The 230,686-nt window shown below is 40.7% G+C and carries 215 protein-coding genes and 5 tRNA genes (2 of these 220 cut by a window edge); 117 read left to right on the forward strand and 103 right to left on the reverse strand.

The window, feature by feature from the left end; all coding sequences use genetic code 11:
• The 4 genes from JN11_RS03970 to JN11_RS03985 all read left to right on the forward strand — a co-directional run.
• On the forward strand, positions 1-388 hold the 3' portion of the coding sequence (locus JN11_RS03970) for an RNA polymerase sigma factor (RefSeq protein ID WP_144909852.1). Its footprint begins 194 nt before the window's first position; 388 of the gene's 582 nt are visible here — the last part of the coding sequence; its start codon lies off the left edge, out of view; it ends in the stop codon at positions 386-388.
• Positions 385-885 (forward strand): hypothetical protein, encoded by a 501-nt coding sequence (locus JN11_RS03975; protein ID WP_144909854.1) that lies wholly within the window; start codon positions 385-387, stop codon positions 883-885. Before JN11_RS03970 ends, JN11_RS03975 begins: the two co-directional genes overlap by 4 nt.
• A 286-nt stretch (positions 886-1,171) precedes the next feature.
• Complete coding sequence (locus tag JN11_RS03980) at positions 1,172-2,017, forward strand: DUF2911 domain-containing protein (protein ID WP_144909856.1); 846 nt, start codon at positions 1,172-1,174, stop codon at positions 2,015-2,017.
• A 23-nt stretch (positions 2,018-2,040) separates the two neighbouring features.
• Complete coding sequence (locus JN11_RS03985) at positions 2,041-2,370, forward strand: YnfA family protein (RefSeq protein ID WP_144909858.1); 330 nt, start codon at positions 2,041-2,043, stop codon at positions 2,368-2,370.
• Positions 2,371-2,588: 218 nt separating this feature from the next.
• On the opposite strand, the gene JN11_RS03990 is transcribed toward JN11_RS03985, so the two are convergent.
• Both JN11_RS03990 and JN11_RS03995 read right to left on the reverse strand, forming a co-directional pair.
• On the reverse strand, positions 2,589-3,053 hold the full coding sequence (locus tag JN11_RS03990; RefSeq protein ID WP_144909860.1) for a GNAT family N-acetyltransferase: 465 nt from the start codon (positions 3,051-3,053) through the stop codon (positions 2,589-2,591).
• Positions 3,050-3,940, reverse strand: coding sequence for a LysR family transcriptional regulator (locus JN11_RS03995; RefSeq protein WP_144909861.1), 891 nt, complete (start codon positions 3,938-3,940; stop codon positions 3,050-3,052). Before JN11_RS03995 ends, JN11_RS03990 begins: the two co-directional genes overlap by 4 nt.
• Positions 3,941-4,108: 168 nt before the next feature.
• Between JN11_RS03995 and JN11_RS04000 the strand changes: the two genes are divergently transcribed.
• The gene (locus JN11_RS04000; protein ID WP_211360640.1) at positions 4,109-4,456 is read left to right on the forward strand and encodes a rhodanese-like domain-containing protein; all 348 of its coding nucleotides are present in this window, start codon (positions 4,109-4,111) and stop codon (positions 4,454-4,456) included.
• 78 nt (positions 4,457-4,534) lie between these two features.
• Here JN11_RS04000 and JN11_RS04005 read toward each other — a convergent pair whose 3' ends face one another.
• From JN11_RS04005 to JN11_RS04015, 3 genes are all read right to left on the reverse strand, one after another.
• A complete protein-coding gene (locus JN11_RS04005) occupies positions 4,535-6,232 on the reverse strand; it encodes a sodium:solute symporter (protein WP_144909865.1) in 1,698 nt (565 codons plus the stop codon).
• 108 nt (positions 6,233-6,340) lie between these two features.
• A complete protein-coding gene (locus JN11_RS04010; RefSeq protein WP_144909866.1) occupies positions 6,341-6,532 on the reverse strand; it encodes a hypothetical protein in 192 nt (63 codons plus the stop codon).
• Positions 6,533-6,579: 47 nt separating this feature from the next.
• Positions 6,580-9,051 carry a PIG-L family deacetylase gene (locus JN11_RS04015; protein ID WP_144909868.1) on the reverse strand — a complete coding sequence of 824 codons (2,472 nt, stop codon included), beginning with the start codon at positions 9,049-9,051 and terminating at the stop codon, positions 6,580-6,582.
• A gap of 292 nt (positions 9,052-9,343) precedes the next feature.
• Between JN11_RS04015 and JN11_RS04020 the strand changes: the two genes are divergently transcribed.
• The 9 genes from JN11_RS04020 (at position 9,344) to JN11_RS04060 (ending at position 20,629) form a co-directional block, all read left to right on the forward strand.
• Positions 9,344-9,991, forward strand: coding sequence for a TetR/AcrR family transcriptional regulator (locus JN11_RS04020; protein ID WP_144909870.1), 648 nt, complete (start codon positions 9,344-9,346; stop codon positions 9,989-9,991).
• 31 nt (positions 9,992-10,022) lie between these two features.
• Positions 10,023-11,345, forward strand: coding sequence for a TolC family protein (locus JN11_RS04025; RefSeq protein WP_246138939.1), 1,323 nt, complete (start codon positions 10,023-10,025; stop codon positions 11,343-11,345).
• Positions 11,346-11,377: 32 nt separating this feature from the next.
• Positions 11,378-12,442 (forward strand): HlyD family secretion protein, encoded by a 1,065-nt coding sequence (locus JN11_RS04030; RefSeq protein ID WP_144909874.1) that lies wholly within the window; start codon positions 11,378-11,380, stop codon positions 12,440-12,442.
• Positions 12,443-12,537: 95 nt separating this feature from the next.
• On the forward strand, positions 12,538-14,085 hold the full coding sequence (locus JN11_RS04035) for a DHA2 family efflux MFS transporter permease subunit (RefSeq protein WP_144909876.1): 1,548 nt from the start codon (positions 12,538-12,540) through the stop codon (positions 14,083-14,085).
• A gap of 428 nt (positions 14,086-14,513) precedes the next feature.
• A tRNA-Asp gene (locus JN11_RS04040) sits at positions 14,514-14,590 on the forward strand.
• A gap of 246 nt (positions 14,591-14,836) precedes the next feature.
• A complete protein-coding gene (locus JN11_RS04045) occupies positions 14,837-16,057 on the forward strand; it encodes a site-specific integrase (protein ID WP_144909878.1) in 1,221 nt (406 codons plus the stop codon).
• 760 nt (positions 16,058-16,817) lie between these two features.
• Positions 16,818-17,348, forward strand: coding sequence for a hypothetical protein (locus tag JN11_RS04050; protein WP_144909880.1), 531 nt, complete (start codon positions 16,818-16,820; stop codon positions 17,346-17,348).
• Positions 17,341-19,107 carry a hypothetical protein gene (locus JN11_RS04055; RefSeq protein WP_144909882.1) on the forward strand — a complete coding sequence of 589 codons (1,767 nt, stop codon included), beginning with the start codon at positions 17,341-17,343 and terminating at the stop codon, positions 19,105-19,107. Before JN11_RS04050 ends, JN11_RS04055 begins: the two co-directional genes overlap by 8 nt.
• 79 nt (positions 19,108-19,186) lie before the next feature.
• Positions 19,187-20,629: a hypothetical protein gene (locus JN11_RS04060; protein WP_144909884.1), complete on the forward strand. Its 1,443-nt coding sequence runs from the start codon at positions 19,187-19,189 to the stop codon at positions 20,627-20,629.
• An 18-nt stretch (positions 20,630-20,647) separates the two neighbouring features.
• On the opposite strand, the gene JN11_RS04065 is transcribed toward JN11_RS04060, so the two are convergent.
• The 3 genes from JN11_RS04065 to JN11_RS04075 form a co-directional block, all read right to left on the reverse strand.
• A complete protein-coding gene (locus JN11_RS04065; RefSeq protein WP_144909886.1) occupies positions 20,648-21,280 on the reverse strand; it encodes an HNH endonuclease domain-containing protein in 633 nt (210 codons plus the stop codon).
• Between the two features lie 86 nt (positions 21,281-21,366).
• Positions 21,367-21,735, reverse strand: a complete 369-nt coding sequence (locus JN11_RS04070; protein WP_144909888.1) for a hypothetical protein — start codon at positions 21,733-21,735, stop codon at positions 21,367-21,369.
• 61 nt (positions 21,736-21,796) lie between these two features.
• Complete coding sequence (locus JN11_RS04075; RefSeq protein ID WP_144909890.1) at positions 21,797-23,890, reverse strand: DUF262 domain-containing protein; 2,094 nt, start codon at positions 23,888-23,890, stop codon at positions 21,797-21,799.
• A gap of 74 nt (positions 23,891-23,964) precedes the next feature.
• Here JN11_RS04075 and JN11_RS04080 point away from each other — a divergent pair, with 74 nt between their 5' ends.
• The 7 genes from JN11_RS04080 (at position 23,965) to JN11_RS04110 (ending at position 34,207) form a co-directional block, all read left to right on the forward strand.
• Entirely contained in the window at positions 23,965-25,257 is a 1,293-nt protein-coding gene (locus tag JN11_RS04080) for a hypothetical protein (RefSeq protein WP_144909892.1), read from the forward strand.
• 188 nt (positions 25,258-25,445) lie between these two features.
• Complete coding sequence (locus JN11_RS04085; protein ID WP_144909894.1) at positions 25,446-27,095, forward strand: ATP-binding protein; 1,650 nt, start codon at positions 25,446-25,448, stop codon at positions 27,093-27,095.
• A 2-nt stretch (positions 27,096-27,097) separates the two neighbouring features.
• A complete protein-coding gene (locus JN11_RS04090) occupies positions 27,098-27,973 on the forward strand; it encodes a hypothetical protein (protein WP_144909896.1) in 876 nt (291 codons plus the stop codon).
• A gap of 108 nt (positions 27,974-28,081) precedes the next feature.
• Positions 28,082-29,365: a DNA-methyltransferase gene (locus JN11_RS04095; RefSeq protein ID WP_144909898.1), complete on the forward strand. Its 1,284-nt coding sequence runs from the start codon at positions 28,082-28,084 to the stop codon at positions 29,363-29,365.
• 10 nt (positions 29,366-29,375) lie between these two features.
• Positions 29,376-31,157 (forward strand): ParB N-terminal domain-containing protein, encoded by a 1,782-nt coding sequence (locus tag JN11_RS04100; protein WP_211360641.1) that lies wholly within the window; start codon positions 29,376-29,378, stop codon positions 31,155-31,157.
• Positions 31,158-31,166: 9 nt separating this feature from the next.
• Positions 31,167-31,931, forward strand: coding sequence for a uracil-DNA glycosylase family protein (locus JN11_RS04105; protein ID WP_144909900.1), 765 nt, complete (start codon positions 31,167-31,169; stop codon positions 31,929-31,931).
• A 44-nt stretch (positions 31,932-31,975) separates the two neighbouring features.
• On the forward strand, positions 31,976-34,207 hold the full coding sequence (locus JN11_RS04110) for an nSTAND3 domain-containing NTPase (RefSeq protein ID WP_144909902.1): 2,232 nt from the start codon (positions 31,976-31,978) through the stop codon (positions 34,205-34,207).
• A 394-nt stretch (positions 34,208-34,601) separates the two neighbouring features.
• Here JN11_RS04110 and JN11_RS04115 read toward each other — a convergent pair whose 3' ends face one another.
• Complete coding sequence (locus tag JN11_RS04115; RefSeq protein WP_144909904.1) at positions 34,602-35,285, reverse strand: hypothetical protein; 684 nt, start codon at positions 35,283-35,285, stop codon at positions 34,602-34,604.
• Positions 35,286-35,579: 294 nt separating this feature from the next.
• On the opposite strand from JN11_RS04115, the gene JN11_RS04120 reads away from it, so the two are divergent.
• The 4 genes from JN11_RS04120 to JN11_RS04135 all read left to right on the forward strand — a co-directional run bounded on the left by JN11_RS04120 (position 35,580) and on the right by JN11_RS04135 (position 38,197).
• Positions 35,580-35,846, forward strand: coding sequence for a helix-turn-helix domain-containing protein (locus JN11_RS04120; protein ID WP_144909906.1), 267 nt, complete (start codon positions 35,580-35,582; stop codon positions 35,844-35,846).
• Entirely contained in the window at positions 35,843-36,181 is a 339-nt protein-coding gene (locus tag JN11_RS04125) for a hypothetical protein (RefSeq protein WP_144909908.1), read from the forward strand. Before JN11_RS04120 ends, JN11_RS04125 begins: the two co-directional genes overlap by 4 nt.
• Positions 36,182-36,683: 502 nt before the next feature.
• The gene (locus JN11_RS04130; RefSeq protein WP_144909910.1) at positions 36,684-37,235 is read left to right on the forward strand and encodes a BfmA/BtgA family mobilization protein; all 552 of its coding nucleotides are present in this window, start codon (positions 36,684-36,686) and stop codon (positions 37,233-37,235) included.
• A gap of 11 nt (positions 37,236-37,246) precedes the next feature.
• On the forward strand, positions 37,247-38,197 hold the full coding sequence (locus JN11_RS04135) for a DUF5712 family protein (protein ID WP_144909912.1): 951 nt from the start codon (positions 37,247-37,249) through the stop codon (positions 38,195-38,197).
• Positions 38,198-38,201: 4 nt separating this feature from the next.
• On the opposite strand, the gene JN11_RS04140 is transcribed toward JN11_RS04135, so the two are convergent.
• Positions 38,202-38,411: a helix-turn-helix domain-containing protein gene (locus JN11_RS04140; RefSeq protein ID WP_144910510.1), complete on the reverse strand. Its 210-nt coding sequence runs from the start codon at positions 38,409-38,411 to the stop codon at positions 38,202-38,204.
• A gap of 682 nt (positions 38,412-39,093) precedes the next feature.
• Here JN11_RS04140 and JN11_RS04145 point away from each other — a divergent pair.
• From JN11_RS04145 to JN11_RS04155, 3 genes are all read left to right on the forward strand, one after another.
• Positions 39,094-42,288 carry a SusC/RagA family TonB-linked outer membrane protein gene (locus tag JN11_RS04145; RefSeq protein ID WP_144909914.1) on the forward strand — a complete coding sequence of 1,065 codons (3,195 nt, stop codon included), beginning with the start codon at positions 39,094-39,096 and terminating at the stop codon, positions 42,286-42,288.
• A gap of 18 nt (positions 42,289-42,306) precedes the next feature.
• Positions 42,307-43,689, forward strand: a complete 1,383-nt coding sequence (locus tag JN11_RS04150) for a RagB/SusD family nutrient uptake outer membrane protein (RefSeq protein ID WP_144909916.1) — start codon at positions 42,307-42,309, stop codon at positions 43,687-43,689.
• A gap of 137 nt (positions 43,690-43,826) precedes the next feature.
• Positions 43,827-44,348 carry a TlpA family protein disulfide reductase gene (locus JN11_RS04155; RefSeq protein WP_170227686.1) on the forward strand — a complete coding sequence of 174 codons (522 nt, stop codon included), beginning with the start codon at positions 43,827-43,829 and terminating at the stop codon, positions 44,346-44,348.
• Between the two features lie 59 nt (positions 44,349-44,407).
• Here the strand turns inward: JN11_RS04155 and JN11_RS04160 are convergent, their stop codons facing one another.
• The 4 genes from JN11_RS04160 to JN11_RS04175 all read right to left on the reverse strand — a co-directional run bounded on the left by JN11_RS04160 (position 44,408) and on the right by JN11_RS04175 (position 46,620).
• The gene (locus JN11_RS04160) at positions 44,408-44,692 is read right to left on the reverse strand and encodes a hypothetical protein (protein WP_144909920.1); all 285 of its coding nucleotides are present in this window, start codon (positions 44,690-44,692) and stop codon (positions 44,408-44,410) included.
• Between the two features lie 15 nt (positions 44,693-44,707).
• Positions 44,708-45,163 carry a MauE/DoxX family redox-associated membrane protein gene (locus JN11_RS04165; protein WP_144909922.1) on the reverse strand — a complete coding sequence of 152 codons (456 nt, stop codon included), beginning with the start codon at positions 45,161-45,163 and terminating at the stop codon, positions 44,708-44,710.
• Between the two features lie 78 nt (positions 45,164-45,241).
• Positions 45,242-45,634, reverse strand: a complete 393-nt coding sequence (locus JN11_RS04170) for a hypothetical protein (RefSeq protein WP_144909924.1) — start codon at positions 45,632-45,634, stop codon at positions 45,242-45,244.
• A 350-nt stretch (positions 45,635-45,984) separates the two neighbouring features.
• Positions 45,985-46,620: a Crp/Fnr family transcriptional regulator gene (locus JN11_RS04175; protein WP_144909925.1), complete on the reverse strand. Its 636-nt coding sequence runs from the start codon at positions 46,618-46,620 to the stop codon at positions 45,985-45,987.
• An 873-nt stretch (positions 46,621-47,493) separates the two neighbouring features.
• Here JN11_RS04175 and JN11_RS04180 point away from each other — a divergent pair.
• The gene (locus JN11_RS04180) at positions 47,494-47,790 is read left to right on the forward strand and encodes a hypothetical protein (protein ID WP_144909927.1); all 297 of its coding nucleotides are present in this window, start codon (positions 47,494-47,496) and stop codon (positions 47,788-47,790) included.
• A gap of 202 nt (positions 47,791-47,992) precedes the next feature.
• Here JN11_RS04180 and JN11_RS04185 read toward each other — a convergent pair whose 3' ends face one another.
• Positions 47,993-48,406 carry a helix-turn-helix domain-containing protein gene (locus JN11_RS04185; RefSeq protein WP_144909929.1) on the reverse strand — a complete coding sequence of 138 codons (414 nt, stop codon included), beginning with the start codon at positions 48,404-48,406 and terminating at the stop codon, positions 47,993-47,995.
• Between the two features lie 446 nt (positions 48,407-48,852).
• On the opposite strand from JN11_RS04185, the gene JN11_RS04190 reads away from it, so the two are divergent.
• The 6 genes from JN11_RS04190 (at position 48,853) to JN11_RS04215 (ending at position 53,193) form a co-directional block, all read left to right on the forward strand.
• Entirely contained in the window at positions 48,853-49,140 is a 288-nt protein-coding gene (locus JN11_RS04190) for a helix-turn-helix domain-containing protein (RefSeq protein WP_144909931.1), read from the forward strand.
• Positions 49,141-49,166: 26 nt separating this feature from the next.
• Positions 49,167-50,396, forward strand: coding sequence for a site-specific integrase (locus tag JN11_RS04195; RefSeq protein WP_170227687.1), 1,230 nt, complete (start codon positions 49,167-49,169; stop codon positions 50,394-50,396).
• A gap of 147 nt (positions 50,397-50,543) precedes the next feature.
• Positions 50,544-51,230, forward strand: a complete 687-nt coding sequence (locus JN11_RS04200; RefSeq protein WP_144909935.1) for a metallophosphoesterase — start codon at positions 50,544-50,546, stop codon at positions 51,228-51,230.
• Between the two features lie 72 nt (positions 51,231-51,302).
• Entirely contained in the window at positions 51,303-51,512 is a 210-nt protein-coding gene (locus tag JN11_RS04205) for a helix-turn-helix domain-containing protein (protein ID WP_144909937.1), read from the forward strand.
• 191 nt (positions 51,513-51,703) lie between these two features.
• Complete coding sequence (locus JN11_RS04210; protein ID WP_144909939.1) at positions 51,704-52,342, forward strand: type IV toxin-antitoxin system AbiEi family antitoxin domain-containing protein; 639 nt, start codon at positions 51,704-51,706, stop codon at positions 52,340-52,342.
• Complete coding sequence (locus tag JN11_RS04215; RefSeq protein WP_144909941.1) at positions 52,339-53,193, forward strand: nucleotidyl transferase AbiEii/AbiGii toxin family protein; 855 nt, start codon at positions 52,339-52,341, stop codon at positions 53,191-53,193. The genes JN11_RS04210 and JN11_RS04215 overlap by 4 nt, the downstream gene beginning before the upstream one ends.
• Positions 53,194-54,251: 1,058 nt before the next feature.
• Here JN11_RS04215 and JN11_RS04220 read toward each other — a convergent pair.
• Positions 54,252-54,851, reverse strand: coding sequence for a Crp/Fnr family transcriptional regulator (locus JN11_RS04220; protein WP_144909943.1), 600 nt, complete (start codon positions 54,849-54,851; stop codon positions 54,252-54,254).
• A gap of 230 nt (positions 54,852-55,081) precedes the next feature.
• Between JN11_RS04220 and JN11_RS04225 the strand changes: the two genes are divergently transcribed.
• A complete protein-coding gene (locus JN11_RS04225; protein WP_144909944.1) occupies positions 55,082-55,459 on the forward strand; it encodes a tautomerase family protein in 378 nt (125 codons plus the stop codon).
• 180 nt (positions 55,460-55,639) lie between these two features.
• On the opposite strand, the gene JN11_RS04230 is transcribed toward JN11_RS04225, so the two are convergent.
• Positions 55,640-56,797: an alpha/beta hydrolase gene (locus JN11_RS04230; protein WP_211360642.1), complete on the reverse strand. Its 1,158-nt coding sequence runs from the start codon at positions 56,795-56,797 to the stop codon at positions 55,640-55,642.
• Between the two features lie 186 nt (positions 56,798-56,983).
• Entirely contained in the window at positions 56,984-57,589 is a 606-nt protein-coding gene (locus JN11_RS04235) for a TetR/AcrR family transcriptional regulator (RefSeq protein WP_144909946.1), read from the reverse strand.
• A gap of 327 nt (positions 57,590-57,916) precedes the next feature.
• On the opposite strand from JN11_RS04235, the gene JN11_RS04240 reads away from it, so the two are divergent.
• Positions 57,917-59,491, forward strand: a complete 1,575-nt coding sequence (locus JN11_RS04240) for a serine hydrolase (protein ID WP_144910513.1) — start codon at positions 57,917-57,919, stop codon at positions 59,489-59,491.
• 531 nt (positions 59,492-60,022) lie between these two features.
• On the forward strand, positions 60,023-61,150 hold the full coding sequence (locus JN11_RS04245; RefSeq protein ID WP_144909948.1) for a serine hydrolase domain-containing protein: 1,128 nt from the start codon (positions 60,023-60,025) through the stop codon (positions 61,148-61,150).
• A gap of 428 nt (positions 61,151-61,578) precedes the next feature.
• On the opposite strand, the gene JN11_RS04250 is transcribed toward JN11_RS04245, so the two are convergent.
• The 7 genes from JN11_RS04250 to JN11_RS04275 form a co-directional block, all read right to left on the reverse strand.
• A complete protein-coding gene (locus tag JN11_RS04250; RefSeq protein ID WP_144909950.1) occupies positions 61,579-62,301 on the reverse strand; it encodes a DUF6090 family protein in 723 nt (240 codons plus the stop codon).
• Positions 62,302-62,804: 503 nt separating this feature from the next.
• Complete coding sequence (chrA, locus tag JN11_RS04255) at positions 62,805-63,932, reverse strand: chromate efflux transporter (RefSeq protein WP_144909952.1); 1,128 nt, start codon at positions 63,930-63,932, stop codon at positions 62,805-62,807.
• 5 nt (positions 63,933-63,937) lie between these two features.
• Entirely contained in the window at positions 63,938-65,425 is a 1,488-nt protein-coding gene (locus JN11_RS04260) for a multicopper oxidase family protein (protein ID WP_144909954.1), read from the reverse strand.
• Between the two features lie 11 nt (positions 65,426-65,436).
• A complete protein-coding gene (locus tag JN11_RS04265) occupies positions 65,437-65,856 on the reverse strand; it encodes a DoxX family protein (RefSeq protein ID WP_144909956.1) in 420 nt (139 codons plus the stop codon).
• A gap of 80 nt (positions 65,857-65,936) precedes the next feature.
• Positions 65,937-66,758, reverse strand: coding sequence for an AraC family transcriptional regulator (locus JN11_RS04270; RefSeq protein WP_144909958.1), 822 nt, complete (start codon positions 66,756-66,758; stop codon positions 65,937-65,939).
• A 101-nt stretch (positions 66,759-66,859) separates the two neighbouring features.
• Positions 66,860-67,024, reverse strand: coding sequence for a hypothetical protein (locus JN11_RS24370; RefSeq protein WP_170227688.1), 165 nt, complete (start codon positions 67,022-67,024; stop codon positions 66,860-66,862).
• Positions 67,025-67,033: 9 nt separating this feature from the next.
• The gene (locus JN11_RS04275; protein WP_144909960.1) at positions 67,034-68,098 is read right to left on the reverse strand and encodes a helix-turn-helix transcriptional regulator; all 1,065 of its coding nucleotides are present in this window, start codon (positions 68,096-68,098) and stop codon (positions 67,034-67,036) included.
• 242 nt (positions 68,099-68,340) lie between these two features.
• On the opposite strand from JN11_RS04275, the gene JN11_RS04280 reads away from it, so the two are divergent.
• From JN11_RS04280 to JN11_RS04290, 3 genes are all read left to right on the forward strand, one after another.
• Positions 68,341-69,795, forward strand: a complete 1,455-nt coding sequence (locus JN11_RS04280) for an RtcB family protein (protein ID WP_144909962.1) — start codon at positions 68,341-68,343, stop codon at positions 69,793-69,795.
• A 63-nt stretch (positions 69,796-69,858) separates the two neighbouring features.
• Positions 69,859-70,680, forward strand: coding sequence for a hypothetical protein (locus JN11_RS04285; protein ID WP_144909964.1), 822 nt, complete (start codon positions 69,859-69,861; stop codon positions 70,678-70,680).
• A gap of 636 nt (positions 70,681-71,316) precedes the next feature.
• Entirely contained in the window at positions 71,317-72,141 is an 825-nt protein-coding gene (locus JN11_RS04290; protein WP_144909966.1) for a hypothetical protein, read from the forward strand.
• 130 nt (positions 72,142-72,271) lie between these two features.
• Here JN11_RS04290 and JN11_RS04295 read toward each other — a convergent pair whose 3' ends face one another.
• A complete protein-coding gene (locus JN11_RS04295) occupies positions 72,272-73,534 on the reverse strand; it encodes a glycosyltransferase (protein ID WP_144909968.1) in 1,263 nt (420 codons plus the stop codon).
• Between the two features lie 262 nt (positions 73,535-73,796).
• On the opposite strand from JN11_RS04295, the gene JN11_RS04300 reads away from it, so the two are divergent.
• The 4 genes from JN11_RS04300 to JN11_RS04315 all read left to right on the forward strand — a co-directional run bounded on the left by JN11_RS04300 (position 73,797) and on the right by JN11_RS04315 (position 77,728).
• The gene (locus JN11_RS04300; RefSeq protein WP_144909970.1) at positions 73,797-74,294 is read left to right on the forward strand and encodes a hypothetical protein; all 498 of its coding nucleotides are present in this window, start codon (positions 73,797-73,799) and stop codon (positions 74,292-74,294) included.
• Positions 74,295-74,483: 189 nt separating this feature from the next.
• A complete protein-coding gene (locus JN11_RS04305) occupies positions 74,484-75,098 on the forward strand; it encodes a TetR/AcrR family transcriptional regulator (RefSeq protein ID WP_144909972.1) in 615 nt (204 codons plus the stop codon).
• Positions 75,099-75,164: 66 nt separating this feature from the next.
• Positions 75,165-76,397 (forward strand): MFS transporter, encoded by a 1,233-nt coding sequence (locus JN11_RS04310; protein ID WP_144909974.1) that lies wholly within the window; start codon positions 75,165-75,167, stop codon positions 76,395-76,397.
• Between the two features lie 47 nt (positions 76,398-76,444).
• Positions 76,445-77,728, forward strand: coding sequence for an MFS transporter (locus JN11_RS04315; RefSeq protein ID WP_144909976.1), 1,284 nt, complete (start codon positions 76,445-76,447; stop codon positions 77,726-77,728).
• Positions 77,729-77,849: 121 nt separating this feature from the next.
• Here JN11_RS04315 and JN11_RS04320 read toward each other — a convergent pair whose 3' ends face one another.
• From JN11_RS04320 to JN11_RS04335, 4 genes are all read right to left on the reverse strand, one after another.
• Positions 77,850-78,578, reverse strand: coding sequence for a hypothetical protein (locus JN11_RS04320; protein WP_144909978.1), 729 nt, complete (start codon positions 78,576-78,578; stop codon positions 77,850-77,852).
• Positions 78,579-78,693: 115 nt separating this feature from the next.
• Positions 78,694-79,068 (reverse strand): DoxX family protein, encoded by a 375-nt coding sequence (locus JN11_RS04325; RefSeq protein WP_170227689.1) that lies wholly within the window; start codon positions 79,066-79,068, stop codon positions 78,694-78,696.
• A gap of 273 nt (positions 79,069-79,341) precedes the next feature.
• On the reverse strand, positions 79,342-80,088 hold the full coding sequence (locus JN11_RS04330; protein WP_144909982.1) for a Type 1 glutamine amidotransferase-like domain-containing protein: 747 nt from the start codon (positions 80,086-80,088) through the stop codon (positions 79,342-79,344).
• Positions 80,089-80,330: 242 nt separating this feature from the next.
• On the reverse strand, positions 80,331-80,912 hold the full coding sequence (locus JN11_RS04335) for a Crp/Fnr family transcriptional regulator (protein WP_144909984.1): 582 nt from the start codon (positions 80,910-80,912) through the stop codon (positions 80,331-80,333).
• A gap of 256 nt (positions 80,913-81,168) precedes the next feature.
• Here JN11_RS04335 and JN11_RS04340 point away from each other — a divergent pair, with 256 nt between their 5' ends.
• The gene (locus JN11_RS04340) at positions 81,169-85,011 is read left to right on the forward strand and encodes an N-6 DNA methylase (RefSeq protein WP_144909986.1); all 3,843 of its coding nucleotides are present in this window, start codon (positions 81,169-81,171) and stop codon (positions 85,009-85,011) included.
• Between the two features lie 96 nt (positions 85,012-85,107).
• Here JN11_RS04340 and JN11_RS04345 read toward each other — a convergent pair whose 3' ends face one another.
• Positions 85,108-85,971, reverse strand: a complete 864-nt coding sequence (locus JN11_RS04345) for a helix-turn-helix domain-containing protein (protein WP_144909988.1) — start codon at positions 85,969-85,971, stop codon at positions 85,108-85,110.
• A 101-nt stretch (positions 85,972-86,072) separates the two neighbouring features.
• On the opposite strand from JN11_RS04345, the gene JN11_RS04350 reads away from it, so the two are divergent.
• The 4 genes from JN11_RS04350 to JN11_RS04365 all read left to right on the forward strand — a co-directional run bounded on the left by JN11_RS04350 (position 86,073) and on the right by JN11_RS04365 (position 89,703).
• On the forward strand, positions 86,073-87,056 hold the full coding sequence (locus tag JN11_RS04350; protein WP_144909990.1) for a zinc-dependent alcohol dehydrogenase family protein: 984 nt from the start codon (positions 86,073-86,075) through the stop codon (positions 87,054-87,056).
• A 201-nt stretch (positions 87,057-87,257) separates the two neighbouring features.
• Positions 87,258-87,677 carry a hypothetical protein gene (locus JN11_RS04355; protein WP_144909992.1) on the forward strand — a complete coding sequence of 140 codons (420 nt, stop codon included), beginning with the start codon at positions 87,258-87,260 and terminating at the stop codon, positions 87,675-87,677.
• A gap of 153 nt (positions 87,678-87,830) precedes the next feature.
• Entirely contained in the window at positions 87,831-88,763 is a 933-nt protein-coding gene (locus JN11_RS04360) for an NADP-dependent oxidoreductase (protein ID WP_144909994.1), read from the forward strand.
• A 22-nt stretch (positions 88,764-88,785) separates the two neighbouring features.
• Positions 88,786-89,703, forward strand: a complete 918-nt coding sequence (locus JN11_RS04365; RefSeq protein ID WP_144909995.1) for a helix-turn-helix domain-containing protein — start codon at positions 88,786-88,788, stop codon at positions 89,701-89,703.
• Between the two features lie 216 nt (positions 89,704-89,919).
• Here the strand turns inward: JN11_RS04365 and JN11_RS04370 are convergent, their stop codons facing one another.
• The 5 genes from JN11_RS04370 to JN11_RS04390 form a co-directional block, all read right to left on the reverse strand.
• On the reverse strand, positions 89,920-90,363 hold the full coding sequence (locus tag JN11_RS04370) for a DinB family protein (RefSeq protein WP_144909997.1): 444 nt from the start codon (positions 90,361-90,363) through the stop codon (positions 89,920-89,922).
• A gap of 6 nt (positions 90,364-90,369) precedes the next feature.
• Complete coding sequence (locus JN11_RS04375; protein WP_144909999.1) at positions 90,370-90,780, reverse strand: VOC family protein; 411 nt, start codon at positions 90,778-90,780, stop codon at positions 90,370-90,372.
• A 59-nt stretch (positions 90,781-90,839) separates the two neighbouring features.
• A complete protein-coding gene (locus JN11_RS04380) occupies positions 90,840-91,280 on the reverse strand; it encodes a helix-turn-helix transcriptional regulator (protein WP_211360644.1) in 441 nt (146 codons plus the stop codon).
• Between the two features lie 109 nt (positions 91,281-91,389).
• Positions 91,390-92,274, reverse strand: coding sequence for an AraC family transcriptional regulator (locus tag JN11_RS04385; protein ID WP_144910001.1), 885 nt, complete (start codon positions 92,272-92,274; stop codon positions 91,390-91,392).
• A 24-nt stretch (positions 92,275-92,298) separates the two neighbouring features.
• Positions 92,299-92,946: a hypothetical protein gene (locus JN11_RS04390; protein WP_211360645.1), complete on the reverse strand. Its 648-nt coding sequence runs from the start codon at positions 92,944-92,946 to the stop codon at positions 92,299-92,301.
• Positions 92,947-93,198: 252 nt separating this feature from the next.
• Between JN11_RS04390 and JN11_RS04395 the strand changes: the two genes are divergently transcribed.
• The 3 genes from JN11_RS04395 to JN11_RS04405 all read left to right on the forward strand — a co-directional run bounded on the left by JN11_RS04395 (position 93,199) and on the right by JN11_RS04405 (position 95,726).
• Entirely contained in the window at positions 93,199-93,945 is a 747-nt protein-coding gene (locus tag JN11_RS04395) for a hypothetical protein (RefSeq protein ID WP_144910003.1), read from the forward strand.
• Positions 93,946-94,083: 138 nt separating this feature from the next.
• Positions 94,084-94,941: a helix-turn-helix domain-containing protein gene (locus tag JN11_RS04400; protein ID WP_144910005.1), complete on the forward strand. Its 858-nt coding sequence runs from the start codon at positions 94,084-94,086 to the stop codon at positions 94,939-94,941.
• A gap of 134 nt (positions 94,942-95,075) precedes the next feature.
• The gene (locus tag JN11_RS04405; protein ID WP_144910007.1) at positions 95,076-95,726 is read left to right on the forward strand and encodes an HD domain-containing protein; all 651 of its coding nucleotides are present in this window, start codon (positions 95,076-95,078) and stop codon (positions 95,724-95,726) included.
• An 84-nt stretch (positions 95,727-95,810) separates the two neighbouring features.
• On the opposite strand, the gene JN11_RS04410 is transcribed toward JN11_RS04405, so the two are convergent.
• Positions 95,811-97,097: a rhomboid family intramembrane serine protease gene (locus JN11_RS04410; RefSeq protein WP_170227690.1), complete on the reverse strand. Its 1,287-nt coding sequence runs from the start codon at positions 97,095-97,097 to the stop codon at positions 95,811-95,813.
• A gap of 464 nt (positions 97,098-97,561) precedes the next feature.
• Here JN11_RS04410 and JN11_RS04415 point away from each other — a divergent pair, with 464 nt between their 5' ends.
• Complete coding sequence (locus JN11_RS04415) at positions 97,562-97,921, forward strand: hypothetical protein (RefSeq protein ID WP_144910011.1); 360 nt, start codon at positions 97,562-97,564, stop codon at positions 97,919-97,921.
• Positions 97,922-97,926: 5 nt separating this feature from the next.
• On the opposite strand, the gene JN11_RS04420 is transcribed toward JN11_RS04415, so the two are convergent.
• The 4 genes from JN11_RS04420 to JN11_RS04435 form a co-directional block, all read right to left on the reverse strand.
• Positions 97,927-98,355 carry a Fur family transcriptional regulator gene (locus tag JN11_RS04420; RefSeq protein WP_144910013.1) on the reverse strand — a complete coding sequence of 143 codons (429 nt, stop codon included), beginning with the start codon at positions 98,353-98,355 and terminating at the stop codon, positions 97,927-97,929.
• A 99-nt stretch (positions 98,356-98,454) separates the two neighbouring features.
• The gene (locus tag JN11_RS04425) at positions 98,455-99,186 is read right to left on the reverse strand and encodes an outer membrane beta-barrel protein (protein WP_144910015.1); all 732 of its coding nucleotides are present in this window, start codon (positions 99,184-99,186) and stop codon (positions 98,455-98,457) included.
• Positions 99,187-99,209: 23 nt separating this feature from the next.
• Entirely contained in the window at positions 99,210-99,848 is a 639-nt protein-coding gene (locus JN11_RS04430) for a hypothetical protein (protein WP_144910017.1), read from the reverse strand.
• Positions 99,849-99,873: 25 nt separating this feature from the next.
• On the reverse strand, positions 99,874-102,186 hold the full coding sequence (locus tag JN11_RS04435) for a TonB-dependent receptor (RefSeq protein WP_170227691.1): 2,313 nt from the start codon (positions 102,184-102,186) through the stop codon (positions 99,874-99,876).
• Between the two features lie 202 nt (positions 102,187-102,388).
• On the opposite strand from JN11_RS04435, the gene JN11_RS04440 reads away from it, so the two are divergent.
• Both JN11_RS04440 and JN11_RS04445 read left to right on the forward strand, forming a co-directional pair.
• Positions 102,389-102,829, forward strand: a complete 441-nt coding sequence (locus JN11_RS04440) for a Fur family transcriptional regulator (protein WP_144910022.1) — start codon at positions 102,389-102,391, stop codon at positions 102,827-102,829.
• A 104-nt stretch (positions 102,830-102,933) separates the two neighbouring features.
• Positions 102,934-103,239: a pyrimidine/purine nucleoside phosphorylase gene (locus JN11_RS04445; RefSeq protein WP_144910023.1), complete on the forward strand. Its 306-nt coding sequence runs from the start codon at positions 102,934-102,936 to the stop codon at positions 103,237-103,239.
• A gap of 240 nt (positions 103,240-103,479) precedes the next feature.
• On the opposite strand, the gene JN11_RS04455 is transcribed toward JN11_RS04445, so the two are convergent.
• The 3 genes from JN11_RS04455 to JN11_RS04465 all read right to left on the reverse strand — a co-directional run bounded on the left by JN11_RS04455 (position 103,480) and on the right by JN11_RS04465 (position 103,715).
• Positions 103,480-103,551: transfer RNA gene (locus JN11_RS04455), tRNA-Cys, on the reverse strand.
• 7 nt (positions 103,552-103,558) lie between these two features.
• A tRNA-Ile gene (locus tag JN11_RS04460) sits at positions 103,559-103,631 on the reverse strand.
• A 10-nt stretch (positions 103,632-103,641) separates the two neighbouring features.
• A tRNA-Pro gene (locus tag JN11_RS04465) sits at positions 103,642-103,715 on the reverse strand.
• A gap of 315 nt (positions 103,716-104,030) precedes the next feature.
• On the opposite strand from JN11_RS04465, the gene JN11_RS04470 reads away from it, so the two are divergent.
• From JN11_RS04470 to JN11_RS04500, 7 genes are all read left to right on the forward strand, one after another.
• Positions 104,031-105,209, forward strand: a complete 1,179-nt coding sequence (locus JN11_RS04470; protein WP_144910025.1) for a sensor histidine kinase — start codon at positions 104,031-104,033, stop codon at positions 105,207-105,209.
• Complete coding sequence (locus tag JN11_RS04475; RefSeq protein WP_144910027.1) at positions 105,206-105,904, forward strand: LytR/AlgR family response regulator transcription factor; 699 nt, start codon at positions 105,206-105,208, stop codon at positions 105,902-105,904. Before JN11_RS04470 ends, JN11_RS04475 begins: the two co-directional genes overlap by 4 nt.
• A gap of 134 nt (positions 105,905-106,038) precedes the next feature.
• The gene (locus JN11_RS04480; protein ID WP_144910029.1) at positions 106,039-107,181 is read left to right on the forward strand and encodes a DUF3500 domain-containing protein; all 1,143 of its coding nucleotides are present in this window, start codon (positions 106,039-106,041) and stop codon (positions 107,179-107,181) included.
• 19 nt (positions 107,182-107,200) lie between these two features.
• A complete protein-coding gene (locus tag JN11_RS04485) occupies positions 107,201-108,580 on the forward strand; it encodes a HupE/UreJ family protein (protein WP_144910031.1) in 1,380 nt (459 codons plus the stop codon).
• On the forward strand, positions 108,577-110,847 hold the full coding sequence (locus JN11_RS04490) for a TonB-dependent receptor (protein WP_144910033.1): 2,271 nt from the start codon (positions 108,577-108,579) through the stop codon (positions 110,845-110,847). The genes JN11_RS04485 and JN11_RS04490 overlap by 4 nt, the downstream gene beginning before the upstream one ends.
• A gap of 239 nt (positions 110,848-111,086) precedes the next feature.
• On the forward strand, positions 111,087-112,196 hold the full coding sequence (locus JN11_RS04495) for an acyltransferase family protein (protein ID WP_144910035.1): 1,110 nt from the start codon (positions 111,087-111,089) through the stop codon (positions 112,194-112,196).
• 380 nt (positions 112,197-112,576) lie between these two features.
• Positions 112,577-115,063, forward strand: coding sequence for a DUF5916 domain-containing protein (locus JN11_RS04500; RefSeq protein WP_144910036.1), 2,487 nt, complete (start codon positions 112,577-112,579; stop codon positions 115,061-115,063).
• Positions 115,064-115,269: 206 nt separating this feature from the next.
• Here JN11_RS04500 and JN11_RS04505 read toward each other — a convergent pair whose 3' ends face one another.
• Positions 115,270-116,268 (reverse strand): quinone oxidoreductase family protein, encoded by a 999-nt coding sequence (locus JN11_RS04505; protein WP_144910038.1) that lies wholly within the window; start codon positions 116,266-116,268, stop codon positions 115,270-115,272.
• A 106-nt stretch (positions 116,269-116,374) separates the two neighbouring features.
• Here JN11_RS04505 and JN11_RS04510 point away from each other — a divergent pair, with 106 nt between their 5' ends.
• The 4 genes from JN11_RS04510 (at position 116,375) to JN11_RS04525 (ending at position 119,152) form a co-directional block, all read left to right on the forward strand.
• Entirely contained in the window at positions 116,375-116,752 is a 378-nt protein-coding gene (locus JN11_RS04510; RefSeq protein WP_144910040.1) for a winged helix-turn-helix transcriptional regulator, read from the forward strand.
• 250 nt (positions 116,753-117,002) lie between these two features.
• The gene (locus JN11_RS04515) at positions 117,003-117,980 is read left to right on the forward strand and encodes a helix-turn-helix transcriptional regulator (RefSeq protein WP_144910042.1); all 978 of its coding nucleotides are present in this window, start codon (positions 117,003-117,005) and stop codon (positions 117,978-117,980) included.
• Positions 117,981-118,036: 56 nt separating this feature from the next.
• On the forward strand, positions 118,037-118,489 hold the full coding sequence (locus JN11_RS04520) for a nuclear transport factor 2 family protein (RefSeq protein ID WP_144910043.1): 453 nt from the start codon (positions 118,037-118,039) through the stop codon (positions 118,487-118,489).
• A gap of 3 nt (positions 118,490-118,492) precedes the next feature.
• A complete protein-coding gene (locus JN11_RS04525) occupies positions 118,493-119,152 on the forward strand; it encodes an NAD(P)-dependent oxidoreductase (RefSeq protein ID WP_144910045.1) in 660 nt (219 codons plus the stop codon).
• A gap of 135 nt (positions 119,153-119,287) precedes the next feature.
• Here JN11_RS04525 and JN11_RS04530 read toward each other — a convergent pair whose 3' ends face one another.
• The gene (locus tag JN11_RS04530) at positions 119,288-119,941 is read right to left on the reverse strand and encodes a FadR/GntR family transcriptional regulator (protein WP_144910047.1); all 654 of its coding nucleotides are present in this window, start codon (positions 119,939-119,941) and stop codon (positions 119,288-119,290) included.
• Between the two features lie 291 nt (positions 119,942-120,232).
• Here JN11_RS04530 and JN11_RS04535 point away from each other — a divergent pair, with 291 nt between their 5' ends.
• Positions 120,233-121,405: a cupin domain-containing protein gene (locus tag JN11_RS04535; protein ID WP_144910048.1), complete on the forward strand. Its 1,173-nt coding sequence runs from the start codon at positions 120,233-120,235 to the stop codon at positions 121,403-121,405.
• A 593-nt stretch (positions 121,406-121,998) separates the two neighbouring features.
• On the forward strand, positions 121,999-125,334 hold the full coding sequence (locus JN11_RS04540) for a vitamin B12-dependent ribonucleotide reductase (RefSeq protein ID WP_144910050.1): 3,336 nt from the start codon (positions 121,999-122,001) through the stop codon (positions 125,332-125,334).
• A gap of 309 nt (positions 125,335-125,643) precedes the next feature.
• Here JN11_RS04540 and prfH read toward each other — a convergent pair whose 3' ends face one another.
• Complete coding sequence (prfH, locus tag JN11_RS04545) at positions 125,644-126,258, reverse strand: peptide chain release factor H (RefSeq protein WP_144910052.1); 615 nt, start codon at positions 126,256-126,258, stop codon at positions 125,644-125,646.
• Positions 126,259-126,262: 4 nt separating this feature from the next.
• The gene (locus JN11_RS04550; RefSeq protein ID WP_144910054.1) at positions 126,263-127,663 is read right to left on the reverse strand and encodes an RtcB family protein; all 1,401 of its coding nucleotides are present in this window, start codon (positions 127,661-127,663) and stop codon (positions 126,263-126,265) included.
• Between the two features lie 536 nt (positions 127,664-128,199).
• Between JN11_RS04550 and JN11_RS04555 the strand changes: the two genes are divergently transcribed.
• Positions 128,200-129,858, forward strand: a complete 1,659-nt coding sequence (locus tag JN11_RS04555; protein ID WP_211360646.1) for a glutamine--tRNA ligase/YqeY domain fusion protein — start codon at positions 128,200-128,202, stop codon at positions 129,856-129,858.
• Between the two features lie 79 nt (positions 129,859-129,937).
• On the opposite strand, the gene JN11_RS04560 is transcribed toward JN11_RS04555, so the two are convergent.
• On the reverse strand, positions 129,938-130,765 hold the full coding sequence (locus JN11_RS04560) for an N-acetylmuramoyl-L-alanine amidase (RefSeq protein WP_144910058.1): 828 nt from the start codon (positions 130,763-130,765) through the stop codon (positions 129,938-129,940).
• 317 nt (positions 130,766-131,082) lie between these two features.
• Between JN11_RS04560 and JN11_RS04565 the strand changes: the two genes are divergently transcribed.
• A complete protein-coding gene (locus tag JN11_RS04565; protein ID WP_144910060.1) occupies positions 131,083-132,252 on the forward strand; it encodes a carboxypeptidase-like regulatory domain-containing protein in 1,170 nt (389 codons plus the stop codon).
• 52 nt (positions 132,253-132,304) lie between these two features.
• On the opposite strand, the gene JN11_RS04570 is transcribed toward JN11_RS04565, so the two are convergent.
• The 3 genes from JN11_RS04570 to JN11_RS04580 all read right to left on the reverse strand — a co-directional run bounded on the left by JN11_RS04570 (position 132,305) and on the right by JN11_RS04580 (position 134,885).
• On the reverse strand, positions 132,305-132,766 hold the full coding sequence (locus JN11_RS04570; protein ID WP_144910062.1) for a hypothetical protein: 462 nt from the start codon (positions 132,764-132,766) through the stop codon (positions 132,305-132,307).
• Positions 132,767-132,861: 95 nt separating this feature from the next.
• Complete coding sequence (locus JN11_RS04575; RefSeq protein ID WP_144910063.1) at positions 132,862-134,604, reverse strand: S41 family peptidase; 1,743 nt, start codon at positions 134,602-134,604, stop codon at positions 132,862-132,864.
• A 65-nt stretch (positions 134,605-134,669) separates the two neighbouring features.
• A complete protein-coding gene (locus tag JN11_RS04580; RefSeq protein WP_144910065.1) occupies positions 134,670-134,885 on the reverse strand; it encodes a hypothetical protein in 216 nt (71 codons plus the stop codon).
• 199 nt (positions 134,886-135,084) lie between these two features.
• On the opposite strand from JN11_RS04580, the gene JN11_RS04585 reads away from it, so the two are divergent.
• A complete protein-coding gene (locus JN11_RS04585) occupies positions 135,085-135,660 on the forward strand; it encodes a porin family protein (protein WP_144910067.1) in 576 nt (191 codons plus the stop codon).
• A gap of 134 nt (positions 135,661-135,794) precedes the next feature.
• Here JN11_RS04585 and JN11_RS04590 read toward each other — a convergent pair whose 3' ends face one another.
• Positions 135,795-136,253: a hypothetical protein gene (locus JN11_RS04590; protein WP_144910069.1), complete on the reverse strand. Its 459-nt coding sequence runs from the start codon at positions 136,251-136,253 to the stop codon at positions 135,795-135,797.
• Between the two features lie 39 nt (positions 136,254-136,292).
• Positions 136,293-136,760: a winged helix-turn-helix transcriptional regulator gene (locus JN11_RS04595; protein ID WP_317131265.1), complete on the reverse strand. Its 468-nt coding sequence runs from the start codon at positions 136,758-136,760 to the stop codon at positions 136,293-136,295.
• Positions 136,761-136,774: 14 nt separating this feature from the next.
• Here JN11_RS04595 and JN11_RS04600 point away from each other — a divergent pair, with 14 nt between their 5' ends.
• From JN11_RS04600 to msrA, 5 genes are all read left to right on the forward strand, one after another.
• Complete coding sequence (locus JN11_RS04600; protein ID WP_144910071.1) at positions 136,775-137,140, forward strand: DoxX family protein; 366 nt, start codon at positions 136,775-136,777, stop codon at positions 137,138-137,140.
• A gap of 184 nt (positions 137,141-137,324) precedes the next feature.
• Positions 137,325-138,209, forward strand: a complete 885-nt coding sequence (locus tag JN11_RS04605) for an oxidoreductase (RefSeq protein WP_144910073.1) — start codon at positions 137,325-137,327, stop codon at positions 138,207-138,209.
• Between the two features lie 60 nt (positions 138,210-138,269).
• Entirely contained in the window at positions 138,270-139,073 is an 804-nt protein-coding gene (locus tag JN11_RS04610; RefSeq protein WP_144910075.1) for a helix-turn-helix domain-containing protein, read from the forward strand.
• 62 nt (positions 139,074-139,135) lie between these two features.
• Positions 139,136-139,642 (forward strand): peptide-methionine (R)-S-oxide reductase MsrB, encoded by a 507-nt coding sequence (msrB, locus tag JN11_RS04615; protein WP_144910077.1) that lies wholly within the window; start codon positions 139,136-139,138, stop codon positions 139,640-139,642.
• Positions 139,643-139,650: 8 nt separating this feature from the next.
• Positions 139,651-140,307, forward strand: a complete 657-nt coding sequence (gene msrA / locus JN11_RS04620; RefSeq protein WP_144910079.1) for a peptide-methionine (S)-S-oxide reductase MsrA — start codon at positions 139,651-139,653, stop codon at positions 140,305-140,307.
• 56 nt (positions 140,308-140,363) lie between these two features.
• Here the strand turns inward: msrA and JN11_RS04625 are convergent, their stop codons facing one another.
• Positions 140,364-141,173, reverse strand: coding sequence for an SDR family oxidoreductase (locus JN11_RS04625; RefSeq protein ID WP_144910081.1), 810 nt, complete (start codon positions 141,171-141,173; stop codon positions 140,364-140,366).
• Positions 141,174-141,304: 131 nt separating this feature from the next.
• On the opposite strand from JN11_RS04625, the gene JN11_RS04630 reads away from it, so the two are divergent.
• Positions 141,305-141,916, forward strand: a complete 612-nt coding sequence (locus JN11_RS04630) for a class I SAM-dependent methyltransferase (protein WP_144910083.1) — start codon at positions 141,305-141,307, stop codon at positions 141,914-141,916.
• On the opposite strand, the gene JN11_RS04635 is transcribed toward JN11_RS04630, so the two are convergent.
• The 3 genes from JN11_RS04635 to JN11_RS04650 form a co-directional block, all read right to left on the reverse strand.
• Complete coding sequence (locus tag JN11_RS04635) at positions 141,878-142,999, reverse strand: mechanosensitive ion channel family protein (protein WP_144910085.1); 1,122 nt, start codon at positions 142,997-142,999, stop codon at positions 141,878-141,880. The two genes, JN11_RS04630 and JN11_RS04635, sit on opposite strands and share 39 nt — an antisense overlap.
• Positions 143,000-143,075: 76 nt before the next feature.
• On the reverse strand, positions 143,076-143,573 hold the full coding sequence (locus tag JN11_RS04640) for a nuclear transport factor 2 family protein (protein WP_211360647.1): 498 nt from the start codon (positions 143,571-143,573) through the stop codon (positions 143,076-143,078).
• A 409-nt stretch (positions 143,574-143,982) separates the two neighbouring features.
• Positions 143,983-144,489 carry a GbsR/MarR family transcriptional regulator gene (locus JN11_RS04650; protein WP_144910087.1) on the reverse strand — a complete coding sequence of 169 codons (507 nt, stop codon included), beginning with the start codon at positions 144,487-144,489 and terminating at the stop codon, positions 143,983-143,985.
• A 160-nt stretch (positions 144,490-144,649) separates the two neighbouring features.
• Between JN11_RS04650 and JN11_RS04655 the strand changes: the two genes are divergently transcribed.
• Entirely contained in the window at positions 144,650-145,576 is a 927-nt protein-coding gene (locus tag JN11_RS04655; protein WP_144910089.1) for a sugar phosphate isomerase/epimerase family protein, read from the forward strand.
• Positions 145,577-145,698: 122 nt separating this feature from the next.
• Complete coding sequence (locus tag JN11_RS04660; protein WP_144910091.1) at positions 145,699-146,682, forward strand: GlxA family transcriptional regulator; 984 nt, start codon at positions 145,699-145,701, stop codon at positions 146,680-146,682.
• 314 nt (positions 146,683-146,996) lie between these two features.
• Here JN11_RS04660 and JN11_RS04665 read toward each other — a convergent pair whose 3' ends face one another.
• The gene (locus JN11_RS04665) at positions 146,997-148,319 is read right to left on the reverse strand and encodes an APC family permease (protein ID WP_144910093.1); all 1,323 of its coding nucleotides are present in this window, start codon (positions 148,317-148,319) and stop codon (positions 146,997-146,999) included.
• Between the two features lie 285 nt (positions 148,320-148,604).
• Here JN11_RS04665 and JN11_RS04670 point away from each other — a divergent pair, with 285 nt between their 5' ends.
• The 14 genes from JN11_RS04670 to JN11_RS04735 all read left to right on the forward strand — a co-directional run bounded on the left by JN11_RS04670 (position 148,605) and on the right by JN11_RS04735 (position 162,559).
• The gene (locus JN11_RS04670; protein ID WP_144910095.1) at positions 148,605-149,651 is read left to right on the forward strand and encodes a glycosyltransferase family protein; all 1,047 of its coding nucleotides are present in this window, start codon (positions 148,605-148,607) and stop codon (positions 149,649-149,651) included.
• Between the two features lie 16 nt (positions 149,652-149,667).
• The gene (locus JN11_RS04675) at positions 149,668-150,477 is read left to right on the forward strand and encodes a cytidylyltransferase domain-containing protein (protein ID WP_144910097.1); all 810 of its coding nucleotides are present in this window, start codon (positions 149,668-149,670) and stop codon (positions 150,475-150,477) included.
• Between the two features lie 52 nt (positions 150,478-150,529).
• Positions 150,530-151,393 carry a transketolase gene (locus JN11_RS04680; RefSeq protein ID WP_144910099.1) on the forward strand — a complete coding sequence of 288 codons (864 nt, stop codon included), beginning with the start codon at positions 150,530-150,532 and terminating at the stop codon, positions 151,391-151,393.
• Positions 151,394-151,397: 4 nt separating this feature from the next.
• Positions 151,398-152,336, forward strand: a complete 939-nt coding sequence (locus JN11_RS04685; RefSeq protein ID WP_144910101.1) for a transketolase family protein — start codon at positions 151,398-151,400, stop codon at positions 152,334-152,336.
• 13 nt (positions 152,337-152,349) lie between these two features.
• Positions 152,350-153,687, forward strand: coding sequence for an aminotransferase class III-fold pyridoxal phosphate-dependent enzyme (locus JN11_RS04690; RefSeq protein WP_144910103.1), 1,338 nt, complete (start codon positions 152,350-152,352; stop codon positions 153,685-153,687).
• Between the two features lie 6 nt (positions 153,688-153,693).
• Complete coding sequence (locus tag JN11_RS04695; protein ID WP_144910105.1) at positions 153,694-154,497, forward strand: SDR family oxidoreductase; 804 nt, start codon at positions 153,694-153,696, stop codon at positions 154,495-154,497.
• 14 nt (positions 154,498-154,511) lie between these two features.
• The gene (locus JN11_RS04700; protein WP_144910107.1) at positions 154,512-155,957 is read left to right on the forward strand and encodes an N-acetylneuraminate synthase family protein; all 1,446 of its coding nucleotides are present in this window, start codon (positions 154,512-154,514) and stop codon (positions 155,955-155,957) included.
• Positions 155,958-155,963: 6 nt separating this feature from the next.
• Complete coding sequence (locus tag JN11_RS04705; protein ID WP_144910109.1) at positions 155,964-156,902, forward strand: sterol desaturase family protein; 939 nt, start codon at positions 155,964-155,966, stop codon at positions 156,900-156,902.
• A gap of 42 nt (positions 156,903-156,944) precedes the next feature.
• Positions 156,945-157,322, forward strand: coding sequence for a DMT family transporter (locus JN11_RS04710; protein WP_211360648.1), 378 nt, complete (start codon positions 156,945-156,947; stop codon positions 157,320-157,322).
• Between the two features lie 241 nt (positions 157,323-157,563).
• The gene (locus JN11_RS04715) at positions 157,564-159,087 is read left to right on the forward strand and encodes a S10 family peptidase (protein WP_144910113.1); all 1,524 of its coding nucleotides are present in this window, start codon (positions 157,564-157,566) and stop codon (positions 159,085-159,087) included.
• 181 nt (positions 159,088-159,268) lie between these two features.
• A complete protein-coding gene (locus tag JN11_RS04720) occupies positions 159,269-159,910 on the forward strand; it encodes a PIG-L deacetylase family protein (RefSeq protein WP_144910115.1) in 642 nt (213 codons plus the stop codon).
• Positions 159,907-161,049, forward strand: a complete 1,143-nt coding sequence (locus tag JN11_RS04725; protein WP_144910117.1) for a glycosyltransferase family 4 protein — start codon at positions 159,907-159,909, stop codon at positions 161,047-161,049. Before JN11_RS04720 ends, JN11_RS04725 begins: the two co-directional genes overlap by 4 nt.
• An 11-nt stretch (positions 161,050-161,060) precedes the next feature.
• Positions 161,061-162,230 (forward strand): glycoside hydrolase 100 family protein, encoded by a 1,170-nt coding sequence (locus JN11_RS04730; protein ID WP_144910118.1) that lies wholly within the window; start codon positions 161,061-161,063, stop codon positions 162,228-162,230.
• A gap of 95 nt (positions 162,231-162,325) precedes the next feature.
• Entirely contained in the window at positions 162,326-162,559 is a 234-nt protein-coding gene (locus tag JN11_RS04735; protein WP_144910120.1) for a hypothetical protein, read from the forward strand.
• Positions 162,560-162,938: 379 nt separating this feature from the next.
• Here the strand turns inward: JN11_RS04735 and JN11_RS04740 are convergent, their stop codons facing one another.
• A complete protein-coding gene (locus tag JN11_RS04740; protein ID WP_144910122.1) occupies positions 162,939-163,970 on the reverse strand; it encodes an aldo/keto reductase in 1,032 nt (343 codons plus the stop codon).
• A 156-nt stretch (positions 163,971-164,126) separates the two neighbouring features.
• On the opposite strand from JN11_RS04740, the gene JN11_RS04745 reads away from it, so the two are divergent.
• Complete coding sequence (locus JN11_RS04745; protein ID WP_144910123.1) at positions 164,127-164,489, forward strand: MmcQ/YjbR family DNA-binding protein; 363 nt, start codon at positions 164,127-164,129, stop codon at positions 164,487-164,489.
• Positions 164,486-164,830, forward strand: coding sequence for a cupin domain-containing protein (locus JN11_RS04750; protein WP_144910125.1), 345 nt, complete (start codon positions 164,486-164,488; stop codon positions 164,828-164,830). The genes JN11_RS04745 and JN11_RS04750 overlap by 4 nt, the downstream gene beginning before the upstream one ends.
• Positions 164,831-164,911: 81 nt before the next feature.
• Here JN11_RS04750 and JN11_RS04755 read toward each other — a convergent pair whose 3' ends face one another.
• Positions 164,912-165,697, reverse strand: a complete 786-nt coding sequence (locus JN11_RS04755; protein WP_144910127.1) for an O-methyltransferase — start codon at positions 165,695-165,697, stop codon at positions 164,912-164,914.
• A 44-nt stretch (positions 165,698-165,741) separates the two neighbouring features.
• Between JN11_RS04755 and JN11_RS04760 the strand changes: the two genes are divergently transcribed.
• Positions 165,742-166,599 (forward strand): transglutaminase-like domain-containing protein, encoded by an 858-nt coding sequence (locus JN11_RS04760; RefSeq protein ID WP_144910129.1) that lies wholly within the window; start codon positions 165,742-165,744, stop codon positions 166,597-166,599.
• A gap of 70 nt (positions 166,600-166,669) precedes the next feature.
• On the opposite strand, the gene JN11_RS04765 is transcribed toward JN11_RS04760, so the two are convergent.
• From JN11_RS04765 to JN11_RS04775, 3 genes are all read right to left on the reverse strand, one after another.
• Entirely contained in the window at positions 166,670-167,575 is a 906-nt protein-coding gene (locus JN11_RS04765; RefSeq protein ID WP_144910131.1) for an alpha/beta hydrolase, read from the reverse strand.
• 56 nt (positions 167,576-167,631) lie between these two features.
• Positions 167,632-168,724, reverse strand: a protein-coding gene (gene prfB, locus JN11_RS04770) for a peptide chain release factor 2 (RefSeq protein WP_144910133.1) whose coding sequence is annotated in 2 segments (ribosomal slippage) — positions 167,632-168,663 and positions 168,665-168,724 — 1,092 coding nt in all. Because the reading frame shifts where the segments join, the coding sequence is not laid out codon by codon here.
• Positions 168,725-168,842: 118 nt separating this feature from the next.
• Positions 168,843-169,280 (reverse strand): hypothetical protein, encoded by a 438-nt coding sequence (locus JN11_RS04775; protein ID WP_144910135.1) that lies wholly within the window; start codon positions 169,278-169,280, stop codon positions 168,843-168,845.
• 251 nt (positions 169,281-169,531) lie between these two features.
• Between JN11_RS04775 and pgi the strand changes: the two genes are divergently transcribed.
• The gene (pgi, locus tag JN11_RS04780) at positions 169,532-171,178 is read left to right on the forward strand and encodes a glucose-6-phosphate isomerase (RefSeq protein ID WP_144910137.1); all 1,647 of its coding nucleotides are present in this window, start codon (positions 169,532-169,534) and stop codon (positions 171,176-171,178) included.
• 170 nt (positions 171,179-171,348) lie between these two features.
• Entirely contained in the window at positions 171,349-171,759 is a 411-nt protein-coding gene (locus JN11_RS04785) for a hypothetical protein (protein ID WP_144910139.1), read from the forward strand.
• Positions 171,760-171,842: 83 nt separating this feature from the next.
• Here JN11_RS04785 and JN11_RS04790 read toward each other — a convergent pair whose 3' ends face one another.
• Both JN11_RS04790 and JN11_RS04795 read right to left on the reverse strand, forming a co-directional pair.
• Entirely contained in the window at positions 171,843-173,264 is a 1,422-nt protein-coding gene (locus tag JN11_RS04790) for a glycosyl hydrolase family 79 C-terminal domain-containing protein (RefSeq protein WP_144910141.1), read from the reverse strand.
• 157 nt (positions 173,265-173,421) lie between these two features.
• Entirely contained in the window at positions 173,422-173,985 is a 564-nt protein-coding gene (locus JN11_RS04795) for an RNA polymerase sigma factor (RefSeq protein ID WP_144910143.1), read from the reverse strand.
• 453 nt (positions 173,986-174,438) lie between these two features.
• Between JN11_RS04795 and JN11_RS04800 the strand changes: the two genes are divergently transcribed.
• The gene (locus JN11_RS04800) at positions 174,439-175,353 is read left to right on the forward strand and encodes a helix-turn-helix domain-containing protein (protein WP_144910145.1); all 915 of its coding nucleotides are present in this window, start codon (positions 174,439-174,441) and stop codon (positions 175,351-175,353) included.
• 98 nt (positions 175,354-175,451) lie between these two features.
• Positions 175,452-176,219, forward strand: a complete 768-nt coding sequence (locus JN11_RS04805; RefSeq protein ID WP_144910147.1) for an SDR family oxidoreductase — start codon at positions 175,452-175,454, stop codon at positions 176,217-176,219.
• Between the two features lie 238 nt (positions 176,220-176,457).
• Here the strand turns inward: JN11_RS04805 and JN11_RS24605 are convergent, their stop codons facing one another.
• From JN11_RS24605 to JN11_RS04840, 7 genes are all read right to left on the reverse strand, one after another.
• The gene (locus tag JN11_RS24605) at positions 176,458-177,069 is read right to left on the reverse strand and encodes a DUF805 domain-containing protein (RefSeq protein ID WP_144910149.1); all 612 of its coding nucleotides are present in this window, start codon (positions 177,067-177,069) and stop codon (positions 176,458-176,460) included.
• Positions 177,070-177,110: 41 nt separating this feature from the next.
• The gene (locus JN11_RS04815; RefSeq protein ID WP_144910151.1) at positions 177,111-178,187 is read right to left on the reverse strand and encodes a glutaminyl-peptide cyclotransferase; all 1,077 of its coding nucleotides are present in this window, start codon (positions 178,185-178,187) and stop codon (positions 177,111-177,113) included.
• A gap of 8 nt (positions 178,188-178,195) precedes the next feature.
• Positions 178,196-178,564 carry a YraN family protein gene (locus tag JN11_RS04820; protein ID WP_144910153.1) on the reverse strand — a complete coding sequence of 123 codons (369 nt, stop codon included), beginning with the start codon at positions 178,562-178,564 and terminating at the stop codon, positions 178,196-178,198.
• Entirely contained in the window at positions 178,564-180,489 is a 1,926-nt protein-coding gene (gene dnaG / locus JN11_RS04825) for a DNA primase (RefSeq protein WP_144910155.1), read from the reverse strand. The genes JN11_RS04820 and dnaG overlap by 1 nt, the downstream gene beginning before the upstream one ends.
• A 44-nt stretch (positions 180,490-180,533) precedes the next feature.
• Entirely contained in the window at positions 180,534-180,710 is a 177-nt protein-coding gene (locus JN11_RS04830) for a transcriptional regulator (RefSeq protein WP_144910157.1), read from the reverse strand.
• A gap of 134 nt (positions 180,711-180,844) precedes the next feature.
• Positions 180,845-181,288 carry a WapI family immunity protein gene (locus JN11_RS04835; protein WP_144910158.1) on the reverse strand — a complete coding sequence of 148 codons (444 nt, stop codon included), beginning with the start codon at positions 181,286-181,288 and terminating at the stop codon, positions 180,845-180,847.
• Positions 181,289-181,302: 14 nt separating this feature from the next.
• A complete protein-coding gene (locus JN11_RS04840; protein WP_144910160.1) occupies positions 181,303-182,175 on the reverse strand; it encodes a DMT family transporter in 873 nt (290 codons plus the stop codon).
• Positions 182,176-182,364: 189 nt separating this feature from the next.
• On the opposite strand from JN11_RS04840, the gene asnS reads away from it, so the two are divergent.
• The gene (gene asnS / locus JN11_RS04845; RefSeq protein WP_144910163.1) at positions 182,365-183,801 is read left to right on the forward strand and encodes an asparagine--tRNA ligase; all 1,437 of its coding nucleotides are present in this window, start codon (positions 182,365-182,367) and stop codon (positions 183,799-183,801) included.
• 102 nt (positions 183,802-183,903) lie between these two features.
• Positions 183,904-184,365, forward strand: coding sequence for an SRPBCC family protein (locus JN11_RS04850; protein WP_144910165.1), 462 nt, complete (start codon positions 183,904-183,906; stop codon positions 184,363-184,365).
• Between the two features lie 8 nt (positions 184,366-184,373).
• On the opposite strand, the gene JN11_RS04855 is transcribed toward JN11_RS04850, so the two are convergent.
• The 7 genes from JN11_RS04855 to JN11_RS04885 form a co-directional block, all read right to left on the reverse strand.
• Positions 184,374-185,300, reverse strand: a complete 927-nt coding sequence (locus JN11_RS04855; RefSeq protein ID WP_144910167.1) for a hypothetical protein — start codon at positions 185,298-185,300, stop codon at positions 184,374-184,376.
• Between the two features lie 39 nt (positions 185,301-185,339).
• A complete protein-coding gene (locus JN11_RS04860) occupies positions 185,340-186,047 on the reverse strand; it encodes an SDR family oxidoreductase (RefSeq protein ID WP_144910169.1) in 708 nt (235 codons plus the stop codon).
• Positions 186,048-186,123: 76 nt separating this feature from the next.
• The gene (locus tag JN11_RS04865) at positions 186,124-187,308 is read right to left on the reverse strand and encodes a M20 metallopeptidase family protein (RefSeq protein ID WP_144910171.1); all 1,185 of its coding nucleotides are present in this window, start codon (positions 187,306-187,308) and stop codon (positions 186,124-186,126) included.
• Positions 187,301-187,738 (reverse strand): SPOR domain-containing protein, encoded by a 438-nt coding sequence (locus JN11_RS04870; RefSeq protein ID WP_144910173.1) that lies wholly within the window; start codon positions 187,736-187,738, stop codon positions 187,301-187,303. The genes JN11_RS04865 and JN11_RS04870 overlap by 8 nt, the downstream gene beginning before the upstream one ends.
• Before the next feature lie 88 nt (positions 187,739-187,826).
• Positions 187,827-191,135: a preprotein translocase subunit SecA gene (gene secA, locus JN11_RS04875; protein ID WP_144910175.1), complete on the reverse strand. Its 3,309-nt coding sequence runs from the start codon at positions 191,133-191,135 to the stop codon at positions 187,827-187,829.
• 333 nt (positions 191,136-191,468) lie between these two features.
• On the reverse strand, positions 191,469-192,353 hold the full coding sequence (locus tag JN11_RS04880; RefSeq protein ID WP_144910177.1) for a cupin-like domain-containing protein: 885 nt from the start codon (positions 192,351-192,353) through the stop codon (positions 191,469-191,471).
• A gap of 129 nt (positions 192,354-192,482) precedes the next feature.
• Entirely contained in the window at positions 192,483-193,004 is a 522-nt protein-coding gene (locus JN11_RS04885) for a hypothetical protein (protein WP_144910179.1), read from the reverse strand.
• 104 nt (positions 193,005-193,108) lie between these two features.
• Between JN11_RS04885 and purD the strand changes: the two genes are divergently transcribed.
• Positions 193,109-194,383, forward strand: a complete 1,275-nt coding sequence (purD, locus tag JN11_RS04890) for a phosphoribosylamine--glycine ligase (RefSeq protein WP_144910181.1) — start codon at positions 193,109-193,111, stop codon at positions 194,381-194,383.
• A 124-nt stretch (positions 194,384-194,507) separates the two neighbouring features.
• On the opposite strand, the gene JN11_RS04895 is transcribed toward purD, so the two are convergent.
• From JN11_RS04895 to JN11_RS04905, 3 genes are all read right to left on the reverse strand, one after another.
• Positions 194,508-195,638, reverse strand: coding sequence for a TlpA disulfide reductase family protein (locus tag JN11_RS04895; RefSeq protein ID WP_144910183.1), 1,131 nt, complete (start codon positions 195,636-195,638; stop codon positions 194,508-194,510).
• Positions 195,639-195,719: 81 nt separating this feature from the next.
• Entirely contained in the window at positions 195,720-196,862 is a 1,143-nt protein-coding gene (locus JN11_RS04900) for a TlpA disulfide reductase family protein (RefSeq protein ID WP_144910186.1), read from the reverse strand.
• Positions 196,863-196,926: 64 nt separating this feature from the next.
• The gene (locus JN11_RS04905; protein ID WP_144910188.1) at positions 196,927-198,108 is read right to left on the reverse strand and encodes a formimidoylglutamase; all 1,182 of its coding nucleotides are present in this window, start codon (positions 198,106-198,108) and stop codon (positions 196,927-196,929) included.
• Positions 198,109-198,221: 113 nt separating this feature from the next.
• Here JN11_RS04905 and JN11_RS04910 point away from each other — a divergent pair, with 113 nt between their 5' ends.
• Complete coding sequence (locus tag JN11_RS04910; RefSeq protein ID WP_144910190.1) at positions 198,222-199,196, forward strand: NAD-dependent epimerase/dehydratase family protein; 975 nt, start codon at positions 198,222-198,224, stop codon at positions 199,194-199,196.
• On the opposite strand, the gene JN11_RS04915 is transcribed toward JN11_RS04910, so the two are convergent.
• The 5 genes from JN11_RS04915 to ruvX all read right to left on the reverse strand — a co-directional run bounded on the left by JN11_RS04915 (position 199,197) and on the right by ruvX (position 204,756).
• Positions 199,197-199,568, reverse strand: a complete 372-nt coding sequence (locus JN11_RS04915) for a CoA-binding protein (RefSeq protein WP_144910192.1) — start codon at positions 199,566-199,568, stop codon at positions 199,197-199,199.
• A 3-nt stretch (positions 199,569-199,571) separates the two neighbouring features.
• Positions 199,572-200,063, reverse strand: coding sequence for a DinB family protein (locus tag JN11_RS04920; RefSeq protein WP_144910194.1), 492 nt, complete (start codon positions 200,061-200,063; stop codon positions 199,572-199,574).
• Positions 200,064-200,070: 7 nt separating this feature from the next.
• A complete protein-coding gene (locus JN11_RS04925; RefSeq protein ID WP_144910196.1) occupies positions 200,071-201,618 on the reverse strand; it encodes an NAD(P)/FAD-dependent oxidoreductase in 1,548 nt (515 codons plus the stop codon).
• 204 nt (positions 201,619-201,822) lie between these two features.
• Positions 201,823-204,120 carry a GH92 family glycosyl hydrolase gene (locus tag JN11_RS04930; protein WP_144910198.1) on the reverse strand — a complete coding sequence of 766 codons (2,298 nt, stop codon included), beginning with the start codon at positions 204,118-204,120 and terminating at the stop codon, positions 201,823-201,825.
• A 225-nt stretch (positions 204,121-204,345) separates the two neighbouring features.
• Complete coding sequence (gene ruvX, locus JN11_RS04935; protein ID WP_144910200.1) at positions 204,346-204,756, reverse strand: Holliday junction resolvase RuvX; 411 nt, start codon at positions 204,754-204,756, stop codon at positions 204,346-204,348.
• A gap of 242 nt (positions 204,757-204,998) precedes the next feature.
• Between ruvX and JN11_RS04940 the strand changes: the two genes are divergently transcribed.
• The 5 genes from JN11_RS04940 (at position 204,999) to JN11_RS04960 (ending at position 210,693) form a co-directional block, all read left to right on the forward strand.
• Positions 204,999-206,135 (forward strand): DNA polymerase III subunit, encoded by a 1,137-nt coding sequence (locus tag JN11_RS04940; RefSeq protein WP_144910202.1) that lies wholly within the window; start codon positions 204,999-205,001, stop codon positions 206,133-206,135.
• 15 nt (positions 206,136-206,150) lie between these two features.
• On the forward strand, positions 206,151-207,515 hold the full coding sequence (locus JN11_RS04945) for a PSP1 domain-containing protein (RefSeq protein ID WP_144910204.1): 1,365 nt from the start codon (positions 206,151-206,153) through the stop codon (positions 207,513-207,515).
• Entirely contained in the window at positions 207,515-207,997 is a 483-nt protein-coding gene (locus tag JN11_RS04950) for a gliding motility lipoprotein GldH (protein WP_144910206.1), read from the forward strand. Before JN11_RS04945 ends, JN11_RS04950 begins: the two co-directional genes overlap by 1 nt.
• A 67-nt stretch (positions 207,998-208,064) precedes the next feature.
• Positions 208,065-209,153 carry a tetratricopeptide repeat protein gene (locus JN11_RS04955; protein WP_144910208.1) on the forward strand — a complete coding sequence of 363 codons (1,089 nt, stop codon included), beginning with the start codon at positions 208,065-208,067 and terminating at the stop codon, positions 209,151-209,153.
• 166 nt (positions 209,154-209,319) lie between these two features.
• Positions 209,320-210,693: a DNA recombination protein RmuC gene (locus JN11_RS04960; RefSeq protein WP_144910210.1), complete on the forward strand. Its 1,374-nt coding sequence runs from the start codon at positions 209,320-209,322 to the stop codon at positions 210,691-210,693.
• Between the two features lie 2 nt (positions 210,694-210,695).
• On the opposite strand, the gene JN11_RS04965 is transcribed toward JN11_RS04960, so the two are convergent.
• The 5 genes from JN11_RS04965 to nadA form a co-directional block, all read right to left on the reverse strand.
• On the reverse strand, positions 210,696-210,998 hold the full coding sequence (locus JN11_RS04965) for a GIY-YIG nuclease family protein (protein WP_144910212.1): 303 nt from the start codon (positions 210,996-210,998) through the stop codon (positions 210,696-210,698).
• A 161-nt stretch (positions 210,999-211,159) separates the two neighbouring features.
• Positions 211,160-211,993 (reverse strand): hypothetical protein, encoded by an 834-nt coding sequence (locus tag JN11_RS04970; RefSeq protein WP_144910214.1) that lies wholly within the window; start codon positions 211,991-211,993, stop codon positions 211,160-211,162.
• 209 nt (positions 211,994-212,202) lie between these two features.
• The gene (locus tag JN11_RS24610; protein WP_211360675.1) at positions 212,203-212,613 is read right to left on the reverse strand and encodes a hypothetical protein; all 411 of its coding nucleotides are present in this window, start codon (positions 212,611-212,613) and stop codon (positions 212,203-212,205) included.
• Positions 212,591-213,643: a thiamine-phosphate kinase gene (thiL, locus tag JN11_RS04980; RefSeq protein ID WP_144910216.1), complete on the reverse strand. Its 1,053-nt coding sequence runs from the start codon at positions 213,641-213,643 to the stop codon at positions 212,591-212,593. Before thiL ends, JN11_RS24610 begins: the two co-directional genes overlap by 23 nt.
• Before the next feature lie 258 nt (positions 213,644-213,901).
• Positions 213,902-214,894: a quinolinate synthase NadA gene (nadA, locus tag JN11_RS04985; protein ID WP_144910218.1), complete on the reverse strand. Its 993-nt coding sequence runs from the start codon at positions 214,892-214,894 to the stop codon at positions 213,902-213,904.
• A 408-nt stretch (positions 214,895-215,302) separates the two neighbouring features.
• Here nadA and nadB point away from each other — a divergent pair, with 408 nt between their 5' ends.
• Together nadB and JN11_RS04995 are read left to right on the forward strand one after the other, a co-directional pair.
• A complete protein-coding gene (gene nadB, locus JN11_RS04990; RefSeq protein WP_144910220.1) occupies positions 215,303-216,895 on the forward strand; it encodes an L-aspartate oxidase in 1,593 nt (530 codons plus the stop codon).
• A 12-nt stretch (positions 216,896-216,907) separates the two neighbouring features.
• Positions 216,908-217,462 (forward strand): hypothetical protein, encoded by a 555-nt coding sequence (locus tag JN11_RS04995; protein ID WP_144910222.1) that lies wholly within the window; start codon positions 216,908-216,910, stop codon positions 217,460-217,462.
• 7 nt (positions 217,463-217,469) lie between these two features.
• Here JN11_RS04995 and JN11_RS05000 read toward each other — a convergent pair.
• Together JN11_RS05000 and JN11_RS05005 are read right to left on the reverse strand one after the other, a co-directional pair.
• Positions 217,470-217,545 (reverse strand) — tRNA-Gly (locus tag JN11_RS05000).
• 30 nt (positions 217,546-217,575) lie between these two features.
• On the reverse strand, positions 217,576-218,724 hold the full coding sequence (locus JN11_RS05005) for an InlB B-repeat-containing protein (RefSeq protein WP_144910224.1): 1,149 nt from the start codon (positions 218,722-218,724) through the stop codon (positions 217,576-217,578).
• 131 nt (positions 218,725-218,855) lie between these two features.
• Between JN11_RS05005 and JN11_RS05010 the strand changes: the two genes are divergently transcribed.
• Positions 218,856-219,377 carry a gamma carbonic anhydrase family protein gene (locus JN11_RS05010; RefSeq protein ID WP_144910226.1) on the forward strand — a complete coding sequence of 174 codons (522 nt, stop codon included), beginning with the start codon at positions 218,856-218,858 and terminating at the stop codon, positions 219,375-219,377.
• Here the strand turns inward: JN11_RS05010 and JN11_RS05015 are convergent.
• From JN11_RS05015 to JN11_RS05035, 5 genes are all read right to left on the reverse strand, one after another.
• Positions 219,367-221,004: an Ig-like domain-containing domain gene (locus JN11_RS05015; RefSeq protein WP_144910228.1), complete on the reverse strand. Its 1,638-nt coding sequence runs from the start codon at positions 221,002-221,004 to the stop codon at positions 219,367-219,369. The two genes, JN11_RS05010 and JN11_RS05015, sit on opposite strands and share 11 nt — an antisense overlap.
• A 115-nt stretch (positions 221,005-221,119) precedes the next feature.
• Positions 221,120-222,982, reverse strand: a complete 1,863-nt coding sequence (gene mnmG / locus JN11_RS05020) for a tRNA uridine-5-carboxymethylaminomethyl(34) synthesis enzyme MnmG (protein ID WP_144910520.1) — start codon at positions 222,980-222,982, stop codon at positions 221,120-221,122.
• Positions 222,983-223,458: 476 nt separating this feature from the next.
• Complete coding sequence (locus tag JN11_RS05025; RefSeq protein WP_211360649.1) at positions 223,459-223,713, reverse strand: CBU_0592 family membrane protein; 255 nt, start codon at positions 223,711-223,713, stop codon at positions 223,459-223,461.
• Positions 223,713-225,578: an ABC-F family ATP-binding cassette domain-containing protein gene (locus JN11_RS05030; protein WP_144910230.1), complete on the reverse strand. Its 1,866-nt coding sequence runs from the start codon at positions 225,576-225,578 to the stop codon at positions 223,713-223,715. Before JN11_RS05030 ends, JN11_RS05025 begins: the two co-directional genes overlap by 1 nt.
• Complete coding sequence (locus JN11_RS05035) at positions 225,575-226,231, reverse strand: NAD(P)H-binding protein (RefSeq protein ID WP_144910233.1); 657 nt, start codon at positions 226,229-226,231, stop codon at positions 225,575-225,577. Before JN11_RS05035 ends, JN11_RS05030 begins: the two co-directional genes overlap by 4 nt.
• Before the next feature lie 83 nt (positions 226,232-226,314).
• Here JN11_RS05035 and JN11_RS05040 point away from each other — a divergent pair, with 83 nt between their 5' ends.
• From JN11_RS05040 to JN11_RS05055, 4 genes are all read left to right on the forward strand, one after another.
• Positions 226,315-227,025, forward strand: a complete 711-nt coding sequence (locus JN11_RS05040) for a pirin family protein (protein ID WP_144910234.1) — start codon at positions 226,315-226,317, stop codon at positions 227,023-227,025.
• Positions 227,026-227,112: 87 nt separating this feature from the next.
• Positions 227,113-227,892, forward strand: a complete 780-nt coding sequence (locus tag JN11_RS05045; protein WP_144910236.1) for an MlaE family ABC transporter permease — start codon at positions 227,113-227,115, stop codon at positions 227,890-227,892.
• A gap of 4 nt (positions 227,893-227,896) precedes the next feature.
• Positions 227,897-228,685: an ABC transporter ATP-binding protein gene (locus JN11_RS05050; RefSeq protein ID WP_144910238.1), complete on the forward strand. Its 789-nt coding sequence runs from the start codon at positions 227,897-227,899 to the stop codon at positions 228,683-228,685.
• Positions 228,682-229,449: an MlaD family protein gene (locus tag JN11_RS05055; protein WP_144910240.1), complete on the forward strand. Its 768-nt coding sequence runs from the start codon at positions 228,682-228,684 to the stop codon at positions 229,447-229,449. The genes JN11_RS05050 and JN11_RS05055 overlap by 4 nt, the downstream gene beginning before the upstream one ends.
• A gap of 103 nt (positions 229,450-229,552) precedes the next feature.
• Here JN11_RS05055 and JN11_RS05060 read toward each other — a convergent pair whose 3' ends face one another.
• The 3 genes in view from JN11_RS05060 to JN11_RS05070 are tightly spaced (at most 41 nt apart) and all read right to left on the reverse strand, a layout consistent with a single transcriptional unit that may run on beyond the window.
• Positions 229,553-230,065: a glutathione peroxidase gene (locus JN11_RS05060; protein WP_144910242.1), complete on the reverse strand. Its 513-nt coding sequence runs from the start codon at positions 230,063-230,065 to the stop codon at positions 229,553-229,555.
• 41 nt (positions 230,066-230,106) lie between these two features.
• Positions 230,107-230,538, reverse strand: coding sequence for an rRNA maturation RNase YbeY (gene ybeY / locus JN11_RS05065; protein WP_144910244.1), 432 nt, complete (start codon positions 230,536-230,538; stop codon positions 230,107-230,109).
• A protein-coding gene (locus JN11_RS05070; RefSeq protein ID WP_144910246.1) for an ATP-binding protein crosses the window boundary here: on the reverse strand, positions 230,538-230,686 show its 3' end. It continues 274 nt past the right edge of the window; only the last 149 of its 423 coding nucleotides appear in the window; its start codon lies beyond the right edge, outside the window; it ends in the stop codon at positions 230,538-230,540. The genes ybeY and JN11_RS05070 overlap by 1 nt, the downstream gene beginning before the upstream one ends.

A 230,686-nucleotide genomic window follows, 5' to 3' on the forward strand; every position in this document is an offset into this window, starting at 1 on the left:
TCAGGGCAACTCGAAGTTCAGTACATGGTTGTATAGCATTGTTTATACCACCGCGATGACATTTTTACGAAAGAAACGAGTAGATACTGATTCTATTGATGATGAAAACAATTTTATCCAGATAGAAAACAAAGTTTCAGGGTATGATGTAAATAATGCGGAGAATAAATCAAGATCTTTTTATCTGAACAAGGCTATAGAACAGCTTTTACCCGATGATGCAGCCATTATCACCATGTTTTACCAGGGCGAGCAATCATTAGAAGAAATAGGCCAGGCACTGGGAATGGAAGCGAATACAGTAAAGGTAAAATTATTCAGGGCGCGCCAGCGTTTAAAAGAAAAGCTGGAACGCAACTTAAAACACGAAGCAAAGGAGTTGATATGAATAACATAGAAGAAATACTTTGGAACTACATTGATGGCCATTGCACACCTGATGAGCAAAATACCATCATTGAGCTTATTGCCAAAGATGAAGCTTACCGGCTTAAATACCAGGAGCTGATGAGCCTTAATAAAGAATTTATGGCGATGGAGATTGATGAACCGCCAATGGCCTTCACTTATAATGTAATGGAAGCTATCCGTACAGAGCATGCACAACAGCCTTTGAAAGCAGCCATTAATAACCGGATAATTATGGGTATAGCTGCCTTTTTTGTATTGACTATTGTAACGTTACTGGTATACGCATTATCGCATGTAAGCCTTCCCACTGGTAGTCATCCTGCGGCCCCGGCATCAAACTTAAAAATACCCGATTTAAAAAGCTTTTTATCAAAACCGGTAATGCAGGTGTTTTTCTTTTTTGATGTGGTTTTGGGGCTATACCTTTTTGATACTTATTTGCGCCGCAAAAAAGTTCAAAAAGACATACAATAAGTGTATGACAAAAACAACAGTAAGCTTGTACTATTGTAAATGTAATGTCAAAACAAAAACGTTAAAATAAATTAATAGTGCCATTTCATAATATTGGTATAATAATTGTTTAATACTCTACAGACTGGCGATCTGCCAGTTCAATTGTGATAAGGTTTAGGTTGAAAGCCCCCAAACAGCAAGTGTGAGGGGGCTTTTATTTTATACCGGTTTTCCATTTATTTTATAGGTACTTATTGGAATTATCCTTTCTGTATTGATAACTTAGTGGTAAAATAACCAACTTATGAAAAAACACCTTATCAGTATGTTGCTTATCCTTTTTGGAGGATTTAGCTATAATGTTTATGCACAAGCGCCCCGTATTCCGGAGGCAAGTTCAACACAGACTATTATTCAGGATTTTGGTCTTGGAAAAATCACCATAACTTATTCAAGGCCGAATGTTAAGGGTCGCGTTATTTTTGGAGGGATAAATCCTTATGGCCAGGTATGGCGTACCGGTGCCAACTCGGCCACCACTATTAACTTTAGCGAAAATGTAATTATTGAAGGAAACAAAGTTCCGGCCGGTACTTATTCACTGTTTACTATCCCTGATAAAGAGGAATGGACGGTTATTTTAAACAAAACGGTTAAACAATGGGGCGCCTATAGTTATAAAGAGGCTGATGACTTTTTACGCTTTAAGGTAAAACCCATTAATCTTGAGGAAAAAAGAGAAACCTTCACCATACAATTTGCGAATGAAACCACCCAATCATCTGATTTGCATCTGGTTTGGGATCATACAGCCATCTACATACACCTGCAAACTGATGATGATGCACAGATAATGGCCAATATTGATGAGCTGATGAAGGGAAACAGGAAGCCCTATTATTTTAATGCCATACAGTATTATTATGAAAACCATAAAGACATGAATAAGGCATTAGAGTGGGTTACAGAGGCCGAAAAGGCAGATCCCGGAACATGGTATAAGCTATGGGAAGCGCGTATCCGATTAAGAATGGGCGATAAACCGGGAGCAATTGCAGCAGCACAGGAAGGTATAAAATTGGCAAAAGCCAACAACGATGATGAATACGTACGCCTTAACCAGGCTGTATTGGACCAGGCAGGAAGCTGATCTCAATTTAACTGTTAAGAAAATTGAACATCATCAAATCATTAGCCATATTCATATTAGCCGGGCTATGTGAAATAGGGGGCGGATACTTAATATGGCTATGGCTTAAAAACGACAAGCCCCTTTGGTATGGCATTATCGGGGGGCTTGTTTTAATACTTTATGGAATTGTAGCCACCTGGCAAACGGCTAATTTCGGGCGGGTATATGCTACCTACGGCGGCATCTTTATAGTAATGGCGCTTTTGTGGGCCTGGAAGGTGGATGGTTTTAAACCCGATAAGTATGATATTATAGGAGCCCTGGTTGCTTTAATGGGCGTATGTATTATTATTTACATGCCCCGTAAATAGTGCCGGATTATAGCTCCATTAAACAGATTAATTTCCATTTAATGGAATTGACTGTTCTTTTTCCTTTGCGGGAAGTATTATATTAATTAATGCAGCAATAATCATTACCAAAATACATCCAATAGCATTGAGCCATAAATAGGCAACTTCGCCATTATCACACCTAAGCTCCTTGCCGGGAACAAATTAATTTCAGCAACTCATTTTTTTTTAAAACATTACTCCTTTGAATCAACTGACAGCGTAAACCGCACTTTATCCTTAGACAACGCGCCATTCTTTTTATAGAAGGCTATTGCCGGTGCGTTAAAGTCTGGAGTTTGCCATTGTACGTTTACGTATTGTTTTTCGGCGGCCAACACCTTTAATCTGGCCAGGATAACGGAGCCGATACCTATACCACGAAAAGAAGACCGGATATACAAACAGTCCATATAAATAAAGAAGGCTGCATCCCAGGTTGAATAATCATAAGTAAAGCTACAGAAGCCGTTTACCTTATTGTCTATCTCAATTACCCAACACTTTAGCTGGCTGTTCTCGCGGAACAGTTCTTTTTGTAACCGCTCTTTCTTGCCGACGCCGTTATAAACGGCTTGTTCGTAAGCAGTATGTTCTTCTATCAGCAACATTAGCTCATCCAGGTCATTCTCTTGTATTTCACGTATCAGGTAATTGCTCATCCGTTGGTTAATTCTTCATGCAGATTGTCTACAAAATCGGTAATGTATTTCTTTTTGGCATCTTCATGCCTGATGGCCGCGTAATGTGTGCGGGATAAGCCGCGCGGGCTGATCCTTACAAGTCGGAGATCAGGTGAGGATACAAACGGCTTAAGCGCCCAACCGGGCAAGGTCATGATACCCATACCAGATTTGACCATTTCCAGCGCAACCTCCGTCAGCGGAATAGCAGTGATCTGCTTAGGCTGAACCTTATGCCCCTTTAAGAAATGCTGGTATACGGTAACGGTTTCCAGCGGATAAGAATGAATAATGAGTGTTTGGTCTGCGAAATCTTCGGCACTCAGGAATTTCTTTTGGGCCAGTTCGCTTTCACGGTGTACCACCGCCATAATCTCGTCCTTAAACAGCTCAATATATTTAATACTTTTATCTTCTGCCGGATCAGATGTAATGCCAACGTCCAATTCATTTTGCAGCAGCTTTTCAAGGGGTTTATGAGTGGCTTCGATAACGATCTTTACCTCCAGTTTGGGATAAAGGACATTCATTTTGATAAGAAAAGACGGCAACCAATGATAGCTGGTATAACACTCCGTACTAATCCGAATAGAACCTGCGTGACCTCCCCGAATATCGTTAACCTTTTCCATAGCTGTATTGAGTTCGGCCAGCACCACAACTGCAGTATCATACAGGATCTTGCCTTCATCTGTTAGCAACCATTGGTTTTTAGTGCGATAAAAGATTTTTGCGCCTATCCTTTCCTCAATATCTTTTAGCTGATGACTTACCGCCGATTGGGAAAGGAAAAGCTTTCCTAAAGATTTGGTGATTCCCTTTTCTTCGGCTATGGTCTTAATCAGGCTAAGATGTCTTATTTCCATGATCAAAAATAAGCTATTATTCATGATTCAAAATATGAAATATCCGCATGATCACTTGTCTTAGAACTCATTAGCAAGCAAGGGTACAGGGGCTTAATTTTACTCCATCAAAAAGAAGAAAAAATGGAAGCAGCAATTCAACACTATCAAAACAAACTGGCCTTTGAAATGGACCCTTCGGATCTGTTCGATGCCCTGGAAACCAAACAAAATATTATGGTTATTGATGCAAGAAAGGACTTTGCCTTTGTAAAGGAACACATTCCGGGCTCCATTAACCTTCCGCACAGGACAATGAATGCAGACACTACTGCCGGGTTCGACAAAAACGTCATTTATGTGACCTATTGCGACGGTATTGGTTGTAATGCCTCTACCAGAGGTGCCCTGAACATGGCTAAATTGGGATTCAATGTACGGGAACTGATTGGCGGCATTGAATGGTGGAAGTTTGACGGTTACGAAACAGAGGGAACTCACCAGACGGCTGGCCTGCAAATTCAGTGCGCCTGCTAAATCACTGGCACAAGTAAAAAACAGGCAGGGAACGTGGCGACTTTGCCTGTTTTTTGACCGAGTATTTAAGCTTATAAATCAAGCTGTTTTGGGCCGGAAATAGGCCAGCTGATTTACCAGCAGCGCAATTATAACAACCAAAATACAGCCAATAGCATTCAACCATAAGTAGGCAACCACTTTATAATAACCCATAAGGCAAATAATTATTTCGGTAATAACGGCGGCTATGAAAACCGAATTGCCCCGTATTTTTTTTAAGTAAAAAGCTACCACAAAAACGCCAAGTATGGTGCCGTAAATATAAGAGCCCAATTGGTTCACATATTCCAGCAAGTTACCCACCTTACTGGCATATAAGGCCATTGCTACGCATACTACTCCCCAAAAAACAGTAGCTATTCTGGAAGCGTTAAGGTAGTTTTTATCTGTAGCGCCGGGATTAATAATGCGCTTATAAATATCAACTATGGATGTTGATGCCAGCGAATTTAATGCACTTGCTGTTGAACCCATCGACGCCAAAAATATAATGGCTATTAAAAGGCCTATTAATCCTTTGGGTAAATAATGAGTAACAAAATTCAGGAATACATAATTGGTATCATCGGGGTTAGCCTTATCGTTATTAAGCTTCATAACGCCAATGGCTTTCTCGCGGATGTCGCTGGATTGTTTATCAGCAAGTTTTAAACCTGATTGTGCCTTATCAATTCTTTGCTGATCCTTGCTATCCATTGCGGCTATTAAATCATTCGCCTTTTCTCTTCGTTGTTCAAAAGCTGCAACGTATTGATTTTCCAGTTGATTATACTGACCGGCATAAGCACTTTGTTTTACCTGTTTAACCTCATACTGATTAAAAAATATAGGTGGCCTGTTAAATTGGTAAAAGGCAAAAACTAAAATCCCTATCAATAAGATCAGGAACTGCATGGGTATTTTAACCAACCCGTTCATAATAAGGCCCAAACGACTTTGACCGATGGAGCTTCCGGTTAAATACCGGCCCACCTGGCTTTGATCTGTACCAAAATAGGATAACTGTAAGAAGAAGCCACCAATCAATCCGCTCCAAATGTTGTAGCGGTTATTCGGGTCAAACTTCCAGTCAATCACATTCATCTTACCCAATTTACCGGCAAGTTTAATGGCATGCACAAAACCAACGCCTTTAGGCAACAGGCCCACTACCAACAATCCCGCAAAAAACATCCCTAAAAAGATAATGCTCATTTGCAGCAGTTGTGTGTAGGATACTGCCTTGGTGCCTCCGTAAACGGTATAAAATATTACCAGCCCACCAATAAATAAAGTGGTAAAAACGGTATTGATATTTAATATGGTTGATAAAATGATGGATGGCGCATAAATAGTGATCCCTGTTGACAAGCCTCGTTGCACCAGGAAAAGAAATGAGGTAAGCGCCCTGGTTTTAAGATCGAAGCGCTGCTCTAAAAACTCATAGGCGGTATAAACTTTAAGGCGACTGAATATAGGCACAAAGGTTACGCAAAGCACAATCATGGCCAGCGGAAGGCCAAGATAGAATTGTACAAAGCGCATCCCGTCAGAATAAGCCTGGCCGGGAGCCGATAAAAAAGTGATAGCACTGGCCTGCGTTGCCATTACCGAAAGGCCCACATGGTACCAGGGTAGGGAACGGCCACCCATCAGGTACTGGTCTATGTTTTTATTACTTCCGCTTTTCCATATGCCGTAAATCACGATGGTGAGCAGGGTAACGCCTAAAACTATCCAGTCCGTTAAGCTCATTTAAAACAAATGGTAATGAGCCAGAAAATAAAGATTAAAAGAACCAGCCAGGTAATAACTATGCCGTAAAACTGGTTCCAGCTTTTTATAAATGATGGCAGATCAGGATCAGGCGTCGCCACGGCCTTTTACCAATGTATTGTAAAAAAAGCCGGCAAAAAGGAAACCAAAAATGGCCAAAACAGGGATCCATACAAATGAACTTTCTAATATCAAGCCAACAAAAGCGCCGCTTAATAATCCGATAAGTGCATATAAGCCGGTTACATTGGTTTCTTCTTCTTTGTGATGATGTGTCATAGTATTAATTATAATAGCGCAAAGTTATATTTTATATGTATTGATGCCTAATTCAAAGGCTGATTTTTAGGCTTACTTAGTAAATTAATAAACAGGCGATAAGCCCCGGGTACACCCGCAGGCAATTGCCTGAAAAATGCAAGTGAGGTATAAATAAATCTTCCCTCGCCATAATTGCCTACCACTAATGACCCGTTGTTTGGCGCTTCACCAGGATCGTTCATTTGCAGTACCGTTTTATATTGAGGATCAATATCGCTTACAAAGTATAATCCCCGTTCCTGGATCCATCCGTTAAAATCGTCCTGACTGATCTTATTCGGATAGTTTAATACCGGGCTCTGCTGATCAAGGATGGTTACTTTGGCATCCTCGTCGGTTACCCGTTGGTTTACTACTCGTAAAGGATAGGGGCCAATCTGTTTGGTAACAATGCCTGCATTGTTATTGTATTGAACCAAAAGGTTACCGCCATTTTTTACGTACTCCATCAATTTGGGTTGCTCAACAGCAAGGCGCTCGTTCACGTTCCAGGCGCGTACCCCGGTAATTATGGCATCATAGCCAGACAAATCGCCATTCAAAATTTCGTTTTCACTCAACTGGTGAACATCATAGCCCACCTGTTTAAGTGCATCGGGCACTAAATCACCAGCACCCTGGATATAGCCTATTTTTTTACCGGCTATTTTCAAGTCAACATCAATCAGCTTTGCCTGTGCCGGTAGGAACAAGGTAATATTAGGTACATGATCATATTTAATGTTTAATATACCTAGTGAAAACGATTGGCCGTTTACATTTACAACTGCCTCCAAAGTGGTGGTTTTAGGCTGATTATCCGCCGGGGTTACCGTAAACGCAACAGTCCATTCATCACCTTTATTTTTATTGCTAAAATCAAACTTTTCAGGAACAACCTTCCACCCGGCCATTGGTTTCAGGCTGATACTACCGCTTGCTTTGGTAAAGCTTTTTAGTTTTATCTGTATTGTTTGGGGTATGGTGCTGTTAAAAATATAATCCTTGCTTTCAACATTGGCGGTTACCGGAGGCGCTATGGTAAGCAGCTGATAAACCTCGCCTCTAACAGGGTCAACAAATTTATAAACGAGGCGGCGCTCAAAATGAATCAGTTTACCTTCAATCGTAAATTCAAAATCAGCGGTCAACAGGCCCTGGGTTTCAGGATTCCCTACTGAAAGCTGATCAGGGATATTATAAGTTCCTTGTGTATGGGGCGTTTGCAGCCAGTAAGGTTGTGTTATTTTTGCAGCAAACGTATTTATCGAATAGGATTGTAACTGGTTTGCAGCTATTGCACTGTTATAGCTTTTGGCAATGCCATTAATACTGATGCTGTTTAACTTTACTTTATCGCTATACCTGTCAAGTACCTGCGAATAGACAGCAATACTATCACCCAGGGCATAAGTTGATTCTACGGTGTAACTTTCAAACCATAAACCGGCACAGGCCGCTATCAGGTTATCAAGCTCTTTTACTTTTTGCGCTCGCCAATAAGCATTCTGCACCTTTTCAACCTGATCCAATAATTTCACCAATGCGGGCACTGATTTTTCAGGATGATCTACATCGAAATTTTTACGGATAGTGCTAATTTCTGCAGCAATGGCTTCGCCTCCCTTAATTCTGCTCCAGGTAGCATCTACTCCATCAAGCAGGTCATTTTGCGGAGCATCGCCCAAAATGGTTTTAAAAAATTCCGGAGCTTCACCTCTCTGCCTGGCAGAACCAAAGCCCTGTGTTTTATGGTTTGAGCGGCTTTCGGCAGCCAGTTCGCCATAGCCTTTACCAATTATCGGGTTATAAACGCCCACATCAACCTTAAACTGACCGGGCCTTATGGTGTTAGTGGTGCCAAAGTTAAAGGTATTCCACAATAACCTTTTGGCCTGCCATGTTTTTACATATTGTAGTTGCTCCGGGAAGCGTTTCGGATCGGCTGCAGCGGCAAAAGCCTCCTGCGCCAGTATAGCTGATGAGGTATGATGTCCATGCCCCCCCTCGCCGGTTGTTGGAAACCGGCAAATAATCACATCCGGCCTGAACTTCCTTATCACCCAAACTACATCGCCCAAAACCTTTTCCCTGTCCCATATTTTTAAGGTTTCATCCGGCCCTTTTGAGAAACCAAAATCATTTGCCCTTGTAAAAAACTGCTCGGCACCATCAACTTTCCTCGCTGCCAAAAGTTCCTGGGTACGTATCAGTCCTAATAATTCACCTTGTTCGCTGCCTAATAAATTCTGACCGCCATCGCCCCGGGTTAAAGAAAGATAACCGGTACGGTAGTGTTTTTCCTGGGCGAGATAAGCCAGTAATCGTGTATTTTCATCGTCAGGATGGGCTGCCACGTATAACACGCTACCCAGAACATCCAGTTTCTTAAAATTTTGTTCAATGGTTACCAGATCGGCCGGCGGGGCTGTTTGAGCAAAAGTTAATTGCGAAAAGGATGCCAGTAAAATGGATGCAGCGATTTTAATACGGTTCATGTAAACAAATATATTGAAAGATAATGTGTAAAAATGGAAAGCCCGCCGAAGGTAAATCAAATGTTACTTAAAGAATACAAAGTTAATTTAGAATGTTTTACGCCGATAATCGTCATTTAAATAAACATTATCAGAATTTAATGTGTATTAATAATTAGTTAAAGATTTGAATACTGTAAATTTGAGTACCACTTCGTCGTCTTTATTGTGTTGATTGTCATCATAGTATAATAATAATAGCAGAGCCCTTGCACTCAATCAATCGTTTGATTAATTTTGTGCGAGAAAAGCAATGGATAAAGATAAAATAGATAAGAAAGACCATATCCTGGATGTTGCTGAAAAAATTTTTTCAGACCTGGGATTTGACGGGGCCTCCACCCGGATGATATCCGGCGAAGCTGGCGTAAATATGGCTATGCTTAATTATTACTTCGGCTCAAAAGAGGGCCTGTTCCTGGCAGTTTTTGAAAGAAAAATATCATCATTTCAAACCTTACTGCAAAACATCGGGAATGATGAAAGCATGAGCTCATGGGATAAACTGGCCAAATGTATTGACAACTATGTTGAAAGAATTATCGTTAACAATTGTTTCCAAAAATTAATTAACCGGGAGCTGTCAATGAGTAAACGGTCAGAGCTATCTGACAAAATAACTCAAATATTAATGGTTAATGTTTTGGAAATAAAAAAAATTTTAGACGATGGTATTAAAAACGGCACCTTTTTTAAGGATACCGATACCCCGTTAGCAATAGCTACAATTTTTGGCACCAAAAACTACATTATTAATACCCCTAATATATCATCGCTGATGTTGGGGCATGATGTGCGGGACGAGAAGTATTTGGAAGAACAACTGAAACCCCGTGTAAAGACCTATATGAAACGACTTATAAAAGCTTACTTAGTGAATGACAATGACAACACAAAATAACAAAAAACCCGACCCACACTTACTTAAAAACGTGATCACAATTTTAAAAAGCTATGCTGTTCCTGCTTTGGTAATCACCATGCTGTTTGGAACAACAGCAATGGCACAAGACAGGACAATCACCTTGAAAGAGGCTGTTACCCTTGGCATTCAAAACAGCAAAACTTTAAAGCTTTCCAAATCAAAAATTGATGAAGCTATTTCGCAGTACGAACAGGCAAAAGACAAATCTTTGCCCAGCGCAAGCGCAAGCTTTGGCTATGACCGCGCAGAGATTCCTGCAAATACCATTAAATTTGGAACTGCAAGCATCGGATTGCCTAAAAATGACAACGCATGGCTGGGTACCGTATCAGCAAGTGAAACCATATTGGGCGCTCACAAACTAAAATATGCGCGTGAATCAACCGAGTTGTTGAGCCAGGTATCACGTTTGGATGCGGACAATGATAAAGACCAAATTACTTATGATGTTATAAGCTCTTATTATAACTTATATAAAGTACTGCAAAGTAAAAAGGTAGTTCAGCAAAACCTTAACTCAATTGATCAGCAGATTAAACAATCTCAAAGATTTTTTGACCAGGGTTTAGTTACCAAAAATGACGTTTTACGTTTTCAGTTACAGCGTGCAAACATCGAGCTGAACGGTATTGATCTGGAAACCAATCGTAAAATCATCAACTATAACCTTGATATTATGCTTGGCTTGCCAGAAAACACTAACCTGGCAATTGATACCATAACAGAAGCCGACCGTCAGCTGGCGCCTTTAACTAATTACATTGATACTGCTATGCTAAACCGTATTGAACTTAAACAATATGATTTGCGTACCCAGGTTGCTGAAACCAGCATTAAAGATGTGAAAGCTAACGCTATGCCAACCCTGGCAGCATCGGCACAAGCTTACTACGTTGGTATTGCAGCTGATCCGCTTCCAAAAACCGGCACCTACATAACACCTATCGTTTTCGGGCTTAACTTATCATGGAATTTTTCGACCCTTTGGAATAACAAAAACAAAGTAACTCAGGCTAAAATTCAACGTGAAGAAGTAATTGAAACCAAAAACATAGCCATTGATAATGTTAAAAAAGAAGTAAACCAGGACTATCAAAACTACACGATGGCTTTGGATAAAATAAAGCTTTTACAAACATCCATTGATCAGGCTGGTGAAAACAATAAAATATTGGAATCAAAATATAAAAGCAATATCGCTTCGGCAACTGACCGTGTAGATGCTGAAACATTGCTCTATCAGGCCGAAATAAACCTTGAATTAGCAAAAGCTGATGCAGGACTGGCTTATTATACTTTACTAAAATCTACCGGAAAACTTAACAAATAATAGAAACCTCACAATACAAAAACATACATACAATGGCAAAGGCACACGAAACACAGGAAAACGAAACTAAAAAGAAACCTAATAAAGTACTCCCTATTATATTGGGTACCATACTTGTAATAGGTATCATTTTCGGGGTTAAAGAATATATCTATTACGGCAAACACGTAGACACTGATGATGCACAGATTGATGGCGACATCAGCCCGGTAGTAGCACGTGTTGGCGGATATGTTGACAGCATTTATTTTGAAGAAAACACACACGTTAACAGAGACCAAATGCTGGTAAAAATTGACGACAAGGACTATAAAATAAAATTAGAGCAGGCATTAGCTGCTAAAACAGGCGCAAGTGCAAACATTAACGTTGGTGAATCACAGATTTTTGCTAACACTGCCAATTCATCAAGCGCTAAGGCACAAGTTGAATCAGCTGCTGCACGTTTAGATAAAACCAACAAAGATTATCAGCGTTATGCAAACCTGGTAAAAGACGGATCTGTTACCCAACAACAATTTGACCAGGCAAAAGCTGATCTGGAAGTAGCACAGGCTACTTACAAAGCAGCTCAGGAGCAATATAAAGCAGCTTTGGAGCAAGTTGGAACTACAAAGAGCCAATTGAATGTTACCCACACAGGTGTTGATCAAAGACAAGTTGATGTTGATTATGCAAAACTACAGTTATCATACACTGTAGTTAAATCACCGGCAAGTGGTATCGTTTCAAAAAAGAATGTTCAGGTAGGTCAATTAGTTCAGGCTGGACAAACTTTATTCTCAGTTGTAAATGATAACAGCATTTACATTACCGCCAACTTTAAAGAAACTCAGCTGGATAAAATCCGCGACGGACAAAAAGTTGATGTTGAGGTTGATGCTTTCCCTGAATTAAAATTAAGCGGAAGCGTTTACAATTTCTCGCCAGCTACAGGTGCTAAATTCTCTTTATTACCTCCGGATAATGCTACAGGTAACTTTGTGAAGGTAGTACAACGTATTCCTGTTAAAATAAAAATTAACGGAAGCAAAGAAGATTTGGACAAATTACGCCCGGGTATGAGCGTAAATGTTTCTGTAATAGTTAAAGAATAAGTTTTGAGATCGATAGTCTTGAGTTGATAGTATCTATTTGACTTAAGACTATCAATTTTAAAGTTCAGAAAAAGATAAGTAATAAAAAAATAAACATGGCTGAAACTGGCTTTAAAAAATGGATCATCACCATTACGGTTATCGTAGCTTCCTTGCTGGAGCTGATTGATACCACAATTGTGAATGTATCCTTACCCCAAATACAGGGTAATTTGGGCGCAACTCTCGAGGATGTTGCCTGGGTAGTTACCGGTTATTCGGTGGCAAACGTAATTATATTGCCCATGTCAGGCTGGTTAGGAAGCCGGTTTGGGCGTAAACAATACTTTATTACCTCTATTATTGTATTCACCATAGCCTCTTTTTTATGCGGAAACGCTACCGGCTTAAACGAACTGGTTTTGTTCCGTATTATACAAGGCGTTGCAGGGGGCGGATTAATCTCCACCTCACAGGCAATTTTGGTTGAAACATGGCCACGTGAGCAAATTGGTACAGCAACAGCACTATTCGGCTTAGGCGCGGTTGTAGGGCCCACTGTAGGACCTACAATAGGTGGTTATATTACCGACCACGCTACCTGGAGGTGGATATTTTATGTAAACATTCCGGTAGGTGCCATTGCCGCATTTTGTGCATACACCTTTATAAGAGAAACACCGAAAGAGGCGAAAGGAAAACCGATAGACTGGTGGGGCATTGCGCTTTTAGCCATTTCGGTTGGAAGCTTACAAACCATTTTGGAAAAAGGTGAATCGGAAGATTGGTTTGCAAAAACATACATCCTGATCCTTACTATTGCTGCAGTACTTGGTGTAATCTGCTTTATATGGCGCGAGTTGAGTACGGAGCACCCGATAGTAAACTTCAGCATTATGCGGCATCGAAGTTTTGCCGTGGGTATGTTTACCTCATTTGTTTTAGGTTTCGGGCTCTATGGCTCGGTGTTCGTATTCCCGGTGTTTTGCCAGAACCTATTGGGCTTTACCGCACAACAAACAGGCGAGCTACTGTTCCCGGGTGGGTTATGTACCATTATCATGATGCCGTTTATCGGTAAAATGCTAAATGCGGGCATCCCGGCTCAGTTTATGGCTACCATAGGCATGTTTTTGTTCTTTGTGTTTACCACAATGCTTAGTCATTCAACATTGGCAACCGGGCAGCAGGATGTGTTAATTCCGCTTTTAATAAGAGGGGTAGGTATGGCACTGTTATTTGTTCCACTTACAACCCTGGCCATTGCCGATTTGAAAGGGCCGGAACTTGGACAAGGTACAGGCCTAAACAACATGATGCGTCAGTTAGGTGGTTCTTTTGGTATAGCTGTATTAACAACTATTATCCACATCAGAACAGCTACACACCGCAGTAACCTGTTAACTAATATCAATCCATATAACAACGCCTTTAATCAGCGGCTTAACATGTTGCAGCAGGCTTTTATAGCCAAAGGTAAATCAGCATCTGATGCTATTCATATGGCTTATGCAGCTATTGAAGGGGCGGTGAGCAGGCAATCCCTGTTGCTGACCTATGATGATGCTTATTGGATATCAGGCTTAGTAATGCTATTTTCTATACCATTACTTTATTTACAGCCATTTAAAAAGGCTGTTAAAATGCCGGTAGACGCCCATTAAAAAGTGAAAAGCCGTTTGCTTTATCAGCAGACGGCTTTCCCCAAAAAACTTACAATTAAAATTTTATCAGCCCCCGGAGATTGTGTCCCCGGCTTATTTAATCTAGGTCATAAATTTACAAGTTTTAAACCGAGAAAAGCAAATTTTATTTAATTACAAAATAGTATTTATGAAGAAAAGATGAAATTTTTCGACAATCGTTAAATTATTTCATCTTTTTTAAACTATTTGTTTACAATACTGCTGATTAACGAGCTGGCGAACTTTAAAACAAGTATTTTCAAGCAAACTATAAATTTATAAAGCGCCGGATTTTGTAAGTAATAAGCTTAAAAAAGCACTGATTTAGGGCCAAAAACGCGATAAATATTTTTTTTAAAAAATATCTTGTGTAATTAAAATAGGTACGTATATTTGCAATCCCAAACGGAGTGGTAGTTCAGCTGGTTAGAATACATGCCTGTCACGCATGGGGTCGCGGGTTCGAGTCCCGTCCATTCCGCCAAAAGCATTTTAAAAATGTTCAAAAGCCTTTAAATCATATGATTTAGAGGCTTTTTTGGTTTTAAGCCCCTCCAAAGCGACCCGGATTATTCAATATTTAAGCGCGTCATTCATGACGTCTTTAAAATTGGAAAAAAAGACGCGCTTAAATCAGTATAATTAACTGACTGTCAACATGTTCAAAGATTAAACATCTTGATTTAAAGACGCTGCATTTCGACATTTGTTTAACCCTTTAATGTTCGTTATGTTAGAAAAAAGCTTCGGGCTGTTCTTCTTTCTGAAGAAACCCAAAAATGAAAAAGGAAATGCCAGGTACATTTACCTGCGTTTAACAGTTGATGGCATATCAAAGGATGTGGCCACTAAAAGGCAATGGGATAACCTGCGCTGGAATGCTTCGGCAGGCCGTGCGACCGGCTTAAAAGAAGATGCAAAAGCACTTAACAGTTACCTGGACGTTATGTGTAGCAAGGTCTATCAGGCCAAGAAAATGCTAATGGATGCAGATAAGCCTCTGACTGCTGAAAATCTCAAAAATGTATTGACGGGTCAAGGCGAAGAAAAGCGAATGATCCTTGCAGCGTTCAAGCACCACAATGAGCAAATGAAAGCCCTGGTTGGCCAGGAGTTCACCCCATCTACCTTAATGCGTTATAAGACCGCGCACGATCATACAGCAGCTTTTATACAATGGAAATACCAGATGGGTGACCTTGATGTTAAAGAATTGGATTATGAATTTGTTTCGCAGTTTGCATTTTGGTTGAAGAGTGTCAGGAAGTGCGGGCATAATGCAACAATGAAATATCTCGGCAATCTCAAAAAAATCGTGTTGGAGTGCATTAAAAAAGGTTGGCTGCTTAAAGATCCGTTTGCAGGATTTAAAACTAACAAGAAAGAAGTAATCCGCGTTGCGCTCACTAAAGAAGAACTGAATAATATTGCCTGCAAAGAATTTGGAACCGACAGGCTGAACCATGTACGTGATATTTTTCTTTTCAGCTGTTATACCGGTTTAGCCTATATAGATGTTTACCAATTGAGGCGCTCTGATCTGGTTACAGGTGTAGATGGTGGTAAGTGGATTGTAACGACCCGTCAGAAAACAGAATCTGCTACACGCTTACCGTTGCTGCCAGCAGCATTGAACATTATTGCTAAGTATGAGGATGACCCTAAATGTATAAATAAAGGCTTAGTTCTCCCTGTGCTAACTAACCAGAAAATGAATTCCTACCTGAAAGAGATCGCTGACAGTTGCACGATTACTAAAAATTTAACCTTCCACATCGCTCGACATACGTTCGCCACAACGGTAACATTAAGTAATGGGGTTCCAATCGAAACTGTTTCCAAAATGTTAGGCCATAAATCGCTCAAGCAAACGCAGCACTATGCTAAGATTGTGGACTTGAAAATCAGTGAGGATATGGCCGCCCTAAAAGGAAAGTTAGCAACAATATGATCGGTCTGCAAAATAAAATATGTATAATTTTGAAAATATTAGAGGTGCTCTAACGATATATCTCCATTCAAGCTTATATTGAAGGTAAGCTAATTAGATTTGAACTGTTGCAAGTTATGCAACAGTTCAATAGAATGTAAAAAGATTTCGCCATAGTCCTCATTAAGCAATATACTGTTGTTCGGAATCTACAATTTTATCAATATAACTGACAAAGGCAGGAACGGTCAAGGATTCCTTGACAATTCAAAATGAGATGATCAAGCACTATGTGGGGATTATGATGAATGAGACCACACTATTTCGGCGCAAGACTATAAAGTATATTTGTGAATAAAATCAAGCGGCTACAGAAAGTGAGCTTAATAAAATAGTGTTGCTATCAAGCTTAAGTTTACTTTTCAGTCGTTTTTGCCCTACTAATACATGCTTGCTTTACTTTACTTCCGAAGCTGATAATGTTCAGTTATCATTTGTCGGCTTATCTAAGTACCTTTTTATGTCAGAATAAGCACTGGATACGTCGCCACACCTTATGAGTTTGGAGTGTTCATTACGCCGGATGATGTATAATCTTCTAAAATTAATTTATAAGTCCGAAGCAAATTGTATTTTATGTTTAAATAATATCTTTACGATTATGCTTTACCTAAACTACACACTCTTTTTATACGATAAAACTCCCATCAAACTGCTCCTGCGGGCGATTGCGGATTACCATGACAGCCACCCGGTTTTCATTGCCGAAATTGGTGACTCAATGAATATTAATTTCAAAAGCCATTATGATATTACAGAAATTGAAAACGCTTTTGCAGCACATTTTCCGGATCACGAATACACAGACGATATCTCCAGCGGCAACGAAGAGATTTTATTATCCATAGACCGGTTTCAGGAACCGATCAGCGGGAGTGATTGGGGACAGCGATGGAATGAAGATACTTTGATCAGGCAGAAATATTTGGTCAAGAGCAAAGAACCGACTGAGAAAGTTATTCCTAACTCCACTTTTTGGGTGCTTTTTGAAGATGACCTGAAGGAATACAAAGTTGATATCCGCCGGGGCATTCGTCCCGGCACCGACTTTACCGGATTTTTGGTAGTAAAGGAAGGTGCTACTGAAGGCGAGAAACCCGAGATTCTCTCAGAATTATTACCAGATCAGGGCAGCGCTTTTTGGGAGGGTGTCCGATTGATGACGCCCGGCATTGATCAGGAGTTTCAGCAATTCCAGCAGGCAAAGAAAAAGAAACGTAGAAAAGATCCAAAAAAAACGAATAATGGCTAAGGTTCCTGAAGCGCTGGTTGAAAATTTAAGCGGAAGATTGATGGGCCGTTTAAAGTTAAAATTATTTCATCTGATTGCTGGTCAGCCAAATCTCATGCCCTCCAAAAAGCAATCCATCAGTTATGTAGAAAAGACCGGAAAGCAGTTTTATCCCCTGGGTGAAATGATTGCGGATCTTTTTACCAACGATCATTGTACGCTAATAAGTGCCGCGGACTTGGAAAAAAGCGATAATGTCAATTTAATCCTTGATAAACTTGATCGATACCCTTTAGGTAAAGCGGTGTTTGTTGAAGTGCTGGGTGTTTTTCCCGATATGCCTGTCGGCATTTGGATCAGTAGTTCCCGTAATGATAATGGCCGCAACTTTTATCATCTGTTGATTGTGGAAGATGGGAAATTTCCTGAGCAACTTTTAAACCATATCAATTTACAAGTTTCCGAACAGGATCGATCTGCGGCATTTTCATATTTCGCGGCGGGTAAAATTCAAACCCTTTCAGGGACAGAGTGTATTGCGACTGATGACCCTTGGGTTAATTTGGTTTTTAAGGTGCTTAATCATGTTGTCACTAATCATAAAGAATCAACGATCTCAATGGATCAACTCATTGAAAATAAATGGGATCAACAACTGGCTGACGATGATTTCGTAGTGGACGACCAGGAATGTATGGATCGGATTATTCAGGTTCGGGATGGCCTGATTAGAGCAACAGTCGGTTTAGCGGATCTCAAATATGTTAAGCCGTTTAGCTATGAAAAATGCTTTGATCTCCGTTTGCATGATTTACAGGCCGCCTTGCAGATCGCTGAAACGATTATTAAGGGGGGAATCTTAGTTTATGCTAAGGACGGTTACCTAATCACCAGCGATGACTATCTTTATTACATGGTGCTTCGCCTTCAAAAAATTAAACAGATCAAGGTGGTTGTATTGGGTGATCCTGTGCCGGAGTATGTGAAAATTCTGAGTTCAGGTGGTTTTGAAACTTTGCCGCCCCTGCTCCGGTTGCCCGGGCCGGTAGCTAACAGTAGTGGTCTGGAGCAAAACGAAATTCAGTTAGAACGGTTTTTAGATCAATTACGGATCGTCAATAACACCCGGAGTTTAGTGGATGTCAAATGCGTGGTATTAACCGAAGACCGCCATGGTGATATGCTGGAAAACCTTTTATTAGCTAATGGTTTAGATTTAGATGAATTAAAAGTCATGTCTTATGAAGGGTGTACGAACGTTGGGGCTTTACCAATTGTAATGAGTACTTTACAGCAGATAAAAACTGATCTGATTTTTATCATCCATCGGGATGCAGATTACATGTCGGCGGATGAGTTAGCCGAACTTAATCGAAAATTAGGTAAACTGTGCGTGATCCCGTTTATTACCAAAGGCACCGATATAGAATCCTATTATCTCAGTATGAATCACGTAAATCATCTTTATCCAAATTTGTCCTTTCCAGTGATTCAGACGCTCCTGGATGAGGCTACCGTAGCGGCGCGCTCCATCTCTTTAGATCGGTTAAAAAAACACAGATTCGGTAATAAGTATGAGCCGACTTCATTAGAGGCTAATGTGTTAGGTAGTGATTATGATGCAAATGTTCCGCGGTATCGCTTAGGCAAAAAAACATTAGGATTATTTACCGGCCTGCTGCAAAAAGAATTGGGTAAAAATCCTGAACTGATCAAGCCATCCCCATTTCTCCAAGCGGAAGTTTTAAGAATGGTTGCGAACCAACTATGGCCGGAATGATCAGGGAGTTTTCTAAATCAGCGATTCGGCGCTTATTAGCGGCCAGATCATTACTTTTACCTTAACCAAAACACCTTCCATGATTAGTTCTTTACTTGCGCCATTTCGCAACCTGCGGATTGAGGTTGAAATTGACCCGCTCTTGTTACAACATTTAGATTGCCCCGATAAAACTTCGTTGAATCGTACGCTCACGGTTAACCTCTTTAAATTAATCTACATGATCGGAACAATTCAGACCCGGAGATTTGAGCCGTCCCGGCGGCAAAAGTTTACCGATAAATCCGATTTGCTGGAAAAATTGGATCTCGATACCGGTGAATTTAGAGTCCGCATCGCAAATGTTCAAGGCAATTTGGGTAGTGAAGTGTTAAAAACGCTTTCTGAGGATTTTGGTGTTGGCTTATCTGTTATGGTAGCAACCAAATTATTTAACGTCAAAGATTCTACGATTGAAAGGATTTACGGCAATGACCGTCGGCCGGACTGGCAGTGCCAAACGCAAGCCAACCGCTTATTGGTGGTTGAATGTAAAGGCGCGTCCGATGACGCACGGTCCCGACGCCAGGAAGCAAGGGCGATCCTGCAAAAAGCGACGCGGCAAGCTGATATTCGGGTGGCATCTATGGCTGTGATCAGGGAACATGCCGCCAGTACGACCAGGTTTGTTGACCCGCCCGGTGATGAACCGGATTTAGACCCCGAAACACAGCGGCAAGTTTTACGTGCCGGGCATTATGCCTCTGTTTTTAGCTTTCTCGGGCACAGTGAACTCAGCCGCTATTTTACCAGGATGCGTGCACGTATCCTGCGCACGATCTCCCGCAAACAGCAACTTTTAAAGGACGTAACATTTACCCAGATCAGGGATGCCTACCAGCGTGTCGAATTTTTACAGCGTTCCTATGCAGGGACTTTCAGTCAAACCGGCCCTGGCCAATACCTTTTCGTTGGTGTAGATGTTGATTTAATTTATTACATGGGTTTTCTTGAATTTCAGGATTACAGGGAGGATGTCGATGAAGATCGTGATGGTAACCATTACATACGATTCAAAGACGGGATCTTGGTGATAGAAATCATCAACATCAGGGCTTTTGCCGATGTCGTGGATATTGGCAGTATTCTGAATTACCAGCAATTCACAACACTCAGCGATATCGATGCGATGACAGTAATCTCCCTGGAAAAATATTGGGGCTACGTGCTCACCCAAAATGGTTTTGAGATCAGTTCAAACAGTAGGGGGACAACCGATAGTTTAGACCTTGTTGCTTTCTTAAATGGACAACCTTATGTTTTTGAATTTAAAATTTTCAGGGACCGCCGCATGAATCCGGCACAGGCCGAACGGCTCATTGATGTATTAAGGAATACTACCGCCTACCGGCGGGTATTGGTGACTAACGCACAGGTACCGGCAGCCGGAATGTATGGCCTTGGCGTGATTATCATCGGACGTTTGCAATTGCAGCAGATTGTGCAAAGCCCAACGCGATTATTGGAATTTTTGGATATTTAGCGTTAATCCTTAACTCTTTTACCGGGGCAGCCAGCTATCAAAGCCACGGACGTTGATCAGATAGGCGCAGCTTTCTTTTAGTTGATTAAAGGCTTGCTGTTGCCAATCTCCGCTTTGACTGTAACCCAATAAAGCGATCTGAAGTTCTTTTTGAAACCGTTGCTGTCTGGCCGCTGAGAGGATTTTCCAATAATGGGTGATTAACTCTTGTTGTTGGTCAATCAAATCAATGGCCGGTACTTTATCCCTTTTTTGATTATTTAACTCCGGTTGCGCCGGCAGCAAATTCCACAGGTCATTATTCTTCCAGATACTGAAAGGAATGATACGGTCAATATCGTAGCGGTTAACCTGTTTGCCACTCCAAACGCAGTAAACTTTTCCTTCTGTTTGCAGAATGGTTTGATAAAGGGGTTTAGATTCTGAGATTTCCCTCGTCGTGATGGGGCTTTTCAACACCTCATCTAATACCTGGTTAACCGTAAGGCTTTTACTGGAGGCCTGTACGGAAAACTCAGCCCATTTAAAAAGAATGGCATCTTGGCCATTAATAAAACTCCCCAGCACCTGGAAGGCTTGAAATTTGGCTAGCGGGATGGAGAAGGTGCCAAAAGTTTGAATGAGAAATTCCGCATCGATCTGAAAATGCACGGCGCCGGCGAAGCCGGCCCATTACGCCCCATTATTTTGGTTATCTACAGATCGCTAAAATAATGGGGCGCTTTTAGTTGAAATTGCTATATCCGATCATTCACAATGTCAATAATTGCTTGCCGACAATCGGTTGCTAGTTGGACGATCTGATCTTTTACCTCCGGTTTATCTTTAATGCGGTCTAACAGATAAGGAAATGCCTCTTCATCTTTAAATGCATCTACGGATTCTTTCAAAGAATAATTACCATTTTGATCAGGCTGATTATTTTTGACATCTTTCAATTGATGATTCCTAACATCTGCAGCACAGGCAATAACAAAGTCGCGGATCTGATTAGCTTTCGCATTTTCATCCAGGTGTTCAATACTGTCTTCTAATATTTTCTTTATCTCTGTTTTAAGCGTACTTAAAACATCTTGAGTTTTTCCAACGTAGTCGTGGTCTTGCATTTTATTTAAAATTAAAAAACACAAAGATATTGGTTTAACTTACTTAGAAGCTATATAGCGTTTATTCGTAGCTGAATAATTCGGCTACATTTAGTGTTGTATACCAGTGTTCATAAATATTACATAATCGGTTGATTACCGCACTTAAATGAACCTCAATAGCTGCAGTTTCACCATCATAAATTCTGTGATCTAACTGATTCCAAAGTGGCAGGTCATTAGGGTTAACAAAACTTTGTTTCTCTAAACCATTGAGCCGGATCGAGGGCGGCAGGTTATTACTCTCACTTCTGTTTTCTTCTAATGCCATTGCCCGTAAATTACCGATAGAATTATTCCAGTGCCGCATACTTGCGTTAACTCTGTGCTGCATATAAATCCAACTGCTGGGATAAATATGATCCCAATCCCAAGGAGCATTAGTGTCTTCTAAAGTTTCCATTTGATTGTAATCTTTGAATTTTGAGTTAATGTAATCCCTTTGGGCAAATAAAATCAGGGGTTTACATTGGTACAACTTCCAAAGAAAATTACTCCAAATTGCAGTAGCGCTATTGAGCTGATCAACTTCTGAATCAAAATCCACATCAGCAAATATTTGCTTATAAATTTCCATGATGGGATGATCGGCTGTTGGTGTTAAACCATCGTACCGGGCTAAATTTTCTGATATTTTACCTGTAAGATACGACCTTAGCGTTTGTGGTTTCAATAAAGGGTACATGATCGCTTCCCGATTTTGCACAAATGCTTCTCCTAAAATATTTTTACTCCAAAAGTCACCATTAACGATGTTAAGCCAGTTTGCGCGCACATACTTTATATTATTTCGACCAAACCACGAAAATGCAGTCAGTGCGCAGATGATCCGTTGTTGAGTATCATTGGAAATATCTTCCGGATGCATTTTCAACCAATGCAGTAACATTAGGAAAAGATCGGGAGAATCTTTAATAATCTTTTTTACCAGTACTGGTGGCATGTTAAATTTTCCGGCACTTAATATTAAATTAAAACCGTTTTCAAATAGTTGGCGTGCAGGGCTAATGTTTTTATTGCCAATGAAAATTTTTAGCGTTGTCCTAAATTCCGGGTTACTGATTCGTTTAATAAATTCGTTTACAACAAGTACCGTTGGATATTGGCCAAGGTTGATTTCTGACAATACTAGTCGGCTGGCTAATGAAATTACCTGCGAAGGAGCGATGAAACTGGCCCCAATGCTTTCAACCAGGTCTTTCGCTTGCGGGAAGGATGCCTTGTAAATGGAATAGATTAGTTCTTCACCCACAATCCGGGTACCTGCTGCGTTTAAGCGTACGAATAATGTGGGGTCTTCGCCTTCCGCATCGTCGGTCGTTTTAAGACTTTGTTGCCCAATAATAATGCCGGGGATGGCAATTTGGCTTAACCCCTGTACGGACTGCATTAATCCCCGGTCATCAAAATTTTCATCTAAGATGACTGCACGAACATATTCACCGTATCCTAGCGATCCGGGATCGCAATGTTTGGTTTTGATTGCCTTCGGTAAATATGTGATACATAAATCAGCCAAACTTTCTTTCCAGGAAGCACCCTTATCCTGGATAGCTTGGATAACGAAGGACAGCGGTACTGGCAAATCTGCATCAAAAGGAAACTTATGTGCGTCCGGAATAGTGAGGTAGCTTTGAAAAAGATCACCTTCAAGTTCTTTTAGAACTTCCAAAGCCCTTCTTTTATCAGGAACACTTAATGGGTCGGTGTGCCTAACGCGCTGGTAACCCCAGGGGTGCGATGGTGTAAGTACCCGGATTACGAATTTATGTTGGCTGGTTTCCTGAGTCGGCTGTAAATCAATCCACACAGTTGGTAAATTCTTAACAGACCAGAAATTATTCTCTGCATTTTGCCACGGATTGTAAAGGCCTAGTGCAATACTGGTTGCCCGCTGCTGTCCATCCATCAAAAACATCTGGTCATCTTCACTTTTCGATAACAAAAATGAACCGATAGGATAACCACGTAAAAGAGAATCCCAGAGGGATTCAACTTGGTTAACTTTCCAAACAAAACTGCGTTGCAAAGGAGGAAGTTCAACCCTGGATTCATCAGTTTTCAATTGCCAGTTAGCAATCGTATTGAGGTTAAATGCAGATGGGTGGTCGATCATTAGGCCTGGTTATTATCTTGTGATGCGTCACTTAAGTTCTCTCAGTTGTTTAAATTAGCAGACAAAAATAGAAAATGGCGCAGCATAAACTTCCGGAAGGTAATGAATTCATTGAAGGATTACGTGTTTTAGGAGCGGTTTTAGGTTATGCAACCGAATCAGAGTTTCCGGTGATTGCGACAGATCCCGAAGGAATAGCTGTAGATGTCGCTTGGTTTCTGGAAAAAGGTCAAAAATTCCCTCTATTTATATTTGAAGTGGAAACTACTGCTTCAAATTCAATGGTATATAATCCGCTAAAGGTGCTTTCCAAACCAAACGAAATTTTTGAAAAACCATTATTTTATTTTCAAATAGTATTGAATCAAGGTCAAAATTCATCAAGGATCGATGATTTAAAACGTGCTTATGGCATTTACAATTACAGAGTTTACCGTTTATCACTTTCTGAAGAACTCTTGCTGATCAGCGATATATTATCGCAACACCGGAGGCTTTCAGGAGAATTAGACATCGTTAAGTTGGTAGACTTTATCAAGCAATCGCAATGGGTGAATTTAAGCATCCCTGGTTTAATTAATCAGATTAGACTCTTGGATTTTGAAATAAAATCAGGGGAGTTTTTACAGTCAATTGGAATCTTATCGCTTAAATACCAGGATATTGTTTCGATATATTGCAGCGAGTTAGAAAAATTTTACGCCGCTTCGATAGATTATCATTACGACACTAATTATCAAACGTATATAGGAATGCATTTTCCAGTCGCGTTGCATTTAGGAATTCGGGCTGCAAATGTAACCGGTAAATTAGAAAAAGGATACTGTTTTGAAAAACTCGTCACCTGGCAGAATAACGGAGAGCGTCTTACGATGGTAGGCCCTCATTTCGGTTTATCCCAAGACTATGACCAGTTTTTAATTTATATGTCGGGAGGATATTTTGCGTTACTAGCCTGCCTCTTTGATGGTTTAGATAATAGCCGGATTTATTTTTGTGATGAATTAGAAAAAATAATCAATGCTAGTGCACTCGAGTATAGAATTTTCAATTATCTATGGTTGATGCTAATTGCACCAAGAAAACAAACTGGAAAAACATATATCGATAAAGCATCTCAGTTTTTTGTAGATCAAAATTTCTTTTCAAAAGAAATTGCGGCAAATTTACCTTTCTTGGCAGATGATGAATTGCTTTATGATTTTCAAAACGCACATGATGAGTTTAGTGCTGGCGAATTTTTTAATAAATCTGACTATGAAGTAAATACGGAACTATTGACACAGACGGCAATTGCTGCACTTGTTGACCCGGGGACAAATGAAGAAATAGGCCAAATCTTAAAAGCTTATTTATTAAAACCATAGTTTGATTATTCGCGAATCCCTGTATGATGCCACCTTATTTCGATGATCGGTTTTCGGGATCATTGACGCTATTAATTAAGTTTTTGGGGAAAGAAAAAGTATATTTGAGTAATATATCCTGAATTATTAGGTTTTTTATCATTATATTTTGATAAAATTGTAAATAACCTTAACACCTGCTAGTCTCAATGATACCAGAAGATAAATTTCGTGAAGAACCTGGTAACAACATTACTCTGGATTTAGAGGTACCTCAAAGGGGAAACATAAAAGTCCATTCTCAAATTATTAACGATTTAAGTTCTGGGATTTACAGTTCACCAGCAAGCTGTGTTAAGGAATTAATTAATAATTCGTATGATGCCGATGCGACCTTAGTGACCATTCGGGTTAAACCCATCGAAGATTCAATTACAATTATTGATAACGGGAGTGGAATGAACGCGCTTGATTTTGACCATAATTTTGCATGGATCAGCAAGTCCAACAAAAGAAATGATGGTGACCTTTCCAAACAGTTACAAAGGCCCTTAATCGGAAAAATTGGGATTGGCTTTATTGCGGTGAATGAACTGTGTGAAGAACTTGAAATCACGTCGACAAAAGCTGGTGAATCTTTTAAATTTACAGCGAACATCAATTTCAAAGACTTTTATGAAAAGGATGTATATACCGATGATGGAATTATAAAAGGAGCCTACGTTTTAGTAAATGAAGAAGAAGATGCGGAGGAACACTATACGATCATTAAGCTGCTCGGCTTAAAAGAATCTGTTAAAACCATCCTAGATAACAGGCAATATCTTGCTGAATTGAATAGATCAAAACACAAAGATTTTGATCTATCATTCTTTAAGAGCATGAAAGCTTTAATTGATTATCACACTACCAAGCATTTAAAATCGTTTAGCGAAGATAACGCCTATCTGCAATTCGTTATTGATCTCGCATCCTATATTCCCGTTGAATATATTGAGGGAGGGCCTTGCGAGAACAAAAATGATCAAATCATTAACCAGCTAGTTAAATTTCACCAATCGCTGAATTTCAAAGTCGATCTGGATGGTATGTTTCTCAAAAAACCAATTTTCCATTACATACGATCTTTATCAGCAGTTGAATCTTTTGACGAGTCAATTACTTCAGGTGCTGACACCATTAAATTCAAAGGATATTTTTATGTTCAACATGGATTATTAACGCCCCGGGAACTTAATGGCGTTTCCATCAGGATCAGAAACATTCCAATCGCTGAACAATACGGATTCGACCCGACTTTCATGAGATATCCCAATTATATGGATCAATTGTTTAGGAATTGGATCTCGGGGGAAATTTATGTTGAGAAGGGGCTTGAAGATGCGATGAATATCGACAGGAAGTCCTTTCGTGTTACACATCCACATTACCTGGCTTTGCAGGATTTTCTTCACAAATTTTTAAGAACCAAGGTCTTTAAAATCACGAATAACGAAATCTATGAAGTCGCGAAAGACGTGCGCGATGTCGCCACTACAAAGGCGACAAACGAAAGCCAAAAAAAGATTTTAAATACTGCACAGGTTACTTACGTTCCTAAAGCAAAGCCGAAGAGTACCGAAAAGAAAACACCAGTTTCAGCATCAAACAGTCCAATCCGCATCGTGAAAACATCGGAAAAACAAACGACAGTGGAGGTTGATGAATCGGCGGCAAAAAAATTCAAAAAGAAGGATTGGGAAGTTTTGGAAAATGTATTTCTAATTTTCGAAACAGCTTTTAATGAATGTAATGGCAACCCCGATGTGCTCAAAAAGATCTTTTATGAAAAAATAAATTCCTGGAAGGATATTAAATAAATATGGCCGAACCTTACCTGCACAATTCCAAGCATAAAGAATTCATTCGAGATAAATGGGTCGAATTTGCGTCATTAATGGCGGTTGAAAAGGATGGTCTGAAAATAATTACTTTTCCCGCTGAGGAAATGCATGATCTGAGATTGTTTGCGGAGAAAGGTCTGATTAGTTGGGAAGAAACGGAGACGGGGGCATTTTACATTACCAAAGGAAAAATTGTTTGCTTTGAAACCGTGGCAAAATTTTTTCGAACAATACGAACCAACTTAACAAACGCTACCGTAGAACAAACTGAAATTGGATCATATTTACGACAGAATTACAATGCGATTATGGGAGGCAGCGAAAAAGTGTTCCCCGTTGACGTGGTAAATCTTGATTATGATGGGAATATTTCTAAAAGCAAAGTTCCTATAGGGGAAGTATTCAACCTCGTTTTTGAATACCAGGCTAAACATGGAAGAGGTTTTTCGCTTTTTTTGACCTGGCCATATACGGAAGACGATGATCCAGAGGTTTACAAAGAAATGTTAAAGCAAACCATCGCTAACAATCTTGAAGACCCACGTGCCGTATCATTTAAGGATTTGTATGAAGCTAATCATCCCACTGTCGATGAATTGGATTATAATAAATTATCGGTAATTGGTGTTTCAAAAGTTATCGTTCAGAAGGCATCCCGCAATCAATTTAATTTGCACAAAAACGAATTTTATGTTTACGGCGAGAAAGATCGTCGTCAAATGTTTTCAATACTTTTGAACTTTGATTATCAGGGTGACGTGGCAGAACATGCACTTTACACAAAATGTGTGTCCAAAACCCTGGTAGATGTTATCGATCTGCGCGATGCAGCCGCTGAGGAAATTGCTCCTTAACCCCAACAAAATTGTTATTGCTAGCCTACGAGTTTAAATTTCGTGGGCCATTTTTATTTTTAAATACTAGCTGAGAAGACTAAAAATCTTCCAATATGAAAGTAATCGATGCCAAAAGAATTATATAAAATACACCAAATTGATGCCCGGGAAATTAATAAGCTTATTAAAAAACCAGTCGTTTCGGTTACAATTACATCACCCCCGTATTTTGATTTGAAAGACTACGGCTATGCCGAACAGATTGGGTTTGGCCAAAGTTATGATGCCTATCTAAACGATTTAGTCAAAGTTTTCACCAATGTTTTTAATTGCACTTTAGATACGGGAACACTTTGGGTAATCATAGACATGTTTCGAAAAGAGGGTGAGACAGTCCCATTGCCATTTGATTTCGCAAACAAGATCAAAGCCATTGGGTGGAAACTTCAGGAAGTTATTATTTGGGGAAAAGATAAAACTGTCCCCTGGGCTCATAAGGGGCAAATGAGAAACTCTTTTGAATATGTTTTGATGTTTTCGAAATCGGAAAACTACACATTTCATATTGATACTGTTCGCGACTATGAAGCATTAAAGAAATGGTGGGTGAAATACCCTGAACGATACAATCCCCGGGGGAAAACACCAGAAGCTATTTGGCATTTTGATATCCCGGTGCAAGGATCTTGGGGTAAGGGTTATATCCGGCATTTTTGCCCACTACCGGAAGAAATGATAGCGCAAATTTTGAAGTTGACAACTGTTGAGGGGGATGTAGTACTGGATCCATTTTCGGGAAGTGGGGCTGTACTTTCAAAAGCCGCTAATATGAAACGGCGGTATATCGGTAGCGAACTTAATCCGGAGTACATTCAAATGTTTGAAAATTATCTCCTGCAAACAGGTGAGGAAAAGCGTTTAGAATATGAACAGGGCGAACGGACTCTTTTACACCAAAACGTTTTTGAAGAGCTAATTTTAAAATTACGAGCGTTAAAATACGCACGAACTTTTTTTCAAAAGCTTAAAGATGCGAAGTTGGATGAAATCGCTTTGGTTTTTGTTGAAATGACCGATCAAGCCCCACAAAAAACGCATTTATTAATTGTGGTTAAATATCTGATCTTAGTACGGGATCAAAGTAAACTTCAGGAAATCGAACTTGCCACGCAGAAAATTATTGGCAAGGCACCACTTTCGAAATTTGGTATAGAACCTCTATTTCAATATGCAGGCAACTTCAATGATTTTTCGGTAATGTTACCGGAAGGTCAATTGTACGCATACACCAATAAAGCTACCCATTGTTATAAAAAAATTCTAAGTATTAGGGAGATCGGTGCCCTATCAAAAAATGAAGTTATTTTAAGTGAAATAATGGTAGATTTAAACGAGCAGGATTATGAATAATCAATATTAAATGGCGCAAACACCTAAACCTAAAGCCAAAGTAAAAGGCGGTACCAAAAAGGTTAAAGTTGTTCTTACTGAACAGCAGAAAGAACAAAGACTTCAGGAAAAGGAAATTCGGAATCTCATGTCTAACATTGGGTTCAAAAGAGCTCCTAGAATCGATGGTACTCAATTTGTTTATGAAGGAAGAACGTCTGAAATGGATGATATTTTTTATTATGAAAATATCGTTCTCCTTACAGAATACACAATTAAGAAAAGCGTTTCCTCACATTTAATTAATAAAAAAGTCATCTATGACAAAATCAAAGATGACGCAGGAGAGTTTATCAAATTCTTGCTGACTGAAGAAAAGTTTAAGCCCTTTGCAGACGCTTTTAACACGGATGTCTTATCAAAATATTCCATCAAACAACTTCAAATCCGAGTTCTTTATGCTTCTAAATATCAGATTCCATCAGAACATAAGTTGTTAGTTAACAATATTAAATATTTCGATTACCCAATTGTTAAGTATTTTGAAGGAATCGCTAAGGTGATCAAAAAAACAACCAAGCATGAGTTTTTTGATTTTTTAGAGATTAGCTTTACCAAAGTCGGCAATAATATTAAAGGCACATCTGTCGGATCGGCTGAGGATTTTTCTGGGCATATTTTACCGGAAGAGCATTCTTCATTTAAAGATGGATACAAGATTGTCTCTTTTTATATTGATGCAGAATCTTTATTAAAAAGATCTTTCGTACTTCGAAAAGAAGGATGGAGAAATACGGATAATGTAGGTCTTTACCAGCGGATGTTTGTTGCAAAGAAAATGCGAAGCCTCCGAAAGTATTTACATGATGAAAAACGTGTTTTCATTAATAACATAATCGTAACTATCCCAATAGATAAGATTCAATTATTTGACGATAATGAACTGGAATTAATCATTGATGATAACGGAATTATAAAAAACTCTGAAGAAACTAAAGTTCAGCCCACCGTAATTAAAATAGACAATGTTAGCAGCATTATCGGAATAATAGATGGGCAACATCGTGCATACTCGTACTACGAAGGAGACGATATATATGAGCCCTCCATCGCCAAACTACGAGGAATTCAAAATCTATTAGTCACTGGCATACTGTATCCCAAAAATGAAATTGAAGACAAAAGATTGAAATTCGAGGCAAAGCTATTTTTGGAAATTAATGCTACTCAATCAGGTGCTGCTTCGGGCTTAAAACAAGAAATCGAATATTATTTGGTGCCATTTTCCACAACTTCAATAGCTAAATATGTAATCAATCAACTCAATTTAGGTGGTCCATTGGGAACGATGTTTGAACAATATTCCTATGAAAAAGACAAAATTAAAACAGCATCAATTATAAGTTTCGGATTAAGGCCTCTTTTAAAACTTGATGGTAATGATAGCATTTTTAAAATTTGGTCAAATCCTAAAAAAGATCAACTGAGTAAAAAAGTTGAAGATTTTGCTCTTCTTCAGGAATATAAACAATTTAGTGTTAACGAAATTAGAAATATTCTTATTGGCTTTAAAGACAATATTTCTAAGGAGAAATGGATAATGAATAGAACTGAACCTGAAGCTATGCTAAATGTAACAACGATTAATGGAATGATCAATTGTTTAAGAATTCTTATTGAAAATAACAAAACCGGAGATGTTACATATTATAAATCCCAATTGGCTAATGTAGACAGCTTTAACTTTAAAACATACAAATCGAGCCAATACCGACAAATGGGGCAAGATTTATATAACAAATACTTCATATAACGTCTTAAAATGCCTTCTACAGATACTTTAATTTCTAAATCCAGCCGAGAATACCACCCATGGATTAACGTCGATACGCCAATTATCATGCAGCCTAAAATAATTTTAGGGAGTTTTCCAATTTGGTCATTGACAAAGCATGAATTTGACATAAATGATCAATCGCATTTCGTATCCAGTCGAATAAAAAAAACCGGCGAATTCCCTTTCTTTTATGGGAGTACAGTGAACCGTTTCTGGTCATGGTATAAAACCTATCTAGACCGGGATATTGAATTGTTAAATAAGGATAGCATTTTATCCAGTTTAAAAGCCAATCAAATCGGAATTACGGACGCCATTTTAAGTTGTACCCGCAAAGAAAAGTCAGCACTTGATAAAGACCTTTCAAAAAGGCTATATAACCACCGGTTTTTTACCTACCCACAGCCAGGTGAAGTGAAAAAGATTCTCTGTACGTCCAAAGGTGTGATGAATGAAATGCTGCTTCATAACGACTTTTTTCAGCAACATCGCCAGTTGCAGCTAGACGCAGCAGCAGCTTATCAATTTCAGGATCAATTTGTCAAAAACATCATGGGTGATCCGCAATTGATTACCAAACCAATCTTCACACAGATCGCCGTGGAAAACGGCGGAATAATCCAGTGTTTAGCATTGCCGTCACCGGGCAGTCCTTACAGAAGATTAATAGATTTTGGACTAGATAAAGTGGAGGCGCACAAGTATTTGGATAACTATCTTAAAAATGCTTTTGGTTGGTTGCAAACCTAACCAAACATAAAATAACGACATTCACTAATAATATAATTCTATCCATGGCGGACTATGATTTTTCTACGCTGAATAGCACTGATTTTGAAGAATTGGTTTGCGATTTATTGAATGCAGAAAATCAAAAATTAAATAATGGCATTGTTTATAAAACCTATCCGGAAGGGCGGGATCGAGGGATAGACTTTCGATATTCAAAAAGAAACAGACCTAATTACATAATCGGACAAGTAAAGCATTATCGCAAGTCCGATGCTGCAAAACTTATTCGCGACCTAAAAAAATCAGAAAAAGACAAAGTAGTTAAACTTGCACCCAAAAGATATATCTTTCTTACTTCCTTAGAGTTGACACTCGGCGAAATCGATAAAATATATGATATATTTTCGCCCTATATCCAATCGCTGAGTGACATTCACGATAGAAAGTCGCTTAATAGAATGTTGCTGGACAATTCTCACATAGTTGACCGACACTTCAAACTTTGGTATTCAAATACCGATGTTTTGAAGAGGATTTTACATTTCGAACAAATTGGTCGATCGCTTGAATTCACTGAAGATTATTTAAAAAAGAAGCTAAATCTGTATGTAGAAACATCGGATCTTGTAGAAGCTAGAAAAACATTAATCAAAAATAAGTTTATCATAATCACGGGTGATCCGGGTACAGGTAAAACTACTTTGGCTGAATTGCTTGTTTATGAGTACATAAAAGATGGTTATTCATTAACCTATATCCATGATGATATCAGAGATATTGAAAAACTTTTAACGCCATCCGATCAAAAACAAATATTTTATTTTGACGATTTCTTGGGACATAATGCAATAGAGATTGAGAAAGCCAAAGGGGCAGAATCAGCTTTAATCGCAATTTTGAAACGTATTATCCGTCAGGAAAATAAGCTCGTTGTTTTAACAACAAGAAACTTTATTTTAACTGGCGCGGTTGAACAATCTCAAAAGCTTAAAGATTTCAATATCGGGAAATATACAGCACTTATTAATTTGTCATCCTATCGGGAAAGTGTAAAAGCACAGATGCTGACTAATCATGCCGAATACGCTGAATTAGATGAAGAGTTGAAAAGAGTCCTCTCTGAGCATAAAATCAAGAAATTTATCGTTAGTCATAAAAATTTTTCTCCACGATCATTAGAGTATATAACCATGATTGATAAGGTGGCAGATTTATCTCCGATTCAATTTAAAAATTTCATCATTGAGAATTTCACAAATCCAGATGAAATATGGCGAATGGCTTATCTACAACAGATCGATGAATTTCAACGTTTAATAATTAATACAATGTATAGTTTGGGCGACGATGTTGCTGTTGAAGTCCTAGAGAAAGCTTTTGATCACAGGTTGTCTTATGAAGTTAAGCATAACAACTTTGTTAAACCCATGTTCATATATAGATCAGCATTTAAGAAGCTGTATGGTAGCTTTATAGTGCGTAGTAATTTCGGGGAACAAAGGGAATATTTTAAATTTAATAACCCTTCGTTAGTGGATTTTTTAAATAATTTTATTCTATCAAATCAGGATGAAATTCAAAGAATTACATTTTCTGCTAAATATGCTATTCAGTTAACAAAAAGGTTTTATAAGCTCTATGATGAACCAAAGCAACTGGAAATGCCTTCGATATTAAAAGATCGATTATTAAACCTTGACTTTGAAATTGAGAATTATCAAGACTATGATCATTTAATCATCTTCTTCCTATTAATCCGTTATGTAGGGACGAAAGATGCGATGGATAAAGCATGTGACCTCCTGAAAAATATTGAAGATTATGCGGAAGTATTCGAAGATAGTTTTATTCTCAGCCAATTTAAATCCTTTATAGGTGAAGTCGATAATCCAAAATTAATAGAGGCACTAAACGATATAGGTATGGAATTGTTTGAGCCTATGCTTGACGATGAATATGACTTAGAGGAAATCATTAAAACCTGCCAAGTTATCGAACGAAAGTTTTCTATAAAACCAGAACTATTACTCAGTGGAACGGTGATCAGCACAAGAGGTCGAATTCGCGAAATCTTCTTTAATGACTTAGAGATGGACTTGGACGACTTGAAAAGAGATATCATTTTCGAAAATGAATTGGAAGAGGTGCAAGATAAATACCTCAGTTATGCCAAAGCCTTGACTTATTATGGGATATGGATACCAAGCTTCGATAGTTACTTTGATTACCAGGATTGGATTGAAATAATCTCTACTAACCAATATAGATACGCCCGAGATTCAGATAAAACTTAATGTTTTCTATTATAGCCATTGTTGGGCTCAAAATTGTGGCCTAAAGTGCTTTTTTGCGGACTAAAGGGATGGATTTTCGCACTTTTGATAGGTGGATTGTTAATTTATTAAACGTCAATTAATCCGCTGCATATATGTAAAAAGCTGCCTTTGCATTAAAATTTTGGCAAGTTAAAAATGCAGTTTTTGTTAAGATTTTCAAGCAACTCTGCCGCCCATAATCTTCTGTTATTTTTAACCGGTTAAAAAATCTTTCGACAGAAAAATTTATTTTAAATAAGCTATAATCTCTTAGTACTATGCTATTCGTGGTATTAACGACGAGCAATAGATAACTATTTATTATCATCACTATTAGCGGCAAATTTTCCAACTAATAAATTTAACATTATGATTACCAATTATTGACCTGCCCGATCAATTCAGTTGACTTCATATCAGGATAATGGATTTCCACATATTCCTTAAAAGCCTTGACCGTATCTTTATTATCCCACTCCATCGCTGTCAGGCATAGCATCGGCCATTTTTTAACTTCTTTCATAAAACCGTAAACGGGTAGATAAGGAGGAGCGTAGTAAAACGAGTTTTCTATGAGCTTATCATAAAGGGTTTTATTGAGGGCCCTGTTCAAATCCCTCACTACATCATAGGCGATGGTAGATTTACTGCCTTTCTTTATCGTTTCCGCCAGCGCAGGCAGCCCTTCGTCATAAAAGAAAGTGTACAGGTAATCTATAAACCCGCTTTCCAGTTCGTCACACAAGTCTTTACTGTAATAGGCGTATTCTTTTTTAAATACGTCAAGTGAGAAATTGTCCGGATGTTTTTGCACAATGAATTTAATAACCTCGGTTTCCATGCCGATCACCTGTAGTAAGCCCGGCCCTTCTGCAATACTTGTCCCAGGAATTTTAAGGAAATATCTTTCTTTAGCAAATAACTCGAAATAATAGCTTTTGAAAAAGATGGTTTTACGCTCATAAGTAACCTGTACATACAGCGGATGGGTCATCAAGCCGTGGAAATCGACCTGTTTTAACCTGTCATTCAGGTATGTTTTATAACTTATTTTCACTTTTTTTAAAAATAATTTTTGATGTGTTTTGATTGCTTTTGGCTTTTTCCTTTTGAAATTAGTTACTGATCATGCAATAAATACCATCAAAAATAATCAATTGGAATTAACCACTTTCTCTGAACAGCGATGCAAACATAGTCATTTGTTTTGACATATTTTATATTGTCAAAACATTACTTTACATTTGTTTTGTACAAATATCATTGCCGCTTCATCCAATCTATGGAATATCCAAACCATTGCCTGAACAGGCAACGGGTAGAAGAATATTTATTATTAAAGCATTAAGGAATGACAGCAATCGAATTAATTACAAAAGAAGATTTAAAGGCCTTTAAGCATGAACTGCTAAATGAGTTCAAGGCTATCCTTCAGTCGGGAAAGGTGGAACCTAAACAATGGCTAAAAAGTGCGGAGGTCAGGAAGGTATTAAAAATATCGCCTGGTACTTTACAGAACCTGCGTATTAACGGCAAGCTTAGGTTTAGCAAAATTGGCGGGATGATGTATTACAAAATGGAAGACATCCAGAAATTATTGGAAGGCGGCAGCGAATGATCAAAATAGCAATCCACCACAAAATTTCAGCCTATGGCAAAACAGTCAGGCGAATGGGCAAAGACCGTCGGCTGATGGCTACCCATATCAGCCTGTTCACAGCCTTATTCGTACAGTGGCAACGTAATAATTTTATCAGTCCCTTTCCGGTTACCCGGAAAGAACTGATGGCTTATTCAAGGATAGCATCGGTAGCGACCTATCACAAGTGCATCCGGGAATTGGACGAATTTGGTTATATCCGTTATTACCCATCCTATCACCCAACCAAAGGCAGTCTTGTTGACTGGCCGGAGGACGCCGACGAAAACAGATCTACTGATCGATTGAGATAGTGGTACAGCGATCGATTGAGATAGTGATATGGCGATAGTCAGATAGACCGATAAACAGATACGATGAAGTCACACCACGAACAATTAATCCAAAGCGACAATCCCGATACGAATCTTCTAACCAGTTCCCGGCGAAGTGGGAGCTCGTTCGGCAGGAGCCCGTTACGGAGTAACGGGTTCTTAAAAGCCCCCAGTTATTTCAAACCACATACGCTTATGAACAGCAATTTTTTAGGCGCATTTTTTTATGAAAGTTATGGTAGACCGCGCGATAGGTATTCGTCCTTTTTTTGAAGAAAAAAGGAGCAAGCGGAAGTTGGGCAGAGCCCTACTTTGCTTGCCCTACGCTATCGCTACGGGGTTTTGCGTATCCTCCGGGGATACTTTACCGCGTTTTTACCGGCAAAAAAGAATAATACAGGATACCCGGCGGTATCCTGTATAGAGGTATTTAAAGGCTTATAGGTCTATACAGCCTTATGCCAACAAATGAAATTAAGCAATGGAAGATATTAATGTAAGATCAGTAAGATACCCTGTTGTGGTTGACCAGAAATTTGAAAAGATCGCCCTTAAACTGGGGCGGACAAAGCGGCAGGTCTTTATTCAAATGGTCGATTATTTTTATAAAAGCAAGAAAGATCCAGTGGACCTGAATGATGAGGTGCTAAAAAACACGCTGTTAAAAAACCACCAGCAATATATTGGTTTTATTAAAACGCAGGAAAATATGCTGCTGGTTCCAATCAAAATATTGATAGACAGAATCGGTGAATCGCAGCGGCAAATCATCGAACGCTTTAACACCGAGGTATTACAGCACAATGTAGATGTGCTGAACAATCAACATGCCCAGGCAGGTGTGTTCAGTGAAATAGGCCGGTTGATGGATGTAATAGCAAAAAGTCAGAAAAGTAAGGAGACCCTGAAAACGCAGTTTATGTCGATACTGGAAAGCTATATCAGGTCAAGAGAGGCGTTTACCATGATGACATCGGGAAGGGAAAAAGATGAACTAATTGCTATGGTTAAAGACCAGGTGCGAACATTATAATAGTAAATATTATGTTTATCAATATAAGTGATAGTAAGGAGGCTGCCAATAAAGGAAGCAGTAGCGGGCTGGTACATTACCTTGAAAAAGAGAACAGGTTGACTGGGAACAAGTTCCCTGAAAACTGGTTCAATGGGAACCGTTTAACTATCGATGGCTATGAGGTGATGCACATGATAGATAATAACGTTGCCAAATTAGGTAAAGCTGATGCCAAATTCTTCTTGGTTAATATCAGCCCCAGTCAAAAAGAGATCGCTTTTTTAAAAGAGCAATACGGTGATGATGGTGTTAAAGATCAGCTCAAAGGATTTGCGGTTCGGGTAATGGATGCTTATGCGCAGAACTTTAAACGCGAGAGCATAAATAGCCATGAGGATCTGATATGGTTTGCCAAACTAGAGAACTATCGCTATTATTCCTATAATGACCCGGAAGTCAAACAATGTATTAAAAAGCGTGGCGACCGTAAGGAAGGCGAACAGCTGCACGTACAAGTTATTGTAAGCCGGAAAGATGTAACCAATATGATTAAGCTTAGCCCGATGAACACATCAAGGGGAAAGAATGAGGAACATTCTAAAAAGATGGGCCAGTTTGACCGGGTGGCTTTTAAACAGTGTGGAGAAACGCTGTTTGATAAATTATTTGAGTTTGACAGGCAAATGAAAGACACAATGGCGTATGCCAATGCGCAGAAAAACGGTAGTCTGGCCGAGCGGGTGCGGATGGAAACCCAAAGTCAGAAAGAAGAAGCCGCAGATTTAAGCACCTGCCTTAGCGAGGATCAAGCCGACATGGAATTAGCAACCGGCATTCATCCATATTCTGCCACCATAGACGAGTCTTTTGAAGACTTTATCAACCCTGTCCATATAGACATAAAAGATGATGTGGATGATGAGGCTATACATGGGAGAAATCGCCACAGGAAGAGACAGACGAGGACTAATACACGATAACTAACTATTCTAGATCAGAAAAATCAAATAACTCTCTAACATCGATATTAAGCTTCTTGGCATAAGTTGCTACGTGACTTATACTTGTATTAACTTGACCGAGTTCAGTTCTGGCTATTTGACTTTGTGAAATTTCTGTGATTAACGCAAGTTGTTCTTGAGACAAACCTTTGGCCTCACGTGCCTTTTTTAGCTTTCTTCCGAACTGGTCCATAAAGTCCTGATCTTTTAAATATTTCACAGTAACAAATAGACATCTATGAATCAAAATAAATAATAGCAAATTTGCTATTGAAAAAAATACTCATTACCTTTACATCATGTAACAAATTATAGCATTAGAATTAATTTATAAATTTGAAGCATCATTTTGTAATTATTATGGTGCTCACCAGAGCCTCACGTCTACACAAGCTTAGGAACTTTAAGACACAAAGAGGAGTAAGTGAGCGTCCGGAAACCCTATATACCTGGGGGTCCGGGCCTGCTTGCGATTTGTGTCTGGTGCTATCTTCGGGTAGTATCTCCCTCGGGAGAGCCGTCCTAAGCGGTCCATTGTGTAGACGAATCAAAAAGTAGTGCCCGGCTCCTTCGGGAGTTTCGTTCTCCAATTTGGCTTGAGGTTTTGATAAAAATCAAAACGATGAAGTCACCAAACAAGCTATTACTTAAACTAAAAATCTCCTGCTCAAAGCTCGGCGGGTTGATTTTTCTTTTAGACTATTATCTTTCCTTAAAAAGCTTGTTAAAAAATATTATTTGTGCTCCCGAATAAATATCAGGACAAACGGCAACCTAAGATCAGCTTAATAGTTAATAGCAATTTCAGGTTGCCATTTCCCTTTTTATAGTCTTATCTGACTAATCTTTTTAATCAACTCAACTAAAGAAATTTCATGAAAAAAACTATACTTTTTATAGTGCTGGCCACGCTTTGCTTTTTTTTCCGGGCGAAGGCGCAGTCTACAGTAAAGCTTACCGGAAGCGTAATAGATTCTTCTACCAATAAAGCGCTATACGGCGCAACTGTTTATATCAAATCAAGCGGAATAAAAACATCAACCAATAAAGACGGGAAATTTACCCTTATATCAAATGTGTCCAAAGGGGCTTTAATAATTACTTACCTGGGATATAAAACCTTAAAGGTTCCCTTTAATTCGATTAATAACGCCCCCTTAGAAGTCATTCTTTCAACGAACCTGGGCGTTCTTAATGAGGTCAGTATTGTTTCAACAGGTTATCAATCTCTGCCCAAAGAACAGGCTACCGGGTCATTTGACCAGATTGATAATAAATTATTAAACCGAAGCGTAAGCACCAGTATTTTAGATCGGTTAAATGGTGTTACCAGCGGGCTTATTTTTAATAGCAATAGTAACAATTACAGCAATCAATCTGCGATTACCATCCGTGGCAACAGTACAATAAGTGCAAACCCCAACCCTTTAATTGTAGTAGACAATTTCCCTTACGACGGCGATCTTTCTTCTATTAATCCAAATGATGTAGAATCGATCACCGTACTGAAAGATGCGGCTGCAGCCGCGATATGGGGGGCATTTTCCGGCAATGGTGTTATTGTTATCACTACAAAAAAAGGCAAATATAACCAAGGGCCTAAAGTGGAGTTCAATAGTAATATAACAGTATCTGCTAAACCCAATCTTTTCTATGCACCGAGATTAAGTTCTGCGCATTATATCGGTGTAGAAGGATATTTATTTGCACAGGGTAATTACGATTATAATCTGACCAGCACCGCTTATCCGGGCGTATCGCCTATTGTTGATATGCTTGACCAAAGAAGAAGGGGGTTAATATCGGCGGCGGATTCAGCGAAAATAGTTAATCAATATAAAGGGCAGGATACCCGGAACGACGAGTCGAAATACCTATATCGTAAAGCAGTCGATCAGCAATATAATTTCAACATTTCAGGTGGCAGTAACAACAACATTTATTATTTCAGCGCAGGTTTTGATAAAGATTTGACAAATGTTACCCGCAATGATTTTAACAGGATCAGCATTAGCGGATCGAACACTTATACCTTTTTAAATAAGAAATTAGAATTAGCCACCGCGATTTATTACAACAAGAATATAACCTACAATAACGGCATAACGAATATTGGTTCACCGTATCCTTATTTACAACTAAAGAATGCGAACGGGAATGCAGCTGCCCCTTATGAATATCGGCAAGAGTACATCGATACTGTAGGGCATGGAAATTTACTGGATTGGAATTACCGCCCGCTGGACGAGTTGGCCTTAAATAATAACACGGCCACGTTAAACGAATACCGTATTAATGCCAGTTTACGGTATCATATTATAGCCGGATTGAATGCATCCCTTCAATACCAGTTTGATCAGGGAAATTCCGACCAGGAGAATTTGTATGATGCCAATAGTTTTTATGCTAGGGATTATATCAACCAGTTTACGCAGTATGATCCGACTACTGATACTTACGCCAGGTCTGTCCCTTTAGGCGCGATATTGGATAAGGCCATTCAAACCACCACCTCACAGGATTTCAGGGGACAGTTAAACTATACGCACACATGGAATGAAGTTCACAACCTGTCTGCATTAGCAGGATATGAAGTCCGGGATTTAAATACAGATTATGCCACCAGCCGCTTATATGGTTACAGTGACTTAGGTTCAAGTTCATCGATGGATTACAGTACTTATTATGCATTAATGCCAAGCGGTAATGTGAATTCAATTTTTTCTAATATAGCTCAATTAGGTACGACCAATAGGTTTCTATCCTATTTTTCAAACATGGCCTATACCTTTAAAGATCGCTATATACTGTCTGCAAGTGCAAGAAAAGATGAGTCAAATCTGTTTGGTGTCGCAACAAATCAAAAAGGTATTCCCTTATGGTCAGTCGGCGGCAGTTGGGAAGCTAACAAAGAACCTTTTTATCACATTAGCTGGCTTCCTTATCTTCGGTTGAGGCTTACAAATGGTTACCAAGGCAATGTGGATAATGCTCTTTCTTCTTTAACTACAGCAGAAGCAGGAGCCAACAATATCTATAATGCGCCTTACAATATCCTACTAAATCCACCGAATCCAAGCCTGAGATGGGAAAGGGTTAATACCACGAACTTCGGCGCGGACTTTACCGTCAAGAAATTTCTAAGCGGAAGCATCGATTATTATGTAAAAAGAGCCACTGATCTGATTGGAACAAGTTTAGTAGATCCTACAACCGGTGTATCCAAATTCACGGGCAATTCTGCAGACATGACTGGCAGAGGCGTAGATGTTGTACTCAATTCTACCAACATCAATGGCAATTTTAAATGGCATACCACACTTCTTTTTAGTCTTACCAAAGATAAGATCACTAAATACTTACTCAAGCCAACGACAGTGGCTGACGAAATCAGCCTGACAAATCCTATTGTAGGGAACCCCTTGTATTCATTATATGCATTTAAATGGGGCGGATTAGATAATGTAGGCGATCCGCAGGTTTATTTAGAGGGAAAATTAAGTAAGGATTACGGCGGTATTTATAATTCCACCAATTTATCTAGCCTCGAATATGTAGGGTCTGCAACTCCTACCAAGTATGGGAGTTTACGGAACGATTTTTCATGGAAGCAATTTTCGCTGTCCGTAAATATTACCTATAAACTGGGGTATTATTTCAGGCGGCCTTCCATTAACTATTTCCAATTATTTTCAGGTTCCGCCTATATGCCCGATGCAGATTTTGCTAATCGCTGGCAAAAGCCAGGTGATCAATTCAGGACCAATATACCTGCTATGATATATCCTGACAATCCTTTAAGGGATCAGGTTTATCAGTACTCAAATATTTTGATAGATAATGCGGATAACATCAGGTTGAAGGATGTCAGTTTAGGTTATGATATTAATAAGAAGCAATTCCCAAAATTGCCTTTTTCAAACATCAGGATTTACGCCTATATCAATAATATAGGGATACTTTGGAAAGCTAATAAAGAGGGTATAGACCCGGATTATCTTCCAAATGGCAGCGGCAATATATATCCTAACCCAAGGACATATTCATTAGGATTAAAAGTAGGATTTTAATAATTAAACGGATTAAAGATGAAAACCAAAATATATATAAATGCAATGCTGTTTTTATGCAGCCTGTTTTTGATTACCAGTTGTAAAAAGGACTTCCTGGATAAAAAGCCAGCTACAAATTTGGACGTGCCTACTTCATTAAACGATTTGCAATTACTGTTAGACAACACCATTTCTATTCATGAAAGCCCTTCTTTGGGCGAGGTCTCATCAGATGATTACTATATGACATACAATAGCTGGTATAATGAATTTGCCCCCTATTTCTCCAATAGTTATGTCTGGGCGAAGGAAATTTTCGCAGGTAAAGGGAATATCTCAGACTGGGATATGCCCTATACCCAGGTATTGTACACCAACGTTGTATTGCAGCAACTTAATGGCATCAGTCGAAATGGATCAAATAGCGCTACTTATGACAATATAAAAGGAAGCGCCTTATTTATGCGATCCTGGATGTTTTTCGACCTGGCGCAGGTGTACGCACTACCTTATGATAGCGTAACCTTTAATACGGAATTGGGCATACCGTTGCGGTTGACAGCGGATATCAATGCGCCAACCATCAGGCCCACTGTTAAACAGACCTATGATCAGATTCTATCAGATGTCATACAGGCAAGGTCTTTATTGACCAATAATACCTCACCAATCTATCAAAACAGGCCATCAAAAACGGCTGTGTTCGGATTCCTGTCCCGTGTCTATTTAACCATGCGGAATTATTCAAAAGCAGGCTTATATGCAGATAGTGCTTTACAACTGCAAAATACATTGATAGATTATAACACGGTAGATGCCACGGCCCGCCTTCCATTTAATTCAACGAACAGCGAAACTGTTTATCAAAATTTATTGATATCAGCAGATCCTACATCGTATCTTAAATCATCACAGGGATATTCAATAGACACCTTATTATACCAATCCTATAACATCAATGATTTGAGGAAGGTGGTTTATTTTGCACAAAATGGGATATACATCAATAAGAAACGTGGATATTCAGGACAAAGCCTGTTTTCAAATGGAATTATCACCGATGAACTTTATTTGACAAGAGCAGAGTGCTTTGCACGGGCAAATAATACCTCCAGAGCATTGGGCGATCTGAACACGCTGCTGGTGACCCGATGGAAAACCGGCACCTATATTCCAAAAGCGAATCTCCAGGGGACTGCACTCTTGGATACCATTTTAAAAGAGCGGAGAAAGGAATTGGTGCTGCGTGGTTTACGATGGAATGATATCCGGCGCTTGAATAAGGAAGGATATAACATCACCCTGACCCGCAATTTAAACGGAACAACTTATACGCTACCGCCAAATGATCGGCGTTACGCGTTACCCATTCCGCCTGATGTAATAACCTTTTCTGGCATTCAACAAAACGATAGATAATTAAAAACCCGATTATGAAACTTCACAATATAATTCAATACGTATTCATTATATGCTTAACATTCAGTTGTCTCCATTCAAATTCAAGCTACTGTTTACCAGCAAATCCATCTTCAAAAAGGATAAAGCCCCAACAAATGAAGATTGGTAATAGGACCAATGATACATTAATGCTGGATTACACCTTTAAAGATACATCTGACAGAGCTGTAAGACTCTCGGACTTTAGAGGGAAATATGTCCTGGTAGATTTATGGTATTCAGGATGCGGATTTTGTATTTATGCGAACAAAGCATTAAGGATTGTTCATGAAAAGATGAAAAACGAAAACATCATATTTCTAAGTATTTCCGTTGACGTTAACAAAGACAAATGGATAGCAAGCATTACTAATAATGCTATACCATCTAAATCGAATCCATGGGCTGGAAAATACTGGCCCGCACCCGGCACTATATGCCTTTATACAGGGGGCAGTGGTTTTAATAACGATTTTCTGAAAAAGTATAATCCTGGGAATAGTTACCCCAAATTGCTATTTATAGATCCTTCCGGAAAGTTAATATCAGACCATCTACCAAGACCTGACTATTCAGGTAACGATCAACCGGAAAAGTTGATTGAGTTTATCAAGGGCTATTTAAAGAATGGTAAATAATGCTAAAGACAATTTGAAAATGTAGGATGACGTTTAATCATCCTACATTAATTACATTATTAATTATCAATCGTCCCTTCAGTTGCCTGCTCAAATTTCCCACTTACAAGATTGTAGGTACAAATATTTGTACTTTGATTACAGCTTGGCGAACCAGAAACTGTAGAATAGTGCGACGAGTTTTGGTCAGCTGGAAGACCACCGGTAGAACTCCATGGTTGTTCACCCGCGTTGTAATAATAAGTAGTTAAACGTGTATTAGTTTTGGCATTTGTAAATGCACTGAAACTGATTGCCATAGCACCTACCATGAGGCCTAAGACAAGTTTATGTAAGTTTTTCATTTGATATTATTTAAGTTAATCTTTTGTTTTTAGTAAGCGGAGTGCACATACGGCAAGCGCAATAAATGTAAGATTGAACCATACATGCTGTGTCCAGCTTAATTTTTCGATGACACCACCACAATGGCATGGAAGCTTACTCGCCCATAACAGCACACTTAAAATATAAACCGTAAATAGTATCATTAGGCCTAAAAAGCTGTAAAGGCCCAATTTTAGAGTTCGCGGAATGATCAGTAAAATAGCTATTAAAATCTCTGCTAAGGGAACAAGCCAGGAAATATAAAACGCAAAGCGGCCAATAACTTCGACATGGTATAAACCATTTAGAAATCTGCCATGGTCCATAAGCTTTGCACAGGCGGTATATAAAAATAAAAATATGCAGAGCGAGCAGATAGCCAAAATTAATCGGTCCTTCCCCTTATTGGTAAGCCGGAACCGTTGCTTTTTACTGATAATGCTGTCCATAACCAAAATATTGTGTTTTTCATCGATGTATTTTGGCCTTTCTTTCAGGTTTGAGGCTACCTTAAAAATCTGTACCTGCTACAGGTTTGGATTTTCATTTGAACAATTATGTTTGGCGTAACCCGGAAACAAAGCAAACTTGCGATGATGAACAATTCGGTTAACAATTCTCTTTTGGGCGTAAATACAGCTAAAGGAAGTCATTTCGGTCATTGTGTAAAATCTTACTGATGCCGTCATGCAAGCCATGAAGAAGCGGATACAAAGCGTTGCCATAGCGGCCAGCATTGCCTTTGAAGTAAATTCCTCCGCAATGTCCCTGATCCTTTCTGCATCCAACGTCTTCATCTGCTTACCTTTCTTTTTCCTGTTAATTAATAAAACGGCTACCAACCGGGGTGCCACCTGCCCTTTTTGCTGATTAGGACTTATCGCCGTCCGCGCGTTCCCTGCATCCGACCCGGAGTTCAACTCACCAGTACCGTCCGGTTTTTACATGAATGACAGCTATAGGCCTAGGGACTGTCATTTTAGTTCTGAATGCTTCAACGCCCGGAAAGGGCGGTATGAAAATCGGTACTCCCTATGTTTTAAAACAACAGCCATTCGTCTGTTGCTCTGGTTTAAAATTCTGGATGTGTTATATTGATATGATGTTATCGAAGGTAGATAAGGCTGGAAATTATAGCTGTCCTGTTGAAAACACTTTGAAGTAGTTTGGGGGACATTTGGGTGTCGTTTGGACTACAATTTAATGTCGGCTACACGACAGAAAATTTCTTGGATTTATCTATAGAAGGTGACCCGAAGAGATAATTGCATTAACTATTTTTAGCATTGTCGGCCCGGAATTTCGCATAGGCGCTGCTAAACGTTGTCCTGCTCATATCGAGATAACTGGCAATATGGTCATTATTGATTCTGGTAGCTATGCCGGGATTATCTGCTAAGAATATCCTTACCCTTTCTTCCACGCTTGACTTTAAGAGGTGTTGATAGGCAGAATGCTGTTTTTCTCTTTCAGCCAGGAAATACAAAAAGGTAGGATACATGGTTTGAAATCCAGCCAATATTAATTTCAGGTTTGCGTAACTAAGCGTTATCAATGTTCCGCTTTCCAGCATCTGGATGTTATCTGTCTGCCTTGAACCATACAGGTAAGCGTTTGTATCGATCAAGACATCATCTTTTTTGGTAATCCGGGTAACAATAAATTTATCAGCTGTAGCATCATAATAGTAACAACGGGCGATACCGCTTTCAAAATAGATCAGGTGTCCGTCTTCGGCTTCCCCACTTTCTGCTATATACTGATCTTTTACTGCCGTTATAATATTGCTTTTCTCAATAATAGCAATTTCTAACTCAGCTGGAACGGAGCCATTAAGTTTGATAAACACGGGGAGAATCTTCCTGCGGAATATGCTCTTGATCCTTTCCTGTTTATCTATGTTCATAATTAAAGCAGCTACGTCTATTTTAAATTAATTCTCAATTAGTATGTTCGTTAACTATCGCATTAAAGTTGTTTTGCCGACAAAGGCATTATCAAGCCGATAGGTTACAATCGCACATGTCGTTTAATACAAAATAAGTGGACAAAAAGCACAATAAGTGTGACATTCCGTATTAAATTAACACGATTACCGTATTAAAAATCCAAGAATTGTCAACTAATCTGTTAATAAATGTTAATTTCCATCCTTATTTACCAACAAATTTTAAGTTTTTGCAGTTAGCAAAACAGTAGTAAAAGGGTAGCAGCATTTTGGAGAAAATTTTAAGATTTTCTCCTTTTTTATCTCCATTATTCATTGAAAAGCTCGGGAAAAAGTAAAACTGAATGTTTAATTATTGGGTTTTACAGAAAATCGACATAAAAAAGTACTACCCTAATACACCCCTAATTTCCCAGAATATTTTAGGCCACATTTTTTTGTTTACACCTATAAATCTCGGCGGCTTAGCCGGGATATGCTAAAAGCGTATCGAATAATTTAAAACCGTAGCTAATAGGATTTGTCACTGGGATAACTTGTCAAAGGCGCTACGGCAGACAGCTCATTGCACCACGTGTTATCACACTACGTTCATTCGCTGTCAGCCTTCGCGCCCGCGCAGCAAAACTGAAAGTCGCTGTGCTCCTAACAGATTTGCTTTCGGCCATTCCTAAAAACGGTCTGTATTCACTAGTACAGCAAAGATAGCCCACACCGGAATAACATGTCAAGGGTACACAAGCGGGCCGTTTTGTCCGCTTTTCAGCGGCTAGCCGTATTCTGTCCTTCCAAAGGCACAGCCACATTCGCAAAATTAGCACCGCGGCAAAATTGTCAAAGGTTCATAACAATGCAGACGTGTTTGTTTTTTTATTGGATTGCACTGCCCTTGACAGTTTTGCTGCTTCCGGTTATTTATGCAAAAGGTTATTAAAATGGACAATAGCTTATATAAAAGAAAGGCTGGAAACTTCTAAGAGCAGTAAGCCAGGAAGAGGCAAAGATTCATTCAAATATTTAGGATTATTATTACTTTTATTTATCGCTGGCCTTGCTTTGTTACAATATAATCCTAAAACAGGGTTTGTTTTTCTACAAAAATTGAAGAAATCTGCCCTTATTCTATGACATGCTAAAAAGAAATGGAAAAGCAGGACGCGATTACGGCAGCTCAAACACAGGCGGGGCAAGCAGATAAGTAGCAGAAATTGGCAAAGGGTAACTTGGAAAAAATGAAGTGCTGGTAGGGCGTGATCTTAGATTGATATTAAGGAAGGAAGTAGCATTGAAATTGGCTCCCCTTTTTTATGGTAAAGCCTATAAACGACGACTATTTACTTTTCAAAAATTCGTTCCTTTCTTTCTCAGCTTGAAGTAAACGCTCGTACAGTTTTCTATTTTCTTCTATGACTTCCATTAGTTTGTCTAATGGGTTGAAAGTGCAATTACTAGCATGAAAAGTTCCATTACTATTACTGAAACTATTATCATTAAAAGTATTAAAATAATTAACCACAGCTTCTTCGCTAAAGTTTTGGATAGCTTCAGAAGTTACCCCTAAAACCAAGGCGATTTTTTCTAAAATATCATCCTCTAAAACATCGCTCTGTTCCATGCGGGAAATGGATTGCTGGCTAACCCCTAATTCAGAGGCCAATGTTTCCTGCTTAATACCCCGAAGTTCGCGAATACGGCTGATTTTACGCCCTATATGGTTAGTGGATGGTTTAGCTGTTGTTTCCATATCTCAAATATACAAAGTTTTCCTGTCGGTAAAAATAACCAAATAACGGGTAAAATACCCATGATTTGGGTTTTGTACACAGCATAATTGGTGGAAATTTGATTGAAAAATAAAGTCAATACGTCATGGAAGTAATCATCAACAATATCAATATTTATCATATCAACGATAATCGTTATCATATAAATAACCGGCATAACAGCAGCGGAAATACTTTTAAGCCACCCTAAACTGGAAGAAGGGAATCTAAGCGATTTTACCACCCATATTATAGTCAATGATGACAAAACGATCCTTTCACTAAAGAGTCAGAGCAACGCCCTATACAAATCAGGGAGGAGTTAAAAGAGTTAATAGACAAGCTTCACTGCGAAAACAAATGAACTTATGGAAAGAAAGAATGTAAACCCGATAGCTTCCCAATGACTAATTTAAAAACCGATTAAATGACTCCTGACGAATTGCTTACAAAAAGGGACTTGCAAAAATTCAAACAAGAATTATTCGAATTTCTTAAGCCGGTTAAGGAATCGCAAGGCCTGCAGCAGCAGAAATGGTTACGAAGCAAGGATGTACGAAAGCTGCTTAACATTTCAACCGGCACTTTACAAAACCTGCGTATAAACGGCATGCTTAGTTACCGTAAAGCAGGCAGCATCTTCTTTTATAAGACTGAGGATATTGATAAAATGTTGGCCAACCCTGAAAAAAAAAATCTGAAGAGGAATCCTTAATACCTGCCAGATCGCAAACATTCAAGGTGTTATTTTTTCTTAAAGCGCCAAAAGTTAAAAAAAGTGATTTAATTCCGATCTATATCAGGATTACGGTTAATGGTAAACGGGAGGAATGGTCCACTGGGCGAAGATGTGCGCATGTAGATTGGGAACGCAATAACGGTAGAATGAAAGGTAATAAAGAGAATGCGCGTTCGGTAAATAGTTGGCTGGATACCCTTAATGCTAGGGCATTCGCTGCCAGGCAGGATTTATTCCTGTCAGGAAAAGATTTTGGACCAATTCATATCCGCAAAATGATGCAGGGTGAAGAATTGGAACCGCCTAAGATGCTTTCCGATATTTGGACTTATCACACAGACCAGATTGCCGGGTTGATCGGAAAGGATTACACAGCCGGTACGTTGCAAAAGTATAAAGCGGCATTTCGAATATTAAAACGCTTCATCCTGCTGCGCACTCAAAGTGACGATATTCGGTTGGACAAGATCGACTACCGTTTCGTGAGAGATTTTGACTATTACCTTAAAACGGATTACGGTGTGAAGATCAATACAGCCGTGCAAATCGTTAAAAAATTGCGGACAATGATAAAGATCGCAATCGAGGTCGGTTGGGCTAAGCAAGATCCGTTTATTGCTTATCGTGCCAAAACCGAAGAAGTATTCCGGGAGTTCCTGACCAGTGACGAACTTCAACAACTCGCGGAGAAAAAATTGTCTCGCAAGCGTTTACATATTGCAAGAGATCTGTTTTTGTTTAGCTGTTATACCGGACTATCGTATGCAGACACGGCAAAGTTGACAACAGCGGATATTGTCAAAGGGGAAGATGGAGGTATTTGGATACAAACCCACCGGGTAAAGAATAACAACCGGGTACGTGTCCCGCTTTTAAGCCCCGCGTTAAGGTTAATGGATCACTATAAGGATTATCCGCGGATATTGGATGAAGATTTCATTTTACCAAAAATGAGTAACCAGAAGGCTAATGCCTACTTAAAGGAAATTACCAAGGCGCTTGGCTGGAGTAAATACCTGACCTTTCATTGCGCCCGGCATACATTTGCTACTACAGTCACCCTAACCAATGGTGTTCCTATTGAAACGGTTGGTCAAATGTTGGGGCATAAGAATATCCGGTCTACGCAAATTTATGCGAGGGTAACGGATACAAAAGTCAGCCGCGATATGCGGAAGCTCAAAAAGCTATATCAAGGCCAGCCGCTTTATTTATCAGATGACTTCGGATAAGAATTTTAGACAAGCTGGCTGGTACTTTATTATTTATTACTAAACTTTAAATTTAAAAACAATGATTAATCAAACATGCAAAAAATGCATAGTGCTTTTTATCGATGGTCCGGTATCTTATTTTATTGAACTTTTAACTTCTTCAATATGAAACACCTCATTATAGGAGACCTTCATGGTAAAGATATCTGGGAGGAAGTTGACATAAGTAGTTATGATAAAGTAGTTTTTGTAGGAGATTACGTCGATCACTGGACATTACCGGACAGATTCATTTATCAAAATCTGCAAAACGTTATTGAACTTAAACGCGAAAACTTTGAAAAGGTCGAATTGCTGCTCGGTAATCATGATGTTCAATATCTTCATTACCCGCATTATCTATGTTCGGGATTTCGTCCAACTATGCAGCGTTCTCTTAGTTTTCTGTTTAATGAGAATCGTGATCTCTTTAAGGTGGCTTATCAGCGGGAAAACTTTATCATATCCCATGCAGGTATAACTAATAAATGGTACAAAGATTTTAAAGAGCTTCGGTTAGTTCAGCAAATAGCGGATGAACATGACACAGTTGCAGACTTAATTAATAAGGCCGAAAACACGTCACAACGATGGATACTTCACCAGGCAGGTAGTAGCCGTGGTGGTGAAGGTCCCGGTGGTATCACCTGGGCAGACCGGAAAGAATTGATCGCAGATATGCTGAACGGTTATCATCAAATTGTTGGTCATACGGTAATTCCTAAGCCGGAATTTGTACAGGAAATAGGTAAGTCATCAACGTTCATCGACGTACTCGATACCATGACTTATTTTCATGAGATTGATATCTGAAGAGTTTAATTATATGCAATTACATATAAATATGTTTGATTTTGCCGTTTTATACGTAATTGCATATAATTCATGAAAACCTCAGCCAAGTTTGTAAAAGAAAAGCGCCGAAATGTGAACATTACTCAGAAACAATTAGCTGAGAAATCGGGCGTTGGCCTTACCGTAATTAGAAAGATCGAGCAGGGAAAAGGAAATTTGAGTTTGGAGAAAGTAAATCAGGTGCTACGTATGTTCGGCCATGAATTAGCGCCCGTAAACAGCCGGGATCTTGTTGATTAAAAAAATTTTCCTTAATTGTAAACAAAAGTAGTGCAAAGCATATATGCTTTGCACAGCGAAATTAATTGTTTTATTTCATATTTTACAAATCTCTCACGAGCAAAAGAATACATTATTACATAGAAAATGATTAATTTTAATAAGATAATCGGTTTATTTCCGATTATCTTATTAATTTTTTACATTTGATCATGGATATTTATCAAACCATAGGAAATTATTCAAAGCAGCCGATAACACACCAACTGTTAATGTCCTGGCTAAAAGATTATAAGCGTCCGAATGATAAGATCAATTCTTTAAAATCAGAAGGTGTTTTAGCATCGGTAAAAAAGGGAATTTATATCGCTGGTCCTAAATCCTATCCCGGACGACCTGAAAATGCCTTGCTTGCAAACCACCTCCTTGGGCCCAGTTATCTATCCGTGGAATCAGCTTTGTCTTTTCACGGAATAATACCAGAACGCGTATATGCGATTTCATCGATGACGACAAAAGCGTCACGGGATTTTAAAACCTCTTTAGGACTGTTTACTTACATTCATCTGCCTTTACCCTACTATGCGTTTGGTATAAATATGGTTAAACTCACAAGTGAACAATACGCAATGATAGCCAGCCCTGAAAAAGCGATATGTGATAAGATCATTAGTACATCCGGACTGATTTTAAGGAGCGCGACCAGTGCTGGAAACTACCTGATCGATAATCTAAGAATAGACGAAGAAATACTTAAAGGGCTAAATACTCAAATGATAAACGAGTGGTTGCCTGATGCCCCAAAAAAGGAAAGTTTGCAAATGATTGTTAAAATGATCGAAAGTTTATGATAAAAGAATGGTTAGAAACATACCATCCTGCCAGCCAGGAGGAAGCTAAAGATGCCTTGCGGGAAATTATGCAGGAAATCGCGTTAGCCGGTTTGTATCGTGCCGGGTTCTTTGAAAAGGCAGCATTTTATGGTGGCACAGCTTTAAGGATATTTTACGGATTAGATCGATTCTCTGAAGACCTTGATTTTTCCCTCTTAGAAGTTGAACCTGAATTTTCTCTAAATAAATATCAGGACGCTATTGTTCAGGAGTTTGATGCTTTGGGTATGCATGTATCCATACGAGAAAAGCAGAAAACGAATCTAACCAACATCGATTCTGCTTTTTTGAAATCAGAAACCATCTGGAGGGAACTTATCCTTGAAGGGATTATTCCTCAAAATGGCATGGAACAAGTCGCCAATGTTAAAATCAAAATAGAGGTGGACAGAGAGCCCCCATTAGGTTTTGAAACAGAAGATAAACTTTTATTAAAGCCATTTTCATTTTATGTAAAATGCTTGACCTTGCCTAATTTATTTGCCGGTAAAATGCATGCTTTACTTTTTCGGAAATGGGGTGAAAATGTAAAGGGACGGGATTGGTACGATATGGAATGGTACATTAAAAAGGGTACATCTCTTAATCTAAATCATTTCCTGATTCGTGCAATAGATAGCGGAGATTGGCATAAAGAAACAATTACCGAAACCGAATTTCGTGAACTTCTTGCCAAGAAAATTGATGACGTAAAAATGAACTATGTTATTAATGACATCAAACGGTTTGTTCGGGATACGAATGCTTTGACTATCTGGTCACCTAAGTATTTTCATGATCTGGTAAGTAGCTTAAAAGTAATTTCCTAATATTACAGTAACCCGATTAGGAGGAACAGAGGAATAGTTAGAACTGTTATCAGAATTTTGAAATCACTGACCAAGGGATTCTTACCAACTGTACAGCACCGTTCCGGCAGGTAGCTTAATCGACGCCGCGGCTATCGCGCCATTTCCACTGCGCAACCAGCCTCACTATTTAATAGGCAAAACTGAAACTCACTGTCGCTCGTAACAGATTTGCCCTTGGTAAGAAAAAAATCCTCATTCACCGCAGTCGCGAAGATAGCCCATGCCGGAATCAAACGTCAAGGGTGCACAAGCGGGCCGTTGTGTCCGCTTTCAGCGGTTGGCCCGCCCTTGACATTTGATCCGGCTAAGCGCTTTTTGTTGCTTAAGCGTTGAATAAGGATTGGTCGTTCATTGAATACCTAAACCTGCTAAATTGCTACTTGCAAGATCCATGACACTAAAATAACTGTTAACTATAAACAGCCATAACTAACTCTAATACAATTATGGCTGGTTATGATTTATTATACTCAGCCACAAGTGGTCAAATTTATATAGTTGTGGCTGAGTATAAGAGCCAAGCCTGGTCTGTAACAGAGTGAGGGTAAAATTATCTGTTTTTTGTAACAGAGTGAGGGTAAATTTTAAGGCGCAAATTATTAAATATCCTCACAAATACTTATATTTGGATTAAGAAATGTAGCTGAGATCAGTTGTTTTTTAAGTTGATTAGGGAGGCTTTCATTTTTAAAATATCATTGACAAATAGACAATCAATTTTCAATAGAGCGTCATTCGTGGCGTCTTTTTTTGAAGAGATATAAAGGGCTGAAAATCAGTTAATTTTAACTAAGGTTCGAGTCCCGTCCATTCCGCCAAAAGCCTTACTGAAAAGTGAGGCTTTTTTGTTTTATAGCCTTTTTGTGGGAATCCGCACTCTTAACTTACTCTTTTAGACTTATATTTATTTGCAAGCAGGATACTTGCCGCATTTTGGGTCGAAGTTTGTAAACTTCAACCAGGGGTTGCCTACCAGGCTAATCAGGAAGCTTAACTTTTAGGGGCCAACGAAACTTCTATATGCGAGAGGTTTTTTGTTTGGGTTTCGTAAATTCTTTCCTGATCCGGCTTAAAGTTTCCCTTGATATCCCTAAATAAGAAGCCACCATATGTAAAGGCACTTTATTAAATACACGGGGATAGGTCTTTTGAAATTCAAGGTATTTTTCTTCGGCTGAACTGCTGATCAAAGAAAAAATGCGTCGCTGATTCATTTCATAACCGCGCGCTAAAAGTTTTTCGTTAAACAGCTTTAAGGCTGGAATAGTATTCATCAATGCTGTCCACGATTCTTTGGTCCATATGATGACATTACTTGCAGCCAGGGCCTCTATATTGTAATCAGATGGCGTATTATTATTATAGCTTTCCTGGTCGCTGATCCACCAGTTCTCTACACCGAATCTTAAAGTATGGTCGGTCCCATCTTTTCCGAACCTGTAAAGCCGGAAGCAACCGCTGGTGATAAAACAATTGATCTTCCATACCTCGCCGTCGTGAAGTATAGATTGCCATTTTCGCAAAGTCTTTTCTGTACTGGCCGCACGAATAACTTGCATTTCTTCATCAGAAATATCCACCCATTCCCGTAAATACTTTTCGAAAACTTCAAACATGTTCAACAAAGATAATGAATGAGGTGACTATCTCAGGCGAAATGATTTCGACCATTATGCAAGGTCTGAAGCATTTAAAAACCGTGACAAATGTCAACGTCAAATTGTGTCATATGGTATCGTTACAGCCTCGCAGGAATCCCCAGATTTGTTTCATGCAATCGGCAGTACGATTGCAACAATTAAAAAAGACAATAATTAAAAAAACAAACTAAAAGGAGGAAAACATTATGCCATTCGCACGTATCGATTTATTAAAAGGAAAACCAGCTGACTATCGCGCTACATTAGCCGACGTTGTTTATCATGGAATTGTTGATGTACTAAAGGCACCTGATGGTGACCGGTTCATCGTTATCAACGAACATTCAGCTGAAAATTTAGTTTATGACAAAAACTTTCTAGGCTTTGACCGGTCAACCGACTTTGTCTTGGTCCAGGTGACCAGCACAGTTGGTAACAACATAGATTCAAAGCTGGCCTTTTTTAAATATTTATCTGAGGAACTTAATAGCAAGTTAGGGCTTCGCCCTGATGATCTGATGATCAATATGGTTTATGTAGACCGCTCGGATTGGTCATTCGGAAATGGTGAACCATGGAACTAAACCTATAAAAGAAGTATCCGAAAAATTATTTAACAGATAAAACTTCCGTAAGAGTTACAAATTTGAGGGTTTCGAGACATCGGAACCCCTTTTTCATTCAGTGCGCTATATAAATCAAAGAGCCGATAAGAATTTTTTAACATCTTATCGGCTCTGATTTATGCTATTATCAAATGTCGTCTATTTTACGTGCTGCAAAAAATCAACAATCAATCCGGTGAGTTGTTCAGGTTGCTCCTGTTGCACCCAGTGACCCGCACCTTCAATGATGTGAAAGCTTTCCATTTTTGTACAGGCCTGGCTTTGCATCTGCTCCAATGCGCCCGGCGGACGGAATGTCGCCCAGTCAGCGATCCCTGAAATAAAACAGGAAGGCACATCTATTGTGTGACCCGAAAAAAGTTCGAGGTCAGACCTGTTTAATCCGTTGGTAGTACAACGATACCAGTTTAATCCACCCTGGAAACCGGTACGTTTAAACTCCTGCGTATAAAAATCAAGGTCGATATCCGGGAGCCATTTACAGGCGGCAATTTCATTCTGTGAGGGCATGTAGGGAGCAACTGACTCCGGCATTGTTTTATCAAGATCCAGAACATAATAAGTCGGCAGTTTGGCGAATTCTTCTGCCGTGCCCGAGGTAAGGGGAAATGGTTTATTCTGGCTCCAGTCGGCACTCTTTACATGAAAGTACGCCCGCTGAAAATTGTGCAGGCCCTGCTTGCAGTTCAGCATCTCATTATTGGCGCCGCTTGATGAGAAATAAGTGGTACTGTCCTTACGGGGTCTTGATAGTGATGCAAGGGGATCTTGAGCAGGTGCCGTCTGTTGCAGATTGGGTGCAGGATGTTCTCCAACGCCAAAAGGCAAAGGTGGCATTCCGCCGAAAGGACAACTGAGCAAAACAACTGAGCGGAAAAAATCAGGTCTAACAAGAGCGCAGTAGGCCGCTACAGTCGCACCCACATCGTGTCCAACTATAGCGTAAACAGAATCGTGCCCCATAGCCATCATCAAACCAAGGGCATCGCGGGAAAGTTCATGTGTCCTAAAAGAGGCGAAATTTCCATCATAATCGTTGTCCCACCCTGTTGTGCGGCCATAACCACGCAGATCAGGGGCAATCACATGGTAACCCGCAGCGGCCAATGGCAGCATTATTTTCCGCCAGCTGTAGGCAAGTTCCGGAAATCCGTGCAACAGCAGTACAGCAGGGCGTTTGGGTGTGTCAAAACCGGCTTCCAGTACATGCACTGTCAGGCCGTTTACTCCGTTAACATATCGCTCGCGTATGCCTGCCGGTAGTTCCATGTCCTTTAATTGATCTTTTGTTTTCATAGGATTTGTTTTTTTTCTGCTAATACTTCCAAAGGGCGAATCAAAACCGCCCCCAAAGCTTAAGCGGTACATTTTTTACCAAGTTTCTGCGTTTAACATATCGTATTTATTAAAAGACTTTTTAGTCTTATTTTGTTTATAAAAAAATGGTTTTCCTGATTCAATCATTTAAACCATATAGCTCATTTATGTTTGCTTGATCTCAAAAGCTTTCAACTCAGATTTAAGCATTTTTATGACGGTGTGCATCGGCTTAACACTATCGGTTACCCTCGAAATCAAAGTTGCCCCTTCCAGCATTACCAGTACTTTTAAACAATACTCTTCAAGGTTCAGTTTATCTGATAATTCTCCGTTTGCTATACCTTGTTTTAAAATATCAATAAAAAGTGTCATAGAGGCTTCGATCATTGCCTTTACCTTTTTTTTGACTGTTGCATTTGTGTTATCCGAGTATACACCGAAATTCAAAATAGGGCATCCGCCTTCGATAAAGGGAACCAAAGGGTTTTCACGAAGATCTATGAACGCAAACAACTTTTTAACCGCTGTTTTTTCTTTTGACATAACGGAATAAGCTTTAGCGGACATTTTACCGAAAAGAAAATCTACACTGGCGATAGAAATCGCCTCTTTGTTTTCAAAATTCCCGTATATGCCACCTTTCGCCATTTTTGTGGCCGCCAGTATATCATCTATAGTCGTTCCGGCTATTCCTTTCGAATTGAATATTGGCGCCGATTGTTCAATGATAAACTGCTTGGTTCTTTCTGCTTTTCCTTTTATGTTCATTGTTCATTTCAACGATTCAAATTTAGACTAAAAAGTCTTATTTAAAGAATAAATAAAAAAAATCAACCCAATTATGACAGAGCCTTCACGTTTATCTTAATTTTTAGACCCATATATTTATTTGCAAGCAGGATGCTTGCTGCATTTTGGGTCGAAGTTTGTAAACTTCGACCAGGGGGTGTAGTTAGTGGTTATAATTCGACTAAAAACAAGAGGGTGGATATTTCATGTGGCTATTTGTAATAACTTAGCGGTTCATTGCCTCATCAAATCAGACAATTGAGGCAAGTTATTAAAAAGAACAATTCAATCCTCAGCTGCCCTATGATGACCTTTACACGACATGTTGCTGTTTTTACGCTATTGCTACTAAGCGCAACGGTACTTAACCTCAAGGCACAAAACATATCACCTGACCAGTTGAAACAGTTAGTAGATCGTTCCATGCGCACTTTTAATGTGCCTGGAATTGCCGTGACCATTGTGAAAAACGGCCAGGTCGTTTCAGATAGAGGCTATGGAGTGCGTTCCATTACGTCAGGGGCACCTGTAGATTCCAACACGCTTTTTGGTATTGCATCTAATAGCAAGGCCTTTACGACTGCTGCCCTGGGGATACTGGTGAATGAAGGTAAGTTGCGGTGGGATGATAAATTGATTAAATATATACCTGAGTTCAAGATGTATGATGACTACGTGACTAAAGAGTTCACTGTGCGGGATCTGCTCACACACCGCAGCGGCTTGGGCCTTGGGGCAGGCGATTTGATGCACACGCCTGATTCTAATAGTTTTACAATCAAGGATATCATTTACAGCCTGCGTTTTATAAAACCGGAAACCTCGTTCCGCAGCCGTTACGCTTATGATAACATATTCTACCTGGTAAGTGCGGAACTAATTACCCGCCTAAGCGGTATGAGTTGGGGAGATTTTATTCAAGAACGTATCATGAGGCCCCTGCAAATGAGTAACAGTGGAGCTTCTTACAAACGGGTAAAGCAAACCCCGGATATTATTGATGGGCACGTAGAAATTAATGGGAGGGAGGTAACCACTTCGCCAGGAACAGACTCGGAACTGGATGCAGGGGCCGGTGGTATATATTCCAGCGCAGCAGATATGGGCCGCTGGATGCTCATGCAGCTCAATAATGGCAGGTATGGCCCTGACTTAAAACAAAAGCTTTTTAGTGAAGCTGTACATAAGGAGATGTGGACGCCGCAAGTAATCATTCCGGTCTCTAAAGGAGGCATATACAACACGCATTTCGGAGCTTACGGCCTGGGCTGGTTTTTAACCGATGTTAAAGGCTATGAGATGGTTTCCCATACCGGTGAAGATGATGGCATGATTTCCCAGGTTACATTGTTTCCGGAACTTGACTTAGGTATTACTGTGTTAAGCAATAAGGATGGTGGCGGTGCTGTGCGAGCGATCACCGATCAACTTACCGACTACTATTTAGGTATTAAAGGTATAGACCGTATACAGCAATGGGCTGATAAAGTAAAGCAGTACACCAGCAACGGCGACCGGGTAACAGATTCCGTCTTTTCAGAAGCCAAACACCGGCAGGCGCTCGCCAGCAAAAAGGAGAATTATAGCAAATACGTTGGTAAATATCGCGATCCATGGTTCGGCGATGTCTTGATTACACTAAAAAATCATCAGCTGTGGTTTAGTTCTGTACGGTCACAGCAGTTAAGAGGCTTTATGATTCCTTATAAAGCTGGCACATTTGTAGTTCGGTGGATAAATCCAGAGATCAAAGCAGATGCTTTTATGATTTTTGACCGGGAAATGGCGGGGAAAGCTACCCATATTGCGCTGAAACGTGTTTCACCGGCAAGCTCAGCTGCTTATGATTTCCAAGATTTAGACTTGAATCGTACTCAATAACTTTGACATAAAACAACATTTTAATACATTGTCATCTTAGCTTGGTCACAAAATTCGGTTCTGTTCAGCTTTTGTAAAGCATAAACAGGCCCTTGACATTTGATCCGGCTAAGCGCTTTTGTTGCTTAAGCGTTGAATAAGGATGGGGCGTTCATTGGTATATAAATTTATGATGGTACTAGCAAGAAACATAGCGCTAAAGTAACCTTCAATCATAAATCACCTACTAATTGCTTTTAAATTATACTTACGGCTGGATATACTTATTATACTCAGCCACAAGTGGTAAAATTTGCATAGCTGTGGCGGAGTATAAGAGCCAAGCTTATTCCGCAAAAGCCTTACTGAAATTGAGGCTCTTTTGTTTTATAGCCTTTTTGTGGGAATCCGCACAGTTAACTTACTTACTCTTTTTGACTTATATTTATTTGCAGGTGGAATGCCTGCTGTATTTTGGGTTGGAGTTTGTAAACTTTAACCAGGGGGTAATTATTTTAGAATTTCCATCAGCTATTATATCTTTACTGTGACATGAAATTTTCAAACTCATTACTTAGCATTGTTTTTGGTTTTGTTTTTCTTTCGGCGAATGCTCAGCTGGCATCCAGAAACGTTGGCCCTGTAACGACCGACTCAGTGACCAGGGTCATCAATATAATCGGGGAGCAATTTGTAAAAACACCCGGACATTACGCTTTATCAATCGGCCTAATTAGAAACGGAAAAGATTATAGTTATAATTTCGGAACCATCGAGTATGGCAGGCATACCCGGCCAACAAATCTTACCATTTATGAAATTGCTTCTGTTACCAAATCTTTCACCGGCATATTGCTGGCGCATGCAATTCTGGAGAAAAGAATAGGATTAAAGGACAACATCCAGCAATATCTACCGAAGCCGTTTCCAAATCTGACTTACAAAGGGATACCCATAACAATTGAAGATCTCGCCACGCACACATCAGGACTGCCAAAGTTTATTCCCGGTTTAAATAAAGATCTGTCTCCAGATCAGCTAATGAAACGCTACGAGTATTTTTCCGCAGCACAATTTTTAAATGTCTTATCGGGTATTAAACTCGACACGATTCCTGGAACGAAGTTTATTTATTCGAATGCAGACGCTCAACTTATAGGGATCATTCTAGCAAAAATTTATCATTCTACCTATGCCAACCTTTTGAAAAAGTACATCACGGGGCCACAGCAAATGAATGATACCAAACTCGAAATTAAAGGCGCGGATACGGTCCGGTTCGCGAAAGGATACAATAGTAAAGGTGAAGTTATGCCGCGGCTTGACTGGTGGAGAATGACCCCGGCCGCCGGGTATATTAAATCTGATATTTCGGATATGTTGAAATATCTACAAATGAATATGGATGAAGGGGATACCGCGATTAAGCTTGCCCATCAGTCAATATTTGATATGAATGAGGAAGGGGCACAAAGCATCGGACTGTTCTGGTTCACCAGGAAGTCGGCAGAAAAACAAAAGGTCGTCTATCATGCCGGGGGAAGCTTTGGAACCACAAGTTATTACGAGGTACACCCGGATCAACAGGAGGGCATTGTGCTACTCACCAATGATGCAGGGGCGGTTACAGAAAACGAACTCAAGATATTAGCGTCCCTGATATTGAAAACAGGAAAATAATTGTATTGGTCGGGCATACATTAATGAATATATTATAGGCGATCCACTCCCAGAAATGGAAAATGCCACTTGCAATAATGGTCTGCGATTTGATTTCACATCTTTATCGTGAAAATAAACCAATGTATTTTCGTTAATTCTTGAATAGGACCGTAAGCGAATCGAACCCCTCCGTTTTTATCGATGGCAAAAAGCCCTTAAAAAAGTGTTTTAAAAATGTGCCCGCTTCCAGGTACGCGGGTTACCAATGTCTAAAGTATCGATTGAAAAAGAGACTGTCTAAATTTAAATCTCAAATAATTCTATAAAATTAAAACATCATCTGCACGTCCTTGCGAGCCACTTCTATCAGTAGCGCGGTAAGGACGCTCTTTTATTATTTTTAGACAGCTTTTTAGCCATATACAAAGGACATTTCGGCCGCCGGACTAATTAAGGCCATAATCAGCATTAATTTCTTTGATGATCTGCTGTGATTTTTCGATAGCGGCATCATACCTGTTCCGTATCTCGGTAATGGAAATTAATGACCCACTGATATTAACAAATTCATCGGATGATAACACCACGAGCATGTTATTACTGCCATCTTTATTTTTTTTCAGGTTTTCATAAAAACATTGAAACAGGGCTTGTTTTCTTTGAGTATAACCGTTAGTTGATAGCAAAATAGCAGGGATAATACGTTGGTAAAGTTCAGTAATATTATTTTGCAGGCTGTCGTCTTCAATATTACCTAGCTTGCCGCTTGATTTAAAACCCTCGTACTTGCCGTTATTGGGTGTAAAGCTTGTAATGTTAAACAGATAAGGCTGATATTTTTTTACGCTATCCGCACTTATTTTAAAGTTTGGAGCGGGCGTTGCGATGTAATTAAAAGTCACGCCCTGCCGGATGTAGGAGTCGCGGTCGCCCCGCAGTTCAATAATATCGTTTGTAAGATCATTCTTCAATCCAAGCAGGAAAGACTTTACGTCCTTTTGCTCGCGGTTGTGCTCGCTTATGTCGTGCAACCAAATGGATAATGTTACCGCGAAAACAATAATGCCAACTTCAATGCCAATTTCCCCCAGCTTATGCCAAAAGCTTATACCGGGTTTCTTAAATACCTTATACGCTTTTACTACATGATCTTTTATTTCCTTTTCCATACCCGGATAATTTCAAGGCTGCAATTTATACTAAAATCTTTTTAAAACACACTTGTTTTTATGGCAAAATTGAAAAAAGCTTGTCTTTTGGAGCCTGTGAGATTGATTTTTGGAGCCTACCCATAACGGGCTTTTTTCATTACCGCACGTTTACAGATTACAGTTACTATAATGATTCACAAACTGCTTTTTTTATCCTATTAAAAACCTCGCTATCCGCAGACTTCGTCTACGGATTCATTATGCCGGTAGTCTGTGACTACAGTACCTTCCGCCAGAAAATTTATATAACTGAGGCATAGGATTAATCCACCAACCCTGGGCCAAAAATCCTCACCCAAACGCAAATTTTTAGCCCAGCTTGGCCCAGCTTAGGCGTCAACTTATTGATTTATAGCAATGGGCTGCCCCGCTTGTGTCACCTGTCTCTTTGTGTATCATGTATTTGCGGGACAGTGCAAGTGCTCATAAACAAAACCTAAAGGCTCCCCGGTAACAGGTAATTAAAGCAGTAACAGCAGGTAACCTGCAAGCGATCCGCCAATGATAATAAAAGCGCTGTTTACCTCCCTGAAACGAAAAAGGATCACAGCGCTGCAAACTGCTATGCTGATTTCCTGCCAGCTGGTCAAACTATCTTTTCCCAACTGGTAACAGACCACCAGGATCAAGGCAATGGAGGCCACGTTAACCGCACTCAAAAAAGCCGCGAAAAGTTTGGAGCTCCGCATTTTACGTACCAGGGGGTTGAGCAAAGCCACAAACAGGAAGGAGGGCAGGAAGATCCCGATGGTGGAAACCACGGCCCCGCTGAAACCATTAACCTGATAGCCAATAAAGGTAACTGAAGAAAACACCGGACCCGGCGTAAACTGGCCAACAGCAATGGCATCAATTAATTGCTGATGGGTAATGATCCCTTTTGACACCAGTTCCGCATCCAGAAAAGCAAACAATACATAACCGCTCCCATAAAGTATCGCGCCGATCTTCAGAAAAGACAGGAAAAGGCTGATATTTTTAGGACCGGTAAAAGCATTATCGCCTAAAAGGAAAAGTGGGATAAACGAAAGCGTAGCATTTGTCCGTTTCTGCCGGATGGCAGCCAGGCCCATCGCAACGAAGCCCGATCCAAAAAGCACCAGGATTTCTGAAAAGCCCATCAAGCTTAAAAGCAGGGCCGCCAAGCCAATTATACCCAACTCAATAGTTTGCAGCGACTTTTTAGCTAAGGGGTAAATGGCTGCGATAATTACCGCTATAATAGCCGGTTTAATACCGTAAATAAAGGGCTGTACTTGCGGCAAGTGTCCGTAACCTTTGTAAAGCCACGCAAAGCAACCGGTGATTAAAACTGCAGGCATAATAAAACAAAAGCCTGCAATTAATAGTCCTTTCCAGCCGCCACGATCCTGCCCGATATGGATGGCCATCTCGGTACTGTTAGGGCCGGGTATGAGGTTGGTCGCGCCGATCAGGTCAAGAAAATGCTGCTCTGTGATCCATTTTCTTTTGATGACGACTTCGTGCCGCATCATGGCGATATGGGCCGCCGGGCCGCCAAATGCGGTGAAACCTAATTTTAGAAAGACTTTGGCGATGTCTTTCAGATCGCCTTGCTTATTTTTCATCGGCATTAAACATAATCAAACAGGGCCATAAAGCCAAAGTCCATGTGAAGCTGCATGTGACAATGAAATAAAGTTAGCCCCGGATTATCGGCAACAAAGTCAACTTCCATTTCCTGGAAGCCACCAAGCATTGCTACATCTTTCATAATACCGGCAGTATGCTTGCCGCCGATCTTTGTAATTTCAAAACTATGGCGGTGGAGGTGTATGGGATGAATATCATCAGAAGCATTAGACATTTGTAAGCGGTAGCGCTTGCCTTTCCTTAAATGAAACATGGGTTTCATCTCCATCATGTTAAAAGCAACGCCATTAATTGTCCAGCGGTTAAAACCCTTGTCGGCTGCTTGCTGTTTGGCAAAGGTCATTTTGATGATCTCGTCTGGCGCGGGTACCTTTACATCGTGTTTGCCGAAGATGGTATAATCCCATAAATACGGTTTGGGTTTTACCCATTGCGGTTTGCCTTTTTGCCCGGCATATTGGATAATCGTTCCCATGCCATTACCCCGGTCATCGTCGGCCAGGTCGCCCAATATCCAGGTTCCGGGATGTTTCATTTCTACGATGGCCGATATACGTTCCGCAGTTCCCAGCCATAATACCGGGACCTCGGCAGGATTCGGCACCTGAAAACCATCCATCGCTATGACCTTAAAAGTATGACCTGGAAGGGCAAGGCTGCGGAGTTCCGATCCACTGCCATTAACGATATGGAATAAAATACGCTCACCATATTTAACCTGTATAGGAGCCCCATGGCCCAATTGCTTACCGTTGATAGTAAATGTTTTATAGCCAACTTCGTATCCTTTGGGTTTATTGGGCGCTGCCTTTTCCGCCTTGTCCTGTATGGCTTTCAATTCCGGAATTACCGGGCCGCTTAAAAAATCACTGGCCATATCTCCGCCTTTCATAAAATAGGGCTCAAACTCCTTCAGCATCAAAAACTCTTCGCGATCATAGCCGGTTGGTTTGATCTTCGGCTCAATATAAACGGGCCCTACCTGGCCAGAATACTGGCCCGCGTTCAAGTTTGCCCCTGCAACGGTATGGGTATGATAAAAACGCAGGCCAGATGGTTTGGGTACAAAAATCTCCCTGCGCATTCCGTGGGCAGGGATGTATGGCGTTCCTTCTTCTGCTGATCCATCTACACTTACCGGGATAAATTGCCCGTGCCAGTGAAATTGTTCCCGACTGTCTGTATCATTATAAATATCTACAATAGTTTGCTGGCCTTCTTTAAAACGCAGAAGCGGTCCGGGAAACTGTCCGTTATAGGTAATGGTGGATATAATATGCTGCGGCGCAACCTCAACCAAACCGGTACCAATTCGGATCGTATAGTCGGCCTTTTGCTTGTGATCAATTTCCAGATCATGGTTTTTTACTGAACCATTAATTTTAACCAGGCTTAAAGCGCTTGCAGGTAATACGCCTGCTATGGGTAAAACCAAACCCGCCGACCAGATAAATTTTCTGCGATCCATTTTAATATTTTTTAATTACCAAATAGTTTGCTGTCTGCTGAGAATTTACCTGCACCATAAATCAATAAGAAAATTAAACCCATCAACATACAAAAGTCTGCCCGGCCATCATGGGCCGCCGCCCAAAAACCTTTCTCTGTTAAAGTAGGGATTTTTGTGGTATAAATCGCAGTAAGTATCACCATCATTAAGGGCACGGAAGCTGCGCGAGTAAATAAACCAATGATGAGTAAGCAACCGCAAACGATTTCTATTGATCCGACAAACGGTCCAAAAAATGCCGGATCAGGAATACCGATTTTCATAAAGCGGCCAACACCATCCAAACCTGGAAAAAGAAACTTCTGGACTCCTTCTGATAAAAATACCAGTCCAACTAACAGCCGGACGATGATATTTCCAGAAAAATCATGATAGGGCAGTTTTTTCATATATGGCAGGGTTATATAATAACAAAGCTAAACCATGAAAATGGCACCGAAGTGGTCTATTTGAAAATACTGCGGTATTATTATGGTATATTCCGGTAAGCCTGGGGGGTTAGTCCCGTAAACCTTTTGAAGTATTTGATAAAGTGGGAGGTATCTTTAAAATCCAATGCAAAGGCGGTTTCAGCAACTGTATTATGCGTATAAAGTAACAGCCGACGGGCTTCACTGATGATAAACTCCGCCAGTAAACCCGCAGCAGTTTGGTTAGCTGCCTTACGGCAAATGGCGTTTAAGTTTTGCGGAGTAGTGTTTAGTAAGCCTGCGTAATGTGCAACCTGGTTTTTAACCGGTTTATTTGTGCTCAATAATTCCAGGTAGTGTTGATACAAATCTGTTTTTTTTGTTGTTACCGATTTGCTTGTTGGCTGCGCGGCTTGCAGTATTTTAGCAAGCAGTGCTTTTAATAGTCCTTCTATAACCGGCAGGCTGCCTGTTTCATTTTCTTTTACCAACAATTCAAATAATTGCTGAATGGTATCCACTTTATCAAGATAGAGACAGGTATGGTTACTCGCTTTTGAAAAAAGTGCTTTTAATTCGCCGTCAAAGCTATTGTTTATAAACAGCTTTTTAACGATGAGTACAAAGCCGGTCGGTTCAATGTCCTGATGGAGATCAAAACCATGGATCTGTTCTCTCCTTATGAAAAATATAACCGGTGGAGCAACTTCATATTGTTGATGATCGATCAGGTGCTGCCCTTTGCCTGCTGACAAGTACACAATCTCGAAATAATTATTGTGCTTATGCGGCGTGGTTTTCCTGACCCCGCTTCTGAAAGGAGTGATTTTAATATGTTTCGCACCTTCACTTTTATCTTTAATGGAAATTTGATCTGGCATCGATGAACATTTCTGTAAAAGTACAGGTAATTTAGGTTTTGAGGCTTTTTCTTCAGTAAGACAAAAGTGCCGGTTGACTTCTAGCATGCGTTTAGGCTATGCTATTTAAGCTTTTTCTTCTTTAAACCATGCTTAACTAAACCAGCTTTGCTATTATGCAATACTGGTTTAACTTCTTCCTTTTCAACCCTATCTTCCTTCTCCACTTTTCCCATATCGCTGTAGGCTGATGGGATCCACTCGGGTCTTAATTTATCTCGTTCCATTTTATTAATTTAACTATCTATCTTATTCAAAGGTAATTTATCGGCTGCTAAAGTTGGGCCCTCTGTATCATAATTTTGAAGAGTTTTTAACAACTGGGCTTTCATTTGTTTTACCAGGATGCGGGGCCCAAGTACCCTCATCTTCGATCCAAATCCCAGTAGTTCGCGTTCCAGCTCAAAGTTCATAATTACGCGGATGCTGAAGATCTTTCCGGTTTCATCTTCGCTTAACAGCTTTTGCGTATGGTGCAGGGGTTTGGTAATTACGTAAGGCGCATTGGCGGCATCTACCCAAAAAACAACCTCACAATCGCGCTGCCCCGGCGATTTGGTTACACCAATGCAATCATTGTAATAAACAGAAAAATCAATGCTTGTATTTTCACGGTAGGCATCTTCATGAGTGGCAATAGATTGAATTCTGTCTAACGCTAAATTTAGCAATGGCTGGTTACGAACATGGGCAACACCCAGCAGAAACCACCGGTTGCGGTATTCCTTCAACAAATAGCCGCTGAAACCAAAAGTACTGGCCTCACGGGCCTTAAACGATTGGTAGGTAATGCTGATGGCTTTTCGGGCGACTATCGCTTTTCGGATCACCTCTATCCATTCCAGGCCCTTGAGGTTGTCGTTTTTTTCGAAGTCGATTACGGGGGCACTTTGGGTTTTTTGGGTGTAGATCTTGTCTTCCAGCTTGCTCACCATTTCGTTGAGATCAGTAAAATGGTTAAAGCCCTTGAACTGTTTCAACAGGCCGGATACCTCGCTCAGCACCTGCATGTCCTGCTGATTAATTGGGCTATTGGCAATGCTGTAATTTTTGTCGCTATAGGTGTAATACTTTTTATCAAGCACTATAATAGGCGCTTCGTAACCTAGCTTGTTGCTGCGCATCATCTCTATATCGGCCTGTATGGTACGTCTGCTTACGCCGGTATCAATTCCCTGGTATTCGTACAGGGCCTCGCCGCAGGCATCAATCAGGTCGTCGAGCGTCCATTTTTTATGGCGGTTTTGCAGGCACTGGTCAATAGTGCGGTAGCGGATAAGGGCGTTGCGGTTAACAGGCATGGTTTTGTGATGTCGGAATTCAGATGTTCGAATTCGGATTTATTTTTTTGATGAATTTATTGATTTATTTTTTACTGCGCAAATAGATTGCGCAGATGGTGTATTACTTTGTATCATGAGCCCCTTTCTAAATCTCTCCCCGGTAGGGAGAGACTTAAGAAAAACAAGGGGAATAAAAATTAATTAAAGCAAAATCAAAAAGTCTCCCGCCAAATTGGCGGGGAGATTTAGAGGGGGCTAAAATGGAAAAGGAAAAAATAAGCAATAATGAACTAAAATCCCTCGGCATTAACGATGTGGAGATACTGGTAAACTTTAGTCGCGTGGCTAATGGTTTGCTGAAACATAATGTGATGGACAAGGCCGAAATACTGGCCAACCTGGAGGCCCTGATTGACGACCCGATGCCTTATGCCCTCAAAAAAGGCGGAAAGTTTAAAAACCTGGCCGAAGATGCGATTGCCCTGCGTAAGGAAGGCAAATTTGTAAAACAGCCGCGCAGCAATTTTAAGCTGAAAGAAGAAATAGCCGATTTCCCGGTATGGGGATTGGAACATATTGAGGTAGGCGCCCTGGCACAGATGCGAACAGCTATACAATTGCCCATAGCTGTTGCCGGGGCGCTCATGCCCGATGCGCACCAGGGTTATGGTCTGCCTATTGGCGGCGTGCTGGCCACTACGGCCAATACCATTATCCCCTTTGCTGTGGGGGTGGATATTGCCTGCCGTATGTGCCTGAGTATTTTTGATTTGCCCGCCGCGATGGTGGACACTGAAACCGACAAGCTGAAAAACATACTGGTAGATAATACCTATTTCGGGATAGGATGTACCACGCAATCGTACTTTGACAGTTCTTTATTTGACAGCAGCGCATGGAATGAAACCAAGGTGATCCGCAACCTGAAGGATAAGGCTTATGCCCAGCTGGGCACCAGCGGTACGGGCAACCATTTTGTGGAATGGGGTGAACTTAGCCTGGCCGAAGGTGCTTTAGATGGAATCCCGGCGGGTAATTACCTGGCTTTGCTTTCGCACTCCGGATCACGTGGGTTTGGGGGCAGCGTGGCCGACTATTACAGCAAAATTGCCATGAGCAAAACCAAGCTCCCGACCGAAGCCAAACACTTGGCCTGGCTGGATCTGGATAAAGACGAAGGGCAGGAGTACTGGATTGCCATGAACCTGGCCGGCGAATATGCCAGCGCCAACCACCACGAGATCCATAACAAAATTGCGCGTGCGCTTGGTGTTAAACCCATCAGCATGATTGAAAACCACCACAACTTTGCCTGGAAAGAGCAACTGGCCGACGGTACCGAAGTAATGGTACACCGCAAAGGTGCTACCCCGGCAGGCGAAGGGGTGCTGGGCATTATCCCCGGCAGCATGAGCACGCCCGGCTTTGTGGTGCTCGGTAAGGGCGATGCCGCCAGCATTAACTCTGCCAGCCACGGCGCAGGCCGACTAATGAGCCGAAGCGCGGCCTTTAAAACTTTAGACCCGGTTGCCATTGCCGCCAACCTTGTTGATAAACGTATTACCCTGATGGGTAGCGACATGGACGAAGCGCCCATGGCCTATAAAGACATCCATACCGTAATGGCCGCCCAAAATGACCTGGTAGAAGTGCTGGCGAAGTTTGAACCGAGGATAGTACGAATGGCGGATGCGAAGGAGAGGCCGGAGGATTGAGACATCGATTTAGTTAATGCAACAACCGAGTTAACTAAATCCAAATAATCATAGATTTATATTATGGAAGACGTTGACACACTTTTGAAATGGACTGACGATTTAAAAAAAGAAATAAGTCAGCTATCTTTTCAGGAAAATGACATTAGGCGAGATTTTTATGGGTTACTTTTCGATGTAACTTATAATAGCTATATCAGTTTTGCTGGTCAAAAACTATTTGAGTCTATTAAAGATGGAGACGTAATTTTAAGTGACAAATTATCTATCTCGGATAAGCATGTCGAACGGCTGATGGAGGCCTCTATCTTTCCTATTCGTAGTCGAAGCCAACGAAATTATTTGAATAGACATCTATTGATTGATGCTTGGTCGAATTTCGAACTTTGTACAACATTTTTTGTTGAGGCAATTTGCAAAGATGATGAACTCGAAAATCTTTTAGGGCATCATTTCAGAGATATTTATAAATGTATTTCTAAATCTAATTTGAATGAAAATGAAAGAGAGAACTTATTAAAGTTAACAAGAAAAACTCATCTTACCCATGTCCCTATAACTAGAAAAACAGACTTTTTATTTAAAAGGGCTATAAACTATTATCGCGATGCTCAGAAGGACAAAGAGTTTTTGATTTTTTTGGGAAGGTTTAGGAACACAATACATACAAATTTTATCTATTACGGTAAAGACTTTGAATACCGGTTTGGCCATGCACATTTCAAATTTGAAAATTCCAAGCTGGTAAAATGGATAGATCCTTTCGAGCCGTCTCCTAAACTATATTTTTACTTGCTTGGCCAGTTGAAAGATATTTGGACTGTATTTGTTAATGCAATAAACCACGATAGTCTTATACCTTATCCAGATCTCGAACAAGAATAACTGACTACGTCTTCACCGTAAGCGTCACACTTGTGGTAATTAATTAAGTACTATCAGCTGTAACAATAATTTACTCTTAAACAAAGGAAGATTTCTACTTTCCTTTCTTATGTTCGTGTGGTTTCAATGACGGTGTATTACCCGGTGTTTCCTTATTATCCCGTTGGCGCTGATCCGGTTTTCCGGTAGATTTAGCAATTCTCTTTGGTCCTGGTTTAATTCCCATAATCTTTAGTTTTAATCAAGTTATTTTATAAATTAAATTTAACTATTGTTAATCGATTCCCGAATTAATCGTCATGGATTTTTTCCACATTTAAGATTCTACTTAAACTTAGGTTGCCAAATATTAAATCGTTTATTAATCACCTAATTGAGCATATTGTTTACCCGGATATTCTCCCAATCTAGCGCGAGCATGTAACGATGAAAAAGTGCGGCTGGGTACTCGTGTCTTTCTTACTTCAGGACGATACAAAATAAGGAACAAAGCGGAAATGTCACGAGTACGCTCGGCTTTAGGCCTGGGCTGCACACTCGCGCCAGATGAGGTTACAGTTCTATATGCCGTCACGTTATACAAAATCCGTAAGGTTATTTATATTCACAAAATATTTACCAACCTTTTCACCATTAATGAAAAAGCTGTTTACATTGATTACCCTATTTATACTGGCGCAAAACGCAACAGCACAAAAAAATGAGCTGAGACAGATTGCTGATAGCATTAACGCAGAGGGGGAAATGCTTTATCATTCCGAATGGGCATCGGGTCATAGTACACAGATTTTCACCTCCAGTTTTGGCAGAAAGAAGCTGCTATCCGGTGGATATTTTTCTTATGAGACTAAAAAGGGAATGACCACTATCTTTTTTTCTAAAAATGAGGATCTAGTAGTATTAGCGACAGTTAAGTTCGATCATGGTTTAGACTCGTCCAAATACAGTATAGACACTACAACAAGAAAATTCACCGAAAATGAAAAAGAGTACTATACCATCAGGTCAAAAGCTGCAAAGGTTATTTTAAATGACACGCTTTTTAAATTTTATCAAAATACCAGTTTAAATCTTGTTCCTATTATAAAAAATGGGACAAAAAAAGTATATGTCATCACTGCACAAACCGCGCCGAATGAAGTATTATTAGGAAATGATTACCTAATCAATTTCGACAAAGACAATGGTATAATTAAAAAAACAAAGCTTCATAACAATCTTATCCCTCTGGGAACTGGCGGTCAAGATGCGATAAAAGCCTCCTCACATCAACATTTAGGTGAAACAAGTCCTTTTATAACAGCCACAGATATTTGTGCATTTAAATTATGGAAGGCAAAGACCACCTGGGTGATCAGTTTCGTTGTCTCAGCTGGCTATGTATCTGCATGGTACTTTGACGATGAATCTTTAGAAATTTTCACTCAGGCCGAATTCGAAAAAAAAATGAAAAATAAATAGCATAAAGCTATTCACCCCACCAGTCGAAGTTTATAAACTTCGACCTAAAACACTGTAAGCTTTCAGCTTAATCTGCCTCGCTGCAGACTCAGTCTGCGGATTACTATGCCAGTAGCGATTACAGTAACCGTCAATCAACAGGCATCGCCTTAAAAAACTTTTCAATTTCATTTACTGCGTTTTCCAATCCGTTCTCATTCCTGATCTGGTGGCCTATAGCGGCGGCATTATTCTTTACTTCTGTAGTCTGAACTTTTGTTAGGGCCGAAATCAGTTTTTCTGCAGTGAGTTTTTTAACCGGGATATGTACGCCAATGTTCATCCGGTACACTATTTTACCCCAGGTAGGCTGATCGGTATAAAAGGAAATAATAATTACCGGCAGGTTGTTCCGTAACAGGGCAGCCAGTGTACCTGCACCACCATGAAACACTCCTGCCTTGCATCCGGGTAAAACGGCATGATGGTTTACATATTTGGCTACGAATAGATTTTTATGCACAGGCAAATTTTCAAAAAGCGACCATCCCGTACAAAACAAGATGCGCTCATTGGTTTGGTTCAGGATGGCATTTATAATGCTGACGAATTTTTCAGTATTACCCACACCATTGCTGCCAAAGCCCATGTATATGGGTTTATCGCCTTGCTGCAGCCAATCTGTTAAGGCTGGGTTGGGATGAAGATTTGTTGCTTTTTCCGGCACGGTTAAAAAGCCGGTGATTTTATGATTATCGTCCCAATCTTTAGGCTGGGCGATCAGGCTGGGGCTCAGGCAATATAAATCAGGCAGGTTTTGTTTGCCGATATAGTTTACCAGGTTTTCCTTTAAAATGGGCAGACCCAGTTCCTCTCTGAATTCGTTGGTTTCGGCCTTCACAAACTTCCAGAAGAATAGGTGTGCCAGCTTATAAGTTAGCTTGTTATACCAGGGGAAATTCAGGAAATCAAAATCGCCTAATGGAAATTCTTTGGTAGGCACTACGGGCGGCATAAAATAGGTTAGCGCCATTTTCTTATTCTGCTTTTCGGCAATAGCACTGGTAATGGGCAGCGTTGCGGTATTGGCAATAATAAAATCTACCTTGTTAAAGCCTTCTATATAGCTTTTGCGTAAAGGCACCCGCTGTTGATGCAGTACCTTAAAAAAGTACTTCATCAGCATAATGGTATTCTCCGTTTTTAGTACGTTTTGCCCTTCCGGCGAATTCATCTTTTCTTCAACATTGCCATACAGGGGGTGAAAAGCAATGCTATAGCCTTCTACTAAATCCTTAAAATTTTCCGGCGCAGCAATCGTTACCAGGTGGCCCTTATCTGTAAGACCTAATGCCAGGGCAATATATGGCTGAATATCACCCCGGGTTCCGTAAGTAAAAATTCCTATGTTCAATGATAATCGGTTTATACGCAAAGTAACGGATTTGCCTTTAAATGTCAGTGGCCAGACTATAACCTCACTGGTCGAAGTTTATAAACCTCGACCTAAAATACTATAAGCTTTCAGCTTAATCTGCTGTAGACTCCCGTCTACGGATTAATTATGCCTATAGTCTGCAACTCAGCATGCAGAAAGTTAATAAAATATTTTTTCGACCGGTAATGGTAACTAAATTTAATTTATACTTTTATGGCAACCCAAACACCCCTATTGCATGAGTGATAACATAGATATTATTAATAGCGACTTAAATTTCCCCAACAAATCTGGCAGAAGGCGCGATCTGCTTCCTTGGTGGATTAAGACCTTTATCTGGATATTCCTGGTGTTTGCTGCCATCATACCTATAGGCATAATAATGGGGCTGCTTAAATTTAACTTTCAGATTTCGTTGCTTGGTTTATCAACTAATGAGCCTATCTCTTTAACCGGCTTATTTTTAATAATATTATTCGCGTTTAAAGGAATAATAGCCCTTGGTTTATGGCAGGAAAAGAAATGGGCAGTGGGCGTAGCAAAAATAGATGCTATAATAAGCGCCTTTGTTTGTTTAGGGGTGATGGGATATGCCATTTTCGGCCCTGACCATTCTTTTAATTTACGACTTGAACTACTAGTTATTTTTCCATATTACTACAAAATGAACCAGATACAATATGAATGGGTAAATTTTGGTGAAGAAGAAGTAATAGCAACAGTTACCGCCGAATAATATAAATTACTATTCCCCCGCTGCCACAAGCGTCCCTGGCTTGTGGCCCGCACGCTTAGTATACAATAGCTAAGCATGCCCGCCATTCTAACCCAAGGATGAAACATCCGGAATAAAGAGAAGCTATCTTTTCGACACTATTTGTTTAATTGTTTAAAATAGCTACATTTGTTAAATCAACAACCCCCAATGTCTGTTACTACACCCATTAAAGAAGATCTTATTCAGGAGCAAATTCTGCAGGCTGCCAAACGGTTGTTCGCGGTGCATGGCCTGGCTAAAGTAACTATGGACGATGTAGCCAAAGCCATTGGCAAGGGCCGCAGCTCGCTTTACTATTACTATAAAAGTAAAGACGAAATATTTGATGCGGTGATGAAAATAGAAATTAAAGAAATGCTGGAAACATTGGAAAAAGCAGTGGACGAAAAGCCAACAACTGAAGAGAAGATCCATGCTTTCGTTGCTGCAAAATTCCGTTTGACCCGCGAAAAAAGCTCTTTTTTTAATGCAATTAAAATTGGCATGGATGCAGATGCCCTCACCGATTTCAATAAAACCAAAATAGCTCATCATCACCTCATCATGAAAATGGAAAGTGCTTTGTTTAGCCGTATCCTAAATACCGGCATAAAGCAAGGCGAATTAAAAGCCATAAACGAAACAGATATGGATACCCTGATCTACATTTTGCTTAGCAGTATAAGGGGCCTAAGAAACGAGATGAGCCTACCAGACAATATGCATGAGCCTGAACCTGCCATTGCCCGCTTTGTTTCGGTTATAATGCATGGACTGAAATAAAAAAATTTGATCAACTTTCGACAAAATGACAAAATTCGTCAAAAAGATTGCGCATATAAAAATATAATGACAACAACTCAAAACAACAGTACCTTCCGCGCATTTCGCAACCGTAACTATGCCTTATTTTTCACCGGGCAGTCTATTTCACAAATCGGCACCTGGATGCAGCGTACGGCGGTGATATGGGTAATATATTCGCTTACGCACTCTGCCTCTATGATAGGCTTTGCGGTATTTGCGCAGCAATTCCCTTCATTTTTGCTTTCCTTGTTCGGCGGTGTGGTTGCTGACAGATACCCACGGTACAAAATATTACTGGTTACCCAAACAGCATCTATGATACAAGCCATATTACTGGCCATACTGATATTAACCAACCACTATGTGATATGGGAAATATTAACGTTAAGCGCATTATTAGGTATTGTTAATGCCTTTGATGTGCCTGCGAGGCAGCCTATGGTGCATGAAATGGTGGATGACAAGGCCGATCTGGCAAATGCCATCTCCCTTAATTCGGCAATGGTAAATTTGGCCAGGCTTATCGGGCCGGCTTTGTCTGGCATTGTTTTGCAGCAATTTGGAGCGGGGATCTGTTTTAGTTTAAATGCGCTGAGTTTTATAGCAGTGATCGCTTCTCTTGTCCTTATGAAGTTTCCGGAATTTAAAGCGCCTGCCATTAAGAAAAAGATCACATCCGAACTGGTTGAGGGCCTCCACTACCTGAAACGAACCCCGGCTATCAGTATACTTATTATCCTGCTCATCTGTTTAAGCTTGCTGGTATTCCCCTATGATACCATAGAGCCCGTGTTTGCCAAGGTTGTTTTTAAAGGCGATGCAACTACCTATGGCTACCTAACCGGCAGTATAGGTTTAGGTGCATTAATAGGCAGTTTCCTGTTGGCCTCGGCTAAAAAAGGAATAAACCTGAGGATGATCCTGTTACTAAGCATTACCGTGCTGGGCATTGGGCTGATACTGTTCTCACGCATGACCTATTTCGCCCTCGCCCTGCCTGTTGGGGCCATACTGGGGCTGGGGTCAATCACGCCTATGTCAACCTCTATTACCATTATCCAGATAGAAGCCGATGCCAACATGCGGGGCCGGGTAATGAGTTTTATGGCTATGGCGTTTTTCGGTATGCTGCCCATTGGGAGTTTGCTGATAGGCACCGTTTCTCAAAAAATAGGCGCTCCGCTCACCATGTTATGCCAGGGAATCAGCGCTCTTACAATTGCTGCGGTATTTTCTAAACTATTGCCAAAAGTAAAACCAGCAATTAGAGATTAAGATGGGATCTAATTGGAGCATTCACTCAAATTTGATATGTTTGGTTTATGAACCAGCAACCTATCCCCGCAAATCCTGTTAGGCGTATACTTACCGCAAGCCTCATTGGTACCACTATTGAGTTTTTCGACTTTTACATATATGCCACTGCTGCGGTGCTGGTATTCCCGAAGTTGTTTTTTCCGGGGAGCGATCCAACTACGGCTACGCTGCAGTCGCTGGCTACTTTTGCGCTGGCCTTTTTTGCACGACCATTGGGGGCGGCTTTGTTTGGCCATTTCGGCGATCGTAAAGGGCGCAAAGCCACGCTTGTTGCAGCGCTCATGACCATGGGGCCATCAACAGTAGCTATCGGGCTTTTGCCGGGCTATGCTTCCATCGGCATTGCGGCCCCCATTTTGTTGGCCCTGTTTCGTTTTGGGCAGGGATTGGGTCTTGGCGGCGAATGGGGTGGCGCGGTGTTACTGGCTACAGAAAATGCCCCTGCTAACAAAAAAGCCTGGTATGGCATGTTTCCGCAATTGGGTGCGCCCATTGGTTTTTTGATATCCAGCGGTAGTTTCCTCATCCTCAGTAAAACCATGAGCGAAAATGATTTTATCAGTTATGGCTGGCGCATCCCTTTTATTGCCAGCGCCATATTGGTTTGGGTGGGTCTGTACGTTCGGTTAAAAATAACCGAAACGCCCGAGTTTATGAAGATAATCGACAATAAGCAACGCTCAAAAATACCGATTGCCGATGTTTTTGTTAAGCATACCAAAGCCATAACATTAGGCACGCTGGCTACCATTACCACCTTCCTGCTGTTTTATTTAATGACGGTATTTACCCTTAGCTATGGAACAACAGTGCTTCATTACCCCAAAAGCAGTTTTTTGATCATTCAAATGATATCGATGCTGTTCTTCGGTTTGGGTATTCCACTATCATCTTTGCTGGCTGACAAATATGGGCGCAGCCAAATGCTTATTGTGGCAACCATCTGCATTATGGCGTTCGGGCTTGTTTTTGCTCCTTTATTTACCACCGGCAGCCCGTTAACAACCGCTATATTTCTTTCGCTGGGCATGTTTCTGATGGGCCTTACCTACGGACCAATTGGCACCACGCTGGCTGGTATTTTTCCGGCATCGGTACGTTATACAGGGGCTTCGCTGGCATTTACCCTGGCGGGGATTTTAGGCGCTTCGCTCACGCCTTATTTAGCAACCACACTGGCGCACAATTACGGACTTGCTTCTGTAGGTTATTACCTTACAGCAGCCTCGGCCATTACGCTGTTGGCTTTGCTGGGGGCCAGGACGATGATTAGCAGGCAGACCGAATAATTGCCCAATCTGGCACGGGTATGCGCTATCCAAATAACACAAAAGCCTCAAGTTGAACAACTCGAGGCTTTTGCGTTTAGTAATAGGAAAATATGGACAACGAGGCAGTAACTATGCCCCTCTATTTATTCAGCTCCTTATCAATTTCGGTTACAACACTTCTGATATCTTTAGCGAGTTCCTTTTTTTGTCGTATACGTTCATGTATATAATTTCCATAGTAAACAATTTGGTATCTTACAGCGGGGTCGCCCAGCATCTGTGAAACATGAACAATCTTTTTTGAATCCATGGGTGCTTTCATGCCAATGTAGGTATTGTAATCGGTGCGCCTGCTTCCATAAATGAACTCATCAGCATTAACCTGGAAAGGCATTTCGGTGGTATATAAACTGGTTATATGTTTTAAAAGGTTTTGATTCTCAATCAGCCGCAGGTAACCGCTGGATTTAAAACCTTCGAATCGTCCGTTGTCGAATTCGAAATAAACGGTATTTAAAAGTTGCCAGCTGTTGGTGTCTATGTAGGCCGCGTCCACCTTGTGGCTGTTAATTTGCTGCCATACCGTATCGTAATAATGTGCGGTACCGTTCAAATTGGCAACCGCGTAATCGAGATTTTGCGCTTCATTTTTCAAATCTCCCTTTATTCCTGTCAAAAACTCCTTTTCCATTTTGCGCTCGTTCCGCCAATCGTTCCAGTTATGAAAAGCCAGCGTAATACTAACTGCGAATATAATGATCGCTATCTCCTCGGTAAGTTCCAGTATTTTTTTGCGCCAGGTTTTTTCTTTGTTTGCAATAAGGTGGACCGCAGCCTCGGTATGCTTGATTATTTTCTCTTCAGACATATATTAAAATTTTACACCTGTTAATGTTCAGTAACAAATATAAAAATCCACTTAAAACACTGCATATCAAAACCAATATATATTTTACCGGCTGTAGGTAGACGCAGTCTACGGATCAATTATGCATTTTGAAAACCCCGAGTATCCAACTCTGGTTCCAGCGTAAATAACCTGCGAAGAGCAACAATACCAGGCAAACGGAGGTAACCGCAAATGTGTGCCATACCTGGTGGCTGAGCAGCGTGAACGATGCGCCAGTCATAATTAAACAAAGCAGCAATGCGCCGCTGGTTGCCGTGGCTGGAAATAAAAGCAGTAGCGCGCCGATGAGCTCCAGGCAGCCTACAAATTTCAGCAGCCATGGCCCATAACCCCAATCGTGAAAATGTTGCGCGGTAACTTCATTGCCGGTTAGTTTTTTATATCCGGCATAAATAAAAAAAAGTGTCAGTAAAATGGTGAGGATCCAGGTAGCTATTGTTCTTAACATGATGATTTGAATTTTAGTGGTTACGTTTAATTTAACCCTGGTAAAATTCAGATTTAGCGTAGCCAAATCAATTATCATATGATAAGAAATTTATTTGCTTTTCTGCGCCCGGATACGGCTCAAAGAAATGGGGGTGATGCCCAAATAGGAGTCGATATGATAAGCTGGCACCAATTGCTCCAGTTCGGGATATTGCTGTTGAAGCAGCTGGTAACCCGTTGTGAGCCTTGCGATTCTTGCTTTTGTTTGAACGAATTACGATTTGCTTTATCGTTATTTTTGGCGGGAACGGAAAAACAATGTCCAATCGCCTTCGGATACGACTTCGATATCATTGTCTACCACTTTAATCGCCGTTTGGTCGTCGATTGCATATACCGACGCGGGTATGCGAGCAGCCCATTTTTTTGCGTTGGCAATAGATGCATCCGCATGTTGTTTGTTGTCCAGATGGGGGATTATTGCAAAGTCTACTAAGCCAGCTCCATTAGCCGTTATCAACGTCGTGCTTATTTCTCCTTCTGGCGTTGAAAGTATCAATTGTTCTGAGCTAAGCGGTATGCCGCTTCCGCCGCGTGGCACCGAATAGGTTTCGCCGAAAATTTTACTTGCCGCCATGCTTCCGGCACTTACGCCTACATAAACGGTTTTTTGCAGTAATGTTGGCAATAGCGGTGCCAGCCCACTTTGCTGTAACCAATAGCTGAGGTACAGAGGGTCGCCCCCCCAAAACAGCAAAGCATCAGCCTCCTCGACCGCAGGCAGCCAAATTGCCTTTTCTATACTGGGCAGCGCGGTCAATTCTAGTAACCCCAGGGTTTTCCATGGTAAGGTGCAGAGTTGTGATTGGGAATTTCCACTAATTGGGTTCCAGGCGTAGCGTGCGCCATATTTAAAAGGATAAATCGCCGTCGGAATGAACAAGGCATTAGATTCTTCGATGGGTTTACCCAACAAATCAACCAACGCATGGTGAATGCTCGGATTAGTAATACCACTGGAGGTGAGAAGAAGTTTCATGATAACTAAGGTAGTAAAAATAAATTTTCCGTGCTCCTGTAGTGCCTTTGGGAAGATAAATTTCGCGTCCCCCTACCTTTGTGTCATTAACAAAAATCGTTATTTGAGCTGCCGGGCAAATTTTTGGTATTCGTTATGCGTGTCTAGAGCATAATCATTTGAATTTTAGTGGTTACGTTTAATTTAACCCTGGTAAAATTCAGATTTAGCGTAGCCAAATCAATTATCATATGATAAGAAATTTATTTGCTTTTCTGCGCCCTGATACGGCTTAAAGAAATAGGTGTGATACCTAAATAGGAGGCGATATGATAAGCAGGCACCAATTGCTCCAGTTCGGGATATTGCGTTTGAAGCAGTTGGTAACGCTCGGCAGCGGTGAGGGTAAGCAGCTGGAGTTCCTTTTCAAATTTCTTCATCAGCAGGTTGTGGGCCAGGGTGTGCGACACCTTTAACCAAAAGGCATCGGACTGAACAAGCTTTTGATATTTTTTATGGTCGATCACCACTACTGTACTATCAGCCAGGGCCTCAATGGTTACCAGGGATGGCTTTTGTATGTGCAGGTCGTAATAGGAACCTGTAAAATCGCCTTTAAAAGAAAAAGCCTTATTATACTCGCGGCCATTGTTGTCGGTATAATACTCGCGGAACGCACCTTCCATAACATAACCCGAATGCAATGCCATAGCGCCCGATTTAAGAAAAAACGCTTTCTTTGGGTACCGTTTAACCGAGCATAATTTATCTAAAACCGACAAATCTTTATCAGCGATGCCGGTAATTTGCTGAAGCGTAATTTTTAATTCATCCAGTATTTCCATGTAAAATTGCGGCGATTGGCAATCAATCTTTTTTTACAAGGCAAGTTAATACATTACGCAAGTAATTTCATCGCTGTGGGTATACTGTGTTTACGGATTGATTTTGTGGGTAGGCTGAGGTTTACGGGCATAGTTGTTCGATTTATAAACTTCGAACAGCGGATTATGTAATTTGATGCCTTGATTCTCAATTTTAATTACGAGATTAATTTTGCTATCGTACATTTACAATTTACCTGAAACAGCTTAGAAGTAAATGATAACAAAGGATAATTTTAAAGAACTTATATTAAAACTTGGTTTTTCTGGTACAAAAGATACGTTTATTAAAAAATTCAAAGAAACGGATGTTTATCTAAAAGTTGATTTCAAAGAGGAGAAACTCATTTATCCTGAGGATAAAGGTTTTATAGTTAATGAAAGACAAACCTGTAGCTTTAGTCAAAACGAAAATTTTGTAGTTTTTGAATGTGTTAATAGACTGCTTGAAAAGGGTTATAAACCAGAACATTTTGAACTCGAACCTAAGTGGAAAGTTGGACATGGAGCAAGCGGTGGACGGGCAGATATAATGGTGAAAGATAATTCCGGAAAGTCCTTACTTATTATTGAGTGTAAAACAGAAGGAAAAGAGTTTGATACTGCTTGGAAGAAAACTTCATTGAACGGAGGACAAATACTATCCTATGCAAAACAATCTGGTAGTACGCAATTTGTATGCCTTTATTCCTCGGACTATGTCGATGGAAGAATAGTTTGGTATAATTATTTACTCACTTTAAAGGACAATGAAAAGTTACTTTTAGAACTAGCGGAGAAGTCGCCGCTATCTTTCGAAAAAGCTAAGGGACTCGACGTAGAGGATATTTTCCGAGCTTGGAATGAAACTTATCAGCAAGATTATTCTACAAAGGGGCTATTTGAAGAAGATATTCCAGCATATGAGATTGGAAAAACAAAATATTCAGTTAAAGATTTAAATATCATTAACAGCAATGATATTCAAGGCAAATATCATGAATTTGCAACTATTTTAAGGCAGCATAATGTTTCCGGACGTGAAAATGCTTTTGACAAATTGGTAAGTCTGTTTTTATGCAAAATAGTTGACGAAACGAACAATCCTGAGGAACTAAAATTTTACTGGAAAGGCATCGCTTATGATGATCAGTTTAGTTTAATTGATCGTCTTCAAAAATTATATCAAGAAGGTATGCAGCGCTTTCTTGGAGAAGAAGTAGTATATATTAGTGCAGATCAAATAGATAATGCGTTTGATTTTTTCAAAAATGATCCGGATGCCACAAAAGATACAATCAAAAAATATTTTAGAGAATTAAAATTCTTCAATAATAATGATTTTGGCTTTATTGATGTTCATAACGAAAAGCTTTTTTATCAAAATACAACGATTCTTTTGAAGATCGTTAAAATGCTTCAAGATTTGCGCTTGAAGTCTGATAATGAGTCTGCAAGCGAGGGCAATCAGTTCTTAGGTGATATGTTCGAAGGGTTTCTTGATCAGGGTGTTAAACAATCGGAAGGGCAATTTTTTACCCCAATGCCAATTGTAAAATTTATCCTTAAATCATTACCTCTAGAAGTTTTAATTACAGAAGGAGACGAAATACCCAAAGTGATTGATTTTGCATGTGGCGCTGGTCATTTTTTAAATGAGTATGCGAAAGAAATCAAATCTATTGTTGAGAAAAAGAAGGAGGCAAATTTAAAAAGTTTTTATGAAACCGTTTATGGCGTGGAAAAAGAATATCGTTTATCCAAAGTAGCCAAAGTCTCTGCTTTTATGTATGGTCAGGACGATATTAATATTATATACGCAGATGCCCTATCATCCGGTAAAGAGATGGATGATAAAAACATCAAAGATAATAGTTTTTCTCTCTTAGTTGCTAACCCTCCTTACAGCGTCAAAGGATTTCTCGAAACATTATCGGAATCAGAAAGGAAAAAATATAAGTTAATTGAAACGGTTGGAGAGAAGAGTTTTCCGAATAATAATAGCATTGAAGCTTTTTTTATCGAACGGGCTAAACAACTATTGAAACCAGGGGGCGTTGCCGGTATAATTGTTCCTGCCTCTATTTTGAATAAAGGTAAAGCCAAGAGTACATCCAAATCGACGAATATTTTTGTTGCGACTCGCGAGTTATTACTGAAATACTTTGACATAATCGCCATTGCAGAATTTGGAAGTGGAACTTTTGGAAAAACAGGAACAAATACAGTCACACTTTTTATCAGACGCAGAAAAGAAAACCCGGCACCTGCTGACCACTTTAAAAACAGAGTAAATGCATGGTTTAATTTTGACAAAACCAAAGATGGACTATTTGAAGATGAGCAATATTTAAAACAATATTGCACTCATTTAGAATTGGATTTTGTGAGTTATCAGACCTTACTTAAGGGTGAACCAAACGAAGAGTTACTCAAGTCAGAGATTTTCTTAGATTATAAAAGGGAGTTTGATAAATGGTCGGATATCCAGAATTTGAAAAAGAAGAAGACCTTTAAAGAACTAAGTAGAGAAGAGCAACAAAGTGAACTAAAAAAACGCTTTTTTTCTTATCTATTCGACAACGAGAAAGAAAAGCTTTATTTTTTCGTTTTGGCAAGCCAAAACCCACAAAAAGTTCTGATTATTAAGAGCCCATCGAAAACATCGGAAATGAAAGAATTTCTTGGTTATGAGTGGAGCACTGCTAAGGGCAATGAAGGTATAAAGTATTTAGGTGGTGTAAAGTTAGATAAAATGGAAGGTGACGATGATGATGAGGGAAATGTTGCCTGGGAAGAAGGAGATAAACGGGTATTGAGCAATATTTTTAATTTGGATAATATTAATACCCCATTATACGATCCTCAAGATAAATTTAATGACGAGAAAATCAACCACCTGATCCATCAAAATTTTAAAGGTGGAGTTTTTGAGGTACCAGAGAAATTATATCCCTTTGTTGTACAGTCCAGGTTAATTGATATGTTGGAATTTTCACGACTTGATTTTAATAAGTCAATAAGCATAACTCCAAAACAGAATTTAATAATTGAAAGCAAATGGAATGGTGAAAAAATAAGCAAAATAATGAGTTTGGAGTATGGAAATAATTTGCCAGAAAATAGTAGAATTGATGGCGAGTACCCTGTTGTTGGATCCAATGGAATTGTTGGTTATCATAATTCTTATCTTGTAGAAGGCCCTTGCATCGTCATTGGCCGAAAAGGAAGTGCCGGAAAAGTGAATTGGATTATTGAAAACTCTACACCAATAGATACTACTTTTTATGTCAAAAAACTAAACTCAGAAACTGATTACAAATACCTATTTCTAATGCTTGATTTGTTAGGATTAGAGCAGTTAACGGGGGGAACTGGGGTTCCCGGCTTGAACAGAGATGATGCATACAATCAAAAAATCCCCCTTCCGCCTCTTAAAATACAAAAACAACTGGTTGAGGCCTGGGACACAATTGATAATGAATTTAACAAAACATTGCAAAAACTCGATATATTAAAAGCAGAGGTTGAGGGCCTTTTTGACGAAGCTTTCTCTATGGCAAAGACAAGTTTTAGATTAAGTGATACTAATCACTTTGAACTTTCTATCGGTAAACGAGTATTAAAAGATGAAATAAACAACAATGGGATTGGCATTCCTGTTTATAGCGCAAATGTATTTGAACCATTCGGACATATCGATAAAGAATTAATAAAAGATTTTAGTACTCCTTCTGTTCTTTGGGGGATCGACGGTGATTGGATGGTAAATTTAGTTCCTGAAAATGAGCCTTTTTACCCTACTGATCATTGCGGAGTGCTGCGCGTTAAAAGCGATGAAATAAAGCCAAAGTATTTAGCCTGGGTTCTTCAAAAAGAAGGAGAGCGCGTAAGATTCTCAAGAACTAATCGTGCTTCAATGGATAGTATGAGAGGCCTTACCATTAAGGTGCCATCACAAGAGATTCAACTAAAACTTATCAAAGAAATCGAAAAGAAGGAAAAGAAAATTAATGAATCACAAGAGATTATTGCTGGAATAGCCACGCGCAAAGAAGCGATTATTAAAGCTTATTTGTGAGAGAGAGTATGAAGAATGTGAATTAACTATCTCATTCTGGCGCGAGTATACAGCGATGAAAAGTGGTAGGCGTACTCATGTCTGTGCTGTCCTGCATCAACCCGCACTTACCCCTAACCTTTCTCCCCAGCTCTTTTTAAATTCAGTAGGATTCATGCCCCGGTATTTTTTAAAAATTCTGTTGAGGTGGCTCTTGTCAGTAAAGCCAAATTCATCAGCAATTTCGTTGATGCGCATATGGCTGTGCAGCAGCCTGTTTTCAATAAGCTTCAGTTTATAATTTACAATGTACTGCTGCAATGATTCGCCGATATGTTTCTTAAAATAGCTCCCGAGGTAATTTTCTGCAATACCAAACTGATTGCTGATCTGCTCTGCCCGCATTTTCTCGGGGTAGTAGATATTAGCCTGGATATACTGCAGTATGGCCATAATTTTTTCTTCGCTCTGCTCATTCACTGTTTCGGGCAATGCCTGGCTCAGGTTGCGGGCAATAAGCACCAGTAAAGTGTTAACCAGCTGTGAAATAAGCTGCTGCTGATACAGGTTATGATGCAGGTGTTCATTAATCAGCATAGCCATGAGCTGTGTAACAAACAATTTGTCGGTTTGGTGCTTTAAAATAGAGCCGGGCTCGTGCCGGGCATTGCGAAGGATGAGTTCCAGTTGCTGAACCAGCTCCTTTTCCTTTTTTTCGGTATGAACAAAGTTGTTATTGAAGCGGATAAAAAAGAATTGCGTGGCATTTCTGATCCTGAAGATATGGGTATCGTTGGGAGCAACCAGAAACAAGTCGCCTTTTTTATAGTCTATTTCGTTTTCGTTAATGTGCTGCTTTCCGTCGCCATCAACAATGTAAATCAACTCAAAAAAAGTATGGGTATGCAGACCACGGGGGCATTCATCCAGATACTCTTTTAAAACCAGCTCGAAGGGCTGGCGCAGATGATCTTTTACCATAATGCAAAAGTACACCATTTTGATGTACAAATACAACAATTATAGTACGCTTTGTGCCGAATTTTGGTGTATCAATTCAGATAAAACATTAAAAAAAATATATGAAAGCCTTAGTATTAGAAGCATTTAACAGCCCTTACCAGTTAAAAGAGGTTGAAAGGCCACGTGCCGCAAAAGGGCAGGTTTTGGTTAACATTAAAGCCAGCGGGGTAAATCCGCTCGACCTGAAAATTGTTGCAGGCGAAGCCGCACATGCCAAAGCCAAACTGCCGGGCATTTTAGGGATAGATATGGCCGGCATTGTAGAAGAAGTGGGCGAGGGCGTAACCAAATTTAAAAAAGGCGATGAGGTTTACGGCATGACCGGCGGCATAAACGGGGTGCAGGGTTCGCTAGCAGAATTTGCTGCTGTTGATGCCGACCTGCTGGCCCTGAAACCCAAAAACCTGAGCATGCATGATGCCGCCGCCATACCCCTAATTTTTATTACCGCCTGGGAGGGCCTGGTGGATCGTGCCATTGTTAGCGCAGGCAAATCGGTATTGATACATGGCGGAGCCGGAGGCGTAGGGCACATAGCCGTGCAAATTGCCCAGGCAAAAGGCGCCACAGTTTTTGCAACCGTTAACCCCACTCAGTTCGACCTGATAAAAAGCTATGGTGCTACGCCTATTGATTACAAAAACTCAACGCCGGAAGATTACCTGCAAAAATATACCGGCGGAGAAGGATTCGACATTATTTTAGATACCGTAGGTGGTGCTACACTGGATGCTTCGTTTAAAGCAGCAAAGCAGTATACCGGCCATGTGTTAAGCATTTTGGGCTGGGGCACACACAGCCTGGCGCCCCTGTCTTTCCGCGGTGCAAGCTATTCGGGTGTGTTTACCTTATATCCGCTCATCTCCGGCAAAGGCCGCGCCCACCACGGGGAAATATTAACAGCAGCCACTGCATTAATTGAGCAGGGTTTGGTTATTCCGCTGGTAGACAGCAGTCCCTTTACGCTTGAAAACGTTGCTTCGGCTTATGATTTGATGAAACAGGGTAAGGCCCAGGGTAAAGTGGTGATTGATGTTGCTTGATTTTCGCGAGTGCAAAAAGCAGGGGCATGGTTATCAATAAGGTTTTAAGCAAAGGCTAAATTGGTTTTCGACGCTTTGAATATCACAAGTAAGCTTTTTCGCTTGAAGCCTACGCAATATATTAGCAGTTAAACAGCGTTGGCAGTTAAAAACTTAGGATATATTGCTATTTTTAAAACGTAAAAAAACTTAACCCTGATTATGCGCTTTATAAAACCTTATCAACTAAAAACCATTATTGTATTAAGCCTGCTTTGGCTGTATGGCTGTACATTCACACAAACGTATCAGCCTGAATTTAATGGAAAGAAAACAGCAACAATTGATTCTATTAAAACCAAATACGGGTTTGAGGATGTTTCTTTTTCAGCGAAAAAAATAAGCAAGAGTGGGGAAAAACAGACTTCTTTGACGGTGAAATTTATAAACGGGAAAACCATACCGGCCGACACAGCTCAAATGGCCACACTCGAAAAACTTTTAGGTTCGCAAATTAAAACCATTGTAAAAAACCCTAAAGAATTTGATAGTTACATCATTCTTTTTGACAAAGTAACGGTTAATGGAAATGCAACCAACGAAGATTATACAGGCCGTGAATTTAAATCGGGTGATTTATAATTTGGAGGAATTGACCCCTGCTATTCGTAGACAGAGGCTACGGGTAATTATACCGGTAGTCTGCATTTGATCAATTCATTTTCACTAAACAAAAGTCCGTTTTGGATAAATTGCCCTGCCGGTAGCGCTATACTTTTGCTAAAAATATTTATCATGAAAGCAATTGTATTGAATGAGGCCGGAGGTGCAGACAAACTAATTTATCAGGATATTGAAAAGCCCGTTTTAAAAAATGGGGAGATTTTGGTGAGGACCAAGAACATCGGAATGAACCCAATGGACGTTCACATCCGCGGAAATGAACAAATCCTTACCCGTTTTATGGGGAGCGAAAGACCTGCCATTCTTGGTTGGGATATTTCGGGAGAGGTAGTTGAAAAAGCGGATGATATAACTGATTTTGAAATTGGAGATGCTGTTTTTGGTTTAACTAAGGGCAAGGGCTATGCAGAATACGTAGCCGTGAAAACCGACTTAATGGTTCATAAGCCTGCAAATATCAGTTACGCGGAGGCTGCCGCTGTGCCCGTTGTGGGGATAACGGCCTGGGAGGCTTTGATTAAAATAGGAAACGTTAAAAAAGGCGACAGGGTTTTGATCCATGCTGCTTCGGGCGGAGTGGGGTATATGGCTATACAACTGGCCAAACACCTTGGCGCTACCGTAATTGCCACATCATCCGGCAAAAATCGCGATTTCGTATTATCGCTGGGTGCCGATCAACACATTGATTATACAACCGAAAAGTTTTACGAGGTGGTTAAGGATGTTGATTTTGTGTTGGATCCTATCGGTGGCGAAACCCGTATGAGATCCATCGATGTGGTGAAGAAAAACGGCACCATTGTATCGGTTGTGCCAATACAATATGAGGAGGCCCAGGAAAAAGCACGTGAAAAAGGCGTAAATTTGATTATCCTGCTTGGGCAGGGAAACAAGGAAGAAATGGAATCCCTGGCCGGGCTATTACGGAAAGGAATTCTTAAAGTACACATTTCTGCCGTTTATCCATTTTCACAAATGGCCAATGCGCATTTACAAATAGAAAGCAAACGAACAGTAGGGAAAATAGTTGTTGAACTTTAATGTAAAAACGTTCACCCTAAAAATGAAACAGCCATACAGACTCGAAACGATAAGCCAGTTTCACAAATTCAGAAACCAGCCGCCGCCGCTGCACCCATTAATCAGCGTTATTGATGTTTCGGGTGCCAAATACCTGAATGATGATGAACCCCGGAGCCTGGTTTTTGACTTTTATACCATTGCACTGAAAAAGGTGCACAACACTAAAATGAAATACGGGCAGCAGCTATTTGATTTTGATAGTGGTATGATGGGCTTTTCATCGCCGGGCCAGGTGATTAGTGTTGAGGTAGAGAAAGGAAAACTGTTAGAACAGTCGGGCTGGCTATTGCTTATCCATCCTGACTTTTTTTGGAATACATCGCTTGCTAAAAAGATAAAGCAATATGAGTTTTTTGATTATGCGGTTAATGAAGCCTTGTTCGTTTCTGAAACAGAAGCGGGCATCCTGAATAGCATTATCAATACCATAAAAGAAGAATCACACAGGCAGATTGATAAATTCAGCCAGGAGATTATTATTGCCCACATTGAAGCACTATTAGCTTACAGCGAAAGGTTTTACCAGCGCCAGTTTATAACCAGAAAAATGGCAAACCATCAGATACTTGACAGACTGAACAACCTGTTAAATACCCGCTTCAATGATGACGAGATGATGAGGAAAGATGGACTGCCAACGGTGGCCTTTGTTGCTGATCAACTAAACGTTTCTTCACATTACTTGTCAGGATTGCTACGTTCCCTCACCGGATTAAACACACAGCAGCACATTCATATGAAACTGATTGATAAAGCCAAAGAGCTTCTGTCTACCACCTCTCTGTCCGTTAGCGAGATTGCCTATGCTTTGGGTTTTGAACAAATTCAATCATTCAGTAAATTATTTAAAATCAAGACCAATATATCCCCGCTCGAATTCAGACAATCTTTTAATTAGCAGTGAATAAACAAAGAGTCCCGGCATGAGTTTAGTGTCCCGGCTCTGAACAATATTTTCGAAAGTTTTGGCCCGGCTTCGAAATTTTTGTCCCAGCGTGGCCCACATGCGAGCTTAACTTGTTGATTTACAGTAGCGGTGTGTTTTTCTTATGTCGCCTGTCCCTTTGTGTTCCATGTATTCGTGGGACAAGGTCAACAGCGAGATTTTTGCTATTTAAACCCCAAACTGACTTAGATGATGGTTGCAATGAATGTAAACAAATTGCCCCAGCTGATCTTTGGTCATTTTTCCAAAAAACCAATGCGGAAAATATTCATGTGGGTAATGGCTATAGCTCTCTATCAGGGCCTTCCAGTTTCTTTTTTGGCTGGCGAGGTCATTAACGGCTTCGGTCACTAAAAAAGCAGAAACAGTTGGTGCATTCTTTTGCAGCACGCTTTTATTAAGTGTGCTGGCCAGCGCCATTTTGCCTATCAAACGCCCAAGGAATGCCCGTTTAACCGCAAACTTTCCCTGGTAATATTCTTCGCATAATGAGCAGTGCTTCACCATTTGTTCAACAGACATTTTGCCCCATGCCGGTTTGTTGTTTTCGGTAAGGGCATCTATACGGTCCAATACTTCGGCCCGGTCAGCTTTATTAAATATCGATTTCATGGCTTATTAATTAACCTGTGCAAGTGAAAACCAATTGCCCGAATCATCCAAAAAAAGCGCTTCGTAACCATAAAACTCTTTGGTGGGCACTTTTTTAAACACCACGCCTTTGGCTAGTAACTCCTGGTAGGTGGCCATTAAGTCGTTACAGGTAAACACGGCTGCACCAAAAGTGCCTTTTTTTATGAGGCTGGTCATGGTGGCTACCGTCTCCTTGTCAAACATGCCGCCTTCTGCCACCAGGAATAAGGTTATTTCCAATTCGGGCTGTTCGGGTGGGGTAACGGTAAGCCAGCGGGCGCCTTCGCCCATAGGGGCATCTGTATGAACGGCAAAACCCAATTTGTTTACATAAAAATCGTATGCACTATCCTGGTTCAGGACATATACGCACAGGTGGCTCAATTTGGTAATCATTTGTTGTTTTTTTCTTACAAAATTGATCTTTAAGCACCAGTGTAGGCTATTGAAAATTGCTATTTTGTCCACCCGTGTGTTTGGGCAAAGCAGTTGGGTACGGCGGATAATGGATTGGCGGTAATAGCCAGTTTTTTAATCATTGCCTGGCCACGATAGGCCGACGGCGTTTTACCCACCATTTTTTTAAAGGTAGCCGCAAACGAGGTCGGGCTGTCAAATCCAACGCGCAGGCTAACATCCAGAACAGAAACGCCTTCAGTGAGAAACTTTTTGGCCTTCTCTATCCGCACGCTGATGAGGTAATTATGCGGCGATCTGCCGTAAATGGATTTAAAGAGCCTGATAAAGTGAAATTTTGAAAAACAGGCCTGGTCGGCAATATTATCCAGATCAATATTGTCGGCAAAGTGCTTGTCAATAAAAAGTTTGGACTGCACAATGCGCTTATACAGATATAGTTTCTCGTATTGCTCCATCAGGTTACCGGCTTTAAACAAAAATAATAATAATAATGCCTCGTTTATTCATCTACGGTATAAACCCGTTATACTCTGGCTGTGTATGCAGGCATAGTTATTCGAAGTCTTAGGTTTTAACAGCGAGGATTCAAATTGGTTCGATAGGAAAATAAACCTCCCTCTGCAATTCATCATAAGGGATTGTGGCAGGGTTTTCTGTGAATACTTCAAATCTTACAACATCAGCTATTTTATAACCATTTTCAGGCAGCCATTTGCGATACAAAAAATGTCCCGCGTTGATTGTTTCTTTTATGCCACCTGTAATTCTCAACGTTGCATATTTTCCTGCCTTTATTTCTGTCATATTTAATTTGCCGGGTAATGGCTGGCGCTTGTTTACAGCAACAAATGTTTTGTAAATATTTCCCTGATGCGGGCTAAGTATCCCATATATTTCCCTCTCGCTAACTAATAAATCGTTTGTTTGTGCAATTTGGATAGCTGTTTTAAAACTTTCCTGTATTTTACCTATATCATCACATGGCGCGGTCAGGTAAAAGCCGGTGATCGCATCTATTTTTTTGATTTGCACATCAAGTTCATCTGCTACGTTTTCTGAGCCTGTTGCATCATGGGCAATTTGACCTGGGTTTTTTATTTTAAATAGTCGCATCCTTTCTTTAGGCAAACGCTCCCTTATTTCCTCTGGTGATATACCAAAATAGTTTTTAACCGCACGTGAAAATACAGCCGGGGAAGAAAACCCGCAGTCCAGCGCAATTTCCTTGAGTGATTTATGGGGATGAATAACCAGTAAAAGCAAAGTAGTTTCCAACCTCACCTTGATAATATACTGCTTTGGCGATTCGCCGGTATGTTGTTTAAATACTTTTTGCAGATAAAAAGGGGAATAATGGGCCACATCAGCCAATGTTTTCAGCGAAATATGATTATTTATATTCTTTAAAATATAATCAATAACCGTTTCAATTCGCTTTTGATGTTCTTTTGATGTTTCCTTGTCCTGCATCGGTATATTGCGTTAATGATTTTATTAATGATGACCACGCATTCCACCTGTGATGAGGTGCACAATGACAAACAGGATAACCAAACCAGCAATTCCCAGCAATAAATACGGCCGTGAGTTTTGTCGGTACTCTTCCTGTTTTGGCAAACCATATCCGGTTTTGCCCCAAGGCTTATAAACCGATAACACCGTAGTGGTCAATAATATTAACAATCCTCCTGCGGCGTGAACCAGGAGCTGGATCTGTAACTTTTCATACTCCGAACCAAATATTTGCCCTTTACCCACCATATTGGCCATTTTGCTTACCACAGGCATATGATTTACAAGTACGATTGAAGCAACAAAAGTCAGTAGAAATTTTAAGAATACCCAATAATACCGGCCCCCCCCCCAATGTGTACCCAAAGACTGGACCAGCCCGGTAAGCAGGGCAGCCAAACTGCACGGTACGATCACGTACCAACCCACCAGCGCCAATGCGGGGTACACCATTCTGACTATTTCATCTTTTTGGCTCACCAAACCTGTAATTGCCAATGATAAGTAAGCTAAAACGGCGCCTAACCACCCCACCGAAAATAAGATATGCAAGGTCAGTAAGAATTTGCGGGTACTTGCGGCCATTTTTATAGGCTTTTCTATGATGGCTCCGCCGATTGTCTTTTTCATCTGATAAAAATGATAAAGTAAATTCACCAACACTTGACAAAAGCAGGGAAGTACTTTGCAAATCTTGCTATGATGAAAATTTCACCGTCTATTCACTGTGTCTATGGATTAATTATACCTGCAATCTGCCAGTAGAACCCGAGACCAATTGGCAAGACTTTCAAACATATTTTAACTTTTATCCGGAGAAATCCGGCGTTAATCAACTTTCCTATACTCGTTTATGTATATTTAATCATTAAACCCACCACAATGAAAAAATTCTGCATTTTATTTTCCCTCGTTCTTGTTTTCGGTCTGTCGGTTTGTGCTGCACAGGAGAATACGTGGGTATACCGCCCGGGTAAGGTTATCTTTAAAGATGGCACCAGCGCTAGCGGCCTCGTACGCATATATGACGATGCGCCGTGGTACAACCAGCGCTTTATCTGGTTTATTGATTCGGCTTCTTATGCTGCTAACCCTAATGTAAAAGGTAAAAAGTACAAAGCTGATGACATGCAAACGTACATAGTAGGGACCCGAATATTTAATAAGGCTCATTATGTAAACACCGAGCATTTGCAGTTGAAAAGTTTGGGTTCCAACGATCACATGATGGAACAGTTAACTTCAGGGCGCATTACATCATACCGTTTTTATGATTACCCGGATGATTTTTATGGCGACTCCGGCACCCAGGAAAAAATAGAACAGGACGAGGCGCAACGAAAAAATGATCTGCTAAAGGGTTATAAGATTCTTTGCAAAAAAGACGACGAAAAAAAATTTCAAAATGCCTTTGATATGGATCTGCTGAAATACCTGGCGGATGTACCCGCGGTACAGCAAAAGTACCAAACCGTAGGCTACGGAAACCAGCCGGTAGAGGCGCACAAAGGTCTTGCAGCAAAAATGATTGCCATGGCCAAAAAAGCTGCATTTAAACCAGATGAGGCTGATGCAATTATTGCAGCATTTAATGACTATAACGCAGCAAGCAGCGCACCCGCCAAGTAACCACAACTATTGTTTCGGATATAATTTACAGGCCCTCATACGAGGGCTTTTTTGTTTAAACGCTTTTCTCTTAAATGGCAACGGGCAGACAATTAAAAAATAGCAACTTTGTATATTGGTTTATTAATTGCTGTGATTATGTTAACGATTCCAAACACGTTTGTAGAAAAAGATCTGAAGGATTCATTTTTCATTACATTTCGCGATGGTGAATGTGTTGAACAGTTATCATCTTATCGCCTTACTTATAATCGCATTCTCCTGATTAAATCAGGCAATGGTAGTCTGCAAATTGACGACAGTACTTTTACTATTTCCGGGAACGAATTATTTCTGATCGCTAAAGGGCAAATTATGGGCTTTAATCCAGGCACAAGCTTTCTTGGCTACGAATTGAGTTTTGGCGATTGTTTTTGGGAAAAGGCGCCGCAAAGCGCCAGCAATTGTAAGGCTGTTTTATTTAATGATGCTTCTGCCAACCAGCGCCTTCCACTCAGCGCTTCTGATTTAAGCGAGCTTAGCAGCTTATTCCTTCCAATGCACACTGAGTTTTTAAAAGAGGATTATATCAATAAGATAGATGTGATGGCAGCCTATCTTAAAATAATCATGATCAAAATGGCCAACGTAAATGCCTCACTTGCGCAAGGATTTGATAGTTACGAGAATCAACTTTATCGCCATTTTCTGGAACTAATAAGTCACCATTACCAAAGCTCTCACGAAGTGGCCGACTACGCCAACTTATTAGGAATATCAACCAGAAAATTAGCAGATCTATCAAAAAGATGTAGCGGCAAAGGGGCCAAGGAACTCATCAACAGGCAACTGATTGCAGAGGCCAAGCGCTCTTTACAGTTTTCATCAAAGTCGATTAAAGAAATTGCCTTTCAACTCCATTTTTCAACCCCCGATCAATTCAGCCATTTTTTTAAAAAGAACGCTCAGCTTTCCCCAATTGACTATCGGTCCCTTTTTGTAAATATCGGCCTATAATTGACCATTTTACATATTTCAGCTAATATCTCATCAAAGACATAAGATCCGCCTGTGAATTTTTGCATGCGATTGACGGAATTTAACATTTACCGCCCCATTGGGTAACTGTAGCTTTGTAAAAACAAATAATTATGTCAGTAAATCAATTAAAAAAAGTAGCAGGGATAACCATTCCTGACAGCAGCATAGCCACACAGGCTACCGAACTTTTATTGGAACATGGAACAGAATTTATATATAACCATTCCTTACGCGTTTTTTTATTTTCTTCGCTCAACGGCAAGCGTAACAATCTCAGCTATGATCCGGAATTGTTATATGTAGCCTCCGTATTTCACGATCTGGGATTAGTTCCTCATTACAGCAGTCCTGATCTTCGGTTCGAGGTAGATGGGGCCAATGCCGCCCGCGATTTTTTGAAAAGTCATGGTGTGCCAAAAGAATCATTACAATTGGTATGGGATACCATTGCTTTACACACCACCATAGGCATTGCAGAACATAAAGAGCCAGAAGTAGCTTTAATGTATTCGGGCGTAGGTTTAGATGTTATGGGCGAAGGTTATGAGCATCTTAGTGTTGAAAACAGGGAAGAGATTATAAAGGCTTTCCCCAGAAATGATTTTAAGAAGAATATTATTCCAACTTTTTTCAGTGGTTTCGAGCATAAAACAGAAACCACCTTTGGCAATATAAAAGCTGATGTTTGTGCTTTTATGATTCCTAATTTTCAAAGAAAAAACTTCTGCGATTGCATATTGCATTCGCCATGGAGTGAATAATTAATAGCTTTTTTTCGCATCTATAACAGCTGATGTTCACAAGCCCCTTTAACAGGGGCTTGTGGCTTAAAAACATTTCCTTAGCTATTTATCATGATTTTCCTTTATGCTAACGTGGGCAATTTGTGTTTTAGGCTCAGGAAGATCTCCCCAAAAATAAAAACCATAACCCATTAATAATCCACATAAAAGCCCTCCAACGTGAGCTGCATTATCAACGCCTCCAAAAAAACCCAGAAATAAATTTATTGCAACCAAAGGCAGGGTAATTATCAGGATACTTCTTTTAGCGTTTGTATGTATTTTATTAGTTGTTAATAAGGCCAAAAGAACGCCATATAAACCCATTATTGCACCGGATGCCCCTATACTAATTGTTGCCGGATGCCACAATATGCTGGCCCCACTTGCTACTACACCACAGATTAAGTAAGCAACAGCATATTTCAACCGACCTAACAAGGGCTCAAGAAATATTGCTACCAAAAATAAACCAACCATATTCGCAAACAAATGCATCAACCCGGCGTGTAAAAAAATAGAGGTGAGTAATCTCCACCATTCACCATCGATTGTTTTGGGACGAAAATTTGCTCCCAACTTTAAAAGATCATGCGAGTCAAAAGAAATCACGCCTAAACCTGCAAAAACCATTACCAAAAAAACGAGTACATTTAAAGCAATAATGATAACGGTAATTTGAATGTTGCCGAAAGACTTAAATTTAGTAACTGACTGATAAAAGGTACGCCAATCTGAGCTAAAAGTATATCCTTCCCTTTTTCTCATCTCCACTGTATTTATTTTAGGGATACAAATCATCAGTAACCAAACAGCAGCTCCTATACCCATACTTAAAAAAATCCATTTCAATTTTTCACCATTTCTGGCTTCAAATGGCTTGTTTACAGCTTCAAGTATTATTGGCTTTTCCAGATCGCTAAACTTTGTGCTTATCGCTTTTAAATAAGCATTCCTACGGTCATTCTTGCCAATTCGGTCCAGATAAACAAATTCATCAAAATTCTTCTCTTTAAATTCGTTGTTTGTTACCGTATCAAATGTTTTAAATTCTATGTTCTTTTCATCATCACTTAAATGATTGCTGATATTCTTTTTAAACTCATAACATAACCAGGCTTTAGGGGATATTACATACTGGGTATTATTCAGCTTTGTTAAATCTCCGAGATTTTCTTGCCGCTCCAAAATTGGACAAGCAACATCTATAATCAGGCTAAGTGTTTCATTATTTCGCCCACTTATTTCCGTTCGGCGGTAAACTGCAATATGCCACTTATCAATAAAGTGTTCTTTTAATTCATAATATTTGGTGAGCGATTGGCCATTAATTTCACTAATATTTTGCAATTTGGTAAGTGAGCCTGTAGCAGTAACAAGGTAATCCTGTGCAATAATTACAGGAACAGCAATAACTATTGCTGCAATAAATCTGTACAAAAAAGGTAGATTACCTTTTTTATCTTTTAGTACCAATAATCTTATACGGGGACTCAACCAAATAAAAACAGGAACCCAGGGTAATACAAAAGCAAGCCAAAAATGAACTAATTCTTCATTTACCGGTAGCTCAATTTTGATTAGTAACAGCCAGTCCAAAAGGCTATAAATTACAATAAAACTCGTAGCTATAATTAAATATGGGATATAGATCAGTCTGATCTTGGTTAAAAAATTTGTCATTTGTGATAAAAAGTGGCAGGCTAAAAGTATAGATAATATTATTTAATATCTATCCAAAAGTTTAATAATTAAGTACAAAAGGTTACCTTATCAAACCGACGGTATTAACACATAAATAAACCGTCGCTATTATGGAAGAAAGAAAAACCGCTGCAATAGTTTTGCCCATTATTGCGCTTATCATTTTATTCTTTACAGTAATATTTCCCGAAATTCGTAAACCCCAAACTATTTCTTTCAAAAGCTGTAAAGTCCAGGTTGAATATTTTACGGGCTTAGAAGAGGATGCAAATAGGGCAACTAATAACAAACTTGCCTTATGCCTTTGTGATCTTTATGTTCATAACCCTGATAGTGCTATAGCCTCGCAGATTCTAAAAATATACAGGGAATATGGCACTCATGACAGTACGAGTTATGGCAGAGATAGTTTAAACAGCATCATCAAAAACAAAAAAACCGTTTTTGACACACTTATATTATTGGATTAATAACCTCACCCACAATTACAATTTCTGCAAATTCCTATCACCACCATGTTTAATGAATGAATCTCGTACACATCAGGCAGGGAGATGGCCGGTACCAGCTGATCATCCAGGCAATAAACACTTTTACATTTAATACAGCTGAAATGCAGATGCTGATTAATATTGGATACTATCTGTTCTCTTTCGAAATGCGAGAGCGCATAATTGGGTAAACCGCTTACTGTATATATTTTATGAATAATACCCAGTTCTTCAAACATTTTAAGCGTGCGGTAAACTGTTATCCGGTCTAACGCTTTATCGGTTAGTTTAAGTAATTCTCCATAAGTTACCGCTCTGTCTTTAGTCAAAAAAACTTCCAAAACTTTTAAGCGGGTCAATGTTAAATTGAGCCCGTATTGTTTAAGTCGATCTTTGATTTCCTTCGGATTCATTACGGTTTCTTTATGATTTATGAAGAGCGGTATTTGAGTTGCGCCTGCAATTTTTAGTAATAAGTCACCCAAATTGGGTGACTTATTGAGGAGAACTAATTAAAAACTAAAGTTTAAACCAAGGGTAGTTTGCAAAATTGTAATAGGCTGTTTGGTATCTAAACGGCCTGCATTGTTAACCCGCTGCGTGTTGGTAATATCTATACCTGAAGAGGCAACATAATTTTCTTTCAGTACGAGGCCCAGTTTTTTGGTGAAATTGTAACGAAGATCTGCACTGCCACCGTAAGCAAAAGCAGAAGCTTTAGAGCTTTCTTGTGCAAATGGGTAACTAATACCGGCATCTGTAATAACGATATTAATCTGCGGAGTAGAGAATGACTTAATTAAGCCAACATTAGCACGAAGGTCAACCGCAAACTTGCTAAAGAAGAATGAATATTGCGGACCTACCAATACATTCAAATTTTGATAACGTTTGGTACTGGTAACTGCTCCCTGGTCAACGCCAAAGGCATCCTGATAGCCTGCTGCCAAAGTATGCGCATCATTAGCACTCAGCTGGCCCTGATCCTGGTAAGAAACAGTTGCCGCAATTGCCCAGTTTTTATGAACGTACCAGGCTCCGTCAAGCCCTAATGTCATCCCGGTTTTGGCAAAACCTGCTTTGTTATTATCATGCAAAAACGTTCCATAGTCTGAATTGGCAAACTGACCGGTTGGAACAGAAACACCGCCGAATACTCCCCAGTAGCTTTTTTCCTGGGCTTTTGCTTTAAACGTGGTCAGCGTTATTAACACTGCCGAAATAAGTATTATATATTTTTTCATATCTGATTGTACTTAGGCTTTAATTATTTAATCACAGTTACAAAATTTACATCCAGATCTGAAGAACCCGGATAATAGGTTCCGTTTTTAGCGTTTGGCTGGTGACGCAAAACCCAACGCAGGTTTCCAGTACTGGCAGCACCGGTGGTAAACACTGTTGTAAGGCCGATTTGAAGCGGCGGATTGTTTGTATCCAAATCCGTTCTCTGGATAGCCAGGTTAAGAGGAGCGGCCGATGTGTTAACAGGCGTACCGGGAATATAAGGGGATGTATTGCTGATTACCGGTGCAGCGTTGATTGGGGTGGGCTGATAAAAGAATAAATGATAATTCTCCCTGTCTTTTATCTCGTTAGATACCACAAAAACCGGCGACTGTGTCTGATCAAGCATATACACTACGGCATTATACTTTGAGTTTGCTTTCAGCGTAAGGGTTGTTGAGTCAACAGAGGTTACGTTACCGTTATTATCCACATGGAAAGTGTAGGTACATGAAGTAGTATCTGTAACATTTGCCTGGTTAGTAAACTTTAATGAGGCCTGGGTAATGGTTTCGTTGGCAATATTAGGTGCCACAGCTTGTTCAGATTTTGAACTACAGCTTGCGTAGAATAGCGCTGTTCCCAACAGCGCATATACAGCGTGTTTTCTTTTAATCATGATGTTTGTGAATTTTAATTGTTAGCTATTGTTTATTATTATTATTTAAGATTTTAAAGGGCACCCTCAGCCTGAAGATGATATTGCGCCCCGGCTCATCAGCAAAATATCTGAACCTGTCCAGGTAGTCCTTATAGGCTACATTGGTGAGGTTATTGGCGGCGATATCAAAGTCGGCAAGTGTTTTATTGATAATAAGCTTGAAGCCGATATGCGCATTGTAAAGACTATAAGCATTTGGCGGCGGTGCAAAGTCATATCCTACAGGTACATGGGTTTGCTTGGCCACATATATATTTTCTGCACCAACAGAAATGTTTCTGAAAGCTCCCAGGTTTCCAAAATGGTAGGTAAATCCGTTTTGCAAACGGGTAGGTGGGGTGTAGATCAAATAATCATGAATGGTTTCGTTCCAGGCATAAATAAGGGATGTTTTTGAACTGATATCTAAAGAATCCAGCGGTTTTATAAGCACGTTAAGGTCCGCTCCGCGGAAAAATACGTTGGCTTGTGTATATTGAAATTCAAGCAGGGCACCGCTCTGTGCATGGTAATACTGATCGGTAGGCTCCTCGAAAATGAAATTGTTTATTCGGTTATAATATCCTTCCAGATCAACCAATAACCATTTGGAAGTATAATTCAAATCAAGGCTGAAATCATTAGCCCTTTCTGTTTTTAAATTGGCATCGCCTATTTCAAACTCCCCAATAGATTGGTGAACACCGTCAATATATAACTCGTTAATGGATGGTGGTCTGAAGGCTGCGCTGTAATTGCCTGTAATTTTGAGATTGTCGGTAAGGTTATACGTTGCCCCGGCAGTGGCACTTGTACCGGAATAGCTGGTAGTAGTAGTATTGATTTTAGCCTGGTCAGCATCAAAGGCATAAGCTTGCAGCCAACGGTAATCATAGCGTGCCCCGGCTTCAAAAAGCCATTTATTGTGCCGGTATTTTTCAATCACATAAGCACCGCCATCATAATCAACATAATTCGGAATCAGGTAGCCGTACATCCGGATATTGCCCTGGTTTACCCCGCTCAGTCCCACGGTACCCGAAAAGCCGCCACCATCTTTATGATCAAAATTTGCCTCAACTGCAGCAGTATGGATCTGCAGGTAAATGGCCGGAGCAAGACTTGGAGAGAATGAAAGCTCTTCAAATTCCTGCCGTGTATTTACCTGGTAAGAGTATTGCAGTTCAATCTTGCTGCTGTCGCTTATATTAAGAAACCCTTTTACTTTAGCTGTAGAATGATTTACCGTTTGGTAAGGGCGGTCAATAAGATAAGTAAAATCATAATAGGTAACCGGGTGGCCAATGGCAATTTTTTGTTCAAGATCCGTAATGGAGCCTACTTCGGTATCGTACTCAATGCCCAGTTTTGTGTTAAAATTGCTGAAATAGCCTTCAATTCCGTAGTTCTTATGATGATATTGTACCGCAGCTGAGAAGTCATCCTCCATTAAACCGGTATTTCCCAACACATAATCGGGTGTACTGGTATTTCCAGCGCGTTTAAATGTTCCTTGTAAGCGGTAACTGAATCCAGCCAGTTTCTTTCCTAAAGCCCCCTCCAGCATGGCAGAAAAAGCACCCAGCCTGCTATTCGTCATGCCAACGGCATTTACTTCGGCATCCATGCTTCCGGTATCAGTTGGGAGTGGTTTAGGATTAACCGAAATAACCCCTGATATCGCGTCAGCACCATACCGTATTCCTGCGGCACCTTTTATTACTTCAATCTGATTGGCTACAAAAGGATCAATCTCCGGAGCATGCTCCTGGCCCCACTGCTGTGCTTGAAGCGTAACACCATTATTGAGGATAGCAACCCGCGAACCCGTCAACCCATGAATAACCGGCTTGGCAATGGAGGGCCCGGTTTGATAAGTAGTTACACCGGTTACCGATTTTAAAGCCTCGCCCAAACTAAGGCCACGGGTTCTGTCTAAATCCGTACCCTGTAAAACCGTTAAGTTTTGTGTAGCTATTTCTTTATGATTATCGGCTGTGGCTTGTATGGTTATCTGCTTAAGGCCTTGTGAAGATGGATGCAGTAAAAAGTTAAATTGCCTATTGGCCGATACTTCAATAATAGTATCCTCCGCCATATATCCCAGGTACTGGCAATAAAGGTGAACCTTTCCTGCGCTCACTTTTAAAATATACTTCCCGTTTTTGTCACTTTGAACGCCGAGTTCCGTGCCCTTTACTGAAATAGTTGCAGCGGGAAGCGATGCACCATTAGAAGCATCTGTTATTATGCCACTAAGTTGAAATAAGGCTTTATTTTCACCCTGCTGAGCATAGCAAAAGCTTATAAAAACCATTGTAATAAAGAATAAATATGTAAATTTTATATTCACCATTGTAAAGTTAATGCGACAAAGATGCATTTAATATGCAACAATGTAGCATTTACTTTGTAAAATATTTGTTAGCCTTTTTTCGAGTGTATAAGGTTAGGGGTGAATAGTTCAGGAACTGAATTTTCTTGTTATTTTTGTGATGGTTTTGTATTTGCGTTTGCCCATGCCAGCGAAAAAGAATAATTACCGGTTTGAAGAAATTCTTGATAAGCATCAACTTAAAAAAACGGATGCCCGGCTTCGCGTGCTTTCTATGCTGGCATCAAAAAACTTCGCTACTTCACAACCCGACTTGGAGGAAGTAATGGTAGATGTGGATAGGGGAACACTTTACCGGATCCTTAATGCATTTGAGGAAAAGGGCATAATCCATAAAGTATTTGACTTAAACGGAACAGCCAATTACGCTTTGTGCAATTCTGATTGCGAAGAAAATCATCATCATGACGAGCACTTGCATTTTAATTGCGTACAATGCAATAATGTATACTGCCTCAATGATCTTGATTTGCCGGATCTAAATCTTCCTGAAGGTTTTAAATCATTAAACTTTTCTTTGTCTGTAACGGGGATCTGTCCTAAATGCGGTAAAAAATCCAAATAGAACCCGGTATTATTCAATTGCCCAATGCTTTGTTGGTGTTTATCTATTTTTTAATATCAAAAAGATGTTAGTTTTGAGCTGATTAAAACAGCAACATTATCCGCATGAGTAATTCATCCAAAACCAATACGCCGGTTTCGCACAATACTTATTTTGAAGGCATGGTTCAAAGCCTGGGCCTCGAAACAGAAAAAGGTCGTGCCACTTTAGGGGTTATGAAAAAAGGCTCTTATCAGTTTGATACCAGCACCAAAGAAACCATCATCTTTATAGAAGGCGCTGTAAGTACTAAACTACCCGGTGGCGAATGGCAAAAACACCAAAAACAGGATACACTTATTGCCCCAGCCGGAATTGTTTTCGACATTAATTGCGAAACAGATGTTGCCTATATCTGCTATTACGAATAATTAATACGATCTTATTATTTATATAAATGATGAGCTGAGTTATGCCAATGATATAACTCAGCTCAATGAAATAAAGAAATATCTTTATTTAAACACAGCTCCCCCTACCCGCAAACAGCAGCAATTTAAACACAAAAACCAATATTCAACCCTATAAAATCATCCGTTTTCCTTGGGTTCGAACCACGATCTTCTGAATCAAAATCAGACGTGCTACCGTTGCACCATAGGAAAATAATGAGGTCAGTACAAGATTCGAACTTGTGAACAATCCATTTGCAGAGGATACCCTTACCACTCGGGCAACTGACCGCTTTTGTGGAAACAAAAGGACTTGAACCTTTAACCGGCACCGTATAAGGGTGTTGCTCTAACCATTGAGCTATATTTCCATTATAAAAGTAGGGTAACCCGGGCTCGAACCGGGAGCCTCTCCGTTCCAAACGGAGTAATCTGACCAATTGATATATTACCCTGAAAAATCGACACAAAACAAAAAATCCCCTTAGATTTTTCTAAGAGGATTCAAGTATCGTGTTTATGTTAAGTCAATACATAGCCTATCCTCTCTGATAAATCAGTTGGGGTATAGCGCAAAGTATTGTTGTTGTTTTCATGGCACAATGATAGGACTTATTTTTTAAATAAAGAAATTTTCTGTAAAAAATTTTCATTAATGCTGTTTACCCCAAATTCAATTTAGTTACCTTTAACTTGTGCTTCATCAATACATTTTGGTTAATCATCCATACATATAATAATAGCAATACTTGAAACGCTTCCTTTGCAAAATGAAAAAGACCAAAGCGCCTGGCATTATTGCCCATTTTGCAGGATGGCTTATATTTCTTGCTTTCCCATTTGTATTCATCAGTGCCGAAAATGATAATGACAATTATTTATCGCTGCTTTTAAGTAAAGAATATCTCTTATTCGGTATTTGTTATTTGCTGCTTTTCTACGCTAATGGCTTTTTTCTCATTCCCCGGTTGTTATTCAGGAAGAGACGTTGGTTATATGTGCTTACCATTTCGATACTTTTTTCAGGCGTATATTTTTTGAAGCCGTTTCACGGTCTGTTGAGAAGAAGTTTCTCCGGCCCCCAGATAAATGCAGTTCCTCCCGATTTTGACAGACCTGATGCAAGGTGGGATGGAAGGCAACCGCCACCGGATAATGGCCCTCCATTTTCTGAAAGGAATGGTCCACCGCGGCTTGGCTTCCCGGGGCCCGGTAAACATCCCGGAAAATTAGTGCTTCCTCCGCCTATTCGCGGCGGCGACACGACGAGCTTGTTCCTCTTTATAGTGATTATCGGCCTAAGCACTTCTCTGGCTATAACGCAGAAATGGCGGGTATCAGAACAAAGGGCATCGAATGCAGAAGTTGGAAAAGCCAATGCAGAGCTTTCTTTTTTAAAAGCCCAGATCAATCCACATTTTTTATTCAATACACTAAATAATATTTATACACTAGCGCTAGAAGGAGATATCAATACCGCTGACAGTATCATGAGGCTATCAAATATCATGCGGTATGTTACTGATGAGGTCTCCGAGGACTTTGTGCCTTTAGAGAATGAGGTCGAATGCATTGATAATTACATTGATTTACAGCGCCTTCGTGCCGGCAAAATGACTGAGATCGACTACAGTATTAGTGGCGATGCCTCCGGCAAAGAGATTGCGCCGCTAATTTTCATGACCTTTATTGAGAATATTTTCAAGTATGGCATCAGTAAACAGGCAAATAGTAAACTAATTATCAGGGTAGAAATTGCCGGTGATCTTATCAGCTTATTTTGTAAAAACCCAATCTATGAAGGGATAAGAACAGAACCGCGCCAGGGAATCGGAATCCAAAATACCGTACAGCGGCTTGACCAGCTCTATCCCGGCAATTACACCTTAAACATCCACCGCACAGGTGATTTCTTTACCGTTGACCTCAAGCTAAACACCAATCTATGAAGATCAAATGCATAGCCATAGATGACGAGCCGTTAGCACTTCGGCTGATTAGCGGATATATCAGCCGTTTTCCGTTTTTGGAGTTGGTCGGTACTTTTGAAAATGCCATGGCAGGTGCTGAGTTTTTAAAACATAACCCGGTGGATCTGCTTTTCATTGATATTTTGATGCCTGACGTAATGGGGACCGAATTGGTACGCTCCCTAAAGAACAAGCCGATGGTTATTTTCGCTACCGCTCATAAAAACTTTGCTTATGAAAGTTATGAATTAGCCGCAATGGATTATCTGCTTAAGCCTATCGACCTCAAACGATTTACCAAGGCAGTCGAAAAAGCGCAGGACTACTACAAGTATAAAAACGGTTTAGATAATGAAACAGAAGGCGAAAGCCTGTTCGTCTATGCGGAGTATAGAATGGTGAAGATTAATCTCAGGGATGTGGAATATATTGAAAGCATGGAAGCTTACATTAAAATACACACCATTGAATCCAAGCCTGTTATAACGCTGATGCCCTTAAAAAAGGTTTTGGAAAAGTTACCTGATAAAAGTTTTAAACAGATACACCGCAGCTATGTGGTCAATATTCAGAAGATCCGGTCTATCCAAAATCGCCGGGTGCAGTTAACTGTAGCGGAACTTCCAGTAAGCGATACTTACATTGAAAGCTTGCGCAACGCGCTCAATAAATGAGTAAACTCATTACCTGTATTAGTCGAGAACCTATTTCATGAATACAAAATAATCATTCATCGAGTCATTTAGTAAGCAGTAAAATACAACAGCGACTTTCGGTTATATTTTAATTAAAAACTAAACGACAAAGTATGAAAATCCCTCAATTATTAATCCTGATGGTCATCTCTTTTGTGATGGCTTCATGTAAAAAGGACAGTAGTAACAGTTCATCGACTACGAGCAGTACTACTACTACTTCTTCTTCAACCGCAACTAATACAGGTCTTGGAACTGCGGATAGTACCGGTTGTCCTACTTCAACCGGTGCCAGTAAAGTTACCTGCCTGGCACAAGCTTTTTTAGCTACCCTTACTACCACGCAGCAAACTTCAGTAGAACTGAGTTTAACGCTGGCAAATGCAAAAAACTGGTCGAATCTCCCAATAAGCCTGGCGCCAAGGAATGGTATTCAATTCAGCACACTTACAAGTACCCAGCTTTCAGCTGCATTAGCAATAATCAAAGCAACTGCCGGGACCGGCTATTCCATGGAAGGCTTTGAAAAGTTCCAGACGATAAGGGCTGCGGATGATTATTTAGGGTCTATGCAAAGCGGTTATGGCGATGGTAATTATTTTATCGCCTTCCTGGGAACCCCAACCAATACCGGAAAGTGGATGCTGCAATATGGCGGCCACCACTATGCAGCCAATATCATGTTCAACGCAGGTGCCATGGTCGAAATAACCCCATTACATGAAGGTGTTGAACCACATACCGGTTTTACCATCAATAACGTCACCTATACCAACCCGCTTACCAACGATGTGACCGGAATGCAAAACATGCTGGGTTCTTTTACGAGTGATGAATTGAGCACCGCCAAAATATCCGGGACGTTTTCCGATTGCCTTATGATTCCGGGTTCAACTACCAATACCATGCCGACCGTTAAACAAGGCATCAAAGTGAGCGCTTTGAGTACCACGGCCCAGGCGAAGGTTTTGGCAGCCATGCAGCCCTGGATCAACGATATTGATTCGACGCAGGCCGCAACGATCAGGGCCGCCTATAAAAGTGAGCTTGCAGACACTTATGTTTGTTATGCCAGCAATACCAGCGCAGTAGCAGGGACAGGAACGTCATTTTTAACCGCAGCCACTGATTACGTAAGAATAGACGGGCCTACTATATGGATCGAATTTTGTTGCCAGAGCGGCATTGTAATTCAAAATCAAATCCACTATCATACGGTTATGCGTGATCATTCACGAGATTACTTAGGATTATAAAGTCCAAATTAAAAGCATCATGTACAAAAATTCATATTACAGCAGTTGCCGCGCATTTTTGCGGCGACTGCTATTAATCACAGGTTTTATTACGTCGATAGTTTTTGCGCCGTCACACGTACAAGCACATCAGGCACCCTACACCGCGGTTTTCCTTGACGTAAGCCCGGACAGAGTTGGTGCCGAAATGCAAATTCCGCTGACAGAACTGGAATTTGCCTTTGGACATCATATAACCGCCAATCCTGAAACGCTGCTGGAACGTTTGGGCCCTGAGCTTAAAGCCTATTTACTATTACATACGCACGCCTATAAAAATGAGGCATTACCGTGGACGGTAAATGTAACCAACATGGCTATGGTCAAGGAACAGCAGGTTGCAAGCGGGCCGCCTTTTTGGGAGCTTAGGGTTAACATCCTGTTATTGCCCCGGCAGAACGAAGATACGCGGAAATTTATGCTTGCGTATGACGGCGTTGTCCACCAGGTAATCAATCATGTTATTTTCGTAGCAGTTCGCAATGATTGGGAAACCGGGAGATCAGACTCCTTAACATCAAGGAGTGATCCAATGACCATCCGGATAAGCAGTGATAACAAAGTTCATCCACTGGAAATCAATATTGTTAAAGGAAATTCATGGACAGGCTTCAAGAACATGGTAAGCCTTGGTATGGAACATATCAAAACAGGGACAGATCATCTGTTATTTCTGTTAGTGCTATTGCTTCCGGCCACCCTGGTCGTGAAGTCCAAAAGATGGGCTGAGTTTGGTGGTGTCAAATACAGCCTTAAAAGGCTCCTTAAAATTGTAACAGCTTTTACCGCGGGTCATTCGTTAACCTTATTGCTGGGTGCTACCGGTGTATTAGTACCACCTTCCCAGATTATCGAAGTTTTGATCGCTGTATCCATTTTAGTTTCAGCCATCCATGCCTTAATACCGATTTTCCCAGGTAAAGAATATTATGTTTCCGGCGGCTTCGGTTTAATTCACGGAATGGCTTTTGCTTCCATATTATACAACATGCAATTACATGGAATGACATTGATCCTGAGCATACTGGGCTTTAACATTGGAATCGAAATGATGCAATTGTTCATTGTGGCGCTGATCATTCCCTGGCTCATTGTGCTAAGTCGTGGTAAAAGTTACGCTATTCTTCGGGTAAGCGGAGCTATAATCGCTGTTATTGCGTCGTTTGCCTGGATAATTGAACGGATAAGTGGCAGACCAAATGTCATTTCAGCCCATATGCAGCCAATATTTGATCAGGGTATTTGGTTTGTTGCGGGACTTGCAGGTATTGCTATTGCAAGCTTGTTTTTTAAGAGAGGCCGAAGATCGAAAATTCAAAGCAGGCCTTTACAGGTGGTTACCGTTAATTCTGCCAGTTGAAATACATTTATACGTTAATAGTAGCTGCCTTGTTAACAAGCCAGGCAGTTGCGCAGTCCGGGTTTAGCTTGTCCGGTAAAATTATCGACAGTGCTACCCAAGTCCCGCTCAATGGTGTTACCGTTATTTTGCAACCTGTAAACCGCACTAACATCACAGATGAAACGGGCCGGTTTTTCTTCAAAAACATCACAGCGTCCGCTTCCACAACGATCACTTTATCTACAGTAGGTTATCAAAAGATAACCTACCAGCTGTCTGATCTTAAAAACGGCCAAACCATTAGTATGGCACAACGGCAAACTCAATTAACCGATGTTGTTATTACCGCAGACAATCGGAATCCCTATAAAGCGATCAGCGAAACGGATATCAAATTGCGTGGTGTCTCCAATTCGCAGGAAGTTCTGCGTATCGTACCGGGACTTTTCATCGGGCAGCATCAGGGTGGCGGTAAGGCCGAGCAGATCTTTTTGCGTGGCTTTGATAATGATCACGGGACTGATATTAATATGAGTGTTGACGGTATGCCAATTAATATGGTATCCCAGGCGCACGGACAGGGTTATGCCGACAGTCATTTTATCATCCCGGAAACCATTGAAAGTACAACTTACGAAAAAGGTATGTATAATGCCGAAAAGGGAGATCTGGCCGTTACCGGTTTTGTAAACTTTAATACGGCTAACGCCATCAGCTCTGATATGGTTAAAGTGGAAGCCGGGCAGTTTAATACTTACCGGATATTAGGCATAGTGAATTTATTAAATGAAAAAGCAAAAGCAAATGATCAATCCTGGTATGCCGCCTCAGAATACCGATACAGTGACAGTTATTTTGATAACCCCCAGCATTTTAGCCGGTTTAATTTTTTTACCAAATACCATGGAAAACTGGACGACAACAACTGGTTAACGATCAGTGCTTCCACTTTGTACAGCAAATGGAAAGCGTCAGGGCAAATTCCGGAAAGCGCAGTAGATCAGGGAATAATCGGTTTTTATGGAGCGCTTGACCCTAATGAAGGTGGCGTAACATCCCGAACCAATGTCAATGCACAATTACTTACGATATTATCTGATCACGACCTGATCAAAAATCAATTGTATTATTCCCGCTATAAATTTGACCTGCATACCAATTTCACCTTTTACCTGGTGGATACTGTCAATGGCGATGAAATCCGTCAGCGGGAAGCCCGAAACCTATATGGTTATAATGGCAACTATATTCGCGAAAGTTACCTTGGCAATATAAAGGTTACATCAGAAGCAGGGCTTGCCGCGCGGTTGGATGCCACTACAAATTCCGAACTTTCACATACTGTGAATGATTTTACACTTATAAATCCAATTAAATTAGGTGATATTAAAGAACTTGGAACCGGTGCTTATCTCAAGGAGACCTTCCAGCTAAATTCCAAACTGACAATTAATGCCGGTTTGCGCTTTGATCAGTTTTATTACCAATACAATAATAAACTCGCAAGTGATACCACACTCAGCGGAGTGGGTATATATAAAGCAAGCAACCACATCATTAGCCCAAAACTTAACCTCTACTACCAGGCTACCGATAAAATGCAGTTATACCTATTAATGGGTAAAGGTTTTAACAGCAATGATACACGTGTGGTTGTTGCCGAAAAAGGATTGCAAACATTACCCGCTGCCTATGGCGCTGATTGGGGAACGGTGTTCAAACCAGCGGCCAATCTTTTGTTTAATGCCGCTTTATGGTATAGCTACCTGCAAAAAGAATACGTATATGCAGGTGACGGCGGTACGGTTGACTTTACCGGCAGGACACAAAGAATTGGATTTGACTTTTCCGGGCGTTATCAGCCTATAAAAGCTATTTATTTAGATGCTGACCTAAATTATGCCCACGGCCGCGCTCTTGACGAATCCAGAGGTGATAATTACATTCCGCTGGCACCGGTTTGGAGTAGTACGGGAGGAATTACTTATAAACTGAAAAACGGTTTGAACGGCAGTCTGCGTTACCGCTGGTTGGGCGATCGTCCGGCGAATGCCAGCTATAGTTTAAAAGCCGACGGTTACTTTGTGAATGATCTTGTACTCAATTACACTAAGCCTAAATATGAGGTAGGACTAACTATCAATAATCTATTTGGAGTAAAGTGGAAAGAAACCCAATTTGAAACCATTACCCGCCTCAAAGGACAGGCGGCTGTTGATGGAATTGCGTTTACGGCAGGGACAAAGTTTATGACAGTTGCCCATGTAAGCTACTTCTTCAAATAAGGAAACTTAATATCATATATACACTATTTAAGAAAAAACAATAATCAATGTTTCAGCCAGCACCTTTACTTTACCAGACAGAATTGTGATGCTCAAATTGATGTTTAATATTTGATTGACCGGGTTGTTTGACCGGGCGGGGTTATTTACAAATTTGGCTGGATTATAATTTTAGATACCTTAGCAAAAGGACAAGTCAGGGGCTATTACCACGTTAATTGGCCTGGTAGAATATTTAAATGGAAACCAACAAACCCACCCCGGAAATTCTTCAAACAAAACAACATTTCGAAATTCTAGATGGATTAAGGGGAATTGCCGCCCTGTCTGTTGTAACATTTCATTTTATGGAATGGGCCTACTCCAATTACAGCAAGAGCTTTATCGGACACGGTTTTCTGGCTGTTGATTTCTTCTTTTGCCTTTCGGGATTCGTTATCGGATATGCCTATGATGATCGTATAGCCAAAATGGGCATTCTTGAGTTTTTTAAATCGAGGATCATCCGTCTGCACCCACTGGTTATAGCAGGATCAGTGCTGGGCCTGCTGGCTTTTTTGTTCGATCCGTTTGGCGGCCATCCCGAATTGTACAGCACCGGTAAAATCATCCTGGCATTTTTTTGCTCATTACTACTTATTCCCTTGCCTGTAATAGCCGACCGTAGTTTTAACCTGTTCAGCTTCAATGCACCGGCATGGTCCTTGTTTTGGGAATATGTTGCCAATATTGTTTATGCATTTGTGCTTTATAAAATCAACCGTGGCTACCTGCTGTTGTTAACTATATTCTCGGCAGGGGCTATTTGCTTAGTAGCTTACCGTTCCGGTAATTTATTAGGCGGCTGGAGCGGCCCAACCTTTTGGGATGGGGGCGCCCGCATATCCTATTCTTTTTTAGCAGGATTGCTTATTTACCGTTCCCGCTACATCATCAAAAACAATCTGGGTTTTATCGGTATGGCCATATTATTGTTTCTGGCCTTTATAATGCCATTCTCAAAATGGAACTGGTTATCTGAACCGGTAGTAGTACTGTTTTACTTTCCCTTACTGATAGCTTTGGGCGCAGGGGCTACGTTAAAACCTGCATTAAAAAAGGTTTGCATATTTTTTGGAAAGATTTCCTATCCCTTGTACATGACGCATTATGCCGTGTTATGGATGTTCGGTAATTATTACGGCAGCCATAAACCGGGAACTGTGCAGTTGGCCCTCATCATTATAACTAGTTTAATCCTGCTGGTTGGGGCAGCGTATCTGGTAATGATAATTTACGATATTCCTGTGAGGAAATATTTAAACGATAAACGAGATGAAAGGCTTGCCAAACAAAAATCTGGCGGCTAACTGTTAATCGACTATCACAAAAATTGTTTGCAACATTTTGCTTATCGTTTAGAACTTATGCTGTTCTCAAATTTTCTATAAAATGGTTCGAATTGTGCCCAGCCAGGGAGCCTTGGCAGACAAGCTGGTAAAAATACCGGCTTGTTTTGTTTAATTCCCTGTACATTCCGGAGCCATTGACCACAGTGTTACGGAATTGCAAACAGTTAATATTCTATACTATCTGGAAGTATAAATCCCCTCGCAGATCCATGATGTTCCCTATACTTGATTATGCAATATATCTAAAAAACTTTATCCTCGGCAATATGAGCCACCATCCCATTTTTAACCAAAATTTAACACGAAAAGTGTAACACTTTTGTTGCAGATAGCATCTTATGCTTATGACATTGTTTGCCATAAGAACGAGATTTACCTTTCTTCTGTTATTTTCCTTTATAACCTGCCTCGTTTTTGCGCAAGACCAGGTTAAAAAATCAGTTGCTATAAAAACGACCAAGCCACCTAAAATTGATGGCCTGCTGGATGATGAGGCCTGGAAAAATGCGCCCATAGCCAGTGACTTTGTTGAGTTTAGTCCCGTTGCCGGCCGGCATGAAACACAGGAAAACCGGACGGAAGTAAAAATACTGTATGATGACAATGCGATTTACGTAGGCGCACGCATGTACGAAACCTCAGCAAAAAAAGTAGCCCATGAGTTGGTAAACCGCGATAACGTAGGCACATCCGATTTTGTGGGTGTTGTATTGGATACCTATCACGATGGCATAAACGCCGTGGGCTTTTACGTTACCGCTGCCGGGGTGCAGTTTGACGCCAAATACGCGCCAAACCCCAACGGCAACACGGAAGACCCGACCTGGAATGCTGTATGGTTAAGCAAGGCACACATTGACGAGCACGGTTGGACAGCCGAACTCAAGATCCCTTACTCAGCGTTGCGCTTTGCTAAAAAAGACGTGCAGTTATGGGGCTTGCAGTTGGTGCGCCGCCGGCAATATGAGCAAAAGGAATTATTTTGGAATGAGGTGGACCCCAAAAAGAATGGATTTGTAAACCAGGAGGGCGAATTACATGGTATACAAAATATAACACCACCGGTACGCCTGGCGTTTTACCCCTACATTTCTACTGACATCAACCATTATCCCTACAATACGCCGGGGCTTAAAAATACCAGTGCCCAGTTTGACGGAGGTATGGATGTTAAATACGGAATTAACGAAAGCTTTACGCTCGATCTGACGCTGGTACCCGATTTTGGGCAAGTACAATCGGATAATAAGGTACTAAACCTTACACCTTTTGAGGTTAAATATGTAGACAACAGGCCATTTTTTACGGAGGGAACAGAACTGTTTAATAAGGGGAATATTTTTTATTCGAGAAGGGTAGGCGGGCAGCCATTAAATTATAATGCAGCTTATGACAACCTGAAGCCCGGTGAACAGGTGATCAGCAACCCAACCGAAACCAAGTTATTGAATGCTTTTAAAATAACCGGGAGGACCGCTGGTGGTCTTGGCATCGGTTTATTCAACGCGGTGACTGAACCAACAGACGCCATTATCCAGGACAGCCTGGGCCATACACGGCGGTTTCAAACATCCCCCTATGTCAATTACAATATCCTGGTTCTCGACCAAAACCTGGCCAACAATTCGTCGGTAACACTTATCAACACCAATGTAGATCGTTTTGGAAAAGATTATTCCGCCGATGTGGGCGGGGTGGTGTTCAATCTTTATAATAACAAAGCTAATACCTATACCCTGCGCGGTTTTGGGTTGGTGAGCAATTTGTATGGCGCTGGTACCAAACCAACAACAGGTTACAGTTACGAATGGGCGGGCGGAAGATCGTCGGGCAATTTTACCTGGATATTAACGGAGGACCACGTAGATGATAAATACAATCCCAACGACTTTGGCATATTGAATAACAACAATTATTTCGACCATAATCTTAACATGGTATATGCTGACTACAAACCTAATAAATGGTTCACCCAATGGGATGTATTTGGCAACCTGTATTATTCACGTAGGGAAACCCCCTCGACCTATCAACGGTTTAACCAGATTTTAGGGTTTGACTTTAAGCTGAAAAACTTTTCCTACATCGGGCTCAATTTTGCTCACAATAGCCAGGCAAATGATTTTTATGAGCCACGCGTAGCAGGCCGCGTATTCCTCTCGCCAGAAAACAATAACGCCGGCATCTATTATAACAACAATCCAGCTGCCCGTTTTAGCTGGGGAGGCGATTATTTTTACCGTAAATTTTATTCGCACGGGGGCTATGGGCACGATGTGGTACTGTTTTATAACCTGCGCGTAAATGACCATTTTTCATTCGGGCAAAATGTTTCTTATACACCGCGCATCAACAATACAGGTTATGCCACGGTAGACAGTGTAAGCAACAACCCTGTATTTGCGCTACGCAATGTGCAAACCATCGAAAATATCTTCAATATCAAATACACCTTCAACGATGTAATGGGCCTGACGTTCAGATTGAGACATTACTGGTCGAAACTGAATGTGGTGCAATATTACGACCTGGGCCAGTCCGGTACGCTTGATCCGCTGATATCGTCGCATTTCAACACCGATAATAACATGAATTATAACGACTGGAACATCGATATGCTGTACGTATGGGAAATATCGCCGGGTAGCGAACTGAGCTTCGATTGGAAAAATTCATCACTTATTGATAATGACCAGGCCCGTCAAAACTACGTCAACAATTTTGAAAACACACTTCATGTGCCCAAAAACAATAATTTCTCGCTGAAGATCTTATACTATATCGATTACCAAAGCCTGCGGAAGCATAAAAAAGCATCGGCGTAAAGGATAAGATCTTAGTAACATATAGAATGGTACTGTTAATCAGAGGATCACTGGTTCGAGCCCAGCCTGGGGAGAAAATGCCATCACTTGAAAAATTGATGGCATTTTTTATGATTACATCTCTTACAACGTTGTAGAATCAATTATTGTAAAATTCATAAATTATCGAAGAAATTGATTGGAGGCCAATATGGCGTATAATGTTCTTAAACGTCTTTTTCAATTGCCGGCACCAAAATAATACTGCCCGTAGTTTTACGCTCTTCCAAGTCAGCGTGTGCCTGGTTAGCATTGGGCAAAGGATATATTAACGGCTTTTCTAATTGGAATACTCCGTTTCGCACTAAGGAGAATATCGCGGGCAATGCCTTTCCTGACTTATCCTGGTAAGCCGGATAATTATTTAATACAGCCTGTACAAAGTGTATTTTTCTTTGCTCAATAAATGCAGTATTAATTTCTGGCATACCGGATGCCCAGCCGTACAGCACCGCACTTCCACCAGGTTTAACTAACTCAAGTGATTTTTGAAATGTAGCGACGCCGATACTATCGTAAAAAACATCGATACCCTTGTCATCTGTAATTTGCCTTACCCTTTCATCAAAGTTCTCGGCCGATAGATCAACAACGTGCTCAAAACCTTGCTTTAATGCAAGATCTTTTTTAGCGGCACTGCCTACCGTACCAATTACGGTAGCACCAATAGATCTGGCCCATTCACTTAATAAAGTTCCAACGCCGCCGGTCATGGCATGGATCAGCACAACTTCCCTTGCCTTTAATTCATGACTTTGTTTCAATAACATGTGTACAGTCATGCCTTTTATCATGATCGACGCCGCCTGGTCAAATGATATATCGTCCGGGAGTTTAAAAATTTCATTAGCACGAAGGACTCTTCTTTCGGCGTAAGCCCCGTTTGAGCCATAGTAAGCCACCCGGTCGCCGACCGCAAATTCTTTGACGCCATCGCCGGTTTGTTCAACGATTCCTGCCGCTTCTAATCCGATCAGCGCCGGATATGCGGGCATCGGGAAAGTACCATTACGAAAGAAGACATCCAGGAAATTTACACCAATTGCTTTTTGGCTAATTAATACTTCTCCTTTTCCAGGTTGCGGAATTTCAGTTTGTTCATATTTGAGTACCGCGGGTTTTCCTGGTTGTTCAATACGGACAATGCCGCTTGTTATTGTGTTCATCTGATTTGAATTTATGAATGCAAAGCTACCATGACTGGCTTCCCTTTCGGTATTACTTTCCCAAAGGGAAGTAGTCTCCTTCGGGGAAGTATTGTATTTTTGCAATATGGAAACAAACTCGGTTGACGGAAAGATATCGGTAGATTGCTGGGAGCGATTAAGAGCGATCAACGATACAAAGGATATATTAAGCGGTAAATGGAAAGTTATGATCATCGCCTGTTTAGCTTCATTCGGAAAAAAGCGATATATGGAACTACATCGGTTATTGGCCGGTATCGGTACCAAAATGCTTTCCAAAGAATTGCAGGAATTGGAGATCAACGGTTTAATAACACGAACTGTGATGAACACTAAGCCGATTACCGTTGATTACGAGTTGACCAGCTATGGCCGTAGTTTAAAACCTATCATCGATGAAATGGCTTTGTGGGGGATGCATCATAGGGGGAAAATAATTGGTGAAATAACCCAAAAAAAATAATTGCATAGCATCGCGGCTATTTGCTCTGGTTTTTTGGCAACCCTCACTTTAATCCGATAGCATAGGTATCCTGTTTGCCTGAATGAGGAGCAATTGTTGCTGCCATTGCGACTTAATTTAGAAAAAGGGTATCTATACGATTTTCAGTTCACTAATAAGCTCTAATTGCTCTACAAAATAGTTCGAATTCTGCCCAGCCTGGGGAGCTTGCTGCAAAATTTTTTCCGACCAGGATGATGTATCTTTGATTATGATTTATTCTCAATTGGATAATCCGGTGCAATGGCTTGAGCACACCGCAATCCAAATTGGCGCCAAGTTTGAAAATAACAGCTTAATTCTAAGCGGGTCTGCAGATGATGGTTCAATCAGGCTATTTCCTTTGGAAGAAGGCCTTATTATGATTTTGACAGAAGTAAAGTCAAATTTAGAGATTCCAAAGCTGATGCAATATGTACCAGCGGATTACTTGTTTTTTAAATTATACCTCCCCGATTATCATTTGGACACGGCTGTTAAGTCTGGCTTCGAATACTATCAAATAACAACTCCCGGTGTTCTGCTTTATAACTCCCAATTGGAATTAAGGTCATTATTCAAGGTTCGACAGCGAATTAAGATTGTTTCATTTGCTATGCGCGCCGACTGGCTCAAGCAAACATCCCAAGCTGATTCTATATTTTCTGAAAAACGATTATTCGAAGTCCCACTTTTTAGGTTCGAACAGGTTACGCCGGCAATATTACAATCCGCATTAAATCTATTTACGCTTAAAACAGATACTGGCTCTGTCCATTTGCGGATGAAGGCAATTGCTTATGATATGCTTAGCCAATTTTTTTCTGCTTTTGACCTAAGGACTGCATCAAACTTATCTGCTTTTAAACATCAAAGTGACATCGAAGCTATTTTTAGGATCAGAGAGCAATTGCTAGATCATAAAGAAATGAACTATCCAACCATTGAAGTTTTGGCAAAACAGGTGGCGATGAGCCCTTCCAAATTAAAAACACTGTTCAGCTCCGTTTTCGGCATGTCTGTTTTTGAATTCTATCAGCATCACCGGTTAAATTATGCGCGGCATTTGATCGAAGCGCGGAAACTTACTATTGGAGAAGTCGGTTTGAAAATCGGCTACAATAACCTAAGTAAGTTTTCGCAGGCTTACAAAAAGCAATTTGGGTATCTGCCACATCAAACTTTATTACCTGATCGGGCTATTATTTAACCCGCACGGGCTATCTGGTGCGGGAGGTCCGGTCTACCTTTGTTAAAAAAACAACAATGGACTTTCCAAAACAAAAGATCGAAGAAGTATTAAGCAAAATGATTGCTTCATTTGATAAGGGTCCTGAAAGCTTAATAGCTTTTTTTGCTGAAGATGCCAGCATTCAGTTACCTTTTTCAAAACGCCATAGTGCTGAAATGACCCGCAATCAATATTTAAATCATTTATCAAGAATATTACCAATGATGAAATCATTTCAGCTTCATGATCACAAGTTATACGCTACGGATGAGCTTGGTAATTATTGGGCCACAGCAGATTTGGAATGTATCGTTATCCCTACAGGGAAAACTTACCGTCAGAATTATATTTTTCGGTTCTGTCTTAATGAAGAACTGAAGATAACACAATATTATGAATATGGTAATCCTCTCAAAATGGCGGAAGCAATGCGGCCTTTATGGAAATTATTTTTGAATATTTTCTTGGCAAAAATATCAGCAAAGTAAATCATGCCAAAAAGAATATTAATATTGGGTGCCACCGGAAGAACCGGTAAATATGCCATACCATTTGCATTAGAAAAAGGTTACCAGGTAGTTGCATTGGCTAGAAATCCGGATAAGATCAGTGTCAAATCTGATGACTTAACTATTGTAACAGGTCTTCCTACAGATATTGATGATGTCCGTAAAGCGATGAAGGGCTGCGATGCTGTTCTCAGTTTGTTAAGCCCTTTAACCAGGGGAGAAGCTGTTTCTGTCAGGAAAATAAATTCACCGCGAGTTCTGGAAAAAAGTATGATGAATGTATTACAGGTGATGAATGAATACGGCGTTAAACGTATTTTAATATTATCATCTGTTGGGGTAGGAGATTCCTGGAAGTATGCGCCATGGTATGTAAAGCTGCTGATTAAGCTAACGAATTTCAAAGTTATATTCGCTGATCATAATGCGCAAGAAGATTTAATTCAAGCATCCGGAAAAAACTGGACCATTGCGAGACCTGCCGGGCTAAATGAAAACGAAACTATGGGAACATTAGCAGTTACCTATAATCACACGCCAAAGCCGTTCCATATGAGCCGCAAACTGCTGGCTAAATTCTTTATTGAAAACTTGTATAGCGAAACATACATTCACAAAACGCCTATGCTGTCAGAAAAATAACTGATAGGAAATAACCGAAGCAATTTATAATAAGTACGATGTGCCTTTTTACCTGAAAACATATTAAAAAAAACGGGGCGCTATATTTCACACCGGGGCATTTCCCTATTGCTTTTTGTCCCTTTATAATATCCTTTAATAACTGTTATCCAGTATCTGCAGAATAATTTGCTGTGCCTGCTTTTGTTTTTTGGCTTTAATAGCTTTAAACAGCTCTTCGTGCAGGTGATGGCTCATAGCAAAATGGCTTATTCCCTGGGCTTCCCTGCGCGAAAAGAAATCGCGGATAATGGTGGTAAAACTTGTGTAAAGCCCGGCAAGCACTTTGTTTTTTGAGGCCCGCGCAATGGCTGTATGAAAAGCAATATCGGCATTGGCGCATTGTTCCGGCTGCTCGGCAAGGATGGCCAGCTTGCGATCTTCCAAACACTTTTCCATCTCCTTAATCTGCTCGTCGGTATGATTTATCGCCGCCAGTTTTACCATTTCCCCTTCCAGTAATATCCGTACAGCATGAATATCATCAAAATCGGCATTTTTTAATTTTTGGTCTATTGATTCTGTTTCTAACCTTTCGTTCACCATCGTGCCGGAGCCCTGCTGAACCTTTAAAATGCCTGATATGGACAACGATTTAATAGCCTCCCTGATGGTGGATCTGCCTACACCGTAAAGCTTCATTAACTCAGGCTCGGCCGGAATTTTTTCATTGGGTGGATATTTCCCCTTGCTAATGTCCTGCCTTATCTGGTTGGTTATTCGTTCGGATAGTTTTTCTTTTACCGCCATACTATTAACAATTGCTTTACAAAAATAAGTCAATTTATTTAAACATCATATGTTTGGGCAAATAAAGCGCCCTTTTATCCATCAATTTAAAATCAGCATAAATAACACAAATCCGGCAAAATAAAGTGTAGTTACTGTATACATTCTGTTTTTTATGGTGATTGCCTCATTTTTTCATCAAAAAAATTTGCGAATAAATAAATATCTCTACATTTGTATAACATCATATGTATTATAAAACATATGATGTTATAATTGATTTTTAAATTAACCCTATTAAAACATATAACAATGGAAACTACACGACGCGGATTTATTTCCAGAGCCTCGCTGTCAACCCTGGGCTTGGTGGCAGCAGCAACCAGTATTGGTGCATTGGTACCAGAAAAAGCATCAGCCAAAACATCATCTTACGACAAAAAACCAGCGGCAGCACAGGAAGAACTGGAAGACTTTGTTTATGACATTGAAAATGGTAGCAAAGGCTACCTGAGCGAGGGAGGCTCGGCCAAAGAAGCTACTGTTGAAGAATTTCCGGTTTCGCAAAGCATTGCAGGCGTATCAATGCACCTTAAGCCCGGCGCCTTCCGTGAAATGCATTGGCATTCTATCGCTGCTGAATGGGCTTATATTTTAGATGGGGAGGTAAGAACAACCGTAATTACTCCTGGTGGAACAACCTCAACAGATGATTTTCAAAAAGGAGACATCTGGTTCTTTCCAAAAGGGCATGGCCATATGCTGCAATGTTTAGGAGATAAGCCTTGTCATTTTTTGTTGGGTTTTGATAGCGGTCATTTCTCGGAGTTTGGTACTTTTAGCGTAACCGACTGGATCAGCCATGTGCCGCCGGCTATTATGGCTAAAAATACAGGCTTGCCCGCAAGCTTTTTTTCAGGCCTGCCTAAAAAGGAGCTTTATATTGGCGTTGGAAAAATTGCCGAAAAATCAAGACCTAAAAACATAAATCAAGCCATTCCGTTCAGTACCTCTTTGCACAAATTCAGTATGGAAAGGGATGGCATATACCAGGAATTTAAAGGCGGCTCAATAAAACTTGTTTCGTCACTTGAGTTCCCAATTCAAAACACCATAACCTCCATGCGTATGAATATAGAACCCGGCGCTATCCGCGAGTTACACTGGCACCCTAATGCCGATGAGTGGCAGTATGTAATGCAGGGACAGGGTGAATTAAGCATTTTTGGATCGCATGGTCGTGTAAAAACAATGCCATATAAAAAAGGGATGGTTGGTTTTATTAAGCAAGGCTATGGTCACTTTATTGAAAATACAGGTACCGAAACTTTAAAACTGATCATCTTATTTAATAGCCCCGTTTACCAGGAAATATCACTAAACGACTGGTTAAATTCTAATCCGCCTCAATTGATAGCCGACCATTTTGGCATGTCGCTGGATCAGGCTTCTTCACTCATCAATCATCAAAACGGTATCTATTAGTTTTGTAGTAGCCAATCATAAAGAAATAAATTTTTTACTAAAACTGACCCCGTTAACCGTTGAAAGACTGCTCCGTAATTGGTGGCGGTCTTTCTTTTTTTAGGTTGATAAACTTTCCCTACCCTCTTTTTTGCTTGCAAAAGGGTGGTCCAGCGTAGCGATGTTCGGGTGAGTCCCTCTACGGGCGGCGTTAACGTAAATGCATTGGCGTTTTAACTCATCCCGACATTGCCTCGCTTGTCGACCTTCTCTTCACCTTCGGTGGAAAGGAGGCTAGAAAAATAATAAGGGAAAGCAATTTTCTTTAGCTTACCCATATCGCTTTCCGCATTACTTAAATTCTCCCTTAAATAAAAAGGCAATATTCCCGAAAGTTTTAAAGCTTGTCGACTTAATAATTACGGTTTTTTTAGTTTTCAACAGGGTTAATTCTTTATAATCTAATTATTTATGCGGGGGTATACGCAAAGTGAGCCTATTGTAACAATGTTGTGGAAAACTCTGCATTGAATGCTGTTTTTGAGAACAATAAATTTGATATAAACCCCCTAAAGGTTTTTGATAAATTTTTTTACCGCTCTCATCTTACTACTATGACTAAAACTACTACAAAAAAACCAGGAGGACTAAGTGACAAGGGGTTAGTAATTCAACGGCACTTCAGCAAAGAAAATACCAACGTATTTGATTTGTTTAAATATGATAAACGTTCGTCGGTTATCCGTAACCCATCGGGTGATGCTGTTTTTGAAATGAACGATGTGGAGGTGCCGTCAACCTGGTCGCAGGTAGCTACAGATATTCTGGCTCAAAAATATTTCCGCAGGGCTGGGGTACCGCAGGCCGATGGATCAGAAGGTGGTGAACGGAGCATTAAACAGGTTGCCCACCGCATGGCCAACTGCTGGAAAGATTGGGGTATGCGCTATGGTTATTTCGCTTCGCCAAAAGATGCTGAAATTTTTTATGATGAAATAGTTTACACCATAACCGGACAGCTTGCTGCGCCGAACTCCCCCCAGTGGTTCAATACAGGGCTATACAGTTCGTACAACATAACCGGCAAACCGCAGGGGCATTATTATGTTGACCCGGTTACCGAAGAGTTAAGCAAATCAACCTCAGCCTATGAGCGTCCGCAGCCACATGCTTGTTTTATCCTATCTGTTGATGATGATTTGGTGAACGAAGGTGGTATTATGGATCTGTGGGTACGCGAAGCGCGTATTTTTAAATATGGATCGGGGGTAGGCACCAACTTCTCAAAAATCAGGGGCGATAATGAAAAACTGGCCGGTGGTGGTTATTCATCGGGCTTAATGTCATTTTTGAAAATTGGCGACAGGGCGGCCGGGGCCATCAAATCAGGCGGGACCACCCGCCGTGCTGCAAAAATGGTTTGCCTGGATCTGGATCATCCCGAAATAGAAAGCTTCATCAACTGGAAGGTTGAGGAAGAGAAAAAGGTAGCAGCCTTAATTGCAGCAGGATATTCTTCCGATTATGAAGGAGAGGCATACCGCACCGTGTCAGGCCAAAATTCAAATAATTCTGTACGTATCTCCAACAGCTTTTTTAAAGCGCTGGAAAAAGGAAAACCGTGGGATTTAACCAGCCGTGTAAGTGGCAAAGCGGTTAAGTCGGTATCGGCACAAAAACTATGGGATGATATTGCCTTTGCAGCATGGGCCTGTGCAGATCCGGGTGTACAATTTGATACCACCATTAATGAGTGGCACACCTGCCCCGAAGGTGGCCGCATCAATGCTTCAAACCCCTGCTCAGAGTACATGTTTTTGGATAATACAGCCTGTAACCTGGCATCCATCAACCTAGCTCATTTCTTCGACCCTAAAACCCGCGTCTTTAACGTAAAGGGTTTTGAACATACCTGCCGCATCTGGACCATCGTACTGGAAATATCGGTACTGATGGCACAGTTCCCATCAAAAGAAGTAGCGCAGCTATCCTACGATTACCGCACCCTGGGGTTAGGTTATGCCAACCTGGGATCGGCCCTGATGGTAAACGGTATCCCTTACGACAGCAAAAAGGCCCGTGCCATTGGCGGTGCCATTACCGCCATCATGACGGGCACTGCCTACGCAACTTCAGCCGAAATGGCCCGCGAGTTGGGTACCTTTAACCGTTTCGAAGAAAACAAACAGCATATGCTGCGCGTAATGCGCAACCATCGCTATGCAGCCTATAACTCTACCGGCAATTACGAAGGACTGGAAATTGCCCCTCCGGGAATTGACCAGGTACAATGCCCCGATTACCTGTTATCTGCAGCCTGCAATGCCTGGGATAAAGCGGTTGAAATGGGCGAAAAATATGGCTACCGCAATGCACAAACTACCGTTATTGCCCCAACCGGAACCATAGGTTTAGTAATGGACTGTGATACCACCGGCATCGAGCCCGATTTTGCATTAGTAAAATTTAAAAAACTATCGGGTGGCGGTTACTTCAAAATTATTAACCAGGCCGTGCCCGAGGCATTGCGCAATTTAGGCTATGCCGAACACGAGGTTACTGCCATTGTAAACTATGCCAAAGGAGCCGCTACTTTAAACGGCGCGCCACATATCAATACTCAAACCTTAAAAGCCAAGGGACTTACGGATGATGAGCTGGAGAATTTAGACAAGGGTCTTATTGCTGCTTTTGAAATCAGCTTTGCCTTTAATATTTGGAGTTTAGGCGAAGATTGTTTAAAACGATTAGGCTTTACCGCCGAGCAATACAATGCCCCAGATTTTAACGTACTGCGCGGATTGGGCTTTAGCCGCAAGCAAATTGCGGAAGCTAATGAATACATCTGCGGTACTATGACTATTGAAGATGCCCCTTATCTTAAAAAAGAACATTACCCAATATTTGACTGTGCCAACAAATGCGGTGCAAAAGGCGAACGATACATCCATTCACATGGCCACATCAAAATGATGGCAGCGGCACAGCCCTTCCTTTCAGGTGCTATCTCCAAAACCATCAATCTGCCAAATGAAGCTAAGGTTGATGAAATAAAAGATTGCTACAAACTATCATGGACCCTGGGTTTAAAAGCTAATGCCCTTTATCGTGATGGTTGTAAACTATCACAGCCGCTATCAACCAAGTCAGACGTTAAGGAAGAAAAAGAAGAGCTTGCTGATGATAAGCTGGATACCGTTGAAGAAGTTTTGGGCAAAGCTGCCAATGTAAAGTTAAGCGATTTAACCCCCGAACAGGTAATTGAAGCAGCGATTGCCATTATCGAAAAATCGCACGATACGAGCTTTATGCGTCAGCTATCACGCGTAGTGCAAAAGAAGAGTCTGCCCTTTAAACGCCGTGGCTATACCCAAAAAGCCAGCATTGACGGACAAACAGTATTTGTGCGTACAGGCGAATATGAGGATGGTACTTTAGGAGAGATTTTTGTGGATATGCATAAAGAGGGTGCAACCTTCCGCTCATTGATGAACTGTTTTGCCATTGCCGTATCGGTTGGCTTACAGTATGGTGTTCCACTGGAAGAGTATGTAGAGAAATTTACCTTTACCCGTTTTGAACCTGCCGGAATGGTGGTTGGCCATGCCAATATTAAAAGCGCAACCTCTATTATCGATTATATTTTCAGGATGCTAGGCTACGAATACCAGAACCGTACCGACCTGGTTCACGTAATAACAGATCAGAATGGTGTTATCGGCAACCCGCAGATGGAGAACAGCGATGTTAATCCGGATGAAACTAATGTTTTTCAGCCTGCCAATAAACCGGTGGAAGTTGATTATAACAGCAGTAAAAAATACAGTTTTGATGTAAGTATGGGTGTACAAAGCGATGCCCCTGCCTGCAATACCTGCGGACATACCACCGTACGCTCGGGCACCTGTTACAAGTGCCTTAATTGCGGCAATTCGATGGGATGTTCGTAAGTAAATTACGAGAGATCAGTGCTGAAGGATAAATATAAACAAAGCCAAAACGGTAATTGGTGATAAGTGAAAGCGGCGGTGAAAACAACCAATAACCCAATGACTTAATCAAACAAGGCGTTTTGTGTTCAGTTTTATAGTTTATGTAAGTTAGCTCCGGAGTAGTGCCCGGGGCTTTTTTGTTTAAAGGGATTGATTTTCATTTATTTATAGCTTTAAATTAGATTAACATAAGATCATCTGTCTTAATGTTTATAGGACGATAATATAACCATGATGCTTAAAAAGCATCATGGTTATTCATTTTTATTACAGGTTATCACGTATTATTTTAACTGGATTGCCGCGCTGCAAAGCATGATGCTCCAGCCAGCGGCTTTGCTGCTCATCCATTAATTGTTCCATCTGCCAGGCCATTACTTTGGCTTGTAGTCGCTCAACACAAAGCTTTTTATTTTCCAACTGCGACCGGCTGTCCATTGCAAATACCTGCAAACCGGAAGGCTGGTGTATGCCCCGCACGGCAGTTTCCACTTTATTTACGTTTTGCCCTCCGGGACCTGAAGCACGGGTAGTTTCAAATTTTACATCTTTCAAATCCCATTTCGGTAATTCTTTGATATCGAAAATGCTTACACCCACAAACCAGTTTTTGCGCTTATGATTTCTACGATACAGACTTTGCGCTATCCATTGAATAGTTCCACTCCATTCCACAATAAATGATTCCAAATCGCCACCTGCTGCGGTTAATGTACCTGAAAGTAGCGTGCCTTCTATTTCTCCTTTTTTATTATCAAGTATTTCAGTTTCGATATGCTTTTGTTTTGCCTGTTCCAGTATCAGTTGCAGTACAAGAGCAACAGCCCGGCAACATTCTGCCGGGCCTTTGCCTGCTGTAATTTGTATAATTACTTTTTTCATGGTGTTAATCTTTATTCATGCGTACAATACGCGGTATAAATTTTCCCTGAATATCAACCAGGCTGGTTTGCGCTTCAATCACCTTTTCAATGTCTTTATAAGCCATCGGGTTTTCTTCTACGCTGCCGCCAATAAGCGTTACTCCGGCGTTTGATAATAACTTTTTCATTCCTGAAACAGTCATGCTGTCTTTTGCCTTTTGTCGGCTCATGGCCCTGCCCGCCCCATGCGATGCTGAATACAAAGCCTGATCAATTCCTTTGCCCTTTACCAAATAGGCCGATGTGGTCATACTGCCTGGTATAATCCCCAACTCGCCTTCATGTGCCGGGGTAGCACCTTTGCGGTGAATGATAACCTGTTTACCATCGGCCAGGGTATCCTTCCAGGCAAAATTGTGATGGTTCTCTATCAGGCAAAGCGGTTTTATACCCAATGCTTTTAGCAAATTGGCATGGATCCGTTCATGACATGCACGGGCATAATCTCCTGCCAAGGTCATGGTTAGCCAGTACTCTTGTCCGGCTTCGCTGTCCATATCCAGCCAGGCTAATTGTTGTGCCTCGCGCGGAAGTCTACAGGTATTCATAGCCAATTGGGTGTAATGCTTGGCTATCGCCGATCCTAATCCCCTGCTGCCCGAGTGTGATAATAAGGCTGCATACTTTTTACCGGGTAAGCCCAATGTGTTGTTATCAGCAAGCGCTATCTCCCCAAATTCAACAAAGTGATTACCATTGCCAGAAGTACCCAACTGCCTGGCAGCCTTTCCGCGCAATGGTTTCAGAAAAGGAATTTGGGTAAACACATCACTGTCCAGTATCTCGTGTTCCTGTCGTGTGTCCAGTCCGCCTTCCATACCAAAATGGGTGTTGCTTTTTAAGGCCTGTTTAATTTGATAATTGTAACGGCTGATAAACGTATCGCTTTCATCAATAATGGTTAGTGCCATACGGCAGCCGATGTCCATGCCCACAGCATAGGGTATTACCGCATTGTTTGCTGCAAGCACCCCTCCAATAGGCAGACCAAAGCCCATGTGTGCATCGGGCATTAAAGCACCCTGTATACTTATGGGCAGGCGCATGGCCAGTTCCATTTGTTTTTTGGCGGATGCCTCAATATCCTTACCGCCATAAATTTTATATGGTGCAGACTGCTCCATTATTTCAAAGGCTTTAAAAGCCGGTTCGTTTACTTTACCTATAACGCGCTCCGCTATTCTACCCTCAACTTCATGATGCAGATATTGCTCTGGTTTATCTTTTATTGCCGTTAGCAGGGTTATAATCTGCTCGTTACTGTGGTGTTTATAGTGTTTTGCAGCTATTCCCAATGTAAAGCTGATGAGCTGATTATTGGTATAGCCGATCTTTGTCAGATCTTTTGTTTTTAAATTGCCCATGTGGGTTTATATTTTTTATACCCGTTGCCGTTAAGCATACCAGGTGTGTTTTTAAATTTGTTAAGGCGCTGATGATAATTCCAATCATCAACAAAAAATTATTTGTCCGAATGGCCGTTTCAAAACGGCAAAGGCATAGCGATTCCATAAGCTAGTGATGATTAAAATTTAACAATTGATTTTAAATCGATAATTTTTCATCCGCAGCTTGGCGGATATACCCTTTGCATTGCCCAAAACGGCATAAAAATCGACAGACCGGAATAGCTAATAGTATTGAATACCAAATGGCACCCAATTAATTATTTCCAAGAAAATTGAATAGCAATTTTGCCTGCCTTTTTAGGCAATGAGCGAAGGGGGCGATATGTGGATGAGCGTTGTCATGGTTCCGTGATATTTAAAAGGTTAACAAATCAGGAATTGAGGCAAAGATAACAGAAATATCTGATTTTAGCTGGCACCTAAACTACTCCTTTATAATTCGTTAGTCTAACCAGCATGAAATTGTTATTTTTGCCGTTCCAAATAATATCATGAGCGAAGAAAGAGCATTAAATTTTATAGAAGAAATAGTTGAAGAAGATTTAGTCGCCGGTAAAAATGGCAAGCGGGTACTTACCCGTTTTCCGCCTGAGCCCAATGGCTATCTGCATATCGGCCACGCCAAATCCATCTGCTTAAATTTTGGATTGGCTTTACGCTATGGCGGCCAAACCAATCTCCGCTTTGATGATACCAACCCCACTAAGGAAGATGTAGAATATGTTGACAGCATTAAGGAAGATGTAAAATGGCTGGGCTTTAACTGGGCCAACGAACTTTATGCATCCGACTATTTTGATAAGCTGTATGATTTTGCTGTAGCCCTGATCAAAAAAGGCCTGGCTTATGTTGATGATAGCTCTGCCGAAGAGATTGCCTCACAAAAAGGAACACCAACTGAACCGGGTACGCCTAATAAGTACCGCAGCCGTTCGGTTGAAGAAAATTTACAGCTGTTTGCTGATATGAAAGCCGGTAAATACCCGGATGGCGCCAAGGTGCTGCGCGCCAAACTGGATTTGGCTGCACCTAATATGCACCTGCGCGATCCGTTGATGTATCGTATTAAACATACACATCACCACCGTACCGGCGATAAATGGTGTATTTACCCAATGTATGATTTCGCTCACGGGCAGTCTGACGCTATTGAGGAAATTACCCATTCTATTTGTACGCTGGAGTTTATTCCGCACCGCGATTTATACAATTGGTTTATTGAACAACTGGACATATTCCCATCCAAGCAGTATGAATTTGCCCGCTTAAATCTTAACTATACCGTAATGAGCAAGCGCAAGCTGCTGCAATTGGTAGAGGATAAGCATGTTGACGGCTGGGATGATCCGCGTATGCCAACCATTAGCGGTTTGCGCCGCAGGGGTTATACACCTGCTTCCATACGCGAGTTTTGCGAGCGCATTGGCGTTGCCAAGCGTGAGAATATGATTGATGTGAGTCTGCTGGAGTTCTGTATCCGCGAGGATCTGAACAAAACGGCATGGCGCCGCATGGCGGTGTTGGATCCTATCAAAATGGTCATCACCAATTATCCGGAAGGGCAAACTGAAACTATGTTCAGCGAAAACAACCCCGAAGTTGAAGGTGGGGAAGGCGGCAGGGATATTCCGTTTAGCCGTGAACTTTGGATTGAGCGCGAAGATTTTATGGAAGAACCTCCAAAGAAATTTTTCCGCCTGGGTGTTGGCTTAATGGCAAGGCTAAAAAGCGCCTATATTGTTAAGTGCGATAGTTTTGTGAAAGATGCTGATGGCAATGTAACCGAAATACACTGTACCTATATTCCGGAATCAAAATCGGGCAATGATACCAGCGGTATCAATGTAAAAGGCACCATCCATTGGGTGAGTGTTCCTCATGCTCATACTGCCGAAGTAAGGATGTATGATCGTTTATTCCAGGTGGAAGATCCGTCAAATGAAGATGGCGACTTTAAAGAATATTTAAACCCAACCAGTTTACACATTTTGCCAAACGCTTACATTGAGGCTGATCTGGCAAGTGCCGTACCGGGCAAGGGTTATCAGTTTATCCGCAAGGGCTATTTTACTCTTGATAAAAATTCTAACGCAGGCAAGCTGGTGTTTAACCGCACGGTGACGCTGAAAGACGGATGGGTGAAAAAATAAGTTAGCAGTATTAAGTTGGCAGTTAGCAAACAAAACTAACTACCAACTTAACAATCTTTACTGCTCACTGCAAACTGTTTTATTGTGCATATTTCTGATACACGTTATATAACACATTCAAATCCAGTTGGGTTAACGTTGGGCTGATGTCTGTTTGTATAAAATGACGCTTAAAGGCAACCACTGCAGCTTTGATATCCGAGGTATCATAACCTATTAATTTGAGGGCGATGGCATAATCAAAGCCATCCGGAGCCAGTTCCAGTACATCATCGCTCCAGTAACCAAAGCCATGCTGAGCCATTATTTTCCAGGGGAAAAGCGGACCCGGATCTGGCTTGCGTTTAGGTGCAAAATCCTGGTGACCGATGAAATTGGCCTGCGGGATATTATAATTTTTCTTTAACTGACCCAATAGCGATATTAGACTGATGATCTGATTTTCGGTAAATGGCTCACTTCCGTTGTTATCAACCTCAATACCAATAGAGCAGCTGTTCATATCGGTAACACTTCCCCACTTACCAACACCTGCATGGTTGGACCGCAGGTAATCATTCACCATATGAAATACTTCGCCGTTTTTAGCCACTACATAATGGGCGCTAACCTGGGTACTGGTAACCGTAAACGTTTTTAAGGTTTGTTGTACAGAATCCTGAGCTGTAAAATGGATAATCACAAAATTGGGTTTGCGGATACCAAAGTTTACTGTACCCACCCATGCCGATGGAATTAATGTACCGGTACTATCGGTTAATGAATCGGGCAATTGCTTCTGGATAGTTTTTACAAAGCCTTTTGTTTTATCGTTATAATACTTATTGGTAACGGCATACGGACCTTTTGGCGAGCATGAAGCCAGCGCAATAAGAAAGATAAGCACGTACAGGTAAGAATATTTCATATTGATGATATTGCTAATTTAAGCAATTGGGCTAATATTTATACAACGTAACCAAATTGTGATGTTATTAAAAGCAATTGAATATTATTTATTTGATCAGATCAACTTAAATGATGCCACCTTCCCTTGCTTTTATTCCTATCAACGAAGACTTAAAAAGTAAGTTTTACATCTCAAAGGTTTTGGGGGTGTATCGGCAGATTGTCCATTTTATACATTTTCATCTAAAAACACAAACAATACGATTACTTTCTATACAATTTAGTAAGAATAGCTAAATTAAACCCACTTATCACATTGGTATCAATAATATATTTATGCTCAAATTCCTATTCCTCTTTCTTATTACCCCCGCCTCCATGTTAGCTCAAAACATTATCAGCGGCAAAGTGCTAAGCCTACAAAGTAAAACCCCAGTAGCTAATGCAAGCGTATTTCTGAGTAACTCAAGCGTAGGAAGTGAAACGATGGTTGATGGAACATTTAAGCTTACCGATGTAAAGAACGGGCAATATGACCTGGTTGTTTCCTGCATAGGCTATGAAACATATCATCAAGTGGTATCTGTCTATAATAAAGACCTTACCCTACCAGATATTGAACTGAAATCTATCACAAATGTATTAGATGAAATAAAAATAGTTGGTGCAAAAAGAAAAGCTAAAACAGACCCAAACAGAAAAAGGTATATCAGAATGTTTACCGATGCATTTTTCGGGAATACACCAAACGCAGCTGAATGTAAGATATTAAATCCTAATCTGCTTGTTTTCAATTATGATCAAAACACAGATAAACTTAGCGCAACTTCACGGGGCTTTTTGATTTTAGAAAATAAGGCATTAGGATACCGTATTAAATACCTGCTGAACTCATTTCTGATTGACCCGGGAGAGCATATTATTTACTATACAGGCTCTTCTGTTTTTACACAAATGGACAGTACAGCGGCACAGCAAATGATATGGAAAAAGAAAAGAGTTAAAGTATATCTTGGATCTGAAATGCATTTTTTACGCTCTTGTATAATTGACCGGGTAGCCGATGAGAATTTTATGGTACGCAAAGTGGTGAGAACGCCTATTGAAGGCGAGCCGACTGACAGCACTATACGTGCCAATATTAAAAAATATAGCACTCCGGGTAATGTCAGCCCAGAGTTACAATACTGGCAAAAGCAGGCTCAACAAGTAAAATTTAATCAGGAAGTGTTCGACAGACATTTAGCTACTACGGAATTTATAAAGACAACCAATATAAAAGGTATCTATGCTATGGGGTATCCGGATTGCCTGATAATTAACTATGCAAACGCCCGGAGCACTTCATTAAAAGATAATACCACAATCACCTTCACAGATCCTTATGCTTATTTTGACAGTAACGGCATTATAATTAACCCGATGAGCAATAGGGTTGAAGGGTACTGGGGAACACAGCGTATGGCCGATTTACTTCCGGTGGATTATCAATTACCCCGAAATTAAAAGAGGTGGCTTTTGTGAAGCCAACCTCATAATGTTTTGTTTTCTGAGCTAATTAGTGATCACGACCTCTGTCTCCGTGATCGCCATCTCTATGGTCACCATCTTCGTGCCAATGATTACGGTAGTGATCATCGTGGCTGTCGCGGATAACAACCTGATCATGACGGCCTCTGTAATTTGCATAACGAGCCCTGATTGCATCGTGACGTTCCCATGGGTTACGTTCATTTACAACTACTTTATAGGTACGGTATCTATCAAAATGGTAACGCGGAGGCAATGCGCCCGCATGTACCCATGCATTGTTATCAAAATAAACATATTGATGACGTGGAACATCGTAATAAGCATCAATATCAGGCATGTAGTAATATTCAGCATGATCGTAGCCAACAGGCCCCCACTCGGGCTGGGCACCAATGTTAACACCTAAACTAAGATGAACCTGTGCATCAGCAACTTTAACAGATAAGCATCCAAATAATATGGCTGCTGCAAAAAGTAACTTTTTCATATATAATGTTGTTTGTTTTATAGACAAACTTAATACGAAATAGTTTAGCAATGGGTTGGTATTTATTTTATGGATACCGGAAAAGAGGTTTAAAACTATTGACCGTCCTGATCCTGGCCTGCCTTTTTAGAAGCCATTGCCAGTACGGGTTTACCTATTACTTTATAAGCGCCTTCACCCTTTAATATAGAGGCTATCAGCTCTTTATCCTGCATAATTTTTACAGCTTGGGCAAGCTCTTTATCATACTTAAAGTTCGTTTCATAACGCCCTTTCTCAAAATAATAGCGGGATGCTATTTCATTTTCAAGCACCTGTTTTATTTCGTCTTTATGTTGTTGCAGGTCGTTCTTTTTGCTGGCCATCATTTTCGCCTCCAGGGCATCATACTCTGGTTTTATTTGGTCAAACTGCTTTTCTTTGGTGGCTTCCGTTTTCAAATTAGCCAGTACTTTTTCAGAACTTGTGGTATAGCTATAGTTTTTATCAGCCAAAAACCTGGTGAAGTCGGCATAATCAGCATCTGATAAAGCAAAGTTACGCACATCACTTAAGGCTGAATGGGTTTCGCGGTAGTGTGTAGCATAATCAAAAATGAGCAATTTACCTACCAGTGTTTGCGTGATATTGGCAAAACGATCCTGCTTAACAAAAACATCAGGATAAATACCACTACCATCATAAACAGAGCGGCCATCTTTTGTTTTAAATTCATGGATCAGTGAATCGGCAACTTTTACCACACTGCCATCGTCTTTACGATGTGTATAATCAATTTCCTGGATACAACGGCCCGATGGAATATAGTATTTAGCGATGGTTATTTTTACCAGGCTATTATAAGGAAGGTTAAATGTTTGCTGCACTAACCCTTTACCATAGCTTCGCTGACCAATAATAATAGCGCGATCCAGATCCTGCAATGAACCGGCAACAATTTCTGATGCGGAGGCAGAGTGACTGTTTACCAATACAACCAGTGGCAAATTAGGTTCCAGCGGGGTGCTAACGGTACTGTAGGTAGCATTTTTTTCGGCTATTTTGCCTTTTTGTGATACAACCTCCACGTCTTTAGCTACAAACAGGTTTACAATTTTAACTGCTTCCTGTAATATACCTCCACCGTTTGAACGCAGATCCAGGATGATCCCGTTTGGATTGTTTTTTTTCAGCGCTGTGAGTGCTGTGGTAACTTCTTCGGCTGAGTTTTCTAAAAACTTATCCAATTTGATATACCCCATATTGCCATCAACCATACCATAGTAGGAAACGTTGGGTTGCTTAATCTCATCACGAACAATAGTCTTTTCAAACGCTGGAGCATCGCCACGCTTAATAAGAAGTTTAATAGAAGCCCCCTTTGATCCTTTCAGTAAAGTTCCAACCTGGTCATTGTCCTTTCCATCAAGTACAATGTCGTTTATTTTTACCAGTTGGTCGCCTGGCCTTATATCTGCTTTTTGTGCGGGGAAGCCTGCAAATACATCCGAAACATATACTTTGCCATTGCGGGCAAAAACACCGGCGCCAATACCGCCGTATTGGGTGCTTACGTAATGTAGCTTATACTCTTCAATTTCCGATTCGGGTACAAATTCAGTATAGGGGTCCAATCCATCGAGCATGGCATCAACCCCGGTTTTTATCATTTTAGCCGAATTGATATCATCAACATAGTTAATGTTCACCTCTTTGTAAACAGATGCAAAAACATCCAGGTTTTTGGTTATCTGGAAAAGGTCGTCCTTAAAACTCCAGGTAGCTAAAGCCAGTACCAGGGTACCGCCCAAAAACGCCCTTTTCTTATATTTATTAAATAACACTTTACCCTTATTCATCCTTAAACTCCTAAAAATATAAATCTACAAAAAGTGTTTTAACTTTTGCGCACCCCTGCCTTGAATTACAGACGGTTGTTGTCGATATTTACTAACGCCTTTTTAAGGGTAAATAGTACATAATTTCTATCGCGTTTAACCAATTCCATTAATCTGCTTATCAGGCTCTCTTCATCGCCCTCAAAGTATTGTAACTGTTCGTCAGTGAGGTGGTTGTATTTACGTTGTATTTTAATTTTTACGCGTTCCCAATCTTTATTTGTAATGCTGATCTCGGCCATATTAAATTATTTTCACAAAAATATAAAAATACAGGTTGCCTGTAGCTAAAATTTTGGCAAGGCTATTGTTATTATTCTGTAATTATTTAAAGCAATTAATTATTTGTAAACTAATTTATGAAAATGGGGGATAATTTTTCGCTCAAATTAAACTAAATGATACAGCGATAGTCTACCCTCAAACTAAAAACATCCTATTATGAAAAAGTATTTTTTGTGTGCCGCATTACTAACTATACTTAGTATAAGTGCAAAGGCACAATTTTCCCTTGGAATAAAAGGCGGGACCAATTTCTCCAACATTAATACTGATAACCTTAACAACTCCAGCGTTGCCGGTTACCAGGTTGGTTTATTTGCCCGTTTTGGCGGCCAGGTTTATTTACAACCCGAAGTTTATGTAAGCAGCACCGGCGGTAAGTTTGAGTCAAATGATAACTCATACAGCGGCCATGTTCGTTTTACCAATTTGAACGTGCCTTTACTGGTAGGCGCCCGTTTTGGAGGCGACAACCTGAATTTCAGGGTGATGGCCGGTCCTGTGTATGTTTCCAATTTAAGCACCAATGAAAGTTTTTCGCAGAACTTTACCAATGCTTATAATGATTTTGGACACTATAAAAACAGCACGCTTGGTTACCAGGCAGGTTTTGGTGTAGATATTGGCCCTATTACTACTGATTTGCGCTACCAGGGTAATTTTAGCAATATTGACCAAAGCTATGGTCAGCGGCCAAACATCTGGGCCTTAAGCGTTGGCTTTAAAATTCTTTAAGGCCGACAAAGAAAATTTTATTTGAGCTTTATTGATCCCCACAGGGTAATACCTGTGGGGATAATTTTTAGTTTTAGTAATAGGTTGATCAGCTTTGCAAAATTTATAATGTTAAGAGCTACCGGCAAACCATCCTACTCGGGCAATAACCCAAATTGCATTAAATGATGAGTAAAATGTTTATTATGCCATATTTGCCACTCGTAATAGTTCATCGGTCCGAAACCGCCATGAATAGCAACAGCATTCGTTGAATTAAAATATTCGTCAAAAACCAACAGTTCAGTCATTAGCTGATCAATGGCTGCTTGCAGGTTATCATATTCATAGTGATCTGGCAGGGTACCTAACACCACATTTTTGGGTATACGTGAATCTGTATAAATACCTTTGTTTTTTGATTTTTCAGCTTCATTAGCAGGAACGTCGCAGGTGCCGTTTTTTTTGCCGTTGGTATATTGAACCTGATCAATTAAATGTTCAACCATTTGCTGTGGTTTCATAGCACCCCATAGTGGTTTAGTATCGGGCTGAAGTGAAGATAGCAGATCTTTCAACAATTCCCGGTTATTAATGTCGATAAAGGGATTCATTGAGTGGACCTTATTTGCTTTTAATTTAACTGAGATTATTTAAGCCGCCTTTGATTTGCGCATACTGGTTACAATTCTTTCACGGTGCTGCATTCCCCAGTTCCTCAACTCTCCTACCACTTTATTTAACGACTGGCTATAAGGTGTTAGTTCATAGCTGATGCCAACCGGAGTAGTAGGGACCACCTTACGCACCACAAATTCATTCATTTCCAGCTCACGCAGCTCTTTGGCCAGAATTTTAGGTGTGATACCATCCAGCGCACGTTGTATATCGTTAAAGCGCATTGGTCCGTTGGATAGGGCAACAATAAGGGGTAATTTCCATTTACCGTTTACCATATACAGCGCATCCTTTACTGCCATAATGCTGGCCTTGCAGGCTTCAGGCGAATGGTTTCCTTTGTTAAATTGATTTTCCATAATGGGGTAAGTATCTCGCAGGATAGTGCTATCCTTTGGGAAAGTACTATGCTTTTGATAGTAAAGGTAATTAGTTTTGTTCAAAATTTTTAAACAAAATGAAAGCAACAAAAATCACTTATTGGATAACTACCGTTATTGTAGCGGTAATGATGACTTACTCTTTTTATGCATACTTAACCAACCCAGCCTTAAAGCAGGGCTTTCAGCATTTGGGCTTTCCAAACTATTTCAAAATTGAATTGGCTGTTTGTAAACTGATAGGCGCTATATTGTTATTGCAACCGCTTAGTAAACTAGCCAAAGAGTGGGCATATGCTGGTTTTACCATTACGTTTGTTTCGGCGATTATTGCGCATGTTTCATCGGGTGACCCTGCCGGTCTATTTATGGCTCCTGTTATATTTTTGGTAATTCTGGGGGTATCTTATTTTACTTATCGTAAGATGCAAAGGGCGGTTTAGACTCACCCGGCCATTGCTTCGCGCGGCCGCCCTCTTTACGACAAGTCGTAAAGAGGGCAAAAAAAGCAACATATTTTTCCATCATCACAAAACCCGCCTGAGCTTTTCAACAAAGCAAATTGAGCTCTTCAACAAAACGGCGGCCTTCTTTACTACCTACCTTTGTTATACAAAATTTAAAAACATGACAAAGATTTGGTTTATAACAGGCAGCTCCCGCGGATTGGGGCGCAGCCTTACAGAAGCAGTTTTGGCTGCCGGCGATAAAGTGGCTGCTACAGCCCGCAACCCGGAACAATTAAATGACCTGGTTGAAAAATATAAGGAGAATATCTATCCCATAAAATTGGATGTTACCGATTATAAGCAGGTGCATAAAGTAGTTGCCGATACTATTGCCCATTTTGGCAAAATTGATGTTTTGGTGAACAATGCCGGTTTTGGCATTGTCGGCGCGGCAGAAGCTTTCTCTGACGAACAGGTTCACAGTCAGCTGGAGACCAACCTGTATGCTCCTATAGAAATAACACGGGCAGTATTACCTTATATGCGTAAACAACGCTCGGGCCGTATTTTGCAAATCAGCTCTATTGGTGGCCGCGTGGGTAATCCGGGCGTGTCTATTTACCAGGCTGCAAAATTTGGCCTGGGTGGTTTTAGCGAGGCTTTGGCTAAAGAAGTTGCGCCGCTGGGCATATTGGTAACCAGTGTTGAACCCGGTGGTTTCCGTACCGATTGGGCCGGCGACTCTATGACCTATGCACCACAAGTAGAGGGTTACGAAACTACGGTTGATAAAAGAAGTGAAATGTTTAAGACCCGTACATTTGTACCAATGGGCGATCCGGATAAAGCGGCAAAAGTGATGGTTGAACTTGCCGAAAACCCTGAGCCTCCGGTTCATCTGGTGCTGGGAAGCGAAGCCATTGGCATGTTAAAAAATGCCAACGCAAGCAGGGACGCCGAAATGGAAAAATGGATGCCGGTGAGTATCTCCACCGATCATGATGAGGCTGTAAACTTCCTGGAAACAGAGTTGGGCAAAGCTTTTTACGGCCCGAAAAAATAATTTACAGTTAAAATCGCCCCAGGCGTTAAACATATTAATCAATTTATCGTTGAAATTACCATGCCAACAGTTATTGATACCACCCCGAGAATATTATACTCCTGCTACTCCAATGTAAGCAGGGATGGAGAGCAGTTTATTCCGCAACATGTTTTCGGGTTCATTGTATCGGGCAGTACAACGGTTGGCATGGATAGTAAAATGTATACGTTTAACGCCGGCGATTTCCGGTTTTTGCGGAAAAATCAGCTGTCAAAATTTGTAAAGCTACCTCCCGCAGGCGGGGAATTCAAAACCGTATCCATCACTATGGATGAAGGGACACTCCGTAGCGTTAGCGAAGAACTCAATCTAAAAGCAGATATACCCTACACCGGCGAAAATGCGTTGCTGCTAAAACCCAATAATTTATTCCGCAATTACATTGACTCATTGGCACCTTACATGGATGAAGGGCAGGAGATCAGCAAAACGCTTACCGCTCTAAAAGTGAAGGAAGCCATAATGATCCTGTTGGAGACCAATCCTGAATTAAAGAATGTGCTTTTCGATTTCAGCCAACCCGGCAAAATTGATTTGGAAGCGTTTATGAATAAAAACTATAAGTTCAACGTTGATATTGCCCGGTTTGCTTACCTCACCGGGCGGAGCCTGGCTACCTTTAAAAGAGATTTTGCGAAAACATTCCATACCTCACCCAATCGATGGTTACAGTTAAAAAGGCTGCACGATGCTTATTACCTGCTTAAAGAAAAGGGCTGGAAAACATCCGATGTGTATATGGAAGTAGGCTTTAAAGATTTTTCGCACTTCTCTTATGCCTTTAAAAAAACGTATGGTGTTGCACCATCTACGGTAGCTTAAACCATCGTTTTCATATCATTTAATTTGTTGTAAGGTTTTTAATGCCTTAACGACTAAGAGGTATGAAAAAGATAAATTTGTTTATAATCCCACTGGTATTACTGGCATTAAATGCCTGCAGCCAGTCCCATAGCTCCGATAGCAATAACAACCTTAGTTCAGAAAACACCAAAGTTTTCCCTGAAGCTAAACCTAACAGTTACTGGAAAAAGATTTTATCGCCAGAGGCCTATGAAATAATGGTAAATAAAGGCACCGAAACGCCTTACCATAACCCGTACTGGAACAATCATGAAAAAGGCACCTATGTTAGTGCTGCCACCGGGAAACCACTTTTTACTTCGGATGCCAAGTTCGAATCAGGAACAGGGTGGCCAAGCTTCTTTAAGCCTGTTGATGAAAAATCAATTATGATTATTAAAGACACATCATACGGCATGGTTAGGGAAGAAGTGGTAGAACGCAGCACTGGCTTACACCTTGGGCATGTGTTTGACGACGGCCCAGCGCCAACCGGAAAACGTTATTGCCTCGATTCGTATGCGTTGAAATTCATCCCATCCAAATAAATAAAACCATGAAAAATTTAAGTTTTTATTTAGTCGCTTTTCTGTTGATAGCCGGATGCGCTAAAGGACAAAATTCTGATAATGATTTTGCAACCCTGCGTACGCCCAAAGCAGGCGAGAAAGTAGCCACTTTTGCAGGCGGATGTTTCTGGAGTTTGTCGGAAGCGCTTTCTGAGTTGAAAGGGGTGAACAGTGTAGTTGCGGGTTATTCGGGAGGTTCTTCCAAAAATCCAACATATGAGGAAGTGTGTACCAAATTAACCGGACATGCCGAATCAGTACAGGTTTATTATAACCCGGCAGTTATCAGTTACGCTACTTTGGCCGAGGCATTCTTTTATGCCCACGACCCAACAACTGTTGACAGGCAGGGACCAGATGAAGGGCCAGACTATAGATCGGTAGCCTTTTACCGGACAGATGAAGAAAAGAAAACGTTGGAAGAAGTGATTGCTAAAGTAAACCAGTCACATCATTATGCCTATCCTATAGTTACGCAGGTGATCCCTTTTAAAGTTTTATACCCGGCAGAAAACTATCACCAGGGCTATTACAGGCTGCATGGCAATGAGCCATATATTCAATATGTATCAACGCCAAAAGTGTTAAAACTAAGAGCGGCCATGAATGCACAGCTGAAGCCGGAGTTTCAGCATAAAAATTAAATAAAAAAGGTGTTGCATAAATGTGCAACACCTTTCATTATCGTTTAATATGCTGATTATTTTATTCCGTAATGATCGTTCATTAGTTTTTCGAACAAACCACCGGGTAATATGCGTTTTAGAGTAACGGCAATAGTTTGACCAAATGCACCAACCAGGTAACGGTGTGCCGGGCTCGATTTATCAACTATTTCACATAGCTTTTTGCCGATAACATCCGGATTTGCACCAACGCTTTCGTCTTTTTCCATGCTGGCTACAGCGGTGTTATATTCTTTTTCCAGTTGTTCGTTTTTAATTGGGAAAGCTACTTTAGCACGGTTTTGGGTAAAGTCTGATTTAAAATCACCCGGATTAATCAGGGTAACTTTTACGCCGGTATTGCGCAACTCCATCCTTAAGCTTTGTGAATAACCTTCAATAGCATATTTTGATGCGCTGTACAAAGCCTGGTATGGCAATCCGAATAAACCAGCCAATGAGCTGATGTTAATCACCAATCCTTTTTTAGCTTCAATCATTTTTGGTAATACGGCGCTGCTCACTCTTATCACACCGAAAAAATTAACTTCAAATTGCTGCTTGGCGCTTTCAACAGGCATGGCATAAGCCGGACCGGTTACCCCGTTACCTGCATTGTTTACCAAAACATCAATCTTGCCTTCGGCTTTAATAATTTGGTCAACTGCAGCCTTTACAGATGCATCGTCGGTTACATCCAGCTGGATAGGTTTAAAGGATACTGATTTTAAACGGCTGATATCACGGCTTGAACCATAAACGGTATGACCTTTAGCCTGTAGTGCATTTGCACATGCTAAACCAATGCCGGATGATGCACCGGTTACTAAAATTACTTTGCCCATTTTTTCTGTGAAGCTTAAAAATTGATTTATTTAAGATTATGGCATAAAAATGCAACAAATATGGGAGCGAAAAAAATGTTTTTTTATTTATGCTATCCCCCGGGTAGGTGTTGGTTTATTACCTTAGCCCCATGCAAAACCAATTGAAGCAACTTTACGGCAATATTGATATTTATCTTTTCGATCAGCTGCTAAAAGGCACTTATGATAATTGTACCCGGGTGCTTGATGCCGGATGTGGTGGTGGCCGTAACCTGGTTTATTTTCTAAGAAATGGTTTTGAGGTATACGGAATTGACCCCAATGCTGATGCGGTAGCGGCGGTTAAAGAATTGTCGCAATTGCTCTCACCCAGTAATTCGTTGGATAATTTTAAAGTGGCTGCTACCGAGAATCTGCCTTTCGAGGATGCTTATTTTGATTTGATGATTAGCAGTGCTGTATTGCATTTTGCCAACAACGAACAGCATTTTGATGCTATGCTGCAGTCCATGTGGCGTGTGCTGAAACCGGGCGGCTATTTCTTTGCGCGACTGGCATCTGATATCGGTATAGAAAAACTGGTACAGCCTTTGGGTAATAGCCGCTATTTATTGCCCGATGGCTCGCAACGTTTCCTGGTGAATGAAAAGACCTTGTTAACTTATACAAGTCAATTAAATGGCTATCTGCACGAACCTATCAAAACCACCAACGTGCAAAATTTACGTTGTATGACTACCTGGTGCCTCCAAAAGCGGTGATTCGATAGGTGATTGATCAGGGTTGCTGATAACAATGCGATTTAACGGCAAGCTTTCAGGGTGTTTATCGCGGATAAATTTGATCAGGTTTTCGCGCAGGTAACAACGCAAATCAAACGCTGTTGATGAATCGCGGGCGCTTACCAGTACACGCACCTCTATACAATTGGTTTTGGCATCGGTAACCTGTATAACTTTTACACGCTTGTCCCATAGGGTTGTTTTATCCAGCAGTTTTTCAAACTCCTGGCGCAGGGCATCAATTGGGGTATTATAATCAAGATAAAGAAAAACAGTGCCAAGTATTTCGGAGGTATTGCGGGTCCAGTTTTGAAAGGGCTTTTCAATAAAGTAATTTATCGGCAATATCAACCTGCGCTGATCCCAGATATTGAGCACCACATACGTAAGGGTTATATCTTCTACCCGGCCCCATTCCCCTTCAACCACCAACACATCATCAATCCTGATGGGCTGCGTAAAGGCAATCTGCAAACCAGCCAAAAAGCTTCCCAGCGATTTTTGTGCGGCAAAGCCTATTATGATACCACCAATGCCTACGCCAGTAAGTAAACCGGCGCCCAGCTTGCGCACGTTATCAAAACTTAAAAGAATAACCGCAATAGCTATAAAAATGATGAGTGTTGCCAGCACCCGCCGTATAAACTGCAGTTGCGTGCGGATTTTTCTTTCTTTCAGATTATCGGCTTTGGATAAATCATAGGCATGCAGCATATAATCTTCAAATACATTTATGGCGCTCACCAATAATGCTGCGAATGATATGATCAAAGCAATTTCAACCACACGGCTCAGTAGTTCGTTAATTTCTTTATCCAGCACCACCATCAACGGAATCATTAAGTTGAGCACCAAAAGTGGTATAAAATGGGTTAACGGTCCGCTAAGGTGGGTAATAATGCTGCGGAACAGGGAGTAATCTTTCGTGTTTTTATAGTAACCGAATACGGCTCTGACGATAAATTTTATTATCAGCCCGATAACAATAGCGGCGGCAAAAACGAGCAGGTTCCACACCAGCGGCTGGATACGGCCCGACCATGATTCAATAAGTTGTTTCATAATGCAATATGTGTTTTACAACATTGTGCATTTGAATTTGTTGGCTGGATATGAATAAAGGGTTTGGTATTTAGTTTTAATTGCCGGCGTGCAAGCTAACAATACGGTACATCTGCCATTTATTGTTTATGTGTCGCCATATAACCACAAACTTACCAGGCTTAGAGGGCGTTTCGCTTTCCTGATGATTAATAAACCGGTGAAGACCAATTTCCACTGCACCAAAGCCTGCTATGGCATAAACTTCAATGCTTCCCTGCACTAAAACCCTCGTTACCTTACCGCAAATATTTTTCTTTATCGCATCCAAAAGATCTTTTTTTGAGGTCATTAGTCCCCCTCTATCATGGTAAAACTCTATGCTGTCGGCCAAAATAGCAGTTTGTGTATCCATGTCGCAAGTGTTGTAAGCGTTAAAATAGAGACTGTCCATATGAACAATGGTATTATATAACTCCTGCGACTCTGGTTTATAAGTATAGGTATAGGAACCCTGGCTTTGGGCGGATGCAGTTCCCGAAATAACCAATACAATAAGTATGGTTAAAAGTGCTGATGATTTAAAGTTCTTCATGATCGTTTTTTTATTACAATTAATACACTAATCACATGCCACATGTCAATTCATTAATAATCAAATCATTATTACAGATTGAAAATTATAATGTTCGTTAATGATACAGGTTTTTGTTCGCTTTCGATACCATGGGGCATTTATTATGATGGATCGCAGTTTTAAGGATTTGAAATGTAAAATTGATAATAAGCTAATTGCTCCGATACAACATTGAGAGGCACATCTGCAATATTCAGATGTGTGTTGTTTTCCTGCAAGGGCTCGAACCTCAATCCTCAGAGCCAGAATCTGATGTGTTACCATTACACCACAGGAAAATAATTGGTGGGTGTTAAAAAAACAAGTCTGGCTATTTTCTAATGCAAATATAAGCAATCACATATCATCAGTAAATCACAAATTGCTTTTATTTAAATACTTTTAAAATTGATTTCCAAAACCAGCTTTCTTCTGCCTTTAGCATAATTTCGAGTGTCTTATCAACGTTTTTGGCCAGCTTATTAATATCAGTTACTGATTTGTGGAAGGTTTTATATTCGGGATCTTTTTCATTCCCTTTTACGGCCGATAGCTCGTCGAGTATCTTTATAATCGGGTCCAGCTCGCGTTTGCGGCGTTCTTTGGCTACCTGTCGGGCAATGTTCCAGGTATCTTTATCGGCATAAAAGTATTCTTTACGCTCACCTTGTTTAAGCTGTTTTTCTACCAAGCCCCAGTTAATCAGGTCGCGCAGGGTCATGTTAGCATTTCCGCGGGAAATGCTCAATTTTTCCATTACTTCTTCGGTAGTTAAAGCCTCCGGAGTAAGTAATAGGAGCGCATGTACCTGTGCCATGGTGCGATTTATGCCCCATTCGGAGCCCAGCTTACCCCATGCTTCAATAAACTTTTGCTTAGCCTCGGTCAATTCCATTTACAAAGATACCCTTGTTATTAAACTTTCAAAATATTTTGAAAGATGGTAGATGGGAGCTGGGCGTAGAGTGGACTCACCCGGTCAACGCTGCGATTTGCAATAGCGTTATTATTGTTTAAATTTGAATACCAATTCTAACAACCTAAAAATACTCATTATGAAAAACCAGCAGTTTTCGAGGCGTCGCTTCATTGGCGCAGGTATGCTTGCCGCAGCCGGGATGGCTTTTGCCTCAAAAAGTTCTTTTGCAAATTCATTTCTGGCAAAGCCTAAACCCAATTCAAAATTTAACGGGGTGCAAATAGGAGTAATTACTTATTCATACAGAAGCCTGCCTGGCAGTATTCAGCAAATACTGCAATACTGCATTGATAGTAATATAAACGCGATAGAGTTAATGGGGGATGCTGCCGAAGCTTATGCTGGTGCACCACCACGCGATGGCAGCGAAAACTATGCTGCACAATTAGCCACCTGGCGCGAAAACACCATTATGGATAGTTTTTTTGCCATCCGTAAAATGTTTAACGATGCCGGTATAAATATTTATGCCTGGAAGCCCAATGCTTTGGGTGCCAAAAATACTGACGGCGAAATTGATTATGCCTTTAATGCCGGAAAAGCGCTGGGATGTTCGCATGTTACTGTAGAACTGCCCGACGCAGTGCAAACACAACGCCTTGGAGATATTGCCGAAAAGCACGGTATGATTGTAGCCTACCACGCACATACCCAGGCTACACCTACTTTATGGGATGTAGCCCTGAGCCAATCCGACCACAATGGTATTAATTTGGATATTGGCCATTATGTGGCCGGCACCAGCAGCAGCCCGGTTGACTTTATTTTGAAGAATCACAAACGTATTGCCAGCATGCATATTAAGGACAGGAAGTTTCACGACGGTCCTAACATGCCATGGGGTGAAGGTGATACCCCGATAAAAGAAGTTTTAGCGCTGATAAAGAAAAATGATTACAAATTCCCGGCTACTATTGAGCTGGAATATAAAATACCAGAAGGCTCAGATCCGGTTAAAGAAGTAATTAAATGCCGTGAGTATGCTAAAAATGCTTTGGCATAACATTAATTGATATTATTTAAACAATAGCCAATAAAATAGAATTAATAACTTTAAGGGTTGTTGGTTCTATTTTTTATTTTGAGGCATCGCTATAAATTGGTAATTGCCTATATTTAGTTAAGATGAAGGAGATAGTTTTAATTATTCATGAAGATGTAACCCTGTCTACCATAACGGGGGCAATGGATATGTTTATCCATACCAATAATCTTTTTAAGCATACGGGAAAATCTTTGCCCTTTAAAATTATAATGGTCGGGGATGCTGCTGAAAATAAGGTATTACAAATCTCATCACCCTTTGTTACCTATCAAACCATTGCCGAAACCAAACATCCGGACCTCATTATTATACCTGCATTTTATGGCGACCGGGATATCTCGCTAAAAAAACATCAAAACATTATAAAGTGGATAAATGCCATGTACCTAAACGGAGCCGAAGTAGCCAGCATGTGTTCGGGCAGTTATTTTTTGGCTGAAGCCGGGTTACTTGCAGGTCGTTCATGTACGGCACACTGGAACGATATGGACGATATATTGCAGCGGTATCCGGATGTTAATTTTTTATCGGACATGGTGATCACCGATCAGGATGGCATTTATACCAGTGGTGGTGCTTTTTCATCGTTAAATTTGATTCTTTATTTAATTGATAAATTTTGCGGCAGGGAAGTAGGGATTTGGGCCAGCAAAATGTTCTCCTTAGATATGGATCGGATAAGGCAATCACATTTCGCGGTATTTAAAGGACAGCGGCAACACCAGGACGAGGAGATCCAGAAAGCACAAACCTTTATTGAACAGAACCATCACCTGCAGATTAATATTGATGGAATTGCTGAACATGCCAACATGAGTAAACGCAATTTTATAAGGCGGTTTAAAAAAGCAACCCACAATACCCCTTTTGAATACCTGCAACGCGTAAAAATTGAAGCTGCCAAAAAGGCCCTTGAAAAAGGGGCACAAAACATTAATTTACTGATGTATGACGCCGGTTACAATGATATTAAAACATTCAGGGAGGTTTTTAAAAAGATAACCGGATTAACCCCGCAGGATTACCGCCGTAAATATAACCGCAGCATTCCCGAGCTGGTTTAGCCCATAAAAAAAGAAGCGCTCCTGATGGGCAGGAACGCTGATCTAACCAATTATAAACCTTATATGAGAGAGAGAAGAGTAACAGGGGATGGAGTCGAACCATCTTCTTACTGCCAACCAGCTCCCTGTGATGTTTTGAATCAGCACATTTACCATCCTGACCCGGGACAAATATATAAACAATAATTTAAACTACAAACCCCATAGATTAAATAGTTTATTTTTACTTTTTAATTATAATCTGTTAAACCAATACCGTAATTACTGATTTTCTCTTCAGGTAAGCCACGTGCGTCAGCTGGCTCAGATACTCATTAAAATTTCAGATACGGCTTTTTCCAGATGATGAGTCTCCATACCAGTTCGGCAGTTGCCAATGCGCCTATAGCGAACACTGCGGCCCATGCGCCGTTTGTAGCTGAAGAAAAGGCACCTGCCAATGCAACAAAATATACCACAACAGGCAATAAGATCATCAGACACAAGCCGGGGATTCCCAATGGTATTCTGAAAGGTCGGGAAACATCCGGTTCTGATAAGCGCAGTTTTATTAAAGAAATGTATTCGAGCGATAAGCCTGCACCGTACACTGTCACATCAATAATCAACAAATCGGCAAAGGGCCAAAGAATCATGAGGCTCACGACCAATGAGCAAACGATAATAGAAATGTATGGGGTTTGAAATTTTGGGTGGAGTGTATTTAGTTTTTGAGGCAGCAGATCATCATCTGCCATAACTTTAGGCACCCGCGAAACAGAAAGTAAAACTGCGGCATAAATACCCAAACTACTGGCCATACCGCCAAATGCAATAAGCGCGCCCAACCATTTTCCGCTCAGCAGTTCGGCCACAGCAGGGAAACCTTTGTCGCTCAAAACACCTGGTGATATCCCGCTTTGCTGTGCAACTAGGATCACTAAAAAGTAAAGTACAATAACCAGTGCAAAAGCGGTAAAAATAGAAATGAGGTAGGAGCGTACCGGGCGTTCAACTTCTTCGGCATAAGTAGTAACGTTATCCCACCCAAGGCAATTCCACATTACCGTATACAGCGCCATCCCTAATGAAGAAAATGGTACGCCTCTTATTGATGGTGATGCTATAACAATAGCCCCTGCATGATGATAAAAAAACAAGCCGAATAAAATAATAAAAGGAACTACTACTATTGCCCCTAAAATCAACGAGGCTTTGCCCACCGGTACAATGCCTAAAATATTTAACCCGGCAGAAATCCATATTACAACCAAACAAATAGGGATACGGTAGGAGCTCAGCTCCGGAAAAAAGTAAGAGGCATATAAAACAAACAGACCCGGGTAAATAGCCAGGTCAACAAAAGTGTATAACCAGGTCCACCAGCCTTCATAAAAACCCCATCGCGTACCCAGCGCATGTTTTACCCATTTATAATAGCCACCAGTAACCGGCATCATACTGTTAAGCTCCAGCACTGTAAAAATTGCAGGTACATCCCAAAATAGCGGGGTTATGAGCAACAACATCAAAGCTGCATGTTGCCCTGCATAAGCCAGTAAAGGTTCAAGTCCGTACGGACCACCCGATACCGTAAAGAAAATGACGGCAATAAGCTGTATGGGTCTTATCTTTCTTAATATCGGTAATGACGGCATAAGGGATAAAAATATTATTTATGCCTTAAATTGTTCCATTTGTTTACAAATAGTTATTATTTATTTTAAGCTAGCAATTAAATTATCTCTGTAAATCTGTTTCTGAAAAAATGGTTTGGAAATATTATAATAAAATTATTGTAACTTTAAGTTTGGGTTTAATGTTAAATTAAAGCGTTCATTACGTGGTCAATAAAAATATTGTTAACCCTGTATTAACTTTGCATCATATCAGTTAAAAGCCGAAACCTAATTTGTAGTTTTAATTTTTATTAAGACAATGTGATGAGGAAAAGGATACTATTTATTACCGGATCAATTAATCAAACTTCGCAAATGCACCAGATATCCAAATATCTGGACGACTATGATTGCTGGTTTAGCCAGCTGTTTCCGGACAATCCTTTTCTTAAAATCATCATCAAACACACCCCTTTAGCCAAAGGAACAGTACTAACCGGTCAGTTTAAGGAGCGGTCAGAAAACTATCTGATTCAGCACGGTTTACAAATAGATTATGGTGGCGACAGGTACAACTATGATCTGGTTGTAAACTGCACCGATATGATTGTGGCTGAAAAGTTCAGAAAAACCAAAACCATTTGGGTACAGGAAGGGATGATTGACAAACGCACCCTTATAAGCAGCATTGTTAAAGCAACCGGCCTGCCCCCTTACTGCAGTGGTGACACCTCATTAAACGGATCAACAAATGTTTGTGACATTTATTGCGCCGCATCTGAAGGGTACAAAAGTTACCTGGCTAAACACGGCACAAACGCTAAAAAGATTTTTATTACCGGCATTCCGAATTATGATAATCATGTAGAGTTTTTGGGTAATGATTTCCCTCATCACGGCTATGTAATGGTGGCTACATCAGACATGCGCGAAACCTACCGATTTGAAAACAGGATTGAGTTTATTAAGCAGGCAGTTAAAATTGCTGCGGGCAGGCAATTACTCTTCAAGCTTCATCCTAATGAAAGGGTAAATAGGGCTGTTGCCGAGATCCGCAAGCATACGCCGGTTGGCACACTGGTATATCATACTGGTAATACCAACCATATGATTGCCAATTGCTGCGAATTGATTACTCAATACTCTACCGTAGTTTATACAGGGATTGCGCTGGGAAAAAAAGTGCATTCGTACTTTGATGTAAATGAATTAAAAAGACTTGCCCCGGTTCAAAACGGTGGCACATCGGCAAAAAACATTGCCCGCATTTGCAGAAGCTACCTTAATTTTACCGGAACAAAGGACGAATTTTTAAGCAGCTTTAACTTTCAACCCGAAAGTACCCTGCAACCGGAAGTTCAGTATGCCTGAGTAGATAAGTAAATTTATGGCAGTTAAAATAGTAATAGTAGTACAGGCAAGGATGTCATCGAGCCGGTTACCCGGAAAAGTGCTGATGCCCATATTGAGCGAAACGCTTTTACACCGCATGATTGGGCGCCTGCAAATGATTAAACATGAGGCACAAATTGTTATAGCAACATCCGAAGAAAAATCTGATGATGTAATTGAACAGGAGGCCATAAAAATAAATGTTCCCTGTTACCGGGGTAGCCTCAATAACCTGCTCGACAGGCATTACCAGGCGGCTAGGCAATTTGAGGCTGATATCGTTCTTAAAATTCCTTCTGACTGCCCGCTGATTGACCCGCGCATTATTGATCAAGTACTTGATTTTTATTTTGCCGAAGAGGGCAAATATGATTTCGTTGGCAATTTGCACCCGGCCACTTTCCCCGATGGAAACGACGTGGAGATAATGACCATGGCCTGTCTGGAAAAAGCACTGAAAGAAGCAACCAGGCCTTTGGAGTTAGAACATACTACTCCTTATATATGGGAAAATCCAGAAAAATTCAGGATAGCTAATATAGCATGGGATACAGGTCTGGATTATTCCATGTCGCATCGTTTTACCATTGATTACGAAGCTGATTACCAATTTATAAACAACGTATTTGAAGAATTATACCCGGCTAAACCCAATTTTTCGTGCGATGATATTTTAAAATTACTGGATGAAAAACCAGAAATCTATCAAATCAACGCAAAATATGCGGGCGTAAACTGGTATCGCAATCACCTGAATGAATTAAAAACAATTTCAGCCGAACAAACAAAATTGACTTTTGGGTAACAAAAGTTAAACGGAAGCTATCTAATTTTAGATTTTTAATTTTAAAAACACTATGCAAAGTGTAATTACAAACACTAACCAACTCGAGGCCATTGCTTTAAAAGTGCGGGAGCATATCATAAAAATGTCAACTGACGGAGGCTGCTTCGTTGGTGCATCATTATCTGCTGCCGATTTGATCGTTTATCTGTATTCAGAATTTCTGAACGTTAACCCGAATAATCTTACTGATCCTAACCGCGATTACCTGTTTCTTTCAAAAGGACATGATGTACCTGCTTTATATGGAACATTTGCGGAGCTGGGTTTACTGGATAAGGACCGTCTGAAAAATCATTTGTCTTTATCTGACAATATTTACTGGCATCCCAACACCAAAATCCCCGGAATTGAATTTCACTCCGGCTCTTTAGGTCACCTGCCATCGGTAGCTATTGGTGTGGCAATGGATATTAAAATAAAGGGCGGCAATAACAAAGTTGTTTGTATTATGGGCGATGGCGAGCTAAACGAAGGCACCTGCTGGGAAGCGGTGCTGGTAGCCAATGCTTACAAACTGGATAACCTGATATTTGTGATAGACCGTAACCACTTCCAGGCAAACATGGCAACAGAAGATCTGATCCCGCTTGAGCCTTTGCACGATAAATTCACCGCTTTTGGCGCATCTGTTAAAAGAATAAACGGACACAGCTTTGAAGCGCTTCATGAAGCATTTTCAGCATTTCCGTTTGAAACAGGTAAACTGAACGTGGTAATTGCCGATACCGTTCGCGGAAAAGGATTACCCAGCATTGAACGCCGTGCCGACAGGTGGTTCTGCAATTTCAGCGCAACAGAAGTTGAAGATTTGCTTAAAGAACTGCATGGAGAACATACCACTCAATTAACATCAGAAACATTAGTAGTCAGATAATAATATGTCATACGAAGAATTATTAACAGAGATCGCTTTATCCGACGAACGCTTTATAGTGATGACGGCAGAAAACCGTGCCCTGGTACGTAACATCCCTGCCAAATTAGGTAACCGTTTTATTGATACCGGTATTACCGAACAAACCATGATTGGTGCTGCAGCAGGCCTTGCCCTGCGCGGCCGTACCCCGGTGGTACATGCGCTGGCATCGTTCTTAACCATGCGTGCTTTTGAATTTGTACGCACCGATGCCGGTATACCCAATCTTCCGGTAAAACTAAGCAGTTTTATTCCGGGGTTTTTATCTGATGGTAACGGACCAACCCACCAGGCGGTTGAAGATATCTCCTTAATGCGCGGCATCCCTAACATGACCGTTTTTGCACCTGCTGACGAAGACGATCTGGTAAAAATGCTGCCACAGATATGGAATCATCCCAACCCATCATACGTAAGGATCAATACCCGTAAAACGGATTATCAGCATAGCCCATTTGAATTAGGCAAAGCCGAAATTATTGCCGAAGGCGAAGATGTTACCATATTAACTTACGGCCTGCTGTTTGAGCAAGCGCTTATTGCTGTTGATATTTTGAAAAATGAAGGCCTTTCAGTTGGCCTCATCAATATGCGGAGCTTAAAACCGGTTGATGAACACGCTATTTTGCATGCTACCCGCAACAGCAAACTTACTGTTACCCTGGAAGATCATTTCTTAACCGGTGGTTTATACAGCATTGTTGCCGAAGTATTATTAAAGCATGGCCTTACCGCCAATGTATTGCCATTCGCATTAAACGAAAAATGGTTTAAGCCATCACTGTTACCAAACGTGATGGAGCATGAAGGCTTTACCGGAAAACAAATAGCCGAAAAAATATTAGGATACAACACCCGCTTTCATCAACCTCAAATAGCTGTACCACAATTCTCTGAATAAAAGAAATAACATTATGCCAAATACCGTAAAATTCAACTCCGACTACCCTGTAATAACCAAATCAAATGAGTTATATGAACGTGCTGTAAAAGTACAGAAACCGGTTACCCAAACCCTTGCAAAGGGTCCGGGCCAGTTTACAAAAGGTGTTGCCCCTAAATATATCCAAAGAGGGCAGGGTTCACACGTTTGGGATGTTGATGGTAATGAATATATCGATTTCAACTCTGCTATAGGTCCAATCTCATTGGGGTATGCTTATCCCGCAGTTGACGAAGCCATAAAAAAACAATTGGCCGATGGTATTACCTTTTCATTGATGCATCCATTGGAAGTGGAGCTGTCAGAACTGATCCAACAGATAGTACCCAATGCTGAAGCAGTAAAAATATCAAAAACAGGTGCCGACGTTTGTTCTGCTGCTATCCGCGTAGCGCGTGCCTTTACCGGTCGCGACAAAGTATTTTGCTGTGGCTACCATGGCTGGCACGATTGGTATATCGGTATCACCAGTCGCAACGCAGGTATCCCCGAGGCTATCCAAAACATGACCTATACTTTTGAGTATAACGATATCGAAGCTATTAAAGCTGCTTTGGATGAAACCGTTGCCGCTCTAATATTAGAGCCATTTATTTTCGAAGCTCCAAAACCAGGCTTCCTGAAAGAACTGGCAGAGGTTTGCAAAGCCAACGGAACTTTATTGGTTTTTGATGAGATGTGGACAGGATTCCGCATTGCCCTGGGTGGTGCCCAGGAGTATTTTGATGTTAAGCCAGATCTGGCTGTTTACTCAAAAGCTTGTGCCAATGGCATGCCTATAGCTTTATTAACTGGCCGTGCCGATGTAATGGAACTGTTTAACTCAGAAGTATTCAGCTACACTACATTCGGTGGTGAGGCATTATCATTAGCTGCCTGTATAGCGACTATAAATGAACTGCGCGATAAAAACGTACCCAAATATCTTGATGAAAAAGGTGCTTTATTAAAGGACGGCTACAATGCGATTGCTATTGAAAGCGGAATGGATAAATACACCCGTTGCATAGGCTATAACTGCCGCTCAATGGTAACGTTTACGCCAGAAGCAGGTAACGGCCTGGAAGTAAAAACCTTAATGCAGCAGGAAATGATAAAACGCGGTGTTCTTTGGGCAGGTTTCCACAACATGTGCTTTAGTCACAGTGATGAAGATATTGCTTATACCCTTTCTGCTTATCGCGATGTAATGCCGATAATGAAAGAGGCTATTCTGAGCGGAAACGTTAAACAATATTTAAAAGGCGAAGTACTGGAAGCCGTTTTCAGAAAAGTAAGCAATTACAATATAAAACCTAAAACAGTTTAATTAGGGATGGAACTGTTTTCATTAAAAAATAAAACTGCAATAGTTACCGGTGCACTGGGTCTGTTGGGTAAAAAGCACTGCGAGGCCTTGGCTTCGGCAGGCGCTAATGTGGTAGTGGCCGACCTGGATGAACAGGGGGCTGCGGCATTTGCCAAAGGCCTTGGCGAAAATCATATTGGCTTAACGGTTGACGTTACCAGCAATGATTCATTGACCATAGCCCGCGATAAAATATTGGCCCGTTATGGCAGCATAGACATTTTGGTTAACAATGCGGCTATCAATGATATGTTCGAAAACCCGGGATTAGCAAAAGAGCTTTCAGCGTTTGAAAACTATCCGCTGGATGCCTTTAAAAAATCATTGGATGTGAATATTACCGGGGTTTTCCTGGCATCGCAGGTTTTTGGAACCGTAATGGCCGATCATGGCAGCGGCAGTATCATCAACATTGCTTCTACCTATGGCATAGTTGGTCCCGATCAATCTATTTACCGTGATGAATGTGGTAACCAAACCTTTTATAAATCTCCGGTTTATCCGGTAACAAAAGGTGCCGTTGTAAACTTTACACGCTTTTTAGCTGCCTATTGGGGTAATAAGGGCGTACGGGTAAATACCCTTTCTCCCGGTGGTGTAGAGAATGCTCAAAACGAATTTTTTATTCAAAACTACGCTAATAAAACTTTGCTGGGACGTATGGCCCAGCCAACCGATTACCAGGGCGCACTGGTGTTTTTAGCAGGCGATGCATCAGCCTATATGACAGGAGCTAACCTGATTGTTGACGGCGGATGGACCGCAATTTAATTTGAAACTCAATTATGATGAAAAGTATATTAACCCAAAAACTCGAACGCATCAAATTAGTACTCACTGATTGTGACGGCGTATTAACCGACGGCGGCGTTTATTACGGCGTTAATGGCGAAGAACTTAAAAAATTTGACATCCGCGATGGCATGGGTGTTGAGCGCATGCGCAATTTTGCAGGTGTTGACACCGGCATTATAACCGGCGAATTATCTCCATCGGTTATTAAACGTGCCGAAAAACTAAAGATCACCGAACTGCATTTAGGTGTAAAAGATAAACCGGTAGTATTTAAAGAAATTTTAAGCCGTTTAAATCTGAAAGCCGAAGAAGTGGCTTACATTGGCGATGACACCAATGATGTGGAAGTAATGAAATTGGCCGGTATTGGTGTATGCCCAGCTAATGCCATCTCCTTTATAAAAGATATTGCTGATATCGTTTGCGAGGCTGAAGGTGGCAAAGGTTGCTTCCGCGAACTGGCTGAGATGATCATCGCCTCACATCAATCTGCAAAAAGCAAATTCACAGCTACCGAAGTTATTGCTTTAAATAGCGGTAACAAAATTGGTCCGGGTGAGCCTTGCTACATCATTGCCGAAATTGGCATCAATCATAATGGCGACCTTGAAATTGCTAAAAAACTGATTGATGAAGCTGTTGCAGCTAAAGCAACAGCAGTAAAATTCCAGAAAAGAACACCAGAAATTTGCGTACCTAAAGATCAGTGGGAAATTATGCGCGATACCCCATGGGGCCGCATTTCATACATTGATTACAAACGCAAAACAGAATTTGGTATAGCCGAGTATGCAACCATCGACCAATATTGCAAAAAATTGGGCATTGATTGGTTTGTATCTACCTGGGATGTGGAGGCTGTTGATTTTATGGAGCATTTTGATACACCCCTATATAAACTGGCATCGGCATCGTTAACTGATTTCCCTTTAATCAAAAGGATTTTATTAACAGGCAAACCACTGATGTTATCAACCGGTATGTCAACCAATAAAGAAATTGAAGATGCCGTTAACCTGGTAAGAGAGTTTGATGAAAATTATCCTTTAATGATAGCTCACTCAACCTCGGCCTACCCATGTAAACCAGAAGAACTTAACTTAAAAATGATCCAAACGTTGGGTAATAAATATCCGGGCGTTCCAATTGGCTATTCTGGTCACGAAACCGGTTTGGCTACTACGGTTGCTGCCGTAACATTAGGCGCTACTTTTGTTGAGCGTCACTTTACCCTTGATCGTGCAATGTGGGGATCAGATCATGCTGCATCTGTTGAGCCACAAGGCTTTCAGAGAATGGTGCGCGATATCCACGACGTAGAAATTGCTACCGGCGATGGCATTAAACGTGTATATGAATCAGAACTGGGCCCAATGAAACGTTTAAGAGTGAACATTAGCCCTGAATATAAGGAAGAAAAAGAAAAGACTGCATAATACATAATGACTTTACTTGAGGTAACTACCACTATTTTAATATGCTGGATAATTTTTATCATAGCATGGGAACGTATATCGCCATACCGCAAAGGCCTTCCCTTCTTTAGGGAGGGCTTTTGGATTGATCTGGTTTGGTACACTATTATCCAGAGTTATTTTCTGCAGATCCTCATTTTTAAATTTATTATCCCGTCGTTACAAAATTTCATTCACTGGCACGGCTTCAACTTTTTTAAAAGCTGGACCATTGCCGAACAGGTACTGTTCTTTTTAGTTACACACGATCTTTATATCTACCTGTTTCACCGTTTGCAACATGCCAGTAAGTTTTTATGGCGTACGCATGAGGCGCATCATTCCGGGAAAGAGGTTGATTTTCTGGCGGGATCAAGATCGCACGTGGTGGAGATTATCATAAATCAAACCATTGAGTTTGCACCTATCGTTATTATGGGTGCCCATCCCGAAGTGATCCCCATAAAAGCCTTGCTTGATGCTATGTTCGGTATGTTTATCCATGCCAACGTAAATGTAAAAATGGGCAAGCTTAAATACTTCCTTAATTCGCCCGAATTGCACTTATGGCACCACGCTAATTATATCGAAGTTTTCCATGCCAATTTCTCCACCAAGTTTTCCGTTTGGGATCATCTTTTCGGAACGGTTTACGATCCGGGCAAGAAACCAGGTAACCTGCCTGAAAACTGGGGCCTGCATTATGAGTATCCAAGAGATTATTTTTTACAGCATGCCTTCTCCGTAAAACGTTTCGACGAAAAAAACCTGCTTAAATTCAAATGGTTTAAGCACTATTACGAGTTGAGGCCAAATGCACTCAAAACCCTTCAAAAACTTTTTGGCCGCAAAAAAGAAGCAGCTGTAATGCACTTGCCTCCGGTTGAAAATGAGGTTCCTGAATTAATTGTTAATGAGGGGCGATGAAAATTTTAATATCTTGCAGCCGCTTAATTAATTCATAAAATATTGGCCTGGTTATTTTTAGTACTGGCAGCTACCTGCGAAACCGCATGGACCTTCTGCCTTAAATTCATGAAGTTCAGCGACCTTAAAACCATAAGGTTTGTTAATTTTTATAAATGGGATGGAGGCCTGCAAATATTAATTCCATTTATCGGTTATATCTTATTTGGCATAGCCAATATTTACCTTTTCTCGTTGGCTATAAAACAAATCCCAACAGCAACTGCCTTCGCCGTTTGGACAGCATCTACCCTTATTTTTATAAAATTGGCCGAACTGGCATTTTATCAACAACGCATTTCCCTGCCCGAAGTCTTTTTTATGCTCCTGATAATGGTAGGCATATTGGGCTTAAAAATTTACGCTACGCAGCCGAAATAAGCTTTCAAATAAGATCTTTCTTTTAGCCTCTCTTCGCCGAAGGCGGAAAGCGTGTCGACGTCCGCCTAAAGGCGGATCGTCGGGGTGAATAAACTATACAAGCGACCCCGACCTAACTACCCCATTTATTATCTAAAACTACTTATCAAATAGCAACACTATCCGCACCCATTGCCAAAGCCCCAATAAAAGATTAGTATTGTATATTGTTTAACTGACATTATTTATCACAAAACACTACATGAAGAAAATCTTTACTTCAATTGCATTAACGTGCCTTATCGGCGGAACGGCAATTGCCCAGCAGCATGATGAATCTGCTGCAAAAAACAATCAGCCTATAACCAAAAGCCGGGTGCTGCAGGTTGATTCATCTGTAACTACCAAACATACGGTAACCATAAAAGGAAAACTTATTCCTTACACCGCAACCGCTGGTACTATGCCCATTTGGGATGGGGATGGCCGTCCGGTAGCAGGCGTGTTTTATACTTATTATGAGCGCGACGATATTACTGATAAAGCCAACAGGCCGCTGGTAATTTCATTTAATGGTGGCCCGGGTACGCCTTCTGTGTGGATGGAGATTGGTTATACCGGACCAAGGTTATTAAACATTGATGATGAAGGTTACCCGGTACAACCTTACGGTATCAGTGAAAATAAAAACTCCATACTTGATGTTGCCGATATTGTTTACATCGATCCGGTAAATACCGGCTATTCAAGAATTGTGAATAAAGAAACTCCGGGTTCAAAATTCTACGGCGTTAATGAGGATATTAAATACCTGGCCGAGTGGATCAACACATTTGTTACCCGCAAAAACCGCTGGGCATCGCCTAAATTCTTAATCGGCGAAAGCTATGGTACCACCAGGGTATCGGGCTTAGCACTTGAGCTACAGGAAGCACAGTGGATGTATCTGAACGGCGTTGTTTTAGTATCACCAACTGATTTGGGAATTGAGCGCAGCGGCCCGGTACAGGCAGCATTGAAATTGCCTTATTTTGCTGCAACCGCCTGGTACCACAAAGCCCTTTCGGCCGATCTGCAACAAAAAGAGTTAACCGATTTTTTACCGGAGGTTGAAAATTTCACCATCAATGAGCTGATCCCGGCTTTATCGCGCGGTGGTTTTATTGATGATGCACAGCGCACTACCATAGCTGCAAAAATGGCACATTACAGTGGCCTGTCGCAAAAAGTGATACTGGATAATAACCTGGATGTTTCCTACGATTTGTTCTGGAAAGAGTTATTACGTGATAAAGGTTTCACTATTGGTCGCCTGGATTCACGCTACAAAGGGATAGACAGACAGACGAGCGGTGTTAGCCCGGATTATAATGCGGAACTTAGCTCATGGCTGCACTCCTTTACCCCGGCAATTAACATCTACCTGCGTAATGATCTGAACTATAAAACCGACCTCAAATACAATATGTTCGGTAACGTTTGGCCATGGGATGATAAAGACAATCATACCGGCGAAAACCTGCGTCAGGCTATCGCTCAAAACCCATCCCTTCATTTACTTATCCAATCGGGCTATTTTGATGGCGCGTGTGACTACTTTAATGCCAAATACAGCCTTTGGCAGCTTGACCCAAGCGGTCGCCTTAAAGACCGCCTTAAATGGGAAGGTTACAAAAGCGGGCACATGATGTACCTGCGTAAAGAAGACCTTTCAACAGCTACTGAAAATTTAAGGAAGTTTATTGAGGAGTCTATTCCAAAAGCTGGGCAACCGGTTAAATATTAATCCAAACCTCCAGAGCTTGTCATTGTAATCCGTTATAAGAGGAAAAGCAATGACAAGCTTTTTATTTTTTCATTCCCCCGCTATTTAGCACAACACTCCTTCGTAAAAAAACCGGTTATTTTCCTAACCATTTACATTCTTCAAAAACCATTTATACCATTGGATGTTCTAAAAACACCCAATGAATAACGAAACCAAAAAAGTTGCCATAATTGTGGCTCACCCTGACGATGAAACTTTATGGGCTGGCGGAACAATATTAAGCCATCCTGAATGGACCTGTTTTATAATAAGTCTGTGCCGCAAAAACGATCCTGACCGTGCGCCTAAATTTGAAATCGTTTCAAAAATATTAGGTGCAGAAAGCTGGATGGACGATTTGGACGATGGGCCCGAGCAAACGGCATTATCATCAAATGAAGTAGAAGAAGCTATCCTGAAACTATTGCCTTTTTTTGAGTTTGATATAATTATTACCCATAGCATTTATGGCGAATACACCCGTCACCGCAGACACGAGGAAATTGGTAAAGCGGTAATAAATCTTTGGCATTCAGGAAAAATACAAACCAATGAATTGTGGGCATTTGCTTACGAAGACGGGGGGCGGAAATATTATCCCATAGCGATGGAAGATGCTCCAATATTTTTCCCGCTCCCGCATCATGTATGGGAACAAAAATACAGCATTATTAAAAACACTTACGGATTTAGTCCAGACAGCTGGGAGGCTAACACCACACCAAAGGAAGAAGCTTTCTGGCAATTTTTTAACGCTGACCAGGCCAATAACTGGCTGCATAGCGGACACACCACACTATGAAAGTTTTATTATTGTATGATTACCCCGCATCTCCCAGCGGTTTGGCAACGCAGGGAGAATTATTATTAAAAGGATTGATTGAACTGGGCGTTGATGTTCACGCTGTAAATTGCGAATCGCCGCTTGAAAAAGAATGGTATTACAAGTGGTTTAAGCCCGATGTTGTGGTTGGAATTGGCTATTGGGGCCATACTCCCGATTTAATTCTGCACCCACAAAAGCATAACGTATTACCGGTGCCCTGGCTGGTTGCCAACGGCTACATTGCCAATTATCAGGATACGCTGAATAACCTGCCTCTTATTTTGGTTACCTCTAACTGGGTAAAAGAAATGTATGTGAGGGATGGCATCAGTGGCGAAAATATAGAAGTTTTGCCGGTGGGTTGTGATACGGATAATTTTATTCCGGTTGCCAAAGATGATCCGCAGACTTTGGCTGTGAGAGACTCGTTAGGGGTAAAGCCTGATGAGCTGATGATCCTTACGGTAGGCGGGGATGCCGCATCAAAAGGGGCACAGGAGGTGATGCAGGCGCTGGCTATGATAGATGGCAAAGTACCCGATTGGAAATACGTTTGCAAGGTTTGGCCGCAACCCCGCACAGAAGTGCAAACCGGGGCGGATCTGGCACTTGCCAGGCAATTGGGCATTGATAAAAAAGTGTTGTATGCCACCAGTATCAATTCGCGCAATTTTATGCCCCACCTGATAGGTGCCTGCGATATTTATGCCGCACCATCCAGGCTGGAAGGCTTTGGTATGTCGCAAGTGGAAGCAAATGCCTGCGAAAAACCGGTGATCTCCATGAAAGCTATGGGAATGCTGGATACCATGATTGATGGCGAAACAGCATTACTGGCCAATGTTGCCCAAAAAATAGTGGTTGATCATGTGATACTTGGTAAAGCTGCCGGCTATCCTGAAAATCACCGGGTTGATTTTGATATTCCCCGCACGGTTGATTACCGCGCCAATACCGATGATCTTGCCCAACATTTATTAAACCTGATGAATCACCCTTTACTGCGGGTTGAATTAGGCAAAAACGGTCGTAAACGTGTGGTTGAACATTTTGACTACCGGGTAGTAGCCAAAAAGTTCGTGGAGATAATACAAAGAAAATTAGGGATAAACTAAATTAACGGACCATGACAGCAGCAGAGCGCGAAGAAATAGAAGCAGCCAAAAAATCGGCATTGGAAGTATTGCTGCATAATGCAAATGGTCCTTTCCATGGTTTACCACGCACGGCCGGGTGGGGGTACCCGGAGCCCTATACCCGCGATTTGATGTTTTCTATCTTCGGCATTGCCGTAAGCGGAAACCAACTATTAATAAACAGCATCAGGTTGGTGCTGCAAACGCTGGCAGAAAACCAAACAGAGCATGGTCATATCGTATCGCTGGTACATGAAAAAGATGACCGCGGAGCAAGTGACACTACACCCTTATTTTTAGTAGGGGTGGGTATTTTCAGAAAATTAACCGGAGAGGCTGATTTTTTGGATGATGCCGTATCAAAGGCCCTCACCTGGATGGAATACCAAAGCCCATCGGACCGGTACCTGATTGCACAGCAACCCACCAGCGATTGGCGCGACGAACAATGGGTTTTAGGCCTTGGGCTATTTGTCAACACATTAACCTACACCTATTTGAAATTGCTTGACCAGCATGAGCGCGCAGAACAAATGCGCAAAGAAATAAAGCGCCCAACCATTGATGGCGGCTTTATAAACGCCCACGAGCACGAAGGGCTTGAACAACGGAACAAGCCTTATTTTGCATTCTGGTCGTACAAAGTTTATTACAGCGATAAGTTTGATCTGCTTGGCAATAGCATCGCTATCCTTTCGGGTATAACAAGCCCCGAACGCGCCGAAGCAATTATTGATTGGGTAGAAACAGAATGCGGGCACATGCAGCAAACCGGCGATCTCAAATTAAATCTCCCGCCAAATTTTTTCCCGTTTACCCTCCCTGGCGATGCCGACTGGTTGCCACGCTATGAGAACTTTAATTTGCCGGGCAATTATCATAATGGGGGTATATGGCCATTCATCTGTGGCTTTTATGTAGCCGCCCTGGTAGCCGCTAAAAAGTATGACCTTGCCGAACAAAAGCTTATTGAATTAACCAAACTGGTTAAACTGTCACAAGACCCAAATCTTCCTTTTGGCTTTAACGAATGGATAAAAGCACAGGATGGCAAAGTTCGGGGTGTTGACTGGCAAACGTGGAGCGCAGCACTTTATCTTTATGCCGCAAAATGCGTAGAAGATAGGGGTACCCCTTACTTTGATGAAATGAGAGCTTAAAGTATTTTTTTACACAATAAAATAAAAACTAAGCATAGGAAACATAATTTGCCTAATAGGTAATATTATCTATCTTTACCCTCGGGGACAGGATTATGGGATTGCAATTAAGAATAACCTTTAATGATATTGATTATGTTTACGAGATCATTAACAGTAAACTAATTAATAAAAACAGTACGGAAATAGCGTTGCTTTTAAATGCTGAAAAAATAGAATTAATAAAAGATTATAAAAATATCTGGGTACAAAAAAACGGAGAATTGTCTATTGCTCCTGAATTTGCGGAAGCACTGGGCCGGTCGGTTAGTTTGCGTTTAAGGTTATAAAAAAATAAAGCCTCCGCACACTCGCTGCTTGGAGGCTTTAACCTAAACCTTATCACAGTTGACGGACAGGATGTCCGCCTTATATGAAGCGATAAAGATACGCACTATTGTTCTATTTTGCAATAGCTTCAATGGTGTAGCATTGACGCAATGACTTAACGAAATCTCCAAAGGTGTCAAATTGACCTTTAAAAGCTCCTTATAAATCATGAATTGTAAAAAAAATGTTACAATATTCCCCCTGGTTGTACGTTTTAAAGGACTCAAAACCCTTTACTCTGAATAAGAGGCCCTTAACACAATACTATTTTAACATCTCATGATCTTTTTTTTGCGAAGTAATAACCCGGCAGCAAAATTCGGAGCTTCAAAATAACGTTTAATAAAACTTTGGTAAAGGAACCAGCTTTAAGTTTTGACGCTGGTGCCAGTAAGGATAAATCGGGTCAACTTCGCTGGCGGCATCAAGTCTTTTTATCTGCTCTATGTCCAGATTCCATCCCACTGCTGCCAGGTTTTGTTTAAGCTGTTCTTCATCCCTGGCTCCAATAACCAGGTTGGCTACTGTAGGTCTTTGTAATAACCAGTTAAGCGCCACCTGTGCCACTGATTTACCTGTTTCAGCTGCTATTTCATCCAATACATCAACAATGCTGTATAGGCGCTCAAAATTAGTAGCCGGTCCGTGTGATCCACCCTGACTGATTCTTGAACTCTCCGGAATTGCTTTCCCCCTGCGAAACTTGCCGCTCAACTGTCCTGATGATAATGGGCTCCAAACAATGGTGTCTACCTTTTGATCTATTCCAACCGGCATCAGCTCCCATTCAAATTCGCGGTTTAGTAAAGAGTAATAAGCCTGGTGTGCAATATACCGGGCCCAGCCGTACCGTTCCGAAACCGAAAGCGATTTCATTAAATGCCAGCCTGAAAAATTTGAACAGGCAATATAACGCACCTTTCCGCTGGTAATTAAATCATCCAAGGCCCGCAAGGTTTCTTCAACCGGTGTAGTGGCGTCAAAACCGTGCATGTGGTAAATGTCAATATGATCAGTATTTAAACGTTTCAAACTGTTGTTACAGGCTTGTATCAGATGCTCGCGTGATGAACCAAAATCATTCGGACCATCGCCCATGGTAAAGGTGGCTTTGGTGGAGATCAGTACCTGGTTGCGTAAGCCTGCAAGTGCTTTCCCTAATATCTCCTCTGAAATACCGCGCGAATAAACATTAGCCGTATCAAAAAAATTAACCCCTGCGTCAAGGCATAGGTTAACCATCTTTTTGGCCTCATCAATCTGCGTATTTCCCCATGCCTTAAAAAACTCATTGCCCCCGCCAAAAGTGGCCGTCCCAAAACTCAGCACAGGTACCCTTAGTCCCGATGCACCCAATTGTCTGTATTCCATAGTAAGTGTTGTTAAATGTTATTTTCAAAAATAACAAGCAAGCGGGCATAAGTTTGTCAGTGAAGTTTCAAGGTTTAAATTGTAAAAGAGATAATACAGCAATTTTGGAGGGCTCAGTCATTCCTATTTTTAAATCTTCTTCCGACATTTGCTATAATGAGCACCGATCCATTTATTTATCTGGAGTTTCTGCGTAAAACTTTACTGCCCTTACCTGGTGTAACAGAAAAGCTGCATTTCGGCACACCGGCTTTTTATGTAAATAAAAAGATCTTTACCCGGCTAAAAGAGGATGGTGAAACATTAGTGGTTAGCACCCTGGAGCGCGATAAATGGATGGATGCCGATCCACTAACTTTTTTTATAACCGACCATTATCGCCATTACGATTATATGCTGGTTGCATTGAAAACCGTATCGCCGGATGATTTGAACCTGCTGCTCTTAGCTGCCTGGCGTAACCGTGCACCTGCAAGGCTGGTAAAACAATTTGAAACAGAACTATTATCAAAACAATGATTACATCAACCCAAAACGCAGAACATTATATATGGGGAAAAGAATGCGATGGCTGGCATTTATTAAATGCCGATAGCTTAAGTGTTATACAGGAGCGCATGCCTCCGGGAACCGGTGAGCAACTGCATTACCATGAACGTGCGCAGCAGGTATTCTACATCCTATCAGGCATGGCCACATTTGAGGTTGACGGAGAATTGAAAACCGTTAGTCCAGGCGAAAGCATTCATATTAACCCTTCAACCAGACACCGCATTTTTAATAACGGGGACGAAGACCTCCATTTCCTGGTAATATCAGAACCTAAAGCCCATGGTGACAGGGTGAATTGCCCCCTCTAAATCTCCCCCGGAAGGGGAGACTTTTGACTTCGCCCGTATTTATTTTTAAGTCCTCCCTACCGGGGAGGATTTAGATGGGGCTTATATCTTTATTAAAAAATCCTCTTTCACTTGTCCCTTCCTGAAAAACACCAGTCCGATCCAAAACAGATCAATGGTTACGGTTACCTGCGGATGGGCCTTTATTTGCGCCCAGGCTTCTTTCATGCCTTCGCTCCAGTAAATATCATCAAAAATTAACAGGGTATTTTCATTTACTTTAGGCAGGCACCATTCAAAATATTTAAGGGTAGCATCTTTTTGGTGATTGCCATCCACAAAAACAAAATCAAGCTCCTTCAATCCCTTTATTACCCCGGGCAGCGTATCATCAAAGTTTCCGGTGTGCAGAACCACATTGTTTACACCGGTCTTTTTAAATGTTTCTGTTGCTATTTTGGCAGTTTCCGGACAGCCCTCCAGGGTGTAAACCCTTGCATCTGGTACGGCTTTTTGCAGATAAACAGTGGTTACCCCAAGGCACGTACCCAGCTCAATCATATTGCGGGGCTTCATTTCGGCTGCCAAACGGTATAACAATTGCGCCAGTTTGGGTGGTTTAAGTGCATTACGTGCAATGTCGCTGATTTTCTTCTGCCGGTTATTGTTTACGTGCGATCCTGCCCCTAAATCGGTTACGGTTATCATCCCGGTGTCAAGAATCAGCTCCTGACGCATCGCTTCGGCTTCAGGGTATACTTTTTGGGGCGAAAAGTCGTAAATTACCTCATCTACAAGCCGGTAAACAAAAGGGGAGTGCACACCGTGCCTGTTTTTTGCCCGTAAACGGTGCAGCAGGTAATCTTTAGCAAACCTTAAATTAAACATAGCCGTAAAAATATGTAAAGGTTTAGTATTTTAGCAGTACAAGCATGATAAATCCAACAGAAGTAAAATCCCTGATACGCTTACTGGATGATCCGGATAGGGGAATATACGAACTCGTTCACGAAAAACTACTTTCACTGGGCGCAGGTGTAATTGAACACCTGGAATCTGCCTGGGAACAGGCCTTTGACCCTATACAACAGGAACGCATCCCTGATCTGATACACGAAATTCAATTTGGTATAGTAAAAAACGATTTGAAGTTATGGCACCAGAGCGGCGCCTTTGATTTGCTGCAGGGCATCCTGATTGTTAACCGTTACCAATATCCCGACCTGGACGAGCAAAAGGTAATTAACCAGATTGAGGCTATTAAGCGCGACGTATGGATACAGATGATGAATGAGGCCAGTCCGGCTGAGCAGATAAAGCTCATTAACCACGTGTTTTATAATCTTTATGGTTTTAGCGGCAATATCAACAATCATCGTGACCCTCAAAACAGCTATATCAGCCAGGTGCTTGAAACCAAAAAAGGCAACCAGATTTCCTTAGCTATAATTTATTCTATCATAGCCCAAAAGCTGGATGTACCGGTGTATGGTGTAAACCTGCCACAGCATTTTATTTTGGCTTACCTGGATGAAACCATGCAAAGCGAATTTGAAGGCGGCATCCTCTTTTATATTAATGCCTTTAACAAAGGTCTTATTTTTGGCAGGAGGGATGTAGATATATTTTTAAAGCAGCTGAATTTGAAGTTTGATAAGCAGTTTTACGAACCCTGCTCCAATACCGATATTATTAAACGGGTTATCCGTAACCTTATCAGCGCCTACGAACATTTAGGCTCATCAGAAAAAGTAGACGAACTGAATGAGCTGCTGGAGATAATGGAATAAACATCCAAATCAAATCTCCACTTAAAGAAGAAATTAAAAACCCTCCGCAATTACGGAGGGTTTAATGTATCTACAAAAACTTATTCTGCTCCAGCCAGTTTTTGGCCCAATCCATCCACTTATCCTTGGTAGTAGAATTATCTAAACCAAAGCCATGACCTCCAGCCTGAAAAATATGCATTTCGGCCTTAACCTTAAAGGTTAGCAGGGCATTAAAAAACATCAGGCTGTTTTGTATAGGCACTACGGTATCATCAGCCGCCTGCACTAAAAAAGTAGGGGGAGTGTGTGCGTCCACCTGTTTTTCGTTGCTGTATTCGTCTACTAAACTTTGTGGAGGCGTTTTACCAAGCAGGTTCTCGCGCGATCCGGCATGGGTTCTTGATCCCATGGTGATAACCGGGTAAAGCAGCAGCATAAAATCAGGACGTGCACTTACATTATCCGGATTAGATACCAATACCTTATCAAAATGTGTTCCCAGCGTTGATGCGAGGTGCCCACCGGCCGAGAAACCCATAATGCCAATCTGATCTGGCTTTATGCCATAGCCCGCAGCTTTACTTCGTACCATAATGATGGCCTGTTGTCCATCCTGCAAAGGGCCAATGGTTTTATCAACCATAATATCATCTGTAGGTAAACGGTATTTTACTACAAAAGCAGCAACGCCTATTTTATTAAGTTCTTTGGCAACGCTGGCTCCTTCGTTATCCATTGAAAGGCCCACGTAGCCGCCTCCCGGAAAAATAATTACAGCCGTACCGCTCGAATAGCCATGTGCCGGTAAATAGGGGGTAATGGTTGGTACGCTAACACCTGTAACCCATTCTTTATCATTTTTCTCTACATACGATGCCGGAGTTGCTTTGCTGTTGGGCACGCCATTAGGATATAAAGGAATCGGTTTTATCTGCGCAAAGATAGCTGTTGACATAAGCATGGTAGCTAGCAAAACATAAGGAGCCTTTTTCATTATTGGTTTGGTTGTAAGTATATTTCTTTAAGATAAGCCTTTGGTTGAATATAATTTTAACTTTTAGGACCACCAAACTCCATCAGATAGGCTTTCAGGAAATCGTTCAGATCTCCATCAAGTACCCCTTGCGCGTTGGATGTTTCATAATCGGTGCGCAGGTCCTTTACCAGTTTATACGGATGTAAAACGTAGTTGCGGATCTGTGAGCCCCATTCAATTTTTTTCTTATTTCCTTCAATTGCGTTGCTGGTTTCCATTCGTTTGCGCATTTCGGCTTCGTAAAGCTGTGATTTTAACAAACGGATAGCATTTTCTTTATTCTGCAATTGTGAACGCGATTCCTGGTTTTTTATGATAATGCCTGATGGTTTATGGTATAAACGTACGGCAGTTTCTACCTTGTTCACATTCTGGCCACCAGCACCACCCGAGCGGAAAGTTTCAAATTCAATATCAGCATCCTTAACTTCAATCTCAATGGTATCATCAACCAGTGGATAAACGTACACCGAAGCAAATGAAGTATGGCGCTTGGCATTAGAGTCAAATGGCGATATCCGTACCAAACGGTGTACCCCGTTTTCGCCTTTTAAGTAGCCATAGGCAAAATCGCCCTCTATCTGTAAAGTAACGGTCTTAACCCCGGCAACATCACCCTCTTGAAAATCCTGTTCGGTTACCTTGTACCCGTTCTTTTCGCCCCACATAATATACATGCGCATCAGCATACCGGCCCAGTCGCAGCTTTCGGTACCACCGGCACCGGCAGTTATCTGCACAACGGCATTAAACTGATCTTCCTCGGCCGAGAGCATGTTTTTAAACTCAAGCTCTTCAACAGCTTTCAGCGCGGCACTAAACTGCTCCTGCATTTCTGCTTCGGTAGCATCTCCGCTTTGAAAAAACTCAAAAAGCACAATGGTATCGTCAACAACAGATACTACTTTCTGAAAAGCATCTGTCCAAACTTTTTTTGTTTTGATGGAGGCCAATACCTTTTCGGCTTCTTTTGGATGATCCCAAAAATTAGGACCAATGGTTATATCCTGTTCAATTTGCAAGGCATCGAGTTTCTTATCGATGTCAAAGATGCCTCCTCAGGGAAGTTACTCTATCCCTTAAATCCAGTACCTGTTCTTTAGTCATAAGGCAAATATAGATAGTTTTGTTGTAAGGCTTTAAAATCACATAAACTTTACAAGCAATAAAAAGGGGCTGTAAGTTTTAACCTCACAACCCCTTTAATTATAAATTTTTACTTTAACTAAGCAACCATCATACGGTTTACCAGCACGCTCATATCCTTTTGGTTGCCGCTTAGTTTTGATAGCAGGTTACTTAACCCGAAATCTTTGTTTTGTTCGTTTTTTGATTCTTTAACCAGTTCCTGCATAACCGGTGTTATTAAATTATTTGCAGCGGTAATTGCTGCTGCCGGCTCAACACCATAAAAGTTGTTCAGCTTGTTGGCGAACTTATTTACAATGGTTGAAACCAGTGAATTATTATAAATGCCCGAAAACTGGAAATATCTGATCAGTTCTTTGATCCGGCCAGTTTCCATCTGCCCCTTTAAAACCTCAATTATGGAACTTGAAGCATCATTAATTACCGCTTCGTGGTATTTTACCGGGATTGCCGGGTTGTCAATAACAGCCGTCCCGGCGTTATTTTTGACAAGCATAAAAAGTTTTTCGAACATACGTTTATGTAATTAAAGCAGATTAATAAAATGATGATAAAATGACCATTTGCTTATCATCAAAACAAATATACCTATTAATTAATTTGAAAATACAAATAAATCATAAAATCTGTTGAAAATATGACAATTAAGATAGTGTAAAACAAACAATAAGTAACCGTGTTGTTTTAACACTAACATGTCATACTTTTGCATTTAATATACACCTAAATACTAACTTGCTATTTTTGTTAAAAAACCTTTCAATTATGCTGCCAAACATCGATTTTACCACCACACAGTCGTACAAATACTTAGCCGACCACTATATTGATATAGTGTCAAAAAGCCTAAAGGAACTTTTTGAAATTGACAATCAACGCTTTACAAAATTCTCACTTCAGTTTGAAGAAATATTGCTTGATTATTCCAAAAACCGCATTGATGAGCAAACTGTAGCCTTGTTAATTCAACTGGCAAAAGAGTGTTCAGTAAATAAGGCAATTGAAGCCATGTTCTCAGGCGAAAAAATTAACGCTACAGAAGGCCGACCGGTTTTGCACATTGCTTTACGTAACCGCAGTAACACGCCCATTTATGTTGATGGCAAGGATGTAATGCCCGATGTAAACCGTGTGCTGGAGCAAATGAAAACTTTTAGCGAAGAAATCATCTCTGGCAGTTGGAAAGGTTATACCGGCAAAGCCATTACCGATGTGGTTAACATCGGCATCGGCGGTTCTGACCTGGGTCCGGTAATGGTTACTGAAGCTTTAAAGGCTTATAAAAACCATTTAAACATGCACTTTGTGTCTAATGTTGATGGCACCCATATTGTTGAAACCTTAAAAGGATTAAATCCTGAAACCACGCTTTTCCTTATCGCCTCAAAAACTTTCACCACGCAGGAAACAATGGGCAATGGTCACAGCGCCCGCGATTGGTTTTTGGCAAGCGGCGCCAAAGAAAGCGATGTAGCCAAACATTTCGCAGCACTATCAACCAATTCAGAAGGTGTTTCCAAATTTGGTATCGACACCAAAAATATGTTTGAGTTTTGGGATTGGGTAGGCGGCCGTTATTCATTATGGAGCGCTATAGGTTTATCAATCGTTTTAAGCATAGGGTACGAAAACTTTACCGAATTGTTAGCTGGTGCGCATGCCATGGATAATCACTTCAAATCAACCGAGCTGGAGCAAAATCTGCCGGTAGCATTGGCGCTGGTTGGTATCTGGTACAATAACTTTTTCGAATCTGAAACCAACGCCATTTTACCATACGACCAATACATGCACCGCTTTGCCGCTTATTTTCAACAAGGCGATATGGAAAGCAATGGTAAACACGTTGACCGCAATGGTAAGCCTGTTGATTATTCAACCGGTCCGATCATCTGGGGTGAGCCGGGAACCAACGGACAACATGCATTTTATCAATTAATTCACCAGGGAACCAAACTAATCCCTTGTGATTTTATAGCCCCGGCTATTTCACATAACCCGCTGGGCGAGCATCACCAAATGTTATTATCAAACTTCTTTGCACAAACAGAAGCTTTGATGAATGGCAAAACCCACGAAGTAGTGGTTGATGAGCTTAAAAAAGCAGGTAAAACAGATGCCGAAATTGAAAAAATTGCGCCGTTTAAAGAGTTTGAAGGTAACCGTCCAACAAACTCCATCCTGTTAAAAGAAATTACGCCACGCAGCCTGGGTTCGCTGATAGCCATGTATGAGCATAAAATATTTGTTCAGGGTATTATCTGGAACATTTACAGCTTTGACCAATGGGGTGTTGAATTAGGTAAACAACTGGCTGGTAAAATATTACCAGAGCTAAGAACCGATGATGAAATAACCTCTCATGATTCATCAACCAATGGTTTGATTAATCAATACAAAGCCTGGAGGTAACCCCCCAACCCCCTGGAGGTAACCCCCCAACCCCCTGAAGGGGGAGTTTTTGAAAATCAAAGAAAGTGCCTGGATAATATCCCGGCATTTTTGTTTTTATGCTCACTTTAGGAGCGAAATATTTATATTTAATGCACTAGGTCATAACCAAAATCAATCCGTTCGAACCAATGCATAAATCTATCTTAATTATTATTCTCCTGTTTTTACTTTCATTTTCTGCTTACTCACAAAGCATATCTAAATTAAAACAAGCCAACTATGCTGAGGTTCGTTTTTTTAAAGGTAAGCAACCCTCCATTTATAAAACATACAAGGATATTGACCTTCTCTATTTAAAAACCCTTATTACCAAAGCTCAAAACAAGAACAATCTAATTTGTGATACAACGGGCGAAATAATCTACTTTAAAAACCATACACCTTTATTCAAAGCCTATTTCTGTACTTCTGGAAGTGGAAGTAAATATAAATCAACCGGAGGTGTGATGCTTAACAATGGCGATGTTAAAATAAAAGCTTTTCTTAACTATGGTTCTGGAATGCTGATAGATGAAGTTTATTGTCAATTGCAAAAGTAGTTCAGATTGATGGAGAGGGTTACTGTTTCAAAAGTGTTTCAGGAGTGTTCGCTCCTGAAACAATAGTGAAACACTTGCCTTCCTTATTTCACAATAACCAACGCAGCGCTTCCTGCAGGTACGGTAACTGTAAAGGTTTTACTGTTAATGTTTTTTTCTTCTATGGTTGATGGTGTAAAGCTGCCATCGCTGTTAACCGTGCTGCCGGCAAATATGGTTCCGGTGGTGGAGGTTATGGTTGGCGCCAAAAGGCGGTAAACTTGTATGGCACTGGCTGTTTTATCCAGCTGTACGGTGAATGCATAGTTTACGCTGTTATCTTTATTGATAAGGGTTACAGCGTAACTGCCATCAGCATTGGCGCAGGCATAGGTGCTGCAATTATTAAAATCGCGCGGATTAAAAATGGTGGCGGGAATCAATTTAGCATTGTTTACCCCGTATTTAAAAGCAAGCATGGCATAGTACTCTGGCCGGGCAGTTACTGTTCCATTTTCCATAGTGATGGGCGTATAAATAAAACGAGGTGAGCCGCCATGAAAGTTTACGCCTTGTCCATCGTTTTCGGCAACGTTCCACATAAAATCAAGGGCCCATAGTGCGGATGCAAAGGTGTCGCTTACGCCAGGCCTACCACCGCTGGATACGCTGTTGCATTCAGATATACGATAAGGAAGCCGGTATTTTGATGCTATGTCATGCAGTTGCACCAGGTAATTATCCAGTTTCGGATCTGGGGTTAAAATATTTTGATAGGTAATAACCGGATTGGATGCAGTACCGACAGCGTAATAATGGCTATCAATCAAATGAACATTGTTATGTTCGCTTATTGCGAAAGCATTTACCCAGTATGGATCAAAAGGAACAACATCCGGCCCTGAAAATTTTACATCCGGCGCCAGTTTTTTAACGGCCCAAAAATAGTTATTCCACTCTCTTTGGAAATCGGCAAAAACGTAGTTGGATGGCCTCGCCCTTACTTTAAAACCATCGGGCTCATTGCCCGATTGTAAAGTGTATAAATTGCTTTTTAAGGTTTTACTTACATACAGCGCTTCGCGGGCGGCGGTATCCGGGTTGTACTTGCCCAGGTTTAATCCAAATAAAACGGGCCAGCCAATGGCTTTTGAAAAAGCTGCTAAATGATCAATATCTGTAGTGGTTAAGGCTCGAGCCGGTGTAGTGGCCGACCGTGCGGCTCCTGTCCATTCCACCTCATCGCTGCTATTGCCTCCAATGCGTAAAATACCGGGACCCAGGTTTTTTATCAGCTGAATAAGTACGGTATTATTCTCGTTTAAAAAGTCGGTGTTATCGTCAAAAATGCCTGTTTCGTAGCTTAGTCCCTCAAAATCAGGTGAAATGGCATGTCCGGGAGAATTTTGCTTTATGGCAACAGTAATAGCTTCCGTACCTCCGGCGGGGGGCGGCAACTCTAAATTTCCTTTATTGCAACCGGTTAAGGCAATAGCCAATATGATGGCTAACCATTTTTTGTTCATCTGTTAAGGGCGAGCATGTAGGGACACAGTTCGCTAGTTTTCAATAATTTAAACCCAGATACAAAGGTGCAAAAAATTTAGATTATTTACTGTTAGCAAATTGTTAACCTACTGCCGCCAGACAAAAAAATTACGCAGTGCTGATCTACCGGTTTAATTATCCGGCCAGGCAAAGTTCACTGGTAGTTAGTTTGGTAACCATATCTTTTAAAAGGGTACGTGCCCGGTGTAAAGTGGTGCGCGATAAAAGTTCAGTCATGCCCAGCTTACTGCCAATTTCCTGGTGCGAGTAGCCTTCAATGGCGTACAGGTTAAATACAGAGCGATAGGTTTTTGGCAGTTTCTGGATCATTTTTAAAATGTCTTTTACTTCCAGCCCATGCTCATTGTACCCGTTGCCGAATGCACTGCTGCTTTCAGGAAACTCATCAACCAAAATCATTGGTTTTTGCTTGCGGTAACGCGATATGGCACAATGCACCATAATGCGCCGGATCCATCCTTCCAGGTTCCCTTCACCGCGGTATTTGTGGGCATTGTTAAACATCTTTATAAAGCCTTCCTGTAAAATATCCTGTGCTTCGTCTTTATCATGTGCGTAGCGCATACAAACAGCCAGCATTCTTGGTGCCAGGGTTTTGTATAATAGCTCCTGTTGTTTACGATCGTTTTTCAGGCAGCCTTCCCATATCATTGCTAAACGTGCGTCGTTGGTAATCATATTGTTGTGTTTTGTAACCCTATGCCAATATTGATACCCCAAATGCAAAATGCTGATTTACAGATAAATAAATTTATACCCATCTACGAAACTGTTCGTTTCCGTACGGTCGGTGATGCGAAGCCGGACGATTTTGAAAGGAAAATAACTTAAAAACCGTCATGGTAGTCATCGCTCGCAGAGTTGACTCACCCCGACGATCCGCCTTTAGGCGGACGTCGACCCTCTCTACTTCGTAAAGAGGGTTATGGAGTTTTTTACTTTTTATTCTTTCCCCTCTTTATGACTTGTCTTAGAGAGGGATGTCGAGCGAAGCAATGACAGGGTGAGTCAACTATACGCCCGACCATACTATCCCCCAGCATTCCGCATTTGACATTCCGAAATCGAAAAATCGAAATCCGATATTTTTTCCACTACCTTTGAATTTTACAAATCAAAACCCCTTAGCATATGATATCGCTCGAAGAGTTTTATAAGCAGATGGCCGAGATTGATGTTGATTTGAGTTCGCTGCTTCCCGGCGGCTTAAATAAAGAGATTGGCCATTTTAATGTTTTTAATATGACTGTGCTGATGAAGCATATAAGGGAAAAACCGCATATGCCTTATAACCGCCGTGCCTATTATAAAATAAACCTGATAAAGGGACGTAACCGTGCCGAGTATGCCGATAAGGTAATTGAAATAGAAAAAAATGCACTGCTGTTTGCCACCCCTAAATTACCATACCACTGGATTCCGCTGGATTTTGAGCAGGCCGGGCATTTTTGCGTGTTTACCGATGAGTTTTTAAACAGCCATGGTATTGTAATAGATGACCTGCCTATATTTAAACCAGACAGCTACCCTGTTTTTGAATTGACTGATAGTGAAACAGAAAAGCTTACCGAAATATTTATGAAGATGCATGAAGAAATAGCATCCGACTATATTTATAAGTACGATTTGCTGCGCAATTATGTTTTGGAGCTGATCCACTTCGGGCAAAAGCTGCAACCGGCATCGGCCATGTCTACTACTCAAAATTCATCGGCAAGGGTTTCTTCTTTATTTGTTGAATTGCTGGAAAGACAGTTCCCGATAGAGTCGCCGCAACAAAAGCTGAAGCTGCGCACCGCTAAAGATTATGCTGATAGATTGGCGGTACACGTAAACCATTTAAATAAATTACTGAAAGAAGCCACCGGCAAAACCACTACCGATTTAATTGCAGGCAGAATTGTAAAAGAAGCCAAAATACTGCTGAAACAAACCGACTGGAATATTTCGGAAATAGCGTTTTCTTTAGGGTTTGATGAAGTGGCCCATTTTTCAAACTTCTTTAAAAAGCAAACCCAACTGGCACCCCTGCGGTTTAGAAGTTAGACAGATGGATTGAATTTTGCAAAAAACACACTGATGTTTGCAAACAGTGTATCTTAAACCAGGCCATCTTTGTGCTATTGTTTTAATAACACAAAGAAATGGAACTTAACAATCAAACTATATTAATAACCGGCGGTACCAGCGGGCTGGGGCTTGAATTTGCCAAACGCCTTATTGAGCAGGGCAATACCGTAATCATTACCGGCAGGGATGAGGCAAAGCTCAATCAAACTAAAAAGCTTTTACCGGGTGTACATACTTTTCAAAGCGATGTAAGCAATGCCGAAGCCATCAGTCAATTATTTAAGCAGGTAACCCAACAATTCCCGGAGCTGAATATCCTGATTAACAACGCCGGGGAAATGCGCAGGCTCAGCCTGCTGGACCCTGCCATTGACCAGGAAAACGTAAACCGCGAAATTGCTATTAACCTTTCGGGCCCGATACGTATGGTGCAGGAGTTTTTACCTCATCTGCAACAAAAGCCATTGGCAGCCATTATCAATGTAACATCAGGCTTGGCGCTGGTACCTTTTCCCTTGTCGCCCATTTACAGTGCATCCAAAGCAGGATTGCGTGCCTATACGCGCTCATTAAGGGTTCAGCTTAAAAAAACAAATATTAAAGTATTTGAACTGGTAGCACCTGGAGCTAAAACACCGCTGAATGACAAATTTGACAATGATGTAGATAGCAAATCACTGATGGATCCTGTTAAACTCATCGCTGTTGCCCTAAAAGGAATCAGGAACGATCAATACGAAATATACCCTGGTTTGGCGCGTCTTATAAAAATAATGAGTCGCCTGGCTCCCGGATTGATCTTTAACCAAATGGCAGGGATAGCAGAAAAAGGGTTAAGTTAATTTAGAGGCCTCGGGTTACAATTTTAACCTTGCCTCATTGCGAGGTACGAAGCAATCTTTATGCAGTACAAGTCAATGGAGACTGATTTTGTCATTAGACATAATACTGTGCTTTTGATTATCCTAAGTAGAGATGGCTTCGTTCCTCGCCAAGACGCCCCGAGAGGGTTACTGTTTCAAAAGTGTTTCACTGGTGTTCGCTCCTGAAACGAACGCAACAGTGAAACACCAGATTTATCTAAAATGAATCCATACCATCATCTGAACTAGATGAATCAGAACTATCGTATGAACCGGAATCGTCTGAGCCTGATGAATCAGAACTATCATATGAGCTGGAATCATCTGAAGAGTCAGCATTATCCAAATCAGATTGGGTATTGTCGTCTGCACTTAAATAAGCTGAATCATTAACAGCCTGTTGTTCGTTGGCTGCTAAATCCATCATTACGGCATCGTCTATTATATCGGCGGCTGCGTTGGCGGCCAGAACATCATAAATAGGCGGAGCTATAGGATCTTCGTAGCTTTCAGCATCAAATACCTCTTTAAATTTGGGGTTTTCACCATACTCGTTTTCGTTGGGGTCACCATCCTGAAATAAAAGCCATAAAACATAAAAAGGGATGATCTGCCACCAGCCGCTTTTTCCAAGATCATGGCAGCGTTTTGAGCCTTGCGCCAAAAGGAACCAAACCAATGGTATAAAAACAAAAAAAAGCTCTTTGTTTTGATGGAACATACCGGTGACCGCTAACAGAAAGAGGTAAACAACAAAATAAATAATGTAGCTAATACCGAATTCCGTTCTTCTGATACGGCCGTTAAATGAAAAAATGTTTTTAAACATAATAATTGGACAAGGTTAATATCTGCTAAAAATAATATAATTTATTTCTCCACAAACTCCACCTGAAACAATTTATCCCATTTTTTACCGGTAAGGAATATTCTTTTTCCCTGGGCATCATAGGCTATACCATTTAACACATCGGCATTTAAATTTCTTTTGGCTTGCGGGTAAAGGTCCGTCATATCCATTTTTTCTAAAACAGCCCCGGTTTTTGGATCTATAACGATGATGTTATTGGTTTCGTAAACGTTGGCATAAATCTTCCCTTCAATATATTCCAGCTCGTTGATGTTGTTTACTGCTCCTTTATCATCATAAACATCAATAAAGCCTGTTTGACGGTAAGTGTCTTTATCTAAAAACCAGATGCGGTTGGTGCTATCATCCATGTATAACCTTTTGCCGTCAAAGCAAAGTCCCCAGCCTTCAACACCCACATTGTTGTTAAAGGTGTTGAGCAGTTTAAAGGTGTCTTTATCGTAAATGTAGCCTATCTTTTCTTTCCAGGTAAGCTGAACAATTTTATTGCCGATGATAGAAATCCCTTCTCCAAATACGGTAGGATCAACCATGGTTTTTTGAAGCACTTTCCCGGTGTTCAAATTAACTTTCCTCAGGCTCGATTGGCCGATAGACAGATCAACACTTTTTCCCGGAGGCGATTGCGACTGGCCTCCTCCGCTTTCATATAAAAAGCCATCCTGATACAGCAAGCCTTCGGTATAGCAACTGGTATCATGCGGGAAAACCTTTATCGTTTTAAAAGTATACTCAACAGGTGCTTTTGAGGGCAACAATACAATATTGGTTGATATTTCCTGGTTCTTACCCTCACTGTAAACCCTTGCCGTAATTATGCGCGGACCAAGCGGCATAGAATCTGTTTTTAAGTTTAGGGCTGATGAATCTTTCATCGAACCCATTTTTACCGAGTCGACCAGATAAACTATAGAGTCCGGTTTAAAATCGGCTGCATAATGTGCTTTTACAGCAACCTGATCTCCGGCTTTATAATTGGTACCCGCTTCTGGACTTATGGTGATGTTTACCGGTGGTTGCTTACAGCCAATTGCTGTTACAAGTGCGGCTGCTAATAGTATGAATTTATATTTCATGTGATTTTTTACATGGTTGTAGGCCAAAACGCGTCCTCAATATGTTTTAGTATGTAATTATTTTGATGGTCAAACAAAACGGATATAATATCAAACCGCACTTCTCCCTGGTGATTCATCAGGTAAATATATTCATCTGCTGCTTCTGCCAGTAATTTTTGTTTACGATTATCCACAAAATCTTCCGGTTCGCCAAAACGATTGCCTGTACGCGTCTTCACTTCGGTAAATATAATCACCTTGTTTTTATAAGCAATCAGGTCAACCTCTAATTTACCGTGGGTCCAGTTCTCATCTAAAATCTCGTAACCGGCATTTTCCAGATGTGTTTTTGCTAATGTTTCGCCTTTACGGCCAAGGTCAAGGTGCCGGGCCATTATTTTATAATTACGGAACCCAAATAATCAGAAATGGTTTTCTCCACCTTTTTCATCTGCATGTATTGATTAAGCAGAATTTCCTGGTCGGCCTCGCCGGTAGTGGTTTGCAGCTCTTTGCGCAGGTTTTCCAATATCTTACCCACCTTTTGTTTTTTGAGATGGAAGATGGCTCCTAAAATAGTGGCCTTCATATTAACCTGCTCATCATTTACCAATATGTTGTGCATTTCATACCAGTTTTCGCTCAGGGTATATTTGGTGGCTATTTGGGTTACGGTAAGGTCAACAATATCCTTTTCAGGATAATGGATAAAGTACTGTTCATCGGGCAATACGCCGTTTTCTACCTCGGCACGGTAAATCTCCACAAACTGCTTGCATATTGCAGTTTCAAAGTCAACGTCGCTTAATTCAGCAATCATAAAGGGACCAATATACGTATTAGCTATACCATCCCAATCTATTACCCTGTTGCCATAAAGCAGTAGCAATCTTATAATTTCCCGCTCCTGGTTTGAATCATCTTTATTGCTTTTTAATACCGGGGGCTCTTCAAGCAAACTTTCATCAACAGGAACTGCCGGTTTTGAAATTTGCTGCTGCGAATCTTTTTTGGCTTTAGCCATCCGCATTTTGTTCAATTCTGACAGCAGTGCGCGTTCATCTATCTGCAACAAATAGCTGCATTCTTTTATAAATACCGATGCTTTAATAGAGTCAGGGATTTTGGCAACACTTTCCACAATCTCCCTGATTACCTCTGCTTTTTTTATCGGATCATTACCGGCTTCTTTGAGCAGGATGTCGGTTTTATAAAGGATAAAATCCTTCTTATTATCCTCAATGTGTTTTTTGAAGCCGCTGGTGCCGAAGTTTCGCACGTAAGAGTCGGGGTCATGCCCATCAGGGAATAACACCACTTTCACATTCAGGCCTTCTTCCAAAATCATGTCCAGCCCGCGTAGCGATGCTTTTATACCCGCCGCATCCCCATCATACAAAATAGTAATGTTTTTGGTAAAACGACCAATGAGCCTGATCTGCTCAACGGTTAGCGATGTACCGGAAGAGGCTACCACATTTTCAATACCTGCCTGGTGCACCGAAAGTACGTCGGCATATCCTTCCACCAAAAAGCAATTATCTTCTTCGCGGATAGCTTTTTTTGCAAAGTAAAGCCCGTAAAGGACATTTGATTTATGGTAGATCTCCGACTCGGGCGAGTTGACGTATTTGGGAACACTCTTATCGTTCTTCAGCGTTCGTCCGCCAAAGGCAATTACCCGGCCTGTAAAACTATGGATAGGGAACATTACCCTGCCACGGTAACGGTCATACAGCGAGCCATTATCCCGTTTTACGGATAGCCCGCTTTCTTCTAAAAACTGTTGCTGATAGCCTTCCTTTAATGCCTGGCTGGTAAAGGCCTCCCACTGATCGGGCGAGTAGCCCAATTCAAATTTCTTGATGGTTTCATTGGTAAAGCCGCGTTCCTTAAAATAGCTGAGTCCTATATTTTTACCTTCTTCGGTTTCCAGCAGACTGTCGTGAAAAAACTTAGCCGCATAACCGGTAACAATCATCAGGCTTTCGCGTCGGTTGTCTTCTTCGCGGTTTTCGGTGCTTTCAACCGTTTCTTCAACCTCAATACCGTATTTTTTGGCCAGCCATTTAAGCGCTTCGGGATAGGTAAATTTTTCCAGCTCCATTAAAAAGGTAACGGCCGAACCACCTTTACCCGATGAAAAATCTTTAAAGATCCCTTTTGCAGGCGAAACCGTAAACGACGGTGTGCGTTCATTGGCAAAGGGCGAAAGGCCCACATAATTGGCCCCGCGCTTTTTTAATTGCACAAACTCCCCAATCACCTCAACAATGTCGGTGGCTTCCATTATACGGTCTATGGTGGGTTTGGTAATCATTTTTCGGGGCGCGAAGTTACGGCAAATTTACTTAATCATTCCATTTAATCCGGCGACGGAATATGAAAATGACGATTCTCATAATCCATCACTATTGATAATAACAATTCTAATTCATCTGATTCTGGCGTACCTTGTTCAGCATGGAATATTTCTATTGTTCGTTTAAGAGCGATGTTATATTCTTCATCGCTTTTTAAAGTTTTCCATAAGTCATTCATATTGTTCCGCCTTAATATCTATAATAATATCACAAATGTAAAGCAATTGTATTGAGCCTTATTCCGAAAGGTTAATTTACAATTTTATTTGATTGTTCTTACTTAAAACCCCAGATTCGCAGAGAGTTTAAATCTTATTTAAGATTTCCTACCACAGGAAACTCTTTTATAATCGCATCCAAACCTCTAACCATTTGTTTGATGTAAGTTTGATCAAACGTCATCCAAAATGTTAAATAACTTGCATTGACACCAGGAGCATCACAAGCCTTTACATCTACATTAAAATGGCCAAAACCATCCCCTTTGATTTTCATTTCTAAATAGCCCTCCAAATCATAGAAATACGCCGAGCCTGAAAGATTATCATACAATGCATTAAATTCATTTCTGAATCTTAAAAAATCAACAGACATGAAGTCAGCAATATATTCCCCAGAAAAAGCACCTCCTTTAATAAAGACTTTTGTTTTGATCCAATTTTTATCCCAATCCAAATTAGAGTCATATCGCAAGTACTCTAAGGGTTCAATTCTAACAATGTCTCCCGATTCAGAAAGCTCAAAACATTCTTCCATGGTAATCTGTATAATTAAATTAATTTGCCATTGCTTGATTGATTCCGAGACCTTAAAAACGTTATTGCAATTCCCGCTAAAACAATTACACTGCCTATGATCTCTTTCAGTTCCAAACGCTCATTCAGAAACAAAATGGCCCAAAAGCCTGCAATAACCGTTTGACCCAACAAGGCAATAGATACTTTGGTCGATTCTAAAAACCGCAGCGAATGGTTAATGGTTATCCAGCCCACCAACTGGCAAACAATGCCCATGCCTAAAAAGTTTAACCAGGTAGGCAACGTAAAGTTGATGACGTTGTTTTGCTGTACAGCACATATCAGCAGCAGGTAAATACTTGCCGCAAGCATATTATAAAACATAAAAGAAAGCGTGCTTATTTTTTGCAATACGCCCTTGGTAATTAAAATATAAACAGCATATAAGAAACTGGCCAGCAGCGCCAGCAAGATGCCTATATTAAATTTTAGGGCGATGATATTCTGATAGCCCACTAAAATTACCATCCCGGCAATAGCCACAAAAGTGCCTATCCAGAATAATTTGCCAGAGCGTTTTTTAAATAGCAGGTAACCTATTAAACCAACCCAAACCGGTGCCAGGTTGGCTAACAGGGTTGATACCGTTGCCGAAATTTTCATAAGCGACAAATTCCACACCGCAATGTCCGACCCGAAAACCACACCGCCGACAATAGCGATGATGAGCTCTTTTCGGCCTATTTTAAGATTTCCCTTAACAATGCAATAAGGTGCCAGACAAACCCAGGCTATAAAAATGCGGTAAAAACCCGATGTAATAGGAGGTACCCCCGCAAGCTTTACAAAAATGGGCGAAAAGGAAATACACAGGATGCCAATTGCGAGGCTTACTTTAGGGTTCATTTGAACAAACTTAATAAATCAATGTCTGAACCGGAATTTTTAGAATTAATAAATTACCAAAATTTCCCTTGCAGAGTCGCTAATTAGTACAAGTGTCCCATTTTCATTCTGTTCATTGCGTAATTCTATAAATTCGAGTTCAGACAATCACTCAATAATCGTATTTTTGCTCCTCAAAATTTAATTTATATGAGCCAGCGCACAAAGATCAAAGCACTACTGGAAAGCGAACAAACAGGTATTGATGTTACAGTTAAAGGATGGGTACGGGCATTCCGTCAAAATCGTTTTATTGCTTTGAATGATGGCTCAACTAATAATAACATCCAAATTGTTGTTGATTTTGAAAACACCGATCCTGCACTGCTTAAACGAATTACTTTTGGCGCAGCAATTAGTGTTAGCGGAGAGTTGATTCCTTCTTTAGGACAAGGACAGAAGTTTGAAGTTATAGCCAAAGAAATTGAAATACTGGGTGATTGCGATCCGGAAGAGTTTCCTTTGCAACCCAAAAGGCAAACCCTGGAGTTTCTGCGCGAAAAAGCGCACCTGCGTTTCCGCACCAATACTTTCGGGGCAATATTCCGTGTGCGTAACAGCCTGGCATTTGCGGTACACCTATTTTTCCAGGAGCGCGGTTTTGTTTACCTGCATACACCTATCATCACCGCATCAGATGCGGAGGGTGCGGGCGAAACTTTCCACGTAACTAATTTCGATTTGGCTAATCCGCCAAAAACAGAAAATGGGGAAATTGATTTTAAAGAAGACTTTTTTGGGAAAGCAACCAACCTAACCGTTTCCGGGCAGCTGGAAGGCGAGCTTGGCGCGATGGCCTTGAGCGATATTTATACCTTCGGACCAACATTTCGCGCCGAAAACTCCAACACCACCCGTCACCTGGCGGAGTTTTGGATGATAGAGCCGGAAGTAGCCTTTAATAATCTGGATGACAACATGGACCTTGCCGAGGACATGCTGAAATATGTGATCAAATACGCTTTGGATAAAAACGCCGAGGATATCGAGTTTTTAACCCAACGTCTGCTGGAAGAAGAAAAACAAAAACCACAACAGGAACGCTCAGAAATGAGTCTGCTTGAAAAACTACAGTTCTGTTTGGATAATGACTTTGAACGCCTTACTTATACTGAGGCCATTGAAATTTTAAAAGAATCGACCCCGAATAAGAAAAAGAAATTCCAATATCCTGTTGAAGGCTGGGGAACCGACCTGCAATCAGAGCATGAGCGTTACCTGGTTGAAAAACACTTTAAGAAACCGGTTATCCTTACGGATTATCCGAAAGAGATTAAAGCATTTTACATGCGCCAGAACGACGACGGACAAACCGTTCGCGCCATGGACATCCTGTTCCCAGGCATTGGTGAAATTGTTGGCGGCTCACAACGTGAAGAGCGTTTGGAAAAACTGGAACAACGTATGGACGAAATGGGCATCCCTAAAGATGAACTTTGGTGGTACCTGGATACCCGCCGTTTTGGTGCTTGTCCACACGCTGGTTTTGGTTTGGGCTTTGAGCGTCTGGTACTGTTTGTTACCGGCATGGGCAATATCCGCGATGTAATTCCTTTCCCAAGATATCCGAAGAACGCTGAATTTTAATCGCTGATTTAGTTTGATTTTTTTGATTACGCTGATATTCCATATCTGGTTTAACCTTAAAAAATCTGTGAAATCAAAAAAATCTTTTAAAATCTGCGATCCATGACCCAAATAGAACTCACTACCCATATCAATGCACCAATAGAACGGTGTTTTGATATGGCGAGGAGTATTGACCTGCACCTTATCTCAACCCAACAAACCCGCGAACAAGCTATTGCGGGCCGCACCAGCGGCTTAATTGAGCTGGGCGAAACGGTTACCTGGCGGGCCAGACATTTCGGCATCTGGCAGACGCTTACCTCCAAAGTAACGGAGTTTAACTATCCTTATTCCTTTACAGATGAAATGGTGAGCGGAGCCTTCAAGCGTTTCCGGCATGAGCATATTTTCATACCTATAAATAGCCAAACAGTAATGCGGGATGTCTTTATTTTTGAATCTCCTTGCGGAATAATAGGCGAGTGGGCAAATTATCTTTTCCTGGGCAGGTATATGAACAATCTATTGGAGAAAAGGAATAGGGTGATAAAGGAAACGGCAGAGGGAAATCAGGTTGAATAAGTAAGCAGCTACTCTTTCTTATAATCCTTATGCACAATTAAAAAGCTGGCGCGTTCTGTTTTGTGAAGAGGGACATCCCAGTTGCCCTGGTAGGTAATTTTGGTTGGCAACAGCTCGCCGTCAAATTCGCCCAGTTCAATATTCATTTGTACATCAAAGCTGAATATCCAGTTGCTGTACTTCATATCTACGTAGCGCCCTAGTATTTTAAAGGTGCGGGCATCAAATATGGTGTTCATCTCCTTAATTACCACATCATTATCGGCTATGCTGGGTTTTCTTACCACCCTGAAACGGTAAACCGGGATAGTATCCAGGTATTTACCCCGTGCAAACTGGTAAAAGTAATACTCCTGCATATCTTTAGAGAAAATTTCAGATTTACTGCTGATAAAAGGAATCCCGGTTACTTTATGTCCCGGGCGAAATATCAGCGTCTTTAGCTTATCCTTATAACTTTCGTTTTTGCCACCTTTACCATCAAGCGAAGGTCCTTCGGCGAAATCAGAGTTGTAGGCATTGCCAAAAATATAGTCGAACATCTCTACCGTATACAACTGGTATTTGCCATTGCTTTTATACAGGTTGCCGCTGTCTTTTTTAACCAGATATTCCGTAATGTGCTTGCCACCAATATCGCTGTGTTTTATTTTACGATAGATCTTACCATCAACCTTATTGTTTTTGTTGTAGGTATAAATGCGGTTCTCGGCAATAAAGCTATATTTTTTCATATTGCGGAAAGCCTTGTAAAAGCCAGTATCCGCTAAAACGGCATCAATAAAATCCTGTGCATTTAAATGGTGGGAGCGGATATTCACCGCTGAATCAATAACTATGGTGCGGATGGTATCCGGGTTAAAGCGTTTGATCTGCTGCGAAAAGGAGCTAAAAGCTAAAAGGAGAAAGCTAAAAGCAAGGAGAAGTTTTTTCATTTAATGGCATTAGGGTTGTTTTCTTGTTTACTGCGGCTATTATATCAAACTTAGTCCGCCATCAACAGCAATAACTTGCCCGGTAATGTATGTGTTTTCAATAAGTGTAGCAATCAAACCGGCAACATCATCCGGTTCACCAATTCTTCCTAATGGAATGGTTTCGTTATACTGGCTAAATGTTTCCTGCTTTCTTTCTGGAGGCAAAAAATCCCACCAGGTGGTATTGATAACTCCGGGCGCTACGGCATTTATTCTTAATGGCTTTAGTTCTTTAGCCAGGGTTGGCACCATAATTTCAATTGCGCCATTAATTGCACCCAACCCTGCGGTTCCGATAGCTTTGGAACGTGAACTGATAGATGTAATAAACGTTATACTTCCCTTTGTGGCTATGTAAGGCAATACGGCCTGGGCAACTTGCAATTGCGGAAAAAACTTTCCTTCAAAACCCTGCCGCAAATCATTCAGGTTTAATTCGCTAAAACGGCCAATGCCTTTTCCCCCGCTAAGGGCAACAACCAAATGGTCAATCCGGCCAATCTCTGCTATGCTTTGTTTAAGCGTCTCGCTGTCGGTAGCATCAACACTTTTACCCCTTGCATTGGAGCCAAGCTCCTGTAGCGCCTGGTTAAGCTTTTCAATATCTCTGCCTAAAATAATTACGCTAAAGCCCCTGGCTATTAATAATTTTGCTGTTGCAAAGCCCATTCCCGAAGTTCCACCTGCAATTACTACATTTTGCATAAATCGTGTTAGCTTTATTAAATACTGGCCTATTCTTTAATATTTACCGATTTTTTGCTGAAGTTTCCTTCCAAAACTAATTCCCCAATTGTTTAACCGCTAAATAAGCCATTAAACCGGTGCTTATTTTAAAAGCATCTTCTTCCACATCAAAGGTTGGTGTGTGTACTGACGAGGTGATGCCGCGGCTCTCATTACGGGTACCTAAACGGTAAAAACAAGAGTCGGCTACCTGTGAGTAATAGGCAAAATCTTCAGCCGCCATCCAGATATCCAGGTCGAGTACGTTTTCTTTACCCAAATAATCTTCAGCGTGGCCACGGGTTGCATGCGTTAGTTTTTCTTCATTGATCAGGAAAGGGTAACCGCGCATAATATTAAAATCACAGCTTCCGCCCATACTTTCGGCAATGCCTTCGGCCATTTTTTTCATTTTGATATGAGCCTCACCGCGCCATTTTTCATCCATTGTACGGAAGGTTCCTTCCAGATAAACCTCATTCGGAATAACATTGGTGGCACCATTGGCAATCACTTTTCCAAATGAAAGCACCGATGGGCTCTTCGGATCAGCAAAACGACTCACTACCTGTTGCAATGCGGTTAGTATATGTGCGGTAATAATTACCGGATCAATGTTTTGTTGTGGTTGCGCACCATGGCCGCCTTTACCATGCACGGTTACATAAATTTCATCGGTAGAGGCCATGTATTTCCCTGCACGGAAACCTACTTTCCCAGCATCAATTAAAGGCATTACATGCTGCCCTAAAACTGCCTGCGGTTTTGGGTTCTCTAATACGCCTTCTTTTATCATCAAACTGGCACCGCCAGGTAATTTTTCTTCTGCCGGTTGAAAGATCAGTTTAACTGTTCCGCCAAACTCGCTTTTCAGATCGGTCAATATTTTGGCAGTCCCTAACAGGGATGAAGTATGTGCATCATGTCCACAAGCGTGCATTACACCAGTATTTTGTGATTTGTATGGCACATCATTGGCTTCCAAAATGGGTAAAGCATCCATATCTGCACGCAAGGCAACAACCTTGTCTGATGGTTTGTCGCCTTTAATTAAAGCAACCAAACCATTATCGGCCATTCTTTCATATTTCAGGCCCAATGCATCAAGCCTTGAGGCTACAAACGCAGAGGTTTCTACTTCATGAAAAGAAAGTTCGGGATGTGAATGTAAATGACGGCGGGTAGCCACCACATCGTTAAAAATATCCTGGGATAGCTGCTGAATTTTTTCTTTAATCATTGGATGCATCAGTTTTAGGCGGGTTGATCTTACCCGGTATAATAAACAGGCTGGTAAACTTATCTCTCAAATCGTTTTGTAATTTTTGGGCCTCCAGCTTTGTTCTGAAATCACCAACCTGCACTTTAAAGTTAGGTTCGGTATATAAAACGTAAGTTCTTATTTCGGGGTATTCGTTCGAGAAACGGGCTTGTGCATTATAAGCATCCTGCCTGTTGGAACCAAAGAAAATTTGTACCCGGTAACCGGATGTTGTTTCTTCACCAAGACCCACGCCTTTACTCAAAGAAGCCCTGCGGGCAATCAGTGTATCAATTAGCGGATCTTTTACAACCTCCACTTTGCCCCGGGTTTGGGCGTGTGATAGTGCCGGTAAAACAAACAGCACAAAAAAAATGCTGCAACTTATCCAACTAATTTTAGCTTTCATAGCCCCCTCTAAATCTCCCCCGGTAGGGGAGACTTTTAATTTTAAGTTTTTAAAGTCCTCCCTACCGGGGAGGGTTGGGTGGGGCCAATTAATTCTGACCTACGCCGTGGCAGTTTTTGTATTTTTTGCCGCTTCCGCAAGGACAAGGATCATTTCTGCCAATTTTTTGCTCAACCCTTACCGGGGTGGCTTTTTGCAACTCGCGCATATCCTGCATTGCTGCGCCATTAGCTTCATTCACCAATTCCGGTTTTGAAGTGCGCATTTTTTTCAGGTCAAGCTTAGGTTGAGGTTTTGCTTCGCGGATGTCATCAGCTTGCTGTTGTACCGGGATACCTCCTCTGAACAGGAAGCTTACCAGCTCCTTGTTAACAGTTGCCAGCATTTGGCGGAACAATTCAAAAGCCTCAAATTTATAAACCAATAACGGGTCCTTTTGTTCGTAAACTGCATTTTGTACAGATTGTTTTAACTCATCCATCTCGCGCAGGTGCTCTTTCCAGGCGTCATCAATCAGGTACAGGGTAACATTTTTTTCAAATGATTTAAACACTTCCAAACCATGATTTTTCACTGCCTTCTGTAATGGAACAGATACTTGTATACCATGCACACCGTCAGTAAACGGAACAACTATGTTTTCTACATATTCGCCACGGGTATCAAACACATCTTTTAATACCGGGTAAGCCTGTTGTGCAATAGCGTCCTGTTTGCGTTTGTAAAACTCCATCACTTCAGCAAAAACCCTGTCAACCAGCTTGTTGATGGTTAAGCCCGTAAATTCATCGTGAGATAGTTCCACATCTACCGAGAACAGGCGGATAATTTCCAGGTTAAAGCCTTCGTAATTGTTTGATTCTTTGTATTCGGTTACTACATCTTCCACCACATCAAAAATGGTGTTGTTAATGTCAACCTCTAAACGCTCGCCAAATAAAGCATTTTTACGTTTTGCATAAATAACGGTACGCTGTGAGTTCATCACGTCGTCATATTCCAGCAAACGTTTACGGATACCAAAGTTGTTTTCTTCTACTTTCTTCTGCGCACGCTCAATAGAGTTAGAGATCATAGAGTGTTGGATCACTTCACCTTCTTCAATACCCATGCGCACCATCAGGTTCGATATTCTTTCAGAACCGAACAAACGCATCAGATTGTCTTCCAATGAAACGAAGAATTGTGATGAACCCGGATCACCCTGACGACCGGCACGACCACGTAACTGGCGGTCAACACGGCGCGACTCGTGGCGCTCTGTACCCACAATGGCTAAACCACCGGCATCTTTAACGCCAGGGCCTAATTTTATATCCGTACCACGACCAGCCATGTTAGTAGCAATAGTCACCGTACTTGCTTTACCGGCTTCAGCCACAATATCGGCTTCTTTCTGGTGCATTTTGGCATTCAGTACGTTATGTTTAATACCGCGCAGCTTCAGCATGCGGCTCAGTAATTCTGAAATTTCAACAGATGTTGTACCTACCAGTACCGGGCGGCCAGCTTGTGTTAAAGCCACAATTTCTTCGGCGACCGCATTGTATTTTTCACGGACAGTACGATAAACCAGATCATGCCTGTCTTCGCGGCTGGTTGAAGTATTGGTTGGTATTTCTACCACGTCCAGTTTGTAAATTTCCCAGAACTCCCCTGCTTCTGTAACAGCAGTACCGGTCATACCGCAAAGTTTGTGGTACATACGGAAGTAGTTTTGCAGGGTAATGGTTGCAAAGGTTTGGGTAGCATCCTCTACCTTAACATTTTCTTTAGCCTCAATAGCCTGGTGCAAACCATCAGAGTAACGGCGGCCATCTAATACACGGCCGGTTTGCTCATCTACAATTTTTACTTTGCCTTCGTCAAGGATGTATTCTGTATCTTTTTCAAACAGGGTATAAGCTTTCAGCAATTGGTTTACCGAGTGGATTCGTTCTGATTTTATAGAGAAATCGCGCATCAGCTCATCCTTATTGGCGATTTTTTGTTCGGCTGGTAAATCAGACTTTTCAATTTCAGCAATTTCTGTACCCACATCAGGCATCACAAAGAAATGAGGGTCTTCACCCGAAGTGGTGATTAGTTCAATTCCTTTTTCTGCCAGTTCAACCTGGTTATTCTTTTCATCTATAATAAAAAACAGCTCGGCATCTACCTTATGCATTTCCTTACTTTGGTCCTGCATATAGTAGTTTTCTGATTTTAATAAAAGCTGCCTGTTGCCGCCTTCACTTAAATATTTTATTAAAGCTTTGCTCTTCGGTAAACCTCTGAAAGCACGTAATAAAGCTAATCCACCTTCTTCAGGACCAGTTTTGCCTTCGGCAATCAATTTTTTGGCTTCGTTCAATACACCGTTAACATATGCTTTTTGTGCATTTACCAAACGTTCAATACGCGGTTTCAACTCATAAAACTCATGCTCATCACCGCGGGGTATTGGGCCAGATATAATTAAAGGTGTACGGGCATCATCAATTAAAACGGAGTCAACTTCATCCACCATGGCAAAATGCAGCTTGCCTTGTACCAGCTCTTCAGGGCTACGTGTCATATTGTCACGCAGGTAATCGAAACCAAATTCGTTATTGGTACCAAAAATAATATCACTCATGTACGCTTTGCGGCGTTCTTCTGAATTCGGCTCATGCCTGTCTATACAATCAACCGATAAACCATGGAATTCATACAGCGGACCCATCCATTCAGAGTCACGACGTGCCAGATAGTCATTCACGGTTACAATATGTACACCCTGACCGGCCAAAGCATTTAGGTAAGCAGGCAATGTTGCTACCAAGGTTTTACCTTCACCCGTAGCCATTTCCGAAATTTTACCCTGGTGCAATACAATACCGCCAATCAGCTGTACATCATAATGTACCATGTCCCATGTTACTTCGTTTCCTGCGGCAATCCACTTATTATGGTGGATGGCTTTATCACCCTTAATCAAAACATTTGATTTACGAGCAGCCAAATCACGGTCAAACTGGGTTGCCGTAACTTCAATGGTTGCGTTTTCTTTTAAACGTTTAGCCGTTTCTTTTACCACAGCAAAAGCCTCGGGTAAAATGCGCATTAAAATAACTTCCAGCTCTTTATTGCGGTCTTTTTCCAGCTTATCCAGTTGGGTATATAACTCAACTTTCTCGCTAACATCTATATCCGGATTATTGTCCGTTTTGTCTTTTATCTCTTTAATCTGGCTGTCAATTTCGGCAAGACCCTCGGCTATAATTTCTTTAAAGCCTATTGTTTTGGCCCTCAGCTCGTCATGGCTTATATCGCCAAGCTTGGCAAATTCAGCCTTAACCTTTTCAACCAAAGGCATCAAACTTTTAACATCCCGTTCTGATTTGCTTCCGAAAAGCTTACTTATAAAATTTAACATGTTATTTTTTATCTGTGGCAATAAACTCAACAATTGCGCCATAGCAAAAATGAGCCATTATGACAGGCAAAGTTAGTGATTTCACATGATGATTTCACCGATTTGTTTCTGTTGATTTCACTGATTTTTGCAAGAGATCAAAAAGAAAAAGGGTAATTATGATGACAAAGGGGCGTAATTGGGGGGTACTTGAAGGGTGCGTGATCTATTAATAAACCGCTATCGTGGTTACTTATAGTTTTCACTAAGATCAATAATTGAAATCATTCGCCAATTGATAAAATCATCAAAAAATCGGTGAAATCTATTAATATCAGTGCAATCACAAAATTATTATCTTTCCTGTACTTTCATAATTTCGCCTACAATTTTACCATAGGCCAGTACCGGAGCGGCAGCAAACGATATTTTTCTTTTCCAGTTAACGTAACGATCATAGATAAAATCATCCCAGTTATGTCCGTTTAATTGTGCCCGTCCCAGTGAAATACATGGCTCGGTAATTTTAGTGGTATGCCACCATCCTGCCGGGAAAAGCAGGGTTTCGCCCTGGTTTAGCGTAAACTCAATGGGTTTGGCATTTTTAAAAAGAGGGAACCTTTCGTAATCGGGATCCAGGAAATTAACCTGCGAAAACTTTGGGTTATTATAATAGGGGTACATGTATGGCGTTTGCTCGGGAGGGTACATGATAAAATCTTTCGACCCATATATCTGCGTTATCTGCGTGTGCATAAACAAAGCATCAAAATGCAGGAATGGAAAGCTGGAGCCATTACCACCCAAAAATATCTCATAAACTGTTGTGCCCTGTAACAATTGTTTAGGCATCAGTTTATGATTAATACGATCCAGTTTTCCATAAATAATTTCGGGTAAAAAATATTCCATCAATTCAGGAAATACTTCTTTTACATCGAAATTAAAAGGGTAGGGTGCCGGGGATTCGGCGGTAGAGACCATCATCATGTCCACAAAGTCGGCCATTTTATAAACAACCCCGTTTATATCTTTAGTAATATGTCCGTAATGCTCTTTAAAATATGCGGGAGTAAAATCTTTTAGTGCCTTCCAGTCCTTTGCCGCATCTGTTAACACCACCGGGAGGGATTTTTCTACATATTCTCTTATAAACTCTTGTTGCGATAAATCGGTACGCCTGTCAACAGTGGTAATTTCCCGGTGTTTTACAGGGGTCTGCAATTGCTCAATAAGCATATAATCAGGTTTACTTAATCCTCAGTTAAAATAAAGTTAGGGCCAAACTTTTAGTTATACGGACAATGCTGTACTAAGGTTATAATATGAAAATTTTAATTTAAAGAGATGGTTTTTAGCCTGGTACGGCTACAGATCATCTTCCGGATCGGTGTCATCTTCACCATCCTCATCCTCAAATTCATTAAAAAAGCGATCTTCATCAAACATCAGTTCCTCCAGCTTTTCCTGTTCGGGGGTGCTAGCATCAAAGCGGATGGCCCAGTTATCGGGAATATCATAGGTTTTATCAAAACTGCGTATCCAATCAACAAAAACAAGCCTGAACTCATCAACCTTATCGCGCATCAGGTTTACATAGTCTTCTTCATTAATTTTCATCATGGAGGCAAAAGATACCGCATTAAACATATCCTGGCAGGCAATTTTTATCAATACTGCATTTTGCATCCTTAATGAATATAATCCCCCGCCTTCAGCCCCTGCAATTTTGGCCTGAATAAGTGATGCATTACTAAACATTTGGCCTGCCAGATGCTCCTTCATCTCATCCTCCTTCAAGGACTCAGCAATTACTTCAGCCAGGTCAAATAGCTCTTGTGCTTTTTGATACACTGGCAATTTTTCATATTTGTCTGATTTGCGAGACATTTAGGTATCTGTTTTAATGTGAAGATACCATTATTTCATCACGCAAACAATTTTTGAGTTAACTGGAAAGTCCGACTTTCGGACTAAAAATCTATCTTTGACCCATGAATATCCTGCTCCTTGGTTCGGGTGGAAGGGAAAGTGCCTTCGCCTGGAAAATCTCTCAGAGTCCAAAATGTGAAAAACTTTTCATAGCACCCGGAAATGCCGGTACCGGAAAGTACGGCACCAACTGCAATGTAAAAGTAACAGACTTTGAAGGCATTAAGCAACTGGCTTTAACCAACCATATAGATCTGGTACTGGTTGGTCCGGAAGAACCATTGGTTAAAGGTATCCATGATTTTTTTCTGGCAGATGAGCAAATAAAACATATCCCGGTTATTGGCCCGCAGGCCGAAGGCGCGCAACTGGAAGGCAGCAAAGATTTTTCCAAACAGTTTATGGAGCGCCATAATATCCCAGCGGCGGCATCCAAAACTTTCACTAAAGACACGTTGCAGGAAGGTTTTGAATACCTGGCCACTATTGGTTTGCCCATTGTATTAAAGGCTGATGGTTTGGCAGCAGGTAAAGGTGTATTGATTTGCCTGAGCGTAGAGGAAGCACAGCAGGAACTAAAGGAAATGCTTACCGAAGCCAAATTTGGCGATGCCAGTTCACGGGTTGTTGTTGAGCAGTTTTTACAGGGGATTGAACTTTCGGTTTTTGTGATGAGCGATGGCACCCATTATAAAATTTTACCCGAAGCTAAAGATTATAAACGTATTGGAGAGGGTGATACCGGTTTAAATACCGGAGGTATGGGTTCTGTTTCACCTGTTCCGTTTGCTGATGCTGCTTTTATGCAGAAGGTAGAAGAACGCGTTATTATTCCTACCGTTAACGGGTTGAAAAAAGAAAACATCCCCTACAACGGTTTTATTTTTATTGGGTTGATGAATTGCAACGGTGAGCCATGGGTAATTGAATACAATTGCCGTATGGGCGATCCGGAAACGGAGAGCGTGATGCGCAGGATAGATTCAGACTTTGTTGATCTTTTATCTGGCGTGGCCGAAGGCAATTTAAACGAAAAAGAATTGGTCATTTCCCCAAAAACAGCCGCAACCGTAGTGATGGTTGCAGGAGGGTATCCGGGCGAATATTTAAAAGATAAAATTATTACAGGCATTGAGAATGTACATGAATCAGAGGTTTTTCATGCCGGCACTTACCTTGATGGTGAAGATATTAAAACATCTGGCGGCAGGGTTTTAGCTGTAACCAGCTTACAAAACGATATGTTTACTGCCTTGCAACAAGCCACTGCCGATGCGGCCCGTATTTATTATGATGCCATGTATTTCAGAAAAGATATTGGTTTTGATTTGCTATAAATAGCTCATTAAGTCATTGGATTTTGTGGATGGTTAGCGAGTTATAAAGACTGTAAAAATTTAAAAGGCGTAAGAGAAAAATCCTCTTACGCCTTTTTTAATGACTCAATTATTAAATGACCAATTAAATCTTACCAAAAAGTTCTTCCAGTTTTTCTTCCAGATCATCGCCTCTCAGATTTTTGGCAATGATTTTTCCATTAGGGTCAATTAAAAAGTTTTGAGGGATAGCGCGTACTGCGTATAAACCAGCTGTTTTGCTGTTCCAGAATTTAAGGTCTGAAACCTGGGTCCAGGTAAGGCCGTCTTTATGTATCGCGTTCAGCCATTTATCTTTTGCATTCGGGCGATCCAGAGAAACACCAATGATGGTAAATTTTTGTCCCTTGTAATGATTGTACGCTTTTACAACATTCGGGTTTTCATGACGGCACGGTCCGCACCATGATGCCCAGAAATCAATCAGTACGTATTTGCCTCTGAATGATGATAAGTTAACGATGTTGCCGCTGGTATCGGCTTCTGCAAATTCAGGAGCGGTAGCGCCTATAGCTACTGCCTGTATTCTTGGCAGCAGTTCGGCAAACTTTTTACCGGCGCTGGTTTCTTTTACCGCAGGCGTAAGGTTATCATACAAAGGTACAATTTCAGCATAATCAGCACCATAAGCAAAACTTTGCAAAACGGTTAAGCTAACATATGAATCAGGATTATCCTGTATGAATTTTTTGTTTATGGCATTTTCGCGTAACTCAATTGCCTTTTCTGCCTTATTATATTCTTTCTCATACACTTCAGATTCTTTATCGGCCTTTGATGCTACACTTTTTTTGGCTTCAAGCAAATCGTAGTCATCATTTATCGGTTTAATAACCTGATCATAACGTTCGTTATCATTATTGGTTTTGGTGCCGGTAGCTTTTGCACTTAAAAGAGAATCGGGACTGTTAACAATGATGTTTCCCTGTTCAATATAAATGCTTTTATAATCGTGAGTGTTAGGTCCTGTGCCTTTTTTGTTCAAAACCAGGTAAGCGTTTTGAGGATTAGGGCCAATAGTGCCTTCAAACTGAAACTTACCGCCATTAACCACAACCGAGTCGGTTACCGTTTTACCATTTACTGCATGCTCCAGATAAACCTTGGCGGGGCTTGTATAGGTTGTATTTATGGAACCTGTAATGTTGTATTTACCATCCTGGGCAAACACAATTGCAGGAATGCTGGCAACAGCAAATAATAAAAGTTTTTTCATTGTTAATTTTTAACGCAAAATATAATATTACAGGCAATTAAAAAAATGTTGCCAGCAATAGTTACATAAAATTAACCTTGTTTAGTTTCCTAAAACTTCCTGAAGTTTATTTTCCAGATCATCGCCCCTTAAATTTTTAGCGATAATTTTACCATCTGGACCTATAAGAAAATTAGCCGGGATAGACGTTACCTTATACAAAGAGGCTACTTCATTGTTCCAGAATTTAAGGTCAGATACCTGTGTCCAGTTCAAGTTATCATTTTGAATAGCTGCCAGCCATGCGCTTTTACCATCTGGTTTATCAAGCGAAACACCGATTATGGTAAAGTTTTTGTCTTTAAACTTGCTGTATGCTTTCACAACATTAGGGTTTTCCTGGCGGCAGGGGCCGCACCATGAAGCCCAAAAATCAACCAAAACATATTTACCCCTGAATGATGAAAGCTTTACCGGCTCGCCATTAACGTCATTTTGTGTAAAATCGGGCGCAATGGTACCGATAGCGGTAGCCCTTAATGCATCAAGCGAGCTTTTTAGTCTGCGGGCCGCTTCCATATTTTTTACCCTGTCGGATAATGAATTATAAAGTGGGTCTATTTCCGATGGATCAGGTGAAGGGCCTCCTACAGAATACAGTGCCAGCAAACTCAGGTAACTATCCGGATTGGTAGATATAAATATTTTAAGTACTGCCCTTTGTTCTAGCTGCAATTCTTTTTGCCTGGTATTCATGGCATTTTGGAACTCGGCCGAATTTAACTGAGCGGGACTTGCCGCGCTCTTTTCGGTATTTAAAGCCTGCGCCTTTGCCATTATCGGCTTTAGCTGGGCCATTAGTTTTTTATTGTCATCGTTTATTTTCGATCCGGTTACTTGCGCCCGGGCAATGGAGTCTTTTCCGGTTATGGTAAATTCACCTTTATCAATATAAAAATTCAGGTTATCGGCCGAGGTATCCAGTTTATCCAATCCTTTCCCAAAAGGATCAATAACAATTATTGCAGGTGTTGGGTTAAGTATGTTCCCTTTAAAATCAAAACTACCTGCTGTTATTTGGGCCGAATCAATTACCCTGTTGGCCCCTAACTGATATATTAAATACGCCCGTGCCGGATTGTTTAAATGGCCAACGGTGCTTTTAATTTCAAATGGTTCTGGTTCCTGCTGTGCCATCGCCATAAGCGGTAACAGGGCAACTATACATAAAAATATTTTCTTCATCTTCTTTTTCTATCCTCGCGGATTAAGGTTTGATAACGTTTAAATTAGGAATGAATTATACTTTTCAATTTAATTTTTGATAAGTACGCCACCAAAGGTCGGGCATTTCGCCGGATACGGCAGTTTTATAATCGTCATACAGGCAGGGCACCAGGTGAAAACGTTCGTTTTTTGATCCTCCGGTAGGGTAAGGTACCTGCATCCACCAGCGATCGGACTTTTTGCTTTTTACAAAAACCAGCTCATGCTCCTCGTGCTTTAAACTGGTTTTATAAATCAGGTACTGCGATTTGGGGTTAAGCGGAAAGTCTTTTTTACGGTTATAAACACCGTCAATAAAATACCATATCATTTGGGCCAGCAGCATAGCGGTTTGCCCGTTATTGTCATAAGCCGGGTTAAACTCGTAAAAACCGATGGAAGTTAGTTTATCATTAAAGCCGGCATACCTTGCAATCTGGCAGGCTTCTTCACCATAAAAACCATTGGGACTGGCGTTCGCATTTCCCATAGCATCCGAAGCCCTTACCGCACCAATATCAAAACTGATCATCCCCGCATTGCGGATAATTGGTTCTGCAACGGCAATATTTCCAGTCAATTCGCCTAAACGGTGCACATCGAAATAAAGCTTGTCCATTACCCTTAAGCTTTCCTGGCTGGCAAAATAAGTTTGGTAACCCATATTACTGTAGTTAAACAGGTAATTCGGGTCGTGCAGAAATATTTTATTCAGGTAAGATATGGAAGTAGTTTCTACGCTGCCGGTAGAGATATCATCATCCAGATCAAAATGCGAGTCAACAATTACCAGGTCAACCTTTTGCTCCAGGTCCTCATAGGCCATGTACTGGGCGTAGGTTAAATCCTGGCCACCACCTATTATTATGGGGATAATATCTTTTTTTACCAGCTCGCTTACCACCGTTTTCAGGGCGATATAGGTATCTGTAACCGTTGCTCCCTGGCGAATATTGCCCAAATCAACAATTTTGGTTTTGTAACTTCCCTCGTTTAAAAGGTATAGTTTTTCGCGCACATAGTCCGGACCAAGGGCACAACCGGGGTTGTTTATCGCATTGCGGTCTTCCTGTACACCAATAATAGCGATATCTATTTTTTGCTCCAGATCAGGAAAATCAACCGAAAAGTATTCGATCTTGCTGCCTAAATGACTGGTGTAATACCCGTTTTTAGGGATAATCTTTTTCTGGTCAATAGGTGAAAAAAAATCAGATAGCGACATAATGCAAATGTGCAGATTTTTTGTTTTAGTTGGAGATTTAGTAATTGCAAGTTCATATCTACCGTTTAAGTTCAGACAAAATTCTGCACATTTGCAATTCATCATACTAAAAAATGATATTAGTTACCGGGGCAACAGGTTTTTTAGGATCAGAGCTGGCATTACAGCTGGTAAAACAGGGCAAGCAAATCCGTTGCACCAAACGGGCCAAATCAATAATTCCGGAAATATTAACGCCATTTAACACACAAATTGAATGGGTTGATGCCGATTTGATGGATGTTTTTGCTTTGGAAGATGCCCTTGATAACGTTACACAGATTTATAATTGTGCTGCATGGGTATCCTTAAAACAGGCTGATAAATTACCGATGATTAATACCAATGTTACGGGCGCCGCCAACCTGGTGAACCTGTGCATGGAAAAAAATATCAGGCTGGTACATGTAAGCTCCGTTGCAGCAATAGGAATGGCCAAACCCGGCGACCTGATTACCGAAAACCATCACCTTGATCAGGCTACCGAAACAGACGGCTATGCCCTATCCAAACTGGAAAGCGAGATGGAAGTTTGGCGCGGCATTGCCGAAGAAGGCCTTGATGCGGTAATTGTTAATCCATCAATTATTATAGGGGCAAGTGCAGGCACCAATGGGAGCGGGCAATTGTTTGAAACCGTACGCAAGGGCCTTAAATTTTATACTGCAGGCAGCTCGGGTTTTGTTGATGTGGAAGATGTTGCCAAATGTATGATTGCCCTGATGGATACCAACATTACCGGCGAGCGCTATGTTATCAGCGCTGAAAACATAGGCTACAAAGAGATAACAGCAGAAATTGCCACTGGCTTTGGTATAAAACCACCCGCCATTTATGCTAAACCCTGGATGATGGGCCTGGCCTGGCGCGCTGCTGCATTAATATCAGCTATTACCCGTAAAGATCCGTTTTTAGATAAGGTTTCTGCTCAAGCAGCTTCCATGACACGCAATTACGATAACGCTAAAATTAAAAAGGCTATCGGTATTGAGTTTAAACCAATAAGTGTGTCTATAAAGGAAATTTGCGGGCGATTGAACCGCCCCTGATTAATACTCGCCTATTGATAGCAATACCAGTGTACAGGCATATTCCGTTTCAATGCCTTTTTCATTGGCCATGCGCTTGAGCTTTGAATTTTCGGTGCCGGGGTTAAAGATGATTCTGCGGGGATGGGTATTTAAAATATAATCGTACAATTTTTCCTGATGCTGCGGACCAACATACAGGGTTATGGTATCAATATCGGTATGAATTACTTCGGGTTTTTCAATTGGCACCCCGGCTACTTCACCCTCTCTAAGGCCAACATTTACTATAGCATGGCCCTTGCTTACCAAACGGTTAGCAGCCAGATAAGCATATTTATCACTGCTGGGAGTTGCACCCAAAACCAATGTTTTTTTACTTGCTGATTCCATCAATTACGCTCCAATCTGTATTATCCTTGTTAACAGCGCTACCTGGGCCGAGTGATAAATATTATGCTGTATCAATCCTTTTACCAATTCCTCAAAACTTACACCGGTGCCCAGCTCCGGGTTACGTTCATCTTTTATAGGCTGGTTCCAATCCGGTTCGGGAAAATCGCGAATAACGCCTAACAAATTTACGTTAAGCAACTTCAGATCATTGACATAGTTCTGCCATTTTTGCTCACTGGGTTCGCCATGTTCTGGCCAGTCACCGCTTGATGGCAGCTGGGCGGTTAAGCCGTTCATCCTGTCCAACACTTCTTCCGTCCAGGCCAGCATGTGCAGCACAATGTCGGCAATGCTATGTACCGATCCGGCTGGTTTTTCAAAAGCGGTTTCAAAACCTACCTCATCCAGCAGGGTATAAACCGGTTTGCCATACCAGGGGTCGCCAAACAAAACGTTCTCTAAATCGTGGGTTAATTGTTCTGATATCGTCATTGTGATGCTAAACTATTTTTGAAGCTGCCGATGCACAGTTTATTCCATCTATCGCAGCAGAAATGATGCCACCTGCATAACCTGCACCCTCACCACAGGGAAATAAACCTGCCACCTGCGGATGCTGCAGCGTTTCTTTATCCCTCGGCACCTTTACCGGCGATGATGTTCTCGACTCTACCCCAACCAACAATGCCTCATTGGTATAATAGCCTTTCATTTTACGGCCAAATACCGGCAATGCTTTTCGCAAACGCTCGTTAATCCAGCCGGGTAAAATTTCATTTAGGGCGATGCTCTTTGTACCGGGCAAATAGGAGTTTGCCGGAAGGTCAGCCGAAATACGGTTCTCCACAAAATCAACCATACGTTGCCCTGGTGCTACCAGGCTGCCCCCCCCGGCGGTAAAAGCCAGTTTTTCTATTTGCTGCTGAAAGCGCAGCATCTTCATCGGGTCCTTATCATTCCCGGCAACATCTTCCATATTGATCTGTACCACCGTGCCCGAGTTGGCAAAGGGGTTATTTCTTTTTGATGGGCTCCAGCCGTTTACCACTATTTCATCAGCCTCTGTTGCACAGGGCGCTATGATACCACCCGGACACATGCAGAAGGAAAACACGCCCCGATTATCCACCTGTTCTACCAAATTATAGTAGGAGGGTGGCAGATCTGGTCCGCGCAAATCGCAGTGATATTGTGCGCGGTCTATAATTTCCTGCGGATGTTCAATCCGTACGCCCAAAGCAAAGGGCTTGGCTTCAATCAGGATGTCCTGATGATGCAGCATTTCAAAAATATCCCTCGCCGAGTGGCCCGTTGCCAGGATCACGGCATCCGCCAGTATCTTTTCGCCCGATGCCAGCTGAACGCCTTTTGCCTTGCCAAACTCCACCAACAGTGCAGTTACTTTGGCATCAAATATCACTTCGCCGCCGGCATTTAAAATGCTGTCTTTTATTGAGGTAATAATTTGCGGTAATTTATTGGTGCCGATATGCGGACGGGCATCCACCAAAATATCTTCCGTTGCGCCATGGGCCACAAAGGTTTTCAGCACGGCATTTACATCTCCGCGCTTGGTCGACCGGGTGTACAGCTTACCATCCGAATAGGTACCCGCACCACCCTCGCCAAAACAATAGTTCGACTCGGGGTTTACCAATCCTTGTTTATTTATATTGGCCAAATCACGGCGGCGTTGCTTAACATCCTTGCCACGCTCCACAATCACCGGCTTCAGGCCCAGTTCCACACAGCGCAAAGCAGCAAATAAACCCGCCGGACCAGCACCTACAATAATTACTTTTTTAGCTTCTTTAACATCAGGATAGTTAACCGTAAAGGTTTCGGGTTGATAAACCTCGTCCACAAAAACCTGCACATTAAGCCTAAAAACCACTTTACGACCACGCGCATCAATAGAACGTTTCAGAATTTTAACGGCGGTTATTTTTTGTGCCGATATGTTTAAGGCCGTTGCGGATATCTTTTTCAATACCGCTTCATCGTCCTGCTGCCCGGGAGGGCATACTATTTCAATTTCTTTTACCATAATGCTGCCGGGTTTTTATCCCGGATAAGGCAAAGTTAGGAAAGTTTTAGGAGGGATGAAGGATTTGTTTAATCAGCTGTTTCACTTTTGTTGCACAGGTGTTTCACTCCTGAAACAGTAAGCCGATACCATGGATATAAAAAGAAAACCCCGCTACTTTCCATAAAGAAAAAATAACGGGGTATCAATTTGCGTGTGTTACTATTATTTATGCTTCGATCCCATTACATAGGTAAGCTCGCCGCCGTTCATGATATCGGCATGGCTTAAAAAGTAACCGCTTAACGGTTTGCCGTTCAGCAATATCTTTTGCACGTAAACATTTTTATCGCTCTGGTTTTTTACGTTGATGGTAAAGGTTTTACCACTTTCCAGGTTGATGGTTGCATGATAAACCGACGGACTGCCAATTGCATACTGATCAGATCCCGGGGCTACCGGGTAAAAGCCCAGCGAGCTGAAAATATACCAGGCACTCATCTGGCCAGTATCGTCATTGCCGCCTAAACCATCCGGGGTGTTTTTGTACATCTTCTTTAATATCATGCGGATCTTATCCTGTGTTTTCCATGGCTTGTCGGTCCAGTCGTACAGGTAAGCGTCATGGTGCGATGGCTCGTTACCGTGCACATAGTTACCGATGATACCGTCTTTGGTGATGTCTTCGGTTTCGGCAAAATATTTATCCGGCAGGTCATAGCTAAACAGACTGTCGATGTAAGTTACAAAACGTTTGTTGCCGCCCATGGCTTTAATCAATCCGGCAGGGTCATGCGGCACATACAGGGTGTAGTTCCAGGCGTTGCCCTCAATAAAGCCCATGCCAATGGTGGTAAACGGATCGAACTTGGTTTTGCGCCAGGTGCCATCAGCTTCCTTTGGGTGCATAAAGCCGCTCTGCGGATCGAATACATTTTTCCAGTTTTGCGAGCGTTTTATAAAGGTATCATACACATCCATCCGGTTCAGTTTTTTAGCCATCTGGGCAATTGTCCAGTCGTCATAAGCATATTCAAGGGTTGATGATACCGAGTTGCCGTCTTTTTCATCAGGGATGTATCCCATATCAATATAATCGCCAACACTTTCGTAAGTACGGTGGTTGGCGGTAGTTACTGCTGCATCCAAAGCTTTGTTGGCATCAAACGATGTAGTGTTGCCCTTCACCACAGCATCTGCCAAAACAGCTACGCTATGGTAACCGCTCATACACCAGTTTTCATTAGCCGAATTGCTCCACACCGGCAGCATGTGTTCCGGACTCTGGTCAAAGTGGGCCAGCATGCTCTGTACCATATCGGCATTTCTTTTTGGTTCGATGATGTTAAACAGCGGGTGCAATGCGCGGTGGGTATCCCACAAACTGAAGGTAGTATAATTGGTAAAGCCATCAGCCTGGTGAATATTCTGATCCAAACCTTTGTACTTGCCATCAACATCCATGTAAACAGTAGGGTTAATCATGGCGTGATACATAGAGGTATAAAAATTCTCTTTATCGTCCTTGCTGCCTTCAATCACAATTTTATGCAGCTCGGTTTCCCATTGTGCCTGGCCATCGTTCTTCACTTTTTCAAAATCCCATCCCGGCACTTCGGTTTGCAGGTTAAGCAGCGCACCATCAATGCTCACCGGCGATATGGCCATTTTAATTTTTATCTTTTCGTTCTCCTGTGTTTTAAAGTCAAACCAAACCTTTAGCTGGCGGGCCGCAATCTCCGGGAAATTTTTTACGTGGTTAAACTTACCCCAAAAGCCGCCGTATACTTCGCGCTTGCTAAAGTTTTTGTAGCCCATTTGTATAAAGGGCTTGTTAAAGGTCATGGCAAAATACAAGGCACGTGTACGTGCCCAGCCGTTGGTTAGGCGATAACCCACTACGGTGCTATCATTCACCATGCGCAGATAGGTCCACACGTTTTTATCAGGATAATTATAAATACCCGCCATCAAATCAAGCACAATATGCGCGCTATCCGATTTCGGGAAAGTATACTGGTGAAAGCCTACACGGGTGGTAGTGGTCATTTCGGCAATAATGCCCGATGCATCCAGCTTCACTTTATAATAGTTGGCCTCACTCACTTCATTGGCGTGCGAAAATGCCGAGCGGTAGCCGCTGCCGGGTTTATCGGCCGTGCCGGGATTCAGCATTACTTTGCCTACGGTGGGCATTACCAAAAAGTCGCCTAAATCAGAGTGACCTGTTCCGCTAAAGTGGGTATGGCTAAAGCCTACTATGGTTTTATCGTCATACTGGTAGCCTGCACAATATTTATAAACATCGGGGTTATAGTGGCCGTTCAGTTCATAGCTGGGGGTATCCGTTTCCGGACTCAGCTGTACCATGCCGAAAGGAACGGTAGCACCCGGAAATACGTGGCCCATACGTTGGGTACCAATAATAGGCTTTACGTAGGGAACCAGCTTTTCTGTAGTTTTATTTTGTGCTGCCGCGATGAGTGTGGAGCAGCTAAAAAAAGCAATGAGAATTTTCTTCATTTTAATGTGCAATGGATAAATGCCAAATATAAGCGGATTGTTGTATTTATACTGATGATGAGTGTATTTGTTGGCAGGCTGTAACGGGGTTTTGACAATAGTAAGAATCAAACCCAGCCCCACCTAAATCCTCCCCGGTAGGGAGGACTTAAAAATAGGCAGCGGCGAAGCTAAAGTCTCCCCAACCGGGGGAGATTTAGAGGGGGCCGCTCTTGCACTATCAACCTAAAACTTAGCCTGCATCCATGATTGCAGCAGAATTACGGCCGAAATGGTATCTACCAATTCCTTATTCTGGCGGTGCTTTTTATTCATGCCACTTTGGGCTATGGTAGCCGATGCCATTTTGGAGGTAAAACGCTCGTCGAGCATTTCAATAGGGATCTCCGGAAAAGTTTTGCCGAGCAAATTCACAAAGCCCTTTACATGGATGGCCGATTGCGATGGGGTGTTATCCATCTGCTTGGGTTCACCCACTATAAAGCGTTCAACCTGTTCTGTTTGCAGGTATTTTTTCAGGTACTCGATGATCTGGTTAGGGTGTATGGTATCCAAACCAGTAGCGATGATCTGCAAGGGATCGGTAACCGCAATACCAATGCGTTTGGTACCATAATCAAAAGCCATTATCCTCATTTTGTTAGCTTTGAGATTTAAAATGTTAAAGGTGGTGTAAACTTTTCACATTTCAAATGTAACCTTAATTACGCATTCTTCGTTTAAGCGAAAAAAGTAAACGGGCCAAAAATAAATCCGATGATCGGACCACCGAGGCGTTTTTTTCTTTTTTCTACAATTTTTTTCTTCGAATGATGTGCCCGCATCAAAATCTTTTGGTGTAGCTATCAAATCTCGTATCTAATAAGTATTTTGCACCAATGCAGTTTAAGCAAATAGTTGGACAGGATGCGATAAAGCAACGGCTGATTAACTCGGTGAAAGAGAACCGTGTAAGTCATGCCCAATTGTTTTTAGGACCGGGCGGCTCGGGTAGTTTACCCCTGGCGGTTGCCTACGCGCAATACCTTTCGTGCGAGGATAAGCAGCCCGACGATTCCTGCGGGGAATGTTCATCATGCCGCAAGTATCAGAAACTGATGCACCCCGACCTGCATTTTTCTTATCCCTTTTTTGCCAAGCATAAAGATGATACCGCTATTACTTTTATTGAACAATGGCGCGAAGCATTCATCACCAATCCTTATTTAAACCTCGATACCTGGCGCGATTACCTGGATGCCGAAAACAAACAGGCGAATATCAATATTGCCGAGTGCCATCAGATTATTAAGAAACTAAGCTTCAAGCCGTTTGAATCGGCCTACAAAATATTGATTCTCTGGCTGCCCGAATATCTGGATAAAGAGGGTAATGCCCTGCTCAAAATTATTGAGGAACCGCAGCCGAATACGCTGTTTATACTGGTAGCCCAAAATCAGGATCAGATATTAAATACCATTTTATCGCGTACGCAGCTGATTAAAATTCCGGCGCTTACCTATGATGATATTAAAAGTCATCTGATGGAAAAGCATAACCAGACCGAAGAAGCAGCGGCTGAAATTGCTTACCTGTGCAACGGAAATTTATCCGAAGCATTAACCATGCTGCAGCAGGACAACAAGGGTTACCATACCAGTTTTGTGCAATGGCTGCGCTTGTGTTTTGGCAATAAGGGCCTAGAAGTAATGGGCTTTGTTGACCAGGTTGCGAAAATGGGGCGGGAAAACCAAAAGAATTTTTTAAGATACGGCATCAGCTTTTTACGCGAATGTTGTTTGCTTTTATCGGGAGCCGGAAGCCTGGTACATTTACCTGCGCAGGAGCTGGAAACCGCAAAGAAAATGACCAATGTGATGGATGTTGATCAGTCGCAGGCCATCATTACGGAGCTTGAAAAAGCACATTATCATGTAGAGCGAAATGCTAACCCTAAAATTTTATTTTTAGATGTATCTTTACAGATTATAAAAGTATTAAATTATAAAACGATCCGTCAAAATGCGGACACCTAATATATCAAATTAATTATGGGATGTGGAAGTTGCTCAACGGGGGGCGGATGTTCACCCGCGGGTTGCAAAAGTAATGGCTCATGCCTTACCAATGGTTGCAGCAAACTGGATGTTTACGATTGGCTATCGCACATGGATATGCCAACAAATTATAAGCCTTTTCATATTGTTGAAGTAAAATTTAAAGGATCACGAAAAGAATTTTACCTGAATAATGATAACATTTACCTTGAGGCGGGTGAACTGGTGGTTGTTGAAGCTGCTACCGGCGGCTATGACGTGGGCCACGTTTCCATAACCGGCGAACTGGTGCGCATGCAAATGACCAAGCGCCGGGTTAAGGAAGAAGAGGTTGCCAAAAAAATATACCGCAAAGCCACCGTTGCTGATGTGGAGAAATGGAAAGCGGCCAAAGACCTGGAATGGGAAACCATGCACAAATCGCGCACGCTGGCATTGCAGCTAAACCTGAGTATGAAGCTAAGTGATGTGGATTACCAGGGCGACAAAACCAAGGCCACTTTTTATTATACGGCCGAAGGCCGCGTTGATTTCAGAGAGCTAATTAAAAAAATGGCCGAGCAGTTTAGGATCCGTATAGAGATGCGGCAGATAGGCATGCGCCAGGAAGCAAGTCGTTTAGGCGGTATTGGTTCCTGCGGTCGTGAGCTTTGCTGCTCTACCTGGCTTACCGATTTTAAAACGGTTTCAACCTCTGCAGCACGCTATCAAAATTTATCATTAAATACTTTAAAACTGGCCGGCCAGTGTGGTAAGTTAAAATGCTGCCTTAACTATGAGCTGGATACTTACATGGATGCGCTTAAATACATTCCTGATAATGTAAACTTTTTAAAAACGGAAAAAGGAGATGCCCGCCTACAGAAAACAGATATCTTTAAAAAGCTGATGTGGTTCAGCTATCCGCGCGAAGAATCGTGGGTACCATTGCCGATAAGCCGGGTTAAAGAAATCCAAAAGATGAACAAAGAAGGTATTGTTCCGGCTGATTTGGGCGAAATAATAGAAATTGAAACCAAACCGGTTAAAATTTTAGATTACGAAAACGTAGTAGGGCAGGACAGCTTAACCCGCCTTGACGAGCGCCGTAACAGCAACGCTAAAAAGAAAAACAACAAAAACCGCAATAAAAGCAAAGCCAACGGCCAGTCAGAAAATGCACTTCAACAACGTGCTGCTGCTCCTGCTACACCGGCGGCAAATCCGCAACCTGCAAAAACTGCCGCAGAGCGGCCGGAGGGTGAGGCTAAAAGCACTAATAACAGGCACAAAAAATTCCGCCCAAACAGGAACAACAAAAACCGGCAGGATAATAACCGCAGCGAAAGAAACCAGGGTGACAACACAGATAAACAGTAATGAAACGGGTATTTAAACTATTTCTTCTTCCGGCATTTGCCGCCATTTTATTATCGCAAAGCGGGTGTACAGATAAAGGCGCTGTTATTGATCAGCACAACATGGTTCCCGATCATGACTGGACCTATCTTAACAAATTCAGCTTCAACTTTAAAATTGATGATGAAAAAAGCGCGTACAATGTGTACATGAACCTGAGGGTAACATCGAGCTATAAATACTCTAACATGTTTGTGCTGATTACCCAAACCGGGCCCGATAAAAAACCAAAGGTTAAGCGCTATGAATTAAAGCTGGCCAGCAAATCCGGTGAATGGTTGGGAACAGGGTCTGGTAATTTGTATAATTATCAGCTTTCATTTTTAACCAATTATAAATTCCCTGTTAAAGGCAATTATACTTTTACTATAGAACAAAATATGCGCGACAACCCACTGCATGAGGTAAGTGACGTAGGTTTAAGGGTAGAGAAGGTGCAGTAAAATTTGGCCGGGCTTTATTTTCGCGAAACTCTTTTTTAATTTCTTACGTAATACGCTGTCTTATAGCATGAAAAAGATTTTACTTGTTGCATTATTTATCCCAATCCTTGCAAAATCACAGCCACAGGCAGCAATTACCGATAGTGCACGGTATGCCGATTCTATAGTTTTTTTTAGCAAAGCGATTGTTGCTCAACCCCATAACAGCGCTGCTTACTATAAAAGGGGGGGTATCCGGTTTATATTGAAAGATTATACCGGGGCAATTACTGATTTAGATAGCGCTATAACTTTTAACAACAAATATGAGGAAGCCTATCTTGAACGGGGCCGGGCAAAATATGCGCTAAACAATTACGATGCTGCCGTTGAGGATTATACTGCGGTAATTAAGTTAAACCCAAATAATGCATCAGCTTTCAACAACAGGGGCCTTGCCAAACAAAAAAAGGATTTGAAAGGATCGCTGGAAGATTTAGACAAGGCCATAGCGTTGAGTCCGAAAGATCCGGTTTTTTACAGTAACCGTGGCGATACCAAACGCCGGGGACAGGATTACAAAGGCGCCCTTGCTGATTATAACACAGCCATAAATTTAAACCCTGATTTTGTTAACGCTTATTATGCCCGTGGTATAGTAAAATACGATCTGCAGGATTATGCCGGCGAAGTGCTGGATGATACCAAAGCCATCAGCCTTGATCCGAAATATGCCAATGCTTATTATAACAGGGCCCTGGCCCGTGCTAAACTGAGTATTTATGCGGATGCTGTGGATGATTGTTCAGATTACATCGAACTACAGCCCCTTGACCCTGATGGATATTATGAACGTGGCAATAATGAGTTTAACCTGGAGGATTACAAAACCGCTATTGAAGATTACAGCACCTGCATAAAAATTGATAAAAAATATACTGCGGCTTACTTAAACCGGGGGTTGGCTAAAAGTAACTCGGGCGATTTTGACGGAGCTATTAAAGATTACGATACCTCTATAAAAATTGACCCCAAATTTGCCGACGCCTATAATAACCGTGGTGTTATTATGGTGCAGATGAAGGATTTAAAAAGAGCCTGCGCCGATTTTAAAAAAGCCCTGTCATTAGGTAGCGACCAGGCTGCTGATAATATTTCCAAATATTGTAATAATTAAAAGGGGGGGTCACCCTGAGGCACTCGAAGGGTGAGCGCAGAGGCCCTTACCCGCACGCTTCGAGACCCTCAGCATGACACCCCTTTTTTTGATCTTCTAATACCCATAGATATAATTTTTTACATTCCTAATTTCATACCTTCGTTTTGCTAATATTTTTATCAAAATGGATGTGTACGTTTTAGTTGCGGCTATAGTAATCCTTTTAATTGCCGTTTTTTTATTTTTAAAGAAACCGGTTCCTGCCAATGGTATTTCTGCGGATGAGTTTAATCGTTTAAAAAATGATAATAACCTGCTTAATATTGAACTGGCCAAAGCGCAGCAATATGCGGTGGGTATTATCGCTGAAAAAGAAAGCATCACCAATTTGCTGAAAGAAGAAAAAGGTCGTTTACATGATGAGTTGCTTTATGAGCGTACCCAACTGGCGGCAGCCAATCAATCTTTAGAAAGTGCGCGATCATACTACAAATCTCAGCAGGAAAAAATACAGGAGCAGAAGGTAGACGTTGAGCAGATCAGGGATAATTTTCAGCGGGAGTTTCAAAACATTGCCAATAAACTGCTCGATGAAAAATCAAAGGGCTTTATTGAAACCAACCGTACCAACCTGGATATCCTGCTTAATCCGCTAAAAGAAAACATCAAGGCCTTTGAAGAAAAAGTGGATAAGGTTTACAAAGCTGAATCGGACGAAAGAAATGTTTTGCGCGGGGAAATAACACAGCTAATGAGCCTGAATAAACAGATTAGCGAAGAGGCACAAAATTTAACCAAGGCACTTAAGGGCGATAACAAAAAGCAGGGCAACTGGGGCGAGGTAATACTGGAAAAAGTTTTAGAACGATCGGGCCTGGTGAAAGACCGGGAGTACCGCTTACAGGCCAGCTTAACCGGTACTGATGGCAGCCGCTTACAACCAGATGCCATTATTGATTTGCCGGATGATAAGCATTTAATTATCGACTCCAAAGTATCCTTAATTGCCTACGAACGCCTGGTAAATGCCGAAACGGAAGAGGAACGCAAGCTTTATTCAAAAGCACATGTAGAATCTATCCGCGCGCATGTGCTCAATTTATCTTCCAAAAACTATCACGATCTGTACCAGATCAACTCGCCCGACTTTGTGTTGCTTTTTGTACCGATTGAATCATCCTTCAGTTTTGCGGTACAGATTGATGCTGGTTTATTCAGCGATGCCTGGGACAAACGGGTGGTAATTGTAAGCCCATCTACCTTGCTGGCAACGCTGCGTACCATAGCCAGCATCTGGAAACAGGAGCGCCAAAACCGCAATGTATTAGAAATTGCCCGCTTAAGCGGAGCTATGTATGATAAGTTTGTGGGCTTTGTTGGCGATATGGAAAGCATCGGCAAAAACATCAAACAAAGTCAAAATGCTTATGAAAGTGCGCTCAATAAGCTGGTTGACGGATCAGGGAATCTCACTAAAACAGCTGAAAGAATAAAAAATCTGGGCGCTAAAGCAAATAAGCAGATCGATCAGAAATATATCGGCGACGGGGAGGAGTAGAGTTATGATTTTATCAAATCATCATACAACTCTTTCCATTCCGGATTGAGTTCATTGATTAGTTTTATTTTATACTCCCTGTTACCGCTTTTTATTACTTTTTCGGCAGCCAATGCTTCTTCAATAGTTGAATAAAAGGCGTGGTACACTAGTTTATTACAGTCATATTTTGCCGTAAAACTATTCGGGTAAGTTTTATTTTTATGATAAAAAACCCTTCTTACAATATCAGAAGTAACCCCTGTGTATAAAACACTATGTGCTATATTAGTAGTGATATAAACGCAGCAGTTCTTTGAATCCATACTGCAAAATAACAAATTTTTCTCAATTGCTTTATGTACGGGGATCTTATCTTATTCGTTGCAATATAAGGGTAGTTAGGTTTTTCCCACCAGAACTATAGTTGGGCAATAGGCAATGTTCAGATGTAAATAGTAATCTTTTTTAGGGGAGCCTTCCGTTGTTACTTAATATCATTTTTAATATCCAGATTCATTACAGCGGTGCCTTTCAAAGTTAAGGTGCTAATGTTGCCGTTTACCGTCATGTTAATTGTTGTATTGTAACTCAGTGGAAAGCTATCTTTTATACTGAAAACCATTTTACCGGTTCCACGTCCTGCAATAGTAAGTTGAGTTTGTTTAACATCAACCTTCATATCAATGGTTTGCGTCATATCAAAATATGCCTTGCCGTCAGCAATACTTACCAGGGTATAAACAGCTTTTGAATTTACATTGCTCATATTCATAGGCATATTAAACGGTAAATCCTGCGTAAAGGAATCTCCAACATGCAGGGGATAATCGGGAAACTTTATATGCTTCTGAAAGGAGCTGAGCATTTTTGCAGCGATTTTTCCGGAAGTATCATTCTTTTTTCCGGTTACAGAATCTCCCTTTATTTTTCCATCAGGTAAAACGTGGGCATAAATAGTTACCGCCGGCTTCTGTGGAATAGGAATTGGTGCATCTTTTCCATTTACTGTTATGCTGGGATGCTCTTCGTGGTAAGTTGTCATCATCGGGAAGCTATTATCTGCAGCCAATACGCCGGTTTTTGTTGCCCCGATTGTATTTACACTCATTATAATAACGGCCGGCATAGTAATTCCTTGCTCCTGTAGCTTGTCTAAAACCTCCTGATTTCCGCTCACATCTCCGTTAATATTAGCTTTCATACCTATTACAACGTTGTAAGTACGTTGCGGCAAGTACTTCATTTTAAACAAAACCGCTTGCTGTGCGCTAGCTTTTACAACTATAAATAAAAGCAACAGCCCTATTATTTTTTTCATACGATATGCTTTTCTTTTTAAACCCAATGATAAAAGAATTGTTTTTGGATGTAGTGGTAAAAGCATTTCGTTTCGTTGATTGTACTCTGTAGAGATTGCTTCGTTCCTCGCAAGGACGTGTTGGGATAGGTGATTAGGATAGCCTTTTTCACTCACCCGTTTATAAGAAATTTAACCGGGAATCTGTTCTAATAGTAGGGATAAAAACACTATTCTGCCGACAGTGGCTCAGGTGGGCCAGAGCGAGATAAAAAATCATTATTAATTGAATGGTAGAATTGATAAACAGCTTGATTCAGCTCGTATTGATCACACCAGTAATCTCTTATTATACCGTATTCATCATAAAAAGACAGATTGAACCCTTCCTCAATATCATTATACCAAATTACCCGTTTTCCAAGAATAGCCACGACAAAAAAGCCATCCCGTTCTTTAGCATAACCATTCTCATCTTTCCACTTTTCAGGATTGATTTTTATATGCTTCCAAAAAACAAGCACTTCTTTTTCATAATTTCCGCTTTCGAGTGCTGCTTCTCCTTCGGAAATCAGTTCCTTTAACTCTTCAAATGAAATTGATTCCCACATGAAGTTTTTATTCCTGCTTTTTAAATGCATTCCAGCCCTGGGCGGTTAAGGGGTGCTGATTGCCACTTTTTGTGATGAGGTTACAGCCTGCTGCGGGCTCCGTGATGTAACCAATAATGGTAATATCCATTTTAAACTTAATTTGATCGTAGTCGGCTTGTTTAACGGTAAATAAGAGCTCGTAGTCTTCACCACCACTCAGGGCGCAAACTGTAGGGTCAAGGTTAAACTCTCGGGCAGTTTCAAATGTCATCGGATCCAGCGGGATTTTTTCCTCGTATAAATTACAGCCCTTGTTGCTCTCTTTGCAAATGTGTAATATCTCGGAAGCCAAACCATCGGAGATGTCAATCATAGATGTCGGTTTTACATTGATCTCTTTTAGTAAATCAATAATATCCCTTCGGGCCTCGGGTTTCAGCTGGCGCTCAACAATATAATCTTTCCCTTCCAGGTCGGGCTGAATATTGGGATTTTCCAGATAGATCAGTTTTTCGCGCTCCAATAATTGCAGGCCAACATATGCGCCACCCAAATCACCAGATACACAAAGCAAATCCCCTTCTTCGGCACCATTTCGATAAACCACATCTTTTTCATCAGCATAGCCTATTGACGTTACACTAATTACCAGGCCCTGCTTGGATGATGAAGTATCGCCGCCAACCAAATCAACATTGTAATTGTCGCAGGCCAGGTAAATACCTTCGTATAATTCTTCCACAGCATCCAGCGGAAATTTGCTGGAAATACCGATGGAAACCGTAACCTGCGAGGCGGTACCGTTCATGGCGTAAATATCACTCAGGTTTACTTGTATAGCTTTGTAACCCAAATGCTTAAGGGGTGTATAAGCTAAATCAAAATGGATGCCTTCTAACAGTAAGTCGGTAGAAATCAGCGTTCTTTTTCCTTCAAAGTCCAACACGGCCGCATCATCGCCAACCCCTTTGATGGTGCTTTTTTGGGTTAATTTTATATTTTTTGTAAGATAATTGATCAGGCCAAATTCACCTAACTCTTCAATATTTGTCCTGTCTTTGTTATCAAATAATGCCATATTCTTTTTATTTCTTAGCCTGCAAAAATACACAAGCTTATTTTATTGTTACCAATGTCCAAAAAATCCGCAACGTGGTCCATTCTCTTCGGCGAAGCCGGAAAAATTTTTGGGTTTTTAGAGGTTATAAAAAGCGCAACCTGAACCATCATATCCGCCGAAGGCGGGAAATTTTTTTTGTTTTTAGGGTCTTTATTAGTTAAGCGTCATGCCGAACTTGTTTCGGCATGACATCTTTTTTTTATATTTTTATTTTCCTTACAATCCCAACTGTGCTGATATTTCCAGCATTCTTTCTATCGGTTTTACAGCACGTTCAATAATATCTTTTGGTACCGTAACTTCCGGACTTTCATTTTTTAAACACAGATAAAGTTTTTCCAAAGTATTACGTTTCATATGCGGACAATCATTACAGGCACAATTATTATTTGGCGGAGCCGGAATAAATGTTTTATCCGGATTTTCCTTTTGCATCTGGTGCAAAATGCCTGCTTCTGTTGCTACTATAAATTCTTTATCCTCATGCTTACTGGCATATTTCAATATTCCGGTTGTTGAACCTATGTAATCGGCCATCTGCAGTATGGCATCTTCACATTCAGGGTGAGCCAGCAACTTAGCACCCGGATGACGTTCTTTTAGTTTGGTTATTTTTTCTCTCGAAAATATTTCATGTACCATGCAGGCACCGTTCCACAAAACCAAATCACGTCCTGTTTTCTTTGCTACATAAGCTCCCAGGTTTTTATCCGGTCCAAATATTATTTTCTGATCTTTTGGCAGGCTTTCCACAATTTGTATCGCATTACTGGAGGTACAAACTATATCCGTCATGGCTTTAAGCTCAGCTGTACAATTAACATAAGTTATTACCAAATGATCAGGATATTGTTCCTTAAACTTTTTAAACAAATGCGGCGGACAGCTATCAGCCAATGAACAACCCGCTTTTACGTCGGGCAATAAAACCTTTTTTGAAGGTGATAAAATCTTTGCTGTTTCGGCCATAAAGTGAACCCCGGCGAAAACGATAATGTCGGCATCAGTCTTTGCGGCTTGTTGCGATAATCCCAAACTATCGCCAATATAATCGGCAATATCCTGAATGTCAGGTTCCTGGTAATAGTGAGCAAGGATAACAGCATTTTTTTCCTTTTTTAATTTATCAATTTCAGCAAAAAGATCGAGGGTTGGATTGATGTCTTCGTCCGCAAAACCCTTCACATTTATTTCTTCAAAAGTATTCATTTCAACAGTTCAATTAATAACAATTACTTTTTATATATAAATAAAACTATTGTTATTGGTGTGTTAGTAATGTTTAAAAGTAGTTGTAAAATCTACCTAAAATATTTTTTTTAATAATTTATTAACAATTTGTGTGACATTTTTATGACTTATCTAATTGATTTTTAGACTTCTTTATAACGCAAGTTTTACTTTAAAAACATTTTTGTTAATACTTTATTACTTTCTAAAATGTTAGCTTTGGCACTAATCAGGCGCAAAAGTCGGTTAAAAATAGTTAAGATTTGTATCAAAAATGGGAGTTATCAACCATCCACTTATTTATTAAGTATTTGCTTACACAAAATTAACATCTTTTATACCGGTTATTAACAGGCCTGCTAATTTTACACATAACAGATATAATATATGACCAGAACTGTGGATTTCCTGGTAATAGGATCAGGCATTGCAGGATTAAGTTTTGCCCTAAAGGCTGCCAAACATGGTAAAGTTCTGATAGTTACCAAATCAAACGAAGACGAATCGAATACTAAGTATGCCCAGGGTGGTGTAGCAGTAGTTGTTGATAAAAAGGAGGATTCTTTTGAAAAACATATTGAAGACACTTTAATTTCGGGTGATGGCCTTTGTGACAGGGAAGTCGTTGAAGCCGTTGTTAAAGAAGGACCGGAACGGATAAAGGAAATTATTGACTACGGTACCAACTTTGATAAAACTAACGAAGGCTTTTACGACCTGGCAAAAGAGGGTGGGCATTCGGAATTCAGAGTACTTCACTATAAAGATATAACGGGTTTTGAGATAGAAAGATCATTATTGGAGCAAATTCACAGTAATCCTAACATTGAAATTTTAACTCATTATTTTGCTGTAGACCTGATAACCCAACACCATTTAGGTGTATTTGTGGATAAGAGTACCGATGATATTACCTGTTATGGTATTTATGCTTTTAATAATGAAACCGGAAATGTTGAAAAGATACTTTCAAAAGTAACGGTAATGGCATCAGGTGGAGCAGGGCATATTTACTCGATCACTACAAATCCTACTATAGCTACTGGCGATGGGGTAGCTATGGTTTATCGTGCTAAAGGCAAGGTAAGGAATATGGAATTTATACAATTTCACCCAACAGCTTTATATAATCCGGGTGAATATCCTTCTTTTTTAATATCCGAAGCAGTACGTGGTTTTGGTGGTGTGTTAAAAAGAACCAATGGTGAAGAATTTATGCAGGAGTATGATGAACGTAAATCATTAGCTCCCCGTGATATTACTGCAAGGGCCATAGATGCTGAGATAAAAAAATCTGGTGAAGATTTTGTTTATTTAGATGTTAGGCATCGTAGTAAAAAAGATATTCTGGCTCACTTTCCAAATATTTATGCCAAATGTTTAGATATAGGTATTGATATGACGAGGGATATGATACCTGTTGCGCCGGCCTGTCATTATATGTGTGGTGGTGTAATGGTTGATCATATTGGAAGATCCTCATTATTAAGATTATACGCTTGTGGTGAATGTTCATCAACAGGTTTACACGGTGCTAATCGTTTGGCTTCCAATTCGTTACTGGAAGCATTGGTTTTTGCACACCGTATTTATGAAGATGCTATCAAGCAATTTAAAACCAATGTAATACCTGGCAATATTCCTGATTGGGATGAAAAAGGTGTGCAGCTTTCCAACGAAGATATCCTGGTAACACATAATGTTCGTGAAATGCAAAAAGTTATGAATGATTACGTTGGTATAGTGAGATCTGACTTCAGACTGGAAAGAGCAATGCGCCGTTTAGGTTTATTGCACGAAGAAACTGAAGATTTTTATAAAAAGACCAAGTTATCGGTAAAGCTTTGTGAGTTGAGAAATTTAATACAAGTATCTTTCCTGGTAATAAAATCTGCTATGATGCGTAAAGAAAGCAGGGGTTTACATTCAACAACTGATTATCCTTTTCATGCTGATAAAATAGAGGATACGGTATTTTAAATTAGATACCTAATGAAAAGAAAGTACAATTATTTTGATATCGGTATATTCATAACATTATTGTTAATAGTTGTTGGTGTATTTTATAAAGATATTGATGGTAGTTTCTTTTATACTCTGAATGATTTTCTAGATGTAGTATTACTAATTTTTAGTTTACGAATAATATTTGGAAAGCCTGGCGTAGAAAGATATTTGGTAATTGTTCTTCTGTTTGTGTGTCTTTTCAATTTGCTCACATTTACATATATGGTTGATGGTGCTAAGTATTCAAGTAGATCATGGATAAAAATTGGGCATTTAGGTTTTAATCCATTTACATTTTTACTACTTATAATTTACGCTTTTATTGACAGGAAATATTTGTCTTACCTTTTTGGAAATATATTCTATGGTTCAAAAGAGGAGCAGGAAAATAAAAAAGAGAAGCTTATCAACTTTTACTATGATAAATTTAATAATTGTACATCCGAAGAATTAAGTAAAATATTGGATGACTTTGAATTATATCCTGTTGAGGCGCAAATAGCTTTGAATAAGATAAAAGAAGAAAAAGTTATTGTTTGAATTAATATGGAGCGGAAAACGGGATTCGAACCCGCGGCCTTCAGTTTGGGAAACTGATGCTCTACCAGCTGAGCTATTTCCGCTTTTATACTGCTAAAGTATAAAATTTAAAACTAAAATTTATTTAAAAAAGCTATCGTTTTGTAATTGGAATCTTTATAAAATTTGTGTTGAGCATAAGCCACTGCTAATTGATCGCCGATAGGTTCTAGAGCAGGTGGATTATATGGAGTAGGTATGGCTGATTGCCATTGTGTGTTAATTACCGGATCGATATTAAAAAAGGAATTAGTATTTAAATATCCGCCACTTTTTAAATAATTATAAATTAAAGGAGAATTAGCTGAACCTATTGATGGTATAATACTAAATCTGGAAGTATATAATGGAGTAGGGGTATTTAAGTAGTACTCACAACCTATATTTCTGGATACCAATATATTATAATCTGCAGTTGCTTCTGCCTGGCGGTTTGGATCATCCGTAACATCATTTACAGCCATATTCCATATAGTAGGTACCGATGTTAAAGGAAATACTTTATCAACACCACCTAAACAATATAGTGCCTGGGCATTGTAGTTTCTTAAATAACTAATCAAACTGCAAAATGCGCTTCCATCACTCATACCAACTCCATAAAGCGGTTTACTTGCCGAAATAATTTGAGATGTTTGTAAACTACTTAGTATTACATCAATATTAGTAATATCTACATTATTGGTTAATGATAGGTCCCATTGCATGGTTGTTCTGTTTTTGCTTTCGGTAATAACCATGGCATAACCGTTGGCTATAGCATAATTGCAAAAGTTTACATTTTCTGCTTGTTCAGTTGTCCAGTTTATGGCAGCACCACCGGTTCCATGAAATGCTAATAAAATTCCCCTGTAATTTGCAGGTACATAATAATAAACCTGGCTTCCGTTTATTGCCACATTAGTCCAGGTTACAGGCGTTACGGTTTTGTATGTTGCTGTTACATTAATATTACTGGCTGGCATTTTTAATGCTGACCGCCATTCGTTTGGGCTTACTAGATTGCTAATGTCGCCGGTCCATTTATCAAATACCTGTGTTTGTGTTGGCGGATTTGAAAAAATGTAAGCAGTATCTCCGGCAGTAAAAGTTCCTGAGCCATATCCGTTAGTTACTGTAATTGAATATTTTCCGTTATTGTTTTGAGGATTTGTTGATGACTTTTTACAACTGGCAAAACAGATGAATATTAAAAGGGTTAGTAATAAGTAAGTTTGTTTCATATGTAATTTTTTTGTTATATGACTATTGCCAATATAAATGGTTTAATATGAATTATTTACAAAAAAATAACACAATTTCTATTATAATAAGGGGAAACGGACATACATTAGCAATAGATAAATAAAATAGCATGAGCCAGAAACCAGTGATACTGCCGGTAAAAAATAATATGCCAAAATGGGGTAATGATTGCTTTATAGCACCAAACGCTACTTTAGTTGGTGATGTAGTGATGGGTAATAATTGCTCAGTATGGTTTAATGCCGTAATTCGTGGTGATGTGCATTATATTAAAATAGGAGATAATACCAATATACAAGATGGTGCCGTGATACATGCAACTTATCAATATGCGCCAACCAATATAGGGAGCAATGTTTCAATAGGTCATAACGCGCTGGTACATGGGTGTACACTACATGATCATGTACTTATTGGTATGGGTGCCATAGTAATGGATCATGTAGTGGTAGAAGAGTTTGTAATTATTGCAGCAGGTTCTGTTGTTTTAGAAAAAACCATTTGCGATTCGGGTTATCTTTATGCCGGTACTCCTGCAAAAAAAATAAAACCCTTAACTGATCAACAAAAAGAATTACTAAAACGCTTGCCTCAAAATTACATTATGTATTCTGGTTGGTTTATGGAGTAACCGGCTCCTTTGGTATAACTATAGGTGTTACCTGATCCCAATTTGGTCTTAAGGTAATTATGGTTTCGTTAACCCAAATATTTTCTGGTTGTATTCTTTGTTTAACATTTCCTGAGTCCCATTTGCCATTTTTATTGGCATCATAAATTACCCTTACTTTGTATTTTCCGTTTATATAATTTTTATAAATGATGGAAGTATTTTTAGTGATCACATCACTTCTTAATTTTACCCCTCTATCAGTAAGTAATTCAACTATGTATTGTTTACCGGTATCTGGTACGGTAGTGGTTAAAGTTAAAAGGCTATAATTTTCAGGTTTATCAACGGTAAATCTTTTTAGGTTTCTCCTATTTTTATCACCATAAATATCAGTAACTGCGTCGGCATTTAAAATTAGAGTATAGTTACTTACCTGGTGCCAGCGGTAATTTAATCTTAATACCCGGGCATCTGTCGTATCTTTTGTAACAGTAAAATTAGATATATCAGTAGAGTCTTCTTTTAAATTGATCAATGCCGGTTCAAATGAATCAATAGGAAAATTGGCTTTTATTAAAATGTCAGTATTTGGTCTTAGCTTATCGTTTGAAGTATTATATAAAAATCCTAATGTTCGTGTAAAAGATTCTTTTTTTCCTTTCCTCAGATAGATCGTGTCTAATGGTTTGTTATTATCAAAAAATGCAAAACGGATAGAATCAAAATCCATCTTTTTCATAAAGACTATTGCGGTGTCTTTCGTCTTACTGATATCCACTATTTTTTGCTCATCATAACCCGGAGGGTAAGTAACTTTTACTGACGGGTTATTCAGCTGTTTATTAAAAGTGAAAAGTATTTTTCCATCCAGGTCAAACTTTTTGTCTATTCTTAATTTTGTTGGCGTTTGCTGAAATAATTTTAATTGGATATTTTCGGTGTCTTTTGTAAGGTGAATATCTTTTGTGTTGAAGGCAATCAGTTCATCGTCCTTATCGTAAATTTTATTTGGTGTTTTTTCTTTCAATGCATATAACCTGTATGTGTCAGGATGAAGGTTGTTCAAAGAAAAATTTCCGGCTGTATCTGTAGTGGTAAAAATGGTTGGTCTTTTTTTACCAAAATTGGTGGAGTCTTGTTTAAGAGTAAACAACATTACGGTTGCTTCTTTTTCACGTTCGCCGGTTACCGTGTTAATTACTTTTCCTGATAAACTTAAAGAGTCGATGTGTGCACCGGTTGAAAAAACGTAAGTGAAATTTTTTAATAAGTTTGATTCATTTACGTCGGCAATTGCTTTCCCGAAATTGATCACATAAGTTGTATTTTTTTCTAACGAGTCTTTCAGTGTAATTATTAAACTTTTATTCTTGATTTTGTAATCAGGTGTTTTTGCCGGAGCCGGGCTCATGGTAATTTCAGTGTAGGTATTAGTGAGTTTAAAAAATTCATCAAAATCCAACTGAATAACTTTGGCTTTAAAAAATCTTGTTTCATTTGGCGGAGTTGCCTTCAATAATTTTGGCGGATCATGATCTCGGGGGCCTCCCTGAGGCAATTGCCTGTTTGCACATCCAAAAATGATTAAAGTAAGGCCAAACAGGCAAAAAATGGCGGCTAAAAAAGTGACTCTTTTGTTTAACATTGTTTTTAAACGCTATAAGCGAGTTTTATATTTTAATGGAATGGGATATTAAAAAATTAAAATAATTGATTTAAAACGATTTTTTGTAAAATATTTATTATCAATTAGTTACAAGCTATCTGGAGATGTGAACCATCAAAACTGATATGTCTGACGGTGTTACACCCGAAATTCTGGAAGCTTGTCCTAAAGTACGTGGTTTTATCTTCATTAATTTTTCACGGGCTTCCTTTGACAAAGAAACCAACTGATGATAATTAAATTCTGGATTGATCTCTTTGTCTTCCATTTTTTTCATGCGGTCAACAATTTCCATTTCTTTTTCGAAATAGCTTTCGTACTTAATTTTTATTTCGGCCTGCTCAACAGTTTCTTTATCGTAGGCTAATAACAATTCATTTAGTGACTCATCGGCTTTTCTCAAATCATCAAAACCAATCTGAGGCCTGCTTAATAAATTAAATAGTTTGGCACTTTGATTTAAAGTACTTGTTCCCAAATTTTCCAACAAGCCATTTACGGTTGATGGGTCAATGGATTTTGACCGGGTATAAGATACAATGTCATCTGAATTTTTTACTTTGCTTTTTACCTTGTCTAATCTTTCATCACTAATTAATCCTAACTCATGTCCGATAGGGCTCAAACGGATGTCAGCATTATCCTGGCGCAATAACAAACGGTGTTCAGCTCTTGATGTAAACATGCGGTATGGCTCTTCGGTTCCTTTAGTTACCAAATCATCAATCAAAACACCTATGTATGATTCTGATCTTTTCATAATCAACTCGTGTTTATCGTGTACTTTTTGATGCGCATTTATGCCTGCAATAAAACCTTGTGATGCGGCTTCTTCATATCCGGTGGTTCCATTTATTTGTCCGGCAAAGTATAAATTGCTGATCAGTTTGGTCTCTAAAGTCAGATCAAGCTGAGTAGGCGGGAAGTAATCGTACTCAATGGCATAACCAGGTCTGAACATTTTGGCATTTTCGAAGCCTGGAATTTGTATCAAAGCTTTGTATTGGATATCCTCGGGTAGGGAAGTAGAGAACCCATTAACATAAATCTCAACTGTATTCCAACCTTCAGGCTCCACAAATATCTGGTGGCGCTCCCTTTCTGCAAAGCGATTTATTTTATCTTCTATAGATGGACAGTACCTTGGACCTAAACCTTTAATCCTTCCTGTAAACATGGGCGACTTTTCAAAACCTTCTTTTAAGGTTTCATGTACCTTACTATTGGTATAAGTTATCCAGCAGCAACGTTGTTCTTTTGCCAGTTCAACGTCTGTAAAGGAGAATCGGCCTCGTTCTTCATCTCCCCATTGTTCTTCCATTAAGGCATAGTTCAAGCTTCTTCCATCTACACGGGGGGGGGTTCCTGTCTTCATTCTGCCCGATTCAAAGCCCAATTCAACCAGTTGTTCTGTTAATCCGGTAGCTGCTTTTTCAGCTGTACGGCCACCACCGAAACGTTTTTCACCTATATGGATTAAGCCATTTAAGAAAGTGCCATTAGTTAATACTACTGCATCTGCTTCAATTTCTATTCCTAAAGAAGTACGTACACCTTTAATAGTGTTATTTTTTACCAGTAGGGAAGTAACTGTATCCTGCCAAAAATCAACGTTGGGTATTCTTTCTAGAGCTAAGCGCCACTCTTCTGCAAAGCGCATTCTATCACTTTGAGCTCTGGGGCTCCACATAGCGGGGCCTTTCGAGCGGTTTAGCATACGGAATTGGAGAGAAGTTTTATCTGTAATGATACCTGAGTACCCACCCATAGCGTCAATTTCTCTTACAATTTGCCCTTTTGCTACACCACCCATAGCCGGATTGCAACTCATTTGTGCTATTACTCCCATGTTCATGGTGACTAATAATACAGATGAACCCAGGTTGCCAGCAGCAGCAGCAGCTTCACAACCAGCATGGCCGGCACCTACAACTATTACATCATATTTTTTAAACATCATTTACCTCCATGTTCCACGTGGAACATTGCTATATACCCGCTATTATTTATATCAATCAGGTATTTTAATTGTTATTCTTAGTTCATTTATTATGTTCCACGTGGAACATAGATTATTTATTTGCTTCTTACTAACTATGTTAACATGGTTTTTTAACACATTTTCTTCCTTTTGCAAACATTGGCTTAGTATTTAGCTTTGTTTTATTTTAGATGTTCCACGTGGAACATCTTTGTTTTAGTGAAATAACCTTTAATCAATTGCTGCTATCATAAGTTTAGCATTAGGGTAACCCTTTTTTATTAACCTTATAATCCCCTTTAAAATCTTAAACAATAATTTTTATCTAATATGTTCCACGTAGAATATATTAAAACAGCGCTATTATGCTAATACTATATATAAAATTAGTATTCACTGCTTACTTATAAAGGAATGTTCCACGTGGAACATTCCTTTATGTATATACAAAGCTATTTATTACTTACCGATGTTCCACGTGGAACATTAAATAATGATAAAAGTGCTACAAATGCCCATACACCTTCCAGTACTACAAAAGGGTAGAAGCTGATTAAGTAGGATGAATAGCAGCAGATACCTGCACCCAAAAGGTTTAATAGCGCGTATATCTTGCTACTGGCCGGTAGTTTCTTATATAAATTCAATAAAAAAGCTATCAATAATATGATAACACCTATTGATGCCAGTATATCCGATGTCTTCATTACGCCTCTTTTAGCTCTGTTAGTTCAATCCAACGGAAACTTTTCTCATCCATTTTACTAGTTAGATCAGCTATTTGCTTCAGTATTTCATTTAATTTGTTGGTTTCAATGCCCGCAACGTTCAATGCTTCATTCTTTTCTTTTAGCTGATTCTCTATAACGGCAATCTCTGCTTCCAGTGTTTCCAGCTCTTTTTGCTCTTTAAAGCTTAATTTATTCTTTTTTGGTTGGGGTGCTGCTGGCGCTTCTGCAACTGGTGCACGCTTGCTTTGCTGCTTGTTTTCTTCCAGTTCAATTCTGTATGATGAGTAATTGCCATTGTAGATCCTTACATGACCACCTTCTTCCATAATAAATAGCTGGTCGGTTAGCTTATCTAACAAATACCTATCATGCGATACCATCATCAATACACCAGAATAGTTGGTTAAAAATTCTTCCAGTACGTTTAAGGTATCAATATCCAGGTCATTTGTAGGCTCATCCAGTATTAAAAAGTTGGGGTTTTTCATCAGGATGCTCATTAACTGCAAGCGTTTCTTTTCACCACCACTTAGTTTGGATATAAATCCATACTGTTTTGCTGGTGGAAAAAGGAACAAGGTAAGCAGGGCAGAAGCTGATATCAGCTTCCCATCGGCCATCGTAATAAACTCGGCAACGTTTTTTACTATATCAATTACCCGTTCATCATCCTTAAATACAATACCTGCCTGGTGAAAATACCCAATAACGGTGGTTTCACCTTTATCAATGGTTCCTTTATCTGGCGCTAAAGCTCCGGTGATAAGATTTAATAGGGTAGACTTACCGCTACCGTTCTTACCGGCAAGGCCAATTCTATCGCCCTTTTTAAATACATAGCTAAAGTCATTAATAAAAGTTTGATCCCTGAATGATTTATAGAGATGGTTCATCTCCATAATTTTATTCCCCTGGCGGGCCGTTTTAACGCTCAATTCTACTTTTTGCTTAGCACCGCCATTCTTGGTTTTCTCTTCCAGATCATAAAAAGCATCAATACGCGCTTTTGATTTGGTACCACGAGCCTGTGGCTGCCTGCGCATCCATTCCAGTTCTTTACGTAAAAGGTTGGAGTTCTTTTGAAATGCAGCTTCATCGGCACTTTCACGCTCAGCCTTTTTCTCCAGGTAATAGCCATAATTACCTACATACGGAATGATTTTACCTTTGTCAATCTCCAATATCTCGTTACATACATTATCCAGAAAATACCTGTCGTGCGTAACCATTAATATGGTTTTGGAACCATCGGTTAGCAATTTCTCCAGCCATTCAATGGTGTCAATATCCAGGTGATTGGTTGGCTCATCCAAAATATAGATATCAGGGTCTTCTATCAGCAGCTTAGCCAAAGCCAAACGTTTCTTTTGTCCACCTGATAAAGTATTGATCTTTTGGTTAAGGTGATGGATATCCAGACGGCCTAATATGGTTTTGATTTTATACTCATATTCCCAGGCATCCACATTACTCATCTCTTCCATCACGTTTTCAATCGCTTTAGCATTTTCCGGATCGTTCTCCAATAGCTCTTCGTACTTTCTGATCAGCTGTTGCTGCACATCATCGGCATGAAAAATATAATCGCTAATGGTTACGGCATTTTTAAAGTGCGGATCCTGTTCCAGGTAACCCATGTTCAGGTCGCGCATTTGAGCAACTTTACCTTCTGTAGGTTTCAGGGAGCCGGCTAATAATTTGAGCAGGGTTGATTTTCCTGCACCGTTAATACCTACCAGTGCAACACGGCGACCGCGGTTTATTCCAATGGATGTATTTCTGAACAACCAATGGTCATGAAATGAATGGCCGAGATTCTCGGCAGAGATGTAATTACTCACGATAGTTCTATGATTTTATCTGAAGGGTAAATAAATGTACCCTCCTGTTTTTTTAATGATTGTTTATACATTGCCAGGGCAACGGTTTTTGCCGGTATGCTCCGGTATTTCTTTAAATTACCCACCAGTAATGGATTTAATACTTTCATTAAGGGGATGAGAAATTTTTCGGCTAGCCGGTTTTCTTTTCTATCCCCCGTTAAAAAAGCAGGCTGGTAAATGCAAAGTGTTCTTAATGCTAACTGTTTAAGATCCTCTTCTATCTGGCCCTTTGTTTTTAAATAAAAGTTTGACGCCTTTACATTTGCACCTAATGAAGATACCATGTGATATTGCCCCATGCCATTTTGTTTAGCTATTTGAGCCAATTGTAAAGGATAGTCATGATCTATCTTTCGGTATACGCTCAAATCAGGCGTTTTCTTCATGGTGGTTCCTAAACAGGAAAAAACAGCATCGCCGGTTATTTCAGATGCATAGTCATTTAGCCGGTCAAAATCAATTACCAGTTGTTTTAATTTTTTATTTTTAACCGGTATTTCTTTTCGTACTAAAATCAATACTTCATCAAATCCGGGTTCATGCAATAGTATATCAAGCAGTGAACTGCCAATAAGTCCGCTTGCACCAGCTATGATTGCTTTTTTTGCCATAGAGCCACAAAATTTTTGCAAAAATACATATAATTAAATTGTGGTATAAATATTGTGTGTTTAAACATATAATTAAATAGGTTATGAATCAAATATTTTATCCGGCCAAAGAGCGCGGAACAAATGATATAGGATGGCTAAAAGCTAATTTTTCATTCAGCTTTGGCCCGTATTATAATCCAGACAGAATACGGTTTGGAGCCTTACGTGTTTTAAACGATGACATTATTGCTGCGGGCCGTGGTTTTGGGACCCATCCGCATGATAATATGGAAATTATCACTATCCCATTAAAAGGAGGCCTTGAACATAAAGACAGTATGGGCAATACCGGTGTGGTAAACGCAGGCGAGGTGCAGGTAATGTCTGCAGGTACCGGAGTGCAGCATTCAGAATATAATGCATCTGCAACAGAAGATGCCAATACTTTGCAGATCTGGCTTTACCCAAAGGAAATGAATATTACCCCCAGGTATGATCAAAAAAGCTTTAAACATCTGTTGAAACTGAATGAACTAACCACCCTGATATCACCAGAAAAAAGTGAAAATACTTTGTGGATTAATCAGGATGCCACTTTTTCACAAGGAGAGTTTGAAGCTGGGCAGCAAATTAATTACGAAATAAAAACTCCCGGAAACGGTATTTATATTTTTGTTTTAGATGGAACGATTAATATAAATGACTGTAAGCTAAACAAAAAGGATGCGCTGGGTGTTTATAATACCAGTTCAATAACAATTGAAACCGAAGCTCATTCCAGTTTGCTCATAATGGATATCCCCATGTTATAAGCCCGCACGAATTCTTAGAGGTAAATTTTATTGAATTGTTTAAAACAGCTGTATGAAACATCTGTTGACTGAAAATAAAATTTACCTATGGCAGAAGAAGTAGTAATTCCCGCATGGAAACGCTGGCTGGAAGGCATTGGCGACCAGGTTGGATTCTTTATAAATTTTTTCCGGAACATTTTTGTTGGCGGCTTTGAATGGTCGGAATTTGTGCGGCAGTGTTATGAAATAGGCTACCGCTCCGTTATGCTGGTGGGTATCACCTCGTTCATAATGGGCGTAGTGCTTATTTTGCAATTGAGGCCAACGCTGGTTTCTTTTGGATCCGTCAGCATGTTACCCAAAACTTTATCTGTTTCTTTTGTCCGCGAAATAGGCCCGGTTATTATAGGGATTATTTGTGCGGGCAAAATAGCATCAAGCATTGGTGCCGAGCTCGGCAGCATGAAAGTAACCGAACAATTGAGCGCAATGGAGGTATCGGGAGCCAACCCAACGCAATACCTCGTTGTAACGCGAATTTTGGCCACAACCCTTATGGTTCCCTTGCTAAGTGTTTTGGGCGACGCTATCGGCTTGTTTGGCGGCTTCCTTGCCCTTAATTTAAGGGATCACATGAGCTTTAGTTTGTATTTCAGCAAAATAATAGGAGCGCTCGACTTCACAGACTTTTTACCGGCTCTTGTTAAAACTATCTTTTTTGGCTTTGCAATAGGTTTTGTTGGTTGTTATAAAGGTTTTCACTCCAATAAAGGGACAGAAAGTGTTGGTGTTGCCGCAAATTCGGCAGTAGTTACTGCTTCCCTATGGATTTTTGTGATTGATGCGATAGCTGTTCAAATTACCAGTTTATTGTTTTATAAGTAAGAACATGGAAAAAACCAGTGAACAAACAGAAACTAAAAAACAACCTGCTAAAAAAGAGGAGGTGGTAATAGCGATTAAAGGGCTTAAAAAGGCATTTGACGGTAAACATGTTTTGAATGACATTAACCTTGAACTGAAAAGAGGAGAGAACCTGGTTATACTAGGAAGATCAGGAACAGGAAAATCGGTTACTATTGAATGTATTGTGGGTTTGATAAAACAAGACAAAGGCTCACTAAAAGTATTTGGTGATGAGGTAATTGACATGAATGATAAGAAACTGAAGGAATTGCGGATGAAAATTGGCTTTTTATTTCAAAGTGGGGCCTTGTATGATTCTATGACCGTACGTGAAAACCTGGAATTTCCTTTAACACGGATTTTAAAAATGAAAGATCAACAGGAAATAGATAAACGTGTGGAGGATGCATTGGATAGCGTTGGCTTGCTGGATTCTGTTGAAAAAATGCCGTCTGATTTATCAGGCGGGATGCGGAAACGGGCCGGTTTGGCGCGAACACTGGTTATTAATCCTGAAATTATGTTGTATGATGAACCCACTACAGGACTTGATCCTATAACCTCCAAAGAAATCAGTGAGTTGATATTGAGTATTCAAAAAAAGAATAAAACTTCATCAATAATTATTACCCATGATATGGAATGCGCCAGGATAACGGCCGACAGGATTTTGGTAATGGAAGATGGTGAATATATTGCTGAAGGATCATTTGATGAACTTCACAAATCAAAAAATAAAACAGTGTGTGCATATTTTAACGATATACTATGAAAACTACATCGGGTCAAAAAATAAAAATAGGCTTATTTACCTTTGTCGGACTTTTGGTACTGGTATTGGCCATTTTCTTTATCGGGAATCAAAAAAACCTGTTCAGTTCAACTTTTAATGTTTACGGAACTTTTAAAAATGTGAATGGGTTGCAAGTGGGCAATAATGTGCGTTTTGCAGGGATAAATGTGGGTGTTGTACAGGCTATCAATATTGAAACGGACAGTTCTGTACGGGTTGATCTTACCCTGAACAATAATGTAAAAAAGTTTATAAAAAAGGATGCCAAACTAAGTATTGGAAGCGATGGGTTGATGGGCGATAAACTGATTGTGATTGCCCCGGGTGGAATAGCAAGTAATGAAGAAATTCAAGGCGGCGGCCAATTAAATGCCGTTAACCCTATGGATGTGGATAAAGTGATAGCTAAACTAACTGGAATAGCCGATAATGCTGAAAGAATCACCAAGGGCCTGTCGCAAATGGTTGATAAGGTGAATAGCGGAAAAGGTACGTTAGGACGATTACTGAATGATGATCAAATAGCAAACAACCTGGATGCTACTGTAAAACAAGCGCGCAGTACCATTAAAAATGTACATGCTACATCAGCCACTTTGAATACTGATTTGAAAGCGGCCCAAAACAACTTTTTATTGAGGGGCTATTTTAATAAACAGAAGAAAAAACAGCAGAAAGATTCTATCAAGAAGGCACAGGCAGCAGCCTCCGGAGATCAAAAGCAGCAGCCGAAACAGAAATGATAGCGCAAAACTAACCAGAACGTCATGGCAGGGAGTAGGAGAAACATAAAAAAAGGCATCCCTAAAATGGGGGCCTTTTTTTAATTTCTTTAGGTGAGCTAGCTTATAGATATTTGGTAAGCTCTGGTGAAAGCGGGGTAACCGGTGAGCGGAAACGGTGAATCAATTTTCCGTTCTCGTCAATCAGGAATTTTTCAAAGTTCCATTTTACTTCGCCTGTAAAATCAGGGTTTGGGGTTTCTGTTAAGTATTTAAACAGTGGTGAAATATCATCACCTTTAACACTTACTTTTTCGCTTAAAGGAAAAGTAACACCGTAATTTTTTTGGCAAAATGTTTTGATCTCTGAATTGGCCCCTGGCTCCTGGCTGGCAAAATTATTTGCCGGGAAGCCTACCACAACCAGCTTATCTTTGTACAGGTCGGCAAGTTTTTGTAATTCTGCATATTGCGGGGTATAACCACATTTTGATGCTGTGTTAACAATTAAAACTTTTTTTCCTTTGTACTTAGCCAGTGAGAATGCTTCTCCATCAATTGATTTCAGTTTAAACTCATAAACAGAAGCAGGACCCGCGATAAACATAAACGCGACGATTAAAGTTAATAATTTCATATTTTTTAAAATTGGTTTTCAATATTAATTTCATCGTAAAATTAACTATTAAAGATGCGCAAGTTCAAATAGAAATCTTCTTTGAATGTCATTTTTTGCTTGTCTGCAGTGCTTTTATCCTTATATCCCAAAAGATGCAAAGCCCCGTGGATAATAACCCGGTGCAGCTCGTTGGTTTCTGTAATATTAAACTTTAAGGCGTTTTCGCGAATGCGTTCTATCGATATAAAAATATCGCCAACAATAACTTTATCTTTTTCTGAATTATCAAAGGTGATAATATCAGTATAGGTATCATGATCCAAATATTGCTGGTTTATTTGCAATAAATAATCGTCTGAACAAAAAATATAATTGAGCTCTTTTAATTTAAATCCCTCAGCCAGTACAGTTTCATTTATCCATTGCCTTACGGCCGTCTTATTTTTTAGTTTATAAGATATATCTTCTTCAAAAAACTGAATAGCGGGCATTATATTTTAAAGTGAAGTTCAACTTCGTTGCCTTTGGTGTTAAATATACATTGATCTGCCAGGTGTTTAATGATAAATACACCACGACCTGTCAAATTTTCAATATTTTCAGGAGATGTAGGATCTGCCAGGGTATTATAGTCGAAAC

The sequence above is a fragment of the Mucilaginibacter frigoritolerans genome (assembly GCF_007830615.1).
GTDB classification, from domain to species: domain Bacteria; phylum Bacteroidota; class Bacteroidia; order Sphingobacteriales; family Sphingobacteriaceae; genus Mucilaginibacter; species Mucilaginibacter frigoritolerans.

Excerpts from the sequence above, each read along its gene's own strand:
- JN11_RS03975 (WP_144909854.1), top strand. The coding sequence starts at position 385 with ATGAATAACATAGAAGAAATACTTTGGAACTACATTGATGGCCATTGC.
- JN11_RS03980 (WP_144909856.1), top strand. The coding sequence starts at position 1,172 with ATGAAAAAACACCTTATCAGTATGTTGCTTATCCTTTTTGGAGGATTT.
- JN11_RS03990 (WP_144909860.1), bottom strand. The coding sequence starts at position 3,053 with ATGAGCAATTACCTGATACGTGAAATACAAGAGAATGACCTGGATGAG.
- JN11_RS03995 (WP_144909861.1), bottom strand. The coding sequence starts at position 3,940 with ATGGAAATAAGACATCTTAGCCTGATTAAGACCATAGCCGAAGAAAAG.
- JN11_RS04000 (WP_211360640.1), top strand. The coding sequence starts at position 4,109 with ATGGACCCTTCGGATCTGTTCGATGCCCTGGAAACCAAACAAAATATT.
- JN11_RS04005 (WP_144909865.1), bottom strand. The coding sequence starts at position 6,232 with ATGAGCTTAACGGACTGGATAGTTTTAGGCGTTACCCTGCTCACCATC.
- JN11_RS04010 (WP_144909866.1), bottom strand. The coding sequence starts at position 6,532 with ATGACACATCATCACAAAGAAGAAGAAACCAATGTAACCGGCTTATAT.
- JN11_RS04015 (WP_144909868.1), bottom strand. The coding sequence starts at position 9,051 with ATGAACCGTATTAAAATCGCTGCATCCATTTTACTGGCATCCTTTTCG.
- JN11_RS04020 (WP_144909870.1), top strand. The coding sequence starts at position 9,344 with ATGGATAAAGATAAAATAGATAAGAAAGACCATATCCTGGATGTTGCT.
- JN11_RS04030 (WP_144909874.1), top strand. The coding sequence starts at position 11,378 with ATGGCAAAGGCACACGAAACACAGGAAAACGAAACTAAAAAGAAACCT.
- JN11_RS04035 (WP_144909876.1), top strand. The coding sequence starts at position 12,538 with ATGGCTGAAACTGGCTTTAAAAAATGGATCATCACCATTACGGTTATC.
- JN11_RS04045 (WP_144909878.1), top strand. The coding sequence starts at position 14,837 with ATGTTAGAAAAAAGCTTCGGGCTGTTCTTCTTTCTGAAGAAACCCAAA.
- JN11_RS04050 (WP_144909880.1), top strand. The coding sequence starts at position 16,818 with ATGAATATTAATTTCAAAAGCCATTATGATATTACAGAAATTGAAAAC.
- JN11_RS04055 (WP_144909882.1), top strand. The coding sequence starts at position 17,341 with ATGGCTAAGGTTCCTGAAGCGCTGGTTGAAAATTTAAGCGGAAGATTG.
- JN11_RS04060 (WP_144909884.1), top strand. The coding sequence starts at position 19,187 with ATGATTAGTTCTTTACTTGCGCCATTTCGCAACCTGCGGATTGAGGTT.
- JN11_RS04070 (WP_144909888.1), bottom strand. The coding sequence starts at position 21,735 with ATGCAAGACCACGACTACGTTGGAAAAACTCAAGATGTTTTAAGTACG.
- JN11_RS04075 (WP_144909890.1), bottom strand. The coding sequence starts at position 23,890 with ATGATCGACCACCCATCTGCATTTAACCTCAATACGATTGCTAACTGG.
- JN11_RS04080 (WP_144909892.1), top strand. The coding sequence starts at position 23,965 with ATGGCGCAGCATAAACTTCCGGAAGGTAATGAATTCATTGAAGGATTA.
- JN11_RS04085 (WP_144909894.1), top strand. The coding sequence starts at position 25,446 with ATGATACCAGAAGATAAATTTCGTGAAGAACCTGGTAACAACATTACT.
- JN11_RS04090 (WP_144909896.1), top strand. The coding sequence starts at position 27,098 with ATGGCCGAACCTTACCTGCACAATTCCAAGCATAAAGAATTCATTCGA.
- JN11_RS04095 (WP_144909898.1), top strand. The coding sequence starts at position 28,082 with ATGCCAAAAGAATTATATAAAATACACCAAATTGATGCCCGGGAAATT.
- JN11_RS04100 (WP_211360641.1), top strand. The coding sequence starts at position 29,376 with ATGGCGCAAACACCTAAACCTAAAGCCAAAGTAAAAGGCGGTACCAAA.
- JN11_RS04105 (WP_144909900.1), top strand. The coding sequence starts at position 31,167 with ATGCCTTCTACAGATACTTTAATTTCTAAATCCAGCCGAGAATACCAC.
- JN11_RS04110 (WP_144909902.1), top strand. The coding sequence starts at position 31,976 with ATGGCGGACTATGATTTTTCTACGCTGAATAGCACTGATTTTGAAGAA.
- JN11_RS04120 (WP_144909906.1), top strand. The coding sequence starts at position 35,580 with ATGACAGCAATCGAATTAATTACAAAAGAAGATTTAAAGGCCTTTAAG.
- JN11_RS04125 (WP_144909908.1), top strand. The coding sequence starts at position 35,843 with ATGATCAAAATAGCAATCCACCACAAAATTTCAGCCTATGGCAAAACA.
- JN11_RS04130 (WP_144909910.1), top strand. The coding sequence starts at position 36,684 with ATGGAAGATATTAATGTAAGATCAGTAAGATACCCTGTTGTGGTTGAC.
- JN11_RS04135 (WP_144909912.1), top strand. The coding sequence starts at position 37,247 with ATGTTTATCAATATAAGTGATAGTAAGGAGGCTGCCAATAAAGGAAGC.
- JN11_RS04140 (WP_144910510.1), bottom strand. The coding sequence starts at position 38,411 with ATGGACCAGTTCGGAAGAAAGCTAAAAAAGGCACGTGAGGCCAAAGGT.
- JN11_RS04145 (WP_144909914.1), top strand. The coding sequence starts at position 39,094 with ATGAAAAAAACTATACTTTTTATAGTGCTGGCCACGCTTTGCTTTTTT.
- JN11_RS04150 (WP_144909916.1), top strand. The coding sequence starts at position 42,307 with ATGAAAACCAAAATATATATAAATGCAATGCTGTTTTTATGCAGCCTG.
- JN11_RS04155 (WP_170227686.1), top strand. The coding sequence starts at position 43,827 with ATGAAGATTGGTAATAGGACCAATGATACATTAATGCTGGATTACACC.
- JN11_RS04160 (WP_144909920.1), bottom strand. The coding sequence starts at position 44,692 with ATGAAAAACTTACATAAACTTGTCTTAGGCCTCATGGTAGGTGCTATG.
- JN11_RS04165 (WP_144909922.1), bottom strand. The coding sequence starts at position 45,163 with ATGGACAGCATTATCAGTAAAAAGCAACGGTTCCGGCTTACCAATAAG.
- JN11_RS04175 (WP_144909925.1), bottom strand. The coding sequence starts at position 46,620 with ATGAACATAGATAAACAGGAAAGGATCAAGAGCATATTCCGCAGGAAG.
- JN11_RS04185 (WP_144909929.1), bottom strand. The coding sequence starts at position 48,406 with ATGGAAACAACAGCTAAACCATCCACTAACCATATAGGGCGTAAAATC.
- JN11_RS04190 (WP_144909931.1), top strand. The coding sequence starts at position 48,853 with ATGACTCCTGACGAATTGCTTACAAAAAGGGACTTGCAAAAATTCAAA.
- JN11_RS04200 (WP_144909935.1), top strand. The coding sequence starts at position 50,544 with ATGAAACACCTCATTATAGGAGACCTTCATGGTAAAGATATCTGGGAG.
- JN11_RS04205 (WP_144909937.1), top strand. The coding sequence starts at position 51,303 with ATGAAAACCTCAGCCAAGTTTGTAAAAGAAAAGCGCCGAAATGTGAAC.
- JN11_RS04210 (WP_144909939.1), top strand. The coding sequence starts at position 51,704 with ATGGATATTTATCAAACCATAGGAAATTATTCAAAGCAGCCGATAACA.
- JN11_RS04215 (WP_144909941.1), top strand. The coding sequence starts at position 52,339 with ATGATAAAAGAATGGTTAGAAACATACCATCCTGCCAGCCAGGAGGAA.
- JN11_RS04220 (WP_144909943.1), bottom strand. The coding sequence starts at position 54,851 with ATGTTTGAAGTTTTCGAAAAGTATTTACGGGAATGGGTGGATATTTCT.
- JN11_RS04225 (WP_144909944.1), top strand. The coding sequence starts at position 55,082 with ATGCCATTCGCACGTATCGATTTATTAAAAGGAAAACCAGCTGACTAT.
- JN11_RS04230 (WP_211360642.1), bottom strand. The coding sequence starts at position 56,797 with ATGAAAACAAAAGATCAATTAAAGGACATGGAACTACCGGCAGGCATA.
- JN11_RS04235 (WP_144909946.1), bottom strand. The coding sequence starts at position 57,589 with ATGAACATAAAAGGAAAAGCAGAAAGAACCAAGCAGTTTATCATTGAA.
- JN11_RS04240 (WP_144910513.1), top strand. The coding sequence starts at position 57,917 with ATGACCTTTACACGACATGTTGCTGTTTTTACGCTATTGCTACTAAGC.
- JN11_RS04245 (WP_144909948.1), top strand. The coding sequence starts at position 60,023 with ATGAAATTTTCAAACTCATTACTTAGCATTGTTTTTGGTTTTGTTTTT.
- JN11_RS04250 (WP_144909950.1), bottom strand. The coding sequence starts at position 62,301 with ATGGAAAAGGAAATAAAAGATCATGTAGTAAAAGCGTATAAGGTATTT.
- chrA (WP_144909952.1), bottom strand. The coding sequence starts at position 63,932 with ATGAAAAATAAGCAAGGCGATCTGAAAGACATCGCCAAAGTCTTTCTA.
- JN11_RS04260 (WP_144909954.1), bottom strand. The coding sequence starts at position 65,425 with ATGGATCGCAGAAAATTTATCTGGTCGGCGGGTTTGGTTTTACCCATA.
- JN11_RS04265 (WP_144909956.1), bottom strand. The coding sequence starts at position 65,856 with ATGAAAAAACTGCCCTATCATGATTTTTCTGGAAATATCATCGTCCGG.
- JN11_RS04270 (WP_144909958.1), bottom strand. The coding sequence starts at position 66,758 with ATGCCAGATCAAATTTCCATTAAAGATAAAAGTGAAGGTGCGAAACAT.
- JN11_RS24370 (WP_170227688.1), bottom strand. The coding sequence starts at position 67,024 with ATGGAACGAGATAAATTAAGACCCGAGTGGATCCCATCAGCCTACAGC.
- JN11_RS04275 (WP_144909960.1), bottom strand. The coding sequence starts at position 68,098 with ATGCCTGTTAACCGCAACGCCCTTATCCGCTACCGCACTATTGACCAG.
- JN11_RS04280 (WP_144909962.1), top strand. The coding sequence starts at position 68,341 with ATGGAAAAGGAAAAAATAAGCAATAATGAACTAAAATCCCTCGGCATT.
- JN11_RS04285 (WP_144909964.1), top strand. The coding sequence starts at position 69,859 with ATGGAAGACGTTGACACACTTTTGAAATGGACTGACGATTTAAAAAAA.
- JN11_RS04290 (WP_144909966.1), top strand. The coding sequence starts at position 71,317 with ATGAAAAAGCTGTTTACATTGATTACCCTATTTATACTGGCGCAAAAC.
- JN11_RS04300 (WP_144909970.1), top strand. The coding sequence starts at position 73,797 with ATGAGTGATAACATAGATATTATTAATAGCGACTTAAATTTCCCCAAC.
- JN11_RS04305 (WP_144909972.1), top strand. The coding sequence starts at position 74,484 with ATGTCTGTTACTACACCCATTAAAGAAGATCTTATTCAGGAGCAAATT.
- JN11_RS04310 (WP_144909974.1), top strand. The coding sequence starts at position 75,165 with ATGACAACAACTCAAAACAACAGTACCTTCCGCGCATTTCGCAACCGT.
- JN11_RS04315 (WP_144909976.1), top strand. The coding sequence starts at position 76,445 with ATGAACCAGCAACCTATCCCCGCAAATCCTGTTAGGCGTATACTTACC.
- JN11_RS04320 (WP_144909978.1), bottom strand. The coding sequence starts at position 78,578 with ATGTCTGAAGAGAAAATAATCAAGCATACCGAGGCTGCGGTCCACCTT.
- JN11_RS04325 (WP_170227689.1), bottom strand. The coding sequence starts at position 79,068 with ATGTTAAGAACAATAGCTACCTGGATCCTCACCATTTTACTGACACTT.
- JN11_RS04330 (WP_144909982.1), bottom strand. The coding sequence starts at position 80,088 with ATGAAACTTCTTCTCACCTCCAGTGGTATTACTAATCCGAGCATTCAC.
- JN11_RS04335 (WP_144909984.1), bottom strand. The coding sequence starts at position 80,912 with ATGGAAATACTGGATGAATTAAAAATTACGCTTCAGCAAATTACCGGC.
- JN11_RS04340 (WP_144909986.1), top strand. The coding sequence starts at position 81,169 with ATGATAACAAAGGATAATTTTAAAGAACTTATATTAAAACTTGGTTTT.
- JN11_RS04345 (WP_144909988.1), bottom strand. The coding sequence starts at position 85,971 with ATGGTAAAAGATCATCTGCGCCAGCCCTTCGAGCTGGTTTTAAAAGAG.
- JN11_RS04350 (WP_144909990.1), top strand. The coding sequence starts at position 86,073 with ATGAAAGCCTTAGTATTAGAAGCATTTAACAGCCCTTACCAGTTAAAA.
- JN11_RS04355 (WP_144909992.1), top strand. The coding sequence starts at position 87,258 with ATGCGCTTTATAAAACCTTATCAACTAAAAACCATTATTGTATTAAGC.
- JN11_RS04360 (WP_144909994.1), top strand. The coding sequence starts at position 87,831 with ATGAAAGCAATTGTATTGAATGAGGCCGGAGGTGCAGACAAACTAATT.
- JN11_RS04365 (WP_144909995.1), top strand. The coding sequence starts at position 88,786 with ATGAAACAGCCATACAGACTCGAAACGATAAGCCAGTTTCACAAATTC.
- JN11_RS04370 (WP_144909997.1), bottom strand. The coding sequence starts at position 90,363 with ATGAAATCGATATTTAATAAAGCTGACCGGGCCGAAGTATTGGACCGT.
- JN11_RS04375 (WP_144909999.1), bottom strand. The coding sequence starts at position 90,780 with ATGATTACCAAATTGAGCCACCTGTGCGTATATGTCCTGAACCAGGAT.
- JN11_RS04385 (WP_144910001.1), bottom strand. The coding sequence starts at position 92,274 with ATGCAGGACAAGGAAACATCAAAAGAACATCAAAAGCGAATTGAAACG.
- JN11_RS04390 (WP_211360645.1), bottom strand. The coding sequence starts at position 92,946 with ATGAAAAAGACAATCGGCGGAGCCATCATAGAAAAGCCTATAAAAATG.
- JN11_RS04395 (WP_144910003.1), top strand. The coding sequence starts at position 93,199 with ATGAAAAAATTCTGCATTTTATTTTCCCTCGTTCTTGTTTTCGGTCTG.
- JN11_RS04400 (WP_144910005.1), top strand. The coding sequence starts at position 94,084 with ATGTTAACGATTCCAAACACGTTTGTAGAAAAAGATCTGAAGGATTCA.
- JN11_RS04405 (WP_144910007.1), top strand. The coding sequence starts at position 95,076 with ATGTCAGTAAATCAATTAAAAAAAGTAGCAGGGATAACCATTCCTGAC.
- JN11_RS04415 (WP_144910011.1), top strand. The coding sequence starts at position 97,562 with ATGGAAGAAAGAAAAACCGCTGCAATAGTTTTGCCCATTATTGCGCTT.
- JN11_RS04420 (WP_144910013.1), bottom strand. The coding sequence starts at position 98,355 with ATGAATCCGAAGGAAATCAAAGATCGACTTAAACAATACGGGCTCAAT.
- JN11_RS04425 (WP_144910015.1), bottom strand. The coding sequence starts at position 99,186 with ATGAAAAAATATATAATACTTATTTCGGCAGTGTTAATAACGCTGACC.
- JN11_RS04430 (WP_144910017.1), bottom strand. The coding sequence starts at position 99,848 with ATGATTAAAAGAAAACACGCTGTATATGCGCTGTTGGGAACAGCGCTA.
- JN11_RS04435 (WP_170227691.1), bottom strand. The coding sequence starts at position 102,186 with ATGGTTTTTATAAGCTTTTGCTATGCTCAGCAGGGTGAAAATAAAGCC.
- JN11_RS04440 (WP_144910022.1), top strand. The coding sequence starts at position 102,389 with ATGCCAGCGAAAAAGAATAATTACCGGTTTGAAGAAATTCTTGATAAG.
- JN11_RS04445 (WP_144910023.1), top strand. The coding sequence starts at position 102,934 with ATGAGTAATTCATCCAAAACCAATACGCCGGTTTCGCACAATACTTAT.
- JN11_RS04470 (WP_144910025.1), top strand. The coding sequence starts at position 104,031 with ATGAAAAAGACCAAAGCGCCTGGCATTATTGCCCATTTTGCAGGATGG.
- JN11_RS04475 (WP_144910027.1), top strand. The coding sequence starts at position 105,206 with ATGAAGATCAAATGCATAGCCATAGATGACGAGCCGTTAGCACTTCGG.
- JN11_RS04480 (WP_144910029.1), top strand. The coding sequence starts at position 106,039 with ATGAAAATCCCTCAATTATTAATCCTGATGGTCATCTCTTTTGTGATG.
- JN11_RS04485 (WP_144910031.1), top strand. The coding sequence starts at position 107,201 with ATGTACAAAAATTCATATTACAGCAGTTGCCGCGCATTTTTGCGGCGA.
- JN11_RS04495 (WP_144910035.1), top strand. The coding sequence starts at position 111,087 with ATGGAAACCAACAAACCCACCCCGGAAATTCTTCAAACAAAACAACAT.
- JN11_RS04500 (WP_144910036.1), top strand. The coding sequence starts at position 112,577 with ATGCTTATGACATTGTTTGCCATAAGAACGAGATTTACCTTTCTTCTG.
- JN11_RS04505 (WP_144910038.1), bottom strand. The coding sequence starts at position 116,268 with ATGAACACAATAACAAGCGGCATTGTCCGTATTGAACAACCAGGAAAA.
- JN11_RS04510 (WP_144910040.1), top strand. The coding sequence starts at position 116,375 with ATGGAAACAAACTCGGTTGACGGAAAGATATCGGTAGATTGCTGGGAG.
- JN11_RS04515 (WP_144910042.1), top strand. The coding sequence starts at position 117,003 with ATGATTTATTCTCAATTGGATAATCCGGTGCAATGGCTTGAGCACACC.
- JN11_RS04520 (WP_144910043.1), top strand. The coding sequence starts at position 118,037 with ATGGACTTTCCAAAACAAAAGATCGAAGAAGTATTAAGCAAAATGATT.
- JN11_RS04525 (WP_144910045.1), top strand. The coding sequence starts at position 118,493 with ATGCCAAAAAGAATATTAATATTGGGTGCCACCGGAAGAACCGGTAAA.
- JN11_RS04530 (WP_144910047.1), bottom strand. The coding sequence starts at position 119,941 with ATGGCGGTAAAAGAAAAACTATCCGAACGAATAACCAACCAGATAAGG.
- JN11_RS04535 (WP_144910048.1), top strand. The coding sequence starts at position 120,233 with ATGGAAACTACACGACGCGGATTTATTTCCAGAGCCTCGCTGTCAACC.
- JN11_RS04540 (WP_144910050.1), top strand. The coding sequence starts at position 121,999 with ATGACTAAAACTACTACAAAAAAACCAGGAGGACTAAGTGACAAGGGG.
- prfH (WP_144910052.1), bottom strand. The coding sequence starts at position 126,258 with ATGAAAAAAGTAATTATACAAATTACAGCAGGCAAAGGCCCGGCAGAA.
- JN11_RS04550 (WP_144910054.1), bottom strand. The coding sequence starts at position 127,663 with ATGGGCAATTTAAAAACAAAAGATCTGACAAAGATCGGCTATACCAAT.
- JN11_RS04555 (WP_211360646.1), top strand. The coding sequence starts at position 128,200 with ATGAGCGAAGAAAGAGCATTAAATTTTATAGAAGAAATAGTTGAAGAA.
- JN11_RS04560 (WP_144910058.1), bottom strand. The coding sequence starts at position 130,765 with ATGAAATATTCTTACCTGTACGTGCTTATCTTTCTTATTGCGCTGGCT.
- JN11_RS04565 (WP_144910060.1), top strand. The coding sequence starts at position 131,083 with ATGCTCAAATTCCTATTCCTCTTTCTTATTACCCCCGCCTCCATGTTA.
- JN11_RS04570 (WP_144910062.1), bottom strand. The coding sequence starts at position 132,766 with ATGAAAAAGTTACTTTTTGCAGCAGCCATATTATTTGGATGCTTATCT.
- JN11_RS04575 (WP_144910063.1), bottom strand. The coding sequence starts at position 134,604 with ATGAATAAGGGTAAAGTGTTATTTAATAAATATAAGAAAAGGGCGTTT.
- JN11_RS04580 (WP_144910065.1), bottom strand. The coding sequence starts at position 134,885 with ATGGCCGAGATCAGCATTACAAATAAAGATTGGGAACGCGTAAAAATT.
- JN11_RS04585 (WP_144910067.1), top strand. The coding sequence starts at position 135,085 with ATGAAAAAGTATTTTTTGTGTGCCGCATTACTAACTATACTTAGTATA.
- JN11_RS04590 (WP_144910069.1), bottom strand. The coding sequence starts at position 136,253 with ATGAATCCCTTTATCGACATTAATAACCGGGAATTGTTGAAAGATCTG.
- JN11_RS04600 (WP_144910071.1), top strand. The coding sequence starts at position 136,775 with ATGAAAGCAACAAAAATCACTTATTGGATAACTACCGTTATTGTAGCG.
- JN11_RS04605 (WP_144910073.1), top strand. The coding sequence starts at position 137,325 with ATGACAAAGATTTGGTTTATAACAGGCAGCTCCCGCGGATTGGGGCGC.
- JN11_RS04610 (WP_144910075.1), top strand. The coding sequence starts at position 138,270 with ATGCCAACAGTTATTGATACCACCCCGAGAATATTATACTCCTGCTAC.
- msrB (WP_144910077.1), top strand. The coding sequence starts at position 139,136 with ATGAAAAAGATAAATTTGTTTATAATCCCACTGGTATTACTGGCATTA.
- msrA (WP_144910079.1), top strand. The coding sequence starts at position 139,651 with ATGAAAAATTTAAGTTTTTATTTAGTCGCTTTTCTGTTGATAGCCGGA.
- JN11_RS04625 (WP_144910081.1), bottom strand. The coding sequence starts at position 141,173 with ATGGGCAAAGTAATTTTAGTAACCGGTGCATCATCCGGCATTGGTTTA.
- JN11_RS04630 (WP_144910083.1), top strand. The coding sequence starts at position 141,305 with ATGCAAAACCAATTGAAGCAACTTTACGGCAATATTGATATTTATCTT.
- JN11_RS04635 (WP_144910085.1), bottom strand. The coding sequence starts at position 142,999 with ATGAAACAACTTATTGAATCATGGTCGGGCCGTATCCAGCCGCTGGTG.
- JN11_RS04640 (WP_211360647.1), bottom strand. The coding sequence starts at position 143,573 with ATGAAGAACTTTAAATCATCAGCACTTTTAACCATACTTATTGTATTG.
- JN11_RS04650 (WP_144910087.1), bottom strand. The coding sequence starts at position 144,489 with ATGGAATTGACCGAGGCTAAGCAAAAGTTTATTGAAGCATGGGGTAAG.
- JN11_RS04655 (WP_144910089.1), top strand. The coding sequence starts at position 144,650 with ATGAAAAACCAGCAGTTTTCGAGGCGTCGCTTCATTGGCGCAGGTATG.
- JN11_RS04660 (WP_144910091.1), top strand. The coding sequence starts at position 145,699 with ATGAAGGAGATAGTTTTAATTATTCATGAAGATGTAACCCTGTCTACC.
- JN11_RS04665 (WP_144910093.1), bottom strand. The coding sequence starts at position 148,319 with ATGCCGTCATTACCGATATTAAGAAAGATAAGACCCATACAGCTTATT.
- JN11_RS04670 (WP_144910095.1), top strand. The coding sequence starts at position 148,605 with ATGAGGAAAAGGATACTATTTATTACCGGATCAATTAATCAAACTTCG.
- JN11_RS04675 (WP_144910097.1), top strand. The coding sequence starts at position 149,668 with ATGGCAGTTAAAATAGTAATAGTAGTACAGGCAAGGATGTCATCGAGC.
- JN11_RS04680 (WP_144910099.1), top strand. The coding sequence starts at position 150,530 with ATGCAAAGTGTAATTACAAACACTAACCAACTCGAGGCCATTGCTTTA.
- JN11_RS04685 (WP_144910101.1), top strand. The coding sequence starts at position 151,398 with ATGTCATACGAAGAATTATTAACAGAGATCGCTTTATCCGACGAACGC.
- JN11_RS04690 (WP_144910103.1), top strand. The coding sequence starts at position 152,350 with ATGCCAAATACCGTAAAATTCAACTCCGACTACCCTGTAATAACCAAA.
- JN11_RS04695 (WP_144910105.1), top strand. The coding sequence starts at position 153,694 with ATGGAACTGTTTTCATTAAAAAATAAAACTGCAATAGTTACCGGTGCA.
- JN11_RS04700 (WP_144910107.1), top strand. The coding sequence starts at position 154,512 with ATGATGAAAAGTATATTAACCCAAAAACTCGAACGCATCAAATTAGTA.
- JN11_RS04705 (WP_144910109.1), top strand. The coding sequence starts at position 155,964 with ATGACTTTACTTGAGGTAACTACCACTATTTTAATATGCTGGATAATT.
- JN11_RS04715 (WP_144910113.1), top strand. The coding sequence starts at position 157,564 with ATGAAGAAAATCTTTACTTCAATTGCATTAACGTGCCTTATCGGCGGA.
- JN11_RS04720 (WP_144910115.1), top strand. The coding sequence starts at position 159,269 with ATGAATAACGAAACCAAAAAAGTTGCCATAATTGTGGCTCACCCTGAC.
- JN11_RS04725 (WP_144910117.1), top strand. The coding sequence starts at position 159,907 with ATGAAAGTTTTATTATTGTATGATTACCCCGCATCTCCCAGCGGTTTG.
- JN11_RS04730 (WP_144910118.1), top strand. The coding sequence starts at position 161,061 with ATGACAGCAGCAGAGCGCGAAGAAATAGAAGCAGCCAAAAAATCGGCA.
- JN11_RS04735 (WP_144910120.1), top strand. The coding sequence starts at position 162,326 with ATGGGATTGCAATTAAGAATAACCTTTAATGATATTGATTATGTTTAC.
- JN11_RS04740 (WP_144910122.1), bottom strand. The coding sequence starts at position 163,970 with ATGGAATACAGACAATTGGGTGCATCGGGACTAAGGGTACCTGTGCTG.
- JN11_RS04745 (WP_144910123.1), top strand. The coding sequence starts at position 164,127 with ATGAGCACCGATCCATTTATTTATCTGGAGTTTCTGCGTAAAACTTTA.
- JN11_RS04750 (WP_144910125.1), top strand. The coding sequence starts at position 164,486 with ATGATTACATCAACCCAAAACGCAGAACATTATATATGGGGAAAAGAA.
- JN11_RS04755 (WP_144910127.1), bottom strand. The coding sequence starts at position 165,697 with ATGTTTAATTTAAGGTTTGCTAAAGATTACCTGCTGCACCGTTTACGG.
- JN11_RS04760 (WP_144910129.1), top strand. The coding sequence starts at position 165,742 with ATGATAAATCCAACAGAAGTAAAATCCCTGATACGCTTACTGGATGAT.
- JN11_RS04765 (WP_144910131.1), bottom strand. The coding sequence starts at position 167,575 with ATGAAAAAGGCTCCTTATGTTTTGCTAGCTACCATGCTTATGTCAACA.
- JN11_RS04775 (WP_144910135.1), bottom strand. The coding sequence starts at position 169,280 with ATGTTCGAAAAACTTTTTATGCTTGTCAAAAATAACGCCGGGACGGCT.
- pgi (WP_144910137.1), top strand. The coding sequence starts at position 169,532 with ATGCTGCCAAACATCGATTTTACCACCACACAGTCGTACAAATACTTA.
- JN11_RS04785 (WP_144910139.1), top strand. The coding sequence starts at position 171,349 with ATGCATAAATCTATCTTAATTATTATTCTCCTGTTTTTACTTTCATTT.
- JN11_RS04790 (WP_144910141.1), bottom strand. The coding sequence starts at position 173,264 with ATGAACAAAAAATGGTTAGCCATCATATTGGCTATTGCCTTAACCGGT.
- JN11_RS04795 (WP_144910143.1), bottom strand. The coding sequence starts at position 173,985 with ATGATTACCAACGACGCACGTTTAGCAATGATATGGGAAGGCTGCCTG.
- JN11_RS04800 (WP_144910145.1), top strand. The coding sequence starts at position 174,439 with ATGATATCGCTCGAAGAGTTTTATAAGCAGATGGCCGAGATTGATGTT.
- JN11_RS04805 (WP_144910147.1), top strand. The coding sequence starts at position 175,452 with ATGGAACTTAACAATCAAACTATATTAATAACCGGCGGTACCAGCGGG.
- JN11_RS24605 (WP_144910149.1), bottom strand. The coding sequence starts at position 177,069 with ATGTTTAAAAACATTTTTTCATTTAACGGCCGTATCAGAAGAACGGAA.
- JN11_RS04815 (WP_144910151.1), bottom strand. The coding sequence starts at position 178,187 with ATGAAATATAAATTCATACTATTAGCAGCCGCACTTGTAACAGCAATT.
- JN11_RS04820 (WP_144910153.1), bottom strand. The coding sequence starts at position 178,564 with ATGGCCCGGCACCTTGACCTTGGCCGTAAAGGCGAAACATTAGCAAAA.
- dnaG (WP_144910155.1), bottom strand. The coding sequence starts at position 180,489 with ATGATTACCAAACCCACCATAGACCGTATAATGGAAGCCACCGACATT.
- JN11_RS04830 (WP_144910157.1), bottom strand. The coding sequence starts at position 180,710 with ATGAATGACTTATGGAAAACTTTAAAAAGCGATGAAGAATATAACATC.
- JN11_RS04835 (WP_144910158.1), bottom strand. The coding sequence starts at position 181,288 with ATGGAAGAATGTTTTGAGCTTTCTGAATCGGGAGACATTGTTAGAATT.
- JN11_RS04840 (WP_144910160.1), bottom strand. The coding sequence starts at position 182,175 with ATGAACCCTAAAGTAAGCCTCGCAATTGGCATCCTGTGTATTTCCTTT.
- asnS (WP_144910163.1), top strand. The coding sequence starts at position 182,365 with ATGAGCCAGCGCACAAAGATCAAAGCACTACTGGAAAGCGAACAAACA.
- JN11_RS04850 (WP_144910165.1), top strand. The coding sequence starts at position 183,904 with ATGACCCAAATAGAACTCACTACCCATATCAATGCACCAATAGAACGG.
- JN11_RS04855 (WP_144910167.1), bottom strand. The coding sequence starts at position 185,300 with ATGAAAAAACTTCTCCTTGCTTTTAGCTTTCTCCTTTTAGCTTTTAGC.
- JN11_RS04860 (WP_144910169.1), bottom strand. The coding sequence starts at position 186,047 with ATGCAAAATGTAGTAATTGCAGGTGGAACTTCGGGAATGGGCTTTGCA.
- JN11_RS04865 (WP_144910171.1), bottom strand. The coding sequence starts at position 187,308 with ATGATTAAAGAAAAAATTCAGCAGCTATCCCAGGATATTTTTAACGAT.
- JN11_RS04870 (WP_144910173.1), bottom strand. The coding sequence starts at position 187,738 with ATGAAAGCTAAAATTAGTTGGATAAGTTGCAGCATTTTTTTTGTGCTG.
- secA (WP_144910175.1), bottom strand. The coding sequence starts at position 191,135 with ATGTTAAATTTTATAAGTAAGCTTTTCGGAAGCAAATCAGAACGGGAT.
- JN11_RS04880 (WP_144910177.1), bottom strand. The coding sequence starts at position 192,353 with ATGCTTATTGAGCAATTGCAGACCCCTGTAAAACACCGGGAAATTACC.
- JN11_RS04885 (WP_144910179.1), bottom strand. The coding sequence starts at position 193,004 with ATGTCTCGCAAATCAGACAAATATGAAAAATTGCCAGTGTATCAAAAA.
- purD (WP_144910181.1), top strand. The coding sequence starts at position 193,109 with ATGAATATCCTGCTCCTTGGTTCGGGTGGAAGGGAAAGTGCCTTCGCC.
- JN11_RS04895 (WP_144910183.1), bottom strand. The coding sequence starts at position 195,638 with ATGAAAAAACTTTTATTATTTGCTGTTGCCAGCATTCCTGCAATTGTG.
- JN11_RS04900 (WP_144910186.1), bottom strand. The coding sequence starts at position 196,862 with ATGAAGAAAATATTTTTATGTATAGTTGCCCTGTTACCGCTTATGGCG.
- JN11_RS04905 (WP_144910188.1), bottom strand. The coding sequence starts at position 198,108 with ATGTCGCTATCTGATTTTTTTTCACCTATTGACCAGAAAAAGATTATC.
- JN11_RS04910 (WP_144910190.1), top strand. The coding sequence starts at position 198,222 with ATGATATTAGTTACCGGGGCAACAGGTTTTTTAGGATCAGAGCTGGCA.
- JN11_RS04915 (WP_144910192.1), bottom strand. The coding sequence starts at position 199,568 with ATGGAATCAGCAAGTAAAAAAACATTGGTTTTGGGTGCAACTCCCAGC.
- JN11_RS04920 (WP_144910194.1), bottom strand. The coding sequence starts at position 200,063 with ATGACGATATCAGAACAATTAACCCACGATTTAGAGAACGTTTTGTTT.
- JN11_RS04925 (WP_144910196.1), bottom strand. The coding sequence starts at position 201,618 with ATGGTAAAAGAAATTGAAATAGTATGCCCTCCCGGGCAGCAGGACGAT.
- JN11_RS04930 (WP_144910198.1), bottom strand. The coding sequence starts at position 204,120 with ATGAAGAAAATTCTCATTGCTTTTTTTAGCTGCTCCACACTCATCGCG.
- ruvX (WP_144910200.1), bottom strand. The coding sequence starts at position 204,756 with ATGAGGATAATGGCTTTTGATTATGGTACCAAACGCATTGGTATTGCG.
- JN11_RS04940 (WP_144910202.1), top strand. The coding sequence starts at position 204,999 with ATGCAGTTTAAGCAAATAGTTGGACAGGATGCGATAAAGCAACGGCTG.
- JN11_RS04945 (WP_144910204.1), top strand. The coding sequence starts at position 206,151 with ATGGGATGTGGAAGTTGCTCAACGGGGGGCGGATGTTCACCCGCGGGT.
- JN11_RS04950 (WP_144910206.1), top strand. The coding sequence starts at position 207,515 with ATGAAACGGGTATTTAAACTATTTCTTCTTCCGGCATTTGCCGCCATT.
- JN11_RS04955 (WP_144910208.1), top strand. The coding sequence starts at position 208,065 with ATGAAAAAGATTTTACTTGTTGCATTATTTATCCCAATCCTTGCAAAA.
- JN11_RS04960 (WP_144910210.1), top strand. The coding sequence starts at position 209,320 with ATGGATGTGTACGTTTTAGTTGCGGCTATAGTAATCCTTTTAATTGCC.
- JN11_RS04965 (WP_144910212.1), bottom strand. The coding sequence starts at position 210,998 with ATGGATTCAAAGAACTGCTGCGTTTATATCACTACTAATATAGCACAT.
- JN11_RS04970 (WP_144910214.1), bottom strand. The coding sequence starts at position 211,993 with ATGAAAAAAATAATAGGGCTGTTGCTTTTATTTATAGTTGTAAAAGCT.
- JN11_RS24610 (WP_211360675.1), bottom strand. The coding sequence starts at position 212,613 with ATGCATTTAAAAAGCAGGAATAAAAACTTCATGTGGGAATCAATTTCA.
- thiL (WP_144910216.1), bottom strand. The coding sequence starts at position 213,643 with ATGGCATTATTTGATAACAAAGACAGGACAAATATTGAAGAGTTAGGT.
- nadA (WP_144910218.1), bottom strand. The coding sequence starts at position 214,894 with ATGAATACTTTTGAAGAAATAAATGTGAAGGGTTTTGCGGACGAAGAC.
- nadB (WP_144910220.1), top strand. The coding sequence starts at position 215,303 with ATGACCAGAACTGTGGATTTCCTGGTAATAGGATCAGGCATTGCAGGA.
- JN11_RS04995 (WP_144910222.1), top strand. The coding sequence starts at position 216,908 with ATGAAAAGAAAGTACAATTATTTTGATATCGGTATATTCATAACATTA.
- JN11_RS05005 (WP_144910224.1), bottom strand. The coding sequence starts at position 218,724 with ATGAAACAAACTTACTTATTACTAACCCTTTTAATATTCATCTGTTTT.
- JN11_RS05010 (WP_144910226.1), top strand. The coding sequence starts at position 218,856 with ATGAGCCAGAAACCAGTGATACTGCCGGTAAAAAATAATATGCCAAAA.
- JN11_RS05015 (WP_144910228.1), bottom strand. The coding sequence starts at position 221,004 with ATGTTAAACAAAAGAGTCACTTTTTTAGCCGCCATTTTTTGCCTGTTT.
- mnmG (WP_144910520.1), bottom strand. The coding sequence starts at position 222,982 with ATGTTTAAAAAATATGATGTAATAGTTGTAGGTGCCGGCCATGCTGGT.
- JN11_RS05025 (WP_211360649.1), bottom strand. The coding sequence starts at position 223,713 with ATGAAGACATCGGATATACTGGCATCAATAGGTGTTATCATATTATTG.
- JN11_RS05035 (WP_144910233.1), bottom strand. The coding sequence starts at position 226,231 with ATGGCAAAAAAAGCAATCATAGCTGGTGCAAGCGGACTTATTGGCAGT.
- JN11_RS05040 (WP_144910234.1), top strand. The coding sequence starts at position 226,315 with ATGAATCAAATATTTTATCCGGCCAAAGAGCGCGGAACAAATGATATA.
- JN11_RS05045 (WP_144910236.1), top strand. The coding sequence starts at position 227,113 with ATGGCAGAAGAAGTAGTAATTCCCGCATGGAAACGCTGGCTGGAAGGC.
- JN11_RS05050 (WP_144910238.1), top strand. The coding sequence starts at position 227,897 with ATGGAAAAAACCAGTGAACAAACAGAAACTAAAAAACAACCTGCTAAA.
- JN11_RS05055 (WP_144910240.1), top strand. The coding sequence starts at position 228,682 with ATGAAAACTACATCGGGTCAAAAAATAAAAATAGGCTTATTTACCTTT.
- JN11_RS05060 (WP_144910242.1), bottom strand. The coding sequence starts at position 230,065 with ATGAAATTATTAACTTTAATCGTCGCGTTTATGTTTATCGCGGGTCCT.
- ybeY (WP_144910244.1), bottom strand. The coding sequence starts at position 230,538 with ATGCCCGCTATTCAGTTTTTTGAAGAAGATATATCTTATAAACTAAAA.